We start from the raw sequence: 230,686 nt of genomic DNA, 5'->3' as shown, positions 1-230,686 counted from the left end.
AATTTGCCGGGCAGAAAGTTCTGTTAACTGCATGACAATCCCAATTGGAAATAAAGGCATTGAGCGGCGAATGTTATCACTCATCTCAATTTCCTCCTTTTCTTATCTTAGTCTCATTATAGGTGATGTTATATTTTGTGTCAACACAATGTAAGGAATCTTAACATCAAATTCTTTGAAAATTGCAAACGGCCTAAATCAGCTCTTTTTCCATTAAAGCATTTACGGCGCTGCAAATCGCATTTTTCACGTGCGCGTAGGTTAATCCTCCTTGGACATACGCGACATAAGGCGGTCTGATAGGTCCATCTGCTGATAATTCAATGCTTGCTCCCTGTACGAAAGTGCCCGCTGCCATAATGACATCGTCTTCATATCCCGGCATATAGCTCGGATAAGGCGTCACATGCGCATTAATCGGTGAAGCATATTGTATCGCCTGGCAAAAAGCGATCATCTTATCAGGGTCCTGAAACTCAACTGATTGAATCAGATCCGTTCTCGGCGCATTCCATGCAGGGTTTGACGTAAAGCCGAGCTTTTCAAGAAAACGGGCGGTAAATACCGCTCCCTTCAAGCTTTGCGCCACTACATGCGGAGCGAGAAAGAAACCTTGATACATTTCCTGCAGTGAATAAAGCGAAGCGCCGGCTTCACTTCCGATTCCCGGGGAGGTCATCCGGTAAGAGCAGGCCTCAATCCACTTGGCTTTCCCTACAAGATAGCCGCCCGTTTTAGCAAGGCCGCCGCCCGGGTTTTTGATCAGGGAGCCGGCCATAAGATCCGCTCCGACGTGGCAGGGTTCCCGCTCTTCTGCAAATTCTCCGTAGCAATTGTCCACAAAAACAATGACATCTTCTTTGATTTCCTTTACGAAACGAATCATCTCTTTAATTTCATTTATTCTGAAAGACGGACGATTCGCATATCCTTTTGAACGCTGGATGCCGATCACTTTTGTATTCGGCCGGATTGCAGCCCGGACCGCTTCAAAGTCCACTCTGCCTTCTGATGTTAAATCGACTGCATTGTATCCGATTTGAAATTCCTTAAGCGAGCCTGAATACTCCCCGCCTCTTACTCCGACGATTTCCTCGAGTGTATCGTAAGGCTTGCCTGTTATATAAAGCAATTCGTCCCCGGGTCTCAGCACACCGAAGAGCGCGATTGAAATCGCATGCGTTCCGGAAATGATTTGCGGCCGCACGAGTCCCGCCTCTCCTCCGAACACATCAGCATAGATCTTCTCCAGTGTATCTCGTCCGATATCATCATAACCGTATCCGGTTGAAGGCGTAAAATGCGTATCGCTTACTTTATGTTTTCTGTAGCTTTGCAGGACTCTCCATTCATTCCGTTCACTGATTTCTTCTATTCTTTTATGAACGGCGGAGATTTCCGCTTCTGTTTCTTCGGCGGTTTTTTGTAAAAGAGCGCCATGGGTCAGTGTGTCAAACATGTTGTGTATACCTTCCTTACATGAATTTCTTCAGTTCTCCGAGTATGCTTTGTTCTTCCTGTACATAACCTGAGACTTCGTAGCGTTCATTTTCTTCATTAAAATAAAGGCTGTCGATCATGGTCTCTGATTTGATGCGTGACATCAATTTGCCTTCGGCGGCAGGCACATGAACTTCATACGGCGTCATCAGCTCCCGGCGCAAATAAGCTTCGATTTCCGCTTTTAGTTTTGCTTCATCCCCGGCGATTCTGGCGCTGATCATGATGTGGCCTTCTCCCGCTGTCGGGATGAAGTCAGGAAGTGTATCATCACGTTTGTTATAAGCGGTCAGCACCGGAATATCATCTGCCTCAAGCTCTTTTAACAGACCGAGGACAGTCTGTTCATGTCCGGCATAATCTTCATTGGATGAATCAATGACATGAATGATCAAGTCTGCTTCCTTCACTTCCTCAAGCGTTGAGCGGAAAGCCGCAATCAGCGTCGTCGGCAGGTCCTGAATGAAGCCGACCGTATCAGACAAAAGGACGCTGTAGCCGCTTGGGAGCGCCATCTTTCTCGTCATCGGATCAAGTGTTGCAAACAGCAGATCTTCTTCATAGCTGTCTGAGCTTGTTAATTGATTGAACCATGTTGATTTTCCGGCATTGGTATAACCGACGAGTGCAGCCTGAAGCACGCCGTTCTTTTTACGTCTCTCCCGATAACGGCTTCTGTGGCGGATAACCGTTGACAGCTGCACGTTAATTTCGTGTATGCGGTTTCTAATGTGGCGCCGGTCTGTTTCAAGCTTTGTCTCACCGGGCCCTCTCGTCCCGATTCCGCCGCCTTGTCTTGAGAGATTGATTCCTTGTCCGCTCAGACGGGGCAGCGCGTATTGAAGCTGGGCCAATTCGATCTGAAGCTTTCCTTCTCTCGTCTTCGCCCTTTTTGCGAAAATATCCAAAATAAGCTGCGTGCGGTCGATGATCTTCGCTTCAATTGCAGTGGCGAGTGATTTAAGCTGGCTCGGTGACAGTTCATCATTAAAAATGATCAGATCCGCTTCAAGCTCTTCACACAGCGCCTTCAGCTCGTCTACTTTCCCCTTGCCTATATATGTAGCGGCATCCGCTCTGTTCCGTTTTTGCGTAATCCGGGTCAGCACCGTTCCGTCAGCCGTTTTTGTCAATGAAGCAAGCTCTTCCATGGAATGTTCAAAGTGCTCATCTGTCATGTGCGGAAGCTGGCAGCCGACCAAAATGACCGTTTCTCTTTTTCCTTCCTGTTCGTTCAAATGGATGTTCCTTTCTGTGTCGTATTGGGCAGTAGTACTATCATACCAAACCCGCAGGGCGTATACCACACATCCGGCGGGTTTTAAAGAGAGAAATAAAAAAGAGACCCCTCAAACCGGCTGAGAGGTCTATTCGTGAGCTGCCGCCTCATCTTGTATAAGTAAATCCTGGCTCTTGATCGTCATTAAATCGTTTTTTAAGTATTGGTCTCCCATTAAAAGTCTCATGGCCTGAGCGCGGATTGATTTTTCAATCACGTTTCTGACAAAGCGCCCGTTGCTGAATTTTATGGGGCTTGTCGTGCTTTTCACTGTCATTAAGTAATCTTTTAACTTCCACTCGGCTTCCTGGCTTAATTGATATTCCCGCTCTGCTATCATGCGCTTTGCGATGTCCATCAGCTGAGTGACAGAGTAATCCGGAAAATCGATGCTGATAGGGAAACGCGATTGCAGGCCGGGATTTAATGACAGGAAATGTGTCATTTCTCTTGAGTACCCTGCCAGAATCAGAATAAATTCATGCTGTTTGTCTTCCATATGCTTGACAAGCGTGTCAATCGCCTCTTTACCGAAATCCTTTTCTCCGCCCCTTGCAAGTGAGTATGCTTCATCAATGAATAAAATGCCCCCGAGCGATTTTTTAATCAGATCTCTCGTTTTTTGCGCCGTGTGTCCGATGTATTCACCGACCAGATCGGCACGTTCCGCTTCGATCAGATGTCCTTTGGAAAGCACGTTCATTTCGAAGAAAAGCTTGCCGATCAGTCTCGCGACGGTGGTTTTCCCGGTGCCGGGGTTCCCTTTGAACATCATATGAAGAGCTTGTTTTCCGACTTTCAGCCCTTGTTCGGCCCGTTTTTGGTTGACGAATATCCACGCGTAAATTTCTTTAATGTTGCGTTTCATTTCTTCCATACCCACTAATGTGTTCATTTCTTTTTCAATTTCTTTCAGAATGCTGTGCTTGGCTTCATTTTTTTGCAGGGCGGCCTGATATTCCGCCTCAGCTTCCGCATTTGTCAGCACTTGCTTTTGGCCATTAAGAATGATGTTAATTTGTCCGTTATTTTTATAGGTTACAGCGCGCTCCAACATGCTCACCTCTCTGTTCTCTCTTTATCTTACTCATGATGAAGCGGTTCCGTGACATCCGCCTATCATCATGAGACCCGTTTTCCTCTTTATCTGTCACTTTTTCCGTTCTCTTCGGGAATGATGTTGAATCCTGCGCTTTCCCGAGAAATATTTTTCATTTCTTATTGTATTCAGCAGAAACGGGAGGACAAACCATTTATTTTTATTTTCCGGGAAATGTTGGGTATATTTCTCATTTTTTTCATGAATGACAGCCGTACAAGCACCATTTGAATATCATCATATGCTGTAATGAGGTGATGGAGAATGGTTAAAATTTTTATAGACCCCGGTCATGGCGGAACTGATTCAGGTGCAACCGGAAACGGACTTCAGGAAAAAGCGGTCACGCTGGAGATCGCGCTGGCTTTGCGCACGATTCTGACGAATGAGTATGAAGGAGTTTCTGTCACGATGAGCAGGACAAGCGATAAGACGGTCAGCCTGACGGAAAGAACGGATGCCGCCAACAGCTGGGGCGCAGATTATTTTTTATCCATTCATATTAACTCAGGAGGCGGAACCGGATTCGAAAGCTATATTTACCCCGGTGTCGGAGCGCCGACCTCGACTTACCAATCAGCCGTCCACACGCAAGTGATTCAAGCATCGGGTTTTAATGACCGAGGAAAAAAAACAGCCAACTTCCATGTGCTGCGGGAGACAAGTATGCCGGCGATTTTGACGGAGAATGGTTTTGTTGATACGTCAGCTGATGCAAACAAACTGAAAACAGCCAGTTTTATTGAAAGCCTTGCAAGAGGACATGCCAAGGGCTTGGAGCAAGCTTTCGGTCTAAAAAAAAAGGCTGACTTATATAAAGTGCAAATCGGTGCATTCAAAGTGAAAGCAAATGCTGATGCGCTTGCCGCCGATGCGGTGTCTAAAGGTTTTGACGCGATTGTGCTTCCAAAAGGCGGCTTATTTAAAGTGCAGATCGGCGCATTCTCTTCCAAAGATTACGCTGAAGCGTTGGCCGCGCGGGCCGAAAAAGCCGGATTTGATGCCTTCATTGTGCAAGACTAAATGAAAAAACCCCGCTCTCCCTTTTTTGGGACGAACGGGGTTTTTTGTTATTGAAGTATATCGGCGACAAACTGAGACCAAGCTTCAAGACGCTGATACACATTTTCCTCTTTCAGTTCGCTCAGTTTCATCCAGCGCCCGGCGATTTGATCTTTTTCTTTCACTTCGACTTGTGCCGCAGACGCTAACTGGAGCGCAGAAAGGATGCCGATATGCACCTTCCCTACATCGTTTTCATCATCATTGATCAGGCCGAGTGTGACAATGTTTTGTTTGTCCTCCTCGCGAATGTACAGTTCTTCCGCCAGCTCCCGGTCGGTGTTCTGTTTCAGCACTTCCGAAAATGAAGCCGCCCCTTCCATAGGGTTCATGTGTCCGCCGAAGCCGAGAGAAAGCTTATTATGGAGGCGCGATTCCCCTCCGCCCGCGAGCCGTTCATACACAAACACCTCATCATCGCGGCGGATGACGACATACGGAATCGGCTGTTTAAATCGCGGGTCCTCTTCCGCGTCGCCTCTTCTGATTTCAAAAAAATGCGCCTCAATTTGAGCCATAATGTTTACGATACGTTCATCCTCGCTGTTGACTCCCTGAAATGTCAGCATTTCGTTTTGAAAGACGTCACTCCGCGGTGCAGCCAAGATGATTTCATCCATTTTATTCATGCCCGTTCCTCCTGTCTTACCTCTCCATTCAAGCCAAAAGAGCAGATATTATATCTGCTCTTCATCTTGGCCAAAATAAAAATCTTCGTCCTTAATCGGTTCTACCGTCGCCTTTTTGTAGCCGTTCCCTTTCATGGAGAAGAAATCATGTGATTTTGTTTTGGTGTTTAATCCGTTTAATACGATCGGATTAATATCCTCTTCTTCAAAGTAAGGATCGAACCCTAAGTTCATCAAAGCTTTATTGGCGTTATAGCGGATGAATTTCTTTACATCGTGTGAGAGTCCGACTTGATCGTACAAGTCCTCTGTATATTCAAGCTCATTTTCATATAACTGATTCAGAAGGTCAATCGCAAATTCACGAAGCTCTGCTTTTTTCTCTTCTGTCTGTTTATTATAAATTTCCTGAGCAAGGAGACCGACATACACGCCGTGAATGGCTTCGTCACGAAGGATCAGGTTAATGATCTCACCGCTTTGCATCAGTTTTCCTTGTCCGTAGAAATATAACGGATAATAGAAACCGCTGTAGAAAAGGAAGCTTTCCAGATAGACGGAAGCAACCATCGCTTTGAACAGTGAAATTTCATCATCTTTTTGAATGGCTTTGTAAAGCCCGACAATCATTTGCGCTTTTTTCTGCAGATATTTATTCTGCTTTACCCATTCAAATACTTCGTTGATCGTTTCAGTCGGAGCAAGCGTCATAAAAATATTTGAATATGATTTTGCGTGCACGGCGTTTTCCATCATCGCCATGAAATTAAGAACCGCTTTTCGCTGATGGCCTTCGACGTGCTCAGCCACAATCGGCATGCCCGTGTTCCCCTGCTCTGTATCAAGCAGTGTCAGGCCGGCGAGCACCTTCATGTACGTATCCTGCTCATTTTTACCCAAATACTTCCAAGTGAGAAGATCGCCGTTTAATGCGATCTCTTCCGGAAGCCAAAACTGCTTTACGTTTTGGTTGTAAAACATTTGGGTGAAATCATCTTCATGCTTTGACCAGTTTGCTGCGTCATAAATTTTTGTCACTGTAAACTCTCCTTTAATCAAACGACACAAGAAAGACAGCTGTCCTGCCCGGTATCTTTCGTTCTTGCATAGTAAATGGTTTTGATGCCTCTATGGTGGGCATACAGATCAATACGGTTCAGATCACGAGTTGTCATCGTATCTTTCAAAAACAGGGTAAAGCTGATTCCCTGATCGATATGCTGCTGGATTGTCGCGATCATATCCACCACTTTGAACATGTCCATATCATAAGCTTCTTTGTAGAAGAACCAGTTATTAGACGCTAATCCCGGCATCGGGTAATACGTTTTTGAATTTCCGTATGTTCTTTCTTCGATCCGTTCCATGATCGGCATAACGGACGCCGTGCTGGATTGGACGTAGGAAATGGAACCTGTCGGCGCGATGCACAGTCTGTAGCTGTGGTACATGCCGTTTTCGGCGACAAACGCCTTCAGCTCTTTCCAGTCTTCGATTGTCGGAATATGCATGCCTTCAAAGAGCGCAGCGATTTTTTCGTATGCCGGTGAGAACTCTTTTTCGATGTATTTATTGAAATATTCTCCCGTTGCATAAGTGGAGCCTTCATAATGCTCAAACGTTTCGCCTTTTTCTTTCGCAAGCTCAGCTGAACGCTGGATGGAATAAAAGTTCACCATCATAAAGAACGTATTCGCGAAATCTCTTGCTTCCGGGCTTTCATACGCGATGCCGTTTTGGGCCAGGTAGCCATGAAGGTTCATGGCGCCTAAACCGATGGACTTCATCGCTTTGTTCGCGCGTCTGACTGCCGGCGCGTTGCGGATATCCGTCGTCTCAGATACATGAGTCAGGGAATCCGTCGCGAGTTTCACCGTGCGCTCAATCGATTTATGTTTCATGACATTCAAAATATTTAATGAACCAAGGTTGCAGGAAATGTCCAAGCCGATTTCGTCTTCTTCATCATAATCTGTGTAAGCCGAAACCTGTGACGCCTGAAGCACTTCAGAGCAAAGGTTCGAGAATTTCACCTTTGATACGTGGTTATTCGCGTGCTCTTTGTTTACGTTGTCCTGGAACATAATGTACGGATAACCTGACTCAGAACGGAGAACGGCAAGCTTTTCAAGCAATTTGCGCGCATTCACTTTTTCTTTTTTGACATGCGGGTTGTCGACAAGCTCCTCATACATCGCCGTCATGTCCATTTCGTCCATATGCTGGCCGTATTCTTTATAAATCGTATGCGGATAGAATACATAAGCCGCTTTATCCTCACGCGCAAGCTCAACGAACTTATCCGGAATGACGACACCGATAGAAAGCGTTTTGACGCGCACATCTTCATCCGCAGAAATCTTTTTCGTATCAAGAAAATCATTGATATCGCGGTGGAAGATATTTAAATACGCCGCGCCTGAGCCTTGTCTTTGGCCCATTTGGTCAGCGTAACGGAACGCATTATCAAGAAGCTTCATGACGCCTACAACACCTTTTGTGGCGTTTTCAACATCTTTAATCGCTTCGCCTTTCGCGCGAAGCTTGGACAGATTAAGAGAAACCCCTCCGCCCAATTTAGACAGCTGCATGGAAATATCGATCGCCCGTGAAATATCGTTTAAGGAATCATTGACTTCGAGCAAGAAGCAGCTCACCAGTTCTCCGCGGCGTTTTCTGCCGGCATTCAAAAATGTCGGTGTACTCGGCTGATATTCCTGGTTGATCATCAGGTTTACATATTCTTTTGCTTTCTCAGTGTCGCCGTTTGCGAAGAACAGCGCGACGATTGAGATTCGGTCCTCATAACGCTCGAGGATTCTTTTCTTGTCATTCGTTTTCAAAGCATAGTCATTATAAAATTTAAACGCACTCATGAAGGAAGGAAAACGAAACTTCTTTGCGTAAGCTGTCTTAAACACTTCTTTAATGTCTTCAAAAGAGTAAAGGCTTAAGAATTCCTCTTCGTAGTATTGGTTTTCAATCAAATAATCCAGCTTCTCTTTCAAATCGTGAAAGTAAACTGTGTTTTGATTGATATAGTCAACAAAATAGCTATGTACAGCCTCTTTATCTTTATCAAACTGGAATTTTCCATCTTGTTGGATCATGATTTCGTTATTTAACTGGATCCATTTTGGCACTTGATTTTGTGACAACTCTTTCTACCTCCTGAGTAAACAATTCAACGTCTTTAGATGTGCCGCTGAGTTCAAATTTGTGCAAGATCGGCACCTGATATTGTCTTGAAATGGTATCGGCGCTTTTTGCAAAGTTATCGCCCCATACTTTGTTGCCGCTCGCAGCGACTCCTAATAAGAGATGGGCGTATTTTTCGAGAAATGATTGTGTTGATGCCGGTACCTGACCGAAGTTTGTCGTGTAGGTGACCAAAACAAACGGAGTGTCCACGTGGTCCGTTTCGTCCACCTTGCGGATCAGCTGAAAGTCTGTTTTATTCACAAAACGCTGAACATTCCCTGTCTTTGAATCAAATATGATTTGAACCATCCTTATCACGACCTATCAAAAATAATGAATCTCTTAACACTATATATAGTATACTAACCTCTCAGAAAAACACAACATATTGAGATCGATTTATAAAAAATTCATATTTTTGAAAGAGCGGACTTTGGCTCTGGCCCGATTAACGCCCAAAAAAGAGAGCAGAACGAGAATCATCTCTCATCCTACTCAAGGTGTCATGTGTAAGCCGATGTCTATCATAACATGAAAAAAAACTGCTTAGTAGTCTAGACTTTTATTCTTATTTTTTGTAAGAATCACATTTTTTTTCGCTTTCAACGGTTTCTTCAATCTCCACATCAGCACCGATTTCTTTCAGTACGGCTTTCAGAGCGCTTGTGATGGAAGCCTCTCTGATCAGTTCTTTGCCGTCAACGATGATGCTGGTTCCATATTCATAGCAGGAATCATCTTCACAAGTTTCTTCCCAATGGTTGATTATCACCTTGTGTTTCAATCGTCTCACCCTCTGCATGATCAATGTCAGTACTTAGTGTAGCTTGTGCGGCCCGCTTTGTAAATTCGAACGCTTGTGAAATTTATTCAAGCTCATCCAGCGCCGTTTCTTTTTTCAGTTCGATTTTATTCGTTTTTTCATCATAGCGGTATATTTTTAAGTAACCGTCCTCGACGATGCCGAAACGATTATGTTCCAGCTGCACCATGCCTTCTGTCTGCGGTTCGGCATCCGATGAGCCGCCGTCATCATCCGTCACCACCGTCTCATGATTGCTGCAAGCTCCAAACAGCAAAAAAACAGCGATCCAAACGAGCGTAATCCTGATTCTTCTCAGTTCATTTTCACTTTCGAACACGATTTTCCGAACCCCCTTTTATGTTTCCGATATACGGCCTGCAATATACAGATGCGCATAGAAAAAGACCATTGTTCATGGTCTTTTTCAAAAAGTCTATTCAAGCTCAAGCTGGACGTTTTTTTGCGGGGCGAACGTGGAGATGGCATGTTTATAAATAAGCTGCTGCTTCCCCTCCGTTTCGAGCAAAACGGTAAAGTTGTCAAAGCCTTTTACCTGGCCGCGAAGCTGGAAGCCGTTGAGTAAAAACACCGTGACGAACGTATTGTCTTTTCGGATTTGATTCAAAAACTGATCTTGAATATTAATCGGTTTCATGTTTCGTCCTCCTTGGTTCTCAATACAATACTGTTTCGATTAAATTTCCAGTTTTCCTGCTATGCACTCGAAAATTTCCTTTTTTTTCTGCTCAATATCAACAGGCGGCGTCATATCTGTCCATGAAACGGGCATTTTATTGCGAAACCAGGTCAGCTGGCGTTTCGCATATCGCCTAGAATTTTGTTTTAATTGCTCCACAGCCTGAGGGAGCGGCACTTTTCCATCAAGATATTCATACAGCTCTTTATAGCCGATCGCCTGAATCGATTGGCTGTCCCGGATATTCATATCATACAGCCGCTTTACTTCGTCAAGAAGGCCGGTTTCCAGCATCAGGTCAACGCGCTCGTTAATCCGGCCGTACAGCACTTCTCTGTCCATTGTAAGACCGATAAGAACCGCATTGTAAAGCAGCTCCCGTTTTTGGGTTTTAAGATGCTCTGACATTGTTTTTCCCGATACATGCAGAATTTCGAGCGCGCGGATGACTCTTCGCGTGTTGTTTTGATGAATGGCTGCCGCCGCTTCCGGGTCGGCTGCCGCAAGCTTGGCATGAAGCGCTTCCGCCCCTTCTTCAGCCGCCAGTTTCTCCATGCGCTCCCGGAATACAGGGTCGCCGGAGTTTTCCGTGAACGTATAGTCATACAGCACGGACTGAATGTACAGACCCGTTCCCCCGACAATCATCGGCAGCTTTCCTCTATCGGCAATCTCGGTGATTTTTCCCCTTACCATTTTCTGATAATCCGCCGTTGAAAAAGTGTCGGACGGCTCCAAAATATCAATCAGGTGATGCGGCACGCCTTCTGTCTCTTCTTCGGTGACTTTGGCCGTTCCGATGTCCATCCCTTTATATACCTGCATGGAATCTCCGCTGATGATTTCCGCATTCAGCATTTTCGCGAGTCCGATGCTTAGTTTTGTTTTTCCGACTGCCGTCGGTCCGACAAGTATGACGACAGGCTGTTTTTTATTTTTCAATATGTATCACTCTCTTTTATAAATCTCCCCCTAATTATAGCATTCATTTCTTCAGGCACCTATCCATTTTGCCCTTTTTCCTGAGCGCTAAACGTCCGCTACCACCCGATCGGCTCGTTTCCGACAACCTCTCTCGTTTTTCCTTTGAGCGTATGGCGGTGCGTTTTCCGTCCTTCCTCCCGCGGATCGTAAACGACACCGCCGTGCTGGATCTGAATCGGCTCATTGTAGGCGGCAAAGGTGGTCTCTGAAAGCTCATGGTAATGTGTTCCGTCAACCCTCGGGATGGCAGGGCCGGAAATGCCGTAATACCTATGAAAATGGCCGTTTTCAAACGAGGTGATGCCCGTATAGAAATGTGTATGCTCATCTGTATTGCTGCCGTTCTCCGGTTGCGAAAAGCCTTCGATCACATGGTAATGTCCCTGCACTACATCCGTAACAGCCCGGTATGCGTGTGTGTGCGGAGGTTTTTTTGACCAATCGGACTGATACAGGCCCACAAAAGCTCACTCCTTTATTTTTTTGATAAACGCCCAATCAAAAATTGGTGGGCTGAATACTCTGTTATCATCTCAAATTTATTCTTGGAGGTACCTAAATTATGAATGAAGAATACACATACGAAGCAGATAGTGATATGAGACAGTTTGGACGGCCCGGATTTGGGTTCGGACGGCCGGGATTCGGGTTCGGGCGTCCCGGATTCGGATTCGGCTTCGGACGGCCGGGTTTTGGTTTTGGCCGGCCTTGGTTTGGCCGCCCTTGGTTTGGCGGGTTCGGACGGCCGTTTGGTTTTTACGGCGGACCGTTTGTCGGAGGGCTTGTCGGGGGGCTTGTCGGAAGCGCTTTGTTCAATCCGTATTTGTACGGAGGTTACGGCTACCCTTACTATCCGTATTACTACTAAGACAATCAAAAAGGGCTCCTTTCAGGGGCCTTTTTGTATAGGCCTAATGTCTTGACTTGGCGGGCAAAGTTCGGATATTATTTTATTTTACTGCCTTAAACAAAAGGCATAAGGATTATGATGAGAGGGGGATTTGATATGATTCTGGGTTATATCTTCCTCACAATTGCTATTTTATCAGAGTCAATCGGCGCGGCCATGCTGAAGGTCTCCCGCGGATTTACGCGGTTTTTGCCGAGCGCGCTTGTAGTGGCAGGCTATTCATTGGCCTTTTATATGCTTTCACTGACACTGAATCTCATTCCGCTTAGCTTATCCTATGCAACATGGAGCGGAGCCGGAACGGTGCTCGCATCCATTATCGGAGCGAAATGGTTTCATGAAAAACTGGACAAGCAGGCCGTCATCGGACTCTTTTTCTTATTGGCCGGTGTCATTTTGATGAATTGGTAGAAAGGAGAGGCATGCTGATGAAAGGATTACTTTGCTTGGCATTAGCCATTGTATCAGAAGTGTTCGGGAGCACGATGCTGAAGCTGTCGGACGGTTTTACGCACCTGTGGCCCGCTCTCGGCGTCATCGCCGGAATCGGAGCCTCTTTTATGTTTTTGAGCTTCTCTTTGAAAAGCCTTGATTTATCCGCCGCATACGCGACATGGTCAGGTGTCGGCACCGCTTTAACGGCAATTGTCGGCTTTTTTGTTTTTAAGGAGGCCATGACAGTCAAAATGATGATCGGGCTTGTTTTGGTCATCACGGGCGTCATCCTGCTGAACCGTTCCAAGTCTCAAAAAGCTAAAAAAAATCAAACGGCCCGGAGCTGACCGTTTGAACTCGTCAAGCGCGGGCAGCTTTTACTTCAACCTCAAGCTCCATCTCCACGTTTCCTTGGACCGCTCGTGAAATCATACATGAGGACTCTGCTTTTTGCGCTAACTTCCTGGCGAGCATAAAGTCCGTTTCGGCTGCATCCGGCTTTAATAATATAAACGGGCGGTGAATGATTTTCTGGTACGTGAACACACCGTTTGTGACGTCTACAATTCCTTCAGATTCCATATGTAGATCTTCTTTATCCAAGCCGCTTCTTTCCATCATCGCCGCAAGCGTTATAATATAACAGGTCGCGGCCGCTCCAAGCAGCATTTCATCAGGATTTGTGCCTTCTCCGGGTCCGTCCATTTCCTTAGGAATGGACACAGCCGTTTCCAGCCGGCCGCTTTTAATATCGCCGACGTCATTGCGATTTCCGGGCCAATTTGCTTTTAAATAAAAGTGATGTTTTGCCAAGGGACAAACCTCCTTTTTTTCAGTTTACTCATCTTTCACTCGTTTGTCTTTTTTTAAGCTTACGAATACTCTTGATTGATCACTCTTTTTATCGTACGGACAAACCGGTAAAATTCCTCCGTTTTTGTGAATTCCCTTTCGCGGTAATCAAAATTATCAAAAAACGCTTCCCGCTGTTCTCTGCTGATCTCAAGCTGTATGCTCAGCCCGGTTTGCGCCTGGTTATTGATATTTTCGGTGTCAACCCCGGCCAGACCGGTTTTTGAGGTTGCCAATTCTGCAGAAAATCCGTTTCGTTCGAGAGCTCTCACCAATTTTTTCGCCCGCTTCCGGTCGCTTCCTCCGACAAGAGTATTTTTCTCGTCGCCTTTATAACCGTGAACTGCGATAACATAATGGTGCTGCTTAATGCTTTCGACTGCTGAAGGCTCATCGAACCTGGTGCTCGTAATATGAAGAGTCTGGTTATCATGCGTTTTTAATCCCTCAAACAGATAGGTTGAATAATCATCTCTGAAAGAGCGGACGATCTCGCTCACCCCGCCCTCAATTCTCCCTCCGTGCGGCGACATGATCAATACGGGGCTCCCCTTTCGCTTATTGTACGATATATGATAATCATCGGGGTCTTCATGTTCAGCCAAATCTTTAAAATCTGTGTATGTATCAGAAGAATTCGAGGGATCAGGGTCTGACGCATAATGAGCACATCTTATTAGTAAGACCATTGCTACGATAATGATGACATTAAGTAAAATTCTTTTCATCAGCTCTCCTTCTTTGCTCCTTTCTGAAAAATGACATGTTCATTATATGGATTTTTGTCAATAGGTCTTATCTTAACATTCTATTAACATTATCATCAGTGAAAAACTTCCCGGTTTCGAAAAATCAATGGATTGTCACGGTTCAAGCGCTCAAATGCCGGGCATCAGTGAAAAAAGGTTGAGAGAGGGCAAAAAAAAAGGGAGGAACGCCCGAATTTTCAGGGGCGGGAGATTCACGGCCGGAAACGGACGGCATCAGGAATACGCTTTTAAAAATGAATATCCGCCTCCCGAAGCAAATGCACAGGACAGAATGGAGCCCGTCAAAATGGTTCTCATCTGCCTTTTTGTACAGCAAAATGCCGTTACAGCCCGCTCATCCCCTTTTTTTATCATAATGGTCCGTTTTGAAATGGAGCCGTCTTTTTTCATATATATAATATCAATCGGAAGCTGTTTTTCCAAGGAATGTCTCAATATTATGTTCATATATATACCTCCTTCCGCCGGCTTCACTATAAACGAACAAATGTTCCGTTTCAACTCGATTTCTTCTCCTGAAAAAGCCGCAAGTAACCAGCGCTCCTGAAGGACAAACAAACTGACCGAACATACGGCCTGTTCATATGGTATAGAGAGAATCGCCAGAATGGGAGGAAAAGTATATATGTTTGGTTACTCAATGGTACAAATGGTGCGGTCAAATGCTCATAAGCTGGACTGGCCGCTCAGAGAAAACGTATTACAGTTATATAAACCTTTCAAATGGACACCTTGCTTTTTGCACAAGTTTTTCGAAAAAAAGGTGAAAAACAGAAAGAAAATGTCAGTCATCATTGAATTTGAAGAGGGCTGCCATGAATCCGGTTTTCACAGCACAGGACAGGTCTTATCAAAAGAAAAACGCTGCACCATAAAAAAGCAGTTTCAAACAATCAATTGCTGCAGCGCCGAAGTCACTCCGTCCGCCCTTCACATGCTTCTTTCGCAATGCCGGGATATCCGTAAAATCTATTTAAACCGTGAAGTAAAAGCGTTCCTTGATACGGCAGCTGAATCGTCTCATGCAAAAGAAGTGACCCGTAACGGCACCGTATTAACAGGAAAAGGCGTAACCGTCGCCGTTATTGATACCGGAATCTATCAGCATCCCGATTTAGAAGGCAGAGTTATCGGATTTGCGGACTTTGTCAACCAAAAGACAGAACCGTATGATGACAACGGACACGGCACCCATTGCGCCGGTGATATCGCAAGCAGCGGCGCTTCATCTTCCGGTAAATATCAGGGGCCGGCGCCGGAAGCCGATCTGATCGGAGTCAAGGTATTAAACAAATCAGGATCAGGAACCTTGGCTGATATCATTGAAGGTGTGGAATGGTGCATACAATATAATAAAGAACACACAAAGAATCCGATCAGAATCATCAGCATGTCACTGGGCGGAGATGCGCTCAGATATGATAAAGAAACGGACGACCCGCTCGTCAAGGCCGTTGAAGAGGCATGGAATGAAGGAATCGTCGTCTGCGTCGCCGCGGGCAACTCCGGTCCGGAAGCTCAAACGATTTCAAGCCCCGGTGTCAGCGAGAAGGTCATCACGGTAGGCGCCTATGATGACAATGATACGGCCGGCAATGAGGACGATACGGTCGCTTCTTTCTCAAGCCGCGGCCCGACGGTGTACGGAAAAGAGAAGCCTGACATTCTTGCGCCCGGGGTCGATATCGTATCTCTCCGTTCTCCGCGTTCATACCTTGACAAATTACAGAAATCAAACCGTGTAGGCTCCTTGTATTTCAGTCTGTCGGGCACGTCCATGGCCACTCCGATCTGTGCGGGCATTGCCGCCTTAATCCTTCAGCAGAACCCGCAGCTTTCGCCTGACGAAGTGAAAACACTGATCAAACAAAGTCCGGATAAGTGGACAAATGAAGATCCGAACATTTACGGAGCGGGCGCAGTAAACGCTGAAAACGCCGTGCCGAAAGAGTAACCTTTTTATCATGAGAACGGGGTCGTCTAAACCTGCAGATGACCCCGTTTTTTAGGTGAACAGATGAAACATTTATAATGAAGGAACTCGGAATGCTCCAGAACCGGCTGTCAGAAAAAAAGATCAATGCAAGGCAGTGTATTTCTAAAAAAATAGGGAATAAGTATGGTGTAGATAAAAGGAGGAATCACAATGGCACTTACAAACACCGAATTGTCTGAATGGCTGCAAAAACAGATCGGACAAACGCTTGATATCAGGAAAGGAGAGCTGACAGACAGCCGAAACGAGATTTCTGATATGGATCAGATCATGCTTCACCTTGATGATGTTCTCGTCCGCCGGACAAACCATCCCGATGACTATGTAGCGGACGAAGAACTCGTCTTAAAAGGGCACGGCACAACCTATACGGAGGAAGGAAATGTCCCGCTTCCCCAAGATGCGTATGAAATCCCTCTGCTCGGCGACATCACCATCCAAAAGGAGCAAGACGGATTAAAGGTACATACAGATCGGGCCGTTTATACAATCGGGACCCGGAAAGAGCAATAAAAAGAAAAAACGCCCTGAATCAGCGGCGTTTTTTTATTGGTTTTTTTCTTCTGAATATCCGTGGAACATCGTGAATGCGCAAAGCATAATGCCTAAAATAATGATAATCGGAAGCCAGATCACGGCAAACTTATAATCCGGTTCGGCAAAAGCGCCGATGACCGCTCCAAAGCAATACAGCACCAAGGCAAGCGCGCGCAATACAGCATCTCTCGTAAACTGCTTCCGCTTGTCCGCTTTGTAAAACCTTGCAGTGAGATCTTCAAAAAAATTAGCGAGCGTTCCCGTTAATACGGTCGTGGAAATCCCCGCTACACCAAGTTTTCTCGCGGCTGTCGTCTGCATTCCCATTGCGAAGCTGAGCAGCATAATCAGCACATAAACAGAAATGGCATCTGCAAAAAAGCAGGAGAACAAAGCAAACAGCAGCAAAACAGCTCCTTCAATAGCTAAAGCGGCAGTTACCGCAGGGGGCCAGAATGATTTCTTTTTATTGCCCACAAGCAGGGCCGCGGCAATAACGCCGGCAATAAATCCGATTAACGAGGTTAACGATTTGAGTACGGCAAGGTGCCACGAGTTGCCGATCGCCAGGCCGAACAGAACGATGTTCCCCGTCATATTGGCGGTAAAGATATGTCCCAGGCTTAAATAACCGATCACATCCACAATTCCCGCTGTTAAACAAAGAAGTAAAAGTGCAATATTTCGGTATGTAGTCACTGTCAATGTGATCCAATCCTTTCTCATGCTGATTCCAACATATAAGTTTACTCTTTGCCATTTCATATGTCCAGCCGGCGTGCCGCTTTTTCAGAGCATAAAAAAACTCCGGCGAACCGGAGAAGCTACTGAACGATAAATAATACTCTCGTGCCGTCGGAATATCCGCTCATTTGATTTCCAACCCATGAACCGGCTCCGCGGTTATCCGACGGGGTTACATATCTGATATCAGCCCCCGCCCCGCCTTCTGTGCAGACTGCCATGGGCCATTCATCACGGTCAAACCCGGGCTTTGTCGGAATTCCTTTCAATGATTCTTTCCTTCTATTCTCCGCTCCGCCCCGATCAATTGTACAAATCTCAGAATGACCTGCCGAAATGGCGTCTTTTATATGATTTCCCGTCTCCGGATATTTTGACAGCGGGAAATACAGCACCTGATCGTATCGGGATGCGGCACGAGCAGCACTGTCCGAATGGATGCCGGCGCCCGTAAGGCCGAACTGAAGAGAGATCACCAAAAGCAGACTTGCCGCCCATTTCATAAACGCATTCATTCACATCCTCCTTAAGAAGTTGATATGAAGCGTAAATATGTATATTAGCCGGATTTAACACACATGATGAAATGGCAAAAAAAGTTTGCTGTTTTGTTGATAATCAACGAAAATGGCGGCTTTACGATTTGTCTATTGAACCGGCTTCTGTTTCCTTATATATTTTAGACATACTTATGAGCCGTTGTGATCAGTGTCTTCGGCAGATAAAAGGAGGAATGCCGTCCGGTCGGCAGGCACCGGCTGTTTGTTATGTCTTTTCAAAAACATGAAGGCGGGGAAATCCAGATGGAAAAAACAATGTTTCACCCACACTCACCCGAGTTTCACGAAAACCCTTTTGCGGTTTTAAGCAGATTCAGAGAGCAGGACCCCATACATAAATTCGAACTGCAGCGTTTCGGAGGCACCTTTCCGGCTTGGCTCATCACGCGTTATGATGATTGTATGGCGTTTTTGAAAGACGGCAGAATTACGAGAGATGTAAAACGAGTCATGCCGAAGGAGCTGATCGCGAAGCTGAATGTCAGTGAAGATATCGATTTTGTCTCAGAGCATATGCTGGCAAAAGACCCTCCGGATCATTCACGACTTCGATCTTTGGTGCATCAGGGGTTCACTCCCCGGATGATTGAGCAGCTTCGCACCGGGATAGAGCAGATCACAGAAGAGCTGCTGGATGAAATGGAAACAAAAGCAGACCCTGATATCATGAGAGATTTCGCCGCACCGCTTCCGTTTATCGTCATTTCCGAACTGCTCGGGATTCCGAAAGAGGACCGCGCCAAATTTCAAGTGTGGACAAACGCAATGGTCGACACGTCAGAAAGCGGACAAGATGCGACCAACCAGGCTCTCAAAGAATTTAAACAATATATGAAAACACTGATCGAAGAAAAAAGAAAACATCCGGGTGAAGACCTGACAAGCAAGCTTATTTACGCTGAAGAGGACGGCCAAAAGCTGAGTGAATCAGAGCTGTATTCCATGCTGTTTTTGTTAGTCGTTGCCGGGCTTGAAACAACGGTTAACCTTCTCGGCTCCGGCACCCTGGCGCTTCTTCTGCACAAAGACCAGATGGAGAAGATAAAGCGGCAGCCGGAAAATATCCAGACGGCGGTCGAAGAGCTTTTGCGTTATACCTCTCCCGTCATCATGATGGCAAATCGATGGGCGATTGAAGATTTCACCTATAAAGATGTTTCCATTAAAAAAGGCGATATGATATTTATCGGCATCGGTTCAGCCAATCGGGACCCGGAATATTTCGATGATCCTGATACATTAAATATAGCGAGAACACCGAACCGTCATATCTCTTTTGGATTCGGCATTCATTTTTGTCTCGGGGCTCCGCTCGCCCGGATGGAAGCATCCATTGCCTTTACTGCGCTTTTAAAACGGTTTCCGAATATAGAGCTGAAAGGCGCGCCCGAGGATGTAACATGGAGAAAAAATGTGTTTTTGAGAGGGCTTGAAACATTTCCTGTCAGATTTTAACATCTCCCCCCCTGTTTATCGGGGGTTTTTTTAATGTCTTATAAACAGAAATCAATACGACAATGAAAATTTAGTACATAGTAAATTTAGTTCTATATGGATAAAAAAAGCGGCCGGATTGCTCCGGCCGTTCTCTATTACCGTTTTACCAACTCATTTGTTTCGTCCAGCTTTTTTCTGAAAGATTTAAGGAAATTTGCGCTTATCGTTCCTTTGTTTGCGTACAGTTTTTCGCAGAATGCTTTAATGGCGTTTTGCGGCTTTGGTTCCGACAGCATTGTGACATGATTGGAAGAGTGAACGTCCAACAGGTGAAACTGTTTCATCTGGCGTTCCCATTCTTTCCAATACGCATCATGGTCTAACGGAATTTGTTCTTCCTCTGCTGTCAGATAACGTTCAAGATGTCCGAGGAACAAACCGCTTTTATTACGGAAGTAGTAGCATTGCAGCGCTTCCGGATGAGGCAGCGGCTTCATGTCATACTCTTCCATTCCGTAAGCGAGCTGCGTCTTCATCATTTGCTCCAGCTGCATCCGGATCGCTTCTTCGGATTTTGGCAGACCGCGCTTTTTGGCAAGGCCGATCAATTCTTTCAATACTTCTTCTTCCTCAGCCTGGACGGTAATGTCTTCTCTGCTGATTAATGCCTCTTCAAGGTTTTCAGGCTTAAGATATGCTGTAAGCATCGTATTGATCGTTTGCAGCATGACTGACTTAACAGATGGTTTTCTTTCTTTCCATTTTTCACTGTACGGGGTGTCGATCATGACGGCGCTTTTTACCGTATGACCTTCCTCCTGCAAGAGGCGCGCGGTTTCATATGCAAGCATGCCGCCCAAGGAATATCCGCCGAGGTCATAAGGGCCTTTCGGCTGTACCGCTTGGATGATTCTCATATAAGAAGCGGCCGTCTCTTCGATTCCTTGCAGCGGCTCTTTCCCTGTCAAACCTCTTGCCTGGATGCCGTAAAAAGGTCGCTGACTCTTTTTGGCGAATGGCTGGTATGCTTCCACGCCTCCCGTTCCGCCGTGAAACCAAAAAACAGGACGGCCTTTTTCTCTTTCATTCAGCTTGACGAGTTCGGGAAAATTCCGGCCCGTCTCCTGCGGTTGGTTCGTTTTTAACAGCATGCAGATCTCCTGAAGAGTGCTGCATTTCTGAAGAGCCTCCAGACTGATGCGGCTGTCTCCGTCCTCAAGTTTCTTCAACAGCTGAATAGAGGAGATTGAATCGAAGCCGTATTCAGTCAGCGGCTTATTTTGATCAATTTCCGCTGCCTTCATCCCCAAAATGTCTGCCACAATGTCAGCCGCGCTCTCGCAGCGGATCTGAGGATTCTGTGAAACCGGTGCAAGGCTGATGGCTTCTGGCTGACCGCCGTTCCAATACTTATGGTTTTCAAAAGGATATGTCGGAAGCGGCACTCTTTGAACAGATTTGCCTTGGTGGAGTCTGTCCCACGGTATATCCGCACCTTTCACCCAGCAAAATGCAAGTTTTTCGAGATTGTTTTCAGCCAACAGCGTCTCCGTGACGACTGTACCGAGAGTCCCTTCCAGTAAAACGCCGATATCTCCTGATCCAGTCTGCTGACTGCCTGTAAAGAAGCTTTTCATTCCATTGCTTTCTTCGGAAAATGCTCTGTACTCTTTCAGTTTTTCCAGCAATTCATCTTGATTGCGGGCAACGAGTGCCAGGCGGCAGTTCATCGCCTCACGGCCGGTCTGAAGCGTATAAGCAATATCCCGCAATGACAGAGTATCTCCAGTTTGCACAAAATCAGCCAGCTGACTTGCGACCGCCTTAAGACGCCCTTCGCTCTTAGCAGAAAGCACGATAAGCTGCGGTTCATGCACAGATTCTTTGTCTTTATGGCTCGGGCTGTACTGTTCCAAGACGACATGCGCATTCATGCCGCCGAAGCCATAGCTGTTAATTGCGGCCCGGCGCGGGATCGGTCTGCCCGTATGGTCGGTGAGCTGTGTCCATTCCTGATTGTCTTCGGTGAAACGGAAGCGGCTTTTCTGAATGGCCATTTGCTCATTTGCAGCTGTAAATCCGGGAATACCCGGGATGGTATGATGCTTCATGGCCATCGCCACTTTTATAAGGGCGGCCAGTCCGGAAGCGAGTTCGCCGTGCCCGATGCAAGGTTTCACGGTACTGATATAACAAGGCGCGCTTTCCTCTTGATTTGCAGACTCGCCGTAACCCGCTTTGATTGCATTAAACTCCAGCGCATCTGCCATTTCGGAGGCAATGCCGTGCGCTTCAATATAAGTGACAGTTTGCGGATCAACATCGGTGTCTTCGTACGCTTTTTTCATCGCGGCCTTCATTCCCGCCGGATTCGGTGCGTGAAGCGACATGCCTTTACCGCCGTGAGACACTCCTGTTCCTTTAATGACCATGTGAATATGATCGCCGTCTTCAATTGCCGCCTCAAGCGGTTTGATGATGATCACGCCCGCCCCTTCGCTTCTGACAAAGCCATCGGCATCTTTTTGGAACGATTTCGCCCGGCCGTTTTTGCTTAAATATCCCATTGAGTCAAAACCGATAAAGCCCTTCGGCGACTGCAGAATATTGGCGGCGCCCACGACAGCCTGCTCACATTCGTTATGACGGATTGATTGAACCGCCCTGTGCAATGCCACCAGGGTTGACGTGCAGGCAGCCTCGTAATATTCACTCGGTCCTTGTAAATTCAAGGCATATGATATTCTGTTCGGAATGATGGACGGGATGGCTGTTCCATTGTTCGGATCGCTGTTGCCCGCGGCAACGAAAACGCCTGTCGGTCTGCTTGATAACGCCTTATTTGTCAGGCCCGCATCCTCCATTGCTTTCCATGTATGCATCAAAAGCAGAAACTGTTCCGGCCCCATTTGTGATGCCTCTTTAGGGGAAATTCCGAAAAAGAGCGGGTCAAATTCGCCGACACCGTCAATAAAACCGCCCCATCTGAGACTCGTGTCATTCTCATCACCGGCGTAACGGCGCCAGTCCCAGCGGTCCGCCGGAATTTCGGTAATACAGTGATCCCCGTTTACGATGTGCTCCCAAAAAGACTGGATATACGGGGATTGCGGAAACTGAGCTGACATACCGATAATCGCGATTCCTTGCTTGACATCGGCGTTATCACAAGGCGTATGCTGTTTCCTCGGTAAAGTGCGCTCTTCTGTTTCCGTGACCCTGGCCTCTTCTGAATGCTTATGATCGGCAAGCAATTGAGAAAACTTGCTCTCATATGCTGACGCGAAGTGGCGGGTCAGCTCCTCCGCGGTCGGATACTCGAAAAACAATGTTGGATTCACATCGATGTCCGCCTCTTGTCCGATCTCTTTTGTCAGCCCGATCAGGCTTGCTGAATCAAGTCCCAATTCCATGATATTCGCGTCAGAACGAAGAGATGGCCCGGGTTCATCCATCATCTTGGCGAGCTTGCCAAGGACGTAGCTGCGGATATCATCTGTCAGACTGCCGGCAGAAATCGGTGCTCCCGCATTCTTAACAGCCGTTCGGGCCGGCTGATTCATCTGTTCGGTTTTCGGGCGGAACCGTTTCAGGGCATAGCCTTCAAAACGCATCACCACTTCCGATCGGCTGCTGATGACATCTGCGTTAATCAGAATCATTTCCCCCGTTTGTTTGGTCAGCTTGATGTGCAGCCAGCAATCGATAAGATCTTCAGGGCTGCTGAAGGTGACGGAATTAATGCCGAACGGCAGATAGCTTTCCGCCTCCGTTTGATCCAATAAAGAAAGTGAGGCCAAGTAAGCACTGTTGGCGATGAACGGATTTACGGCATAATGATGCGCTTGTTGTGAGTCGCTATTGTTCAGGTTCACTTTCGCTAAAACGGCATCAGAGCCTTTGTACAGGCGGGTAATCGTTTTAAATTCTTCTCCCCACACGACGGGTCCCGTTCCGTCTCCGTATAACTCATCTATCCGGCCCACTTCCCGGTAAGAGCGCTGAATGGCCGCCAGATCCGCGTGCTGCTTTTGAAACGGATAGGGGCTGCACTCGGCATACGCCGCTATGCTCCAATCAGGAGACGTGCGGCTGCGGTGCATTATGCTCAGTTCAAATCCATCCCCGTTTTGTTTCGATTCTGTTTTCAGCTCGATGCGATCGCCTTTTTTTACGGTAATGGGGCTGACGTAATTCAGTTTTTTAATTTGTCCTCCTTCCGCTTCAGGAAAAAGATCACAAAAATGATCGACTGCCAGACTGTTATATGTAGCGCCGACGAGTACCGGTTCTCCGCTGAATTGATGCCCTTTCACGTATGGATCGTCATCACTGTATACCGCCTGAACGCCGGCAGCGTTTTCTGATTCACTGAATTGAAAAGAAGTCCCGTGGTCAAAAGCGTAGGCCGGCAGATGAACGGCGTGCTCTTGCTGCAACTGATCAAACGCGATATTCTCTCCTTTTTCCCATTGCCGCGCACGCCGGCCAATATCAGATTCAGAGAAATTGAGATTCCGCTGATCCATGCGGTAAGCGGCCAGCTTCTCCAGCAGTTCCTGAACGGAAGCAGCCGTAAATGCCGCCCGATACTCCGAATGATGCGTTCTTTTTTGCAGCGCGGATGCGATGGCGGCCGGATGAAGAGATGGCGTCTTTTCTAAAAAGGCCGCCAGTCTGTCAAGATAGGCTTCAAAACTCCATTTTGTTTTCGCTGACACAGGGAAAATATATTCCTCATCGCCGTGACGGGCCTGATCGGAATTCGGGCTGATATATTCTTCTACGATGAGATTTGCATATGCCCCGCCTGCCCCGAAGGAATTAATCATGCTTCTCCGCGGGATGATGTCCCCCGTTTCGGCATCCCTCATACGCTCCCAATACTCGGTTTTTTCCTGCAGGTGAAAAGCCGTTTGTTCAAGGTTGATATTCGGATTTTGCGGTTTTGCGTTAATCGTCGGGACTAATGTTTCCCGCTCCATTTGCAGCAGCACTTTCGCGAGCTGGGACATGCCGGAAGCCGCCTCTAAATGACCGAGATTTGACTTGACGGATCCAAGCGCGCAAAAACGTTTTTTATCAGTATATTGCGCGAACGCATTTGTCAGGGCAATGACCTCAATCGGATCTCCCAATACAGAGCCGTTTGCCGCTGATTCAACATAACTGATTGTTTCCGGATTGATTCCGGCCTTGTCGATGGAAGCCGCCATGAGCTTCGCCTGCTGTTTCGGATCCGGAGCCGTGTACATCTGCCTTCCGCCGCTATGGCACAACGCGCTGCTTTTAATGACCCCGTAAATATGGTCTTTGTCGGCAAGCGCTTTGGAGAGCGGCTTCAAGAGCACCGCCCCGACTCCTTCTCCCGGCATCAGGCCCGTGCCGGTTCCGAAGCTTTTGCTTTCACTTCCCTGTTCAAGCAAATTCGCCCGTTCGAGCGCATCATATTTAGACGGTTCAAGCGTGAGATTGACCCCTCCGGCAATCGCCATGGAACAGCTGTTAAGCTTCAGGCTTTCACAGGCGAGATGAATGGCGCTCAGTGAGCTGGAGCATGCGGTCGTAACGCCCATGCTCGGGCCTGTTAAATTGAAAAAGTGGGAAATGCGGTTGGCGATATGCCAATCCCCTCCGTTAGAGCTGAGCGCAGCTTTTTCCAATGACGGGATATTCCAGAAATATTGATTGTACATACTGCCCATAAATACACCGATGCCGCTGTCTGATTCCTGCCATTCGTTTACTCTTTCTAACGAGTAGCCTCCGTTTTCAAATGTTTCCCATACGGTTTCAAGGCTTAGACGGAGCTCAGGCGTCATCTCCATCACATGGTCTTCCCGGATGTCAAACAAGTGATGGTCAAAAGCGTCAATATGCTGCAGAAATCCGCCGTACCGTGTTTTGTGTTCTTCTTTTCGTGTTTCTTTTGCCATCGTTTTCAGAAGACCGGACTTCCATCTGTTTTCCGGAGCTTTCGTAATACAGCTGTCTCCGGCTTTTAAATGCTCCCACAGCTCATCGAGGGTTTCAGACTCGGGATAGCGGCCGCTGATGCCAATAATGGCAATGTCGTCACGATCAGAACGATTAACGGTGACGGTTTCTGTTTCCGGCTTTGGCGCTTTTGGCTCTTTTTGTTCAGTGATAAATCGCCGCGTTTCCGTGACAAGCGGCACCGGTTCATTCATTGCAGGTTCCGGATGCTTTGTTTCAGTAGGCGCTTGTTCGGCTCCGAATGCCTGTTGCAGCTTATCCGGGTAATTTTCCAGCAAATACTCGGCAAGTTCTTTCGTATTCGTGTGTTCAAATAAGACTGTTTTCGGCAGCTCGCCCGTCAATGTTTCCAGTTCGCGGATAAAATTCACCTGCAAAATGGAGTCGATGCCGTATTTTTCAAAGCTGGTTTCCGGCTGAATGCGCTCGGGAGCAAGCTTTATGGACTTGGCTAACGTTTCTTTTATGAATTGCACAGTCCGGTCTGTGACTGAGAAAGACGGTTCTGTGAAATCAGCCGGCTCTTTGGAAGCCGCAGTTTCTTCAACCGCCTGCGCGTCCGGCTGCTTTTGCCTGATGACGCCGTCGCTTTCTGCCGCCACGATCTGCTGGCCGAGGTGATGTGACGATTCCGCCATAAATGTAACGTATCGATATCCCTCGCTTTCCAGCGCAGACTGCCACGCTTCAGGATACAGCCCCGGGCATCCGGGAATGCGCAGTTTGGCGTCTTCATACAGCCACCAGCCTTCCAAAAGGCCGAATGTCAGGTGAGAATAAACCGAATGGCTGCTGATCTCATTTAATAACAAAATCCCATTCTTCTTAAGCACCGCTTTGGCATTGCGAAGCGTCCGCCGAATATTTTTTGTCGCATGAAGCACATTTGCCGCAATTACCGCGTCATATGCGCCCGCCTCTATACCCTGCAAAGCCGGGGGCTCTTCCACATTAAACCGCTTATAAGTCAAATACGGATTCTCGGGACCGTATTCTTTTTCAGCATGCATGAAAAAGGCCTTTGACAGATCGGTGTAGCAATATTCTTTCACATGATGTTTGTACTCTTTTAATCTTTTGAAAACGGCCGCGCTCGTCCCGCCCGTCCCCGCTCCGATCTCTAATATCCGGATTTCCGCGTTCTGGTCTTCTTTCAGGCGTTCTTCAATGAAAGCCGTCAATGTGTCAGCGAGCACCTCATTAAAGTAGTCTGCCGTTTCATTGTTTTTATAGATTCCTTCCACCAATTCCATTGAGGAATCGGGAAACAGAACATCAGTGGCAGAAACTCTGCCGGATAAAATATCCGGCAGAGCTCTGAGAGCGGTCTCCACTAAGGTGATCATCGCCTCTTTGCTGCTGTCCTTGAGTAAAGGAGCTTTCTTTTCATCCCATTCTTGCCACAGCACGTCCGCACGCTCTATCGGACCCGTTAACACATACGTACTGCCTGACTGTTTCAAAAAGCCTTTTTGCACCAAGATGGAGATGCTTTCTTCCAGCCACCTGCCGTAAAACCCCTGCATGACAGGCTGCGTTTCGTTTTCCGTAAAAAATCCGACAGATTTCAGCTGGCCTGCCAATAGTTTGTAAAGAAGATCTTCAGTGTTTTGCAAAGCCGTCCCCTCCTTAACTCAATTGTTGTACATGTCTTGTTACTTTAGGCTGATAGCTTCGCAGTTTTTGCATCGCCGAGCCGTGATGTTCAGGGTATACTTCTATCATTTCTTGCGGTTTTTCCTCCGGCTCTTCCGCCTGTTTCATCATGACGAACTGATTCAACGGGCCGCCGAGCAATCGTTCAAGCGCCGCCATTGCTTCCGGCGCTTCAATTGATCCGACTCCCGCCTGTTTCATCCGTTCTTGATAGTCGGCAGATGATACGATTCCGACACTGCCCCAGTAGCTCCAATTCATCACTGCCGCCGAATACGGCCGAACTTGAGCCAAATGAGCGGCAAAGGCATCTTTGAAACTGCATCCGGCAGCATAATTGCTTTGTCCGGCCGCTCGTGCAAATGATTGAACAGATGAGAAGAACAAAGCAAAGTCCAGCGGCTCATTTTGGAACACGCGGGCCATATTCACGCTGACATTGACTTTCGCAGCGAGCACGCTTTTCAAACGGCTTTCCGGCATATTTGCCAGGCTCTGATCCTCTAAAACAATTGCGGAATGGATGATTCCGTTAATTTGCGGGTGCGTGCGCTTGATCGTTTCATACGCACGTGTGAGCTCATTCGGATTTGCCGCGTCAGCTTCAATATAAATCGGCGTCGGGCCGAATTGGCTGAGTCTGTCGATTTTTTCCTGGATGGCGCTGTTATGTTTTCGTCTGCCGATCCAAACGACTCGCGCCTGATATGTTTTCACGGCATATTCGCTCCATGCCTCGCCGATGCCCCCCGCGCCGCCGATGACGACATAAACGCCGCCTTTTTGGTAAGCGGGCCGGCTTGACACCGGCTGCTGTACAGGGATAAGGCGCTGTTTGTACCAGTGATTGTTCCGGTACGCCCATGTATTGCCTTGCTCATCAAACGGCGCTGAGAACAGCTCCGCCTTTGAAACATCTTCCGGACATCCGGCATCAATCAGCCTTGTTTGCCAGTTCGGATACTCTTTTGCGAGCGAGCCGACCAAACCGTGAATGCCTGCATGAGCCGGATCAATAATGTCCGCCGGCTGTACGGACTGTGTTTTTATTGTGACTGCAGTCAAGCTGATTCGCTTGCCTCCATATCCTAAAGCAAGCATTGCCTTGATCACTCTGTACATCTGGATGACGCCCGCATCTTGAGCTTTCACCATGTCATCAGCGCTGTGAAAAGGAGCGATCCATACGATATGCCCGAAAGACCCTGTTGCTTTCAGTTCAGCCGCAACAGCCTCTATTTCATCCTCCGGGTTGATATGAAGCCGTTTCGCAGAAGGATGATGCAATTGAAAAGCCGCGCTTTCCTCATCCCCCGCGATAAAGACAACCTCTTCCGTCTTATATGCCGGGCTTTGATCACGGAATTCCGCGAGATCCCACACCGGAGCCAGAAGGTTTGCTCCATTTAATGATGTTTCCGGCGCGGAGCCTTCCATCATTCTGGAAGAAATCCCTTTAATTCTGACACAGACCCGACCTGTCTCATCGCATAAGTCAATGTCCATACGCTGTATTTTTTCATCCGTTCCCCGGGAGCTGACATACGCCCACATGCTTGTCGTGCACGGGCTGAAAATGTCCAGTTCTTCAAGGGCGAACGGCAGTGACAGCTGGTTATCATCTGCGTGCAGCTTCAGTCCGATTGTCGCTTGCAAAGCTGAATCAAGCATACACGGGTGAAGAACGTATTGATCTGCCGTTTCTTCGAGGAAGGAAGGCAGCCGGAGCTCAGCTAATGCTTGATTGCTTCCGATATGAATCTGCTGAATTCCTTGTTGTCCTGGACCGTAGTCAATGCCGATTTTGCTGAATAAGCCGTAACACTGTTCAGAAGTCAGTATACTGAGGCCGCATTGAGCTTTCAGTGCGCCTATATCACGGTGCGGGGCCTCCCCGGCGCTGAGAATGCCGGCAGCCCCCTGACAGTGTATCTGCCTGCCGCTTGCTTCTGTTTGTGAGTCCGTGTAAATGTCATACATGATTTCACCGTCTTCCCTCGGAATCAGGCTGATCTGCGCTTCAATCGCGCGGTTTCCCGCTTCGATCGGCCGAACCCAAACGATGTTTTTCAGATGAATGACAGACGGACGTTCCTTTTGCCCTTTGACTGCCTGAGCAACCGCCGCCCTAGCCATTTCCAAGTAGGCAACGCCCGGCATAACCGGCTTGCCTTTAATGAGATGATCGGTAAAAATCGTCTCTTGTCCCGTAAATTCGGATCGGTACCGCTGCTCTGTTAAATCTGATACATTTTCGTGAAGCAGCGGGTGCAGTACCCGCGACGTCGGCACAGCTTGCGGTTTCTCTGCTTTCGGCCGATTGTCCGTGATCCAGTACCGCTCTTTCGCAAACGGGTAAGCAGGAAGACTCATCCGTTGGGGCTTGATATCAGAATATAAGCCGTCCCATTTGATATCCGCGCCCTGCACCCATAATTCCGCAAGCTTGTCATTCTCTCGGCGGCTTATCAGCTCTTCGATATCCGCTTCGCCGTTTGCGCCTGCCAGAATGGATTTCAGGGAGGTTTTACCCGCTTTTCCTTTATAAATGCCCGCTATATCATAACGTCCTTTCGCACAGCTCTTTAGCTTGTCCCGAAGTTCTTCGGCCGAGGAAGCGATAATGGCCGCTCTTTCTTCCATCGCATCACGTCCCTGCTGAAGCGTGTAAGCAACATCGGCAAGATCCGCATCCGTAAAAGAAGCTTGCGCCAGCTGCTGCGCCTGTTCCTGCAGACGCTCTTCCTCTTTGGCCGACAGCACAAAGATTTGAGGGTGTGTGAAAACAGCTGTTTTTCTTTCTACCTTCGGGATATATTCTTCAATGACGACATGGGCGTTTACGCCGCCGATGCCGAAAGAACTGATTCCCGCACGGCGCGGCAGATGATTGCCGTTTTCGTCTTTCAATGCCGTCCATTCTCTTTTTTCCTGTACGATGTAAAACGGACTGTCTTTCAGCTTGATATACGGGTTGATGACCTCGCTGTGGAGGCTTTTTGCAAGTGTTTTATGCTTCATCTGCATCAGCACTTTGATCACACCCGCGACACCGGCTGCCAGTGACAGGTGGCCGATATTGGTTTTAGCCGATCCCAGACCGCAGTGACTCGCGTAAACGGCGGAATCGCCTGTTTTTTCGTACAGCTTTTGAAAGGCGGATTTCAGGCCGTTGATTTCGACCGGATCGCCAAGCTCCGTTCCGGTTCCGTGCGCTTCTATATAAGTGACGGTTCTCGGATCAATACCTGCTTTGTCATAAGCCGTTCTGACGACCTCCGCCTGGGCTTTCGGGTTCGGTGTCGTCAAGGAGTTCGCGCGTCCGCCGTGGTTGACCGCGCTGCCTTTAATGACGCCGTAAATATGATCGCCCGCTTTTTCCGCTTCTGACAGCTTTTTCAAAAACAGAATTCCGGCACCTTCACTGACGGCAAATCCGTCCGCCCTGTCAGAGAATGTTTTACATTTCCCTTCTTTGCTCAGCGCACCCGCTTTGTCATAAGCGATGTGGCCTTGCGGTGTGACGACGGTATTCACGCCGCCGGCGATCGCCATATCGCAGTTCCCGTTTTCAATGGCGCATACGGCGTGATGAATCGCGACCAGCGAGCTGGAACAAGCCGTGTCGATCGGTTCACTCGGCCCGTGCAGATTGAGCATATAGCTGACGCGGTTCGGCCCCGCTGACGGACTCATATTCGCGGCTGACGCACCGCCGATATCCAGGTCGGAAAACAGTGAGCCGTATCCGGTATTCCCCGTGCCGATATACAGGCCTGTTTTCGTGCCGGAAAGGCTTTTAGCGGAATATCCCGCATCTTCTATCGCCTTCCACGCATACATCATTAACAAGCGCTGCTGGGGATCCATCTGTTCGGCTTCCAGCGGTGAAATTCCGAAGAACAGCGGATCAAAATCCGCAACTCCGTCAATAAATCCGCCCCACTTTACATTTGTTTTATTGGCTTCATTAAGCGGGTCACCGTAATACTCACGCCAGTCCCAGCGATCCGCCGGCACCTCTGTTATACAATCTTTTCCCTCTTCTAAGTTGCGCCAATACTCATCAATATTTACGGCCTTCGGAAACACTCCGCTCATGCCGACAATAGCGATCGGTTCCGGTTTATGTTCAGCCGCCGTCTGAACAGGCTGTACGGCAGTTTTTGCAAATCGTTTGTTCCCTGCCAGTCTGATACCGCCATCATCAGTTACGCCGCTTTGTTTTTCTTCTTTCGGCTGTGTGCTGCCGGCAAATTGTGTTTGATAGTCTTCTGCTAAATGATGCGCCAAGGCTTGAATCGTCGCATATTCAAAAAATACGGTCGGTGTCAGATCAAGCTGATAAGTGTCATTCAGCTTGTTGGCGAATTCCGTCAGCGTAATGGAATCAAATCCGTATTGATTGAACTCCAATTCGATATCGATTTCTTCAATGTTTATTTTCAGAAGCCCGGAAACCTCTTTTGCCAGCAATTCCTGAAGTTTTGCCGTCAGGTCTTTCGGCGCAGGCGTTTCCTCCGTTTTCTTAACCGGTGCAAAAGCGGCTGCGGGAGTCTTTTGAAGCAACTTTTCCCGCATTACGGCGCGGTTTCCTTCCATGACGAGCACGCTTGTTTTCCCCGTGCTCCATGCTTTGTAAAGAGCTTCTATTCCGGTTTCAGTGCGCATCGGCGTTACGCCGGTTCTTTTTTCGGTGAGCTTCGCCATTTCTTCATCGACTTGCATTCCGCCGTCTTTCCAAAGCGGCCAATTGATTGACAATGTGTGACCGTGGCGGTACATTGCGGTAACCAGCGCGTTGCGGTATGCCGCATAGCTGTCCATAAATGCGTTTGCCGCCGCATAATCCGCCTGTCCCGCATTCCCGGTGACGCCGGAAATGGATGAGAAAACGATGAAAAAGTCCAGCGCTAAATGCTCGGTTGCCTCATCAAGGTTGACAAATCCGTCCGTTTTAGGGGCCAGTACACTGTAAAACTCTTCGGTTGTTTTCTTTGCAATATACTGATCTTTCATCACACCCGCGCTATGAATGATGCCGTGAAGGCCGCCATATTCCGTTTCAATTGTTTTGACCAGGTCTGCCGCAGTTTGAGCGTTTGTTACGTCAGCCTGTTTGTATTCCGCTTTTGCTCCGAGTGATTCAAGCGATTGCAGCTGCATCCGCTGATTCTCGCTTAAAGCGGAACGGCCTGTCAAAACCAGTGTCGGCTCTTTGACTTTGCGGGCGATTTCTTTCGCGAAAATAAAGCCTAAGCCCCCGGCTCCTCCGGTAATGAGATATATGCCTCCGTCGTTCCACGGAATGCGTATTTTGCCGCCGGACACGGCCGTTTCTCTGACATCTGCGCTGTATCGGATGCCGTTTTCATATTTGATATGGCTGTCATCAGCCCGTGTTTTATTTTCTCTGATGATGTCTGTGATTCTGCCGTTTTCCGCCGGTTCTATTTCAATCAGCTGGGTTTTCAGTTTTTTATGTTCCAGGCCGGCTGTTTTTAACAAAGCTGAAATGCCTGAGAGCAGCTGATGCTTATCTGTTTTAGAGAGAACCGTCTGGATGAGGACGTCTCCATCCGTCTCTTCCTTCAGCAGTTTTTGCAGCGTCTCCAATATCCGTCCTGTATAATCACGGAAGCGCGCCGCCGCTTTCCCGTGCCGGGAGGTCATTTCAATACATTCAGCTCCCGCGGCTTCAACGGCTTGTTTTAATCCGGCGTCTGTGTCACAAAGTATTACGATATGCCGGGCAAAAACCGGTTCCGTTTGAGTAGCAGTTTCATCGCTTCGGGTCCATACCGGCTCAAGCATGAGCGTTCCCGGAGCTTTTTCTTTTTTCTCAGGTTCTTTTTCAGCCATTCTGAATGACAAACCTTTCAGCCTTACGCAAACCTTGCCGTTTTCATCACAAATATCAAGATCGCGTTTTTCAACCTGGCCGGCTTTGTGGTCTTCAGAAAGTCTGGCGTAAACCCACATCTCGGCAGCGCATGCGCTGAATACTTCAAGCTCCTGAACCGCAAACGGAAGCATCAGTTTCTCATCATTTGTTCCGGTTAATATGCTTGATGCCTGCAATGCAGAGTCCATTAAGCCCGGATGCATGACATACTCCTGTACCGTGTCCGCACAAGCCGCATCAAGTGACAGTCTGCCCAATACGAAATCACCACCTGTATAAATCGCTTTGACACCCCGGAAAGCCGGGCCGTAATCAAAACCGATTTTGCGGTACATATCGTACACTTCATCTGCAGAAAACGGTGTCTCGGCGGATTGTGATCTCAGCTTTTGGAGATCAATGACCGGAGCCTCGGCGTCAGGGCGGACTGATACTGCCCCTTGGCTGTAAACGGACGGCTGATCTGTTTCCCGGCCGCTGTAAATGTCGAATTGAACGTCATTTGCCGTTTCAGGAATGAGACGGATGTTGACATGAACCGGCTCGTCTTCAATGGTGATCGGCCGCACCCAAACCGTATTCTTAAGCTTGACGCTTCCTTGTCCGGCCGGAACTTCAGATGCCTGTTCCATTGCTGCGCGCGCCATTTCAAGATGTGCCACTCCCGGTAAAATCGGCACGCCTTTTACAACATGGTCCGCAAGGTAAAATTCTTTTCCTGTATAGATTGAACTGAACCGCTGTTCTGCAAGGTTTGAAGTATTTCTGTGCAGAAGCGGATGAAGCGCGTCTTGTTTTCCCGCAGATACAGTGCTTGTTTTTTCGTGTTTTCCGGTGCTTTTTGCCGCCCAATAGCGGTCTTTTGCAAAAGGATACGATGGCAGGCTCATGCGTTTAGGCGGACGGTCTCCATACAGCTTCGCCCAATCGACGTTCAGTCCTTTGACCCATAATTCAAGCAGCTTCGCGTATTTGCCGCGTGCCATCCATTTTTCAACGGCTTCTTGAATTTCTTCATCTTCCGTCAGCATTTGCAGCGTGCCTTTGTCTATTCTTCCTCTGTACAAGTCCGCGTGCTTATCTCCAGTGATAAACTGTGACAGTTTTTCCTGCAGTTCTTCTGCAGATCCGGCAATAATCGCCAGACGTTCTTCCATGGCGTCCCTTCCGATTTGGAGGGTATATGCCATAGAAACGAGGGAGGATTGATCGTACCGTTTTTCAGTAAGCGCACGTTTCAGCTGTTTTGCCTGCTCTTTCAGGCGTTTTTCATTTTTGGCGGACAGAACGAAAAGACATGGGTCGATATGAAAATCATCTGCTTCCTCTCTGTCTTCTGGAATGTATTCTTCGATGACGACGTGGGCATTTACGCCTCCGATGCCGAATGAGCTGATGCCCGCGCGGCGAGGCTGTTCGTTTCCGCGTTCGTCCGTCTGCGTCTTCCATTCCATTGTCTCCCGCACCAGATAAAACGGGCTGTCTTCAAGCTGAATGTACGGATTTACCGTCTCACAGTGGAGACTTTTTACTAGTGTCCGATGCTTCATCTGCAGCAAAATTTTAATAATGCCCGCTGCTCCCGCGGCAAGGGATAAATGGCCGATATTCGTTTTGACCGACCCTAAGCCGCAATAGCCGGCCGCTTTCTCTTTTCCGTCTGCAAACGAGCTGAACGCTTGTTTCAGGCCGTTAATTTCAACGGGATCTCCCAGTTCTGTTCCGGTGCCGTGCGCTTCGATATAAGAGACTGTTTTCGGATCAATGCCCGCTTTTTTGTATGCGGCTTTAATGACTTCCGCCTGTTGTTTCGGGTTAGGCGTTGTTAAAGATGCCGCGCGGCCGCCGTGATTCACCGCGCTTCCTTTAATGACGCCGTAAATATGGTCCCCATCCGCCTCAGCGGCTTTCAGCTTTTTGAGGAAAAAGAGACCGGCTCCTTCACCATGGGCAAAACCGTCAGCCTGATCAGAGAACGTTTTGCATCTTCCTTCTTTACTCAGCGCGCCCGCTTTGTCAAAACTGATATACACATCCGGAAGAACAATCGTATTGATTCCTCCCGCCAAAGCCATGTCGCACGTTCCTTCTTCAATTGAAGAAACGGCATGGTGTATGGCAACGAGCGAGCTTGAGCAGGCGGTATCAATCGGTTCGCTCGGCCCGTGCAGATTGAGCGTATAGCTGACACGGTTCGGTCCGACAGACGGACTTGTATTCGCCGCGGATGACCCTTCAATCGCCGCATCGGTCTTGGCTAAAAGCGAACCGTAGCCGGTATTTCCGGTCCCGATAAACACACCTGTCTTTGTGCCTGAGAGACTCTTTGACGCATACCCGGCATCTTCGATCGCTTTCCACGCATACGTCAGCAAGAGGCGCTGCTGAGGGTCCATTTGCTCCGCTTCCCGGGGTGAAATCCCGAAAAATAATGGATCAAATTCAGCAATCCCGTCAATAAACCCGCCTTGGTTGACGTTTGTTTTATTGGCTTCTTTTGCGGGATCCCCGTAATAGTCCCGCCAGTCCCAGCGGTCTTTCGGAATCTCGGTCATGCAGTCTTTGCCTTCTTTCAGGTTCTGCCAGTAAGCTTCAATGTCTTCTGCCATCGGGAAAATCCCGCTGATGCCTACGATTGCGATCGGTTCCGGCCCTTGGCCCCGCTGCACTGTCTGCGGAAGTGTCTCAGGCAGAGTGCGGCGTCGCTTAACGGCCGGGCGCGTGATTTGAGTCTCTTTTACCGGTCTTGCCGATTGAACCGTTTTTGTATTTACCGCAAACCGTCCGGCAAATTCCTCTTCGTATTCACTGATTAAATGAACGGCAAATTCATGGATTGTCGGATGATCAAAGAAAATCGTCGGCGTTAACGTAAGCCGGTACGTTTTGTTTAACTGGTTCGTAAACTCAGTCATCGAGATAGAATCCAGCCCGTATTTTGTCATTTCTTCATGAGGATCAATTTTGTCAATGTTTACTTTTAACAGTGAGGCCGTCTGCTGTTTTAACAGATGCTTCACTTTTTCAAGCAGGCTGTCAGCATCAATGTCATGACGTACGCCGGTCTCTGCTTCCGGATGATCATTCTCTTTGCGGAACAGTTTTGCTTTCATGTGTTTCACATCTCCTTCAACAACCGTCATCCGGGCTGTCCCGCTCATCAAGCCTTGATATAAAGCCTTGATGCCGGCATCTGTGCCGAGCGGTGCGATTCCCGCCTCCTGCATCAGCATATCTTCCGTCTGCTTTCCTGCCTGCATTCCGCCTTCTTTCCATAACGGCCAGCTGACAGAAAGCGTCTTTCCGTATCTTTGTCCTGCGGCTTGTAAAGAACGGCGGTACTCGGCATACATCTCCATAAAGACATTTGCAGACGCATAATCAGCCTGGCCGACGCTTCCAAGCACACCTGATAAGGATGAAAAGACAATAAAGACATCTAATTTCTCATGTTGTGACGCTTCATCAAGATACACAAGGCCCTTCACTTTCGGAGCGAGAACGTGTTGGTATTCCTCTGCCGTCTTCTTCACCATGTAGTTGTCTTTTATAATGCCGGCACTGTGAACAATCCCGTCCAGCTTGCCATGCCGTTTGCGGATATTGCGGATCAATCGGTATACTTCTGCTTCGTCCGTGACATCGGTCTGCTCATAGAAAACAGAAGCGCCGGCAGCACGTACTGTTTCCAGCATGTCTTTCTGCTTTTCTCTGAGAACGGATCGGCCGGTTAGTATGATGACGGCGTCTTTTGTACGGTTTGCGATCTCTTTTGCAAAGATCAGACCTAAACCTCCGGCACCTCCTGTAATGAGATAAACACCTTCGTCTTTCCACGGAATGTCCGGCTCCGCTTGAGAAATATCCATCTCTCCCCAATCAGCGGCAAAGCGCTTGCCGTTTTCATATTTCACATGGACGCTTTCGGCATGCATACGGTTTTCGAACGCTTTTTCCGCTATGCCTTCAGCACTTTCTTTCTCTTCGGCTTCGATCATTTGACAGATCAGCTTGGAATGTTCAAGGCATGCGGTTTTTAAGAGGCCGGTAATGCCTGAGAACACCTGCTGTAAGCCTGCTGACCGCGTAACAGCCTGAAAAAGAACGCTGCCCTTCGGCTTGCTTTTCATTATGGTTTTGATATGGTCAAACAGCTGGCCCGCATAAGAATGATACCGCTCTGCAATAGATGCGGGACGATCGTCCAAGATAATGACGCTTGCATGTTCAAGCTTTGCTTCCACGGCCTGTTTTACGGCTTCATCGTACTCACAAAGGAAAATAATATGCTCTTCATACGTTGGCTCGTGGTCCGCCGGTTCCGTCTGCTCTTTCCAGATCGGTTCAGCGAGCAATGTGTCCGTACGGCTGACCGAAACGCTGGCACCCGCGTTTTCTTCCATGATCCGTGTTGAGAAACCTCTCATCCGCACACAAAGCCAGCCGTTATTGTCATATAGATCAATATCGGCTTTTTGGATAGGATCGCCGGCTTTATTGTTCGCACTGAATGTGACGTGCACCCACATATCATCAGCGCACGGATTCAGAACGTCCAGCTCCTCTAAAGCAAACGGCAATGCGGCTTTGAATGGTTCCCCGCTTTCTGCAAGCAGCGCTCTCGTCACGTTTTGCAAATATTCGGCGGCCTGAAGCGCACCGTCCATCATACTCGGATGAAGGATATAATCAGCTTTTGTATGAGAGACGGATTCAGGAAGCTTCAATTTAGCAAGCAGCCGGTCTTCGCCTTTGTATACAAGCTGCACCCCTTTGTATCCGGGCCCGTAATCAGCGCCGATCATTCCTTTGTAAAACGCTTGAGATTCGATTGTTCCCTGCGTGCACCGGCGCTTCAGCTGCTCAATATCCGCCGCTTCCTCCGGTTCCTTCCGGATGATTTCAGCGATGCCCTGATTATAAAGAGGAGCTTCTTCACCGATAGAATCGTTACCCCCGTACATTCTGTATTGAATCTGTCCGTCCTCTTCTTCATAAAGTCCGATATGGACACGGACAGCCTCCTGATCGGCTATCACCGGACGGACCCATACAATATTCTTTAAGCGCAGGCCCAGAGATTCCTCTGTTGCCCCGCCGATACTTTTCTCCGCCGCGGCCCGTGCCATCTCAAGGGTAACGGCAGCCGGCACGATCGCCATTCCTTTAATGATATGCTCGGCAATAAAATACTCTTTTCCCGTGAATTCCGAACTGAACCGCTGCTCCTGCAAGACGGATGTATTCTGATGTACCAGCGGATGCAAAAGCTTGGTATCCGTTTGCTTCACGGTTTCTTCCGGCCAGAAGCGCTCCTCTGCGAACGGGTAGGTCGGCGCACTGATTCTTTGCGGCGCGGAATCCGGATACAATAAGCGCCAATCGACACGCGCTCCTTCAACCCAGAGCGCCGCAAGTGCTTTCAGCTTTTCATCCCGTGTCTGACATGCCGCAAGCTCTTCCATCTCCTGAGCTGACACTTCTCTGCTTCTCACTTTTTCGCCCCGTAAGATGTTTTGGTCATTGCCGTTGATGAAATCCTGCAGCTGACGCTTCAGATCGTGACGATCATGACTGATAAAAACGGCCCTCTCTTCCATCGCTTCACGTCCGGTCTGATACGTAAATGCCAGATCATGCAAGGAAACATCGTTTTCGGCTTCATCCAGAAAGCCGGATAAACAAGATGCATAGGCAGTAAGACGCTGCTTATTTCTCGCGGACAGCGGAACGATATAAGGCGGCTGTCCGTCATTTGATCCGCTGATCGTTTTGTTTTCATACTGTTCAAAAATGGCGTGTGCGTTTGTTCCTCCGAGTCCGAATGAGCTTAACGCTGCGCGGTGCGGCGTCTCCCTCTCCGGCAGCGGTTTTCTCTTATCCGCCACATAAAACGGCGAACCGCTGAATTTGATATTCGGATTCGGTGACGTGTAATTAATGGTAGGCGCCAGCTCCCGATGATATAAACTCATGGCGACTTTGATGCACCCGGCCAGACCTGCTGCTGTATCCAAATGTCCGATATTCGTTTTTACGGAGCCGATCCCGCAATACTGCTCCCGGTCCGTGTAACGTTTATACACTTGCTGCAGCGCGGACATTTCAATCGGATCACCCAATGTCGTTCCTGTGCCGTGCGCTTCGATATAGGAAATCGTCTCCGGGTGAATATTCGTGCTGTCTAAAACATGCTGGATGACGTCAGTCTGACCTTTTACACTCGGTGCGTAAAAACCGACTTTATCCGCTCCGTCATTGTTCAGACCGATGCCTCTGAGCATGGCGTATATGTGATCTCCGTCCTGAACGGCTTGTGACGCCTTTTTCAGCAGAATGACGGCCGCTCCTTCTCCGCCCGCCATACCGTCGGCTGAAGCATCAAATGCCTTGACATGCCCGTCGCTTGAAAAATTCAATCCGTTTTGGTGGACATAGCCGATGCCGGTCGCTGCATGCATAGTTGCTCCGCCGACGAGCGCGTATTCCGATTCTCCGCTCGTTATGCTTTTGTAGGCTGAATAAAGACCGACTAATGATGATGAGCAATTGGAATGAACGAAATAGCTTGGCCCTTTTAATCCGAGCTTATGGGAAACCATCGTCGGAATCGTGCCGCTCTGCGCTAACACCCATGACACATAGCCGTCGGGAGATTCATGGCCTTCTGTCGTTTTTTCCGGCAAAAGCGACCGATACGAATTATTGCTTGCCGACATATATACGCTTGTCTTCGGAATCTCTTTCGATACATATCCCGCGTCCTCGACGGCTTTCCAAGAATGAAGCAGCAGAAGCCGAAGCTGAGGATCCATAAATTCTGCGTCTTTCGGAGAAATGTGAAAGAACTCAGGGTCAAAGAGATCTTTTCCTTCTATCGTCGATAACGCCGGCACATAGTCGGGATTTTCGATCAAATCTTCAGGCACGCCGGCTTCCCGAAGTTCTTCTTCCGAGTAGAACCGGACGCTTTCCTTTCCTTCTCTTAACTGCTTCCAAAACTCATGATGATTTTTCGCGCCGGGGAACTGGCAGGAAATCCCCACTATCGCCACACTGTCATCAAAGTAAGACGGCACCCCGTTTTGCGGTATTTGTTCTCTTTCTCTCTCATCTTGGCCGGGCGCCTCTGATTCAGCCGCCTGTTTTGTTTCAACAATAAATCGGCTGATCGCCTGAATGGTAGAGTGTTCGAATAAATCCGTGACGGTAAAATCGCAATCCAGCTCCTGTTTAATGCGTTCTGCCGCCGCAACAGCCAGAAGCGAGTCGCCTCCCACATCGAAAAAGCCGTCTTCGATTTTGATGCCCGCCGTATTCAGCAGGTCTTCCCATATTGCGGTCACTTTCGCTTCCGCTTCTGATAACGGCAGTCTGCCCGTCTTTTCAGACCGGTGAACGATTACCTTGCGCTGTTTTAGGTCTTTGCGGTTCACTTTTCCGCTCGGTGTTAACGGCAGCGCATCCAGACGGATAAAATGGGCAGGCGCCATATAATCCGGCAGGCTTGATAAAAGATGGTTGCGGAGCGCTTTTTCATCTGCCGTATGACCGGAGCGGGCCGTATAATAAGCAATCAGCTTTTTATGTCCGTTCTTTTCCTGAACCACAACCGCCTGGTCAAGGATATCCGGATGTTCGCTCAATTTCGTTTCAATTGCTCCCAATTCGATGCGGAAGCCGCGAATTTTCACCTGACTGTCAATACGGCCGGCATATTCTATATTTCCGTCAGGCAGCCATCTGGCCAAATCACCTGTCTTATAAAGTTTTTCTCCTTCACTAAACGGATTATCAATAAATGATGCCGCCGTCAGCTCAGGCTGATTGTAATAGCCTCTGGCCAGACCGGCGCCGGCCACGCAAAGCTCCCCGGCCACACCGTCAGGGACGGGGCTGAGCTTTTCATCGACGATATAAAGCCGCGTATTGTGAATCGGTTTCCCGATCGGCGTATTCCTGCTTGTGATTTCCTTTTGGCCGCAGCTGTAGTAAGCGGCATAAATGGATGTTTCCGTCGGGCCGTATATATTTTCAATTCTGGCATGTTTGAAGATGGAAACTGACTTTTTAACTAAATCTTTCGGAAACGCCTCACCGGCCACCATCACATATTTCACAGGGCCGTCTTCTGTAAATGCCGTATGCCGCTTTACCGTTTCCAGAAATACATTAAACACGGCGGGCGCAAAATTCAGATGCGTGACCTGGTGGGTTTGGATATATTCCATGCAAAGCTGCGGATTTTTTTCTGCACCAGGCGGCAAAATGACAAGCCGTCCGTTTCCAATAAACCAGCCGAATAATTCAGAAATCGAAACGTCAAATACGTAATTCGTTTTTAACAGATAGGCATCCTCTTGTGCGACCGGATACTCAGCTTCCAAAAACTGCAGCGTATTCATGATGGCTCTGTGCTCAACCATGACGCCTTTCGGTTTGCCCGTGCTTCCGGACGTATATAGAATATAAGCGAGATGATGCGGTTTTGAACGCGGCGTCAGTTTTGCCCCGCTGACAGAACGTCCGCTGTTTTCAATTTCCACCGTGCTCACACCGCCGATGGCCAACTGTTCAATCATGCCGCGCGTCTTTTCTTGCGTTAATACGATTGACACGCCGCTGTCAGTCAACACGTGCGCCATCCGTTCGTTTGGAAAAGCCGGGTCCAGCGGTACATACGCGCCTCCCGCTTTTAAAATGGCGAGGATGCCGATGACCATCTCAAAAGAACGCTCCGTACAAATGCCGACCGGGCATTCCGGTGTGACGCCCTTTTCTTGCAGGTACACAGCGAGCGCCGTGCTTCGTTCATCTAATTCGCGATATGTAAGACTGTTTTCACCGAATATGACGGCTTCTCTGTCAGGATGGCGGCCGGCTTTTTCCGCAAACACTTCATGAATGCAGCGCTCATTCGGCTGATGGGATGAACGGCTTTCATCCCGTTTTTGATTGAGCAGGCCGGAACAGGCTTCAAAAGCGATCTCCGGATCAGAAAGCACCTTCTCCGCCAGTTTCATATAATGCTCCGCCATTCGTTCGATGAAAGAAGGGCTGTAGACATCCGGGTTGTACAGAAATTGCAGGACGGTTCCCGTTTCTTTTTTATAGACTTCAAGCGCAAGCTCAAATTCGCCTTCCTGATGAATGTCTTCTATCATTTCAATGCCGAGTGATTGATATAGTTCCGCCAGCTTTTCCGCTCCTTCCGTCCGGAAGAAGTTTTGATAGAAAAACGCGGTTTGAAAAACAGGCGACACCGCAGGCGAGCGTTCCGTCTTCAATTCTTTGACAAGCGCGGGAAACGGATATGCGGCATGGTCCAGCCCTTCTGCCAGTGTCAGCTGCAGCTCCTTCAAAAACGACGTAAAAGATTTGGCGCCCGTCTCCCTGCTTCTGACCGCGATCATATTAATAAAGTATCCGATGACAGACTCAAATTGAGCCTCAGAACGCCCCATCGTCGGCATGCCGACGATGACATCTTCCTGATTCGTATATTGATAGAGCAGTCCTTTGAAAATAGCGAGATACACAACGGATTCATTGACATTATGTTTTTGGGCGCACACTTTAATCTGCCGGTTCAGTTCATCAGGAAGCAAGCGCTGATACGCCTGCCCCCTGCACGTTTGGACCGATGATCTCGGGTAATCCGATGGAAGCTCAAGCACCGGCAGCGGTCCTTCCAGCTGCTTTTTCCAATAAGAGAGATGCGTTTTTCCCGCTGCGCTTTCCAGCAGCTCTTTTTCCCATTTCACAAAGTCATGATAATCTGCGGCCTGCTGAAGCATGACAGGTTCTTTGCCTTCACTTGCTTTTACATAAGCGTCCAGCAGCGCCGACATAAACGTCATAAGAGAGACGCCGTCAAAAATGATATGGTGAATGGTGATTAACATAATCGGCTCCCGCTTCGCCTGCCGGAATACTTGAACACGCAGGAGCGGCCCGGTTTCAAGCGAGAACGGTTCTTTTGCTTTTTCTTTAATAAACGTGAGCGCATCACGCCCGCTTAATTCGGAAAGATCCATTTCTTCAATCGGAAAATGCCGATCCGTATCTTCTATCTGATACGGAAGGCCGTTTTCCTCTTTTATCACACTGGTCAAAATAGGGTGCTGGCGCTGCACGGACAAAAGAGCGTTTTTGAATGTCTCGATATCCAGCTTTTGAAAACGAAAGCATAACGGAATGTTATATGCGCTCATCTCCGGAAACATTTTCTGAAGCATCCACAAACCTTTCTGGCCTTCAGAAAGCGGACGTTTTGCAGTTGTCCGCTTGAAAGCCTGAAGCTTTTGTTCTACTTCAGCGATGGTGAGCGTTCCTGATCTGTAGGCATCGAGAAGTTCTTTATGATTCATAGGTCTTACTCCCTTCTATGATGTCTTGCACTCTTTTAAAATCTAATGTCCCCTCAGAGACCTGTTTCATCATGGCGATGATCTCCTGATCCGTATACTCCTTGCTTTCCGGAGCGGCGGCTTCTGTTTCGGTTTCTTCCGTTCTGTAAAACGTTTCGATCGTTTCTTTGTGTTCTGTCAAGTAATAGCTGATGACGTCTCCGAGCGTGGCATAGCTGTAAAATAACGCCGGAGTGACTTCAATGCCGTAATGACTCGTCAAAAGAGCGGCAAATTTGGCTAAATAGATGGAATCAAATCCGAATTCCGCCCAGTTTTTATGCAGGACGAGTTTATCTTTGGATATTTTCAGCAGACTGTGTATCAGCTCTTTCAAATCCGCTTCGAGCCGTTTTTCTGCGCTTTCTTCCGGGATGCGGCGGCTCACGGTTTCCAAAAGCGCATCCGGTTTTGATGAATCGTCCCGCCGTATGCCTAAAAATCGTTCGGCACGGCTTCTTTCGCCGGCAATGATAAGGCACTGGGTGTTGTCTTGAGAAATAACGCGCTCAAACAGCTCAATGCCTTCATCTGTTTCTAACAGGCGCTGGCCGCTTGATTTCAGGTACATGCCCGTCGTCTCTTCACCGCCGACGGCCATTCCGCCGTTTTTCCAGACCGGCCAGTTGATGACAAAAGCGTTTCCGCTTTCTGATTGTTCGTTTTTATAGTTGGCATACGCCATTTGGAACCTGTTCGCGACCGCGTAATCACAGCAGCCGAAATCTCCTAAAACAGCCGATGTGGATGAAAAGTAGCAGATGAAATCCGGCGTTTCGTTTTTCAGCCACTCGTCAAGAAGCAGGCTTCCGTTTATTTTCGGTTCAAGCGTACTGCGGAAATTCCCGATTTCATTTTCAAAGACGGATGTTCTGCTTTCGATGCCGGCCGCATGAATGACGCCGTGAATGGCTCCGAATCGTTCTTTCGCGCGCTTGATGCAGTCGCCCATTCCGATCGGATCACAAACATCGGCTTCGGCGTAAAGAACACCCGCACCGAGATTTTCCAGGTCTTTCATTTTTTCTTTCTTTTCTTCATTGATCGGCGACCGCCCCGTGAGAATGACATTTGCCTGGTAGTTCCGGGCGAGATGGCGGGCAAATAAGCAGCCGAGCCCTCCTAATCCGCCTGTAATGAGATATGTTCCGCCGGTTCTGATCCTGCCGTTTTCTTTCGTTAGTCCGGTTGGTTCGGTGTGATAGACATATCGTTTTCCCTCTTCCAAGAAAACGGTATGGTCTGTTTCAGCTTTCAGCTCGTCCCAAATGGTTCTCATCCAGTCCGTTATGGCCGCTCCGGCTTTTCTGAAGTGGCCGGTAACACTTGTTTTCGGGAGAACAATGCCGAGCGAACGCTCAAAGCCGATCCATGATTCCAAGTAGCACCTTTCCAGACCGGATGCATATTCCCCCGCCAATAACAGCCTTTCCGGCTGCAGACCGGTCTCAGCCATTGCTTTGAGAATATGGACGATACATGAATAATCTTCGATGCAGCTTTTATCTTCAAGCGCCCATAAATACAAAATGGCAGAAGCTTCACCGTACTCTTTTTGAATATCCGCAAAAGCGTTCACATATGATTGCGGATCTTCCCGCACCACTTGGCAGCGGCCGGCGGACAGAGCCTCATACCGGTCTCCCTGAGCGATAAAAATAACGTCAATGTCATTGTCATACGATTTGATCACAGAGACGGCTTCCCGCTGATTCTTCTGATCAGATAAGAAAGAAATCACCGTTTTGACCTGCTTTTCTCCGGCAGCCGGCAGAGCCTGTTCTTTAAGGACTTCTCTAAAAGCCATTACTTCAAACTGTTCCGCCGGATCATTTTCATCAGCCGGCGACTTAACGGGCGCGGCCTTGCTTTGTACAGGCTGCTGATGCCAGAAGCGTTCTTTCGCAAACGGATAAGCGGGCAGGCTGATGCGGGCCGGAGGACGGTCTCCGTATAATTTCGCCCAATCGATGTCCAATCCTTTTACCCAAAGCTCAAGCATCTTAGAATATTTCCGTTTGCTGATCCAAGCGTCTATGATTGTTTCCATATCATCATCCGCCGAAAATACGGCAAGCATCCGTTTGTTTTCTTCCGTGCCGTCACGGTGCAGTCCGGCGCTGTTTTGTCCGGCGATAAATCCATTCAGTTTTTCCTCAAGTTCATGAAGTGAATGGACGATAAAACCGAGACGCTCTTCCATCGGCACCCGGCCCGTCTGGAGAGTAAAGGCTATGCTCATTAGATCGCTGCCGCTGTATCTTTTTTCACGGATGGCGTCTCTGAGCTGTTTTGCTTTTTCAGTGAGCCGTTCGCTGTTTTTCGCAGACAGGACGATGAGGGCGGGCTGATCTGCCGGCGTCTCATCAGGCTCTTTGTCTGCCGTATATTCTTCTATGACGAGGTGGGCGTTTGCTCCTCCCGCGCCGAAGCTGCTTAACCCCGCCCTTCTCGGAAGCTCTCTGCCGCCGATGACGGGACGTTTCCACTCACCGAGCTCCTGCTGAACGGCAAACGGCGTATACGCGAAATCAATATTCGGATTCAGCTGTTCCGCGTGCAGGGACGGCGCAATTTGGCGGTCTTTGAGCTGGAATAGTATTTTTGTCAGACCCGCAATGCCCGCGGCGCTTTCACAATGGCCGATATTTGATTTTGCGGAGCCGATGGCGCAAAACTGTTTGTCTGTTGTATCCTCTTCAAATGCTTTCGTTAATCCGGCGATTTCAATCGGATCTCCTAATGCGGTGCCCGTACCGTGGGCTTCAATATAACTGACGGTGCGCGCCGGGACGTTTGCTCTTTCGAAAGCTTCTTTTATTAAGGCGGCCTGCGCATTCGGATTCGGAACGGTGTATCCGTTCGTTTTGCCTCCGCTGTTAATGGTGCTTCCTTTAATTACACCGTAAATGTGATCGTTATCGGCAATCGCTCGGTCTAACGGCTTTAATACGACCGCTCCTACCCCTTCTCCGTCGACAAAACCATCCGCGCGGTCTCCGAACGATTTGCACGTGTCGCCTGCGGAAAGCATGTTCATGACTGACAGATTCATATAATGGATCGGGTCGGTCACTATGTTTACGCCACCGGCAATCGCGCATTCGCTTGAACCGCTGTATATGCTCTCAAGCGCCAGATGAATGGCCGTCAAAGAAGAGGAGCAGGCTGTATCAACGGCAATGCTCGGCCCTTGGAAATCAAAAAGGTAAGATACCCTGTTGGCAATGGACCAATAGCCGTAGCCTGTCGGGTAGTTTTTGTTCATCGCGCCGGCAAAAACACCGATTTTTCTGTTTTGGCACAGGTTGTCAGGCGTATAGCCGGCATCCTCGATACTCGCATACGCCGTTTCTAAAAATAATCGCTCCTGCGGGTCCATTCGCTCTGCTTCCAAAGGAGAAATCTGAAAGAACAGCGGATCAAACTTGTCAATATCCTCAATGAAGCCGCCCCATTTCGTATAAATAGAGCCTTCTTTACCTTTCTCTTCATCGTAGTAATCCTGCCAGTTCCAGCGTTCCCGCGGGATTTCTTCTATGCAGTTTTTTCCTTTTTTAATGTTAGCCCAAAGCTCAGCCGCTGTTTTTGCCTGCGGGTAGCGTCCTGAAACACCGATGATGGCCACGTCGCGAACCGAACTTTGCCGGACGGTCTCTTTGGCTGCCCGTTTTTCCCTCCGCCGCCAGTCAGTGCGAAGCGGCTTAGCCGGCTGTATAGCCTGCGGTTCTGGTGATGCCTTCCGTTCTTCCTGAACAGGCGTTTGTCCCGTCAGTTTGATCATCGCGTCTTTTTTCGTTTTGATTAAGTGAGCGACGAGCGCCTCAATCGTCTGATATTCAAAAAATAGAGTGCTGCTGACTTGGTCCAATACATTTCGTAACGCGTTTGTCAGCTGTACGACGACGATAGAATCAATTCCGTATTTTTCAAGCGGCGCTTTCGGATCAATTTGAGCCGGCGGAATTTTTAATGTTTCTCCGATTAACGTTTTCAAGTACTCGGTGCTTTTTTCTGTTAAAGACGTGTCGCCTTTTTGCACCGTTGTTTGCGCCTGAAGTTCCGGCGCATGTACTGCTTTTGGCGGAGCGGTCCGTTTTCCGGCCCCTGCTTTAAGCGTTTTTTGGCGAACAATGCCGTTGCTTTTTGCCGCTATAATCTGATGGCTTAATTCATGTGCCGCTTCTGCCGGGAAGAAGACAGAATGCCAGCCTTCACTTTCTAACACGCGTTTCCAGCTTTCCGGATACAAGCCCGGGCACCCCGGAATACGAAGGGCAGAATCTTCATGCAGCCACCAGCCTTCAAGCAGTCCGAAAGTAATATGCGGGAACAGGCTGTTTCCCGCCATTTCATTTAAGAGCAGCAAACCGTTGTCTTTTAAAACGGCTTTGGCGTTTCTCAGCGTCTGGCGGATGTCTTTCGTCGCGTGGAGCACATTGGCCGCAACGACGATGTCGTATGCGCCCGGCTCTATGTCCTGGCCGGCAAGCGGCGCTTCTGCGTTAAAAAGCTTATACGTCAGATAAGGATTCCGTTTGCCGTATTCCGTCTCCGCATGCACGAGAAAAGCTTTCGATACATCGGTGTAACAGTATTCTTTTATATGGTTTTGATACGGCCTAAGCTTTTCAAATATGCCTGCGCTTGTGCCGCCTGTGCCCGCTCCGATTTCCAGTATGCGGATCTCGGCTTTTGAATGTTTGCTGATGTTTTCTTTCACATAAGCCGTTAATGTATCTGACAGGGCGCTGTTAAAGTAATCCGCGACTTGATTGTGCTTATAAATTCCTTCAACAAGTTCCATTGAAGAGTGCGGGAACATGATGTCTGTCGCCGGCACGTCTTCGCGCAGAATGTCCGGCAGTGCTTTAAGCATCGTCTCGGCTAAAACAGTCATCGCTTTTGTATCGGCGTTATTGAGCCATTCCTCTTTTTCCCGCTCCCATTTTTGCCATAGCGCGGCGGTTGTGTTTTCGGCTCGCGCCGACAGTTTATATGAATCCGCATTCCCTTCCAGATAGCCATGTTCCAGAAGGAAAGCGATCGTTTGATTGAGCCATTTTTTAAAGTATTCATGTTCGGGCTCATACGCTTTAAGGCTTTGCGGCGTCAGCAAGTCTGCTTCTTTAAGCTGGGCGATCAACAGCTGATACAGAAAATCATCAAGCTCCTGATGTTCAGCCTCTCTAACAAGACGTGCGCCGGGCGGAGCGACCTTCGGCTGTTGTGAAAAGACAAGCGGCTGAGGCGGATAAACGGAAATCTTTTCTCTTTCATTCATCCCTTCGACTGCGACCGGTTTTGTCGTATGAATGAAAGCCGCCTGATCAACCGGCAGCGTCATAAGGGTTTCAAGCGCCTCCATTGCAGCGTCCGGTTCGATTAATCCCAATCCGATCTGATCCATCAGCTGAATAAAGTCGCCGTCTTCAGCCGCTTCGCTGTTGCCCCAATAGCCCCAATTCATCACTTTGACCGGACAATTCCATGTCTGATCAAGTTCTTTCGCAAATGCGTCACTGAAAGCGCATCCTGCGGCATAATGGCTTTGTTTCACGTTATGGATAAATGCCACAAGCGAGGAGAAGAAGAGCGCAAAGTCAAGCGGCTCCCGTCCAAATACCTCCGCCATGGACACACTTACATCGGCTTTTGCCCGCAGCACCGATTTGAACTCTTCTGTCTTCATATTATTTAAGCTTTGCTCAGACAGATCCATTGCCGAGTGGATGATTCCGTTCATTTTTGTGTGGCGCTCTTTTATGAACTGATAAGCCCTCTCTAAGGAAGCACTGTCGGCGGCATCGGCGGAAACATATTCAGGCGCCGGGCCGAATGCGCTGAGCCGGTCGAGTTTCGCCTGTATGGAATCATTCAGTGTGCTTCTTCCGATCCAAATGATGCGTGCTTTGTAGCGGCGGATCATGTATTCACTCCATGCCTCGCCAAGATACCCCGCGCCTCCGATCACGGCATAAACCCCGCCTGTTTGGTACAGCGTGCCGTTTTTCGGCATATTGTCAAGCGGTATCAGCTGCCGCTCAAACAGCTGCTGATTGCGGTACGCCCAAATTTGACCGTTTTTCCCGGCAGAAAGACTGAGCGCCTCTTCGATCGGCCAGCTGCCGTCCGTTTCTGTGTCAATCATGCGGATATGCCAGTGCGGATATTCTTTCGCCATTGTTCCGGCAAGTCCGCTGACTGCGGCTTGTGACGGGTCGGCGCTGTCTTGATCCGAAAACGGCTGGGCATTTGCTGTGACGATGCACCAGTCCAAACGTTTTTCTCCGTACCCTAAGGCAAGTAATGCTTTCATCAGCTTGAACACATGAAGAACGTTTCTTTCCTGTTCCTTGAGGCTGTCCGCACTCTCAGCCTGCGGAGCAAGCCAAATGATTTGCTCCAGTTCTTTTTGTCCTTCAAGCATGTGCGTAAGAGATGTGATATCATCCGTACCTCTGATCGGATAATAGGAAGCGTTCGGCAGATGTTCTTTTATGCGCGTATGTCTCGAATCCGTTCCGCCGAATACTGCCGTCTGCTTATCCGCCGCTGCTTCCCCGGCTTTTTCAAGCGCAACGGGCTCCCAAGCCGGAATCAGCATCGTATGGCCGACAGGCGCCTCCGAGGTTTCTCCGCCCGCTGTTTGGCCTGTGTCAAGCGCCCGGACGGACGCGCCTTTCATCCGGACATAAACCGTACCGGCATCATCGCACATATCAATGTCAAATTTTCTTACGTTGTCATCTGCTTTGCTGCCTTCTGTGTACCGGATATATGACCAGATATGTTCAGGACACGGCCCGAACACTTCCACTTCCTGCATCGCAAACGGCAAAGAAAGCTCGTGGCTGTCTGCATCGTCATGTATCGATCGGACAAGCAGACCGACGGATGCGTGAAAAGCGGCGTCCATCATACTCGGGTGAAGCGTATACTGTTCTTTTTTGTCATGTACGGCTGCTGGGAGTGAAATACGGGCCAATAATCGGTCTTCTCCGATCAGCAATTGCTGTACGCCCCTGTATGCCTCTCCGTAATCCAGACCGATCTTCTCAAAAGCACCGTAACATTCTTCCGCAGTCACAATTCCTAAATTGCAGGAAGTTTTGACAGACTCGATATCAATCTGGGCGCTTCCCGGTTCGGTAATGACCGCTTCACCCTGGCTGTGAATAACCGGATCTTCGCCGTTTTCTGCCTCACTGTATATTTCATAGGTAATCTCACCATTATCTTCTGGGTAAAGGGCAATATGTATTTCCTTCGGTTTGTCTTCAATCATGACCGGCCGGACCCAAACAACCTGCCTGAGTGTGACGCTATGGTCTTTTTCCGTCACGGCAGCAGCCTTTTTGACCGCCTCTGCGGCCATTTCCAAATAGGCGACGCCCGGCAGTATTTTTTGTCCGTTGACGACATGGTCAGATAGGAAAAATTCATCTCCCGTAAAAAGAGACGTGAAGCGCTGCTGCGAAAAATCTGACGTATTTTCTTGTAAAAGCGGATGCAGCACTGTGCCTGACGGGCTTTTCTCCTGTTTTTTCTGCTTCGGAATCCAATAGCGTTCTTTTGCAAACGGATAAGTCGGAACGCTTGTTTTACGCGGTTTATCCGAACCGTACAGCTTATTCCAATCTACTGTTTTCCCTTCTGCCCATACCTCGGCAAGCCGTATCGGATCATCCGTCTCAGGAGCGGTTTCGCTCAGTTCCGGCAGCTCGGCTTGTCCGCGCCAAAGACCGGGGATGTTTTCGTTCCCTTTTACGAAATCATTCAGCTTTTCTTTCAAGTCGCGGGTGTCATTTACAAGGAAGACAGCTCTCTCCTCCATTGCTTCACGTCCTGTCTGAATTGTATAAGCCAGTTCAGACAGCACCGTCTTTTCTGAAAGCGATCGGGCTAGTTTTTCCGCATAGGCCAGAAGCCTGTCTTTATTTCTTGCTGACAGCGGGATGAGTTTTGCTGCATCGTTCTCAGGTGCAGGCGCTTTTTGTTCAGGCTGAATGTATTCTTCTAAAATGATATGGGCATTCGAACCTGATGCACCGAAGGAACTGAGCCCGGCCCTGCGCGGATAATGTGTGACTTTACCGTTTTCTTTAGCTGACGGCTGCTTCCACGGAGCAGTCTGCTGCTGTACGTAAAAAGGAGATTCCTCAAATTTCAGGTAAGGATTTAATTCCGCAGAATGCAGTGATTTGACAAGCGTTTTGTGATGAAGCTGCAACGCCGCTTTTGTTAACCCGCTGATCCCCGCCGCTGATTCTGCGTGACCGATATTTGATTTGACCGAACCGATGGAACAAAATTGCTGATCCTGCGTCCCTTGGCTGAACGCTTTTGACAGACCTTCAATTTCAATCGGGTCTCCTAACGAAGTACCTGTGCCATGGGCTTCCACATAACTGACGGTCCGCGGGCTGATACCTGCTTTTTTCAGACAGGCCTTAATGACTTCTGCCTGTGCAGCAGGATTCGGGACGGTAATTCCGCTTACTTTCCCGACGTGGTTAACGGCGCTTCCTTTAATGACCGCGTAAATGCGGTCGCCGTCTTGTTCGGCTTTTTCCAGCGGCTTCAGCAATACCGCACCGACTCCTTCTCCGGAAACGTAGCCGTCCCCGCCCTCGCCGAATGTACGGCAGCGGCCGTCACTTGAGTGCATGCCCACGCTTCCGTAGCTGAGATATTTCGCCGGGTGCAGCGACAAGTTCACCCCTCCCGCAAGCGCGGCCTCACATTCGCCGCGGCGGATGCTTTCAATGGCCAGATGGACGGCGGTCAATGATGAGGAACAAACGGTATCCACCGCGATGCTCGGCCCGTGGAAGTCACAATAATAGGACACTCTGTTGGCGATCTGCGCATAATTCAGTGAAACCGGAAAAGGATCAGTTTCAGATAATTGTTCTGCGCCGATTAAGGAATAATCTTTATGCATCACCCCTGCAAATACGCCGATCGGATGCTGTTTTTCCCCTTTATTTCCCAGCGTTTCAGGCGTATACCCCGCATCTTCAATCGTTTCCCAGCATGTTTCTAAAAACAGGCGCTCCTGCGGGTCCATCGTTTCCGCCTCACGCGGTGAGATTCTGAAAAACTGCGGATCGAAGCAGTCGGCATCTTCAATGAAACCGCCCCATTTTGATACTGTTTTTCCTGACGGGGACGTTACGTTTTTATATGTTTTCCAATCCCAGCGGGACTTCGGAACTTCAGTGATGCAATCCGTGCCTGCCTTCAGGTTTTCCCAAAACTCCGCCACACTTTTCGCTTTCGGATAGCGGCCGGCCATTCCGATAATCGCGATGTCTCCGGTGTTTTTATGATGTTCTGGCGCGTCCGGCGCTTCAGCTTCAGACCGTGATGGTTCGGCTGCACGTTCCGTACATTCAAATGAAACGGTCTTTTTCAGATAGGCTGCGAGTTCTTTTATATTTGTATATTCAAAGAGAAGAGTGGGCGCGAGGTCCGCACCCGTCTTTTTATTGATATCCTGTACAATCTCAAGCAAAGAAGATGAATCCAGCCCAAGCTCATAGTAGCCTGCAAGAACGTCCAGCGTCTCCCAAGGCTGCCCAAGCTTATCAGCCAAAAGCTTCTTTAAAAACAGAATGATGTCTTTTTCATCTGCGCTTTCCGGCTCAGTTGCAGCCTGTTGATTCTGTTCGGCTGTATTCTCGTCTTCTTCGAACCGAACCGCTTTTCCCGTAATGTTTTTAAGCTCCGCCACCTTCTGTCCGGATCGGCTGAAGTACTCGATCGTCATCGTTGTGAGTTCTTTTTCCTGACGGACGCCGGAAGCGGCGATACGCGCCGTGCACTCAGATTGCAGTCTGTCGGCAGCCGTGAACGATTCATAATATAAAGGCAGATGAAGCCGGTTTGTTTCAGAAAGCAAACCGCTCGCCCCGATTCCGCTCGCATCCAAAAGTGCCGGATGGAATAAAAAGAAATCTTTTCCTTCTTCGCAAGAAAGCTCAGCCAGCATTCCGCCTTCTGTTTCGTACAATCGTCCGTTCGATTTCATCATGCCGGAATGAACCAAGTCATGATCCAGGCATCGGTTATACATGTCATCAAGATTCAGAGATCTGCCTGACTGCTTCACATCGCCGAAATCAATGGTTTCGTCAAATGTCACAGCGTCTCTTTTCACCATTTCAGCCGTCGCATATTGTATATTGTCTGACAGCTCGTCACCTTGCTGTTTCTGCCCTGAAAGGGAGATGAGCCACTTTCCATCTCCGCTATCAGAACATTGAATGGTCAGAATGATTGCAGCCGTTTCACTGACGGTTAAAGGCTGATAAATCGTAACGTGCTTCAATTCGAGCTCATTGTATACATAACCGTGTTCCTGAAAAACCTGATAAATCAAATCGATATAAGCAAGACCGGGCAATACCGCTTCACCAAAGACCTTATGGCCCTTCATGATGGGATGATCCAGTGAGATATTGATTTTTTCCGATATCATTCCTTCCCACTCCTCTCTCATTTAAATGCTTTCCAAAACATTTTTTTCGCAGGAAGCTCTTGTTTCTCCGCTAGTACGTCAGGTTCTTTTACCAGAGCCTTACGTCTTAATGACGGTACCGGCAGCGGCTTTCTTTTCATTCGGGTATCTTTTTCTTCCCAAGCTTCCAGAATGACGTGGGCGTTCGTTCCGCCGTCGGCAAAGCAGTTGATGGCTGCTGACGGTCTGGATGCATCCCATTCGCCGGCTGTTTTATGAAAATGAAAATCTGTCTTTGTTATATCAAAATGCGGCATCGGTTCATCTCCTGAGAGGAACGGAACCGTTTGTTTATGCTTCAGCATTAATACGACTTTAATGAAGCTTGCGATGCCTTCTGCGCAAAGCGGATGCCCGATGTTCGGCTTAATTGACCCGATGCCGAGCGGAACATGCTGGCCAGAGCGGTATACGGATTGAATCGCCTTCAGCTCAAGCAAATCAGTTACAGCGGAACCCGATCCGTTTGCTTCGATATAACTGATGTCTTCCGGCTTTTTGCCGCTTTTGAAAAGCGCGCTTTGCATGACATCTTTTTGCGCCTGCATATTAGGAGCTGACGGGCCTGCCGTTCTGCCGTCATTGTTCATGGCGGCGGCCTTAATGACCGCGTGTATCGTGTCGCCGTCTTTTTGCGCCTGGCTTACTGTTTTTAACAGCACCATGCCGACGCCTTCACCGAGGACAACTCCGCCTGAACGCTTGTCAAATACGTGAAATGCCGGCTTTTCGTTTAACAGCCCGCGCTCTTGGAACATCCGGTGCGCCGCATCCGTGTTCAGCAGGCTGACACCGCCAACTACCGCCGCTTTGATATCGCCGCTCCTCAGTGCCTGAACGGCCATGTTCATTCCTGTCAAAGCCGATGAACAAGCCGTATCAAGCACGATGCTCGGCCCGCGCAGATCAAAAAATTGCGAAACGTTTGCCGCTAAATAATTCTGCCCGCCCGCAACGATCGGGTTGCGGGTATTCGCAAGAATTTCAGGATCAGGCTGATGCTGGCTGCGGCCTCCGATATACACACCGGCCTCTATACCCTTGATTTCTTCACGGGAATAGCCGGCATGGCACCAAAGTTTCAAGCTCTCTTCCAACACCGCCAATGCCTGAGGGTCCATCGCTTTCGCGTCGTTTTCCGGAATGAAAAAGAATTCGGAATCAAAGTGATCCATATTGTCAATCAATCCCGCAACGTATTGATTTGCATATCCGAAACGTTCCGCCGGGACGAAGCCGATTGCGGACCTGCCGCTTCTCAGCAAGTCCCAATATTGTTCTAACGATTCCGCTCCCGGAAAACGGCAGCTCATTCCGACGACGGCAATGTCTTCAGTTACGGCATCACGCTTTTGTTCAGTGTGAACCGTTTGTACGGCAGCCGGAACCAAGATTTGTGTATCAGGCTCCTCCCTTTCTGCAAGCAGCGGCTGCCCATTGGATACAAGCCATTCGGCAAACGCGTCAATCGTCGGATGTTCATATAAAACAGACGGATCTAAGTCCTCTTTGAGCGCTTGATTCATTTGCTGTAAAAGCTGCGCTAAAATGATCGAATCAACCCCGTAATCCTGAAACGGTTCGTCTGTTTCCAGTTCTTCCGGAGCGATTTTCAGCTCATCGGAAAACAGTTTCACAAGCCACGCCTTCGTATCAAGAAGCAGTTCTCTGTCTGAATGTTTTTCAGCGGCTTTGCCGGTTATTACGGCTTCAGTCTCTTTTTGTTTTTTCTCTTGACAGAGCAGCCTGTCAGGATGCCATTCGCTCCGATCAATGATAGCCGGCAGAACGGACGGGCGGATGTTTTCAGATAAAATGCGGTCCAGCAAGTCAAGTCCTTCCGCGTTGGACAGTCCCAGCAGCCCGGTCTGCTTCAGGCTTTCTGTGCGGACTTCACCCAATCCGGTTTCCTTCCAGTTCGGCCATTGAATGCTGACTAACGGATATTGATGCTGATGAGCCGCCGCGAAATAATCCATGTACGCATTTGCCATCGCATAATCCGACTGTCCCGCCGCGAGCGCCGGAACGACTGCAGATACTGAAGAAAATAAGACAAAAAATTTCAAAGGATCATTTGTGAAAAGGCTGCTTAATGTTTGAAGCCCGGCGACTTTCGGTTCCAGCACTTCTTGTATATCGTCGGCAGTCTTTCTGATAAACGCCGGATTTACTGAATTAACCGATCCCGCACAGTGAATGACGCCGCCTATCGGTCCCATCGTGCGCCGGATCGTTTCAATTTCCGCTGCCGCCGCATCATGATCAGACAATTTCAGACTGATCACCGCCACCTGCACTCCTTTTGCTTCAAGCTCTTCAATCGCCCGTATCTTCTCTTTCAGCCTCGTATTAACGGCTGACCGTTCATCGCGGGGAGGAATCGGCTCCCTGCCTGTCAGCACTACTTTTTTCACGCCGTGTTTTTCTGTGAAATGGCGGGCGCATAAGAGACCCAGTCCCCTCGTGCCTCCGGTAATGAAAAGCACATGGTCTTCAGGAAACGGTGCGGGCTTATGTTCTGCTCGCTTCCCGCTTGGAATCTCCCTGAATAAAGCACGGTATCTCTGTCCGTTTCGGCGGCAGATTTCCGGTTCTGTGCTGTCCGCCGCAAATTCATCTGCAATCTGTTTGGCAAGCGTCTGCTGATCCGTATCTGTATCGGCATCCATGTGTCTGGACGTCACGTTTTGATACTCATTTTGAAGCATTCTGTACAGGCCGCTTTTTGCCGCTCCTGCAAGATGAATCGTTTTCTGCTGAAATGGCTCCAAGCCTTTTGTTACATATAGCAGCGTCAGCGGCCGCGCCTGCCGGCGGCTTGTATCAATCAGAGTCTGGAGCCGGCTGATCCCTTCCAGTGAAGGGTCTTCGTCTCCGCATCCCGTCAGATCGATTGCGCCATCTATGTGATTCCAATCGCTAGCTGCAGTGTCAGCCGAATCGACCGGGAGAATGAATGAGTCAGCGAAATGCTTTGCAGTCTCTTCGGCTAGCTCCGCTGTTCTTCCATCAGCCAGAATCATGACCGTCCTGCCGCTTTTCTCACCGGCCGAATCGATCTCACACGGAACCCATTGCTTTTCTAAAAGCACAGCCTCGCGCCGGTCTTCTGTTTCCTGCGGTATGACTTTCGGCTCAGGCAGCCAGTACGGCTCCTTCGCAAACGGATAAGCCGGCAGACTGATTCTGCGGGGTTTTTCGCCTTGATAGAGTCTGTCCCAGTCCATCTGGAGCCCTTTGGCCCACAATTCTGCTATTTTGGCGTATTTTTTCTTATCGAACCATGACCTCACAAGCTGCTTCAGGTCATCGTCCGTTTCAAATGCTTTGATTTCTTTTTTAGCCGTTTTGATATGGGCTTGATATATCCCTTCACCCGTATTTCCGTTTACAAAATCGGTTAAACGGCTGACCAGTTCTTCTCTCGAACCGGCTGTAACCGCAAGACGGTAATCCATCGCATCACGCCCGGTTTGAAGCGTGTACGCCATATCTGAAAGATTGATATTCTGATTGGCTTTTGCAAATTCGATCACAGACTCGGCATAGGTTTTTACCTGAGGCGCTTTTTTCGCCGACAGCACAAAAATGTTTGTCTCATCAGGCTTACGGCTTCCCCGGTCTTTCGGCTGATACTCTTCGATAACGAGATGAGCGTTTGTGCCGCTGTAGCCGAATGAGCTGACACAGGCCCGCCGCAGTGCTCCGCCTGTTTCCCAAGGTTTGAGTTCGGTATTGACAAATAAAGGCGAGTCATCGAAATCAAAATGTTCATTCGGCGTGCTGAAATGAAGGGTCGGCACAAGCTGCTGATGCTTCATCGACAGCAGAACCTTCTGGACGCTTGCTACGCCTGCCGCCGCCGACGTATGCCCAATATTCGATTTAACCGAACCGATGGCGCAAAATTGTTTGCGGTCCGTTTTTTCCTTAAATACAGAAGACAGGGCTTCTAATTCAATCGGATCCCCCTGCTTTGTGCCGGTGCCGTGCATTTCCGCATAGGTGATGCTCTCAGGGTGGATGTTGTGCGCTTCATACACTTGGCGCTCTAAATCCATTTGGCTTTTCGCGCTTGGTGCGGTAATGCCGTTGGTTTTTCCGTCCTGGTTAATTCCAGATCCGATAATGACTCCGTAAATATGGTCTTGATCGGCTTCCGCATCTTTCAGCCTCTTCAAAACGAGCGCCCCCGCGCCTTCGCCAGGCACAAATCCGTTCGCACTGTTATCAAATGCTTTACATTGGCCGTCAGGAGACAGCATTCCGGCTTCACACATGCTGATGTATGATTCAGGCGTTAAATACAAGGTCACACCGCCGACAAGCGCCATGTCAATTTCATGATTCAACAGCGCCTGACGCGCCAAATGAGTCCCGACGAGAGATGAAGAGCATGCCGTATCGATCGGAATGGCCGGCCCTTTCAAATTGAGATAATAAGGCAGGCGGGCCGCCGCGATGCTGAAACTGTTGCCCGTCGCGCTTCCTCCTGTCTGATGTTTGTTTAACATCATGCCGTATTCATTGTTCATAATCCCCAAATAAACGCCGCAATTTTTCCCGTTTAATTCTTTTGAGCTGTAACCCGCATCTTCAAAGGCTTTAAAACCTTCCTGTAAAAATATCCGGTGCTGCGGGTCCATAAGTTCCGCTTCAGACGGAGATATATTAAAGAACAGCGGATCAAACTCTTCAATGCCGTCAAGCATACCGATTGATCTGCAGTATACTTTGCCCTTCTTGTTTAAGGCCGGATCATAGTATTTGTTTACATCCCAGCGGGAAAGCGGGATGTCGCGAATGGCGTTTTTCGCACGGGCTAAGTTGTCCCAATACGTCTTTAGGTCCGGCGCATCCGGGTACTTGCCCGACATGCCGACGATGGCTATCGCGTCCGCTATCTCGTCTTTAGGCTCCCGTTTGGCCTGCACCGGTTCAGGTTCCTTTTGAACCGTTAATCTCTCCGGCTCGGCAGGTGTTTTTTCCTGCGGGGCATGTTGCTGCGTAAGCGGCTTTGGACGTACGGGAACCGTCTGTTTTTTTCTTCCGCGGACAGACGGCTGCGTACGCAGAAAATCGGCAAATTGACGGATTGTCGGATAATCATACACTTTCGTTACGTTACAGTCCGTGCCGTACCGTTTATTGACGGCCTTTATCCATTCAAGACCGGTAATCGAATCCATACCCAAGTCAATAAAGGCCTCATCAATATCTACTTCATGCCGCTCCATGTACAATACATCAGCCAGTGCTTTTGATAACTCATCATGCACCGCTTCAATCGGTTCTTCCGGTTCGGCGGAAGCTGCCGTTTCTGACATCGCCTCCAGAATATCCGCTTCTGCTTGGATCACATGCTGCTTATGAGCGTTTAAAGGCTGCAGCATGATGTTTGACGGTTTTTTCACGGCTTCTGTTTTCTGCGGTTCGGTTGCTTCCTCAAGGATCGGTTCTGTCCCGAGCTCTTTTTGCAAGAAGGCCGCAAACTGGCGGATTGTCGGATAATCATATACTTTCGTCACCGTAAGGGACGTGCCGTATGCTTTATTAACAGACTTTATCCATTCAAGACCTGTAATTGAATCCATGCCGATATCAATAAATGTGTCGTCTGCGTCGATATCGTCGGCATCCATATATAAAACGTCTGCCAAACTTTCGGTCAATACGGCACTTACTTTTTCAGCGGAAACCGCCGGACGGGAAGCGGGCTGTACGGTTCTTTTCGGTTTCGCGCCGCTCAAAGACTGCAGTGTAATGTTTGACGGTTTTTCTTTGACAGTCTCCTCGTGAAGAGTTGTTACTTCAATGACCGGTTCCGGGGCGGCCGCCGGTGCGATCGGCGCAGACTGTGTGTCGGCCGGTCTTTTGACAGCTGCATCAGCTGATGTGTCGATCCAATAACGGTCTTTTGCAAACGGGTAGGCCGGGAGACTGATTTTTTGAGGTCTGCCCAATTGATACAGCTTATCCCAATTCAGCGGAAGGCCCTTCACCCAAAGCTCTAATACCTTTGCGGCTTTGCCTTTTTCAAGCCACGCCTCAATGGTTTTTTCCATGTCCTCATCAGCCGCAAACAGCGCCATCGTGTCTTTATTCTGTTTGACTTGTCCGCGGTAGAGCTGGTCAATTGACTCCTTGCCGTCCGTAAATTCGTCAAGCTTCTCTTCAAGCTCGCGCAAATTGCTGACAATCATTCCGAGACGCTCTTCCATCGGTTCACGGCCGATTTGAAGTGTATATGCGATCCGGCTCAGATCCGCTTCCCGGTAACGCCCGCTCCGCAGCGCATCAAGAAGACGTTCCGCCCGTTTTTGAAGCCGTTGCTCATTTTTCGCGGAAAGGACGATCATCGACGGATGAGGCGCAGCATAAGCCGTCTCCTTATCCTCATCAGCGGAATATTCTTCGATGACAATATGAGCGTTGACGCCGCCGGCTCCGAATGAGGAAAGCCCCGCGGTTCTCGGCAATTCTTTATTTACTCCGTTTTCATTTATGACCGGTCTTTTCCACTCTTCAAGCGTCTGCTGCACTTTGAACGGCGTACTCGGAAAATCAATATTCGGGTTAAGCGTCCGGGAATGCAATGACGGTGCGAGCTGCTTATGCTTCATTTGCAGGAGCACCTTCGTCAGCCCGGCGATGCCCGCCGCGCTTTCACAGTGGCCGATATTGGATTTCGCTGAGCCGATGGCACAAAACTGTTTATCTTGTGTTTGTTCTGAAAAGGCTTTTGTCAGACCCGTGATTTCAATCGGATCGCCGAGTGAAGTCCCGGTGCCGTGGGCTTCGATGTAGCTGACCGCCCTCGGATCGGTTCCCGCGTCTTTTAACGCCTGTTTGATCACCGCGGCTTGGGCGTTCGGATTCGGTACGGAATACCCGTTTGTTTTTCCATCATGGTTCACGGCCGTTCCTTTGATCAGGCCGTAAATATGATCACCGTCCGCTTTCGCTTTAGAAAGCGGCTTAAGGAGTACGGCGCCCACTCCTTCACCGGGCACATAACCGTCTCCGCCTTCTCCGAAACTTTCACATCTGCCTTTGCTTGATAAAAATCTGTTCTGGCCGAGCATCAAATATTTATTCGGATGAACGGATACATTGACACCACCGGCAAATGCTGCCTCGCATTCCCCGTTCCGCAAGCTCTGGCATGCCAGATGAATGGCTGTTAAAGAAGAAGAGCACATCGTATCCAGAGCCATGCTCGGGCCGTTAAAACCGAATACATAGGAAGCCCTGTTCGCAATTGATGACGGATTTCCGGTCAGCGCAAGCGATTTTCCGCGCGCCTGTTCTTCGGCTCCGTAAAGCTGATATTCCTCGTACATGACGCCGACGTAAACACCGACATTGGCGCCAAGCAAATCACCCGATTTTTCCGTGAGCTTTTTGCGCGTGTAACCGGCATCTTCCATCGTTTCGTAGACACATTGCAGGAATAACCGCTCCTGTGGGTCCATCAATTTTGCATCCCGGGGCGAAATAGAGAAGAATTGCGGATCAAATTTGTCCACGTCTTTCAAAAATCCTCCCCATTTTCCGTACGTCTTGCCTTCTTTATCTTTATCAGCGTCGTAATAAAGACTGTGATCCCAGCGATCGTTTGGAATTTCGGTTATGCAGTCAGTGCCTTCACTCAAATTCTTCCAAAATTCCTGAAGATTTTCGGCCTGCGGATATCGTCCTGATATACCGATAATTGCGATATCTTCACGCTCCGTCAGCTGCTGATTTTCCAGAGTGTCTGGACGGACTTGCGCAAAGCCTTTTTTGCCTTCATTCCGTTTGAAAACGGGCTTTACTTTCGCTTTCTCAGACAGCGCAGGTTTGGCTGCAGGGGTTTCTTCTATTTTCATCCCGGTCACTTCCAGCAGCGTGTCCCGGTGTGCTTTCATAAAATACTGCGCCAGCGATTCGATATTCTGGTACTCGAAAAACAATGTTTTTGACAATGAGCCGAAGCTCTTTTCCAGCCGGCCCGTCAAATGCATAATCATAATCGAATCAATACCGTAATCTTCCATAGGCGCCTTGGCGTCAATTTTGCCGACAGGAAGTTTGGTCACTTCCGAAAGCACTTGTTTCAAGAAATGCTCCGTTTTTTCTGCAAGCATGTTCTCTCCGCCTGCTGTAAGACCTGCCGTTTCTTCCGTTTCGCTGCCCTTATCCGGCTGATCATCCGCTGATTTTTTCAGAAACGTCCGGATTTTTGCGGCGTAGCCTTCCGTCACCATGACTTGGGATGTGTTTGCCGCCCACCCGCGGTACAAAGCATGAATGCCGTTTTCTGTTTGCATAGGGACCATGCCGCTTTCTTTTGTCAGCATGGCTTCCGTTTCAGCATCAACCGTCATGCCGCCGTCTTTCCAAAGCGGCCAGCAGATTGAAAGGGTATGTCCATAGCGTTCATTTCGGGCTTTTTTACGGTTTCTTTTTTCACTGAAGGCGTTCATAAACGCATTGGCCATCGCATAATCAGCCTGGCCCGCGCTTCCGGCGCTTCCGGCTCCGGAAGAGAAAAGAATCAGAAAATCAAGCTCAATGTCCTTTGCCGCTTCATCAAGATGAACCAGCCCGGAGACTTTTGGCGCCAGTACATCACGGATTTCATCTTTGTGTTTTTTGAGAATATAGTTGTCTTTTATCGTTCCGGCGCTGTGTATGATACCGTTTAATCCGCCGTACTGCCGACAGATGTCCGCTATGAGCGATTGAACTTCTTGTTTTTCCGTCATGTCCGTTTGTTTGTACACAGCTTGCGCGCCGAGATCGGACAGTTCTTGAAGCTGGGCTTTTTTACGGTTATCCAACAGAGAACGCCCCGTTAAAATAAGAACGGCGTCTTTTGCATGCCGGGCGATTTCTTTGGCGAATAAAAATCCGAGTCCGCCCGCACCGCCTGTGATCAGATAAACACCTTTATCCTTCCACGGCTTTTCGGCGCCGAACTGTTCAAGCCCTGTTTCCTGCCATTGTGCCGTATAGCGCCTGCCGTTTTCATAGCGAATATGCTTGTCATCAGGATGAGCGCTGCATTCTTTTACATATCGGGACAGCGTGTCTGCCTTGACGTCCGGCTCCGTTTCAATCAGCTGGCCTGTCAAGTTCGGGTTTTCAAGCGCCGCTGTTTTCAAAAGCCCTGTTAAACCGCAAAGGAGCTGCGTATCCGCTTCTTGAGGCACGACAATCTGAATGAGCTCGCGCCCGCCGGAATTTGAAGCGAGGATTTTCTTCACTTCTTCGAACGCCTGAAGCGCACAAGCTTCAAATCGTTCGTCTTCACTCTTATGCTGATCACGGAGCACATGACAGCTGAAGTCTGTCTGTATGCTGTTCATTTGATCCGTAAACCGGTCAGATATCATCACGTGACGGGCTTTGAAATGGATCGGCGCTTTTTCATGTACAGCGGCCCTTTCTTCCCATACGTGTTCAAAATATAGTGTATCTGTTTTATCCGTTTCAATTTCCCGTGCGGAATAACCAGTCATTTTCACACATACATTGCCTTGTTCGTCACATACATCAATATCCAGCTTCTGCACGGCATCTTCAGGCTTGCTTTCGCCGCTGTACGCAATGGAAACCCACATATCGCTTTTACAGCTTTTCAACACATCAATCTGTTCGAGAGCAAACGGCAGCATCGGCCGTATGTCAGTCCCGTCTCTGTCAAGCATTAACCCGATTGTCGCGTGGAAGGCCGCATCCAAAAGGCTCGGATGGAGGACAAACTGATCTTTTGTATGAGAAATAGATGACGGGAGTGAGAGCTTCGCGAGCACTTCGCTGTCTTTTGCATAGATTTCCGTGACCGCTTTGTGAGCATCCCCGTATTCAATCCCCATCTGTTTGTATGCCTGATAGCAAGCGTCAGGTGTGATCAGACGGCGTGACTCTCTTAATTTGTCAATCTCGATTTTGGCCGGTTCGCCCGCTCGGACAAACGCTGCGCTTCCTTGCGCATAGAGTACGGGCTCTTCTTCCGAGGAAGCCGATTCACTGTAAACCGTAAATCCCATCTCTCCATTTTCTTCGTCATAAAGGCGGAGATACAGTTCTGCGGACTCATCCGCCGCTGTAAACGGACGTATCCATACGACATGTTTCAGCCGGACTGTTCCTTCTTCCTTCGTTTCTGCCGCATGTTCAACGGCCGCCCGGACCATTTCCAGATAAGCCGCGCCCGGTAACGTCCGCTCGTTTTTGACGACGTGATCTTTCAGGAAAAATTCTCCGCCGCTAAACGAGGACCGAAAACGGACGCCTGACATGTTTGATACATTTTCATGCAGGAGCGGATGCAGCATGCCTGCATTTTTTTGCGGCAGCGATTCTCTTTTCTCCGCCTTCGGCACCCAATACCGGATTTTTTCAAACGGATACGTCGGCAGGCTGATCCGATTCGGTTTGTTTTCACCGTACAAGAGATTCCAATCCATCGTTCCTCCGCCGGCCCACTTTTCGGCAATCATCTCCAGTCTCCCGGAAGAAAGCCATTTATGTATCAAGTCCGGAGCAAGCTCTGCCTGTTTGCTTTTATCAGCTCGGTTCCGCCAGCACCCGCTGACCGTTTTACCCGCCAGAAAGCCTTCCAGCCGCTCTTTGAGCTGTGTCATATTCTGAGCGGTGAACGCAACCCGCTCCTCCATCTGTTCACGGCCGATCTGAAGTGTATACGCCGCATCCTCAAGCGGCAGGCCGGGATGAATAAATGCAGACAGCTTCGCAACATACTCTTTTAGCCGTTCTTCATTCCGGGCTGAAACCGGGAAAATGAATGTCTGTTCTTCTGCCGGTTCAGCATTTGTTCCGTGTGATTCTTCAGGGATAAATTCCTCCAGAATGAGATGCACGTTTGAACCTGTCGCCCCGAAAGAGCTGATGCCCGCACGCCGAGGATATACGGTTTCGTTTCCGTTTTCCGTCACTGATGGCTGCTGCCATGCTTCGGTATGATGCTGGACGTAAAACGGTGATTGTTCAAAATCTAAATACGGATTCAGCTCCTCCGAATGAAGAGACGGCACCAAAGTTTTATGGTGAAGCTGCAGGGCAACCTTGCTTAAGCCGCTGATGCCCGCAGCCGATTCCGCATGGCCGATATTGGACTTCACTGATCCGATCGAACAGAACTGTTTGTCCTGTGTGTACTGGCGGAACGCCTTGACAAGGCCTTGAACCTCGATCGGATCGCCGAGAGAAGTTCCCGTCCCGTGCGCCTCAATATAACTGACCGTGCGCGGATCGATGCCCGCTTTGTCCAGGCATTCTTCAATCAAATCAGCCTGCGCGACAGGACTCGGCACGGAAATTCCGCTCACTGTCCCCACGTGATTGACGGCACTGCCCTTTATCACCGCATAAATCCGGTCGCCGTCTTTTACCGCCTCTCGCAGCGGTTTTAATAAAACGGCACCGATTCCTTCAGCCGGTACATAGCCGTCTCCGTCTTTCCCGAATGTATGACAAACCCCGTCTGTTGAAAACATGTCCCATAAACCGTATGTCAGATATTTATTCGGATGCAGCGACAAATTGACCCCTCCGGCAACCGCCGATTCACATTCCCCGCGCCGAATGCTTTCCGCAGCAAGGTGAACCGCAGTCAGCGAAGATGAACAGACCGTATCGACCGCCATGCTCGGCCCGTGAAAATTGCAAAAATATGAAACTCTGTTTGCGATTTGCGCATAATTAAGAGAAAGCGGGAATACATGATCTTCAGAAGAAGCTTCAGCCCCGACCAACGTATAATCCTTATGCATCACCCCTGCGAAGACGCCGACGCGCTGTCTCTTATTCCGTCCGCGCGCCTCTGCGAGCGACTTCGGCGTATATCCGGCATCCTCAATCGTTTCCCAGCATGTTTGTAAAAACAGCCGTTCCTGAGGGTCCATTGTTTCAGCTTCCCGCGGCGTAATCCGGAAAAATTGGGGATCAAAGCAATCCGGATCATCAATAAATCCGCCCCATTTTGAAATGCTCTTTCCGGAAGGCGACTTTACATTTTCAAACCGGCGCCAGTCCCAGCGAGACTCCGGAATTTCGGTGACACAGTTTTTTCCTTCTTTCAGGTTTTCCCAGAATTGATGAATATTTTCGGCCTGCGGGTAGCGGCCGGCCATGCCGATAATCGCGATATCTTCATCTTGCGGAACACTGCTTTTCCCTCTTCTCTCTGTTTGCGGCTCAACCGGCTTCTCCATTTTTGCCGGAGACGCGCTGAAATGGCTCCCGTACTGCTCAGTCAGGAAAGCTGCCAGCTCTGCTGCCGTCGTATATTCAAACAGCAAAGTCGGAGAAAGGGTTTCGCCGATTTTTTCGCTGATCGTTTCGACGACGTCAAGCAGTCCGGACGATGTCAGCCCCATTTCATAGTAGCCGACTTGAGAATCAATCTGTTCAAGCGGCTTGCCGATTTTTTCCGCCATCAGATTCATGACATACCGCTCTGCTTCCTCATGCGGGTGTCCGCCTTCAAGCGATGCCGCAACTTCCGGTAAACCGGCTTTTTCAGGAGACTTCTCAGCAGTCTTTCGTTCTGTATTGATCAGCTCGGCATCCCGCACGAGCTTGCTTGTGAAATCTTTCAGCTCGGCTACTTTTCGGCCGGATGCGTTAAAAAACTCCAGTGTAATGTAAATGAGCTCCTTTTCCTGCCGAAGCGACGAACGTTTGATTCTCGTGATGCAGCCGGCCTGCAAAGGTTCGGAAGCTGTAAAAGATTCGTAGAAAAGAGGCAGAAACAGCCTCTTTTCCCCATTTAACAGCGATGAGATCAATAGGTTTGCGCCGACGCCGCTTCCGTCAAGGAGAGTCGGATGGAACAAAAACCCCCCGGCCTGTCCCATCGCGTCTTTTCCGAGCGATACATCAAAGATGACGCCGTCCCGCTCCTCAAACACTTCTCCTTCTGCTTTCATATATCCGCTGTGAACCAATTCCTGGCTTCTGCATTGTGCATACAGCTCATTTAAATCGATGGTGCGTTCCGCCTCGCGTTTGACAGAGTCAAGATCAAGCGTGTCACTGAAAATTGCGGGTGCCGTCTCGTGCATTTCCGCTTTGACGTAAATACGTTCTTCCGGCTGTACTCGTCCGCCGCTGACCTCAGCCCCTTTTGCGGTAAGTTTCCAGCGCCCTTCTTTTACCTTTGTACATTCAACCGTAAGCTTGACGGCGCTGTCTTCTTTCGCAATAAGCGGCTGATATATGGATAAATGGCGCAGCTGAAGCCCGTCGTATGAATAGCCGCGCTCTTTGAAAATCTGATAAAACATATCAATATAAGCCAATCCCGGAAGGACTTTTTGTCCGTAAACGTCATGATGTAAAATAAACGGATTTTTCAGCGATAAAGTGATTTGCTTATTGAAGTTCTTCACGTTAAACCTCCACTTCATAGGTATCCCAGATGTTTGCCGCAGCTTTTTCGTTCGTTTCTTCTTTGCTGTCCGGCGAAATCAGCCGCTTATTTAATGCAGGCGGTGTTAAAGGATGGCGCTTGATTCGGCGCCCTTCGTCTTCCTGCCACGCTTCCACAATGACGTGGGCGTTTGTTCCGCCGTCGGCAAAGCAGTTAATTCCTGCCGCCGGTATTGGTGACGGCCAGTCTGCCAGAGTGCGGCTGAACTGAATATTGGCCTTTTCTCTATCAAAATGTGTGTTTTCATGCTCGCCTGATAAAAACGGAATAAAGCTCTTTTCTTTCAGCATGAGAACAACTTTTATGAAACTTGCAATTCCTTCCGCGCAAAGCGGGTGCCCGATGTTCGGTTTCACAGATCCGATTCCGAGCGGGCCGGCGTCTTTTGAACGGTAGACGGATTGAATGGCCTTCAGTTCTAACAGATCCGTCACGACCGTGCCTGAACCGTTCGCTTCAATATGAGTAATGTCTTCCGGCTGTTTTCCGCTTTTTTCAAGAGCCGTCTTCATGACGGATTTTTGCGCTTCCAGACTCGGCGTAGCCGGGCCGGCCGTTCTTCCGTCATTATTGACGGATGCCGCCTTCACTACGGCATAAATAGAATCTCCGTCTTCAATCGCCTGAGACACGGTTTTTAATAGAACCATTCCGACACCCTCGCCCAGCACGACTCCATCGGCGCGTTCGTCAAATACATGGAACGACTGCGCTTTACTTAATATGCCGCGCTGTGCAAATAATTTATGGGTTTCTTCTGATTCAAACAGGCTCACGCCGCCGACGACGGCCGCTTTTATTTCTCCTGTTACAAGAGCCTGCACGGCCATATTCATTCCGACTAAAGCAGAAGAACAAGCCGTATCGAGGACAACGCTCGGGCCGCGCATATCAAAGTATTGAGAGAGATTTGCGGCCAAATAATTCTGGCCCAGTGCGACGATCGGGTTTTTCGCGTCCAGCAGTTTCTCTTCACCCGGTCTGTGACGGCTGCGTCCGCCGAGATACACACCTATTGCTTCTCCCTTTATCTCATCCGGCGTATAGCCCGCGTGATACCACAGGTTAAGGCATTCTTCCAGAGCGGCCAAAGCTTGAGGGTCCATTGCCTTTACATCTTCTTCTGCCAGTAAAAAGAAGTCCGGATCAAATTGATTGATTCCGTCAAGCATTCCCGCGTAATAAGGCGTCTTCCACCCCCATCGTTCAGCCGGAACAGGACGGATAGCCGAACGGCCTTCAGCCAAAAGCGACCAGTACGCCTCTAAAGAAGCCGCTCCCGGAAACCGGCAGGACATGCCGACGACCGCGATATCTTCCCGGTGAATCTGTTTTCCGGCCGGCTCTTCTTGCACCTTAACGGCTTGTGTTTCAATCACCGGCTCAGCCGGCTTCTTCAGAACAGGCTCCGCCGCCGCCAAATCAAACCGTTCTGACAAAACTTCTGTATATCCTTCGAGAAGCCAATTTGCGAAAGATTGAATCGTCGGATATTCATACAGAATGGACGGGTCAAGCGATGCCGAGAGATTCCGATTGATCCGCTGCAGAAGCTGGGCAAGGATAATGGAGTCCACTCCGTAATCTTGGAATAATACGTCTGTCTCAAGCTGATCCTGGTCAATCCGCAGCTCTTCAGAAAATAATTCTTTCAGCCATTCTTCTGTTTTCCTTGTTAATTGAGCGTTGTCTGCGGCAGTATCAGCGGTTTTTTCCGCCGGTTTTACCATAGCCGGACTCATTGGCTGATCCTGCCTGCTCCGCCGCAGGAATCGCTCCGGCTTCCACAGCTTAGGATTCAGAACGGCCGGCAGCACCGGGCCCCTTGCTGATTCAAGAAGTATGCCGTCAAGGAGCTGTAATCCTTCTGCATTCGTGATGCTGTATAGCCCGCTCTCTTTATAAGCTTTGTTCGTTACTTCGCCCATTCCGGTTTCTTTCCAGTTCGGCCACTGAATGCTTACGATCGGCAGCTGCTCTTTGTATGAGTTTGCAAAATAGTCCATATACGCATTGGCCATGGCATAGTCGGCCTGTCCTGCCGAAAGCGCCGGTATCGCAGCTGACACGGAAGAGAACAAGACGAAAAACTTCAGCGGCTCTTCGCTGAGCACACTGTATAACGCCTGAAGCCCGTCTACTTTCGGCTCGAGCACGCGCTGTATGTCTTCATCGGTTTTTCTGATGAATGCGAGCGTCTCTTTATCGGTCACACCCGCGCAGTGAATCACGCCGCCGATAGGTCCGAGCGTCTGTTTTATCTGACTCAGTTCCTGTCTCAGCCCGGCTTCATCAGCTAACGGGACTGACAATACCTTCACTTGTACACCTTTGGATTCCAAGTCGAGAACAGCTTCAATTTTCGCTTTTACAGAAGCCGTCACCCCATTCAGTCCGCCTGTCCACTCACTTCGCGGCGGAAGGGTCTCACGTCCTGTAAGCACCAGTTTTTTCACTCCGTAATGTTCGGCAAAATGGCGTGCGCATAAAAGACCGATCCCTCTCGTCCCTCCGGTGATCAGAAGCACATGGTTGTCCGGAAAATCAATTCTCTCGCCTTGCATATTCATATTTTCTGAGGCGCTCAATACGGCGCGGTAGCGCAAGCCGTCCCTCCGGCAAACTTCCGCGTCATCAGTACGGGCATGAAACTCATCGGCAATCTGCTTCGCCAGTTCGTCATCCGAAAGCGCTCCTTCAAGGTCGAGATGCCTTGAAGACAGATGACCGTACTCACATGCCAGCATTCTGTACAGACCGGCCCGTTTTGCTCCTGTTGTTTGATTGGCCTCTTTATTTAATGACTCAAGGTCTTTCGTGACACAAAGCAGTGTCATCCCTTCTTTATGCCCATGCTCAATCAATTGCTGAAGCCATTTGATTCCGGCCATGTCTTGAGAATCTTCTTTCGCTGCGCCGAGGAGGTCGATGACTCCGTAAAACGCCTGCCAGTCATATTCACCGGAAAGGTCTGATGCGGTGATGATACGGTGATTCGGCATATGCGCTGCGATCTCTTCTGCGAGATTGATCGTGTCCCCGCCTGTCAAAATCGCAACGGAACGTGCGCACGGTTCACGCAGTTCGAGCGGGCTCAGTTCCCATTGTTTCGTCAGAATACGTTTCATCCGTTCCTCTGTATGGACCTTCTTTTTGTCAGGATTCTCAGGCACCCAATACGTGTCTTTTGCGAACGGATAAGACGGAAGACTGAGTAAACGCGGCGTACCCTTTTCATACAGCCGGTTCCAATTCAACACGCCGCCTTTCACCCATACCTCTGCCAGCTTGGCGAATTTGCCTTTTCTGATCCAAGCGTCAATGACGATGTCCATATCTTCATCGGCCGTGAACAAGGCAAACGTATCTTTATTGCGGTGAGACTGGCCGGTATACAGCCCGGCGATGTTTTTCTCATTTTTCGTAAATGCTTCCAGCTTTGTTTCCAATTCCGCCATCGTCGCTGCAAGAATGGCCAAGCGCTCTTCCATTTCGTCCCTTCCGGTTTGCAGCGTATAAGCGACGCCCGCCAAGTCTTGATCTGTATACGGCGTTTGACGGATCGCTTTTTGCAGCTGCTGCGCCTGTTCAAACAATTTTTCTTTTGATTTGGCGGACAAAAGGATGATTGCCGGATTTTCCGGGCTGTGCTCAGGCTGAGCGGCTGCTTTCGGGACATACTCTTCAATGACGATATGGGCGTTGACCCCGCCGATGCCAAATGAGCTGACCCCGGCCCGGCGCGGAATGGCATTTCCGTTTCTATCTTTTGCTGCCGTCCATTCCTGATTTTCCCGCACGATGTAGAAAGGACTGTCATCAAGCTGAATGTACGGATTGATCGTCTCGCAATGCAGGCTTTTCACCAGCGTTTTGTGTTTCATTTGCAAAAGCACTTTCATGACGCCTGATACCCCCGCGGCAAGCTCTAAATGGCCGATATTGCTTTTGACCGAACCGATGCCGCAGCGGTGACCGGAGACTTCGGGCTCTTGATTTGTTTTCGCCAGCTCGTGAAACGCCGCTTTCAGACCGTTTATTTCAATCGGATCGCCCAATTCCGTTCCTGTACCGTGCGCTTCAATATACGTGACGGTGCTCGGGTCCACTCCCGCTTTCCGATATGCTTTCACCAATAAATCAGCCTGCAGTTTCGGATTCGGCGAGGTTAACGTATTCGCCCGGCCGCCGTGGTTTTCAGCCGTACCGCGGATCACGCCGTAAATCGGATTGCCGTCACGTTCTGCATCTGTCAGCTTCTTGAGCATCAGAATTCCCGCGCCTTCTCCTCTGACATACCCGTTGGCATCTTTGGAGAAGGTTTTGCATTTTCCGTCTTTGCTGAGCATGCCTGCTTTGCTGTAGCTGATATGCGCTTCTTCCGTCAGAATCGTGTTGATTCCCCCGGCAATCGCCATGTCGCATTCTCCGTTTTCTATAGCGGATACCGCCCGGTGAATCGCCACAAGCGAGCTTGAGCATGCCGTTTCAATCGGCTCGCTCGGCCCGTGAAGATTTAACAAATAGCTCAAACGGTTCGGACCAATGGAAGGAATCATGCTGCCTGTCGCCGCATGTCCTTCCGGCGCAAGACCTGCCCTTGTGAACAAATCTTTATAACCGGTATTTCCGGTGCCGATAAAGACGCCCGTATTTGTGCCGGAAAGGCTTTCCGGCTTACAGCCCGCATCTTCTATCGCCCGCCATGCATAAGTCAATAACAGCCGCTGCTGCGGATCTAAATATTGGGCTTCCCGCGGTGAAATCCCAAAGAACAGCGGATCAAATTCAGCTATTCCGTCGATAAAGCCGCCCCACTTGATATTCGTTTTGTTCCCTTCAAGATTCGGGTCGCCATCAAACGCTTGCCAATCCCAGCGTTCTTTCGGAATGGTTGTGATCGAATCCTTTCCTTCTTTCAAATTGCGCCAAAATTCCTCTATATCCTTTGCACCCGGGAATCGGCCGCTGATTCCGACAATGGCAACCGGGTCCAAGCGGCGCGGCTCTTGTGTCGCTGCCGCAGCGTTCATTACCGTTGCGAAGCGCTTTTTCCGCTGCATTTTCGGTTTTTGGGCTTTTGGCTGCTCTTTTTTCGGAGACTCTTTCTTCTTTTCGCCGAAACGGCCCGGATGCTCTTTTGCCAAATATCCGGCGAGACCGCTGATCGTTCCGTACTCAAAGAAAATCGTCGGCGCCAGCTCCAGCTGATACGCTTCATTTAATTGATTCGTAAAGACGGTAAAGGATACGGAATCAAAACCGTATTCACTCAATTCCGTATCTGTCTCAATGTCCTCACGGTCAACTTTTAAAATGCCGCTTACCATGGCTGTCAAAGCGGTGTGAAGCGTTTGAAGAGATTCTTCTGCATCGTGTTTTTCTTCCGGCTGAGAAGGAAGGCCGGCTTCTGCCTCATCCGTCAAATACTCTGCTAAACTGCGGATCGTCCCGTGTTCGAAGAAGATCGTCGGCGCCAGCTCCAGCTGATACGCTTCATTTAATTGATTCGTAAAGACGGTAAACGATACGGAATCAAAACCGTATTCACTCAGTTCCGTATCAATATCAATCTCGTCTTGGCCGACTTTTAAAATTGAACTGACCAATCGGATAAGCGCACCGTGCCATTTGTCTCCCGAAACGGCGGATACAGGCTCTATACTCTGCACCTGCGGCTTTTCAGTTTCAGAAACAGATAGGAACGACTGTTTTAATTTTGCTGCGTGTCCTTCGGCTGCTAAAAGTTGCGGCTTTTCCTGAGCCATTCCTTCATAAAATGCAGCCAGGCCTGACGCCTTTTGAAGCGGAACCATGCCGAAAGCTTTTTTCATCATTTTCTCCGTCTCGTCTCCCGCCTGCATACCGCCATCTTTCCACAGCGTCCAGTTAAAGGCGACCGTTTTTCCGTGCCGAAGGCCATTCTCCGTAAGGGATTGCCTGTAAGCGGCGTATGCATCCATAAACGCGTTGCCGGCGGCATAATCAGCCTGCCCGACATTGCCGAGAACGCCGGAAACACTGGAGAACAATACGAAAAAGTCAAGATTGCAGTCTTTGCTGGCTTCATCTAAATAAGCGGTTCCGATGACTTTCGGGTCAAGTACTTCTCTGAACTCTTCCTTCGTTTTTTGCAGCAGGAAGCGGTCTTGTATCACTCCCGCAGCGTGAATAATTCCGTTAAGCTTTCCGAATTCCGACGTAATCTCTTTGATCAGCGCTTCATTTTCCCGCCGGTCTGCCGCATTCAGCTTTTTGTAGACGACATTTGCGCCGGAGTGCTGAAGCATAGCAAGCTCACGCTGTTTGGCTTCTGCCAGATTTGAGCGGCCGGTCAGAATGATTTTCGGGTGTTTTACGCGACCTGCGATTTCTTTTGCGAACATCAAGCCCAGGCTTCCCGCGCCTCCGGTAATCAGATATACACCTTCGTCCTTCCAGACGATGCCGCCCCCTGCGGGATGCATTTCTTCCCAAGCCTTCACATACCGTTTTTCTCCTTTATAACGGATATGTTTATCATGCGGCCGATGACTGTCGTTTTTCAGTTTTTGAGCGACAGCCGGCATTTCGCCGATTGATTCCATTTCGATGAGCTGACAGTCAAGTTTTCCGTATTCCAGCTCGGCTGTTTTTAACAAACCTGTTAACCCCGCAAACAATTGCTGGCTGCCGTCTGCTGAGATAACGGTCTGAATCAGAATGCGGCCCTGCCTTTTTTCGCTGATGATCCGCCGGATGTGTTCGGCGATTGTCTGCGCAAAGCTTTGGAAGCGTTCAGCGGCTGTTTCACCCTCACCTTCTGCAATCAGCAGTTCGGCGTCTTTCAGGCCGGATGCCGCTTCATCTTTTATACGGCAGGCATCTTCACAAAGTATGATCAAATGCTCATCAGCATGGACAGAAGCTTTCTCGGATGCGGCGGCTTCTTTCCAGACCGGTGCAAACAAGACCTTTTCCGAGCCTGATAGCCGCTGAGCCGATTCTGCATCGCCTTCAAGCTCTCTCGTAGAGAATCCTCTCACCTTCACGCAAAGCGCTCCTGTTTCGTCGAACAGGTCAATGTCGGCTTTCTGCACGGAATCACCGGTTTGATATCCATCGCTGAAACGTGCATGCGCCCGTATAGTCGGCGTGCATGCTTTGATGACTTCAAGATATTCCAGCGCAAACGGCAGAATCAGCTTTTGTCCGGAAAACTCCTGCATAATGCAGATCGTCGCCGTCTGAATAGCCGAATCAATGATGCTCGGATGAAGTGTAAATTGTCCATTCGTGTGAGAAACAGAATCCGGAAGCTGTATGTCCGAGAGCACTTCTTTATCACCGATAAAGGCGGACTTAATGCCTTGGAAATCTCTTCCATGGAACATCCCCCTGCTCCTGCCTTCCCGATAAAAGGCCGCCGGATCAAGAATATCCGCTTTGCATCTGTTTTGTATGGCAGAAAGGTCGGCCTCAGGCTCTTGTTCAGCCTTAATGATTTCGGCCCGTCCTTGGCTGTGCAGCACTTCTTCGCCGTCAGCGTTTACGCTGTAAATGTCATATGAGATGATGCCGTCCTCTTCAGGGAAAAGCGCAATATGGACTTGGCGCTCTTGTTCGTGAACGACGATCGGTTTCATCCAGACCGTATGATGGAGCGTTATTCTGTCTTGGTCTTTTAATAAGCCGCCAAGCGCACGTTTTACCGCTTCATAAGACATTTCCAAATATGCCGCTCCCGGCAGCACCGCTTTTTCCCTGACCACATGATCCTTCAGGAAAAATTCTGAGCCTGTAAACCGTGAGCTGAACCGCTGAACGGCCAAATCTGACGTGTTTTGCTGCACGAGCGGGTGTAAAACTGAGACTCCGGTGTGTGCGGCAGATGTGTTCTTTTCTGCTTTTTTCGGCCAGTACGGCTCCTTTGCAAACGGGTAGACCGGCACGCTGATTCGTTTCGGATGCTTGTCTTTGTAAAGCTTGTGCCAATTGATGGCGACGCCTTTACTCCACATTTCACAGAGCTTCGGTCCTTTTCCTTTCGCAAGCCATTTCTCAATGAGTTCAGCGCTGTCATCATCATCAGAAAGCCAGGCAATATCTTTCGCCTGCTGTTTTTCTCCTCTGAAGCAGCCTGTTACTGCCGGCTTATCATTGATAAAATCGGCAAGCTGCCGCTTCAGCTCCGCAGTGCCGCTTGTGATAAAGGCCGCGCGCTCTTCCATCGCTTCCCTTCCGACTTGGAACGTGTAGGCAAGATCAGCGAGGTCTGTGTCCGTTTTTCTTTCCAGAAAAGCCAGCAGCTGTTTTGTGTACTCCTTCAGACGATCTTTTTTTCTGGCAGACAACGGAATGATGAACGGACCGGCAGCGTCTGCTGCTTCAGATGCATCCGGATATTGTTCAAAAATCGCGTGTGTGTTTGTCCCGCCAAGACCGAAAGAGCTTAAAGCCATGCGGTGCGCTCTGTTCTCACGGGTTAACTCTTTCTTTTCTTCCGCTACGTAAAACGGAGAGTCTTCTAAATGAAGATTCGGATTCGGCTCTTTGTAATTGATGCTCGGCGCGATTTCCTGATGATATAAGCTCATGACAACCTTGATGCAGCCCGCCATTCCGGCCGCTGTATCCAAATGCCCGAGATTTGTTTTGACTGAACCGATGCCGCAGTATTGTTTTTTATCTGTATATCGGCCGTACACCGATTGAAGTGCGGACAGTTCGATCGGATCGCCGAGTTTTGTTCCTGTGCCGTGAGCTTCGACGTACGCGATCGTTTCGGGATGTATGCCCGTCTGATCAATGACCTTCTGAATGACCTCAGCCTGTCCTTTGACGCTCGGCGCATAAAATCCGACCTTATCCGCTCCGTCGTTATTGACGCCGATTCCGCGCAGCAGCGCATAAATATGGTCGCCGTCCTTAACCGCATCCGACGCTTTTTTCAAGAGCACGGCGCCGGCCCCTTCACCGCCGATCATTCCGTCAGCATCCGCGTCAAACGCTTTAATATGCCCGTCGCTTGAAAAATTCAGCCCCGGCTGATGAACATATCCGGCGCTTGATTCCGTATGAAGGGTCGCACCGCCGACAAGGGCGTACTTGGCTTCGCCGGACTGCAGGCTTTGAAAAGCCGAATGCAGGCCGATTAACGAAGATGAGCAGTTGGCATGGACAAAATAGCTCGGCCCTTTCAACCCGAGTTTATGAGAAATCATCGTCGGAATCGTACCGCTTTGGGCAAGCACCCATGACACGTAGCCATCCGGCGTTTCCAGCTGTGCTGTCGTCTCCCCCGGCAGCAGGCTGCGGTAAGAGTTCGTGCTGGCAGACATATACACGCTTGTTTCCGGAATTTCTTTGGAGATATACCCCGCATCCTCGATTGCCTTCCATGAATGGAGCAAAAGCATTCTCAGCTGAGGGTCCATATATTCCGCATCTTTCGGTGAAAAGCCGAAGAAACCGGGATCAAACATTTCTTTCCCCTCTAAAACTGATTTAGCCGGAACGAAGCCGGGATGATCAGCCAGTTCTTCAGAAATACCGAATCGGCGGAGCTCTTCTTTTGAAAAGAAGGTGATGCTTTCTTTGCCTTCTTTGATGTTATTCCAAAATTCATAATGATCTTTCGCTCCCGGAAACTCACAGGATATACCGATAACCGCAAGGCTGTCCTCGTAATAATCGGGAAATTCTCCCGCCGGGTGTTCCCGATCTTCTGTATTCACTTTCTTTTGCGGTACAGGAGCCAAAACGGCTTCTTTCGGTTTTTGTTCAGCGATATACCGGCTGATGTCTTTTACCGTCGCGTATTCAAACAGCTCCGTTACACTGAATTCACAATCCAATTCCTGCGTCATCCGGTCAGTGACAGTCACGGCAAGAAGCGAATCTCCCCCCGCATCAAAAAAGCGGTCATCAAGCTCTATATCTTTGCTTTTCAATACATCCTGCCAAATCGCCAGTACGGCCTGCTGGATATGAGTTGATGAAAATGTTTGTGTGTCCGGCTGCTTTTCCGTCAGATCGCGGGCAGCAAGAAGCTTGCGGTCCACTTTTCCGTTCGGCGTAAGCGGCAGCTCTTCAAGACGGACAAACGAAGCTGGCGCCATATAGGCCGGCAGCGCTTGTTTCAAATGATTGCGCAATTCCTTTGCAGATGGAAGCGGCTCTCCGTTTTTCAGGATATAAAACGCGCAAAGCTTCTCATTTCCTGAGTGATTGTTCACAACCACTACGCTTTCCTGTACGGCCGGATGGGCATTCAGCCGACTCTCAATATCTCCGGGTTCAATCCGGTAGCCGCGGATTTTGACTTGGGTGTCCATCCGTCCCATGTATTCAATGCGGCCGCCGGGAAGAAAGCGCGCCATATCGCCTGTTTTATAAAGCTTTGATCCCAGTTCGAGCCGGTGGCTGACGAAAGCTTTATCTGTCAGCTCAGGCTTGTTGAAATACCCTCTTGCCAATCCGTCTCCCGCAATACAAAGTTCTCCCGGCACCCCTTCTAAAACAGGGTTGAGACCGGAATCCATAATATACACGCGGGTATTGGCGATCGGGCGTCCGATCGTAAGCGCGCTCTCATTCTCCGTTATCCGCTGCACCGCGGACCAGATTGTCGTCTCTGTCGGCCCGAACATATTCCAAGCCTCACTTTTCGTATCGAGAAACTGCTGCTTCAATTGTTCGCTAAGCGCCTCTCCGCCGCAAAGGATTTTCACATTTTCTTCATTTGACCATCCGGAATGAAAGAGCATTTTCCATGTAAACGGGGTCGCCTGCATGATCGTCGGTTTGTACTCTTGAATCAGCTCTTTCAGCTTCCGTGCGTCTTTTGTGACTTCTGTCTTACAGATGTTGCACTCCGCTCCTTTGATTAAAGGAAGGTAAAGCTCCAGTGCCGCGATGTCAAAGCAATATGTCGTGACGGCAAGCAGTTTGTCTTCGGACGAAAGCCCCGGTTCATTCGCCATCGAGATTAAGAAATTGGTCAGCGCCCGGTGCGGAATCATCACGCCTTTCGGTTTGCCCGTGCTGCCCGACGTGTAAATGACATACGCCAGATCGTCAGGTGTCACTAACCGCTTCAGCGACGTTCTTTCCGCGGCTGTACTTTCAATATGAGACCAATCGCGGTCAATGGCAGTTGTCTGCACGCCCCCCCAGTTCAAAGAGTGCTCTAAATCAGCTGTCGTCAGGCACATTGAAATCCTGCTGTCGGTGATCATATATTCCAATCTGTCAGCGGGATAAGAAGGATCAAGCGGCACATACGCTCCCCCGGCTTTTAAAATGCCGAGAAGGCCGACAGCCATATGCAATGATCGGTCTGTATAAATGCCGATGAGATCATCAGGGCCTGCACCGTGCGCCTGCAAATAGAGCGCCAGCTTTGTGCTTTTTTCATCAAGCTCACGGTACGTCAGCTTTTGCTCTTCATACACGACCGCACAAGCGTCCGGCGTTTCTGCCGCCTGACGTTCGAATAATTCATGGAAGCAGGCATCCGGATATTCACGGCTTGTCTCATTCCAAGTATTAAGAATCATGTGCTCCTCTCTTTTTGTCATGAGAGAAACGTTCTCAAGCGGCGTATCCGGATTCGCCGTCAAAGCTTCAGCAGCCTGTACAAATTGGCTGAAAAGTCTGGCCGCCCCTGCTTCGTCGAATAATTCGGTGCTGTATTTAATCGTAAGATCCATGCCTGATGCTTCTTCCCACATTTCAAATACAAGATCATATTCCCCCTCTTGATGAATGTCTTTTACAAACTCACAGGAGAATTCCTTGTATTCATCAAGCATCGATTGATAGCTCGAATGCTGCAGAAAGTTCTGATAGAAAAAGGCATTGCTGAAAACAGGCGAACCGTTCTGCCGGGGTTTCGCATGCACATCACGCACCATTTTCGGAAACGGATAAAATGAGTGATCCAGTCCGTCCAGAACGGCATCCTGCACCTTTTGAACAAAGTCAGCAAATGTTTCTTTTCGTCCGGCTCTGCTCCGTATGGGAAGCATGTTGAGGAAATGGCCGACCACTCCGTCAAAGCGTTCTTCGGGTCTGACCATTGCAGGCATGCCTGTCACAATATCTTCCTTATCCGTATATTTGCTTAAAAGCACCATGTAACAGCTCAGCATGACGGTAGACAAATGAATCGAACGGGATGCGGCAAACGCCGTTATATTATTCAGCAGCCGTTCGGGAAGACGGCGTGTCATCGTATCTTCTGTAAACTCCGGAACACTGCTGTCCGTGCGCGTCGGCGGAAGCTGAAGGTCAGGCAGATCGCCCCCGAGCTGTTTCATCCAGTAAGCGCGGGCAGTTTTGCTTTCTTCACCCGCTAAATACCGCTTTTCCCAAGCCGCGAAATCGGGATGAATGCCGGGAGCAGCGGCCGCAAACTCTTCTTTTCCCTCCATCAGCGCCTGATAATGACCCAGCAGACTGTGAATAAATGTAATGGATGAAATGCCGTCAAACACGATGTGGTGAATGACCGTCAAAAGATAATTTTCCTCGGCGGATTTTGAAAGCAGCTGCACGCGCAGCAAAGGCCCGCCTTCTTTGACAAACGGCTCTTTCACTTTTTTTCGTATCAGAGCGGATATTTGTGATTCATTGACGTCAGAAATATCTTCTTCCGAGAATACAAAAGGATCTGCCGCTTCTATGAAATAAAACCCGCCGTCTGTTTCATTCACGGCGCTTTTGAGCATCGGATGCTGCTTTAATACGAGCTGAAACGCCTGTTTCAGTTTCTCTTTGTCGATTCCGGATGTGAATCGGAAACAGAGCGGGACATGGTATGCAGTCGTTTCAGGCGACATTTTCTGCAATGTCCACAGCCCTTTTTGGACTTCTGAAAGCGCTGGCGCCGTTTGCCGTCTCTCCCGTTCTGCCGGCGGTTCGGCTTTTTGGGGATGATGCTCCGCTGACATGTTTGCCGCTTTTTCAGCAGTATAAGCCGCTAAAGTGCCAATCGTCGGGTTTTTGTGCAGCTCTCTTGTCGTCAGCCGGATGTGATACGTTTTTTCAATTGATCTGGCGAGTTTCATCATCTTGATGGAATTGACGCCAAGACTTTGAAACGGCGTATTTGGATCAACGAGCTCATCCGCGATGGAAAGTTCCTCTTTCAGAAAACGGATAAAATCCCGTTCAATATCTTTCTCGGCAGAAGCGGTTTCTGAATTGACGCCTTCTTGTCTGCTATTATGTAATGAATCAAATTGCCCTTGTTCGAATGAATGTTTCAGCTGAGTGCGCTGGATTTTCCCGATCGCCGTCTTAGGAATGTCTTCTTTTGCGACCGGAAGCAGATAATCAGGGGTAACGCCGATTCTCTGTGTCACGTGCTGGTGAATGTGATGAAGAAGCTTCGTCATGCGATTCTCATCCAACGGAACAGATGTCACAAAGAAAATCGCCAGCTCATCTGTCGTGCTTTGATTCGGCCGGACGGCGCATGCCGCTGTATAAGACGTTTCAATTTCCGGCAATTCCTCAACGGCTGATTCAATGGCATGGCTGTAATAATTCACACCGTTAATAATGATGGCATCTTTCGTGCGCCCCGTTATCGTCAGGCGGCCTTCACGCAGAAATCCGAGATCTCCCGTTTCAAACCAGCCGTCTTCTGTAAAGACACTCTCATTTAAGTCCGGGCGCTCATAATATCCGCTCGTTACAGTCAGACCCGACACTTGGAAGCGGCCGATTTCTCCTTCTTCCACCACTTGATTGCGGTCATCCGTAATTCTCATATTAAATCCCGGGATCGGCAGACCGATCTCGACGAAACGATCGTCGTCACTCGTGTTTTCCAGTGTAAACTCATCTGAGAAAATAACGCCTGAAGACGTTTCGGACATTCCCCATGCGGGTCGGATGGCATTAGCCGGCAGACCGTGCGGCTCTAAAAGCTCCATAATTCTGCGTCCGACTTTCGCAACCGCGGCCTCCCCGCCGTTCAGCATGTAACGCATGGAAGATAAGTCCCATTTCCGCGTTTGAATCTCTTCTGCAAAATCGGCAAGCAGTCCAAAGGCAAAATTGGGAGCCCACGTAACCGAAGCGCGGTAATGATCAATCAGGTCGAGCCATTTTAAAGGGTCCATCAAAATGGATTCGCTCGGTATGTTGATTTCCTCACATCCGAGATAAACATCACGCAGATGAAGCATTCCGATGCCGCCGACATGGTCAAAAGGCATCCAGTTAAACGTGACATCATCACTTGTATAGCCCTGCATCTGAATATTTCCTTTGACCATGCAGACGATGTTTTCATGGCTGAGCATCACGGCTTTCGGCGTGCCCGTGCTTCCCGAGGTCAAAAGCAGCATCGCCAAATCTTCCGGACGGGGATGATGACAGTCCGTATCCATTTCGTGCGCACTGAGATCTTCTGCCGCCAAAGCGCAAAACCCGGAAAGCTCCTGCTCCTCCGCCCATTCAGTCATCTCCGGCAGCACGTCACGGCTTGTGATGACATACGGCTGATTCAAAAGCGTCCAAGCGTCTTTCAGTTTTTGCGTCCCGCTGTTCATTTCTGTATAAGCCGGAGCGGCCGCAAGCGGAACCGGGATCGCTCCTAAAAAAACACAGCCCCAAAAAGCAGGAATCAGCTGGGAATTGTCACTGAGCTGTAATATGACTTCATCCTGAGCCTTCACTCCTGATTGGCGGAGCCCTTTCACAATCGAAAGAGCGATCTTTTTCAGGCCGCTGTAAGTCTGGTACACTTTGGTGCCGTCAGGCTGTATATATGTGATACCCTTTTGATCTCCCGCTGCCGCGGCGGTTTTGTGCAGGACTTCAGGAATCGTCATCGGCTGATCCGCTGAAAGCCGCAATGATTTTCCATAGCTGACAGATGGCTTGAGTAACCCGCTTGCCTTCATATCACTTTTCATAGAGCTGCCTCCATTTCATCTGTATGTAAGATGTATGTCTTATACTCCGTACATCGTCGTGATTCGTTTCTTCACTTCATCATCATGAAACGTCTCATCGTGCATGATTAACTCCTTCTCAATGACAGCCGGAAGCTGCTCGCGAAACGGCGTCACCAAGTGCCTTTTCAATGTAATTAAAGAGTTTCTCGGTTTTTCTGCAAGCTCACGGGCCAATTCCTGCGCATAGTCTAGTACTTCCTGCCGAGGAAGCACCGGAAAAGGCACCCCTCTTTTCTCCAGGTCACCGCCGCGGTAGTGGCCGCCGTTTAACAGCATTTCATGGCCGAGGCTTGCCCCAAGCTTCTCCGGAACGATAAAGGTAGCGCCCATTCCGGGGGTGAAACCGTATTTCATAAAGTTTGCGGTATACACGCTTTCTTTGCTTAAAATGACAAAATCACTGAAAAGCCCCATGACAAACCCGCCTCCGATTCCGTGGCCCTGCATGGCGGAAATGACGGGAATATCACATTCCAGCGCCAAAGAGTACATGCGGTCTTCCGTAAACTTCGTGATGCCCTGCTGAATCCTGAGCAGGCCTTCCTGTGTGCCTCCGGAAGCAAAGTAATGGCCGTATCCTGTTAAAATCACAGCTTTATAGACTGACGATTTTTTTATACGGGTGAATGCTTCCATCAATCCATCCGTCAGTTCTTTGGAGAAGGCGTTTTTATGGGCTTTATCCTGCATTGTCACTTGGATAATATCCGGTTCAATTTCGAGCAGTTCAACTGCGGCGTTCGGCATGATATCCTCCTAACTGTTCTCCGTTTCCCAAGGAAGCCGCCCCGTTTCTGCATAACGGAAGATGGCTGATTGGTTATCCGGATCTGAAAACATCGCTTGATTTTCGGCTAGAGCAATGGATTTCGAACGATGAACAAGGTCGTTTAAGGAATCCATGTATTGTTTATAGCGGATGACTGCTTTTTTCGACAGAGGGCGAAGACGCAGCAAATGCTTTCTCAGCTCTGTTGCTGAGTCCGGGACGCATACGTCACAAAGTCCCCATTCAAGCGCCTGGCGTGCCGGCACGGGCTTTGTCATAATCGTCATATAATGCGCCTTTTGACATCCGATTCTTTGAATTAAAAACGGCAGAACGCAGGCCGGATAAAGTCCGAATAACAGTTCAGATAAACTGAACGAAGCATTCTCCTCTGCAATGACGATATCGCACGCGGCGGCAAAACCGACACCTCCCGCATTTACTTGTCCGCGGACGCGAGCGATTGTGATGTACGGCCCGGATTTTAATGCCAGCCACAAACGGTAAAGCGGCTCCTGCGATTCCGCATGCTGCATTCCCTGCCTCATTTTCCGGTACATCTCATCAAAATCCGCCCCGAAACAAAATACCTCCGGCTGCCCTTCAAGCACTACGGAGGTCACGGAGTCTTCACATTCAGAAAGAATATGCAGGCATTCCTCCACTAAACGCTCATTAATCGTATTGTTGGCTTCAGGCCGATCAAAGGTGATGAAGCAGACATTTTGCTGAAAACGGACGTTTATCGTTTCATAGGTCACGATATCCACCTGTATTTCCGATGAAATTCCGTGATTTCTTCCAAATATAAACGAGGGCTCCCGGCATGATGGTCTAAAATGTTCGGAATCATATTCATATCCAATTTGACATTCCGGGTTCCGAACTTCACCAGACCGCTGCCTTTAAACAGTTCCTCATACTCTTCCATGGACAGCCTGTATCTGTTGTTCAGATGCTCTTCTATATTGAAAGAATGCTGCCGCGCTTGCCCTTCAGGCGTCACAACGCCGCTGTAAAATTCTGAACAGCATCCGGAGCCGTAGGAGAAACAGCCGATCCGCTTAGAAGTGTCGAATCCCCCTTGGTCAATCGTGCTTGCAAGAGCCAGTAAAGAGGCTGCTCCCATAATATTTCCGACTCTTTGGCAATAGCGGAGCCCCGGCTCTACTCTGGTTTGAAAATCCTGTTCGATTTCAGCGTTTTTCGCTTTTGCAAGCTTGCGCATCATCGTCCGGTGGGCCCCTTTGACCATGCCGCCAAACGGTGTATGGAAGGCAAGATAGTGAAACGTCTCTTTGTAGTCAGCGCCCGGCACACGGTTTTTGTACTCGCGAAATGTCTGTTCACAGCAATCGAGGTAAGACATCAATGACAAATCGGCGTCACCGGCTTCACTGTCCGGGATCGGACGGCATGTATCCATCACCTCATAGCCGTAGTAGCCGTTAGCGCCCGCATCCGCCTGAAATACAATTGGATTTTCACCGATCAATAAGGCGACGGCACCCGCTCCGGCGCTCGGTTCTGCGTAAGACCAATCCTCGCTTAACGCATCGCCGCCTTCGGCAATTAAAAACCGGGAAATATCCGTCGCGACGACAAGCGCCTTCGCTCCGGGGGATGTCTGCGACAAAATAAAGTTAAGCGCCATCTGCAAACCCGCCGTTCCTGAATAACAGGCTTGTTTCAGTTCAAATAAACGGCAGTTCCGGTTGAGGCCTAAGTAATCATGAATATATGTACTGAGTGATTTTCCGAAGTCAATGCCGGACTCCGAGCAGGTAATCAGCAGCTCGATTCTGTCTTTTTCAGCCTCTGTCAATCGGTCGATAATCGGCTTTGCCGCGTTAACGCCGAATGTAACAGGGTCTTCGTACGGAAGCGCCACCGCTTTTTCTTTCATCAGTAAATTCTCAAATCTGGCAGGGTCTAAGTTTCTGTACTCCGCCAGCTGCATGACATCAAGGTATGCTGTCCCGCCAAACACATTTATCGCTTCTATTCCGGCAGCCGCCATGAACTTCGCCTCCAATATGAATTTTGAGTTTCCGATTTTTCCACCGTTTTATCAGACAGCCTGTACCTTTTCATAAAGCTTTTCCGCCAATTCGCCGATGTTTGACACTCCCTTCAGCTCAACACGCGGGATCTGCAGTGATAATTCTTCAAGCATCATCGTGATAATTTCGGCGCGGTCCACTGAATCCGCCCCCAGATCAACTAACCGGTCTTCCTGTGAAAGCTGTTCGCCTTCTAAATCAGGTAAAACCTCGTAGATTGTGTTCTGCAGCAATTCAAAGATTCTTTCTTTACTCATTGTCAGTTCCTCCCTGTTTCATCTTTTATGAATATTCCATGTTTTCAATCTATCATTTCGTCTTGTCAACACGTTTGCAAAAATGAACCTAACTTCTGATTCAAAAGCGAGGCCGTCTCTTCCATAAGCCGCAGGCCGATACCATCGGCATGGCGGTTTTTCCAGGACTCCAGCTCCGTACCTTTCACCCATTGATTAAAGGCGCCTAATGCCGGGCCGCAATGAATCTGGAAGTCTACCTTGGCATCCGGGTCTCCTTTAATCGCCGAAGCAGAGCTTTGCCTGAAATACCATTTGAATATGAGCGCCATTTTCTGTTTCGGATTCCGTTCGGCTTTTGAAATGTCTTCATTCGAATAATGAGCCTTCACTTTGTCATAAATACTGCTTACACTTGCCTTAAAATACTTCTCTTCTATTTGTCTGAGTGTCTTTTCATCAATTTCTTCAATTGAGCGGTGACGCTGATACAGTTCATGCAGCTTAGAGGCGCGGGTCGGAAAGAACAGCCCTTTCTTTAATACCTGCACCTTGCTGCCTGATTCAAACATATCGCCGGCCGGCGCGTAGGCCGTGTCCTGTACATTCATCTGCTGCAGGAGGTCCTTTACGAGGCCGCTCGTCGCTGCCTCAACGGTGCATTGGTTAATAGATCCAGTCACAATAAAATCAGCGCCGAGCATAAATGCGGCCATGGCAGCCTCGGGCGTTCCGATTCCCCCTGCGGCTCCAACGCGGACGGTTTTGCCGTATCGGTATTTTTTCATCATGTCATCTCGTAAACGGATGATCGCCGGCATGAGACTGTAAGCAACTCCGCCGTCAGTGTGGCCGCCTGAATCAGCCTCTACGCAGATGTCATGCGCAACGGGTATTTCTCTCATCAGACTTGCTTCTTCAGCGGTAATTTTGTTTTCGGCTGCAAGTTTCTGCAGAATGTGATCAGGCGCCGGGCTGAGAAACGCTTCCGCTACTTCCGGACGGGACAGCTTGGCGATAATCCGCTGACGCGCTATTATTTGTCCGCCGGCACCGCGTTTTAACCCCTTAGCGCGAAACTTTACTAAAGCGGGAGTAACCGTTAAAAACGCTGATGCTTCCAAGTTCTGAACCCCATGCTTCAGTAAAAGATCAATCATTTTTTCTTCTGAATCTGTATGCTTCATGTTATGTACAACATTTATGCCGAAGGAACCGCCGTCACGAAGCTCATGCTGAATTGACAAAATGACGTCCTCAACGTGCGCGATGTTCAAACCGCCCGTTCCGAAAAAGCCCATCATTCCTTTTTCAGCCAGTTTGACAACCATTTCCTTCGAAGAAATTCCGCGGTACATGCCGCCGGCCAAGTAGGCGTATTTCAATTGATAATCGCGCTTAAACTCTTCATTTCCTAAAGACGCCGCCGTAATTGAGCTTTTTCCAGCCTCAGCCGGGACTTTGATTTCATCTGTTATCGGCTCCGCTTCAGCCGTAATTCTTTGTATCAGCCCCGTCAGCACTTTTCCGGGACCGATTTCCTCAAAGCTCATGTTCTTTCTTCCCATTAAGAAACGGATGCTGTCTGTCCAGTTCACCGATCCCGTTATTTGTCCGGTGAGTGTCTCTTTCAGCTCTCTTTGCTCATAGGGTCTTGCCGTCACATTTGAAATGACCGGGATGGACAGCGGCTTAAAATGGAAAGATTCAATAAACCGTGAAAACTCTTCCTTCGCTTCCAGCATGTATCTGGAATGAAAGGCGCCGCTGACATTTAAGCGGTGAACCATTTTTACGCCGTTTACGGCTTCAAAAACGGATGCTGCTTTTTCAATATCTTCTTTATATCCGGAAATGACAATTTGCTGCGGTGTGTTCATGTTGGCGATATCAATCATATCCAAGTGATTTTCTCTTAAAACATCCGTCACCTGCTCATGAGTCAGGCCGATCACCGCTGCCATGCCGCCTCCTTTTGCGCGGCTCATCAGTTCGCCCCTTTTTTTGACCAACTGTAAGCCTTCTTCAAAATCAAAGGCGCCCGAAGCGTATAACGCGTTATATTCGCCCAAACTGTGTCCGGCGGTAAAATCCGGTTTCAAGCCGGTTTCTTCTGTTTTTTTCAAATAACTGAGGGCATTGACGACATAGAGCGCCGGCTGAGTGAATTGAGTCTGATTGAGACGTTCTCCGTCCCGGCACAGCTCCTGAATGGAATATCCGAGAATGTGATCGGCCTTTGCGGTTAATTCAGGATAGCGGCCGAACAGGTCCTCTCCCATCCCTATTCTTTGCGAGCCTTGGCCTGGAAAAACAAAGCTGATCATCTTACAGTCTCCTTCCGGGCGGTGATAAAATGCTGTCTTCTATTTGCTGCAAATGTGTTTGTTCTTTATGAAACGGCGTCATAATGGCACGGATGCGTTCAGCCGATCCTGCAGGAAGAATCTGTTTGGCAAATGCGGCCAATGTTCCGGAAGGCCCGGCATCAATATACAATCCTTTTTGGCGGCTGTCTGCGAATTGAAGCGCTTCGCGGAATCGAATCGGCTTTCTTACGATATCCCAGAAAAAGTCCGCTTGTATATCGGTCTCAGCCCCTCCGGTCGCACTGGAGATGTACGGTATAAACGGAGTCCGGATTGATTTCTGAGCTAAAAAGCGCTTGTACGGCTGTTCCGCCTGATCAACCAGCGCTGAGTGAAACCCGTAAGATACCGGCAATAGCTGATGAGGAATCTGCTTTTCTCTCAGATCGTCCATGATCTTTTTGATATGTTCCCGCTCTCCCGAGATGACAAAGTGAGAATGATAGTTTACAGATGCCAATTCACTATGTTCGCCGAGCAGCGGATCATCTTGATATAAAGCCGGATCACCCAGTATCGCAAGCATGCTGCCGTTACGGCAAGTTTCCGTAACGATTCGGGCCTGTTCCAGCACGCAATCTAAAGCATCCTCGGCGCTCAGCACGCCCGACACAGCGGCCGCTGCATACTCTCCGAGGCTTGCTCCGATCACATAATCGGGACGTATGCCTCTTTGCTCCAAAGCATATGCAAGTGCGTACTCAGCCATGAAAATGGCAGGATGGCTGAAAAGAAGGCGGTCAAATGGATCAGACAGACGATTGCCTGTATGATACATCTCTTTTAGGACAGAGTAACCGAAACGGCTGACTGCAAAATCGTCCAAGTCAAGCATTTTCTGCCGAAAAGCGGCGTTATGTGCAAACAGCTCTTTCCCCATTTGATAGTATTGGGAACCCTGTCCAGAAAACATGAAAACAATTGGCTGGTTCATTTGTTCTCCTTTTTGCTCTTTATTTTTTCAAAATATTGATTTGTGAGTGTTTCGTGATGTCGTGTGCAGGTGAAGTGGTCGTGATGTTGTATGGCTGGCACTATTGTGTGAGATAAGAATTTTGACTTGCGTTCCGCTACATGGCGGGTGAAGCTTCAGTTTCTTTTTTGATGCGGTGAATAAGTCCTGTCAGCACATGGCCCGGGCCGACTTCTTCAAATTCCATCCGCCCTTTGTCCATCAGATAGCGGATGCTGTCGTTCCATCGCACTGAATGGTCGATCTGATCGGCCAGAACGGAGTGGATTCCGTCTTGCTCATAAGGTCTGGCATGAACATTAGAAATGACAGGAATTGATATAGCAGAAAAATGAAATGACTGTAAAAATTTTTCGAACTCTTGTTTTGCTTCACTCATATATCTCGAGTGAAAAGCGCCGCTTACGTTTAACGGATGAAACATCGTAACGTCTTTTAATCCTTCGAATACGCTTTTGGCTCTTTCAATGTCTTCTTTGCGTCCGGATATGACAACTTGGTGAGGAGAATTCATATTAGCAATATCAATCGTATGTAATCCGTGCGTTTGAAGGGCGTCTGACACTTGAGCTGCAGTTAACCCCATAACAGCGGCCATTTTTCCGTCAGTGGCCATACTCATTAATTCGCCTCTTTTACGGACAAGCTGCAGGCCGGTAATAAAATCAAAAGCACCTGCTGCAAACAGCGCATTATATTCTCCCAAACTGTGGCCGGCCACATAATCCGGCTTTATGTCATTGTCTTGGATTTTTTTCAAATAGCTTAACGCGTTTACAACATATAAAGCAGGCTGGGTGAACTGCGTCTTGTGAAGGTTGGAATACGGATTCTCAAGACAAAGCCGTTTCATAGAATATCCGAGTGTTTCATCAGCCTGCTCCGTTAAGTCTTTAAATTCTTCAAACAATGAGCTCCCCATTCCCTGCTTTTGAGAACCTTGTCCGGGGAATAAGTATGTGATCATTTTCTCAGCCATCCTTTCTCGGATTCAGATAAGAAGCATGTTCAAGTTGATAGTAACTTCACAAAAATACCATGTCAAGTTAATTTATCCTATGCGAACTCCTGAATAATGCCTATTTTTCCCTGTCGAAAGGCGGACTCAGGGCTTTCGGAACAGGCGTAAGCAGAATGTCCCATCCGGCCTGCCCGGCGTTCTCTTCCGCAAACTCCCGTTACTCAGCCATTCATCACCAGAAATCTAGTAATAACTTCCATTCCATTTCAGAAGTTCCTTGCCTCAAAAGAAAAGCTAGTTAGATAGAACTAAATTACACATTACTTAAAATGAAACAGCCCTTTTTGATTTTTTCTGTTGCGGAAATTCACAAAATGTTCTTTTTTTTCAATCTGAAAGTAAATATTGTTTTTCAAAAGACTCTCCATTTTTTGACCCGGCTTCTCCCCGAAGGAGTGCCCCGGATACACACGCACATGCGGCGGAATGGAGGCTTTGATCCTCTGTATACTGTGAAACATATCTTCAGCTGAGCTGCCCCTGTCCCCACATATACCGCACCCTTCTGTAAACACGGTGTCACCGGTAAAAAGATGATCAGATAGCAAATAGCACATTCCCCCGGCCGTATGTCCCGGGGTCAGTATACTTCTGATGATAAACCCTCCGGCCGCAAAGGTTTGGCCGTCTTCAAGCGCTATTAAGTTTCTGCACCGGAATTGATAGAAATCGATTTCCGCCGACGACATGTATATATCAGAATGATAGATTTGCTGAAGCGGCTCCGCCAAGTTTACATGGTCATAATGCGAATGTGTTAATAAAATAGCGGATAAATCAACATCCAATTCATGCAGTTTATCGGTTATTTTATCGATTTCCCAGGACGGGTCCACCGCTATCGCAGATTTTTTTGAGCGGTCTGCGATAATATAACAATAGTTGGACCACATCTGGTGATAAGTTTTGATTTGATGCACTTCATATGTATGATCCATTGTCACCATTCCCATTTAAAAGATCCGGGCAGACTGCTGCCGCCGCCCAGCCGACTGTAACCACTTTACCAGATGACACCACGTTTTTCCATGGATTTTCCGGTAAAGTTAAAAAAACTTTCTGCTCCCGCCAAAAGCACCAGTCTGGACCTTTTTTACAAATTGCTATGCTGATATATAAGGAAATTAGAATATTAATTTAGATGAATTCTTTAGGAAATTTTATTCAGAAAATGAAGGATGAATATGAGTTTCGGATAAAAAGAAAACAAATTGAGCTTTTGTTTTGAAAAGCAATTGCCGAAGCGGCCGAAGGGGATAATCAGTTTTTAGAAATGACCCGCAATCAAGACTATTATTTCAATCCTTTTCTTCAAGATAAACTAAACCATACGGGCTCTCGAAATATATCAGAATACCTTAGTTCTTACACCGAATTCAACGTTATGTTGACATTAACATAATTGAACTTAGAAAAGTACGGCGTAATTTACACTCTTTTCAAATCAGCCCTAGCTGCAACAATTCACGAAAGCGTCGCGCAGCTTTTTACTGTGCAAAAACAAAACTAACATAAAATCATTAAGTGTAAAAAGTAAATATTAAACATTAGACAAATAGACTATGTTATATGGGTCGGAGTTTACCGTCTAAGGTAAATTGCCCTGGGATGCAAAAGCACTAAGAGCAGATTGGGATGCACTACCTGCTAAAGTTAAAGCTGCTATGGGCGGAATCGGCGTTTTGAAATAATTCTTAATACGATCGACAATTTTACTGGTGCAGTTGAAGATGCGTGCTATGCGGGTGCTCTAAAAGAACTGGCAACCCAACAGCCGCTTGGTGGATTACTAAAACTCTTAGGCTTTTCATTTAAACGGGGCTATTGTTGGTGTTTAACAAATTTATCCTGTGTTAAGCTTTAAAGTGATTATTTTCTAACGTGTTAAGATCGGAGGTAACTATGGGAGATAAAAGTAATGCTGAACCGAGCCCAAAAGCTATAAGAATTCTAACTTACGTCATTCCTATAGTTTTAATAGGGCTTATCCTTGTTCTTAAGAATATTAATACCGCAGCAGCAGAAATTTCATTTTATGTTGTTGCTATCGGTGTGGTTCTCTTAGTGGTTTTCAGTTTGATCAAAAATAGAAAATACCGCAGGAAGAACTAAATGTAAGGGGGGCTAATTACTAGTCCCCCTTGACTAACTTGCGGATAGTATAACCCGCCAAATTCCAATTTTATTTAAATTCTTCACAAATAACATGAGATTTTTCAGGAACCGTTTTCTCCAATTATTTCACTATTAATGCAGTCAATTGACGATATAGACGGTTCCACCAAACACAAGATACTACATCGCCAACCCCAAATACTCTCCAAAAACAATTTTTATATGACAGAAAAGCAGCTGGATGTTAAACAAATCATTTTCATGATTGACGGCATACCGATGCACCAATTATGCCAGAAATTAAAAAACTCAAAAGTTATCTCTGAAAGGCTGGGTCATTCAAACTAGTAAGGCTGCTTGTGGGCAAATAACGGTTTAGTCTCACATAAACGTTGTTATTACATCACACGCTTAAACATCTTCTCCATCTCATACGTACTGTGGTGGATAATGATCGGCCGGCCGTGCGGGCATGTGAACGGGTCTGTCGTTCGGCGCAGGTCGTCCAAGAGCGCTTTGATTTCGTCGTTTCGCAAATGGCGGTTCGCTTTGATTGAGCCTTTGCAGCTCATCATAATGGCCGCTTCCTCCCGCAGTTTTTTAATATCGATCTGTTTGGCGTCAAGCACCTGCTGAATGATTTCTTCAATCAGTTCAGCTTCTTCCCCTTTTGGAAACCAGGCCGGATGGCAGCGGACGATGTAGCTGTTCGTGCCGAATGCTTCTAAAAATACTCCGACGCTTTCAAGCTCATGCTGATGCTGGTCAATGATCAGCGCTTCGTTTGCCGCGTAATGAAAGGTGAGCGGCACGATCATGTCCTGTACTTCAGGCTCGACCTGCCCGACTTTTTCCCGGAAATATTCGTATTTAATCCGTTCTTGGGCCGCATGCTGGTCAATGATATACAAGCCGTTTTCGTTTTGGGCTAAAATATATGTCCCGTGCATTTGGCCGATCGGATACATCACCGGAATTCTTTCTTCACGTGTTTCTTCAGAGACAGCTTCCGGTTCCGGAATATCGGAAACAGGCGCTGCCGTTTCGGGCATACCGATCTCCGGCGGCACTCCGTGATCCGCTTCATTCGGGAGGATCTCTTCTTCTATTATTACCGGCTCAGGCTCTTTTACGACCGAACTCAGCTTCATTGGTGAGTAAGACGGCTCCGGCGTTTTTTCAGGAAGTTTCCGCTCAGGCGCGCTTTCCTCGAATGTCATAAATTGCTGTTCGTTTTTGGCCGGTGCCGGCGCTGATTTTTTCGGGAGCTGGGCGCTCGGAATAAGCCGCTGCTTTTGAAACACTTCCTTTATCCCGTCACGGATCAGCTCATGCAGCTCCGTCTCTTTGCTGAGGCGGACTTCAAGCTTCGACGGATGGACATTGACATCAACCAAAATCGGGTCCATCGTAATTTCGATAAACGTAATCGGATGGCGGCCGATCGGCAGAAGTGTGTGATAGCCCTCATGCACCGCTTTTACAAGCGGGAAATTCTTAATGTATCTTCCGTTAATGACAGATGACATGTAGTTTCTGGATGCACGCGTGATTTCCGGAAGCGCAATGTAGCCCTTGACTTCAAAATCAAGCGAGCTGACATGGAGCGGTATCATTTTTTTCGCAACCGCCGTCCCGTAAATTGCGGCCAGCACATGGCGCACGTCCCCGTTACCGTTTGTCTGCAGCAGATTTTTCCCCTGATGGCGGAGACGGATGGATACTTCCGGATGCGCAAGAGCGATCCGGTTGACAACATCCGTAATATTGCCGAGCTCCGTATGCACGGTTTTCATATATTTCAATCTGGCGGGTGTATTGAAAAACAGGTTGGTAACGATAATCTCCGTTCCTTTTCTGCTGGAGGATTTCTGTTCAGAAATGATATTCCCCCCCTGAAGAATGAGATGGGTTCCCGCTCCCTCGCCGATGCTCGTTTTGATTTCCAGATGAGAAACAGACGCGATACTTGGCAAAGCTTCTCCGCGGAAACCGAGTGTTCTCACCCGGAACAGGTCGTTTTCATCTTTGATTTTACTGGTCGCGTGGCGGCGGAAAGCCCGCTTGCAATCATCGGTTTCCATCCCTTCGCCGTTATCGAGCACCCGAATCGACGACAGCCCCGCTTCCTCTATGTCGATTTCAATGACTGTGCTGTTTGCGTCGATGGCGTTTTCCACCAATTCTTTAACGACTGAGGCAGGCCGTTCGACCACCTCGCCGGCCGCTATTTTATTTGAGAGTTCATCTGACAGCTGGATGACTTTTGCCAAGTCCGTCACCTCTTTCTATTTTAATTTTTTTTGCAGCTTGTACATTTCATTCATCGCTTCAAGCGGCGTCATATCGAGAATATTGATTGACTTAAAGGCTTCAAGCACTTGTTTTTCTTTATTAGAAACAGCCGGTGCCTTCTGTTCTTTTTCACCGTCAGCAAAAAAGGACAGCTGTGCCGGTTCTTCTTTGACGGCGGACTTTTTCTCAGATACCGCCGGAAGCTCCGGTTTATCTCCCGTCTGCTCAAGCTGTTTCAAAATCTCCTGCGCGCGGCTGATCAGATCGTCCGGAAGCTCGGCAAGCTGGGCGACATGAATGCCGTAACTTTTATCTGCGGCTCCTTCTTTGATTTGATGGAGAAACACGACCGTTCCGTTATATTCCTCTGCGCGCACATGAACGTTTTTCAGCTGAGGAAGCTTATCTTCAAGCACCGTCAGCTCATGATAATGCGTGCTGAACAGTGTTTTAGCGCCGATATGATCATGGACATATTCAATAATCGCCTGTGCCAGCGCCATTCCGTCGTACGTTGATGTCCCGCGGCCGATTTCATCAAACAGAATCAGGCTGTCTTTTGTGGCGTTCACAATCGCGTTTTTCGCTTCCAGCATTTCCACCATAAAGGTGCTTTGTCCGGAAATCAAATCATCCGCTGCCCCGATTCTCGTGAAGATTTGATCAAAAATCGGCAGAACCGCTTCTTTTGCGGGCACAAAACAGCCGATCTGGGCCATGATCGATAGAAGTGCGATCTGTCTCATGTACGTGCTTTTACCTGACATATTCGGACCCGTAATCAGAAGCATTTCCCGCGAATCGCCCATCAGGCAGTTGTTCGGCACGTATTCTTGACTGTCCATCACCTTTTCAACGACGGGGTGTCTCCCTTCAATGACTTTTACTTCATTATCAGAAAAGACGGGCTTTGTGTAATGCCTGTTTTCACTGATCGTAGCAAAGCATTGCAGTGCGTCCAGCTCACTCATTTGTTTGGCAAGACGCTGCAGACGCGGAATAAATTGTTTCACCTTTTCACGCAGTCCGGCAAAAAGCTCATATTCCAGCTCGCAGATGTTGTTTTCCGCTTCTAAAATAAGCGCTTCTTTTTCCTTCAATTCCGGCGTAATGTACCGTTCGGCGTTTGTGAGGGTCTGCTTCCGCTCATACCGTCCGTCTTCAAGCAGATGAAGATTTGCTTTTGTGACTTCAATATAATAGCCGAACACTTTATTGAAACCGACCTTTAATGAACGGATGCCCGTATAAGCGCGTTCCTGCTGCTCCAGTCTGGCAATCCAGTCTTTACCGTTTTTGCTGGCGTCACGGTACTCATCGAGCTTCTGATGATAGCCGTCTTTAATTAAATTGCCTTCTTTTAACGATAACGGCGGGTTTTCATGAAGGGCTTCTTCTAACAGGTCAAGCAAATCTCCGCACGGATCAATCAAGCCGGCGCGTTCTTTTGCTTTTTTATGGTTAAGAGACCCTACAAGCTCTTTGATGCTCGGCACTTGTTTTAAAGATTCTTTCAGCTGGATTAAATCCCTTGCGTTGACGTTTCCGAATGCGACCCGGCCCGCCAGACGTTCTAAATCGTATACTTCCTTCAGACGCTCTCGCAGATCTTCACGCTCAAACAGATGATTGATCAGCGTCTCGACCATTTCCTGGCGTTCTTCGATTTGGGATGCCCTGATCAGCGGGCGGTCAATCCATTGTTTGAGAAGCCGGCCGCCCATCGCTGTTTTCGTCTCGTCTAAAAGCCAGAGCAATGACCCTTTTTTGCTTTTCGAACGGATCGTTTCCGTCAGCTCAAGATTCCGTTTTGAATACAGGTCAATTTTCATCGCTTCTTCCAATTCATATACTTGAACCGGCTGCAGGTGATCCAGGCTCCGTTTTTGCGTTTTCTGCAAATACGTATATAAACGCATAAACGTCTCTGTCAGCTCTTCGCCCGGCAAGTGCTTTGCGATTTCAATGCGTTCTGTTATTTCCCCGTCTTCGATGGAAATCGTTGCGCCGCACCGTTCTTTCAGCTGAGCAGCTGTATGTTCGTTAAACTTGCTCGATACGACAATTTCCTTTGCGCCGACTGAGTAAATTTCTGACATGACATCTTCAATCCGCTCAATAAATACGGCCAGGTTTTCTCCGGTCGTTAAGTCCGATAAAGCGAGACCGTATCCGTCACGGAATTCGGAAACGGAAGCGATAAAGTTGTTTTCCGACTCGTGGATGCCTTTGCCATCCATCACGGTTCCCGGTGTGATCAACTGGACGACTTCTCTTTTCACAACGCCTTTAGCCGCCTTCGGATCTTCCGTCTGCTCACAGATCGCCACTTTATAGCCCTTTTTAATCAGCTGTTCAATATAAGCCGCCGCGGAATGATACGGCACGCCGCACATCGGAATTTTATCAGCCGAACCTCCGTCTCTGCTTGTCAGTGTAATTTCAAGCTCTTGTGACGCTTTTTTTGCATCTTCAAAAAACATTTCATAAAAGTCACCAAGCCGAAAAAATAAAAAGGCATCTTGGTGCTCTGCCTTTATCTTCAAGTATTGCTGTATCATAGGCGTGTAACTAGCCATCATTTAATCCCTCACTATGTATCTTCTCTTATCCGAATCCCATTATAACATAAACAAAAGAGTGATATCTTTATATATAAAAAAGAGACTTGGGGTGTTAAACTCCCCTAGCCTCAACTTATTCTTCAGGATCTCCGACTAAAAATTCAGGGTTAATGTCCTCTAATTCTTCATCAAGATCGTCTTCCCAATCATCATCATCGTCTTCTTCCCAGTCAGGATTGACTTCGACGACGACTTTCGTTTCACCGACCACTTCTGCTAAAAATTCTCTCTCTGCCTGAACCACGATTTTATTTCCGTTAGGAGAAATGGTGACTTCAAGACAATTCGGCTGCTGCAGCACTTTGGCAATGACTTCGTGTTCGTCATCTAAGTAATTTGTGTCTCTGTATCTGAGTTTAATCACATCGACATACTTTACTCTCTCGGTTACAACTTCCGTTTTTGTATTATCGGCGTAAGAGTACCAGACGTTTATATCATAATACCCTTCAATTTCTACAGTCTTCCCGATCTTTTCGGCATCGTACTTGTGGTTGATAATCCAGCCGCCCAATATACTTGACGGTTTTTCTCCAGGTGAGATCGTGTTGGTGCATTGGGTGAATTTTCTTCCTTTCGCAACTACCGCTTTCGTAATAATTTCCCTGTATTCAGACATTCCGGCAGGCCTCCTTGTTCTTCTTCGTGTTATCTTATGCTGGGCATTTGTCTCATGTGCATTTTTATAATAAAAATATAAAAATACAAAGTTTCTGTTTCATTGTATGCAGCCCTGCCCAGAAACTTTACTTTTAAGTATGATAAAACTTTCCAGTAAAATGGGACAAAACGGTGAGTCAATGAAAATTTAGTATATATTACAATTAGTTCTCAAACAGCAAAAAAACACGGGCCGATGAAGGCCCCGTGTTTAAATAGAACAGCTGTTATTCGAATGTTTTACTTTTGAACCGGTTTCTCCCGTCAGCAGGTTGCCTCCGGTAGATGTAATGATTTCGTTTGTCACCTGATTTGAGATCGTATGTGCGACAAGCTGAAGAAGGTCATTGACCTCAATCTGGGAATCTCTGAATTCCTGAATAATCGGAATCCCTTCAAGCTCTTCCTGCAGGGCGTCAATTTTACTTTCCACTTGTTTCAGCGCTTCAAGCTTTTCGTAGTGCTTCAGGTTAACGGCTTGCTTTTGCAGGGTTTTAATCTGATTAATAATCGCAGAGACTTTTTCATTTTCGTTAATCTGCGCCTCGGCGCGTTTGAAAAAATCAACTTCTTCTGTTTCAGAAATCATTTTCGCAAGGTTCCTAGCCTGCTGTACAATGTCTTTCTTAGAGTAAAGCGTCATTATTATTTCACCTCGATTGCTTCTCCTGCCATCACACCGTCAAGCGACCATGTTTTCGCCTGTTCGATTTTGACGCGTACAATCTTGCCGATGGCGTCTTTCGGCCCTTTGAAGTTGACGAGCTTGCTTTTTTCCGTATAGCCGGCAAGAATGTCAGGGTTATTTTTGCTTTCTCCCTCAACTAATACTTCGACAGTCCTTCCTTCATATTCCTTCATTTTTTTGGCTGAAATTTCTTTCACCAAATCATTGAGGCGCTGAAGACGTTCTTTCTTGACCCTCATCGGAACATTGTCTTTCATCTTCGCTGCCGGCGTGCCTTCACGAGGAGAGTAAATAAACGTATATGCGCTGTCAAATTCCACTTCGCGATATAACGAAAGCGTTTCTTCAAATTGTTCATCCGTTTCATTCGGAAAACCGACAATAATATCGGTCGTCAGTGAAGCGTTCGGCATCGCCGCTTTAATTTTTCCGACAAGCTCCAGATAGCGTTCTCTGTCATATTTGCGCGCCATCATTTTTAACATCGCTGAGCTTCCTGATTGAACCGGAAGATGGATATGGTCAAGAAGGTTGCCGCCTTTGGCGAGCACCTCGATCAGATGATCATCAAAGTCACGCGGATGACTCGTCGTGAATCGGATTCTCGGAATATCAATTTTACGCAGTTCGTCCATTAAATCACCGAGACCGTACGTTATATCCTCAAAATCTTTTCCGTACGCATTCACGTTTTGACCGAGCAGCGTGATTTCTTTATAGCCTTCACTTGCAAGTCTTCTGACTTCCTGGATAATTTCCTCAGGACGGCGGCTTCGTTCTTTTCCGCGGGTATACGGTACGATGCAGTATGTGCAGAACTTGTCACAGCCGTACATAATGTTGACCCAGCCTTTAATTTTTCCGTTGCGGACTTTCGGAAGGTTTTCAATGACATCCCCTTCCTTCGACCACACTTCAATAACCATCTCTTTTGATAAATATGCCTCTGATAACAGTTCCGGCAGACGGTGAATGTTGTGCGTGCCGAAAATCATATCGACAAACGGGTGCTTCTTAAGGATGCGGTTTACGACTGATTCTTCCTGTGACATGCAGCCGCAGACGCCGAGAATCAGGTCCGGGTTATTTTTTTTGAGCGCCTTTAAATGGCCGAGCTCTCCGAACACTTTGTTTTCAGCATTTTCCCGGATAGCGCAAGTGTTTAATAAAATAACGTTCGCGTCATCAACCGAATTTGTCGCTTCATAACCGAGCGCCATAAAAATACCTGCCATGACTTCCGTATCATGCTCGTTCATTTGGCATCCGTACGTGCGGATATAAAATTTCCTGCCTTCACCGAGGCCTTTAAATTCTTCTGAGATTTTAAAATCGTTATGATATTGAACGGATTCTTTGCCCCGTTTTTTCGCATCTTTTAAAGAAGGCGGAATATATACGGCTTCAAAATACTTGCTGTAATCCTTTTCGGATTTTTTGTCCGCCGGATTCACTTGTCCGCTTTCCTGCTTTTGCTTTTCATTCATGTTCGAATGTCTCCTTTCAACCGAAACTTCCACCCTCAAGTATACTGGTTAAAAGCGTTTGGCACAACCGCCAGCCTATTATTGTACACCTTATTGAGAATAAGAATCAATAAGAAATAAAAAAGAGGGAATCATTTCCCCCTTACACAAGCTGCAGCTCTTTTGCGGCTGAATGGATTACTTCCAGCGCCCGGTCAAGCTCCTCTTTTGTATGCTCTGCCGTAATAATGGTGCGGATTCTCGCTTTTCCTTGGGCGACCGTCGGATACACGATGCTTTGTGCAAACACGCCGCGGGTCAATAAAAGGTCTGATAATGCCTGGGTTTTTTCTTCCTCCCCTATTAATATCGGCACGATCGGTGTTTCGCTTTTTGTGAGGGTCAGCCCCATTTGAACCAGTTTGTCTTTGAAATACGCCGTGTTCTCCCATAGCTTTTCCATATGCTCAGGCTCTTCCAGCAGGACGTCAATGGCTTCTATGCATGCGGCCGTTACCGCAGGCGGATGAGAAGTGCTGAATAAGAAAGGACGCCCTTTATGGCGCAGGTAATCGATCAGAACCTGCGACCCTGCGGCGTAACCGCCAAGCACTCCGATGGCTTTGCTTAATGTGCCCACCTGTATGTGGACTCTTCCGTCAAGCCCGAAGTGATTAACCGTTCCCCTTCCGTTTTTTCCGAGTACGCCGGAAGCATGCGCGTCGTCGACCATCACAAAGGCATCGTACGCCTCTGCAAGTTTGACGATGTCAGGCAAAGGAGCGATGTTGCCGTCCATTGAGAATACGCCGTCGGTGACGATCAGGCGCATGCGGTAATTCATTGATTTTTTCAGCACCCTTTCCAAATCGTCCATATCAACATGGCGGTACACCTTTTTATCTGCTTTCGTCAGCCTGATCCCGTCAATGATGGAAGCATGGTTCAGTTCGTCAGAGATCACGATATCTTCTTTTGTAAGAATGCTTGATAAGACGCCCTGATTCGTTGTGAACCCCGATTGAAAAACAAGTGCCGCTTCTGTTTTTTTAAAGTTTGCCAATTTCTTCTCCAGCTCATTGTGCATTGTGAATGTTCCGGCGATTGTCCGGACGGACCCGGTACCCGCTCCGAATTCTTCCGCGGCGCGTTTAGCCGCTTCGACAAGCCTTGGATGCGACGTCAAACCGAGATAATTGTTCGATGAAAGCTGTATCACGTTTTCCCCTTTGACTTCCACCGACGGACCCTGCTTCGTTTCAATTTGTTTCATTTGCTGCCACGTTTTATTTTCTTTCATTTTATCAAGCTCGGCTTTTAGAAATTCAAATTCTTTCATTATAGAACCCTCCCTTATGGAATCAAAATGACTTTGCCGCACTGGCCCTTTCTCATCAGGTCAAACCCTTTTTCAAAGTCTTCAAGCGGAAACTGATGCGTGATCACCGGCGTCAGATCAATAAGGCCGGATTCAAGCAGGTGCGATACCTGCCGCCATGTTTCAAACATTTTTCTGCCTGTGATGCCTTGGACGGTAAGTCCTTTAAACACCACGTCATTTGTCAGGTCAACCGTCACCGGACGTTCCGGCAGACTCAGCATATGGAACCTTCCCCCGTTGGCCGCCATCTTTAATCCTTGTGCGATAGCTGCCGGGTGGCCTGACATTTCGCAGACAAGGTCGATCCCTTCTCCGCCTGTTAAGGTGTCGATCACCTCAAGCGGATCTTCCTTATCAGCTGAAATGGTGATCGTGGCTCCCAATTTCTTCGCAAGAGCCAGCCTGTAATCATTTTTATCAATGGCCGCAATACGGGATGCACCGGCCGCTTTAGCCACTGCCACCGCCATCAGCCCGATCGGTCCGCAGCCGATAATTGCAGCGGAACCGCCCGCAAGCCGGCTGCTTTCCAGCACCGTATGCACCGCGTTGCCAAGCGGCTCTTGAACAGAAGCGACGGCGGGGTCCATATCAGCGGGATTTTTCCAAACATTTCGAGCCGGCACTTTGACATATTCAGCGAAGGAACCGGCTGTATCTACGCCGAGGATCTTTGTATGGGTGCACACATGATGTTTTCCTGTTAAACAAGGGACACAAGTACCGCAGACGAAGTGGGTTTCAGCCGAAACATAGTCGCCTATTTTGACATTTGTGACGTGCTTGCCCGTTTCCGCTACGATACCGCTGAATTCATGTCCGAATACTTGAGGTGTTTTGATTCGTTTCTGCGCCCATTGATCCCAATTATAAATATGCACATCTGTACCGCATATAGATGCGGCCTGTACTTTAATAAGAACTTCATTCTCATTTATGGAAGGTATGGGAATTTCTTTCAGAGTTGCTCCGAAAGCGTTTTCATTTTTGACGATAGCTTTCATCTTTCCTCCCAACATGTACACTCCTCCTCGAAAAAACACTGTAATAACTGGATTGTAACATGAGATAAAAAGGAGGTAAATACCAGTGTCCACTCCAAGAAAACAACTGCTTCCGTCCGGAAAAATGGGCGTGATTTTTTTTGAATATTATATGAATAAAGCCATTTATCATCTCTTCGTACTATCAATATAATATTGTGAGAAAATATGACAACAATAAAAACAACCCGCTCGCCTTACGCAAGCAGGTTGAGAATGTCATGTTTTTGTTTTTAACGGGGTTCGACGATTAACTTAATCGCCGTTCTTTCTTCTCCGTCAATCTGTATATCTGTAAAAGCCGGAATACAAATCAAATCTACGCCGCTTGGCGCGACAAAGCCTCTGGCAATCGCAACCGCTTTAACAGCCTGATTTAAGGCACCCGCCCCAATTGCTTGAATTTCGGCGGCTCCGCGTTCCCTCAATACACCGGCAAGCGCGCCTGCTACTGAATTTGGACTTGATTTTGCTGAAACTTTTAAGATTTCCATTTCTGCTCCCCCTTAGTTTTACAATGGATAAGTGAGTGTTCATTAGAACAATCATTATTAGATGTTGCTATCCAAAAAGCCATCCCCACAATGCTTTTCAAAAATAGCGGGCTACCTTCCATTTCTACTATATTCACTAAGAAGTTGCTATATTCCTGCTTTTCCTTTTAATATTTTTATAAAATAAACACATGATCACCTATTCAAAGAACATATGGTCATCATTGATTAATATCCGTTCGATATTTACGGCCTTTTTCGTTTGATCGTCGATGTCAATGAGCACTCCGCTCAGCGTAGTTTTACCTTCCGCCACCGTAAACCGGACAGGAAGATTGGTTTTAAACCGCTTGATGACCGTTTCTCTGTCCATACCGAGAATTCCGTCGTACGGACCCGTCATGCCTACATCAGTAATATATGCCGTTCCTTTCGGCAAAATGCGGTTATCTGCCGTTTGCACGTGTGTATGGGTGCCTACCACGGCAGAGGCTCTTCCGTCTGTGTACCAGCCGATCGCAATTTTTTCGCTTGTCGCTTCGGCGTGAAAATCAATAAAAATGTACGGCGTGCGCTTTTTCGCTTCTTCTATTAATTCATCCGCTTTAGCAAACGGATCATCAAGCGGCGGAAGAAACGTCCGTCCCTGTAAATTAATGACGGCAAGCTCTTTTCCGTTCGATTTAATATAGGTAATGCCTTTGCCCGGCGTACCTTCCGGGAAATTCGCCGGGCGGACAAGATGCGGCACATCATCAATAAAGTCGAAGATCTCTCTTTTATCCCACGTATGGTTTCCCATTGTAATGGCATCTGCTCCCGCTTCCATCAGGCTGTGGTAGATCTTTTCTGTCAGTCCTTTTCCGTGTGCTGCATTTTCTCCGTTAATAATTGTAAAATGCGGTTTATGTTTCGCTTTCAGTTTCGGGACATATTCTTTTACCATGTCGCGGCCCGGGGAACCGACAACATCTCCGATAAATAAAATTCTCATACATTCCATTCCTTCCTTTTCAGGGACTCAAAAAAATAAAGTGATGCGCTAAGCATCACTTTATTTTGCATACTCTACGGCTCGAGTTTCTCTGATTACGGTCACTTTAATGTGGCCCGGATAATCAAGCTCGTCCTCAATTCGTTTACGGATATCACGTGCCAAACGATGGGCTTCTAAATCATTAATGGAGTCCGGTTTCACCATGATGCGAACTTCACGGCCGGCCTGAATCGCAAATGATTTTTCAACACCTTCGTAAGACTCGGAGATTTCTTCAAGCTTTTCAAGTCTGCGGATATAGTTTTCGAGCGTTTCACTTCTCGCGCCCGGTCTTGCGGCTGACAGTGCATCAGCGGCAGCGACCAGAACGGCGATAATGGAAGTCGGCTCTTCGTCTCCGTGGTGTGACGCAATACTGTTAATGACGACTGGATGCTCTTTATATTTGGTCGCAAGCTCCACTCCGATTTCCACGTGGCTTCCTTCCACTTCATGGTCAATTGCTTTTCCGATGTCATGCAGAAGACCGGCCCGCTTGGCAAGCTTTGCATCTTCTCCAAGCTCGGAAGCCATTAAACCGGCTAAAAACGCAACTTCCATAGAATGTTTCAGTACGTTCTGCCCGTAGCTTGTACGGAATTTCAACCGGCCGAGGATCTTGATCAGATCCGGGTGGAGTCCGTGAACGCCGACTTCAAACGTCGTCTGCTCACCCATTTCCCGGATATAGTCATCAACCTCACGGCGGGATTTTTCAACCATTTCTTCAATGCGCGCCGGGTGAATACGGCCATCCTGAACGAGTTTATCAAGAGCGATTCTTGCCGTCTCCCGTCTGATCGGATCAAATCCGGAAAGAATGACTGCTTCAGGTGTGTCATCAATAATCAGGTCAATACCTGTAAGCGTTTCAAGCGTACGAATGTTACGCCCTTCACGGCCGATGATACGTCCTTTCATCTCATCATTCGGAAGATTGACGACCGATACCGTCGTTTCTGCAACATGATCTGCTGCACAGCGCTGCAAAGCAAGCGACAGAATGTTTTTCGCCTTTTTATCTGCCTCTTCTTTCGCACGGTTTTCGGTTTCTTTTGTCATGATGGCGATGTCATGTGAAAGCTCATTTTCAACCCGGTCAAGAATGATTTGTTTCGCTTCATCCCGTGTCAGGCTCGAAATGCGTTCGAGTTCTGACTGCTGCATACGAATCATCTCATCCACTTTGCTTTCCATCTCTTCAATATGTTGTTGTCGTTCATTCAGAGAATGATCTTTCTTCTCCAACATCGCTTCCCGTTTATCAATTCCTTCATGTTTACGGTCAAGATTTTCTTCTTTTTGAAGTAAACGGTTTTCTTGTTTTTGAAGCTCATTTCGTCTTTCACGAACTTCCTGTTCAGCATCTATTCGAAGTGTATGGATTTCGTCCTTTGCTTCAAGCAGAGCTTCTTTTTTCAGTGCTTCAGCATCACGCTTTGCATCTTCAAGGATTTGCTCGGCAGCACCGCGTGCGCCCGCAATCTTTGCTTCGGCAATGGTTTTACGAACATAGTAGCCAACAACTAAACCGAGCAGAGTCAGCAAAATGGAGATGAGAACCGTCATTGGGGTCATACTTTCACCTCCTCTTGCTATGAACTTGGTTTTTGCTTAAATAAGTGCCGGCATGTACATTGTCTGATTTTCTCAACATACAGAACCTTCACAGGGAATGAGTCTTTCATACCCTTGTCAAGTTTAAATGGTTTAACAATCATGTTAAAAAACAAATGTTACAACTTCATTGTAATTGTGTCGGAAATACTTGTCAAGCTTGCCAGCTTAACGATTCGCCTTCATCTCGGAATCTACGCCATGTATATATCATACCATACCTTCAGTTGCTTTTCGTGAATGGCGGCTCGTTAGTTCGCCTGGTTAAGCAATTGGTAAATTCTGTTGTTCACCTGTCCTAATTTGGCGTTATTCTGAATATTTGACAATAAAATGACATATTTGCTTGCCGAATGGCTGAAGCTGTTCAAAATGTTGTAACCGGGCATAACACCGTGATTGGAATAGCTTCCCGGATCAATGTAAAACCCCATGCCGTAAGCGGCACTGCTTCCTGCTGTAAACATTTTTGTGAAGCTTTCTTTTGAAAGGAGCGTGCCGTTTACGATCGCTTTATCAAATTTATAGAGATCTTCAGCGCTCATATACATATCGCCCGCCCCGTACAGCTGCGATAAGTCCAAAAGGTGCGGCGTTACAAGACTGCCGCTCTCATCGACTTTGTAGCCGACAGCCGGATATTTGGCTTCAGCAAAAGTTTTGTAAAATCCGGCATGCTTCATTCCGGCCGGTTTAAACACATGGTCTTTAATATATTGTTCGTATGACTCCCCGCTGACCTGAGATACGATATAGGCGAGCACTGAATAATTGGAATCCCTGTACTCCCAAACCCCAGGCTGCCGTTTAATTCCGCGGTATTCTATATCCTTGATTAAATCAATAGGAGAAATCGGTCCCTGTCCCTCAATATGTCCGTTTATTCCTGACGTATGATTGAGCAGATTTTTCAGTGTAATGCGCGTGCCGTTAGGAAAATTCGGCAAGTATGTACTGACGGTGTCACTCGTCTGAAGCAGCCCTTTTTCTTCAAGCTGTAAGACAGCCGTCGCGATTAACGCTTTTTGTGAAGAACCGACATAATATGATGTCTCCGGATTGTTCTTAATTTTTTGTTTTCGATCCGCATAGCCAAAACCTTTTTTCAGCACAACCTTTCCATCTTTTACGACCATTGCTGTGCCGCTGAACCCGATCTGTTGCAAGTAATTGCTGATCTGTTTATTGTGATCGATTGATTTAGGTGTTTTCTCTTTTTGCGTCTTTTCTTTTTTCTGTTGAGTCTGGTCTTTTGAAGTATCAGATTGAGCGGCGGGAGCGCTTTTAACGGATTCCTTCTCCCGGTGATGCGCTGTGACGGTCCAGATCATAATAAAAACAGTAACAAGCAGCAGAAAAAGAAACAGCCCTCCCGTTTTCATCAGCTTCTTCTTTCTTTTTTTATTTATTCTTGTGCGGCGGGGGCTCGTCATCTTTTTTCCTCCTCAGATATAATTTCAACTTTCGCCATGATGTTAGACGAGTGAAGTGTGAAAAAAGTTGTAACATTCCAGATAAAATTTTCCGAAACAGCCAGTGTTTTTTGAAACACACAAAAAAAAGAGCGGAAATTGCTTATTCCGCTCTTTTGATCGTGTTTTTATTCTTCTAATTCCATCTCTTCCTGAACTTCTTCCGCTTTGTCCGTTACACCATTATTGTCTAAACCGTAATATTCACGGATTTGTTCCTGAATCATCAGCATGATGTCTTTATTTTCTTTTAAGAACTGCTTGGCGTTTTCACGGCCCTGACCGAGGCGTTCTTCTTCATAAGAATACCACGAACCGCTTTTTTGCACGATATCCAGTTCAGTTCCAAGGTCGATGATTTCCCCTTCTTTGGAGATTCCTTCACCGTACATAATGTCCACTTCAGCCGTACGGAACGGAGGAGCGACTTTGTTTTTGACGACTTTAATTCTCGTTTTATTCCCCATGACGTCGTTGCCCTGCTTTAATTGCTCGGCACGGCGCACTTCAAGGCGCACGGAAGAATAGAATTTCAGCGCGCGGCCGCCCGGTGTCGTCTCCGGATTTCCGAACATAACGCCGACTTTTTCACGAATCTGGTTAATAAAGATTGCGATTGTTTTAGATTTATTGATGGCGCCGGAAAGCTTACGGAGCGCCTGAGACATGAGACGCGCCTGTAAACCGACGTGTGAATCACCCATGTCACCTTCAATTTCAGCTTTTGGAACAAGCGCCGCAACAGAGTCAACGACTACGATATCAACAGCTCCGCTTCGCACCAGCGCTTCAGCAATCTCAAGCGCCTGCTCTCCCGTATCCGGCTGAGAAAGCAGAAGCTCTTCGATATTGACACCGAGCTTTTGCGCGTAAACAGGATCAAGAGCATGCTCAGCATCAATAAATGCTGCCTGTCCGCCTTTTTCCTGAACCTCAGCGATTGCGTGAAGCGCTACAGTCGTTTTACCTGAGCTTTCAGGTCCGTATACTTCAATAATCCGTCCGCGCGGGTATCCGCCTATTCCGAGAGCGGTATCAAGTGCAAGGGAACCGCTTGGCACCGTTGAAATTCTTGTATCCGTTTTTTCTCCGAGCTTCATGATGGAACCTTTGCCGAATTGTTTTTCTATTTGCTTAAGAGCCATATCTAAGGCTGCCTGACGATCACTCATTTATTTTTTTCCTCCTTTATCTTGCCACTACATATACTATACCTTGTTTACTGGCATTTGCCAAGAAAAAAGCGAACGCATATTCGGATTTTTTCCGCGTTCGCTTTTCTTAAAAAGAGCATTATTCCCCTTGTAAAACTTAAAAATCAGAGAAATCGCCTCTTTAAAACTTTATTTTTGATCCAGCATTTTCAAAATGAGATGGCAGCCGTATTTAGCGGCGCGCTTTCTGATTCCGGTTCTTGAGCCGGCAAAGTTAAATTCGTGCACCTCTTCTTTTCCTTCCGCCGAAATGCCGATAAAGACGCGGCCCGGCGCATGCCCTTCCTGCGGGTCGGGACCCGCAACCCCGGTAAAGCTGATGCCGATATCGCTTCCGGTCAGCTTTCTCACACCGGCTGCAAGCTCTTTCGCACACTCTTTGCTGACCGCTCCGCTTTCTGCGAGCGTCTCAGCTTTCACGCCGAGCACATGCTGTTTCACGCTGTCGGAATAACAGACAACACCCCCTGCAAATAGTTGAGACGCACCGCTTAAATCAGTCACCCACTCTGAAAACAGGCCGCCTGTAAAGCTTTCGGCAGAAGAAATCGTGATTTTGTTTTGTCTGCATGCTTTTGAAAGCTCCTTCACCAGAGACGTATCATCATATCCGTAGAAAAATTCACCGACACGTTCTAAAATGGCGGCTTCCGTTTCTTTTAAAAGCCGTTCTGTTTCTTTTTCGTCAGCATGTTTCGCCGTTAAACGCAGCGTGACCTCTCCGTCAGCAGCAAGCGGCGCAATCGTCGGGTTCGTCTGCGCATCAATGATATCTTCTAAATCAGCTTCAAGCTGGGATTCACCGATTCCGAAAAACCGCAGCACGGTTGAAACGATTTTCTCATTAGAACCGAGCTTTTTAAGAAGCAGCGGCTTCGCTTCATTTTCAAACATCGGACGCAGCTCGCTCGGCGGCCCGGGAAGCAGCATATAAAGCCTTGAGCCGTGCTCTGCAAGCATTCCCGGCGCCATGCCGAAATGATTCGCCAAAACGTCTGAGCCCTCAATAACGAGCGCCTGTTTGCGGTTATTCGGCGACATGGTCCGTTTTGTTTTCGCGAAATATTCTTCGATCGACCGGAACGCTTCGTCATTCAGAACGAGCGGGCGCCCCAGTGTGTTTGCAATGGTTTCTTTCGTCAAATCGTCCTTGGTCGGTCCGAGGCCGCCTGAAAAAATAATCAGGTCTGAGCGCTCTTCGGCAATGCGGATGACTTGCTTAAGCCGCTCCGGATTGTCACCGACAGCGGTATGATAAAACACGTTTACACCGATTTCCGCCAGCTCTTTACTGATAAACTGCGCGTTCGTATTGGCGATCTGGCCTAGCAGAAGCTCCGAGCCGACTGCAATGATTTCTGCTTTTTTTGCTATTTCCATCTTTAAGTCCTTCTTTCTTAGTTAGATGTTTTTAACGCATCCCAGTTCTTCGCAAAATACTCCCAGCCGGAAATGACTGTGAAGAGCACGGCCACCCATAAAGCGATATCGCCGAACGGGAAAGAAACGAGCTCAAACGGAAGATTATGCAGCAAAAGCGCGGCAACAGCGATGATCTGAGCCCATGTTTTAATTTTCCCCAGCATATTGGCGGCTACAACTTCCCCCGTTCCCGCCAGCACAAGTCTTAATCCCGTTACGGCAAATTCGCGGCTGATGATGATGATGACCATCCACGCCGGCGCAAGGTCAAACTGCACAAGCGTAATTAATGCCGCGGATACCAGCAGTTTATCAGCCAGCGGATCTAAAAATTTCCCGAAGTTTGTCACGAGGTTCAGTTTTCTGGCGTAGTAGCCATCCACCCAGTCAGTCGTTGATGCGATAATGAATAAAACAGCTCCCGTAAGATGTGCGACCGGAATCGATTCATCCCCTATATGAACGCTGCCCCACTGAAAAGGAACAAGCATGATAATCATAAATACAGGAATTAAAGCGATTCTTGCCAGTGTGATTTTATTCGGTAAGTTAAACATAAAGCCCCTCCAATAATATGTACTCGGACGTGAAGAAAAAGTCATCTTAATCGTTCAGATGACTTTTTCCCCTTTTATTTTTTCATCTTGATTGTGATGGTCTGCGCCATCACATCATGCGGATTGAGTTCATAGGACAGAACCTCTCCGTTGATTTTAATTTTCAGGTTAGGGGCATAGCCCGTGCGGATTTCAATCTGCTTTTGATCCGTGACGTCTTTTTTAAAGGTTTCGCCTTTTTGCAGCGTTCCTTCTTTTAAAGAACCGCCGCTGTCATCACGGACGCGGATCCATGCGCTGTCAGAAGCAATCAGTTCAAGCTTATACTTATCTGCCCCGGAGACGTTGTATGAAGAAGCCGATCCTTCCGTTCCGGCCGCTTTGATCTCCGTCTTTTCACTGCTTTTTTCTTTCTTTTTCTGCTCTGACGCTTTTGTGTCCTTTTTGTCTTTTTTGCTGTCAGATTGCGCTTCGTCATTTGTATTGCCGTCGTTTTTCAGCGCAGAATCCTTAGGAATCTCATACTTGCTCTCACTTTGGGTGACGGCTTTATCTCCGTCTGTCTGCCCGGATTTGCTCATTCCGAGCTGAATAATCGCATAAATGATCGCGATGACGATAATGACACCGATGACGACAAGGACGGTCGGAAGCCATTCCGCCGCCTTTGAAGCGGACTTAGGAAGCTCCCTTTGCATGGCGAGACCGGAGATTTTTTCCGACACATCGTCATGGTACGTGTTAGGGATGTCTTTTTTATATTCTTCAAATAACTGATCTGAATCAAGCCCGACAGCTTCAGCGTATTGCTTGATAAACGCCCGCACATAAAAATTGCCGGGAATGACGTCATAATTGCCTTCTTCCAGAGCGGTTAAGTATCTTTTCTGAATTTTCGTCGCCGCCTGGAGTTCATCCAACGACATCCCTTTTTCCTCTCTGGCTTCTTTAAGCCGGATTGCTAATTCTGTCACAACAAACACCTTCCAATATTAAAAATCAAAGCTTGAAAAACCGGTCTGATCAAAAATTTGCGGTTCTTCTGCATGTTCATATGTAATGACTTCGTCAGGATCATTTCTGAGTTCGATAATATAATCGAAATCATCGAGCGTATACTCCGAATTTTGAACAAAAATATCGGGGTGCTCCACGACCTTTGTCGCCGGAAGCCGCATAATTTCACTGACGAGCTGAAGATGGCGCTCAGATCCCCGTCTTGTCGAAACGATGCCGTCGAGGATAAACACGTTTTCCGTGCTGTATTCATCGGCAACCAGCTGGCTCCGGATCGTTTGTTTTAGCAGCGTTGATGATACGAAAAGCCATCTTTTGCTGGCGCAAACGCTTGACGCAACAATGGACTCCGTTTTTCCGACCCTCGGCATTCCCCGGATTCCGATCAGTTTGTGTCCTTCTTTTTTAAACAGCTCGGCCATAAAGTCAACCAGAAGACCGAGCTCGTCCCTTTCAAAACGGAAGGTTTTTTTGTCATCGGCATCACGCTGAATGTATCTTCCGTGGCGGACTGCGAGACGGTCGCGAAGCCTCGGTTCTCTCAGCTTCGTTACTTTAATGGTCTCCATTGTTTTTAAAATTGATTCCAATCGTTTAATTTGATCTATATGCCGGCATCTGAGCAGCATTCCCCTTCTGGAAAGGTCGACACCGTTAATTGTGACAATATTAATTGACAGCATCCCGAGAAGAGATGAAATATCCCCGAGCAGGCCGGGGCGGTTCACTTGAATTTCATATTCAAAATACCATTCGAGCTTTGCCAAATGATATACCCCCTCCATTGTGGCAAATTTTTACCTTCCTTTATCATAAAACATTTTTCTCTAATTAGAAAGAAGAATGTTGCTCTATAGAGGAAAACATAAAAAAAGAGAGGAGAAATCCCCCCTCTTAATGAGTGCTGTTATTTTCAACAAGCTTCACCATCATATTTGCGATGGCGCGCTGTTCATCTTCAGAAGCAACGCTCCAAAGATCAGCAAGCACTTTTTCCTGATGGTTTTTCGAGTCGACTTCGTTCGCAAGGTAACCGCCGATTTCTGTAGCGAGGTCAGTGATCGTTTCATCACTCATCCCTTTTTCCTGCGCATAGTTCAATCTGTCGCCAAGGAAATTCTTCCAATTATCCCAGTTTTCCAATACTGACATGTTGGGTTCCTCCATTTCATCTGTTGTTACAAAATTATTTTGTCCGTACAGATGCAAACTATACACACATTTTTTTCAGCAGTGCCAGCCGCCGTTTACGGATAATATATGCCCCGTAATATAGGAAGCCTTGTCCGATAATAAAAAGGCCGCCGCTTCGGCGATTTCCTCCGGCTTTGCCAGCCGGCCCGCGGGAATTTCATCTGCCAACGCTTCTTTTTCATCAGACGTGAACTGATCAAGCATATTTGTATCAACGGCACCCGGCGAGACTGCATTCACGCGGACGCCGCTCGGAGCAAGCTCTTTGGCAAGCGCTTTGACGAACGAATGCTGCGCTCCTTTGACCATGCTGTATAATACCTCGCACGATGCGCCCGTTTCTCCCCAGACGGAACCGATCGCGACGATGCCCCCGCTTTTTTTCCGGATCATGCCGGGCACCAGATTACGCGCCAAAAGAAACGGACTCGTCACATGCAGCTGCACCATCTCCCGCGCCGTGTCATCCGTAACGTCCGTAATCAGGCCGAAATGACTTTTGCCGCTGTTTAATATCAGAGCGTCCACAGGCTGCTTAACGGAACGGCTGAGTGTCTCCGCGCCATCCGGTGAGGACAGATCCGCCTGAATAACAGAGGCTTTTACGCCGAATGATGCGCTCAGCCTTTCCGCAAGCCTGTGTGCGGCTTCCTTATTAGAATGATAATGCAAGAGGACGTCATATCCGTTTTTTGCGAGGACTTCACTTATACTTTGTCCGATTCCGCCGCTTGCTCCGGTTACGAGCGCTGTCTGTTTCATCAATCAATACTCCTTCTTTCCCCAGAAAAACATCCCTCAGCGCGTGAGGGATGTTTTTGTTATGATTTTGGCACGACTTTGCAGACTGTCAGCCTGTCTTCTGATATTTCTTCCTTAATGACCCGCTTTACGTCTTCCAGCGTAATCTGCTCCAGTACGGTTACGACATCAAATAGACTCATATCTAAAAAGGCGTAGCGTGTGAATTGGTTGGCGATATATTCAGGCGAATTGAGCGCTTTTAAGAATGACCCGATCTTCTTTTTTCTCGCAAGGTCAAGTTTTTCCGCAGTCACGGCTGATTCCGCATCAAGCAGCATGTGTTTTATTTCGTCAGCGAGCTTATCCGGCTCCGGTGTATCTCCTCCGACAGAGGCAAAACCGAATCCGTATTCAGCCGTGTAATCAAAGCTGAAGGTTTCATCAATGTAGCCTTTGTCGTACAAGTCGCCGTAATGCGGTGAGCTTTTTCCGAAAAGACATTCAAGCATGAGGTTCATGCTGAGCTCGTGCTTCAACAGATCCTGCCCCGTTTTATAAGGGTCTTTCGCCTTTAAGCCGACAAGACATTTTGAGCCTTGCACGTTCATTTTTAATTCCTGCTCCCGGCGGAAAACCGCTTCCTGCTCCTGAACTTCTTCACGTTTGATTTCAGGCTGGTCTGTAAACGGCTTTTTCTCCTGGTTTTTCCGCACCTGGCTGATGACCGCTTCAGGATCTACGGGACCGACGATAAAGAGCAGCATATTGCTCGGGTGATAAAAAGTTTCGTAGCACTCATACAGCAGATCTTTCGTAATATGTGAGATGCTCTCCACCGTTCCGGCAATGTCAATTTTCACGGGATGGTCTTTATACATATTTTCGATAAGGCCGAAAAACAGCCGCCAATCCGGATTATCATCATACATATTGATTTCCTGGCCGATGATGCCTTTTTCTTTTTCAACTGATTTTTCCGTGAAATACGGGTCCTGAACAAAATCCACGAGTGTTTCCAGGTTTTTCTCCACATTAGAAGTGCTGGAGAACAGATAAGCGGTTCGTGTAAATGATGTAAAGGCATTTGCCGACGCCCCCTGCTTACTGAAGTCCTGAAACACATCGCCGTCCGCTTTTTCAAACAGTTTATGCTCCAGAAAATGCGCGATTCCGTCAGGGACGTGTACCATTTCTTCCTTATTTAAAGGAACGAATTGATTGTCAATGGAACCGTACTTTGTCGTAAACACGGCGTATGTTTTATTAAAGCCCTGTTTCGGCAGCACATAGACATCAAGGCCATTTGCCATTTTTTCATGATACAGCGTTTCCTGAAGCTGTTCGAAGTTTATCGGTTTAGTCAAGATGCTCCCCCCGTCCCTTTTAAGAAATAAGTCGTATCCAGCTTAATGTTCTTTCCAACATTGATAATGTCCTCTTTTGTCACTTTCTCGATATTATCAAGGAATCTTTCGATCGGTATCTCTACTTGAGCTGAGGCCTGCTGATACAGAAATTCCGCTAAACCGTATGCCGTATCAATGGTTTCTAATACTTGATTTTTAATAACGGCTTTCGTTTGGGCGATATCATCTTCTGAAAAGTCACCGTTTTGCATAGCCTGAAACTGTTCTTCAATGATGGTGACGGCCTGCTTGTAATTTTTCACCTCAATGCCCGACATGACCATCAAAAGCCCTTTGAAACTTTCCACCCTTGAGGCTGCATAATAGGCGAGGCTAGCTTTTTCACGGACATTTATAAACAGCTTTGAATGAGAGAAACCCCCGAACAGCCCGTTAAACACCTGCAATGCCGGATAATCCGGATCTGTATATGTCGTATTGGTCCGGAATCCGATATTCAGCTTGCCCTGCTTGACGTCCTCTTCATCAATGACTTCCTTCGGATCGGGCTGTTCATTCGCGGCGCTTCTTTCAAAAGGCTGCAGCTCCCGTTCTTCCGTTTTAAAATACGTATCAACGGCCGTTTTCACCTGATCTGTATCAACATCGCCGATGACGTACAGGTCCAGCTGATCTTCGCGTATGGCTTTTTGATAGGCTTCATACAAATCTTGCGGTGTAATGTGTTCAACATCATCGAACTCGCCGTTGACGTGAAGGGCATACGGTTCGCTTTTGCACATTTCCTGAACGAGACGCAGATTAGAATATCTCATCTTATCATCATATACGGCTTGAATCCGCTGTTTCAGCGTCCGTTTTTCCTGCGTGACATAAAGGGGCAGGAAGGCGCCGTTTTCCAAAGCGGGCGAAAAGACAAGCTCTGATAAAAGCTGAAGGCCTTTTTCCAATAACGGTGTGCGGTCCTTCAGATACTTTTCATTAGGAATCTCAAGCCTGAACGTAATGACATGACGTTCTCCCTTTTTTGTCAGATCAGCTGAAACGGATGTGCCGTACAGCTCATCAAAATAAGACCGCAGATCAGCGGTTTTCGGGCGGCTTTCTGTTCCGCGCAGAAGCACATGCGGAAACAGCGCTCTTTTTGTTACGAGCTCTTTCGTTAAAGGAGCCAGCATTTTAAACGTCAGCGAAACGGTTTTAAATTTCTCGGTCTTTACGATGTGGGCGGTGATCCCGCCGTGCTTTGACTTCATTTCATTTACGTAAGTCATGTGAAACCTCCTTCGTTCATTCTTTCATAGTATGTATTATGACCAAATTTCAGCATTCGCAAAAAAGAGTGCGCAGATGTAATTATATCAACTGGAGGATTTATAAGGAAACAAAAAAACCTCTGCCCGAAAACAGGCAGAGGCATTGAGCGTTATTTTTTCAAATTGAAAGGCCACCAGTTGGCTCTTCCGAATATTTTCACCATGACCGGTACAAAAAACGGAAGGACGACAATTGCGTACATGAGAAGGCCTGTTAATACCACGGTTGCAATCTGTAATAAGGAAAGAACGCCTGACGGCAGCATGGCCGCAAAGGTTCCCGCTAAAATAATGGCTGCAGAAATGATGACGGAACCCATATTTTTCATACTGCTGATCATTGCGGGTTCCGTTCCTTCTTTTTTAAGCTCATTAAAGCGGTCCATTAAAAAGATGGAATAATCCACGCCTAGAGCCATCAAAATGACAAAGCCGAAGAACGGCACGGCCCAGTTTACGCCCGGATACCCGAAGAAGTGTGTAAAGATGTATTCCGTCACGCCGATGGATGCGAAATACGTCAGTACGAGCGACGCCACTAAATAAACAGGCATAATGAGGGAGCGCAGCATCACGATGAGAATCAGAAAAATTCCCGCCAGCATAAACATGGCCGTCCGTTTGAAGTCTGAATCCGATACTTCCTTCAGATCGGCATTCATGCTGGAGACTCCCGAAACGCCGAAGGAAGCATTCTTCAGATCCGTGTTCGGAATGGCCCTTTTTACGCTCGCTTTGATCGCTTGAATATCTTGAATGGCCGTATTTGAGTAAGGATTGTGATCAAGAACGACGGTCAATTCTGTCGTTTTTCTGTCATCTGACATGTACGTATTAAACACGCTTGTGAAATCACTGTTTGTCAACGCGTCTTTCGGCACAAACCAGCCTGTCATTTCTTTGTCTGACGCCTTGTGAAGCTCACCCAGGTAATCATTCGCCCCCATCATGCCGCTTGATACTTTCTTAAGCCCTTTTACACTGTCGTTAAGGCCGGAAGAAAGTTCGCTGAGCCGGGAAGAAAAATCACCGAGACCGCTCTTCATTTTTTTCTGGCCCTCGGCGAGCTGTCCTGCCGCCGATTCAAGGCGCGGCATTTGTCCCGCGAGAGCCCCCTGTCCGTCTGACACTTGCTGCAGACCGTTTTCAATACTGGTCAGACCATTGATCATTGCGTTAATTTGAGTGTCAATCTTCTTCTGAGCGGCTGCCAGTCGGGCAAATTGTTTTTCCGCTTGCTGCAGATGAGCCTTTTGACTGTCGACCTGTTTAGAAAAAGCTTCTGCATCCGCGTTTGCCTTGGAAACGGCTGACTGTACACCCGTAAAGGCCGATTTGATTTCTTGGTAAGAGGGATCGGTTTTGACTGACGGTATTGACGCTTCCAATTTTGCAAACGGCAGCCGGGCAAGCTGCTTGTTCAAATCGGCAAGCTGTCTGCTGGCTTCATCTTTCATCGGCAGGACGGTTTTTACCAATTTTAAAGCGTTTTGCGTTTCTGAAGCGAGACCGCTGTTTTGTTTGAGCTGTGAAGTCAGCATTTGTTTTTGCTCTTCAATCCGCTTTCTCATCTGGGCGACGCCGGCTTTATTCTCGTTCACGCCAGCCTGCAGTTTATTCAGGTTTTCTCCTATATCAGAAAGCCCGATTTTCAGAGACAATGTTCCGTCAATAAGCTGATTGACGCTTTTGCCCGACTCTTCGATCTGCGGCTGTGAATCAGCTAACGACTTTGCGGCATGCCCTAATCCGTCCGTGATTTTTTCAAGTCCTGTATTGCCTTTATCAAGCCCTTCTTGAAGCTGCTTTGCCTGATTTGTGACAAATAATTGATTCAATCCGTTTCCAGCGGGGCGCGTGGCGCTTCTGACCGTTTTTACACCCTCTGTTTTTTCAAGTTCTCTGCTGATTTTTTCGATATCAATCAGGTGTTTTTCGGTATTTAATGTCTCATCATTTTTGATGACGACTGTGGCCGGAAGAAGTTCTCCCGGGCCGAATGCGTCTGAAATCGTATTAAACGCGCGGACGGATTCATATTTATCCCCGATTTCGTCAAGACTGTTGTAAGACAGCGACCCTTTGTAAAGAAGGATAGGCGGGACGGTGAATACCGCAACGATTGCAAGACTGATGAGCGGCCTTTTAAATGAAAACCGCCCTGACGTTTCCCATGCTTTGCTTTGAGGATGGGAAATATCGCCCTTAACAGGCCAAAACAGGCTTTTTCCTAAAACAGCCATAAAAAACGGCACGATCGTCATGAGCGCAAGCAGCAGCACCGCGACACCGACCGCAACGGCCGCTGCCGACTGATACAGCTTAAATGTCGCAAATCCGATGCAGGCAAATCCGATCAGCACCGCACCGCCACTGTACAAAACCGTCTTTCCGGCCGTTTTGTAGGTGACGACGATCGCTTCTCTTATATCAGCGCCATGCGACAGTTCTTCTTTAAATCTGCTGAGAAGCAGAATGCAGTAGTCTGTGCCGATCCCGAACATAATCGCAACCATAAAAATCTGCGTAAAAGTTGAGAGCGGAAAATTCAGCTGATCGACTAAAAATGCGACAATCGACTGGCTGACTAAATAAGATATCAATACTGATAAAAGCGGCACGAACGGAGCGACCACTGACCGAAATACAAGGATCAGCACGATCAGGATAAAAGCGACCGTTATATATTCAGTCTTTTTCAAGCCGTCCTGTGAGCTTTTTAACACATCTTCGTCGATCAGCGATTGGCCTGTAATGCCGTATGATACGCCGTACGGTTTCAGCTGTTTATCAATTTTATTTTTTATTTCGATGATATCGTTTTTGGATGTATCAAGCTGCAGCTGAACGAGCATCGTTTGTCTGTCTTTTGAGAGCAGCTGTTTTTTAATGTCGTCATTTTTCTCCCCGAAGTATGAAGTCACCGTTTTAATCTGAAGCGCTTTTTTATGTTCAGACAAAGTGCTGACGGCTTCTTCCAGACGATTTTTTTTGTCTGTCATTAAGCCTTTTTCGTGAAATACGATGACGGCAGAAGAAGACGGTGCATCGGAATCAGACATTTCATCAAGCAATTCATGGGCGTAAGAAGAGGAATATCCGTCCGGTACGGAAATCTGCCCTTTCTCCCGTGTCAATTCAGCCATATCAGGCGCTGTAAGCATAAATATCACCGTTGCGGCGACCCACACCGCGGCGATGATCCAGCGGGCTCGGATAATGTTTTTCATTATGTCTGCTGATCCTCCTCAGTCATCATCAATCGATATAATTTTTCATATGTATTCACGAACATCTCCGCCTCGTCTTCATCAAAATACATAATATATGATCGGACGAGTTCCTCAATCCGCCGCTCCACACGGTGAAATACTTCCGTCCCCTTTTCCGTGACATTTAAAAGTATGCTCCGGCGGTCGCTTTGGCTGCGTTCTCTATTGATGTAGCCTTTTTCATACAGGCGGTTCGTCATAGATGTAATGGCGCTTTTATTGACGTGGCACACCGCGGCCAGTTCAATTGATTTGCAATCGGGATTGAGCATAATATAGCGGAGGATGTAATATTGATCCAATGTCAGTTCTTTGTTCACTTTTTCAGCGATAATGCTGTCAATTTTTTTTAAGACGTGCAAGTATACATCGGAATAACGCTGAATCAGCTGCTTTACTTTTTCTTCATGCACCTTTTCCCCCTCCTTCCGATAGTTAATATGTTTAACTATTAAAAAGGATAACGACTTGACGGTATCATGTCAATCTTCAAAATAAAATAAAAAAAGACAGTGCAGATTACACCGTCTTTAATGATTCCTTTTTTTCTTTTGCTTGTGATGAGATATTTAACAGCGCTAAAAATACAGACACAATGCCGCAAAAAGCGGATAAAATAAAAATCAGCCAGCCTGCATTTGACATCAGGGCAGCAAAGATCGGCGGTCCCGCCGCTACTCCGATAAACCGCATGCTGTTATAAAATGAGGTGATGGTTCCCGATTCCTCGTTGTCTACGCCTTCTGTGATGACAGCGTCTAAAGCCGGCAATGCCATTCCGATACCGATACCGCTGACACACAAAAAGATAAATAATAAATAAAAACTGTGATTCCACCATAGGCCGATAAACGACAGTGTCACGGCACTCATTCCGAAAACGATGCAAAACTTCATTTTGCCTTGGTCTTTTCCGATTTTCCTGCCTGATATATATGAACTGACGGATAGAAATAAAAGCGGGATTGCCAAAAGCGCTCCTTTAGCCACACCGTCAATGCCGTATTTCTTCTCCAGTGAGTCTGATAAATAAAAAAGAACCCCGAACAGCAAAAACATAATCACGCAGCCGATGATAAAAACCGTAAAGAGCCAGCGTCCGTCACGCTTAAATATGCGGCCGACATTTTTCACAAATTCGGAAATAGAAGGCGCTTCTTTTTGTTCCTCCGGCTTAGCCACCAAAAACAATACGAGAAAAAAACTGATGAGCGAAAAAAACGGAATGAACCAAAATGGCATAAACCAAAACCATGCAGCCAAGAGCGAACCGAGAATCGGGCTTATTACTTTCCCGGCAGTGTTAGACGTCTCAATATCGCCGAGCCCCGCGGTAATCCGCTCATCATCCCCTTTGAATAAATCACCGATAAACGGCATCACTACAGGAGCCGCCCCTGCCGAACCGATTCCCTGCAGCACCCGCCCCGCCAAGATAATGGGATAAGGATGCTTGAACGCGGTGGAAGCTATCGCGGCAAGCGCTCCGCCCGCACCGGCTATGAGAAGACAAGGCAGAAGAACCTTTTTTCTTCCGAATTTATCGGACAGATATCCGGCAATCGGAATACAAATAATCGCCACAATCGAATAGACCGTTATAATTAACGATACTTGAAAAGACGATATGGACAGCTTCTTTTCAATCATCGGAAGCACAGGAATCAGCATGGAATTCCCGAGTGTCATCACGAGCGGTACAGAAGCCAGAGCAATGATATTTTTCGTTCCATTTTTCTTCTTACTCAACTTATTCACCCATTCACTATACTTGGTTGTTTCCTGTTTTATTGTGCCTTGCAGAAAACAAAGTATGTACTGAAACGGCAAATAAAAAAACAGACACATGACGCGTCTGTCTTAAAAACGTTTTCTTACAACATGAAAACTGAACTTATCAGCCCGGAAATAATTTAATGAATACAGCACAGGTTCATCATTCTGATTATAGTGGGTTTGCTTCAGCAATAAAAGCGCCGTCTCCGGCTCGCATTCCAAAACCGGTGAAATCGTATCGTGATATCCGATCGGTTCGATATCAGCAACGGCATAGCTGATCACAGACCCGGAGTTTTTTTCCAAAAGATCAAAAATAGATTCCTGTTCATGACAGAAAGAATTCGGCAGAATGTGCATCGGAATCGTATCTAAACAGTAAACGACCGGAGTGCCGCTTGCCGTTCTCACGCGTTCCAAATAAAAAAGCTCCTGCTCAGGCTCAAGCCGGAATCTAGCGATATCTTCATCAGACGGCGTGATGACCTGAGACGACAAAAAAATCGTACCCGGCACCATGTTCGCCTGCTGAATCGTTTTCGTCACGCTGTTGAGCTGTTCAATACCTGAAAGAAACAGCGGTTTTGTATGGACGAAAGTGCCCACACCGTGCCTTCTGATAATCACATGCTCCTCTTCAAGGATACGCAAAGCTTCACGCAGAGTTGCCCGGCTGACACCCATTGATTTTGAAAGCTCAAATTCAGAAGGAAGCTTTTCCTTTTCGGTGTAAATTCCGTTTTGTATATCCTCTTTGATTCGCTCAATCACTTTTAGATACAAGTGACGATTGTCAGCTTTTGTAGACATGTTTCCCCTCCGTAAACCACTTTCATAAATTATTGAACAATTGGGACAACTATATCATGTTTTAATAAAAAAATAAATAGGAATGATTTTGGTGATATCATTTTCAGTGAAAACTCTCTCCTTTTTAAGAAGAGAGCTCATCATATTGTTCCTTAGATAATAGTACTTCCCTCGGTTTGCTTCCTTCATACGGCCCGACGACGCCCCGTTCCTCCATTGCGTCAATCAGACGGGCAGCTCTCGTATATCCGATTCTGAACCGCCTTTGGAGCATGGAGACTGATGCCGTCTGCATGCCGATAATCAAATCGACCGCTTCGTCATAGAGATCATCCGTTACTTCACTGTGTGTTTCCGAAACTTCTTCCGGAATCATCTCTTCTTGGTACTGCGCTTTTTGCTGCGTAATGACATGATCAACGACATGCTCAACCTCTTCATCGGATAAGAATGCCCCTTGCACACGCACCGGCTTATTTGCGCCTACAGGCAGAAACAGCATGTCTCCGCGCCCCAGAAGCTTTTCAGCGCCGCCCATGTCTAAAATTGTCCGTGAATCGGTCTGAGAGGAGACACTGAAGGCGATTCTTGACGGGATGTTGGCTTTAATAACACCGGTAATAACGTCGACTGAAGGCCGCTGTGTCGCGATAATCAAATGAATTCCCGCCGCCCGCGCCATCTGTGAAAGTCTCGTAATTGAATCTTCCACGTCGGAAGAAGCGACCATCATCAGATCGGCAAGCTCGTCAACGATGACGACGATGTACGGCAGCTCAGGCTGCTTGACTTCTTCTTCGGCATTTGACCGCTTAATATGATCGTTATAGCCTTCTATATTTCTCGTACCCGTATGGGAGAACAGCTCATAGCGGCGCTCCATCTCATTGACGACCTTTTTCAAAGCCTGCGAGGCCTTTTTCGGATCTGTCACGACCGGCGCAAGCAGATGAGGAATGCCGTTATACACATTCAGCTCAACCATTTTCGGGTCAATCATCATCATCTTCACTTCATGCGGTTTGGCCCTCATCAGAATGCTCGTAATAATACCGTTGACACAGACGCTTTTTCCGCTTCCCGTTGCCCCCGCTACGAGCAGGTGGGGCATTTTGTTCAGTTCGGCAAGCACGGCTTCCCCGGAAATATTTCGTCCCAAGCCGATCAGAAGCTTCGCGTCCGGCTTGTCATTGAGCTTGGATTCAAGCACTTCTTTTAACGAAACCATCGCAACTTCAGCATTGGGCACCTCGATGCCGATTGCCGATTTACCCGGAATCGGCGCTTCGATCCGGATATCCTTCGCGGCAAGCGCGAGCGCGAGGTCATCGCTCAGATTCACGATTTTACTGACTTTGACCCCGACGTCCGGATACACCTCATATTTTGTGACCGCCGGACCGAGATGAACCTGCGTCACTTTCGCCTTTACGCCGAAGCTTTGAAAAGTCCGTTCGAGTTTTCTTGCATTCTCGTAAATGTTTTTCTTATCGGTCTGCTGGCCGGTATGTTTCGGGTCAGCCAGTATGTCCAGTGAAGGCATTTGATAATCTTTATTTTCAAGCTCTGTAAACGTCATCGGCGGAGCCGCAGCCGTTTCGCCACTGTCTTGAGCGCCGCCGGAAGGCTCATCTTTTGCCGCTTGTGCAGCCTCCTGCGTTTTTTCCGGGATCAGCGGTTCGGCGGGCTCTTCCTGACGGTCTGAAAAGCTTGAAATAATCGGCTCTGAATGGATGATCGGCGAAATGATTTCCTCATCCTCTTCCTCCGGTTCAGGCTCTTCTTTTTTCTTTTGAACCCGTTTTTGTTTTTTGCCCGATTTTGTTTTTGTTTTCGGCGAAGACATGTTCGTTCTGACTGTTTTCATATCCTCAAGAAATGCCTGCCATTGACTGCGGATAAACCGGCCGACGGGGCTCGTCCACTTTTTGAGCGTTTCCTGCAGTGAACGGCCCGTTACAAGAATCAGCCCCATTAAGATCAGCACGATCGCCATGATCTGTGAACCCGTTGATGCAAATAAAAAGTGGGAAGCTGCAAACAGTACCGCGCCGATCATGCCGCCGCCCAAATCAGGGGAAGCAGCCTGCTGTTTCATGTCAATCATAAACAGCTCCCACGTGTTGCCGATGACACTTGCCGACCGAATCGACCCGTGATGAGACAGATTTTTAAAGAGCTGCACGTGAGACAGCAGCAATATACTGGCGATAATACAGTACAGCCCTGCCTTTCTTCTCGTTAAAAGGCTTGGACTCTTCTTTTTCCAAAACAGCGAAATTCCGAGAAGGAAGAGCGCAATTAAGCATAAAATAAACCACTCTCCGGCAAAAAAACGGAACAAGTACACAAATGTCTGTCCCACAACGCCGAGCTGCAAAACAGCAATAATTGAGATTGCAACACAGAGCAGTCCGCTTAGTTCGTATTTTAGATTGAGCTTACTCTCTTGTTTCTTTTTAGATTTCCGTTTTTTCTTTGCCACACTCATCACCTTACTGCGTTAAAAAATGTAAAATCATACATCATGAAGAAAAGCAGCCTTTTGCCGGCTGCATTTTTCTGTAGGATTCCCCTATTATAGCATATTTTGCCCCCGAGAAACGGACTGAATGCCGGTTAGATTTTCAGCTTGATTTTTTGTCCCGGAGCGATGTCCGGATTCAGAAAATCCATCGGGTTCGTACTTAAAATCTGTACGACTTCAGCTTCATTTCCCTTCATCTCAACTAGCAGCGGCACGCCGGCGTAATCTACCTGTTCATGCACGCTTTGCTCTATATCCTGACCGTAAACGACTTCTTGGGGCATGACGGTATAAAGGATCATTGGATCATCCTTCCTTCCTCGCCCTTTCGTTCCTCAATCAGCTGATTCAGCTTTTTTATCGCCTGTCCGACGCCGCCCACGGCATCAATTAATCCGTAATCAGCCGCATCTTTCCCGACTACGTTCGTCCCGATGTCCCTGGTTAAGTTTCCTTTTGAAAACATCAGCTCTTTGAATTTTTCTTCGGAAATATTTGAATGATGGGTCACAAAGTTGACGACCCGCTCCTGCATTTTGTCCAAGTATTCAAATGTTTGCGGAACCCCGATAACCAGACCTGTAAGCCGAACGGGGTGAATGGTCATAGTCGCTGTTTCCGCGATAAAACTATGATCACATGACACGGCGATCGGCACACCTATCGAGTGTCCCCCGCCGAGTACGATTGAGACGGTCGGTTTTGATAAGGATGCGAGCATTTCCGCAATCGCAAGCCCCGCTTCCACATCGCCTCCGACGGTGTTTAAGATGATCAGAAGTCCTTCGATTTTCGGATTTTGCTCAATGGCGACGATTTGCGGAATGACGTGTTCATATTTGGTTGTTTTATTTTGCGGCGGGAGCTGGACGTGCCCCTCAATTTGGCCGATGATCGTCAGGCAGTGAATATTGGTATCTTGGGACATTTGCGGCAGAGATGTCTCTCCCAGCTGCTGAATTTTGCTCATAATGCTGTCTTTCGCATCTGATTTTTCGGGCTGCTGTTCTTCGGTGTTTTCCATACGATGATCCATTTTATCTTTCACCCTTTCCGAATGTCTCTTTGTATTATGAACAAAGATGATGATTTCCATCCGGGACATGAACAAAAACAAAGCCGGAGCATCATGCGCTCCGGCTTTGTATACATTATACTTCCATAATGATCGGAATGATCATCGGCTTGCGTTTTGTTTTTTCATAAAGGAATTGATTCAGCGCATCACGCATGGCTTGTTTCAGCGTGGACCATTCTACGGCAGATGTTTCCGTCGCTTCAGTCACGATAGAGCGGACGAGCTCAGTAGCTTGTACAATTAAACCTTCTGATTCTCTGACATATACGAAACCGCGCGTAATGATCTCAGGACCTGATACGAGGTTCTTTTTCTGCTTATCGAGTGAGATCACGACGATGAGAATGCCGTCTTGTGATAATAAGCGGCGGTCTCTCAGCACGATGTTGCCGATGTCGCCGACTCCGAGGCCGTCAATCAACACGTTTCCGTACGTGACTTTATCCCCGATTTTCACATTCTGGCCGCGGAATTCAACGACGTCACCTTTTTCAATCAAGAAAATATCGCTGCGTTTCATGCCGATCTCTTCTGCGATTTTGGAATGCGCTTTTTGCATTCTGAATTCACCGTTAACCGGAATTAAATATTTCGGTTTCAGCAAATTAAGCATGAGTTTCAATTCTTCCTGCGAACCGTGACCGGACACATGCACGCGTTTTTGGGCGAAAATGACTTGAGCGCCGGCTCGGGCAAGCAGGTTGACGGTTTTGGAATATATCAATTCATGCCCCGGAATCGGTGTTGATGCAATGACAACGGTGTCTCCTTCTTCAATGTTAAGCTGCTTGTGCGCCTGCTTGGCCATCCGCGTAAGAGCGGCCAGCGGCTCACCATGGCTTCCGGCTGTAACAATTGCCACTTCCCGCTTCGGATATTTTTTCACATCCTGCACAGGAATAAACATTTCATCTTCGGCTTCAATATAGCCGAGCTTGCGCCCAAGCTGAAGCACGTTTTGCAGATTTTTTCCGGCGATTGCAAGTTTGCGGCCATTCTGGACGGCAGCCTGTATCACTTGCTGGATCCGGTTGATATTAGACGCGAATACAGCAATGATGACACGGTTTTCTGAATTGTTCATCGCATCGGAAATTTCACCGCTTACATATGCTTCTGACGGAGTATACCCCGGGCGCTCCGCATTGGCGCTGTCAGAAAGCAGGGCGAGCACGCCGCTGTTTCCGATTTTGGCAATTTCGCCAATATCACATGATTGGTGATAAGCAGGCGTCTGGTCAAACTTGAAGTCTCCCGTGCATACAATAGAGCCAAGTGATGTTTTGAAGCTGACTCCCACTGAATCCGGGATGCTGTGAATCGTTTTAAAGAACGATACTTTCGTTGATTCAAATGTAATGACTGATTTAGAGTGAACTTCACGCAAATCAGCTTTTCGATTATGCCCGTACTGCTTGAGTTTTTCTCTCAGTAATGCAAGCGTAAGCTTCGTTCCGTATACCGGCACCGACAGCTTATTCAATAAATAAAAGACGCCCCCGATGTTTTCATCGTGCCCGTGTGTCAGAAAGATGGCCTTCACGCGGTCAGCCCGTTCTACTAAGTAGGAAATATCCGGAATGACGACATCAATACCGAGCATTTCATTTTCAGGGTGCATCAGCCCTGCATCCACTACAAATATGTCTGAGTCAATTTCAATGACATATAGGTTCTTCCCAATTTCTCCGACGCCGCCAAGGGCGATAATTCTGACGTTTTCTGTATTTTTCTTTTTCAAAATCTGTATCCTCCTAGTCTCATACCCGTCCATCATCACTTGTTCCTATTATAACTGATATCAATTTTAGAAAACAAGAAGAAGCGGAAGGTTTAGGGAAAACCAATATGTATACAAAACGGTCAAACTCACGATAAAAATGAGAATGACCGCGTATTTTAACTGTATAAATTTTTTCTTACAGTTCGCTGATGACGCTGCTCAGGCTCAGACGTTCATCTTCATTCAGCGGGATAAGAGGAAGACGCACAGATCCGACATCAAGGCCTTTCAGCTGTAGCGCCGTTTTGACTGGAGCCGGATTAGGCGCTTTAAAGAGCTCCTTCATGATCGGCAGAAGCTTCTGATGAATCAGTGCCGCGGTTGCCGTCTGCCCGTTCGTATAGTTTTTAATCATCTGCTGCATGTCAGAACCTACGATATGGCTGGCCACTGACACGACTCCTCTTCCGCCGACTGCGAGAATAGGAAGCGTTAACCCGTCATCACCTGAATAGACGTAAAAATCTTCCGGTGTTTCGGCAATGATTTTCGTAATGGCATCAAGATCGCCGCTCGCTTCTTTAATCGCAGAGATATTCGGTATCTCCGCAAGTCTGATGGCCGTTTCCGGCGCAAGCGAAGCGACCGTTCTGCCCGGCACGTTGTAAAGCATCACAGGAAGAGACGTTTCTTCAGCTATGGCTTTAAAATGACGGTACATCCCCTCTTGGGAAGGCTTATTATAATACGGCGTGACAAGCATAACGCAATCGACGCCGGCTTCTTCAGCTTTTTTTGTCAGTTTAATGGAGTCTTTCGTATTGTTGCTTCCCGTACCCGCAATAACAGGCACGCGTCCGTTCACTTCTTTGACTGTAAATTCAAAGAGTGCAATTTTTTCTTCCGTTGAAAGTGTCGGAGATTCGCCGGTTGTGCCTGCGACGACTAAAGAATCCGTGCCGTTTTTCAACAAATAGTCGATTAATGTAGACAGTTTTTGAAAGTCTACATTCCCTTTACTGTCAAAGGGGGTAATCATCGCTGTAGATATATTTCCGACATTCATTTTTTTCACCTCATCATGATTCAATCACATTTACTTTGAAAGTTCAAACACTTCATGCAGCGCATTTACGGCCGTTACCATATCTTTTTCATGAACGAGCACCCAGATCGTCGTATGGCTGTCGGCAGATTGCAGAATCGGAATGCCTTTATCAGAAAGTGCGGAGACGATTTTAGACGTGACACCCGGAACACCCATTATTCCGGCGCCGACCGCTGACACTTTCGCACAGCTTTCCGTCACTGTCGGCTCATATCCTAATTCAGCCAAAATGCTGCGCGCGGCTTCCGTTTTACTGCCGGCTACGGTATATACGATTTCACTCGGCGTAATGTTAAAGAAATCTACGCTGATTCCGGCATTTGCCATTGCTTTAAAGACTTCAGTCTGAACGTTGTATTGCCCCATTTTGGCGGGAACCTTAAATTGCGTCACATCTTTCACATGGGCGATCCCCGTGATCAGCCGTTCGAATACATCGCTGCCGATGTTAGACGAATGATGGGACGTCACCAAAGTGCCTTTGTCTTTTGAATAAGTGGAGCGCACGCGGATCGGCACCTTTGCCTGCATGGCGATTTCCACCGCGCGCGGATGAATGACTTTCGCGCCTTGATAGGCAAGGTTGCAGATTTCCGTATATGTGACGTTCGGAAGCGGCTTAGCATTTTCCACGATTCTCGGATCGGCTGTCATAACGCCTTCCACGTCCGTAAAAATGTCGATAAACTCAGCATCTACCGCCGCGCCGAGCGCCGCTGCTGAAGTATCGCTTCCTCCTCTGCCGATCGTCGTCGTGTCGCCTTTTTCAGTCGCTCCCTGAAATCCCGCGACAACGACAGCGTCATGGCTGGCGAGTGCAGCGAAAAGCCGCTCTGTTTTCATTTCTATAATTTTGGCGTCAGTATGCTGGGCATTGGTTAAAAAGCCGGCCTGGGCTCCTGTTAAAGCTGCGGCTTTTATGCCGTTTTCCTTCAGCATGCTGGAAAAAACAACGGACGAAATCGTTTCTCCGCAAGACAGAAGCATATCCTGCTCTCTCGGAGAAATGTCGGACTGGCTGCCGTAAAGGAGCCCGATTAAAGAATCTGTCGCGTACGGGTCTCCTTTTCTTCCCATCGCCGATACGACAACAACAACTTTATAACCTTCACTGATGGCATCTTTAATGTGTGCTAGCGCAAGCTTGCGGCCTTTGTCATCTTTTACGGATGTTCCGCCGAATTTTTGAACAATGATCTTCACTATTTTCACTCCAAATTAGTCTGACGTAACAGAAGAGAGCAGGCAGAGCCTTACTCTCTTCTGTTCGCCTATAGAAAATACGTTTGTTTTATACGAGGTTCAGTTTTTGCAGGCTTTCCGCGATTTGAACTGAGTTCCAAGCGGCGCCTTTTAACAGGTTATCAGAAACAACCCACAAATGAAAACCGTTTGCTCTGTCCAAATCTTTACGGATTCTTCCTACAAATACATCGCGTTTGCCGACGCAATCAGCAGGCATCGGGTAAAGCTGCTCCGCCGGATCATCCTGAAGCGTAACACCCGGAGCTTCTTTTAAAAGCTGTTTCATATCTTCAACGGTTGCGTCATCACGGTCAAGCTCAATGTAAACAGATTCTGAGTGCCCTGTTTCAATCGGCAGTCTGACACATGTCGCAGCCACTTCCAGCTTCGGCATATGCATGATTTTTTTCGTTTCATTAATCATTTTCATTTCCTCAAACGTATAGCCGTTATCTTGGAATTTATCAATTTGCGGAATGGCGTTAAATGCGATTTGATAATGCTTTTTGTCGCCTTTAACCGGCATAATGGACGGTTCTGCAGGTTCATTGTTTAAAATCGCCTTTGTCTGGCTGTACAATTCCTTCGCCGCTTCATTGCCGGCCCCGGACACAGCTTGGTAAGTAGATACAATGACTTTTTTCAAACCGTACGCTTTGCGGATCGGTTCAAGCGCAGCCACCATCTGAATCGTTGAACAGTTAGGGTTGGCGATAATGCCGTTATGTTTGTGCAGATCACCTTCGTTCACCTCAGGCACCACGAGCGGTGTATTTTCGTCCATCCGGAATGCGCTGGTATTGTCAATCACGATGGCTCCCCGTTTTACAGCCTCAGGCGCCAAGCTTTGTGATACGCTTCCGCCGGCGCTGAATAACGCGATATGAACGCCTTCGAAGCTTTCAGGAACAGCTTCCTGCACTGTATATTCTTCGCCTTTAAACGTTACTTTCGTACCAGCAGAACGCTTTGAGGATAGTAGTGTGAGTGTTTCGATTTCAAAGTTTCTGTCTTCCAGTGTTTTCAGCATTTGCTGTCCTACGGCTCCCGTCGCTCCGACAACTGCTACGTGTAATCCTCTTCCCATCTGTAAAACTCCTTCCGCCAATTAAGCATCATTTGTTGAATTGACTTTGCATTTTACGTTTTATTTTACCATAGAATAGTCACGGATTGACCGAATTTTTTTATTCCGGAATGATTTTCTGTCATCATGATTTTTTATTCATGATGGTGTACGAGCACCGGCTGAACTTGCTGGTGCAAAAGAGCTTTTTCTACCGTAATCGGAAGGAGATCCATTCTGGCGACGAGCGATGTCGGTTTTTTCACGTGGTCGTCCTGGCCGAACGGGATGAAATATATGTTTTTTGCGGACATCAGCCTCATTAAATTCGTTCCGTTTAAACCGAGTCCGTCGTTTGTCGAAATTCCGAGCACGACCGGGCGGCCGTTGCGGATCGTGGCTTTCGCAGCCATAAGGACGGGGCTGTCAGTCATCGCATTTGCGAGTTTGCTCATTGAATTTCCGGTTAAAGGGGCGATGACCATGCAGTCGAGCGGAAGTTTCGGCCCGAGAGGCTCCGCTTTTACGATGGAATCAATCGCCTCAAAGCCTGTTGCTTCTTCAATTTTTCTGACCCAATCTCCCCCCTCCCCAAAGCGGGTATCGGTCGATTGAACGGTTGATGTCACGACCGGCCGGACTTCAGCTCCTTGACTGATAAGCGCCTCTATTTGCGGAAAAACTTCCTCATATGTGCAATGCGAGCCGGTTAATCCGAATCCGATTCTTTTCCCTTTCAGAGACATGGTTATTTCCCCTCTTTCTTTAAGTCTGCCAAAAGCTTGCTCAATACGTTCGCAATAATCTGTCCGGCTGTTTTCGGGGCCACAATTCCCGGAAGACCCGGAGCAAGCAGCGCTTTAATGCCTTGTTTTTCAGCATATTTGAAATCCGTTCCGCCCGGACGGGATGCTAAATCCAAAATCAAGGTCTTCGGCGTCATGCGCGATAAAACGCTTTGATTCAGAATCAAGCTCGGTACGGTGTTAATGCAGATATCAATATCATTTACATGTTCAGTAAGCTCTTCAAGTTGAAAAGGAGAAAGCCCCATTTCCGTTATACGGGCCAAATGAGCCGAACTCCGCGCGCCCACTTTTACCTTCGCCCCTAACGCCGCAAACGTCCGGGCGATCGTCATACCGGTGCGCCCCATGCCGAGAACGGCGACATTTGATCCGTGAATGGTATAATCCGTATGCTGAATCGCCATCATGATTGTTCCTTCAACAGTGGGAATCGAGTTGAATATCGCGATATCGTCCCGTTCAAATAATTTCACAAGTTTGCGGCCGGCTTCGCTGGCGATCCCCTCAAGATACGCGTTGGAGATGCCTGAATAAATGACGCAATGCTCCGGTGTCCGCTCAAGATAGCTCTGCTTTAATACCACTTCTTCATTTGAAAAAACCGTGGAAACAACGCCTTCTCCGGTCGTTGCCGATACGGGCAGGATGATACTGTCTATTTTTTGAAAGGGAATCTCATCGATTTTGCATTTGACGGTTCCTGTAAAACCGTCATCCAATTGGTCAAACCCTGCAAGATAAATATCGGCATGCTGTTCTGTCAGCTTTCTTATAATCTCAAGCTGTCTTGCGTCACCGCCAATGATCGCAATTGTCAATCCGGTTAACATCTGAAACGTTCACCTTCTTTACAGTTACTGGATCTTTTAAGTGTCATCCTCCTCTTCATCGTATGTGCAAAGAGAAAGGGCGGTGAATGTACAGCGTCTTTTTCATGAAAAAAGCACCGGCTGTATGAGCCGGTGCTTGCAAAAAATGAATAAGATCTACTCTTCGGGAGGCGTGATCTCCCCCGGAACGTCTAAAATGATCATGTCTGATCCGATTTTTTGGATATGATTCCAGGGGACGCGGATGTCGTGGCCTTGTTTTCGCAATCCGAACCATTTTACCGTCGGTATCAACAGCGCGGTAATTTGTCCGTCCTGTTCATTAATTTCCAAATCGGTCTGGCCGAGCACGCCGAGCCGCTCTGCCCGTTTAATGTCCACAATTTCTTTACCTGAAAGTTCACTGAGCCTCATGATAGCCACCCCCTTGTACTATATGACCCGGAGCAAAAAAAAATGCCTGCCCCGTATAGAGGCAGACTGCTTTTCCGATTAAGACGAGGCCGGCATATTGCCGGTCGGGCTGATGAGCGATAGTGCGTAATCATCCGTAAATAAGCGGCGGCTGAGGCCGTTGACGCTTTCCAGGCTGACCGCATTTAATTCAGTGATAATTTCATCCATGGTCTTATGCTTTCCGAGCAGGAGTTCGTTTTTCCCGTTCCGGCTCATTTTGCTGTTTGTGCTCTCTAAGCTGAGCATTAAGCTCCCCTTCATTTGCTCTTTGCTGTTTTCCAGCTCTTTCGGGGTGATACCGTCACGTTTTAGAACCGATAACGTTTCCTGAATGGTTTCAGACAGAAGTCCGAGCTGATTCGCGCCGGTGCCTCCGTAAATCGTCAGCATACCGCTGTCTTCATAGGAACTGTGATAGCTGTATACAGAATAGGCCAGTCCTTTATCTTCGCGCACATCCTGGAAAAGACGGCTGCTCATGCTTCCGCCCAGCACGTTGTTTAAGACGATCAAATCGTAAATGTCCGGATCTCCGACTTTCAGGCCTTTGAAACCGAGACAGAGATGCGCCTGTTCGGTGTCTTTTTTTCTGGTCAGCTTTTCATAATGAAACTCAGGCTCGCTGATGCCGCTTGCTTTGCCCTTCGCTTCGTATGTACCGAACCATTTCTCCACGTCTTTAATGAATTGTTCCGTTACATTTCCGGCGACAGAAATGACGACGCGGTCCGGCGTGTAAAAGTCATCCATATGCTGTCTGAGAGAATCGCCGTTAAATGACGAAAGCGTTTCCTCCGTCCCGAGAATCGGGTAGCCGAGCGAATGATTGCCGTATGTCGCTTTGCTCAGCAGATCGTGGACAATGTCATCCGGCGCGTCTTCATACATTTTGATTTCTTCATATACGACGTTCTTTTCTTTTTTGAGCTCATCTTCGTCAAAAGCAGAATGAAAGAACATATCAGCCAGCACATCAAGTGCGTAGTTTGCATGCTCATCCAGCACTTTGGCGTAATAGCACGTATATTCTTTTGAAGTGAAGGCATTCACTTGGCCGCCTATCCGATCGAAGGATTCTGCGATTTCACGTGCGGACCTGGTATTTGTTCCTTTAAAAAACATATGCTCAAGAAAGTGCGAAATACCGTTTGTATCCGGCGTTTCATGACGTGATCCCGTCCCGATCCAGACGCCGATTGCCACAGACCGCACCGTTGGATTATTTTCAAGCACAACTCTTACACCGTTTTGGCATGTATAGCGTTTTATCAAGTCTGTTCCTCCTATTCAAAAGACAGGCAACTGCCGCCTGCTACTTCATCAGCCTGTTTTCATCCATTAAGTCAGACACTGAGCCGAGCGCGTAGCCTTTTTCTTTGATTTTTGCAATCAGTGTATCCAGGCTTTTCGCAGTCGGATCAGTCGGATGCATTAAAATCATGGCTCCGTTATGTATTTTGCTCAACACCCTTGTTTGTAAAACAGCCGGAGACGGTTTTTGCCAGTCAATGGTGTCAACGGTCCACATGATGGTGCCCATTCCTTTTTCCGCCGCAAGATCGACCACCGCTTTTCTGAAGCTGCCGCTTGGCGGCGCAAACCATTTCGGCTTTATGCCGAGCGTCTCGCTGATTTGTGCATTGGTTTTGTCAAGCTGTTCGGAAATGCTTCCTGAAGTCAGTTTGCTCATATCAGGGTGATTGTATGAATGATTTCCGATTTCATGTCCGTCTGCCGCTATTTTTTTCCCCAGTTCCTGATTGTTTTTCAGCCATTTCCCTTCAAGAAAGAAAGTTGCTTTGACCTGGTGCTGCTTCAGAATAGGCAGCATTTGCTCCACGTATTCATTTCCCCAGGCGACATTTATCAGGAAAGCGACCATTGGTTTGTCGGGATTTCCTTTATAAATGGGTTCGGGCGCGAGAGAATCAAGATGGACTTTCGGTTTTACCTGCTCATAGACAAGGCCGTCTTCGTGAAATTCTCCGTCCTTTTTCATTTGTTTATAGGATTTTTCCACATTGACTTTTAAACCGTTATATCCCGGTATGCTCTTCCATATTTTATCAATCCGCGCGTCTTGCGGCTTCACTTCATACTCTGACGCTTTTTGCAGTAATTCTTCATAGAGCGGATCTTTTGATGCTGACACAGTTACAGCGTCTTTTTTCATTGCGTCTATGTAATCAACTGTATACGGATTTTTTAACATTTCAAACGAAACAAAAAAAAGAAATAAAAAAACGGCAAACGGCACGAATTTTTTCAACATGTCCTTCCCCCCTCACCACACATTATGTATGAGGAGGACAAGGTAGAACCCGTCTGTTGTCTTTCTCAAAATAAAGAAGCCGGGTCTCCCAGGCTCCTTGTTAGGTTTTCATTTAAGATTGTTGTTGTTCCTGTTCTTTTTCTTTCTCTTCGCGCAGCACTGCTTTACGCGACAGATTCACTCGTCCCTGTTTGTCAATTTCAGTTACCTTCACAAGGATTTCGTCACCGATTTTCACAACATCCTCAACCTTGCCGACCCGTTCGAGCGCTAGTTCAGAGATGTGAACGAGACCGTCTTTTCCGCTGAAGATTTCAACGAAAGCGCCGAATTTCTCAATCCGTTTGACTTTACCGAGGTAAAGCTGGCCGACTTCGACTTCTCTGACAAGATCTTCGATGATTTTTTTCGCTTTTTGGTTGCTGCTTTCATCAGTAGAAGAAATAAAGATGGTGCCGTCTTGTTCAATGTCAATTTTAACACCGGTATCTTCAATGATTTTGTTGATTTGTTTACCGCTCGGTCCGATAACGTCACGGATTTTATCCGGATTAATGTTCATCGTTAAAATTTTCGGCGCATATTGAGAAAGTTCTTTTCTTGATTCACCAAGCGTGCTGAGCATGCTGTTCAAGATTTCCATTCTTCCTTTTTTCGCCTGCTGAAGCGCTTCTTCAAGAATTTCTCTTGAAAGGCCTTCAATTTTAATGTCCATTTGCAGCGCTGTCACGCCTTTTTCCGTGCCGGCTACTTTAAAGTCCATGTCACCGAGGGCGTCTTCCATCCCTTGAATATCCGTTAATACCGTATAGTACTCGCCTGATTTCACAAGTCCCATCGCGATACCCGCAACAGGGGCTTTAATCGGAACACCTGCGTCCATCATGGCAAGCGTGCTCGCGCAAATGCTGGCCTGTGAAGTGGAACCGTTTGATTCAAGCACTTCGGATACGAGACGGACCGTATACGGGAAGTCTTTTTCATTCGGAATGACCGGCTCAAGCGCACGCTCTCCAAGAGCACCGTGACCGATCTCACGGCGTCCCGGTCCGCGCATCGGGCCTGTCTCCCCTACGCTGAACTGCGGGAAGTTATAATGATGCATAAAGCGTTTTGATTCTTCCACGCCTAAACCGTCAAGAATCTGAACGTCCCCAAGGGCGCCTAATGTACAAACGCTGAGCGCCTGCGTCTGTCCTCGCGTAAACAGCCCGGAGCCGTGCGTTCTCGGCAGAAGGCCGACTTCTGAAGAAAGCGGGCGGATTTGATCAACGCCGCGGCCGTCCGGACGGACTTTTTCTTCTGTGATCAAACGGCGCACTTCGTTTTTCACGAGTTTAGACAGTGTCTGTTTCACTTTTTTAATCGTATCTTCATCATGCTCTTCTTCTTCGAATTTCGCGACAACTGCATTTTTCACTTCATTGATCGCGTCTTCGCGAGCATGTTTTTCGTGAACCTGAATGGCGCTGAGAAGATCCGGCTCCGCAAGGCTTTTTACTTTTTCGCTGAGCTCTTCGTCAATTTCATACAGTTCGATTTCCGTTTTCTCTTTGCCGACTGCCGCGACGATTTCTTCTTGGAATGCGATCAGGCGCTTAATTTCTTCGTGACCGAACATAATCGCCTCAAGCATGATTTCTTCAGGAACTTCATCCGCTCCGGCTTCCACCATGTTGATGGCGTCTTTTGTGCCTGCAACGATGAGGTTGATATCACTTTTTTCAAGCTGGTCAACCGTCGGATTGATGACGAATTTCCCGTCAATGCGGCCTACCGTCACACCCGCGATCGGGCCTTCAAACGGGATATCGGAAACGCAAAGAGCGAGTGATGAACCGAACATTGCAGCCATTTCAGATGAGCAGTCCTGATCAACACTCATGACAATGCTGATGACCTGTACTTCGTTGCGGAATCCGTCTGCGAAAAGCGGGCGGATCGGACGGTCAATCAGACGGCTGGCTAAAACGGCCTTTTCACTTGGACGGCCTTCTCTTTTAATAAAACCGCCCGGAATTTTACCTACTGCATATAATCTTTCTTCATAGTTAACGGTAAGCGGGAAAAAATCTAGCGGTTTCGGTTCTTTTGATGCGGTTGCTGTGCTGAGCACTGCAGTATCGCCGTAGCGGACCATGACAGCGCCGTTTGCCTGTTTGGCAAGCTGGCCGGCTTCTACTGTAAGCTGTCTGCCGGCCCAATCTATGGTAAAGACATGTTTCTCTTGTCCCATTCGATTACGAGCTCCTCTCTTAATGTGTGAAATAATCAATTACTCCTATTATGAACGAAATGAATTGAACATATCAATGTCAAAGTAGTATGTAAAAGGATTTCATTGTTTTTTATCATTATTTTTTTCGCTTTAATACGATAAAAAAGCGGGAATCCTCCCGCTTTTTACGATTATCGACGTAAGCCTAGTTTGTTAATTAACTCACGGTAACGAGTTACGTCTTTATTACGCAGATACGTAAGAAGATTACGACGTTTACCTACCATTTTAAGAAGACCGCGACGTGAGTGGTGATCTTTCTTGTGAGTACGCAAATGCTCGTTCAAGTTGTTAATTGAGTCTGTTAGGATAGCGATCTGAACTTCTGGAGATCCAGTATCAGATTCGTGTGTTTTGAACTCACTGATGAGTTGATTTTTACGCTCTTGAGTAATTGCCATCCTGTTTCACCTCCATATCATAATTAGCCCCAGTTACCTAGCAACCGTCGGTGACTTCGGATTGCCAAGCAATGGTTTTAAGACTACGAAACATATGATACTAAAAATCGCGCCCATATGCAAATCTTTTAGAAGAAAATTTGTGTACTTTTGATGTTTTTTCCGTTATTTGCTGAAAAAACGGATCGCTTCTTGTTTGTCTTTCCCGATCTGAGCCGTCAGTTCATCGATGCCGTTAAACTTCCGTTCGCTTCGGATTCGTTTGTACCACTCGATTTTAACGTCTTCTCCGTATACATCCTGTTGAAAATTAAACAAATGTACTTCAATTGACGGCTGATCGGGACGCTTTTCATAAAAGGTCGGTTTGTAGCCGATGTTGCAGACGCCTTCATACACCTCGCCTTTTATTTCGGCTTTCACTGCATACACGCCTGTCGGCGGCACGATATAACTGTTGTGCAGGCCGACATTCGCGGTCGGAAAACCGATGGTGCGGCCTCTTTTGTCTCCGTGAATCACAGTGCCCCGGACAAAATACGGCTGGCCGAGAAGGGTGTGCGCAAGTTCAACGTCACCATCCTGTAGCGCTGACCGGATATAAGTGGAGCTGATCTTTCTGTCCTGCTCGGTCTGTTTCTCGACAGTCGTGCATCCGGCCTTGCCGTTTAAATCGTCCGGCAGCGTCTCCATCGTGCCTTTTCCGTATTTTCCGTACGTAAAATCGAAGCCTCCCACAGCGTGCCGCGCGTTTAACCCTAAAATATACTCCTCGGCAAACTGTTTTGGAGACAGAGACGCAAACGCTTCATCAAACTTTACGACATACAGCACATCAGCGCCTAAACGCCCGATCTGGCTGATTTTATCTTCAAGCGGCGTAATCAGATCCTTTGGCTCTTTGTCCCTGCCCAACACATGGGAAGGGTGGGGATGAAACGTCATAACGGCCAGCGACAGGCCTTTTTCTTCGGCTATTTGTCTGGCTGTTCCGATTACTTTCCGGTGTCCCAAATGAACGCCGTCAAAGTAGCCGAGCGCCATGACAGACGCCGGCTGCTCTTCTTTTTGTAAATGATGCGGATGAGAAATATGTATCGTCTTCACAGAACGGTCACCTTTTTTCTTATTGTTCGCTTTTTTGCATGAGCACTTTAGCCGGTTTCAGCAGTCCTTTTTTTGAAGGATGCGGCATATAAATGGCCACACATTCTCCGTCTTCAGTACAGACCGCTATACGGGCGTCAGCTGTCATTGCAGAAAATTCCGCCGGGATGTCAAACACTGACCCGTTTTCAGCTTTCTTAGCTAATGTATCACTTATGACCCATTTCGGCAAATGATTGAGCGCTCTTTCAATCGGCACGGCATGCTCTGCAACCGTTCCGTCTGAAACCTGCTGTTCAAGTTCCTCAAACGTGAAACACTCATCAAGGCTGAAATCGCCGGAAGCGGTGCGGATGAGATGCGACATATGCGCGGGATAGCCGAGTTTTTCACCGATTGTCACCGCCAATGTTCTCACGTAAGTGCCCTTTGAGCACGTGACTGTAAAGCGGAATGATGCTGTGTCTTCTTTATAAGTGACAGGGGAAGTGAGCGCGATATCTTCAATCGTGATATTCCGCTTCGGCCGCTCCACTTCAATACCGGCTCTGGCGTATTCATAGAGCTTTTTCCCGTTGACCTTTACAGCGGAATACATCGGCGGCACTTGCTCCTGCGGTCCCTTCAGTTCGTCTAAAACGGCTTTGATATCCGCTTCTTTCAGCGGCTCCTTGACAGGTTTTACGCTGACCGTTTCTCCAGTCTGGTCTTCGGTCGATGTGGAGAAGCCGAGAGTGATCTCAGCATCGTACGTTTTTGACTTGTCGGTGACGTACTCAACAATCTTTGTGGCCCGTCCGACACAGATCGGCAGTACGCCTGACACTTCCGGATCAAGCGTTCCCGTATGTCCGACTTTCTTTGTTTTTAACAGTTTTCTTATTTTCATTACACAGTCGTGAGAAGTCATGCCGACCGGTTTATGTAAAAGGAGAACTCCGTTAACCATATGTCTTTCGCTCCTTTGTTATCAATTGTATCCCGTAAAACGCAGAAAAGAGGACAGACGACACTCGCCCATCCTCTTTCCTTGTTATTCAGACGGTTTATCTGAATGCAGTTCGTGAATCAATGTTTCAATACGGTTGCCGTACTCAATTGATTCATCAAATTCAAATTCAAGCTCAGGCGTTTTGCGGAGTCTGATTCGGCTGCCGATTTCGGAACGGATAAATCCTTTCGCTTTCTCAAGCCCTTTCAGCGCCTCCTCTTTCTTTTTCTCTCCGCCGAGAACGGAGATATACACCTTCGCTATTTGTAAATCACCTGAAACACGTACGTCTGTTACAGTGAGAAATCCGATTCTCGGGTCTTTCAGCTTTCGGCTGATAATATCCCCGAGCTCTTTTTTCATCTGCTCGCCGACACGGTTTGCTCTCATACTCAATTCAATCACCTCTAAGTTAAAACCACTCTGTTCTAGTGATCGTCCGTTCTATTTCGGGAAAGGAGTCAATAAACGCGAGTACACGCTGGATCTCCTTTTCCGCCTGAACGTGAGAGGAGGAGACGACGGCGATTCCGAAGCTGGTCCGCTGCCAAGTGTCCTGATAGCCGATTTCTGCGGCCGACACGTTGAACTTATTCTGAACCCTCGTTATAATCCGCTTCAGAACGGCTCGTTTCTCCTTTAATGATCCCGCATCATAAATGATGCATTCACATTCCGCAAATCCGATCACTTTCTTTCGATTTCCTGCATGACATACGCTTCAAGGATGTCGCCTTCGCGAATGTCATTGTATTTCTTAATTGTAATACCACATTCATATCCTTGTGAAACTTCTTTCACATCATCTTTGAAGCGTTTCAGAACGTCTACTTCCCCTTCGAAGATGACCACGCCGTCACGGATCAGGCGGAGTCCGCTGTCACGTGTAATGTGGCCGTCTGTTACATATCCGCCGGCAATCGTGCCGATTTTCGACACTTTGAATGTTTGGCGCACTTCAACCTGGCCGATGACTTTTTCTTCGTATTCAGGATCAAGCATTCCTTTCATCGCCGCTTCAATTTCTTCGATGACTTTGTAAATGATACGGTGAAGACGGATATCTACATTTTCAGCTTCAGCCGTGCTCTTAGCATTTCCGTCTGGGCGCACATTAAACCCGATAACGATTGCATTTGAAGCAGATGCGAGAATGATGTCTGATTCCGTAATCGCACCGACGCCTGTGTGAATGATTTTCACTTTTACGCCTTCTACTTCAATTTTTTGGAGAGCGGCTGTTAACGCTTCGGCTGAACCTTGAACGTCAGCTTTTACGATTAAATTGATGTCTTTGACATCGCCTTGTTTAATTTGTTCAAACAGATCATCGAGGCTCAGCTTCGCTTTGTCGCTGCGCTGTTCTTCCAGTTGCTTGGAAGCGCGTGCTTCACCGACAGAACGGGCTGTTTTTTCGTCTTTAAAGACGAGGAATTGATCGCCAGCCTGCGGTACGTCGTTTAAGCCAGTAATTTCTACAGGTGTGGACGGTCCGGCTGTTTTCACGCGGCGGCCGAGATCATTGACCATGGCCCGCACGCGGCCGAATGTATTTCCGACAACGATCGGATCTCCGACATTCAATGTTCCCGTTTGAACGAGAAGTGTCGCGACAGACCCTCTTCCTTTATCGAGCTCAGCTTCAATAACCGTTCCTTTTGCCTGACGGTTCGGATTGGCTTTCAGCTCTTCCACTTCACTGACAAGCAGAATCATTTCGACAAGCTCGTCAATTCCCTTGCCTGTAAGAGCGGACAGAGGAACGAAAATCGTTTCTCCTCCCCATGCTTCAGGAACGAGTCCGTATTCAGTCAGCTCCTGCATGACACGGTCAGGGTTCGCGCTTTCTTTATCCACTTTATTCACGGCAACGATAATCGGAACCTCAGCCGCTTTCGCATGGTTGATGGCTTCGACTGTCTGCGGCATAACGCCGTCATCAGCCGCTACGACTAAAATGGTAATATCAGTTACTTCCGCACCGCGCGCACGCATTGTTGTGAACGCCGCGTGTCCCGGAGTATCTAAGAACGTGATTTTTTTGCCGTTTTCTTCGATCTGGTAAGCCCCGATATGCTGGGTGATTCCGCCGGCTTCACCTTCAACAACTTTTGTTTTTCTGATGCTGTCAAGCAGGGTCGTTTTCCCGTGGTCAACGTGGCCCATGATCGTCACGACAGGCGGACGGATTTGAAGATCTTCTTCTTTGTCAGCCTCTTCATATTTTTCAAGCTCAGTTTCTTCAAGCACAATCACTTCTTCTGTTTCTACACCGTATTCAGATGCGATCAGTTCGATTGTGTCTTTGTCAAGCTCCTGGTTAATGGTAGCCATTACGCCCAGAAGCATCAGTTTTTTAATGAGTTCAGACGGCTCTTTGCCCAGTTCCTCGGCTAAAGCTCCGACTGTTAAAGAGCCGGAAAACGTAATTTTCTCAGGAAGCTCTTTTTTCGGCTTCAGCGGTTTTTGCTGATACTGATTTTTGTTGTTATGATTGCGTTTGTTTTTGTTTTTGTTATTGTTGTTATTCTTCTTGTTTTTGTTAAATTGATTATTCTGCACGTCATTCTTCTTTCCGTCTCGAATTTTGTTTGGTTGATTCCCAGCAGGCTGCTGATTAATCCCTTGCGGCTTGTTTTTGTTCGTTTCCGCAGGCTTCTGAGATGTAACGCCGGCGCCGCCTTTTTTAAATTTCGCATCAAGCTGCTTAATGGTCTTTTCTTCAAGCATTGCCATATGGTTATTTACTACTATATCCATGTTTTTCAGCGCAGTCAAAATTTCCTTGCTTGAAACATTGATGGCTTTTGCATATTCGTAAACTCTCATTTTAGCCATTCGTTCACCCCCAAAAATATTAATCGAGCAAGCTGATCAGCTTATTCGCAAAACCTTGGTCAGTGACGGCGACAACGACACGTGATTCCTTGCCGATAGAGCGGCCGAGATCCGCGCGGCTTTCGACTTTTTTATAAGGCACTTTATAATAATTGCATTTATCGGATACTTTTTTTGCAGTATTCGCAGATGCATCTTCTGTCAGCAGAACAAGTTTTGCACGCGCATTTCTAATTTCTTTTATAACCAAGTCCTCGCCCGACACGACCTTACGAGCTCGATTGGCCAGACCCAGCAAGGGAAACCATTCCATTCCAGACATGTTATTTTTTCACCTTTTCCGCCAGTTCCAGCAATTCTTCGAAAATCTGGTCATCGATTTGTGATTGAAATTGATTTTGCAATGTGTTTTTCTTTTTCGCAGCTAAGATGCATTCTTTCTCAAGGGTGATATAGGCACCCCGCCCGTTCTTCTTTCCGGTCGGATCGACTGAAATCTCTCCTTCTTTAGAACGGACAATTCGGATCAGTTCCTTTTTAGGCTTCATTTCCCCCGTTACCACGCATTTGCGCAGAGGAATTTTTTTTCGCTTATTCACCTAAAGTCACCTCTTATTCATCCGATTCGGCTGTTTCAGGCTCCATAAAGAGCGGCTCTAAATCGTCATCTTCTTCATGCTCTCTCGGATAGATGCCAAGGTCTCTTGCATCCGTTTCACTTTTGATATCGATTTTCCAGCCTGTCAGTTTCGCAGCTAAGCGGGCGTTTTGCCCTCTTTTTCCGATTGCCAGAGAAAGCTGGTAATCAGGAACGATGACAGTCGTGGCTTTTTCTTCTTCGCTGACGATGACATCCAGCACTTTAGACGGGCTGAGCGCATTGGCAACAAATTCAACCGGATCATCAGACCAGTTGACGATATCAATTTTTTCGCCCTTCAGTTCATTGACAATCGCCTGCACGCGCTGGCCTTTAGGACCGACGCATGAACCGACCGGATCAACGTCAGGGTCATCAGTGCGGACGGAGATTTTAGAGCGGTCGCCCGCTTCTCTGGCAACGGATTTCAGTTCGACCGTTCCGTCATAAATTTCCGGCACTTCGATTTCAAAAAGACGCTTCAACAGACCAGGATGCGTTCTTGATACATAGATCTGAGGCCCTTTTGTCGTTTTTTCGACCTTTGTGATAAATACTTTAATCCGATCGTGCGGTTTATAGCTCTCATTCGGCATTTGTTCATTGACGGGCAGCAGCGCTTCAATCTTGCCGAGAGACACGTAAATAAACTTGCTGTCTAAGCGCTGTACAATTCCCGTCATGATGTCTTCTTCACGATCGATAAATTCTGAGTAAATCACGCCGCGCTCAGCTTCACGGACACGCTGCGTCACCACTTGTTTCGCCGTCTGCGCAGCAATGCGGCCGAAGTCTTTCGGCGTTACTTCTATTTCAACGACATCTCCGACAAGGTAGTTCGGATGGATGTGCTGGGCGTCGTCAAGCGAGATTTCAAGTCTTGAATCGTATACCTCGTCTACGACATCCTTTCTTGCGAACACGCGGATCGTGCCCGTCTCACGGTTCAGATCGACCCGTACGTTTTGCGCCTGGTTAAAATTTCGCTTATACGCGGAAATTAAGGCAGCTTCAATTGCTTCGATGATAATGTCTTTACTGATGCCTTTTTCTTTTTCAAGAATAGTGAGAGCATCTAATAGTTCACTGCTCATGTTAGCGGTCTCCCCCCTTAAACACTAATACTTCATTCATTAAAATGTTACAGCTAATCTTGCGTTAGCTATTTTTTCATACGGAATATTGACCCGTTTCTTTCTTGTTTTGACCGTCATCTCTATTGTAACAGTTTGTCCATCGAATTCAGCCAATTTGCCTTCAAACACTTTTAAACCGTCAATCGGTTCGTACGTTTTCATGTACACATTTTTGCCCAGTGATTTTTCGAAGTCGGCTTTTTTCTTTAATGGACGCTCGGCTCCAGGAGAAGATACTTCAAGAAAGTAGTTCTGGGTGATCGGATCGGCCTCATCCAGCTTTTCGCTTAACGCTTCGCTGACTTTGGCGCACTCCTCAATATCAACACCGTTCTCGGAATCAATAAACACGCGAAGGAACCAGTTTTGACCCTCTTTGACAAATTCAATGTCTACGAGTTCAAGCTGAAGGTCATCCAGTATGGGCTGAGCCATTTCTTGAACGGTATCAGTCACTTTTTTGCTCATGTTTTTCCTCCTTGTGCTGTCGATATCATATCAGCCGTTCCTCTGCATAAAAACCCTGCTTCAAAAGAGCAGGGGCATTGAGAAAACGATGGACATGTCGAGGCAAAATTGCCTGTTCAATACAAAAGAGCGGGTTTCCCCACTCTTTGCCTCGGTAATCGTTAGCATTTCCAATAAAACTATACCATAACCATATATTTAATGCAAATCAAACTCCGCTCGGAGGCTGTGCACAAAGCTTAAAACAGAGACAGCTGATTTTGGTCCGGAAGCGACTCAAGACAGCCGTGACGGTCTAAATACTCTAAAATGGTTTTTGACACTTTTCCGCGTTTTTGAAGATCCTCTTTTGAAAGGAACTCCCCTTCCTTCCGCGCTTTCACAATATTGAGAGCGGCGTTGGTTCCGAGTCCCGGAATTGAGTTGAACGGCGGGATGAGACTGTTGCCGTCAATGATAAATTCCGAAGCGCTCGAACGGTATAGATCGACCTTCTGGAAGGAATAGCCGCGCTCACACATTTCAAGCGCAAGCTCTAACACGGTAAGGAGGTTTTTCTCCTTCGGCGAAGCATCAAGCCCTTTAGAGCTGATATCATCCATCACCGCTCTGATGGCAGTCGAGCCTTTAATCATTGTATCAATGTCAAAGTCATCTGCGCGGACGGTAAAATACGCAGCATAATATAAAAGCGCGTGATGCACTTTAAAGTATGCAATCCGCACCGCCATCAGCACGTATGCGGCGGCGTGGGCTTTCGGGAACATGTATTTGATTTTTTTGCATGAATCAATATACCAGTTCGGCACATTGTTCTTTTTCATTTCTTCTTCCCATTCCGGCGTCAGGCCTTTGCCTTTACGGACGAATTCCATGATTTTAAAGGCCAGTGAAGGCTCAAGGCCCTGATAGATCAAGTAAACCATAATGTCATCACGGCAGCCGATCACTTCGCTCAGTTCACACGTATTGTTGTGTATCAGTTCCTGCGCATTGCCGAGCCATACGTCCGTTCCGTGAGAAAGCCCGGAAATCTGGACAAGCTCGGAGAACGTCGTCGGCTTCGTATCCTCAAGCATCTGCCGCACAAATCGCGTCCCGAATTCAGGAATGCCGAGCGTCCCCGTTTTACAGCCGATCTGCTCTTCAGTAACGCCGAGCGATTCTGTGCCTTGGAAAATCTTCATAACTTCCGGATCATCTGTCGGAATCGTCTTCGGATCAATTCCGCTTAAATCCTGGAGCATCCGGATGACGGTCGGATCATCGTGCCCCAATATATCAAGCTTCAGCAGGTTGTCATGAATGGAGTGGAAGTCAAAATGAGTCGTTTTCCATTCAGACCCCGTCGCATCTGCCGGGAATTGTATCGGTGAAAAATCGTAAATATCCATGTAATCCGGGACAACGATAATCCCCCCCGGGTGCTGGCCGGTCGTTCTCTTAACGCCGGTGCAGCCTTGCACCAGACGGTCGATCTCCGCGCCGCGCATGTGCAGGTTGTGATCGCCCGCATAGCCTTTCACATATCCGTAAGCCGTCTTTTCCGCGACGGTGCCGATCGTTCCCGCGCGATACACGTTATCTTCACCGAACAATACTTTCGTGTAGTTATGGGCATGCGGCTGATACTCACCTGAGAAGTTCAAATCGATATCGGGTACTTTGTCACCTTTAAAGCCTAAGAACGTTTCAAACGGGATATCATGTCCGTCCTTTTTCAAAGGGGTGCCGCAAGACGGGCAGCTTTTATCCGGCAGGTCAAAACCGGAACCGACTGATCCGTCATTAAAGAATTCGGAATATCGGCAGCTCGGGCACACGTAGTGCGGAGCGAGCGGGTTCACTTCAGTGATTTCCGTTAAGGTCGCCACAAGCGATGAACCGACGGACCCCCGGGAGCCGACGAGATAACCGTCATCCAGAGACCGTTTTACAAGCTTATGAGAGATGAGATAAATAACGGCGAACCCATGGCCGATGATACTTTTTAATTCTTTTTCTATTCTCGCTTCCACAATTTCGGGAAGCTCTTCACCGTAAATGCTTCTGGCGCGCTGATAGCTCATTTCACGGATTTCTTCATCAGCCCCGTCAATTTTCGGCGTGTACAGATCGTCTTTGATTGGTTTGATCTCATTGATCATCGAAGCGACTTTCTGCGTATTGTCAACCACGATTTCTTTCGCTTTTTCCGCACCGAGGAAGGAGAAAGCCTCCAGCATTTCATCTGTCGTTCTGAAGTGCACTTTAGGCAGTTCGTGTCTGTTTAACGGGTTGGCGCCGCCTTGGGAAGATATTAAGATCTTCCGGTAAATTTTATCCTCATCGTTTAAATAGTGGACATTTCCCGTAGCCACGACCGGCTTATTCAATTTTTCTCCGAGCTTCGTAATGTTGGCGATGATTTCTTTCAGCGCTTTTTCATCCCGGACGAGCTCAAGCTGCAGAAGGTGTCTGTATACTTCCGGCGGCTGCACTTCAAGATAATCATAGAAGGATGCGATATCTTCAACCTCTTCAGGAGATTTTTGCATCATGCCTTCAAAGACCTCACCCCTGTCACAGGCAGAGCCGATTAACAGACCTTCTCTGTATTTATTAAGCTGCGACCTCGGAATGCGCGGCACTCTGTAGAAATATTGAATATGAGAAATGGACACGAGCTTAAACAGATTTTTAAGGCCGGTCTCATTTACGGCAAGCAATGTAGCGTGATAAGGCCTTGATCTCTGATAAGCATTGGATTGTCCCATATTCTCATTCAGCTGATCATGATAAAAAATGTCTTTTTCAGCGGCATCTTTGAGCATTTTCAACAGCAGGTAGCCCGTTGCTTCAGCGTCAAAAACCGCTCGGTGATGCTGGGTTAATTCGATATCAAACTTCTTACATAACGTATTTAAGCGGTGATTTTTAAACTCAGGATACAGGAAACGCGCGAGTTCCAGCGTATCAATGACCGGATTTTTCGCTTTTTCCGTTTTCAAAAGACGCTTGTACGCTACATTTAAAAATCCCATATCAAAGCTGGCGTTATGAGCCACAAGCACGTCATCGCCGATCCATTCTTTAAAATCCCGGACGACATCAACGACATCGGGAGCGTCGCGGACCATGTCGTCAGTAATCCCGGTAAGCTCTATCGTCGTTGCTGACAGCGGATGGTGCGGATTGGCGAATGCTTCGAATTTATCGATGATTTCTCCGCCTCTTATTTTGACTGCGGCAAGCTCAATGATGGTGTCATACACTGCGGACAGACCTGTCGTTTCAACGTCAAAGACAACGTATGTGTCTTCTTCCAGGAGACGGTGAGCTGGATTGTATGCGATCGGAACGCCGTCATCTACGATATTGGCTTCCATTCCGTAAATCATTTTAATGCCGTGTTTTTTCGCGGCGGAATAGGCATCCGGGAAAGACTGCACAACGGCATGATCAGTTAACGCAATCGCTTCATGTCCCCATTTTTTCGCCTGTTCGACAAGCTTTCCGATGCCCGTTACAGCATCCATTTGGCTCATCGGAGAATGCAGATGAAGCTCAACCCGTTTTTCGCCTTCAGGAGCGGTGTCTTCACGGGTTTTCGCTTTTATTTCATTCACGTCATTTGCAATCATGACGAGGTCTCTGACGAATGTATCGTTTTGAATGCTTCCCCGCGCCTTCACCCACATGCCTTTTTTCAGCGTTTTCATCAAAGCGGCGTCTTCTTTTTCTCTGGCGAACATTTTTACTAAAATGCTGTTTGTATAGTCCGTGATTTTGAAAATGCAGAGCGTGCGTCCGCTTTTCAGCTCGCGTGTTTCAGCATCAAACACAAACCCCTGCACCGTAATTCTTCTTTCTTCATCCATGATGCTGTCAAGCGTCCGGATTTCTTCGTTCTCTTTAATTTGATAGCCGATGACAAGCGGTCCGGACGGTGCCTGATCCTCATCGCCCTCTTTTTCCTTCTTCTCCATCTCGATAAGCGCCTGCATCGCCCGCTCCTGATCTTCAGCAAGCTTTTGCTCGCGGAATTTCTGGACTTCTTGGTCAGATATGAAAATTTCGGTATCCAGCTGCAGTTCCGGAAAGCCGAATTGGCGATAGCTGTGCTGAATCAGCGCGAAGTATTTGTTTTTGAGCGCAGATGCTTCTGTATCTGTTTTTGTTTTCACGATCAGTTTGTTTCCTTTGAGCTTCGGCTTCTGCTGATTCAAAAGAGCCACCATCGGCGGCGAGGTTCCTTCAAGCTCTTCAATACAGCGTGTCCAATAATCCTGTACAAGCTCCTCTGTCACTGTAGGATCAATGACCTGAACAGACGATGTGACACGGGCGATGTGAGCAAACGATTGTGTTAACCTCATCATGAATGAATCATATATTTGATACGGCAGAAGAGCCTTAAAGCGAAATTGGAAATGCCAGGCTTTTTCTGCTTTATGGATTGTCAGTTTATCAATCTCTCCGTCTTCAAAGTATGTCATGAAGGTATCATCTGTCATATTAAGCTGCTGCAGAAGAATCTGAAACTGTCTTCTGTTTACTGATAACTGTTCCATTCAGACAGTATCCCTCCCTTAAAACATCATAAGTGAAGGTACCTCCGCAGGTGATGAGGTACCTTCTTTTTTCTCTATTTTAACATGATTTTGTATGATTCGTTATGGTGATTACTTCGTCTTGATAAATTCAGAAAGCTCATCCACTGAAACTTCGGCAGATTCACCGGTTTTGCGGATTTTCACTTCTACGATGCCTTCGTCGGCACGTTTTCCGACAGTGATGCGGATCGGAAGGCCGATCAGATCAGAATCAGCAAACTTCACGCCTGCGCGTTCAGCACGGTCATCGTATAATACCTCATAACCTTCCGCCTGGAATTTGCCGTAAAGCTGTTCAGCAAGCTCTTTTTGCGCTTCGTTTTTCATATTCAGTGCCAAAATATGAAGATCATACGGAGCAACGCTTTTCGGCCAGATCAAGCCTTTTTCGTCGTGATGCTGTTCAGCGATGGCTGAAAGCGTTCTGGACACGCCGATTCCGTAACATCCCATCAGCATCGGCTGCGCACGCCCGTTTTCATCAAGGTATGTCGCATTCATCGCTTCAGAGTAACGCGTGCCGAGTTTAAAGACTTGTCCGACCTCAATCCCTTCAGCGAAACGGATCGTGCCTTTTCCGTCAGGTGACGGATCGCCTTCCTGAATGATTCGAAGATCGGCATATGCTTTTACTGACGCGTCACGTTCGATGTTTACGTTTCGGTAATGACGGTCTTTTTCATTCGCGCCGCTAACGGCGTTTACCATTACTTTCACGGCTTGGTCGGCATAAATCTCAATGTCGCCGGCAGCGCCGATCGGCCCCGCAAATCCCGGCTCCGTGCCAAGTTTCTCTGCTACTTCTTCATGAGACGCAAGCTCAACCACTTCCGTGTTCAGAAGGTTTTTCACTTTCACGTCATTGACCTCATGATCGCCTCTTACTAACACGAGAACAAATCGGTCATCAGCTTTAAACAGCATTGATTTGATGCAGGCGCTCGGCTCGATCTGCAAGAACGAAGCGAGCTCTTCAATGCTTTTGACATTAGGCGTATCAATTTTCTCCAATGCCTCGGGGGTTTCATCTGACGGCTCGCTGTTCATGACAACTTCCGCCATTTCCGTATTGGCTGCGTAAGAGGATCCATCGGAATAAGCGATGGTATCTTCCCCTATTTCAGAAAGAGCCATAAATTCATGCGTGTCTTTTCCGCCCATCGCGCCCGAGTCGGCAATAACGGGACGGACGTTTAATTCACAGCGTGCGAAAATGCTGCTGTATGCGCCGTACATGTTTTGGTATGTTTCCTCCAGACTTTCTTCAGAAGCATGGAAAGAATACGCATCTTTCATGATGAATTCGCGTCCGCGCAATAAGCCGAAACGCGGGCGTTTTTCATCTCTGAATTTAGACTGGATCTGGTAAAGAGTGAGCGGCAGACGCTTATAAGATTTCACCTCATCGCGCACGAGAGAAGTAATGACTTCTTCATGCGTCGCGCCTAAAGCAAATTCACGGCCGTGGCGGTCTTTCAGACGCATTAATTCAGGCCCGTACGTATACCACCTGCCTGATTCCTGCCATGTTTCAGCCTGCTGAAGGGCCGGCATCAGCATTTCCACCGCGTTGATTTTTTCCATTTCTTCACGCACGATCTTCTGAATGTTTTGAATGACCCTGTAAGCCAGGGGCATGTAGCTGTAAACCCCGCTCGTATTTTGTCTGATAAATCCCGCTCTCAGCAGAAGCTTATGGCTTTTTGCTTCAGCATCAGCCGGCACTTCTCTCAGGGTCGGAATAAGCGTCAAACTTTGTCTCATGTCTTCGCACCTCTGATTTTTTACTAGTCAATTATAAGAATAAACGCTGGATATCGTTCCATGTGACAACCAGCATAAGAAGCATTAAGAAAGCTACGCCGATAAATACGACAAATGCTTCCTTGTCACGGTTTATCGGCTTGCCGCGGATTGCTTCAATGAATAAAAACAGCAGCCGCCCGCCGTCAAGCGCCGGTATCGGCAGCAGGTTGACAATTCCCAGGTTGATGCTTAAAAACGCCGCAAACTGGAATAGGTTGATAATACCGGTTTTTGCAACTTGATCCGTCATATCATAAATGCCGACAGGACCCGAAAGCATATCAAGCTTAAACTGGCCTGTCACAAGTTTGCTCAGATTGGTCAGGATCGCTTTTGTGACATCAACGGTAGATGTCGCGCCGTAGGCAATCGCTGCAAGCGCGCCTTTTTCAGTCGGCGCATAAGAGCCGAAGCGGCCGATTGTTTTTTTATTTTCATCTTTTACAGCTTCAGGTGTAACCGAGATATGAAACGATTTGCCGTCCCGTTTGACGGCGACATCGATTTTTTTTCCGGGATTTTCTTTTACCGCTGTCACGATGTCGGTCCATGACCTCATTTTTTCACCGTTAATGCTCTGGATATAGTCGCCTTCTTTTAAACCGGCAGCCGCTGCGCGTCCATTGTCTGTCAGCTTCCCGAGCTCAGGCTGATTCGAAGGCACGCCTTGAATGAATCCAAGCATGACGAGAATGACATACGCTAAGATGAAGTTCATTATCGGACCGGCAGCAATCGCCTTAATCCGCTTCCATACGGGTTTAGACCCGAATTGTCGATTGTAAGGCGCAATCTGCACTTCTTCTCCGTCTACGATAAAAAAAGAGGTCTGACTGACAGTAAAGCCCGCCAGTTCATCTTCTTTCCCCTGCTCGTACCCGGTAATCTTCATTTCGTGCTCAAGATCAGCCGTCTCCACCTCGATAATTAAAGCGTCGGGATATTTTTCCTTTTGATTAATGATGACTTTTTCCACTTCGTCATCTTTATTAAAAAGAAGCCCGACGGTATAACCGGGTTTGACTTCGATCATCTCCGGGTCTTCACCGGCCATGCGGACGAACCCGCCGACCGGAAGGAGTCTGATCGTATACACGGTTTCATTCTTTTTAAATGAAAAGATTTTAGGGCCGAAGCCGATCGCAAATTCACGGCAAAGGATTCCCGCTCTTTGGGCGAGCAATAAATGCCCGAGCTCATGGAAAAAAACGAGCGTTCCGAAAATAATAATAAACGCGATAACTGTATTCACGAACATACCACCTTATGTGAGTATTGAATTAACGTATCCCCGGGTGTCTTTGTCCACTTCTTGGATATCCGCAAGACTCGGATCCTGAATTACGCTGTGGCGGTCCAATGCTTTTTCAATCAGGTCCTCAATCGATAAGAATGAAATCCGTCCGGCAAGAAAAGCGGCAACGGCTTCTTCGTTGGCCGCATTTAAAACCGTCGGCATCGTTCCCCCTATTTTACCTGATTCAAAGGCAAATTGTAAGCAGCGGAACCTTTCAAAGTCAGCTTTCGCAAAATGGAGGCTTCCGATCTCCCATAATTCAAGCCTTTTTGTTTCAGGCAGAGGCAGACGGTCCGGATATGTCAGCGCATATTGAATCGGCACCCTCATGTCCGGATTTCCGAGCTGGGCGATGACGCTTCTGTCGTGAAATTCAACCATCGAATGAATGATGCTCTCCTTATGTAATACAACGTCAATCTGTTCATACGGAATGTCAAACAGCCAATGCGCCTCAATGACTTCAAGTCCTTTATTCATCATTGTAGCCGAGTCAATCGTAATTTTTGCGCCCATCGACCAGTTCGGGTGGTTAAGGGCGTCGGCAATCGTTACAGACTCAAGCTCCTGCCGCGTTTTATCTCTGAAACTGCCGCCGGATGCCGTAATGATCAGGCGCTCGATATTTTTGCTCTGTTCGCCTTGCAGCGCCTGGAAAATAGCGGAATGTTCGCTGTCGACCGGAAGAAGAGGAACACCGTATCGTTTTGCGTGTCCTTTCACTATATGCCCGGCAGTGACGAGAGTTTCCTTATTTGCAAGCGCAATTGTTTTTTTCTGTTCAATCGCTTTCAAAGTCGGGATTAAACCGACGCTTCCAAGCAGCGCATTGACCACGATATCCACTTCGTCCATGACTGCCGCTTCAATCAGGCCTTCTTCTCCGATGCCGATTTGACATTCATGAGAAAAAGTCGCTTCTTTCACTTTTTGATATGTATCCATGTCGCCGACTGCTACATATTTCGGCTGAAACGTTCTGATCAACGGGATCGCTTTCTCGGCGTTTTTACCGAAAGTCATCGAGACGAGACGGAACTGATCTTGATGCATGCGCAATACGTCTAACGTCTGCTCGCCTATTGATCCTGTTGCTCCTAAAAGACAAATATTCTTCAAAATGCCACTCCCATTCTATGCGTCCAGATCGGTCTTATTTTCATATTAGCCTTTCTCATGAAAAAAGCGCAAGCAGAAAGTATAAGAACGGCATGACAAACAAAAAGCTGTCAAATCGATCTAAAATGCCCCCGTGCCCGGGAAGGATTTTTCCCGAATCCTTCACATCATAGTGCCGCTTAAGCGCTGATTCAACCAAATCCCCGATCTGTCCGAATACAGACAGAACAAGCGTGATGACCAAAAGAACCGGGTATGAAATCGGAAGGTGCGCAAACAGCTGAAAAACAGCCGTAAAAATAAGGGCGATGACAATACCGCCGAGAAACCCTTCCACCGTTTTGTTGGGACTGATTTCGGGCCACAGCTTCCGCTTCCCGAGCGACTTTCCGACGAAATATGCGCCTGAGTCCGTTGACCATATGACAACGCAGGCATAAAAGATATACAAAAGCCCGTTTGTTTCAATGTTTCTGATTTCAATAAAATAATGAAAACACAGTCCGATATATACCGTCGCGAGAACGATAAACCCGACTTCGTCAAACGTAAAAGTGTTTTTCACGAGCACCGTATAGCTGAGCAGAATCAATACGGCGAAAATCGTTACTTCCATTTTCGCATCGAAAAAATGATACTTGTCCGGCATCATATACAGCCATAACAACAAGAGGCTGATCAGACCCGGAAAAGAAAAAAATCTGAGCTTTTTCATCCGCAAAAGCTCAAAAAGCGCTATACTTCCCATCACGTAAACAAATACGGTGAACGGCAATCCTCCGAAAATAACCAAAAATAAAAATAGTGCCGCTGCCAGAACACCCGTTAACAATCTTTGTTTCATTTCCACCATCCTCTAAATTCCGCCAAACCTCCGGCCCCGCTGTTGAAATTCTCCCACTGCCTGCAGAAAGTGATCTTCTTTAAAATCGGGCCACAGGACATCTGTAAAAACAAATTCACTGTAAGCCACCTGCCAAAGCATAAAGTTGCTCAATCTGATTTCTCCGCTCGTTCTGATGAGCAGCTCCGGGTCCTGGATTGATTCTGTCATTAAATGCCCGGAAAAGAGCGCTTCATCAATGTCTTCGATATTCAGCGTGCCGCTTTTCACCTGTTCAGCCAGTGCTTTTGCCGCATTGACGATTTCCGTGCGTCCGCCGTAGTTCAAAGCGAAATTGAGAATCAGCCCGTCATTTTGTTCTGTATCTTTTACGGCCTTCTCAATCGCCCTGTACGTATGAGAAGGGAGCGCGGATTCATCTCCGATAATTTTCACCTGTACATTTTCCTCTATTAATTCAGGAAGATACGTATTCAGGAACTCTTCCGGAAGCTTCATCAAAAAGTCGACTTCCATCTTCGGGCGCTTCCAGTTCTCCGTTGAAAACGCATAAAGAGTCAGAACTTTAACGCCGAGCTGACTTGCGAGCTTTGTCACCCTTTTTACCACTTTCATTCCTTCATGATGTCCTGCAATCCGAGGGAGTGAGCGCTTCTTCGCCCAGCGTCCGTTTCCGTCCATAATAATGGCAATGTGTGCGGGAATTTCACCCTTCAGTATGTCTTCTTTTGTATACCGTTCTAAGTTGGAAGCCGCATTCTGCTGATTCTTCCAATTTTTGAGTATGTTGAGCATGAGATTCCTCCGTCACCCAAAAAGGTTGCGTTGCTGATGATCAATGTAATCAACAGTATTAACAAAAAAACCCCCTGTAAACATGAGAGGGTCTTTTCACATTATCTATTGTACATAGTTTTTCATTAAACTTCCATGATTTCTTTTTCTTTGTCCTTCGTGACGCTGTCAATTTTTGACACATATTCATCTGTCAGCTTTTGAACGTCTTCACTGGAAGCACGAAGCTCGTCTTCTGTAATGTCTCCGTTTTTCTCAAGTTTTTTGAGGTCATCGTTGCTGTCACGGCGGACATTACGGACTGCTACTTTCGCTTCTTCCGCGTATTTTTTCACGACTTTGACAAGTTCTTTACGTCTTTCTTCCGTCAGAGCCGGGATCGCGATGCGGATAATTGTGCCGTCACTTGTCGGCGTTACGCCAAGATCAGCTTTCAGAATCGCTTTTTCAATATCGCCGATTGCCGTTTTGTCATACGGTGTGACAACAAGCATACGCGCTTCAGGCACATTGATGGAAGACAGCTGGTTTAAAGGTGTTTGGGCACCGTAGTATTCTACTGTCACTTTATCCAATAGAGATGGGTTGGCACGTCCTGCACGGACTGACGCCAATTCACGTGAATAAGCGGCAACCGCTTTTTCCATGCGTTCTTTTGTTTGTGTTAATACTTCGTTTGACAACGTTATTTCCCCCTTACGATCGTTCCGATTGATTCGCCGATTACGGCACGCTTAATATTTCCTTCTTCCATAATAGAAAAGACGATCAGCGGAATATCATTATCCATACATAGTGAAGAAGCCGTAGAATCCATGACTTCCAGCCCGTCTTTTAACACATCGAGATAAGATAATTTTTCGTATTTAACGGCTGACTCATCTTTTCTCGGATCAGCATTATACACACCGTCGACATTATTTTTCGCCATTAAGATCACGTCCGCTTCGATTTCAGCGGCACGCAGCGCTGCGGTTGTGTCCGTAGAGAAATAAGGATTTCCTGTTCCCGCGGCAAAAATAACAACGCGTTTTTTCTCCAGGTGGCGGATGGCTTTTCTTCTGATGTAAGGCTCAGCGACCTGACGCATTTCAATTGATGTCTGCACTCTGGACTGAATTCCGAGCGTTTCCAGGCTGTCCTGCAGGGCAAGTGAGTTCATGACAGTAGCAAGCATGCCCATATAATCGGCCGTCGCACGGTCCATTCCTAAGTCACTGCCCGTTTTTCCGCGCCATAAGTTGCCGCCGCCTACGACTACGGCCACTTCGACGTCAAGCTCAGCGATTTCTTTTACCTGTTTAGCGATGGATTGGATGACAGTCGGATTAATGCCGTTTCCCTGCTCTCCTGCCAATGCTTCTCCGCTAAGCTTTAAAACGATACGATTGTATTTTGGTTTTTCCATAATAACCTCCAAGTGTAAACATTGCCGTTTCCTATTATGCAAGAGAAAAAAAGGTTTGTAAATATAGTTTTAAAAATAGGGAACACAAGTAGTGTCCCCTATACTGCCTGAAAAGCCGCGAAAGATTCGCCAAGGCTTTCCGCCATTATTTTTTCACTTGGTTCATAACTTCTTCAGCAAAGTTTTCTTGGCGTTTTTCAATACCTTCTCCAACTTCGTAGCGGACGTAAGTTTTAACAGATGCGTTTTTCGCAGCCACAACTTGTTTCACTTTTTCGTCTGGGTTTTTAACGAAAGCTTGGTCTAATAAGCAAATTTCTTCGAAGAATTTGTTCAGACGGCCTTCAACCATTTTAGCTACGATGTTTTCCGGTTTGCCTTCTTGAAGAGCTTGCTGAGTCAGAATCTGACGCTCATGGTTTGCTTCTTCTTCAGACACTTGGTCGCGGGAAATGTAACGAGGATTTACCGCTGCAACATGCATCGCGATGTCTTTTGCAAGATCTTCGTCAGTTGTTCCGCTAAGAACGGATAATACGCCGATGCGGCCTCCCATGTGAAGGTAAGCACCGAACGCTTCGCTGTCTTCTTTTGAAATAACAGCAAAACGGCGAAGAGTGATTTTCTCTCCGATTTTAGCAACGTTACTTGTGATGTATTCTTCAACAGTAGAACCGTTTTCCATCTTTTGACCCATTGCTTCTTCAAGATCAGCAGGAGCGTTTGCAAGAAGGTGGTCAGCAAGCGTGTTCAGAAGCTCTTTGAAGCCTTCGTTTTTCGCAACGAAATCAGTTTCAGAGTTTACTTCTAAGATAACGCCTTTGTTGCCGTCAGTTTTAATAAGAGTAGAACCTTCAGCAGCGATACGGTCAGCTTTTTTAGCTGCTTTCGCAATTCCTTTTTCTCTCAGAAGGTCGATTGCTTTGTCCATATCTCCGTCAGTTTCAGTCAATGCTTTTTTACAGTCCATCATACCAGCGCCTGTTTTTTGACGCAGTTCTTTTACCTGCTGTGCAGTAATAGCCATTTGAATTCCTCCTTATATGTGTAAACAAGATATGTATAGATACATTTTTCTTGAAAAAAGGTGATAAAAGGCAGTCCCTCTTATCACCTTTTGATTAGGTTACGCAGTTGTCGTTTCTGTTTCAGGTGCAGTCTCTTCAGCAGCTTCCGCTTCTTCTTCGCCTTGCTTCGCTTCAAGAATAGCATCTGCCATTTTAGAAGTAAGAAGTTTGACAGCGCGGATTGCGTCATCGTTTGCAGGGATTACGACATCAATTTCATCAGGATCACAGTTTGTATCTACGATTCCGATGATAGGAATGTTCAATTTGCGAGCTTCCGCAACAGCGATGCGCTCTTTGCGAGGATCGATGATGAATAATGCATCAGGAAGATCCTTCATGTCTTTAATTCCGCCGAGGAATTTTTCAAGACGCTCTAATTCTTTTTTCAATTGAACAACTTCTTTTTTCGGAAGTACTTCAAATGTACCGTTTTCTTGCATTTTCTCGATGTCTTTCAGACGCTTAATGCGTTTTTGGATTGTTTCGAAGTTTGTCAGTGTACCGCCCAACCAGCGTTGGTTGACATAGTACATGCCAGAGCGTACAGCTTCTTCTTTAACAGAATCCTGAGCTTGTTTTTTTGTGCCGACGAAAAGGATTTTTCCGCCTTCAGCAGCAAGGTTTTTCGTGAAGTTGTAAGCTTCCTCTACTTTTTTCACTGTTTTTTGAAGGTCAATGATGTAGATTCCGTTACGCTCCGTGAAAATGTAACGCTTCATTTTTGGGTTCCAGCGGCGTGTTTGGTGGCCGAAGTGAACACCAGCTTCAAGCAATTGTTTCATAGAAATAACTGACATGTGATTTCCTCCTAATAAAATGGTTTTTTTCCTCCGCTTAGGTCATTTTTGTGCAGAACTGCCGTTTGCAGCACCCTCTGCATAAATCGTTAAGCGTGTGTATTTAACACCAAGACATAATATAACACAGCTTTATGCGACAATCAAGAATCCTTTACAGCTTTGCCGCGAAATTTTAAAAACAGCTCGATTTCTGTCTTTCCGCTCTGCATCCGTTTGGCGATTTCCGCGGGGGTGAGCCCTTGTTCATATAATTCTGAAACACGTTCTTCAAACGAATGCGCGCCGTTGTTTTCATCACTTTCAGCCCGTTCCGTTGCACTGATGAGCTTTTCCATGTGGTCCGGAATATCAGGCTCTTCTTTCGGTTCCGCCAGGGGTTCGGCGTCTTCTGCGTCCGGCGCTTGACGGCTTTTTGCGTCTTCGAGTCTTTCATTTTCTTCTTTCAGCTCAAGCAGAAACGCTGCAAGGGTGTTTTCCGTCTCTTCAAGAATCTTCTTCTGCTGGCGCTCTGTCTCCTTGAGGGCTGAAAACCTCGTGTACAGAATAATGACGGCATAAAGCAGTACGCCGTGAAGCAAAAAGCTTAAAAGCCATAATAGTGTTGACATGTTTTTCACTCGCTAACCATGAGTTCATTATTGAATTACTTTTTCAAGCAGATGCTTTAATTTAAACAGCGCCTTTGAATGAATCTGTGAAATCCGCGACGTCGAAAGGTTCAGGACTTGTCCGATCTCGGTCAAAGTCAGTTCTTCTTTATAGAATAAACTGACGACAAGCTGCTCTTTTTCAGAGAGCTCGTGAATTTTGCCCGCAAGCTGAGCGATCAGCTCGTCCTTCATGATTTTTTCTTCCGGCGGCACATTTTTGTCATCTCTGATCATCACTTGAATATTCTCACCGTCATCCTGGTCATGAAGCTTTTCATCAATTGATAAGAGATTGGCAAAAAACCCTTCATTCATCGTTGATACTACGTCCTGCTCCGTCATCCCCAGCTCTTCTGCGATCTCTGAAGGCGTCACATTCCGAAGGTAGCGCTGTTCAAGTTTTTCGATCGCCGCTTCGACTTTTTTTGTCTTCTCCCGTGAAGTTCTGGGCAGCCAATCTTCTTTACGCAGCCCGTCGATGATTGCACCGCGAATTCTAAACGAGGCATAGGTATCAAACTTTAAATCCCGGCCGGGGTCAAATTTTTCCAGGGCATCATATAAACCAAGCATACCAAGGCTCATTAGATCGTCTTTATGCACCGATTTCGGCAGTCCGACGGAAATTCTGCCGACATGATATGTGACCAGCGGCATGTAACGGCGCATTAAATCATCACCGGCTTTAGGATCTTTCCACTCTTTCCAGCGCGACCAAAGCACCTGATCTTCATAATTCAAGGATTGCATTGTTATCCCCCTACCTCATACCTTTATTAAATCGTTGTTTCACCTTGTTTAACAGTTCGAATGTGCAGCATGCAGGACTTTGGCTCAAATTCAATCGTCCGGCCGCTTGAGCCGCCCGTATCTTCACTGATGACCGGAATGTTATACAATGAAAGCTGCTCTTTGATGGCCGCTACATTCCTCGGACCGATTTTCATCAGGTCGTTTGTCATTTTAAACTTAAACATCTCCGCTCCCCCGGCGAGTTTTGCCTTCAGGGCAAACTTGCGGCAGCCGGCTTTCAAAAGCATATCAATCGTCATCTTAACGGCGGTGTCCGCGTATTTTGCACGGTTGAGCTCCGCCGTTTTTGATAAACCGGAGTCCGGCAGCATGACGTGAACGAGTCCTGCCGTTTGTTTGTCTTTATCGTATAAAACCAGCCCCACGCATGAACCGAGTCCCGAGGTCCGGATTTTATCCGGGTAACGCGCGACTTGAACATCCGCAATCCCCACTTTAACGACTGCGGCTTCCGCACGGCTCATAAAGCCGCACCCAATGAGACGAAGAGCTTTTCAAAAGAATCATAGTCCGGGAGCATAAACATGTGAGCTTTGAGCTCCTGCCGGCTGCCCTGGTCAAAAATAGAAGTATCCACGACAATGGCATGCTCTCCGACTTGGCTGAGCTCCATCAGCCCTTCACTGATAACCGCGCCGAACATATCAAGTGAGATTTCCGGCACGCTCGGGTAAATCTCAAGTTTTGTCAAATCAGCCAATGCCGTTAAATAGGAACCTGCTAAAATATTGCCGAACTCATGTAAAGCAGAAGAACTCAAATGATCTTCGCCCAACTGGTCAATATCAAAATCCGGATTTCCGATCAGCTCTCTGATAAACTGTTCCGCCTGATGGAAAGGCATGATGAGAAAGATAGAGCCGGTCATGTCGCCTTCCATTCTTAAAAAGATACTGGCGACCGGCGTTTCAGCCCCGCCGAAAAAATCAGCAAGCTCATCAAATGTCAATAAAGTCGCAAACGGCACTTCCATGTCTATCTTTCTGTTCAGCAGCTGAGCCATTGCAGAAGCCGAGTGACCCGCCCCGATATTTCCGACTTCCCGCAAAATATCCATCTGCTCTTCTTTGATCGCTTCAAACTTACTCATGTTGTCTTTTCCCCTTTAAGCATTAGGCTCTCCGGACGCAGATGCCGAAGCACCTTTATCCAGCACCGCATGCGCATCGATAATATTGAGGAGCCTGTTATCTTGCTTGACGATCTGTTTAATCCACACATCCGTTTCCTTTGTCTGGCTTTCAGGCGCGGATTCGATTTCATTTTCATGCACGGTGATGACGTCATTGGCCTCATCCACGACCCATCCGACATCGGCGTCACGGTAAGAAATGATGATAATCCGAGTCTCTTCTGTGATGTCCTGTTCAGGCTGATTCAGACGTTTTCTTAAATCAAGAACCGGGGTAATCACTCCGCGCAGATTGATAACACCGCGGATATAAGATTCCACACCCGGGACCCTCGTCGGTTTTTGCCACTTTTCAATTGATTTCACCTGGGAAACTGAGATAGCGTATTCTTTCCCGTTTATCATAAACACAATCATTTTTTCACCTGTTTTGATTTCAGCAGTCATTCGGGCACCTCCTCGTGTCGTTTTAGTAGATCAGCGCATTGCAATCAATAATCAGCGCCACTTCTCCGTTTCCGAGAATCGTAGCGCCGGAAATCGCAAAGACGCTTGTTAAATAGTCGCCGAGTGATTTCAGTACGACTTCCTGCTGTCCGATAAAAGAGTCCACGACAAAAGCAGTGGATTTATCGCCCTTTTTCACGACGATTACATGGAACTGATCGGCATCCTGTTTTGAATCCGTAATGCCGAATTCTTTTTTCAGATAGACGATCGGAACGATTTGGCCTCTGAAATCAATCACTTCTCTGTCATGCGTCTGCAGGATATCTTTCTTATCAATAACAGCCGTCTCTATAATAGAAGAAATCGGTATCGCAAACGTCTCTTCTTCCAGTTTAATGAGAAGAACGGATATAATTGAAAGTGTCAGCGGAAGCTGGATACTGAAAAGAGAACCTTGACCTTCTGCGGATTTGACACTGACAGAGCCGCCGAGTGATTCGAGTTTATTTTTTACGACATCCAGGCCGACGCCCCGCCCTGAAATGTCAGAAATTTGATCGGCAGTCGAGAAGCCCGGAGCAAAAATAAGCTCGTAAATCTCATTATCTTCAAGCGTTTCAGCATCACGTTCGGTGATTACACTCCGCTCGAGCGCTTTTTCAAGAATTTTCTTTCTGTTCAGGCCGGCCCCGTCATCTTCAACCTCAATAAAGACGTGGTTGCCGCTGTGATATGCCTTAAGCACGACATGACCTGATTCCGGTTTTCCTTTATTCACCCGCACTTCAGGCGATTCAATGCCGTGATCGATGCTGTTTCTGATTAAATGGACAAGCGGATCGCCGATTTCATCAATCACCGTGCGGTCCAGCTCCGTTTCAGCTCCGATGATGGACAATTCGATTTTCTTGTTTAATTCCTTTTGAAGCTGGCGGATCATTCTCGGGAAACGGTTAAAGACGGTTTCTACCGGCACCATCCGCATATTAAGAATAATAGACTGAAGGTCGCCCGAGATTCTGGTCAGGCGTTCAACGGTTTCAGTCAGCTCATTGTGGTCAAGCTCTTTGGCGATCTGCTCAAGACGCCCGCGGTCAATGACAAGTTCTTCAAAAAGGTTCATTGAAGAATCCAGTCTTTCAATGTTGACGCGAATCGTTTTCGAGCCGCTGTGATGCTTCGGCTGTTCTTCCGTTTTCGCTTGCGGCTTAGGCTGTTTCTCAGTCTTTTTAACCGGAGCTTCCTTCACTGGTTCAGCCGCTTGCGGTTTTTCGGCCGTTTTTAACGGCGCACCGGCAGAAATTTCGACATTCTCCACTTCTGAAATGCCGCTGATGAGTTCTTTAATTTCTTCAGCAGGCTGCTTTGTTAAGAAACACACCTGAAAATCCGTTCCGAAATCTTCCGTCTCAAGCACTTCCGCGGCGGGTATCGTTTTTGCGACTTCCCCGGCTTCATTCAGCTTTTCAAATATCATGTACACGCGCACGGCTTTGAGCATGCAGCTTTCATTCAGGGAAACCGTTATTTCATAGCGGCTGAATCCTTGCTCTTCCGCCTCTTCAATAACAGTCCGTTCGAACTCGTCATAATTCCATTCAGTTGAAGCCTGTTGTTCTGAAGCCGGCGGTTCTGCTGTTTCGGCTGAAGCCGCAGTCTCATGCACCGCATTTACGTCGAGCTTCGCACTCACTTCAGAAATATCACGTTTGCCGTCTCCTCCGTCAATAATGGACTGCACCATCTCTTCTAGATGATCAAGCGCTTCAAACAGCACATCCAGCCAATCTGATGTAACGGGCATTTCTCCGTTGCGGATGGCGTCCAGCACATTTTCCATCAGGTGGGTTAAATGCGCCAGATCTGTATATCCCATCGTTGCGCTCATGCCTTTCAGCGTATGGGCAGCTCTGAAGATGTCATGCACAAGCTGAAGGTCTGCCGGATCTTTTTCCAACAGCAGCAGCTTTTCGTTACATGTCTGTAAGTGCTCTTTACTTTCATCAATAAAGACATCTAAATATTGATTCATATCCAATTGATTCACACCCTCTCTTTTTTCACACATCCGGTGATGGATGCCGCGATATCTTCCACATGTTTAATCTCATGAATGAGGCCCGCCTTTATCGCTGACTTCGGCATTCCGAACACAACACAGGATTCGTCCGATTCCGCAATCGTTTTAACGCCGCCTGTTCTGAGCATTTCTTTTACGCCCTCGGTTCCGTCGCTGCCCATGCCGGTCATAATGACGGCTACCTTTTCGTAATCGGATAAGCGGCTTGCCGACCGAAACAAATAATCGGCTGACGGTTTATGCCGGCTTTCCGTATCATGAACGTCAAGAATGATGCGGAGCCTTCCGCCTTCCTCTGCAACCGTCATATTTTTTCCGCCGGGCGCGATGTACACCCATCCGTCTTTCGCTTCTTCACCGTTTTCCGCTTCTTTGACCTGAATATCTGACAAATGGTTGAGTCTGTCTGCAAGTGAAGCGGTGAAGCCTTCAGGCATGTGCTGAACGACAAATACAGGCGCCTTTAAATCCTTCGGCAGTTTCGGAATCACCTTTTGCAGAGCCCGCGGTCCGCCTGTAGAGGTCGCGATGAATACGGCCTGCTTGGCGGATTTTGCTTTCGGTCTTTCAAATCCCGCCAAAGCCGGACGTTCCGGGATAGAAGACTCTTTCACTGCCGCCTCAGGTTTTTGTGCGCAGGACAGCCCGGCTGCAATCACCCTCTCAATCAGCTGCTCTTTAATTTTATAAAGATCAAGTGAAATCGCTCCGGAAGGCTTGGTGATAAAATCAAAAGCGCCCATTTCCAGACAGTTGATCGTTTGGTCCTTCCCTTGCTGTGTCTGGCTCGATACCATGATTACGGGAAGTTTATATATGCTGATGATCTTCCGCAATGTGTCCGTTCCGTTCATGACCGGCATTTCAATATCAAGCGTGACAACATCAGGCTTGAGAAGCTCTATTTTCTTCAGCGCCTCTTCCCCGTTTCTGGCTGTCCCGATGACTTCTATCTGCACTTCCGCAGCCAGAAAATCGGTAATCATCTTTCTCATAAAAGCTGAGTCATCAACGACAAGCACACGAATCACTGTAAAGTCCTCCTCAATAAAAAAGAAGATAATCTCTCAATAAATGCCGGTTTCTCTTCTCTTGGTTTGTTTTCTTCCGTTTGAAACAAGACATCCGTCAGAAGACGGACGGACCTGCTGGCTTTTGCTTGAGGACTTTTTATTAAAAAAGGCACCTGGTCAATGACGGCTTGACTTACTAGCGGGTCATCGGGTATGGAGCCGGCGAAACGCACCTCCGCGCCTAAAAACGTGTGAATTGCATGAGAAAGGCGGTTGTACGTGTCCAGCGCCTGTTTTTGGGCGCGGGCGCGATTGACGGCAATGTTTACGGTCAGCCGTTCATCCGCGAGCAAGAGATGTTTGATCGCGCTGTAGGCATCCATAATGGCCGTCGGCTCAGGCGTTGTCACGGCGAGAATGTCTTCCGCCGATAAAATAAACGGCAGCTGTTCTTTTGAAAGTCCCGCTCCCATATCAAACAGAACGTAATCAAAATCGCTTAATACAGCGGAAAGACCATTCATAAAAGCCGCCCACTTCTCTCCGTCTGCTTGATAGATCGCCTCAAGCCCCGTTCCTCCGGATATGTAGCGAAGGCCTTTCGGACCGGAGGACAGTGATTGCGCCAATGCGTGCCGATTCTCCATCACATCAATAATGGTGCGGGAAGAAGCAGCGCCGATCAGCACATCAATGTTGCCCATTCCGATGTCAAGATCAATGATGAGTGCTTTTTTTCCTTTTTCCTGCAGGGCAACTGCCATGTTTAATGTTAAATTAGATTTTCCGACGCCGCCTTTACCGCTGATGACGGCTAATGTCTTCGCTTTTTTCTCATAAAGCTCCGGCTTGATCATTTGCCGCTCTCTCATTTTCCTTCTTAATGACTCTGCCTGATCGGGTTTCATGTCAAAAGCATCCTTACAAACTCTTTTGGTGAAGCCGATAGGATGTCTTCAGGCACATCCTGTCCATTTGTCAAATAGGCGGCGCCGATCCTTGATTCCGACAGCACTTGAAACACGGAGCCGAGTGAGGCGGTTTCATCCGTTTTCGTGAAAATGAATTGATTGACCGGCACACCTGAAAACTGTTTCAGCACCTGTTTCATATCGTCATATTTTGCAGATGCCGATAATACGAGAAAGGATTGTAAGCCTGATTCAAACGGAATCATCTCTTGTAATTCCGTAATATACTGCTCTTCTTTAAAGTTTCTACCGGCTGTATCAATGAAAACATGGTCATATTCAGCGAATTTTTCCAGTGCCTTCAGACATTCTTCCTTTGAATAGCATACTTCAAGAGGAGCCTGAAGCAGCTCCGCATATGTCTTCAGCTGCTCGACCGCGGCAATCCGGTAAGTATCCGTCGTCATAAAGGCAATTTTTTTATGCTCTGTCAGCATTGATGAGGCCGCGAGTTTCGCAAGTGTAGTCGTTTTGCCGGCCCCGGTTGAACCGAAAAGCACGACGTATTTTGATTGAATCCCTTCCTGCCACCTGTCTGCCGAAGGGAGTTTTTTCACTAACAAATCCTGCAGTTTGGAGCTGACATTATCTTCAGTTAAATCTCCGGAAACAATTGAAGAACGGAGCAGTTCACTGAGTACGGCGTTTTGCGTATGATCAGGAAGCCCGGCTTGCTTCAATAGTCTCTCGGCTTTTTTTAATGGTTCAGGGAGCACTTCTTTAAAATGCGCCAGTTCGCCGGAAATACTTTGATCCGGAAGACGTTGCGGCTGAACAGGCTCAGCTTTCTCCGCCGTTTTCGTCTTTTTCATTTCTTCAGCGGCAGCCGGCGGCGTTTTTCTCGCTTCCCTGACGTCACGATCTAAAACCGCTATCACTTCGACGGCCTGCTGCGACCGCAGCCCCAGCCATTTTCGTTTCTTTACTTGTTTGGAATGTAAAATAACGGCATCATTGCCGAGTTCCTTTTTGATTTGCTTCGCGGCATCCTGCATTGAAGCGGCTGTAAATTTTTTTATTTTCATTAAATATCCACCACTCCAATGCTCTGTACTTCAACATTTGCTTCCAGCTCATTATAAGAAAGAACCGGAAGATCAGGGAAATACCGTTCTAACAGCTGTTTTACATACATTCTGACAGCAGGCGAGCAAAGAAGAATCGCCGACTCCTGGCGGATGGAAAGCTGCTCGGCCTCTTTAGCGACAGAACGGATGATGCTGTCTGAAACCTCAGGGTCGAGTGACAGGTAATTGCCCTGTTCAGTCTGCTGAACCCCGTCTGCAATCGCTTTTTCCACCCGGCCTGAGCATGTGATGACCTTCAGCGTTTCATGCTCTCTCGCATATTGTGCCGTGATTTGTTTGGCAAGCGACTGTCTCGCGTATTCTGTCAAAAGGTCTGAATCTGTCGTTAATCTTCCGTAATCGGCAAGAGTTTCAAAAATGGTCACCAAGTTTCTGATTGAAACTTTTTCTCTCAGCAATTTGGCAAGCACCTTTTGAATATCGCCGACAGAAAGAGGATTTGGCGTGACTTCCTCAACAAGCACAGGATAATTTTCCTTCAGATGATCGATCAGCTGCTTTGTTTCCTGTCTGCCGACCAGTTCATGGGCATGCTGCTTAATTTTTTCTGTAATATGCGTAGATACGACTGACGCCGGATCAACAACTGTATATCCCAGCATGTCCGCTTCATCTTTTGCAGCTTCGCTGATCCATTTTGCGGGAAGTCCGAACGACGGCTCTATCGTTTCAATTCCTTCAATGACGTCATCTTCAGGCGTCGGTGACATCGCTAAGTAATGATCCAGCAGGAGCTCTCCTTTAGCGACTTCATTGCCTTTAATTTTCAATCTGTATTCATTCGGCTGGAGCGCGATGTTATCTCTGATGCGCACAACCGGAATGACAAGTCCCAATTCAAGCGCAAGCTGACGTCTGATCATGACGATGCGGTCAAGAAGATCACCGCCCTGCCCCGCGTCTGCAAGCGGCACGAGTCCGTATCCGAACTCAAATTCAATCGGATCAATATGTAAAAGCTGCACAACGCTTTCCGGGCTTTTCAGTTCATCCGCCTGAGCCTCTTCTTCAAGAATTTCTTCCTCTTCTTCGCTCGGCTTATCCGCTTTGGACAGCATGTAAGCGCCGAATGCAAGCAGACCGGCGATCGGCCCCGTCAGCAGAATGCCGATCGGTGTAAGAAGACCGAGCAAAAGTACAGTTCCCGCGGCTACATACAAGAGCTTCGGATAAGCAAACAGCTGGCCTGTAATATCATGACCGAGGTTTCCTTCAGATGCCGCTCTCGTCACGACAATCCCTGTAGCCGTTGAAATGAGCAAGGCCGGCATTTGAGAAACGATACCGTCACCGACCGTCAGCATTGTAAAGTGAGACGCAGCTTCTTGTATGCTCATCCCCTGCTGCAGCATGCCGATTACGATTCCGAAAATAATATTGATCATCACAATGATGATCCCCGCGATGGCATCCCCTTTGACGAATTTGCTCGCACCGTCCATAGCGCCGTAAAAATCCGCTTCCCGGGCGACTTTTTCACGTCTGTGCTTTGCATCCTGCTCCGTAATCATGCCGGCATTTAAATCCGCGTCAATACTCATTTGCTTTCCGGGCATCGCATCGAGCGTAAATCTCGCCGCCACTTCCGATACCCGCTCGGCGCCTTTTGTAATGACGATAAACTGAATAATAATCAAGATAATGAAGACAACAAGCCCTACCAGCACATTTCCGCCGACAACGAAATTCCCGAATGTCTCAACAACCTTTCCCCCTTCTCCGTGAGAAAGAATCGAACGTGTCGTCGACACATTGAGCGAAAGCCGAAACAGCGTCAATAACAGCAGCAATGACGGGAATATCGAGAATTGCAGCGGTTCTTGCATATTCATTGTGGTGAGAAGCACGATCAACGCAAGAGAGATATTAATGATGATCAAAATACTTAACAACCATGGAGGGAATGGAATCACCAGCATTGCCACAATGAGGACAACACTTATTAAAACCGATAAATCTCTTGTTGACATGCTGTTTTTCTCTCCTTTTGAATCTGAAATTCACTATACTTTTTGTTTCGTTTTATATACATAAGCCAAAATTTCCGCAATGACTTTGAAAAACTCTTCCGGCACGGCCTGGTCAATGTCAACCTGATCATATAACGCACGCGCGAGCGGCCTGTTTTCAATCGTCATGACATCGTGTTCTTTGGCGATCTGCCTGATTTTTAATGCGAGATGGTCGACCCCTTTGGCAACAATGTAAGGGGCGTCCATTTTCTTTTCATCATATTTTAAAGCTATCGCATAATGGGTCGGGTTGGTAATGATGACATCCGCTTTCGGCACTTCCTGCATCATCCGCCTCATCGCCATTTCCCGCTGCTTCTGCTTAATTTTGGACTTAATTATCGGATCACCCTCCGATTTTTTGTATTCATCTTTTATATCCTGCTTTGACATTCTGATATTTTTCTCATAGTCAAAACGCTGATATAAGTAATCAAGCCCGGCCAGCAGCATTAAAGCCCCTGATCCCGCAAGCCCCATCCAAAGAGTGAGCTTGGAAACGAAAGTGAGCACTTCCGCAGGAGTCAAAAGCGGAAGGCGGAGAATATCGCCATAATGCAGCCAGAGCACCATAAAGGCGGCAAAACCGACCACAGTAATCTTCAAAATGGATTTGACCAGTTCAACAATCGCCCTCATGCTGTAAATCCGCTTAAATCCTTTCAGCGGGCTGAGCTTATTCAAGTCAGGCTTGAGGACTTCCGCAGAAAACAGAAAACCCACCTGCATGTAATTGCTCACGACACCTGCCACAAGCGCGACCAGCATAATCGGCGCGAGGATGAGGCTGATATCTTTCACCGTATCCACGAACAGTTCATGCACGGCAGATGCAGACAGATGTAATGATATCGATTTCGTATAAAACGTTTTAATAAAGGACAGCAGCCTGTCCCGCATATAAGGACCGAGCGCGATCAGCGAAAGAAAGATAATCAGTAAAGAAACGGCTGTATTCACATCCGTACTTTTCGCGACCTGTCCTTTCTTTCTTGTATCCTTCCGTTTTTTCGGAGTGGCTTTCTCCGTTTTTTCACCGGCAAAGAATTGCAGATTCAGTCTGAGCCTCATCATGTCACACCGACCAATGCCAATAGATTCCGCATGGTTTCAACGGTAAGGCTGAAGATGTTGCGGACAACGACAAACATCACCGCCATACAAACGATCAGCATAATAAAGCTCACGGCTATTTTCAGAGGAAGCCCGACAACGAAAACATTCAGCTGCGGCACCGTTCTCGCCACGATACCGAGCGCCAAATCAACTAAAAACAGACTGGCCACAACCGGCGCAGACATTTGAAAAGCGATAATAAACATGGCATTGAAGCTTTTTGCGATAAAAAGTCCAAAGTGATCATTTCCAAACGACGGAAATGCCTGATCAAGCGGGATATACTGAAAGCTGTAATAAATCCCGTCCAACAAAAGATAATGGGCGTTTATGCTGAGCATAAATAACAGCGCCAGCGTATAAACGAATTGTCCGATCAGCGGGCTTTGCGTTCCTGATTGCGGATCAATGACATTGGCGATGGAAAAGCCCATCTGAAAATCAATAAAGGAACCTGCTATCTGAATGGCTGTCATCATCATGAAAGCGATCAGCCCGAGGCTCAAGCCCACAACGGCCTCTTTTATGACAAGAAGCATATACTGTTCCCCTATTTCTATTTCCGGCGCATGTTTCAGCGTGCTGAAGCAGATCACCGAAAGAAAAAAAGCAAAGCCGATTCGGTGAACCGCCGGCAGATTCCGATGCCCGAACACCGGCACCGTTACAAAAAAAGCAGAGATTCTGATAAAGACCAATAAAAAAGCGGGAAATAAATCAATGATGGAATTCATTTGATTCTACCCTGCAAATCGGTTCAGATGAGAGAACAGATCAGTTGTGAACGAAAGAATCGTCGACAGCATCCAAGGACCGAAAAAGATCAGTCCAAGCATTACCGCCACGATTTTCGGAATGAACGCAAGCGTCTGTTCCTGGATTTGAGTTGTCGCTTGAAAGATACTGACGAGCAAACCGACGATCAGCGCGATCGCAAGCAGCGGCCCGCTGATCATTAGTGTTACATATACGGCTTTTTCCGCCATGGAAATTACAAATTCTGAACTCACAATTAGCACCTACCCTAAAAGCTGTCAAGCAAAGATTTCACGATTAAATACCATCCATCGACCAAAACGAAAAGCAATATTTTAAAGGGCAGAGAGATCATAACCGGCGGTAGCATCATCATTCCCATTGACATTAAGACGCTCGCCACGACCATATCGATAATTAAAAACGGAATAAAAATCATAAAGCCCATTTGAAAAGCGGTTTTGAGTTCTGATATCGCATAAGCGGGCACCATCGTCGTCAAAGGAATATCCTGAATCGATTCAGGTTTTTTCATTTTGGCATAGTTCATAAACAGCGCCAGATCCTTCTGCCTTGTATGCTTGCTCATATACTCTTTAATCGGCTTCTCGGCTTTTGTATATGCTTCATCGAGACTGATTTTGTTGTCCATCAGCGGCGTTAAGGCTTCCTTATTAATCTCTGAAAAAGTCGGCGCCATAATAAAAAACGTCAAGAACAGCGCAAGGCCGATTAAAATCTGGTTGGGAGGCATGTTCTGCGTCGCCAGTGAGGTTCTTACAAAAGACAGGACGATGACGATTCTCGTAAAGCAGGTCATCAAAATCAGAATCCCCGGCGCCACTGAAAAGACAGTCAAAAGCAGCAGTAATTTAACAGTGGAGCTGACTTCGGTCGGACTGTTTGAATTAAAAAGATTAATGAATTCATTCATGGTGATAAGGGCCTTTCTTCTTTCCTTCAGAACGGCTTTGTTTCAGCTCGTTCAGCTGTTCTTTCAGCGCTTTTGAAAACGACGGAAGCATCGTTTGCGGCTTTTTTTCTCCATCCTTACGCGGATTTACGAGCTTGGTCCATTCCACTTTTGAAGACATCGACTCTTCGTATTGGCTCAGAATCGCCTCGCGCTCTTTTTCATCTTCAATTTCTTTTAAAAGCTGTATCGTTTCGCCCACACCGACTACGAGAACGCTGTTTCCCACTTTAATCAGCTGCACGGAACGGTTTTGGCCGACTGATGTTCCGCCGATATTTTCTACATATTGAAACGGCTTCAGCAGACGGTTTCTTCTATTCATCAGTTTGACAAATCCATAGATCAGCAGAATGACGAATAATAATGCCCCAATCATCTTTACAAAATCAAAAGCGGAGACAGAAGATGCAGAAGCATCCCCTATCTCTTGATCAGCCGTTTGTTTCGATGTATCGCTTTTTTTCTCTGTTTTGTTTGTTGATTGTTTGTCAAACCATTCGTTGACGGTAGAATTGTCAGACTCCGCCGCAAAAGCAGGGAACGGATGTACATTGAGTAAAACGAAACAACAAATCAAAGCTAGTAAACCATGACTCTTTTTCAACAGTCGTACACCCTTTAGCTTAATGTTTTATTAATAGCTTCAAGCACGCGGTCCGCTTGGAACGGTTTCACGATAAAGTCTTTTGCGCCGGCTTGAATCGCGTCAATAACCATTGACTGCTGGCCCATAGCCGAACACATAATGATTTTCGCCTGCGGATCGATTTGTTTAATTTCCTTTAAAGCTGTAATCCCGTCCATTTCAGGCATTGTAATATCCATTGTCACTAGGTCGGGGGAATGCTCTTTGAATTTTTCGACTGCCTGCGCTCCGTCTGAAGCTTCAGCTACAACGTCAAAACCGTTCTTCACTAAAATATCTTTGATCATCATTCTCATAAATGCTGCATCGTCTACAATTAAAATTCTGTGTGCCATAATCTGTTTCTCTCCTCTATGTTCGCTTATTTTAAATTGTTAAGGCGGTCTGCCTGACTTAAAATATCAGTGACTCTCACGCCGAAGTTTTCTTCTATGACAACGACCTCGCCCTTTGCCACGATCCGCTGGTTGACCAGGATGTCAACAGGTTCACCAGCCAGCTTGTCAAGCTCAATAATGCTTCCCGCAGAAAGTTCAAGGATTTCTTTGACGCTTCTCTTCGTTCTGCCGAGCTCAACCGTAACGGAAAGCGGAATATCCATCAGCATATCAAGGTTATTCCTTGATCCTTGCGCCGCTTCGTTATGATCAAACGCCTGGAATTCTACCGGAGCGACTTGAACAGGAGCAGCTTTTTTTGCGGTTCCCTGTCTCTTCGGAAGCTCGGGTTTTGCCTGCGGCTCCGGCTGCATGGCAGGTTCCGGCTGCGGCGTTTCGTATGTTTCCTGTGGTTCTGATACGGTTTCTGCGGCCTCTGACTCATGCTGGTCTGCAGTCATCAGGTCTGCGATTAGATCTTTCGCAAACGTAATCGGATAAAGCTGCATGATGCTCGAATCGATTAATTCGCCGACTTTCAGACGGAATGACACTTTTACGAGCAGGTCATCCTCAGGTATTCTGTCAGTCCCTTTTTCTTCCGTCACATCCAGAAGTTCAACCCTTGGCGGAGAAATGTCAATCTTTTTACTGAACACGGTCGACATTGACGTAGCAGCCGAGCCCATCATTTGATTCATTGCTTCCTGCACGGCGCTCAGGTGGATTTCACCGAGTGACGGGTCGGCGCCCCGGCCGTCCCCGCCGATCATCAAATCCGCGATGATGGCCGCGTCGCTTTGTTCGACGACGAGCAAATTGCTGCCGTCAAAGCCTTCTGTGTAGTTCACTTCAATGGCAACATACGGATGAGGAAATTCATCACTGATTTTGCTTTTTGAAATGACGGTCACACTCGGCGTCGTAATATCCACTTTTTGATTTAAAAGAGTGGACAGCGCCGTAGCCGAGCTGCCGAACGAAATATTCCCGATTTCTCCGATCGCATCGCGCTCAAGTTCAGACAAGTTCGCCCCTTGAGGCTGTTCTGTATCCTCTGACTGACTGCTTGTGCCGTTAAGAAGAGCATCGATTTCATCTTGAGATAATCTATTGTTCATCTTGTTCACCTCTTATGTCGTGATCTAAAATTTGCACTGCCTGTCTTCGATTCACCCGGCCGGCCTGCCCTAAAAACTTCGGTTTGTTTCCGACCAATACAGTAAGAGGATCAGTCACTGATTTGTCCAGAGTTATACAGTCCCCGACTTCCAAACTTAAAAATTCTTCTATTGTCAGTTCAGAAGCGCCCAAGAGAGCCACAACGGGAATTTGAGCCGTCATGATGCGCTTTTCAAGCAACTTCGTTTCTTCGGGCTTCGCTTCATTCCGGTCTGATTGCATCCAATAATGTACGGAAAGCTTAGGGATAATCGGCTCAAGTACGACATGGGGAATACAAAGATTAATGACACCGCTGATTTCACCTATCTGTGTATTGAGAGAAATGACAACGACTGTTTCATTTGGGGAAACCATCTGCACAAACTGAGGATTCACTTCAAATTCAGTCATTTCAGGGTCAATATCAGCAATCGATTGCCAAGCTTCTTTGTAGTTGCCCAGTGCATTTTCAAATAAGTTAGAAATAATATTCGTTTCAATTTCCGTAAGGCTGTCAGCTTTGTTATGAGTGATGCCGATGCCTCCCATGACGCGGTCAAGCATTGCGTATGCGATGGTGGGATTAACCTCCATCATGATTCTGCCTTCCATCGGATGAACATCGAATAAATTTAAAATCGTCATGTTCGGTATGGAACGGATAAATTCTTCATACGGCACCTGGTCAACTGAGCTGACGGATATATGAATATACGTTCTGAGCTTGGCGGAAAAGTGTGTTGTGAGAAGCCTCGCAAAGTTATCATGTATCCGGGTTAAACTGCGTATCTGATCTTTCGAGAATCTGAGAGCCCGTTTAAAATCATATACCTTTACTTTTTTCTCTTTAACTTCCTTTTTCAGCTCTTCCGCATCCGCCTCACCCGTGGAAATGGCGGAAAGCAGTGCGTCTATTTCATTTTGGGAGAGAACTTCTCCTGACATTTTCTTCACCTCCGTATTCTGTCAAATTTGTTTTTATTGCAGATTAAAGGAGGTAATGTACACTTTCTGAACTTTTCCTTCTTGGAGATAGCTGTTTACTTTCTCTTTTAATGATTGTTTAAACGCTTCTCTTCCTTTATCTCCCTCAATCTCTCCGGCGCTTGTGTCGGCTAAAATGGAAATGATGTTGTCTTTCACCTGAAAATCGCGTTTTTCAAGTTCTTCCTTCGCTTTAGCCGAGTCGGTTTCAAGCTTGATGCCGATACGGATGATGCTGTCAGACTTTAAGTTTGTCGTGATATCGTCGACAGACACAGTGGCTGCAACGACTTCGTCAATTGTCGGCTTTTTATCTTTGCCGGAATGTCCGCTGACGACAAAATATGCTGCCGTTCCGAGGCCGGCGATGACAATTAAAATAATCAGCAAAATGATGACTAATTTTTTCTTCATTCTTCTTCCTCTATTCCCTGATCCAGTGAAAATATTTGTATGCTATGGTAAAACGATATGACTTTTTTGAGAACTGCTTCTTCCGGTTCTTTCACTACGAACTTTTTGCCGTTGGACAGTGTAATCGTCGTGTCGGGGAAGCACTCAATCTGTTCGATAAACAGCGCGTTCAGCGTAAAAGGCTGGCCGTTTAAACGGGTGACTTGAATCATGCAATCCGGAGAAGCGGCCTAACCGCCTCTCCTCCCTCCTTACCGTTTCAGATTAACCAGCTCCTGAAGGATTTCATCTGAAGTCGTAATGATTTTTGAGTTTGATTGGAAACCGCGCTGAGCAACGATCATTTCGGTAAATTCATCTGTCAGATCTACGTTTGACATTTCAAGATAGCCTGCCAAAAGCTTACCCGTTCCGTTTTCGCCCGGAGTGGTGACTGCGCTTGCAGCTCCTGAACTTAATGATTCTCTGTAAAGGTTTCCTCCTATTTTTTCCAAACCGGCGCTGTTAGGGAACGTGACCAGACCGATTTGTCCGGCATCATGAACCTCATCCCCTGCATCAGTGTATGTAACGGTTCCGTCTGCACCGATGCTGTAATCTTTCGCATCAGTCGGAATATTGATTTTGCCGCCGCCGATTTTTTCAAGATAGTACCCGTCAGTCGTAACAAGGTTCCCTTGATTGTCCTTTCCGAAATTCCCCGCACGTGTGTAAACAATTCCCGCACCTGTATTAATCTGAAAGTAGCCGTCTCCGTCAATGGCTAGGTCGGTTTTATTCTGTGTAGCCTGCGGGGCGCCGGTTGAATGAACAACATCAATGGAAGAAGTCGCGGCACCCAAGCCGATTTGTTTTGAATTGGTCACGTTTGAACCGCCGGCGACTGTCTGGCTGATCATATCTTTAAATGTAACGCGGCTTTTCTTAAATCCCACTGTGTTGACGTTGGCGATATTATTGCCGATTACATCTAGTTTTGTCTGAAAGTTTTTCATGCCGCTGATACCGGAATATAATGAACGTAACATGTTAAATTCCCCCTGAGTTTCTTATTATTTAGATGTTTCGCTGACGGCCGTGACATTCCACGGACTGACCTCTTTGCCGTTTTCAAGCACGAGCACGTAATTGCCGTTTGAATGCTTGACTGAATTGACTGGGCTTGTCTGATCCTTCCCGTCGCTGTCGCTGAATGTGACATTTTTGCCGATCCAGTTCACATACATCGTAAACGGATCTTGATTTTCTACAAATTTAGTCATCGTCGTATTCATATTCATCATTTGCTCCAATGAAGAAAATGTCGCCATTTGGCTGATGAATTCTTTGTCATCAACCGGATTGAGCGGGTCCTGGTTTTGAACCTGTGTCATTAAGATCTTCAGAAATTCGTCTTTCCCTAAATTCGTGCTGCTGTTTACTGCGGCGGTGCTCTTCGCGCTTGAAGTGGTTGAAGCGCCCGCCGCGGCATAATCCGAGTTTACTGATGTCAACTATTCTTCCTCCATTTCATTGAGAGAAAGCTCCTCCAGCATATCTCCGAAATCGCCTGACTGCTGCTGGTTCTTCTGCTCTCTCTGTCCCTGATGCTGCTGTTTATTGTGATCGGCCGTCTGCCCGTAAACAGGCTGCTGATCCCCGCTTTGAAGGGGGACTGTAAAACGGTCGACCTGGACCGACATATTCGGAAGCGATTGTTTCAGCTGAGGAAGATGCTGTTCCAGCAGCTCTTTCGCGGACTGGCTGGATGCGATTATTTTGCTTTGAAACATCCCGTTTTCGTTTGTCACCTTAATTGTGACAAATCCGAGGTTCTCGGGATTAAGACGAATCGTAAAGCTTCCGGTTGTTTTCCCGAAAGGCGTGTATTTCATCTGTTTCCAGCCGCTTATGACCTGATCCATTAACGGTTTATTTTCTGCCGGCTGCTGTTCAGCTCCTGCGGACGTTTGCTGAATGCCGGCAAGGCTTCTCGTTCCCGAAAACAGTATATGTGCAGACAATTTGCTGTCAGGCGCCTTTGCGTGAGAAACCGTGCCGCCGTTTTGCTGTTCTGTTTTCCCGGCTGACTCTTGGGATGATTCAGATGATTGAGATAACACAAAAGCTTTCAGCTCAGTTTCAGCCATATCCCATTCCTTTGTTCCCTTTTGAGAAAGGCCCGCAAGCTGCTCCGCGACGCTTTGAAAGCTCTTCAGCTCAGCGGCTGTCATGGAGTAAAGTTTAGATGCAGATTCGTTTTTCGGAAAAAATGTCTGCCGCAGGTCTTGAATCACGCGGTCTGGGACGCCTTGTTTTTTCAATGCCTCTAATAAACGGGCGCCTTCCTGGTAAACCGCCTTTGCCTGCGCGCTGTCCGGCAGTTCCTGCTGAGATGTGAAGAGCTGGGATACGGCTTCTTGAATGAAAAGCAGGCCCTTCTCAAGCGCATCCTTGACGGAATCCCCGTCTTTTGCGGAAGAATCCGGCTCATCCGTTTCAGACTTCGCCCCATGCTGTTTGCCCGCTAACATGTCTTCAACAGATTCGGCAAGCTGTTTCAATAAAGGAAGAGCTGTTTCAGCCGTCTGCTTTCCTTCAAGTGCTTTTACCGCCTCAAGCAGCTGTTTTAGCTGCAATTCTTTATCTTCCGGGCCGGCTTTCAGCCAATCACCGATTTTCGATAGGGCATCATTCAGCTCAGCGTCACTTGTTTTTGTTTCATCTCCGGGCTGCCGGGGAGAAGTGATTTCCGACAGGAGCCAGTTCTGAAATAGACCTAAGCTGTTTACATTCATCTTCACATTGCTGTTTTGCACAGTCTGCGTACGATTACCCGTTAATTCAAGCAGCTTCAACTTACATCACTCCTTATTTCCGTCAGCGGATAGTTTTTCTGTATATTTAGCCGCTTGTTCAGGAGTCATTTTCGTCAAGATTTCAGCAAGCTGCTTTTTACTTAATCCGTTTAAAATATCGAGGGCTTCTTTTTCTTTCAGCTTTACGATAATGCTTGCCGCTTTACCGCTGTCCATACTTTTATAGATGTTGATCATTTTATCTTTTCCGGCTGAATCCGCAGCGTCTTTTTTCGTTTCATCCGTCTTCGTTTTCTGCTGCTGTTCAGCTTCCTGTTTCAGTGAACGGATTTTCTGATTCAGATTATCGATTTCGGACTTGCTTGTGTCTAAATCTTTATTCAAAATGTTAATTTCACTTTTTTGTTCCTTTATGGTCTTTTCAAGAGAAGCCGTTCTGTCTTCCTTCTGCTTTTCCGCCGCGCTTTTCATTTCTTTCGTTTCGGGAACCAATTCTTTTAAAACAGGCGTTTTAGCGGCTGTTTCCTGAATCGGCTTCATTACATCAACGCCGGCAGCCCAAAGGATGATGCTTGCGACGATGATCAGAAAAATCAGCGGGATCATGATAAAAAGCAGGATTGAACCGAACTTTCCAGATCTCTTTTCTTTATCGGCCATTTCATTCGCTCCTAATGCCCCTGAATCATAAACTGCTTGATTGAAATGTCGTCCATTTCCCTCATCTCTGCAGCTTTGTCTTCAAGTGCGAACATATTAAATTGTTTTTCCCGCATTTTTTCAAATTTCTTTACTTCAATGTTTTTTTCGGTGAGCTGTTCCTGCTTCTCATTCATTTCATTTCGTTTCATGATGACAAGCTTTTGATAATGATAGATGGTGTTCTCAAGATTGGAAACGAATTGCTGATAATGTCTCATTTCCTGAACGCTCATCCCGCATTTCAGCTTTGATTCTTTGTCTTTTTCGAGCAATTCTTTTTTGCTCATATTTTCATATAGTTTTTCAGCCACTGTCTCAAATTCAGAAACCGATTGTCTGTATTCAGTCAATGTTTGGTCTTTTTCATTTTCTTTTAATTCCAGCAGCTTTTGAAATCTGAATTGGTATGCCACGATGTTTATTCCTCTTTTCCTGTCAGACTCGTCAATGCCGCAATGCTGTCTTCCAATTGAGCAGGTTCTTCCGTTCCTTGTTTTAAAAATTGAATAAGCTGCGGATAAAACTGAATCGCTTCATCAATTTCTCTTGATGATCCTCTTTTGTAAGCTCCGATATTAATGAGATCTTCAGAGTTTTGATAAGTTGACAGAAGATCGCGGAATTTGTTGGCCGCCTCTATATGCGATGTGTCTGAAATATTAGACATGACCCTGCTGATGCTTTTCAGGATGTTCACGGCCGGGAACTGCCCTTTGTTGGCAAGCGCCCGATCGAGAACGATATGCCCGTCTAATATTCCGCGCACCGTATCGGCAATCGGTTCGTTCATGTCATCTCCGTCTACGAGAACCGTATAAAAAGCGGTTATCGTTCCTTGTTCATTCGCGCCCGTTCTTTCCAGCAAACGGGGCAAAATAGCGAACACAGAAGGTGTATATCCTTTTGTTGTCGGCGGTTCTCCCGCTGCCAGGCCGATTTCCCGCTGAGCCATCGCGACCCTCGTGACAGAGTCCATCATGAACATCACATTCCGGCCCTTATCGCGGAAGTACTCTGCAATGGCGGTGGCCGTATACGCCGCTTTCAAACGCATTAAGGCAGGCTGATCAGAGGTCGCGACTACGACTATCGAGCGTTTCAGGCCTTCTTCACCTAAATCCTTCTCGATGAATTCACGCACCTCGCGCCCCCGTTCACCGACGAGTGCGATAATGTTTAAATCAGCTTCAGTCTGCTTCGCGATCATTCCCATCAGGGTGCTTTTTCCGACTCCGCTTCCGGCAAAAATCCCGATTCTCTGCCCTTTTCCTACCGTCAGCAGACTGTCAATCGATCTGACGCCGACACCCATCTTTTCCCGTATCGGCGGGCGTTTCATCGGGTTTGGCGGCGGCTGTTCCGTCGAAACGGGGGACAAACCTTTCGGAAGCGCCCGGCCGTCAAGAGGCTCGCCGAACGCGTCGACAACTTGTCCGATTAGACCCGCGCCTACTTTGATGCGGAGCGACTCGCCAGTGGCCTCCACAATGCTGCCCGGCGCGATGCTGGCCGCTTCCAGATAAGGCATTAACAGAATGTTTTCATCTTGGAAGCCTACAACCTCAGCTTTAATCGCTTTTCTCGCATGGCCTTTCGGATAAATGAGACAAACATCTCCGATTGAGCTTTCGGGCCCTTTTGATTCAATCATCAGCCCGATGACCCGTTTAACCTTGCCGTAGCGTTTGTACGGATCCGCTGTTTCAATTGAGTCTATTAAATACTGTGTCTTCATTGCTCCGCTCCCGCCTCAAGCGCCGTTAAAAGTTTTTGCTTTAATTGCATCAGCTGGGTGTCTATGCCTGCATCAACCCGTCCGAACGGAGTTTCTATCGAGCACGTTCCCTTTGCGGCTTTTTCATCGGCATATAAGCTTAATCTGCATTCTTTGTATAACAGCTGCTGAATTTCGTCCATATGCTGATGAACCGTCTCATAATATTCAGGGTCCACATAGATGGAGATGTCATCATAATCTTTTACTTCGGCTACTACCTGTTTGACCAGCAGAAGGAAAGCCTCTTTATCATCACTTTTTTGCCGCCATACTTTTTTAGCGAGCGCAACGGAAAGCTCAATAATCTCTTCCTCAGCGCTTTCCAGTTTTTCCTCGACTGACTGTCTCGCCATTTCCATAACGGCATTGGCCCGGCTGATGAGATTGGCGTATTCAGCTTGAGCCTCGGCTTTTCCCAATGCCATGCCTTCTTCATATCCTTCTGCCTTTGCTTCTTCTATCAATCTTTGTTTTTCTTCCGCCCAGCGGTTTTTCTCTTCTTCAATCTGCAGAAGAGTGTGCTCTAATTGATTTTTCGCTTCTTCAGACACCCTGTCGGCTTCTGCTTTGGCAAAAGCCATGAGAGCCTCTGGATTTTCGGGTTCCTCCCGGTCTGGATGGGAATGTGTTTTCCTGACTTCCTGCAAGGAAAGCTTGCGCCGTTTTTGTTCAGGAGAAAATGATGATTGCTGTTTAATGATATTAGACAATAATATCGTCTCCTCCGCCTCGCGCGATTACAATTTCTCCGGCTTCTTCCAGCTTGCGGACGACGCCCACGATTCTTGATTGCGCCTCTTCCACATCACGCAAACGCACAGGCCCCATAATTTCCATTTCCTCTTTAAACGTTTCAACCATACGCTGTGACATATTGCTGAAGACGATCTCTTTGACTTCCTCGCTCGCAACCTTCAATGAAAGCAGGAGGTCGTCGTTTTCAACGTCTCTGATCACGCGCTGAATCGCACGGTTATCAAGGGTGACAATATCTTCAAAGACAAACATCCGTTTTTTGATTTCATCCGCCAATTCAGGATCTTGGATTTCCAATGAATCAAGGATCGTTTTTTCCGTTCCTCTGTCTACGCCGTTTAACACTTCAACAACGGCTTCTATGCCGCCGGTCTGCGTATAATCCTGCGTAAAGGAGGAGGACAGCTTTTGTTCAAGGACCCGCTCCACTTCATTTATGATTTCAGGAGACGTTCTGTCCATAACCGCAATCCTTCTTGCCACCTCAGCCTGAACGTCCGGGTTCAGCTCAGACAAAATCTGTCCGGCCTGCACCGGGTCAAGGTAGGATAAAATCAGCGCCATCGTTTGCGGATGTTCCTGCTGAATGAAATTTAAAATCTGTTCGGGCTCCGCTTTTCTCGCGAAATCAAACGGCTTTACCTGCAAAGAAGAGGTGAGCCTGTTTAAAATGCTTACCGCTTTGTCTTCTCCGAGCGCTTTTTCAAGCACTTGGCGGGCGTAATTTAAACCGCCTTGTGAAATATAGTCCTGAGCGATTGCGATATTATGAAATTCTTCAATGATTTCATCTTTTCTTTGATGATCGACGCTTCTGACTCCCGAAATCTCGAGTGTCAATCTTTCAATTTCTTCTTCAGACAAATGCTTGTACACAGAAGCTGATACATCAAGGCCTAAGGAAATCATGAGGATGGCTGCTTTTTGTTTTCCTGTAAGCTTGTTCTGATCACGTTTCGCCATTTTCCATTCCCCCTAATCCTCGTCCAGCCAGCTTCGAAGCAATTTAGCAAAGTCTTCCGGTTTTTCTTTAGCCATTTTTTCAAGCTGTTTTCGTCTGACTGTTTCTTCCGTTTCAATTTTCTCTTCGTTGATATCAGGCAATCGAACCGGCTCGGGCGGTGTTTCATATTCATATTCTTCGTATTCATCCTCTTGTGAGCGTTTCTTTCTGATGAGGAGAATAATAAGCAGAATAATGGCCGCAAGCAGTACGCCGCCTGTAATGTATACCCAGATCGGAAGACCTGAAGATTGTGCCGAATCTGTGTTCAGGCTTGTTTTTCCGTCAAACGGCTGAACGGATACAACGATTTTATTGTTGATATCATTGTCTGTCAGGTTTTGATTTTGCGTTTCGTTTTTATCAAGAGACGTTCTGACGACCGTTCCTAAAATCTTCTGTATATCAGCCTGTCTCTGTGCTGATAAGGAAGCGGCATTTTTCGGATTAGGCGGCTCCACCATGACCTGAATGCCTAAATCACGCACTTTATACGGGCTTTCCGCGATTTCTTTATGAATGCGGTTGACTTCATAGTTGATTTTATTGCTGCTTTTTTCGTAGTCCCCGCTGTTTGAACCGCCGTTTGTCTCGGCATAGTTCGCGGTGTCATTGCTTCCCGTTCCGGCCGTTCCGCCGTTGGCCGCGCCGTCGCCTTTATACGTTTCCGCAACTTTTTCGGCGCTTACCGCTATGCCTTCCATGTTATCTTTATCGACAGGTTCGACAGTGTCTTCAGTGCGTTTTTCCTTCGTGAAGTCAACATCCGCCGTCACGGAAACAACGACCTTATCCTGCCCCATCATTGTGCCGAGCAGTGACTGAACATGTTTTTGAATGTCCTTTTCGACCTGCGACTTAATACCTTGCTGAGAAGCATAACTGTCAGAAACGGACCCTGCACCGCTGTCACTTTTGTCATAATATGTAGAATTTTGATCCATTATGACGATATTATCTTCTTTTAAGTTCGGAACACTTTTAGAAACGAGATGGTACAGCCCGTTGATCTGGTTTTGATCAAGCGAGTAGCCCGGTTTCATCTGCAAAACGATTGATGCGGACGCTGCCGGCTGATCTTCACCGACGAACACGGCTTCTTTCGGCATATTGATCATGACCTTCGAGCTTTTAATACCGTCCATTTCATTTATCAGGTTTGACAATTCGGTCTGAGTCGCCTCAACCTTTAAAACGTCAAACTCATTATCCGTCAGGCCGAAGCCCGCATTTTGTCCGAAAAACGAATAATCAATTGATCCCGTTTTCGGCAGGCCTTCCGCGGCAAGCTGGACTTTAAGCGAATCCACTTGGCTCTCAGGAACCTTAATGACCGTTCCGCCGTCAGCAAGTTCAGAAGACACCTTTTTCGTATCGAGCTCTTCTTTAATCTTCCCCGCTTCTTCCGCGGACAAATCTTTATAAAGAGGCACCATCTTTTCAGACGAAGTAAAAATAATAACGACGATGAGTAAAATAATGAATGCGGCCAAGCCGCTTACCATGAGTATCTTCTGTGTTTTTGATCTGTTGTTCCAAAACGCTGCCGTTTTGGTTTTCATTTGCATTAGAGTACGATTCATGTTAACCCCCGGTCATTCCAGTCATTCTCTTCAATCTGACCACTACATCTGCATTCTCATGATTTCCTGATAGGCTTCCACGGCTTTATTGCGGAATTCGGTAGCGGCCGTCAGAGAAATATTTGCTTTTTGGGCAGCGATCATGACCTCGTCAAGGTTTACATCCTTTCCTGCAGCCAGTTCGTTCGTTATTTGGTCAGATTTCACTTGTGACTCATTTAACGAATCAATAGAGTTTTTTAAAAGCTCCGAAAAGCTTGTTTGGTTTGAAGAATCAGTTTTTTGAGTTTGGTTTAATTGATTCGTTACGTTTTGAGTATTTTGGGTTTGTTGAAGCTGAAAAGGAGTAATAGCGTTAACCACTTACATCACCTTACTTTCCGATTTCTAACGCCTTCAAAAGCATGCCTTTGGAGGCGTTTAATGCAGTTACGTTTGCTTCGTATGATCTCGAGCTGCTGACAAGATCCACCATTTCCTTTAATGGATCTACATTTGGTTTTTGTACATATCCGTCTTTATTCGCATCAGGATTCTCCGGATCATAAACGAGATTAAAAGCGGACGGGTCTTCCGTGACACCCGATACCTTTACGCCACTTCCCGCGCTTCCTGTTCCGTTCATCTTGGAATGTAAAAGGGACGAAAATGATTCGCCTCCGGATTGGAGAGATACCAGCTTTCTTCTGTAAGGCACCCATTCGCCATTTACCTGCTTCGCTCTCGTTGTATCCATATTGGCCAGGTTGGACGATACGACGTCCATCCGGACACGCTGTGCAGTTAAAGCGGAACCCGAAATATTTAAGCTTTGAAAGCCACTCATTATTTTCCTCCTGTCAAGACGGTTTTCAGAGAATTGAATTTGCCGCTCATTCTTTCAACCAAAGCCTGATAATTAATTTGGTTTTCGGCTAAATCTGTCATTTCTTTGTCGATATCGACATTGTTTCCGTTTTGCTGGTACGATGTATCACTGCTGGACACGATAGAATAATCGTCCCCTGAACCCGTAAAGTCAACGTGCCGATAGTCGGTTTTTACCGCCTCAAGATTGGATGTTTCCTGATCTAACAAATTTCGGAAAGAGACTTTTTTTGCCTTATAGTTCGGTGTATCTATATTGGCGATGTTATTAGTTAAGACTTTTTGCTTAATGTCCGCTCTCCCCAAGGCATTCTCAAGATTTTGTATAGTTCCAGAAAATAAGTCCAAATCCACTTACCTCCATTTCAGATATTTTTCTCCTAAAAATCCTTGTCGAGAATTGTAAAACCATATGCTTATTGTAAGAAATAACAGGCTTAAAGTCTATGAAGTTAGGCTAAAAAAAAGTGCTCAATTATATCTATTTTGCATGTAGGTATTAAGTCCTAGAATATTTGTACTACAAGGATTTGTTTAATATAAGACTGAAAATAGCACAATTTCTGTTTCTTCCTCCTTTTTTCACACAGCAAGATGGATTATCTCAGATCAGATTCCAATAAGCAACTTTAAACTGCAACTTTTCACCTATTGTCCATAAAAAAAGCAGAACCCCCATTTTTAGGGATCCTGCTTTTGTCTTAATGAGATTTAAGGTTTTCCAATTCAATAAGGAATTTGTTGTTCAGAACTTTAATGTACGTCCCCTTCATTCCCAGTGATCTGGATTCAATGACGCCTGCGCTTTCCAGCTTTCTCAGCGCGTTAACGATTACTGAACGCGTAATGCCGACACGGTCGGCAATCTTACTTGCCACAAGCAAGCCTTCGTTTCCGTCAAGCTCTTCAAAGATATGCTCAATCGCTTCAAGTTCACTGTAAGACAGAGAACTGATCGCCATTTGAACAACCGCTTTGCTTCGCGCCTCTTCTTCGATTTCTTCCGCTTTTTCTCTTAAAATCTCCATTCCTACAACGGTTGCTCCGTATTCAGCAAGAATGAGATCATCATCTTCAAATTGATCCTGCAGACGGGACAGAATGAGCGTGCCCAGTCTCTCTCCTCCGCCGATGATCGGCACGATCGTTGTTAAGCCCGCTTGGAACAGGTCTCTGTTTTCCACAGGAAACGCCGTGTATTCGCTGTTGATATCAAGGTTTGAAGACGTCTCCGGAACATTGAACAGATTTCTCGTGTACTCTTCCGGGAACTGGCGGTCTTCAAGCATTTTTTTCATACGGTCATTTTCAATCTGCTGGTTAATAGAGTAGCCCAAAAGCTTTCCTCTGCGGCTGACGACGAAAATATTAGAATCAATGACGTCACGAAGCGTTTCAGCCATTTCTTTAAAGTTTACGGGTTTGCCTGCCGCAGCCTGCAGCATGCTGTTAATAATTCGTGTTTTTTGTAGTAAAGCCATGATAAATAATCCTCCTAGAATTCCTCTTATTAAATTTTCACAATATAAATTGACTTAGATCTTTGTTGTTTGCAATCGTTCCGAGCTTTTCTTCAACGTATTGCGGTGTGATGGCTACTTTTTCCATCGTCACGTCCGGCGCTTCAAACGACAGGTCTTCCAAGAGACGTTCCAATATCGTGTGAAGCCTTCTCGCTCCGATGTTGTCCGTATCCTGATTCACATGATAAGCCACTTCGGCGATCTTACGAATAGCTTCGTCAGAAAATTCAAGAGATATACCTTCTGTCTGCAATAAAGCCTGATATTGTTTTAACAGCGCGTTATCGGGTTCGACGAGAATTTTCACAAAATCATCTACCGTCAGCTTGCTCAATTCTACACGAATCGGAAAGCGGCCCTGCAGCTCCGGAATCAGATCAGACGGTTTGGCCATATGGAATGCCCCGGCTGCGATAAACAGCACGTGATCTGTTTTGACGGAGCCGTATTTCGTGACGACGGTAGATCCTTCGACAATCGGAAGGATATCTCTTTGAACGCCTTCTCTCGATACATCTGCTGAGGAAGAAGCCCCTCCGTTTTTTGCGATTTTATCTATTTCGTCAATAAAGATAATGCCGCCCTCTTCAGCTCTTAACACGGCCTCTTGGCCGACTTCATCCATATCGATTAATTTGCCTGCCTCTTCATTGGTCAGAACCTTCCTTGCTTCTCTGACCGTCATTTTGCGGCGTTTTTTCTTTTTTGGCACCAGATTGCTCAGCGCATCCTGCATATTCATGCCCATCTGCTCCATCCCGGAGCCTTGCAGCATGTCAAACATCGATGGCTGCTGCTCTTCCACCTCTACGGAGACGTAATGGTCTTCGAGCTCTCCCAATGCGAGCTGATGCGCCATGCGCTTTCTTTTCTCTTCAAGGCTTGCTTCTTCCTGCTGGTCGGCTTCATCATCATTTGCCGCCTGGTTTCCTCCGAAAAGCATTTCAAACGGATTTTTCACACCCGCTTGTTTTTTCTTTCCCGGAACGAGAAGCCGCACTATACGTTTGTTTGCATTTTCTTCAGCCTGTTCTTTCACTTCGCTGATTTTTTCTTCTTTAATGAGCCGCACGGATGTCTCAACGAGGTCTCTGACCATTGATTCGACATCTCTGCCTACATAGCCGACTTCTGTAAATTTTGTCGCTTCAATTTTTATAAATGGCGCACCGGTAAGCTTGGCGATCCGTCTGGCGATCTCTGTTTTCCCCACCCCGGTCGGGCCCATCATCAGGATGTTTTTGGGAACGATCTCGTCTCTCAGTTTTTCATCAAGAAGACTTCTGCGATAGCGGTTTCTTAATGCCACGGCGACAGCTTTTTTCGCATCCTGCTGTCCTACAATGTATTGATCCAACCGATCTACGATTTGTCTCGGTGTTAACGGTTTGTTTTCCATGCGCCTCAAGTCCTTTCTATTCAAGTTCTTCCAAAATGATCTGATCGTTTGTGTACACACAAATCTCGCCCGCGATTTTCAAAGCGGCTTTTGCAATATCTTTGGCGGACAGATTCTCTCCGGCATAGGTTTTCAGCGCTCTTCCTGCTGACAGGGCGTAGTTTCCGCCGGAGCCGATTGCCAAAATGCCGTCATCCGGCTCAATCACTTCACCTGTTCCCGATACGAGAAGCAAGGTATCCTGGTTCATGACAATCAGCATGGCTTCCAGCTTGCGCAGCACTTTATCGCTGCGCCATTCTTTCGCAAGCTCAACCGACGCACGTTTTAAATTGCCGTTGTATTCTTCAAGCTTCGCCTCAAACATTTCAAAAAGTGTGAAAGCGTCTGCAACAGATCCCGCAAATCCGGCCAGAACCTTTCCGTTAAACAGCTTTCTCACTTTTCTTGCGGTATGTTTCATGACTACAGCCTGACCGAATGTGACCTGGCCGTCTCCTGACATAGCGCTTTTCCCGTTATGCTGGACGGCAAAAATCGTTGTCGCATGAAAAGATGACATGAGAAGGGCCTCCTTTTAATTTTCTTTAAAAGCTCTCGGGTGGTGGGACATATATGTGTTTCTCAGCATTTCCTTCGATACATGCGTGTATATCTGCGTAGAAGACAGATTGGAATGGCCCAGAAGCTCCTGGACGCTTCTTAAATCAGCCCCTTCATTCAGCAGATGAGTCGCAAACGTGTGCCGAAGCATATGCGGGTGTATATGTAAAGTGCCAGATGCTTTTTTTACAAGTCCGCTTAAAATATACCTGATTCCTCTGGCGGTCAGCGGGCCGCCTCTTTGATTGACAAACAGCACATCATGAGGCTCTTTTGCTTTTTCAAGCAGGCACTGCCTTCCGCTGTTGATATACAGCTCCAGCGCATCACGGGCATATGAGCCGAACGGGATATAGCGCTGCTTCTTGCCTTTCCCGTGAACGAGCACCGTATCCATGAACAGGTCAAGATCGCCGACAGTGAGCGTACAGCACTCACTGACCCTCATTCCGGTCGCATAAAGAAGCTCAAGCAGGGCCTGATCGCGCATCCCTGACGGCTGACTTCTGTCTGAAACAGCGAATAGTTCCTCAAGTTCTTTTTCATAAAGAAACTTCGGAATCCGTTTCTCTTGTTTCGGCAGATGAACAAGCTGAAACGGATTCTCTTCAACAAGCTTTTCCCTCATTAAAAATTTATAGAAGCTTCTCAAAGCTGAAATTTTCTTGCTGATTGTTTTTCTTGACAGGCCTTTTTCATAAGCCTCTGTCAAAAATATTCTCACATCATGATATGCAGCTTCTTTCATTCCATTTATATTTTGAGCATGCAGAAACATCCCAAATTCTTCAATCGAATTAACATAATTCACAATAGTATATTGTGAATAATTTTTTTCAATTTGTAAATATTCAACGAATAACTTTAAAAAAAAGTTAACATTCTCAGTCATTATGAAGACCTCCCTCTCCGAAGGGCTTTTAAATGGTATCATATAATGCATCGAAGTTGCAATGAAAAGCTATATCGTTTTCGAAATAGTTTGAATAGTCTCAATTGCGCGTTTAGCGTATTCTTCATTTCGTTCTTTTTTGTTTTTAATTTTTACAGGCAATTCTTTTAAGAGGCCGAAGTTTGCATTCATCGGCTGGAAGTTCTTCTGATTTGTCGTCGTAATGTAGTGAGCCATGCTTCCAATCGCCGTCTCCTGCGGGAATGTCACAAGATCCTGACCGAGCACAAGTTTGGCGGCATTGATTCCCGCTACAAGACCTGAAGCGGCAGATTCAACATAACCCTCTACGCCGGTCATTTGGCCCGCGAAAAACAGATCGTTCCGCTGTTTAAATTGATATGTCGGGTTCAAAAGGCTCGGCGAGTTGATAAATGTGTTTCTGTGCATGACGCCGTATCTGACGATATCAACATTTTCAAGACCGGGGATCAGTTTAAGCACTTCTTTTTGGTCTCCCCATTTTAAATGTGTCTGAAAACCTACAATATTATAAAGCGTTCCCGCCGCATCATCCTGTCTGAGCTGAACGACTGCATAAGGGCGCTTGCCTGTTTTCGGATCTTCCAGTCCGACCGGTTTCATCGGTCCGAACAGCATTGTTTTCTTGCCTCTTTTCGCCATGACTTCAATCGGCATGCAGCCTTCAAAGAAGATTTCTTTCTCGAATTCTTTTAAAGGTACCGTCTCAGCCGTCGTCAATGCTTCATAGAAACGGTCGAACTCTTCCTCTGTCATCGGGCAGTTTAAGTACGCCGCTTCTCCCTTGTCATAACGGGATTTTAAGTACACTTTCTCCATATCGAGGCTGTCTTTTTCGACAATCGGCGCCGCCGCGTCATAAAAATACAGATACTCTTCTCCCGTGAGCTCTTTCAGCTGCTGTGAAAGCGATTCTGACGTAAGCGGTCCGGTCGCGATAACAGTCGGGCCTTCCGGAATCTCTGTTACTTCCTCAGTAAGAACCGTTACGTTCGGATGGTTTTTCACGAGATCCGTCACGCTTTGCGCAAATTCATGACGGTCAACGGCAAGCGCTCCCCCGGCCGGAACCGAGCATTTATCAGCAGATTGAATGATTGCCGAGTCAAGGGCCCGCATTTCTTCTTTTAATACGCCTACCGCATTGGCGAGTGTATTTGAACGGAGGGAGTTGCTGCATACCAGTTCGGCGAATTTATCAGTATGATGGGCTGCCGTCTGCCTGACGGGCCGCATTTCATATAGTTTCACTTGAATTCCTCTTTTTGCAAGCTGCCATGCCGCTTCACTTCCGGCAAGGCCTGCTCCGATTACATTAACTGTTTGCTGGTTCATTTCTTTTCATCTCCTGTTGTTTGTCCCTTCCACACAAAGAAGGTGAGCAAGGCTCTGCTCACCGCTACTTCTGTGGTTCTTCCTTATAATCGCATTCGACGCATTGGACTTGTATGCCTTTTTTAAGCTTTTTCTCTACGAGCATATTTTCACATTTCGGGCATTTTCGTTCAATCGGTTTGTCCCAAGATACGAAGTCGCATTCAGGATAACGGTCACAGCCGTAAAAGATGCGTTTCTTTTTTGATTTTCGTTCGACAATGTTTCCTTCATGGCACTTAGGGCATTTTACGCCGATTTGTTTGACAATCGGTTTTGTATTCCGGCAGTCAGGGAAATTGGAGCACGCCATAAATTTGCCGTATCGGCCCATTTTATAAACCATCCGGGAGCCGCATAACTCACAATCTTCATCGGCGTATTCAGGTTCAATTTCCACTTCTTTCATTTCGGCTTCCGCTTTTTTCACGCGTTTTTCGAAATCGGTATAGAAGCTGTCAATGATTTGAACCCATTCTGTCTGGCCATCTTCAACATGGTCAAGGTCTCTTTCCATTTTAGCCGTGAATTCAACGTTGATGATTTCCGGGAAAAACTCCATGATAAGATCCAGCACGATCTGCCCAAGCTCAGTCGGCACAAACCGTTTATTGTCTAATCCCACGTAACCGCGGCGCTGGATGGTGTCAAGAGTCGGCGCATATGTCGAAGGACGGCCGATCCCCAGTTCTTCAAGCGTTTTAACCAGGCGCGCCTCTGTATAACGCGGAGGCGGCTGAGTAAAGTGCTGCTCAGGCTCAATATCTTTCGATAAAACCGTGTCTCCCTCTTTAAGGTCCGGAAGCATGCGGTCTTTTTCTTCCAGCTGATCGTCTTTACCCTCTACATAGACTTTCATGAAGCCGGCGAATTTGACTTTACTTCCGTTTGCCCGGAATGTCAATCCGTTATTGCTGAGATCGACGCTCATCGTATCAAGGACGGCAGGGGCCATCTGGCTTGCAACAAAGCGCTCCCAAATCAGCTTGTATAATCTGAGCTGGTCTCTTCCAAGCACCGCTTTTAAGTCGGCAGGTTTTCTGAGCACCGAAGTCGGGCGGATCGCTTCGTGGGCATCTTGTGCGTTTTCATTTTTCTTTGCCGGTTTCCGTTTTCCCGCTAAGTACTCTTTTCCGTACGCCTGATCAATAAAAGCTGACGCTTCTTCAACGGCTGTATTGGAAATCCGCGTTGAGTCCGTTCTCATATACGTGATGAGCCCGACTGTCCCTTCTTTGCCGAGATCAATTCCTTCATATAATTGCTGCGCGATCATCATCGTTTTCTTCGCTCTGAAATTCAGCTTTCTTGCAGCCTCCTGCTGCAGAGTGGACGTTGTAAACGGCAGAGCGGGATTTCGTTTGCGCTCTTTTTTCGTAACCTTGTCAACTGTATACTTATTGCCTTTCAGCTGAGCAAGGATGGCTTTTACGTCTTCTTCGCTTTTTAAAGGAAGCTTTTTGCCGTTTTTTCCGAAAAATCCGGCTTCAAACGTCTCTTTTCCTTTTAAAAATGAGCCGGTAATCGTCCAGTACTCTTCAGGTTTAAAATCGTTGATTTCCTTTTCCCGGTCGATGATCAGCCGGAGCGCAACGGATTGCACACGGCCCGCACTGAGGCCTTTTTTTACTTTTTTCCAAAGAATCGGGCTGATTTTGTATCCGACGAGTCTGTCTAGTATGCGGCGCGCCTGCTGCGCATCGACAAGATCCATATTAATCATGCGCGGATGTTTAAATGATTCTTTAATGGCGTCTTTCGTTATTTCATTAAAGACGACCCGGCAGTCCGAGCTGAGATCCAGATCAAGACTGTGTGCGAGATGCCATGCAATCGCTTCCCCTTCTCTGTCGGGGTCGGCCGCGAGATAGACTTTTTTTGCTTTCTTTGCCGCTGTTTTTAATTCTTTTAAAACAGGGCCTTTTCCGCGGATCGTAATATATTTCGGTTCAAAGTTCTGTTCGATGTCAACTCCCATTTGACTTTTCGGAAGATCCCGGACATGTCCCATTGAAGCTTTGACTTTATATTTCTTCCCTAAATAACGTTCAATCGTTTTCGCCTTTGCCGGCGATTCCACGATGACTAGATAATCAGACATTTTCATCCCCCTCAAGAGGTGTTCTCTCTCTTTTCAAGTATCAATTCATTTTAGAGCTGCCTTTTTATGGCTTTCAACATTTCATTCTTTATGATGAACGTCATTTTATACATGAAAATAATGTGCAACTTTAAATCCTCACTATTATTAAATATTACAATACCGTTTGTCAAACGATATTTCAAAAGGGTTCCGTATACTGAACGCATCGGGGGGTCAGCTCTCCGTCAATATCCTCTGCGCATAATACAGCTTTCGCCCCTTCTTGAATGAGTTTTATAGGTCCTCCGGAATATGGATTAAATATGGAACCCGGAACGGCAAATACCTCTCTGCCTTGATCGAGAGCCTGGTAAGCTGTGATTAATGAACCGCTTTTTTCTTTTCCCTGCACGACCACAATTCCTTCACTTAATCCGCTGATTATGCGGTTTCTCATCGGAAAGTGCCATTTTTTCGGCTTTGTTTCAGGAGGATGTTCTGAGAGTAGGAGATGGTGTTCAGCCATGTATTCTGCTAACAGGAGATTTTCCCGGGGATAGATGTGATGGAATCCGCCGGCTATCACGCCGATCGTAAGCCCTTTTGCCCTGATGCTCGCCTTATGAGACAATCCGTCTATACCGGATGCAAGCCCGCTTACAATGACCCAGCCTTTTTTTGAGAGTTCGGCGGAAAGATGCCCAACCGCTTTTATTCCGTCTTCCGTCGGTTTCCGCGTTCCTACAATCCCAATTTTTCTGCCTTTTTCAAGAAGCGGCGTGTTCCCTTTTGCATACAAGACAGCCGGCGGATCATAAATCGCTTTAAGCCATGTTGGATAGCGGCTTGATGAAATCGGAATGACAGTAATGCCTTCGCGGCGGTAATCGGACAGAACTTCATCAAGTTCCGGATCCTTGCGCTCTATTTCCCGAAAAATTGCTTCCGGGGCTGTTTTCCCTTCTGATAAAACAGTTAATGGATGCGGATTCGGTAAAAAAGACAGAGAGTGATCAGCTTTCCACCATTTTAATAGAAGAGACGGGGAAATGATTTGATTAATACTGCAGACCATTAAACAGCGCGATGCTTGATCCAAATCTGGAAACCTCCTCTTTTTTTCAGCAAAAACAGGAACAGCCGTTACGGCTGCCCCTGCTTCGATCAGTGCGTTTTGCACGTTTCAAATAAGCCTTTTTCTTTTAACACCTTAATCAGCGTTTCACCCATTACAGAAGGGGTTTCCGCGACTTCAATTCCGCAGGCGTTCATCGTTTTGACTTTTTCTTCTGCCGTGCCTTTTCCTCCGGAGATGATGGCGCCCGCATGGCCCATACGTTTTCCCGGAGGCGCGGTTTTACCGCCGATAAAGCCGACAACAGGCTTCGTCATGTTCGCTTTCACCCACTCAGCCGCTTCTTCTTCAGCTGTGCCGCCGATTTCTCCGATCATGATGACGGCATGTGTTTCAGGATCTTCATTGAACGCTTTTAACACGTCAATAAAGTTCGTGCCGTTGACCGGATCGCCGCCGATCCCTACAGCGGTAGATTGGCCTACGCCGGCTTCTGAAAGCTGATGGACAGCCTCGTATGTCAATGTTCCTGAACGGGACACAACGCCTACATGACCCTTTTTATGAATGTATCCCGGCATAATGCCGATCTTGCATTCTTCAGGTGTAATAACACCAGGGCAGTTCGGCCCTATTAATCTCGTTTTCTTGCCTTCCATAAAGCGCTTCACTTTCACCATGTCCAAAACCGGAATGTGCTCAGTGATACAAATGACAAGATCAATTTCCGCGTCAACCGCTTCCATAATTGCGTCCGCCGCAAACGGAGCCGGCACGTAAATAACTGACGCATCTGCGCCCGTTGTATGAACCGCTTCTGCGACCGTATTGAATACCGGTACGCCTTCCGCTTCCGTTCCGCCTTTTCCAGGTGTTACACCGCCAACGATATTCGTGCCGTATTCCAGCATCTGCTTTGTATGAAATAAAGCGGTAGAACCTGTAATCCCCTGTACAATAACTCTTGTATCTTTATTGATAAAAACACTCATTATCTGGTCCCCTGCCTTTCATTCTTTCCTAAACTAAGGATACGATTTTCTGTGCGCCGTCTGCCATTGATTCCGCAGATGTGATGTTTAAGCCTGATTCATTCAGGATTTTCTTTCCTAAATCTACGTTTGTCCCTTCAAGGCGCACGACCAGCGGCAATGTCAATCCGACTTGTCTCGTCGCTTCAACAACGCCCTCGGCGATGACATCACACTTCATGATGCCTCCGAAAATATTGACGAAAATTCCTTTTACGTTTTGATCGGAAAGAATGATTTTAAAAGCTTCCGTAACTTTTTCTGCGGTTGCGCCGCCCCCGACATCAAGGAAGTTTGCAGGTTCTCCGCCGTAGTGTTTAATGATATCCATAGTAGACATTGCAAGACCCGCGCCGTTTACCATACAGCCGATATTTCCATCAAGGGAAATGTAGCTTAAATCGTATTTTGACGCTTCGATTTCTTTCGGATCTTCTTCATCTAAATCTCTGTATTCCATAATGTCTTTTTGTCTGTATAACGCATTGCTGTCGAAGTTCAGCTTAGCATCCAGCGCCATGACGTTTCCGTCCCCCGTAACGACGAGAGGGTTGATCTCGGCGATCGAGCAGTCCTTCTCAACAAATGCTTTATATAAACCGAGCATAAATTTAGCGGCTTTGCCGACAAGCTCTTTCGGGATGTTAATTGCGAATGCAATTTCCCTTGCCTGATAGCCCTGAAGGCCGACAGCCGGATCAATTACCGCTTTTTTAATTTTTTCAGGTGTTTTTTCCGCTACTTCTTCAATCTCCGTTCCGCCTTCTTCAGACGCCATTAAAACGATTCTTGAAGTAGCGCGGTCAAGTACAAGCCCGACATAGTATTCCTTTTTAATATCGCAGCCTTCTTCAATAAGTAAGCGTTTTATTACTTGTCCGTCCGGACCCGTTTGATGTGTGACGAGCGTCTTGCCTAACAGTTCTTCGGCATACTCTTTCACTTCATCTTTTGTTTTTGCAATCTTTACCCCACCAGCTTTGCCGCGGCCGCCAGCATGGATTTGCGCCTTTACGACATAAACCGAGCTTGACAGGCTCTCTGCTTTTTCAACTGCTTCCTCTGCTGTAAAAGCCACTTTACCTTCAGGAACAGACACCCCGTATTTTCTGAGGACTTCTTTTCCCTGGTACTCATGGATATTCATTTCCCATCCTCCTAACTTATGTAGCAAAACTAAAAATAGACTGCGCTTTCATTCTATATAATACTGGAAGAATTGTCTAGGGTTCAAAACAAAATCTTTATATCCTTCCAAACATTCTAACTTTTATTTTATTGAAAATATAAATTTAAACGGAGTCCGGGAAATGAATGGTCCTTATTTTTCGTTTTTCAGGGTTTCGTCCAGTTTGTAAACAAATGAAAAAATTTCGGCAACGGTTTCATAGAGCGCCTCCGGTATCTGATCGTCAACCGTCAAATGGCGCATTAATTCGACAAGGGTTCTGTCTTCCTGAATGGGAACCCCCGCCTTCTCAGCTTCTTTTATGATATTTTCCGCCACGTGCCCCCTGCCTGTTGCGACAACCTTCGGGGCTTGGTCTTTCTGCCGGTCGTAATGCAGGGCGACAGCTCTTCTTAACGGCGTTTGCTCTTTCATATTTTCACATCCACTTTTCTTCCGCCGTCTTTTTCTATAAACTCTTCCACAAGAGCGCTCTGGTCTTTCGGGCGCCGTTTTTTAGCCGTGACGCCTGACAGGCTGAAGCCCGTTTCTTTTACGGCTTCTTTTAAAGCCGGTACGAGAGGGTCGATGGCCGCCTGAAGCTCAAAATCAGTCTCAACCGTAATGGTCATTACATTTTGCTGAATCATGCAGTCCACAACGGTTTCTTGCAGTGTTTCAAGGTGCAGCAAAAACAGGAGCCTGCAATGTGACGGATCGAGTTTTCCGTCCGGCTTCTTCCGTCCTTTAAAGAGAACTGTGATGTCATTCTCATACGCGGACGCTCCCAGCGGAAATGACAGCACCATCTGCGTAAAAGAAGGGTTATGCTGCTCAATAAACAGCTGGCCGTTTAATTTATGAATAAGCGGTTCCGCCTCTTGTTTAACGGATTGGGGCGCTTCTTGAAGCGTCCGGACGGCTTGGAGGGCTGTTTTCAGCGCTTGTTTCTCCGGCTGCGGAGACACGCCTTTTTCAAGCGCTGTAATGAATGATAATTCATCACGTGTGCCCAGTCCTTTTTTGATTTTCTGCAAAAGGCTTAATACATCATGTTTTTCTGCATATTTCAATTCGGTGAGCTGAGCGGCTTTTTCGAAAACAGCCGCCTCCTGTTCTGTCAGATGTGCGTTTTGAAGAACAGGTGCTGTTTTAAATGTTTTTTCTTGAGAAATGAAAGCCTTAATGATCTCCGCCGTTACTTTTACAGGACGGTTTTCAGTTTTTTCTGCCGATGTCATTAATTTCTCTATAATCTGTTTTGCCGTTTTTTCAGGCAGTTCCGGATCTGTCCGTGCACTCGGAGGAGAAGGCTGGCTTGAGACTGCCTTTCCGTTTTCACGAGTCTCTCGGACAAATGGTGATTGTTTTGATTCCGTCCGTTCTCCTTCATCCATCAGCCCGGTTTCTGAGATCGGCATGCGTGCAGCCTCGGCAAGCTTCTTCAAGAGACGTTCTGCATGAAGATCCGTTTCCGCGTTTAACACGTCAGAAACCGCCTCTTTGAGCACAGACAGCTCTTTTGCCGATTGCGGAGCCTGATTGATTGCCTGAAGCAGTCCTGAGAGGAGACGCCGGGTCGGAACCGGATATTTAACAGCATGAATGGCTGACAAGACTTCCGGATGTGCGGGCAGTTCCCGTTTCAGCGCAAATACGATTGTTTCCGCCGCTTTTTTCAATTCGGCGGCCGGAAGCGATTCAGCCCAGCGGATGCAAGCTTTGAGGCTGTTTTCCGTCATCGGCAGCTTCTGCTGCATAAACGTTTCGGCAATCTGCAGAGACACAGGGCCTGGTTTGACAGAAAGAGCGTTTAACAGTCTTCCCGCCGCTTCCTGAACGGTTTTCGGGTTTCCTTCGAATTGGTCGATGACATGAAGCCGGCCCGTTTTTTCCGCCGGCTGTTTGTCATAAGAAAACCAGTAATACGCCTGCGGACGAAGGGCGGTTTCAAGTTTTCCCTGCATCGTCCGGCCGCCGATTTGGATAAGAGCGCTTTGATCGTCCAGCAAACGGAGAACCTTCCCCAACAGCAGCCTTTGAGCGCCGCTGTCTTTACCGCCGTCTTGCCGGTCCGGAGGGATTTCCGCCGTCAGCTGTCTGAAAGCCGCTTGGATTTCGCCGCTTATGTTCATGTCTTAAGCCTCTTTTCTAACAATAAGATTGAACGGGAGCGAACGTTTTTCGGTGAATAGTTGTCGGTCCGTATGCCTGAAGAGCTTCAAGATGTTCTTTCGTTCCGTAGCCTTTATTTTTTTCAAAGCCGTACATGGGGTAGGTTTTGGCGTACTCAGCCATGAGACGGTCCCGCGTTACTTTTGCGATGCAGGCTCCGGCGGCAATTGACACGCTTTTGGCATCCCCTTTTATAACTGATGACTGCGGAATGTCAAGCGGAAGGGTCATGGCATCAACAAGCAGATAATCAGGTGTTTCCGTTAAAGCATTGACGGCTTTTACCATCGCCAGTCTCGCGGCCTCATAAATATTGATCCGGTCAATGACGTCCGCATGGACAATGCCGACTCCTACAGCCGCGGCTTCTTCCGTGATCCGGCTGTAATACTCCTCGAGCTTCTTTTCCGACAATTTCTTCGAGTCCGTGAGACCGAGAATCTCGCATTCTGCCGGCAAAATGACGGCGCCGGCGACAACCGGTCCGGCAAGCGGCCCTCTTCCGGCTTCGTCAACACCCGCAATCAGGCGGAAGCCCTTTTTGGATGACAGTCTTTCGTATGCCGTCATGTTCAGCCATTGCTCTTTAAGAGCTTTTTCCTTCGCGTGCTTTTTCAGCCATTGCTCTAAAAGCGTCTGTACGCTTTTTCTCGGGTCTTTCTCACATTGGGCAAGGAAGGGGTCGCTTTCGTCCCTGACCTCTTGCAGGCGTTCTTTTACGCTTTTTACGGTTAATGTATTCACGTTCTCTTCTCCCTTACATTATGTATATCGGTATTCTGCGGAAAAAATAAAGACCCGCATCGCTGCGCGTCTTTATTCTGATGGTGTTTCAAATGAAAGCCTGCCGAATTTTTCCGTCCGGATGTCCCGAATGATGACTTCCGTTGTTTTATCATAATCAACCATTCCGCCGCCCATCAAACAGCCGCGTTTTTCACCGATCGCGTCGAAAAGAGCGGCGATATCCTCAGGGATTTCCTGAAGTCCGTAGCGCTCCTTCAAGCGGTCGGGATAATGCTCTTCCAGAAAGCGCAGCCCGAAGACGGCCACATCCTGCAGGTTGATAATCGTATCTTTAATCGCCCCGGTGATCGCCAGACGCAAGCCGACAAGCTCATCTTCAAATTTAGGCCATAAAATTCCCGGTGTATCGAGCAGCTCTAATTCCTTGCCTACCTTTACCCACTGCTGTGAAGTGGTAATGCCGGGCCTGTCTCCCGTCTTGGCAATGTTTTTTTTGGCCAGCCGGTTAATGAGCGTAGACTTGCCGACATTCGGAATGCCGATGATTAATGCGCGGATTGCTCTTGGCCTAACACCTTTTGCTTTCATTTTATCGAACTTATCCTTCAGCAGCTCTTTTGAGGACGGCACGATTTGATGCAGTCCCTGCCCGTTAACGGAGTTTATTGAAAGAGAGGGAATGCCCTGTTCCTGAAAGTGGTCCTTCCACTGGGCAGTCACAGCCGCATCCGCCTTATCGGCTTTATTTAAAAGCATAATGCGCGGCTTATTTTTTAAAATCTCCTCAATCATCGGATTTCTCGATGACATCGGGATTCTCGCATCCACCAATTCGTATACGATATCAATTAATTTCAGTTTTTCTGTTACTTCCCGTCTCGCTTTAGCCATATGGCCTGGGAACCATTGAATGGTCATGTGACTTCGACACCTGCCTTATTTACCGGAACCGGATGTTCCGATGATCTCTTATGTATTTTACGTTGCTTGTTCTGCTTTTACAAATTTCATATAAAAAAAGAGCCTGTTACGGGTAACAAGCTCTTTTCGTTCGTTATCATTATCGTCTGATTTCTTTAATACGAGCCGCTTTTCCGCGAAGTTCACGCAGGTAGTAAAGCTTAGCGCGACGTACTTTACCGTAACGTACAACTTCGATTTTCGCGATTTTTGGTGTGTGTACAGGGAATGTACGTTCAACGCCAACACCGTAAGAAATCTTACGAACTGTGAACGTTTCGCTGATTCCACCACCACGACGCTTGATCACAACACCTTCGAAGATCTGGATACGCTCACGGTTACCCTCAACAACTTTTACGTGTACACGTAAAGTGTCACCAGGACGGAACGCAGGAAGATCAGTGCGAAGCTGTTCTTTTGTGATATCTTGAATTAGTTTTTGCATCGTTTTCAACTCCTTCCAACAGATGCTCTTGGCCACAACTGCAAGGCACAGCGGAACATCGTTTTCAAGCTTCTGAAGGATAAGCCTCCTTAAGCCACAAGTAGTATCTTATCATATCTTCATCGCCTGCGCAATAGAATCTATTCGTTTTCCCACTCGGAAATCCATTTTCTTTGCTCATCAGTGAGAGGATAGTTTTCAAGAAGATCGGGACGTCTTAAAAAGGTTCTTCTGATTGATTCTTTATTGCGCCATTTTTGTATTTTTGCATGGTTGCCCGACAGAAGGGTCTCAGGCACTTTTAAGCCTCTATAATCTGCAGGCCTCGTATAGTGCGGATGCTCTAAAAGCCCCGTGCTGAAGGAATCCTCCACGTGGGATGCTTCTTTTCCGAGGACGCCCGGCAAAAGCCTGACAACGCTGTCGGCAATCATCATGGCAGGGAGCTCTCCCCCGGTCAGCACAAAATCCCCGATGGAGATTTCATCAGTGACAAGATGTTCCCGGATCCGTTCATCATACCCTTCATAATGTCCGCAAATAAACATGAGATGTTCCTCTTGTGCCAGCTCCTCGGCTTTCTTCTGCGTATAACGCTCACCTTGCGGGCAGACGAGAATAATGCGCGGCTTGGCGTCCGTACCGGCTGTCAGCTTTTCAACCGCATCAAATACAGGCTGCGGCTTTAACACCATCCCGGCTCCCCCGCCGTACGGGTAATCATCAACCGTTTGGTGTTTATTATCCGAAAAAGCCCGGAAATTGATGACGTCAAAACGGACAGCCTCTTTTTCCTGTGCTTTTTGCAGAATGGAGGAGCCGAGCACCCCTTGAAACATTTCGGGAAACAGTGTTAAAAAGTCGATTTTCATTCGTCTATTAACCCTTCCATTACATGAATCTTAATTTTCTTCTCATTTATATTAATATCCTTTACCACAGAAGCAATATACGGAATGAGCGCATCTTTTTTGCCTTTTCTTGCAACCACCCATACGTCATTAGCCCCTGGCGTCAAGATTTCCTTCACTGTGCCGATCAGTTCCCCGTCTTCTGACACAACCTCGCAGCCGATGATCTCATGAAAATAAAATTCATCTTCTTCAAGCTCTCCCAAGTCTTCTTCAGGGACTTTGATCACCATGTTTCTTAGGTGTTCGACTTCATTGAGACTCGGCATTTCTTTGAATTGCAGCAGGTGAAACTGCTTGTGAAGCCTGTGGGCGCTTACCGTTACTTTGATTGGCTCCGCAGCCCCTTCCGCAAACAAATAGAGCGTATTGCCGGGCTTGTACCGTTCTTCGGCAAAGTCCGTTTTAGAAATGACCCGCACTTCGCCTTTAATGCCGTGGGTATTTACAATTTTGCCTACATTAAACCATCTGTTTGTCATATTATCACCTCGGGCGGATTTCAATTACTACCCCGTCTTTTATGACGATGGTATTTGCCGCTGTTTTTTCATGCCAGTTATCACCGACATTGATTGAAAGCAGCGCATCGATCTCCTTTTCCTTCACTTCGCTTCCAAGCGGGAGCGACTCTGTCTGGCTTATTTGGAAATCGATCATTTTGATTTTGTCTTGTCTTTTCTCAATGGCTTTTTTAAAAGATTCCGCTACATCGGGATTCTGCTGATCTTTTTCATGTTTTCTAAGCTGAAAATAGAGCTGGCTGCATTCTCGTTCAAGCGTTTGCTTTTTTTCTGCAAAAGAGGCCAAAAGCTTTTCCTTGCTTTGCTCGGTCAGAACCTGCATAACGGTTACCCTGTGAATAATCTGCATAGGACCAGACTCCCCACTCTTCCAACATATTTCTGTTCATTTGCCTTTTTTACGTGTAAAAAAAGGGGAGGTGCCGGCCCTCTCCCTTTTTCAGTCAAATATTTCAAATTGAACTTTCTTAGAAGACTGTGCGCCAGCTGCAAAAACGACGGTTCGAATCGCTCTTGCAGTCCGGCCTTGCTTTCCGATAATTTTACCGGTATCTGACTTATTGACAGATAAGCGCAGCGCAATCTTTTGATCAGTCTCTTCCTTTGTGACCGTTATGTCTTCCGGATGGTCGACAAGCGGAGCCACAATGCTGACAATCAAATCTTCCAAGTTCTGATCAGTCATTACTTGCCTTGTTTAGCGTTGTGGAATTTTTCCATAATTCCTTGGCTTGAGAACAAGTTGCGGACTGTATCAGAAGGTTTAGCTCCTGTTTGAAGCCATTTAAGAGCAAGCTCTTCGTTGATTTTCACTTCAGCCGGCTTTGCAACCGGGTTGTATGTGCCGACTGTTTCGATGAAACGGCCGTCACGCGGTGAACGAGAATCTGCTACAACAATACGATAGAAAGGAGATTTTTTTGCTCCCATACGTTTTAAACGAATTTTTACTGCCATTTTACTAGCACCTCCGAAAATATTTCAACAAGATAGTATATTAACAATGATAAAAGTGTTTGTAAAGTGTTTTTTCTTAACAACGGTTTTATCATGTATAACCGATTACATAAAAGGTAATTTAAAGCCTTTTTTCTTCCCTTTTGTCATGTTGGTCATCTGCTTCATCATTTTTTTCATTTCCTCAAACTGCTTTAAAAGACGGTTGACTTCCTGAACGGATGTTCCGCTTCCTTTGGCAATCCGCTTCCGCCGGCTGGCGTTAATGACATCCGGCTGTTCTTTTTCAAGAACAGTCATTGATTTAATGATCGCTTCCACATGATTCAGCTGTTTTTCATCGACTTGGATGTTTTTTAAGCCTTTCATTTTGCCTGCGCCGGGCATCATTTGCAGCAGTTCGTCAAGAGGCCCCATGTTTCGGACCTGGCCGAGCTGCTCCAGAAAATCATCCAATGTGAAGCTCATCGTTCTCATTTTCTGCTCAAGCTCTTTGGCTTTGTCTTCATCAACAGTCGCCTGAGCTTTTTCAATCAAGGTCAGCACGTCACCCATTCCGAGAATCCGGGATGCCATCCGTTCAGGATGGAACGCTTCAAGAGCATCGAGCTTTTCTCCCATTCCGGCGAATTTAATCGGCGTTTCGGTGACCGCGCGGATAGAAAGCGCCGCACCTCCGCGGGTATCCCCGTCAAGCTTTGTTAAAATGACACCCGTTAAACCGAGCTGGTCATTAAAGCTTTTGGCGACGTTTACCGCATCCTGACCGGTCATTGAGTCGACGACAAGGAAAATTTCCTCAGGATTTGCGACTTCCTTTACGCCGGAGAGCTCATCCATCAGTTCATGATCGATGTGCAGCCGTCCGGCGGTATCTAAAATCACATAATCATGATGCTCTTCCTTCGCTTTTTCAATCGCCTGTCTGGCAATTTCCACCGGGCTGACCTGATCGCCAAGCGAAAAGACCGGCATATCAAGCTGTTTCCCCAGTGTTTCCAGCTGTTTAATCGCGGCGGGGCGGTAAATATCCGCAGCCACGAGCAGCGGTTTGCGGTTATGTTTTTTGCGCAGCAGGTTGGCAAGCTTCCCCGTGGTTGTCGTTTTACCGGCACCTTGGAGCCCGACCATCATAATAACGGTCGGCGGGCGTTTGGCGACGGCAATTTTGCTTTCTTCGCCGCCCATCAGCTCGGTAAGCTCTTCTTTTACGACTTTAATAACCTGCTGACCGGGTGTCAGACTCTGCATAACGTCCTGTCCGACAGCCCGTTCACTTACTTTTTTCACAAAATCCTTTACGACTTTAAAGTTAACGTCAGCCTCAAGAAGCGCAAGACGAACTTCACGCATCATCTCTTTTACGTCTTGTTCGCTGACTTTTCCTTTTCCGCGGATTTTTGAAATCGTCTTTTGCAGTCGGTCGGCTAATCCTTCAAATGCCATTGTTTGCCGCCTCCTAATCTAATTTCTCAAGCGCTTCAATCAGAGCCGTCATTTTTTCCTCTTCCTGCAACCCGGAAGCAAGCTCTTTCAGCTTTGTAAACATTTCTTTACGCTCCTGAAACTTTTTAAAAAGGAGCAGTTTTTCTTCATATTGTTCAAGCATCGCTTCAGTCCGTTTGATGTTATCGTAAACGGCTTGCCTTGAAACGTCATACTCTTCGGCTATTTCACCAAGGGAGAAATCGTCCAGATAATAAAGCGACATATAGCTCTTTTGTTTTGACGTCAGCAACGACTGATAGAAGTCAAATAAATAGTTCATTCTCGTCGTTTTTTCGAGCGACATTTGAGCTCTCCCCTTTGTTAAGTCAAATCCCTTTACAAAAACTTAGTTTACATGGTTTCAGAGCGTGTGTCAAGTTTTTATCTTGTCAAAGCAGGATGCTCTTTTTACATAATAAGTTTTTTTAAAAAAATTCATATAGACCGTCGTTAAAATACTCGAATTCTTGTTTTGATACACGATAGCGGCAATAGCCTTCGTAAAAAGCATTAAGGCATGCTTCATTTGTGACAAAATGACTGATCGCTAATGATTCATCATATCGCGGATCTCCCGCCGATATTCCCGCAGCATCGATAAACAGATAGACCTCTCCGTCTTTCACCAGCACATTATCAGTCGTGCAGTCACCGTGAATCATTGTCTGCTGAACAGGAACAGGTCTGTACCTGTCCAATTCCTTCAAAAGCTCTGCACTTCCTTCAGCCTGTCCTTTTTTGACATATTCTCCGGCTCGTTTGATTTGCAGATCGAGCCAGTCTGTTTCCGGCTGTAAACCAGGGACCATTTCGGTTTCATGCAGACGTTGCAGAAACTGGCCGAAACTTTTGATCAGCTTTTTCTTTTCAGTATCCCCTTTTGCTTTTCTTAAAGCCGAAGTCAGGGTGATTCCATCCTCAAATGACATTAGGATATGGCTGGCATGCTGTTCCTGTATCATCCCATAATAAATAGGAACAGGCAGACGACGAGTTTCCGTCAGTTTTTGTAAAACGAAGGCTTCTCTCATTAACCATTCCCGATACTTCTGTTGAAAAGAACTTTTTAGCAGAAATGCGTCTTGGCCGGTCACTATTTTTCGAACGGTTGAAGTGCCTCCCTGTTCATCCAACAGCGACATATGGTTTATCGAGCCGATCTTACTTTCCAATTCAGCTTTCAGCCATTTGTCCAACAATTGCCCCCTCCATTCCGATCTATCAATGCGTATAAAAAAAACGAGTATAAAACCGTCCATTTTATACTCGTTTTTTATTCATTAATCCTCGGCTTTTTCAACTAAATCAGAAAAGAGACCGTATACGTAAGATTCTGCATCAAACCGCTGGAGATCGTCAACCTTTTCTCCGAGGCCGACCAGTTTCACGGGGATGTGAAGCTCATTGCGGATCGCCAGGACGATACCGCCTTTTGCGGTGCCGTCAAGCTTCGTTAACGCGATACCCGTCACATTCGTCGCTTTGGAGAATTCTTTCGCCTGCGCCATCGCATTTTGGCCTGTCGTCGCGTCCAGCGCAAGGAGAACCTCATGCGGAGCCTCAGGCACTTCGCGTTCGATGACGCGTTTGACTTTTTCAAGCTCTTTCATTAAGTTTACTTTATTCTGAAGGCGGCCGGCCGTATCACAAATCAGCACATCCGCTCCTCTTGCTTTAGCCGCGTGTACGGCATCATAAATAACCGCAGCAGGGTCGCTTCCGGCAGCCTGCTTAATGACAGGCACGCCTGTACGCTCCCCCCACACTTCAAGCTGTTCAATCGCCCCTGCTCTGAAGGTGTCTCCGGCAGCGAGCACAACGGATTTGCCTTCATTCTTCAGCTTATGGGCAAGTTTTCCGATCGTTGTCGTTTTTCCGACGCCGTTTACCCCGACAAGCAGAATAACGTTCAGGCGCCCGTCCTGAATATTTAATTCAGAAATCTGTTCGTCGCCGCTGTTATAAATGTCGACAAGCTTTTCAGAAATGACGGACTGCACTTCCTGAGGATCCTGGATGTTTTTCAGCTTCACTTCATTTTTGAGCTCATCAATCAGCTCCATAACGGTTGTAAAACCGACGTCAGCGCCAATCAGCACTTCCTCAAGCTCCTCGAAGAAATCCTCGTCGACTTTCCGGTAGCGGGAGACGAGTTCGTTCACTTTATTTGAGAAGGAATTTCTTGTTTTTTCAAGACCATCTTTAAATTTTTCAGAGACGGAGTCTGTCTGTTTCGTGATTTTCTCTTTTAATTTTTTAAAAAAGCTCATCTTTCAACCTCTTTCCTCGTTACTGAACGAATTCTTTTGTTTCTTCCAGTTTGACCGAAACCATTCGGGAAACGCCGGATTCCTGCATCGTAACACCGTAGAGGACATCCGCTTCTTCCATGGTGCCTTTTCTGTGGGTGATAACGATAAACTGGCTGTCGCCGCTGTATTTTTTTAAATATTGCGCAAACCTGAATACATTGGCTTCATCAAGCGCAGCTTCCACTTCATCAAGGACGCAGAACGGCACGGGCCTTACTTTCAGAATGGAGAACAAAAGGGCAATGGCAGTCAGCGCCCGTTCTCCCCCTGACAAAAGATTTAAGTTTTGCAGTTTTTTGCCCGGAGGCTGCGCGATAATGTCCACCCCGGAATTAAGAAGATCATTCGGATCAGTCAGCTTCAGTTCAGCCCGTCCTCCTCCGAATAAAGAACGGAACACGTCGTTGAATTGAGAACGGATCTGGACAAACGTTTCATGGAATCGCTTCGTCATTTCAGAATCCATTTCTTCAATGACTTGAAACAGTGTGTTTTTCGCTTCCGTCAGGTCATTTTTCTGCTCTGTTAAAAACTGATACCGTTCGTTTACTCTTTCAAATTCATCGATGCTGCCGAGATTGACCGTTCCGAGCTCTTCAATTGAAAGCTTGATCAGTTTGACCCGTTTTCTCGCCTCTTCAGGCTCGAGTTCGAGCTGATATTGTTCTTTTGCCCCTTCAAAGGATAAGCTGTACTCCTCGCGTAAATACTGCAAGAGATTATCAAGCTCGACTTCCATCCGGCCAAGTTTTACCTCTTCATCTTTCAAAATTTCTGTTTTTTGCTTGTACAGACGCTTCATCTCTTTCAGCTCAAGCTCGTTCGTATCAAGAGACCGCTGGAGCTTCACACGCTGGTCGCGCCGGCTGGCGATCAATTCAATCGTTCTCGTTTTATCGTGAAGCTTATGATGGGCTGCTTCTTCAAGCTGCTCCTCACCGCTTGTGCTGGACGTCATCTCTGAGGTCAGGAGGCTTAAATCTTCCCGTGTTTCTTTCAGAGCGAGCTGCGTTTCTTCAAGCTCTTTTTTCAGCCTTTTGAGGTTGTCTTCCTCACTCGAGCACGCCTGTTCTTTTTTCGCAGCGGCCACTTTACATTCCGTCAGTTCATGAGAGAGCGTTTCTTTTGTTGAGGATAGGGTCTGCTTTTGTTTTGTCAGCCTTTCCATCTCTTCCTCAAGCTCTTTCAGCTGGCCGGATGCCTCACTCAGCTGTTCTTCCAGAGCTGATTTGCGCGTCTCTTTTTCCCGGCTGCTTTCCGTCAGCGATGCTTTCTCCTGATCGTAAAGCTCCAGATGGGTATTGATGTTCTTTTCAGCGACTTCGAGTTCATACAGCCTGCCTTTTACATCCTGCTGCTTTGTTCTGAAAGCTTCACCGTCTTCACGGAGACCGCTCAGCGTATGTTCAAGCTCTTGAATGGCCTGCTTCAGCGTTTTGACCTCTTTTTCGAGCAGAGCTGTTTTTTCTTCCATTTCGGCAAGCCGCGCAGTCACCGTCTCAAGCTCACGGCTTCTGCCGAGCAGAGAATTGTTTTTCTTTTTGACCGCGCCGCCTGTCATTGATCCGCCTGGATTGACGACATCGCCCTCAAGCGTCACGATGCGGTAGCGGTGCCCGAGAAGCTTGGCCAGTTCATTCGCGCCTTTTAAATCTTCAGTGATCAGCACGGTGCCGAGAAGGTTTTGAATGACATTCCGATACGCGGCATCATATGTGACAAGCCCGCTCGCTGTGCCGAGGAAAGACGGATGCTTTGAAGCCGTCTGTTCATCACGGGTTTGGAGCTGGCGCGGTTTCATAACCGTAAGCGGCAGGAACGTCGCGCGGCCGAATGAATTCTGTTTTAAATATTGAATCGCTTTCCGCGCCGCCTGCTCGTCGTCTGTGACAACGTGCTGCGCCGCTGCGCCGAGTGCAATCTCGATCGCCGTTTCATACTTTTGTTCGGTGGCAATCAGTTCGAGAACGGCGCCGCGGATGCCGCCGAGCTGCTCTTTCTGCTTCAACACTTCTTTTACGCCTTGGTAAAATCCTGAAAAATCACCTTGCATCGTTTCAAGCATATCTTTTTTGGATCTGGCCTGCTGGACGAATTGATATGCCTGATACAGCGCAGATTCTTTCTTTTCATATTGGCGTTTTTTCTGTTCATATGCTGTCTGGACTTCGCGAAAGCGGACGACCTGATTGTGAATATCCTCTTCAATGGCGGCCAATTCTTCTTCGCACGCCGCTTTGCGGACTGCAATATCGTTTCGTTCTTCAAGGTATTTTTCATTGTTTGCGGTCAGTCTCGCCTGCTGGACCGCAGATTGGGACATCTGGTCATCTAAAAGCTGCAGCTCGTTGCGAATCGACGCCTGGCTGTTTAACAATTCAAAGTAATCGCTTTTTAATTGTTCAATTTTGTCTTCTACATTTTCATTATGCAGACTGAGAGCCTGCTGCTTTTCTTTCACCTGGGCGTTTAACCGCTTCACTTCCGCACGCAGCTTATCATAGACGGCAGACTGTTTTTCAATGTCCGCTTTCAGTTCGGCTTCTTTGTTCGTGTAATGTGTAACGGATTCCTCAAGCTGTTCCCGGTTTTGCGCGGCGTTTTTTTTGCGCTCTTTCAGCACTTCTTTCCGGCCTTCCAGCTTTTCCAGCTCTTCACTTGTCACGAGCAGAACCTGCTGCAGTTCGTTGACGGATTCATCAAGCGCGTGGATTTTATCTCTCGTCTCTTCTATCATGGCTTCTTTTGCGGATAGAGCCGATGATTCCGCCAATTCTTCTTCTTTAGCAGCCTGCACCTTGTCTTTTAAACCCGACCATCTGCCATGCAGTTCTTCGATGTCAAAGGTGGTAAGGGCAATTTCGACATGCTCAAGCTCTTTCTTTTTTTCTAAGTAGTCTTTGGCGATTGATGCCTGGATTTTCAGCGGTTCTACCTGATCTTCAAGCTCGTGGAGAATATCTTCCACCCTGTTTAAGTTATCCTGCGTCTCAAACAGTTTGTTTTCCGCTTTTTTCTTTCTTGTTTTATATTTCAGCACGCCGGCCGCTTCTTCAAAAATACTGCGGCGGTCTTCCGCTTTGCTGCTGAGAATCTCTTCGACTTTCCCCTGGCTGATAATAGAGAATGCTTCTTTTCCGAGCCCGGAGTCCATAAATAAGTCAATGATGTCTTTCAAACGGCACTGCTGATTGTTGATGAGAAATTCACTCTCTCCGGAACGGTACACCCGTCTCGTCACGCTGACTTCGTGATAATCGATCGGGAGAAAATGATCTTCATTATCAAGCGTTAACGTGACTTCGGCAAGGTTCAGCCGCTTGCGTGAATCACTTCCCGCAAAAATGATATCTTCCATTTTTCCGCCCCGAAGCGAGCGGGCTGATTGTTCGCCGAGCACCCAGCGGATAGCTTCGGTAATGTTGCTCTTTCCGCTGCCGTTCGGACCGACAACGGCCGTGACGCCTTTTACAAAGTCAACGGATATCCGTTCTGCAAATGATTTAAATCCTATAACGTCTAAACGTTTGAGGAACATCCCAGATCCTCCTTATCGTATAAGTATCTCAATATTATCATAATCACCCGCTTATATCAGGCGCAGACATACTGAAATCCCCCTAGGGATACAGGGGGATTTTATTGTTTCGTATGATGTTTTTGCAATTTTGCAAGAGCTTCCTGTGCCGCATGCTGCTCGGCTTCTTTTTTGGAACGTCCGTTCCCGATACCGAGCGCCTCACCTTTAAGAGAGACTAGCGCCTCGAATTCCCGGTTGTGGGCAGGCCCTTTTTCATTGAGAATTTTGTACTCAAGCGATCCTTTTCCGTCCCGCTGTACAAATTCTTGAAGCTGGCTTTTGAAATCCATCACATGAGAAAAAGCACCATCGTTTATTTTAGGGAACACGTACACTTTCAGGAATTGCTGAACCGGGTCAAGGCCCTGATCCAGATACAGTGCGCCGATAAACGCTTCAAACACATCCGCTAAAAGCGCAGGACGCTTTCTGCCGCCCGTCATTTCTTCTCCTTTTCCCAAGAGAACAAGATCGCCGAATGACAATTCATGGGCAAGTGAGACGAGTGACGGCTCGCATACGATAGCGGCTCTCAGCTTCGTCAAATCTCCTTCACTCATGGCCGGGTATTTGGCAAATAAGAATTGGGAGATCGTCAGTTCCAAAACAGCGTCACCTAAAAATTCAAGCCTTTCATTGTCTTCATACGGCTTTTTCCGATGCTCATTCACATAAGATGAATGTGTAAATGCTTGATACAAAAGTTTCTCGTTTTGAAAATGAACCGAAATCCGTTCTTGGAACTCTTTAAATTGCTCTATTTTTTTATAGAACTTTTTTTTATCTTTAAAATGTGAGTGTTTTGACATAGTAACCTCCATAGGCACATCAGGTTCACCGCGCTCCCCGCCGTAAACGGAATCGGCAGCGCGTACAGCGTCAGACGCCGGTAACCGAACGATTAAAGGGCTAAAGCCCCGCTGTCAGGCGGGACTTTTAGCATCAGCTTATTGCTGGTTTTGTATGTAGTTCACAGCGTCGCCGACTGTTGCAATCTTTTCAGCATCTTCGTCAGAAATCTCCATATCAAACTCGTCTTCAAGTTCCATAACAAGCTCAACTACATCTAGGGAATCAGCACCTAAGTCTTCCTTGAAAGAAGCTTCAAGTTTGACGTCAGCTTCATCAACGCCAAGGCGGTCTACGATGATTTTCGTTACACGCTCTAATGTATCTGCCATAGCAATTCACCTCCCCTCAAGTATTATAGAGGATTCGTTTTTAAAAAACTAGAGAAACTAGGATGAAATTTTAAAAACAAATCTTTACATCACCATTCCGCCGTCAATATGAAGGGTTTGGCCCGTCATATAACGCGATCCTTCAGAAGCAAGGAACGTAACAACGCTGCTGATATCGGAAGGATCACCGAAACGCGCGAGCGGAATCTGCTTCAGCATTTCATCTTGGACTTCTTTAGAAAGCTTGTCCGTCATATCTGTAGAAATAAAGCCCGGAGCAATGGCATTAACCGTAATATTGCGGCTCGCAAGCTCTTTGGCTGATGACTTCGTTAAGCCGATTACACCGGCTTTTGCCGCCACATAGTTCGCCTGGCCGGGGTTTCCGCTGACGCCGACAATTGATGATACGTTGATAATCCGGCCGGAGCGCTGTTTCATCATCTGTCTTGTCACGGCTTTCGTGCAGTTGAATACACCTTTCAGGTTAATGTTAATGACATCATCCCATTCATTTTCTTTCATTCTCATCAGAAGATTGTCTTTTGTGATCCCCGCATTGTTCACGAGAATGTCGATTGAAGAAAATGCAGCGACAGCCTCTTTCATCATGTTTTGTACTTCTTCGGAATTTGATACATCGGCTTTTACCGCGATCGCGTTTCGGCCCAAAGATTTGATTTCATCTACGACTTCGTTCGCTTTCGCTTCATTCCCGGAGTAGTTGACTACTACGTTACAGCCGTTTTTCGCAAGATCAAGCGCGATCGCCCGCCCGATTCCGCGGGACGCTCCCGTTACCACTGCTGTTTTTTCATTAAGCATCCTGATTCTCCTCCTTCAGCGTTTGAATCGCCAGTTCGATGGTTTCATGGTCAGAAACCGAGATTGTTTTAAGGCGGCGGTTCACTTTTTTCACAAGGCCTGAAAGCACTTTTCCGGGCCCGATTTCAACAAACGTCGTGACGCCTTCGTCAATCAGTTTGTTAATGGTTTCTTCAAAGCGTACAGGTGAGTACAGCTGTTCGATCAATTTTTTCTTGATATCGTCTTTTTCTGTCATAACGTCAGCCGAAACGTTTGAAATCACGGGAACAGCCGCATTTTTTAACTCACAGGCGCTGAGCACCTCCTCGAGTTTTTGCGCTGCCGGCTTCATTAATTCAGAATGGAACGGTCCGCTTACTTCTAATGGGATTGCCCGTTTGGCTCCGTTGTTTTTCGCTTCTTCTGAAGCCAGCTCCACGCCTTTTGCCGTTCCGGAAATGACGATCTGGCCGGGGCAGTTCAGGTTTGCAAGCTGTACGAGATGACCGTTTTCCGTCACTTGATCCGTCACCTTTTTCAAGGACTCCGCATCCATTCCGAGAATAGCTGCCATGGCGCCTTCTCCGGCCGGCACGGCTTCATTCATGAATTCTCCCCGTTTTCTTACCGTGTAAACGGCATCTTTAAATGTCATCGCTCCCGCCGCAACAAGCGCCGAATATTCTCCGAGGCTGTGGCCGGCGGTGAAATCAGGGGTGATGCCGGATTCTTTAAACTTTTCCAATACGGCGATGCTTGTTGTCAACAGCGCGGGCTGCGCATTGTATGTAAGGGTCAATTCTTCGGCGTCACCTTCAAAAATGAGCGAGCTCAGCTTTGTTTCAAGTGTTTCATCCGCTTCATCAAAAATACGTTTTGACGCTTCTTCGCGTTCGTACAGGTCTTTTCCCATACCGATATATTGTGATCCCTGTCCGGGAAATAAAAATGCAATCTTACTCATGATGCGGTAACCTCCAGACTACTCATCTGTTTTTTCTTCTTTTACTTCTTCTTCTATAAATGCGGCCACGTTTTGGGTGACCATTTCTCTCGCCTGGCGCAGCGCATGGTAAACAGCGCGTGCGTCAGAAGAGCCGTGCGCTTTAACGACGGGCGCTTTCAAACCGAAAAGACTCGCCCCGCCGTACTCAGAATAGTCCATTTTCAGTTTCATTTCCATCAGCTTCGGCTTCAGCACTCCCGCTGCGAGCTTAGAAACAAAACTTGAAGTCAGTGTATCTTTCAGCATTTTGAAAATCGATAACGCTGAACCTTCCAATGTTTTCAACGTGACGTTGCCCGTAAAGCCGTCTGTGACGATAACGTCAGCAGCGCCTTCGAGCAAGTCTCTCGCCTCTACGTTTCCGACAAAATTCACGTTTGTTTCTTTTAATAATTCAAACGTCTTTTTTGTCAGGTCGTTTCCTTTCTTTTCTTCCGTGCCGACATTTAACAAGCCGACGCGGGGCGAGCTGATTCCGAGAACCTGCCGGGCATATACAGATCCCATAATTCCGTACTGGACGAGATGCTCCGGTTTGGCATCGACATTGGCTCCCACGTCCAAAAGAAGGAAACCGTCGCCTGAAACAGTCGGAAGCGTCGGCGCAAGCGCAGGCCGGTCGATTCCTTTAATTCTGCCGACGATAAACAGTCCCGCTGTCATGAGTGCGCCTGTATTCCCCGCTGAGATGCAGGCGTCCGCTCTGTTTTCAGCCACTTCCTGCGCCATCAGCACCATAGAAGAGTTTTTCTTTCTGCGTACGGCGCGGACCGGTTCATCCGTCGGTTCAATCACTTCATCGGCGTGCAACACAGTGATGCGGTCTGATGTTGTTGGCAAGTGTGATTCTATCGTTGTCTTGTCACCGACCAGCGTAATATGGAGATCGTCAAATGCCTCAATACTCTTCATTACTCCGTCAATAACAGCTTTGGGTGCGTTGTCGCCTCCCATTGCATCTACAGCTATTCTCATGCATGCTCCACCTTTATGATTGTTTTGAACGGTACATGTCAAAGCTGCCGGAGAACACGACTTCTTCTCCCACATAGCTGTTGACTTCAACTACCGTTCTGCCTTTTTCTTTTTCGACTGCCGTCACTTTGGCTTTCGCAACGACGCGCTCGCCTTCTTTCACCTGTCTTGTAAAGCGGATATTTGCGCTTGCGGTCAGCGCCAGCTCATCATCAATGACGGCTACGGCGAGTGAGTTCGCCTGCGCAAACAAATGATGCCCCCGCGCAATTTGATTGCGGCTGAAGACATGTTCGCGTCTTACTTCTAATATGGAAATGGCCTGGCCGTCAAGCTCCAGATCAATAATTTCACCGATCACTTCATCTAAAGACAGTGATTTCACTTCATCATCAAGCGTTTGTTCTGCCACGTTTTTAATTCTTTCCCTCAGCTCCGGTATTGAGAGCTCTAAGCGGTCTAAACGGATCGTCTGAATGCTGACGCCGAATTTCCCCGCTAATTCTTCATCTGTGATGAAGGGTGTCGATTTGATCGTCTGCTGCAATAATTTTTGGCGTTCTTTTTTGCTTCTTCTCATCTGTAAACACCATCCGGACAATTAAGACTAGGTACTAATAGTAGTATATAATCTCATAGATTGGAATGCAATGATTGTTTTTTGAAAGCCGCCGAATTTTACAGAATCAGCTTAATTTCTCCCCTTCCAGGACGCCGCTCGAAAGTAATTGACCGCGCAGCATGCGGTATTCGTCATCTTTCCAAAAAGCCTCTGAAGACACCAGATTGGCCGCATCCTGGCGGGCCGTCTCCAAAGCTCTGTAGTCATGAACCATATCCGCCACCTTGAACTCGGGCATACCGCTCTGTTTTTTTCCGAAGAAATCCCCGGGGCCGCGCAGTTCAAGGTCCTTTTCAGACAGCTCGAAGCCGTCGTTTGTCTCCGACATGATTCTCATCCGTTCCTTCCCGGTTTCGGATTTCGGATCTGCCATCAAGATGCAGAAAGATTGGTGGTCTCCCCGCCCGACCCGGCCGCGGAGCTGGTGGAGCTGAGATAATCCGAAACGGTCGGCGTCATAGATGACCATAATCGTCGCATTCGGCACGTTCACCCCGACTTCTACGACGGTTGTTGACACAAGTACCTGACATTGATTGGCGCTGAATTCTCTCATCACCTGATCTTTTTCATCAGAATGGAGCTTCCCGTGCATCAGGCCGACATTCCATTTACCGCGGTAAACGTCAGACAGCATGTTATATACGTCAATCGCATTCTGTACATCCAGTTTATCCGACTCTTCAATGAGCGGGCAGATAATATAGGCTTGCCTTCCCTGTTTCAGCTCTTTTTCTATAAAAGCCAAAATCCGCTCCAGCATGTCGTGTTTCACCCAATACGTTTCGATTTGTTTTCGCCCCGCGGGCATTTCATCTATCACGGAAACATCCATTTCTCCGAAGACGGTAATGGCCAACGTTCTCGGAATCGGGGTGGCTGTCATAAACAGCACATCCGGATCCTGGCCTTTATTCTTGAGTTTTTTGCGCTGTTCGACTCCGAACCTGTGCTGCTCGTCCGTAATGACAAGGCTCAGCGCTTTAAATTCCACTTCGTCCTGGATTAAAGCATGGGTCCCTACTAAAATATCAATCTCTCCGAGAGCAAGCCGCTCCAAAAGCTCCCTGCGCCGCTTTCCTTTAACAGAACTCGTCAAGAGCGCGATATTCACATCTTCATTTGCAAATAACGATACGAGAGAATCTGCATGCTGTTCGGCCAGAATTTCAGTCGGCACCATTAATGCCCCCTGATACCCCGACAGAATCGCAGCGTACAAAGCGATGGCGGCGACGGCCGTTTTCCCTGAACCGACATCACCTTGCAGCAGACGGTTCATTCGGTAAGGAGATGTCATATCAGCGGTAATTTCCCGAAGCACGCGCGTCTGTGCGGTTGTGAGCGAAAACGGCAGGCTGTCTGTGAAAGCGGCGAGCTTTTCAGCAGGGAACACATGGCTGATGCCTTTTGACTGTTCCCTTTCCGCTTTACGGAACGCCTGCATTTTCAGCTGAAATAATAAGAATTCCTCGTAAACAAACCGGCGTCTTGCCTGCTGTAACGATTCCCTCGTTTCAGGCTGATGCATCGTCTGCAGGGCATGTTTGTAATCAGGCAGCTTGTAGCGGATTCTCAATTTTTCAGGAAGCGGATCGGCCGCACTGTCCAAATGATGCTGCAGCGCTTCCTTAATAAACCGTCTCATCATTTTTACGGTGACGTTTTCTTTAACGGAATAAACAGGCTCAATGCTTTTATCTTCTTGATGAGGACCGTTTTTTAATTCCTGCACGGAAACGGTCTGTCTGTGTTTATCCCATTTCCCGGATATCGTGACGACAGAACCTAACGTAAGTTTCTTTTTTAAGTAGGGACGGTTAAAGCAGACCGCGGTAATTAAATAATTGCCGACAAGCACCCTGAATGTCAGCCTGTTTCGTTTTTTGCCGTAATAGGTAAGAGAAGGTTCTGAATGAACCTTCCCTTCTACCGTCACTCTTTCTTCATGTTTTACTTCTTCTAAGTCCCTCAGCTCATAGTCGTCATAACGGTAAGGGAAATAATTCAGAAGATCAGAAATGTCATAGATACCAAGTTCGTGCAATGTTTTTTCTGTTTCCGGCCCAATGCCCTTAATTTCCGCTATACTAGTTTGCTGATGGTGTGTCACTTGATTTCAGCGCTCCTCCGAAAATTTTTTTCTCTAATTCTCTTCCCGTCGGTGTCGCGGCTAAACCGCCTTGTCCCGTTTCACGCAGTGCTGTCGGCATTGTCTGGCCGATTTTGTACATCGCGTCAATCACCTCATCGCAAGGAATGCGGCTTGTAATCCCGGCCAGCGCCATATCCGCCGCGATCATTGCGTTGGATGCTCCCATTGCGTTTCGTTTGACACACGGCACTTCTACCAATCCGGCGACCGGGTCACATACGAGACCGAGCATATTTTTCAGTGTAATCGCCATTGCTTCCGCTGATTGCTGAGGCGTTCCGCCCGCCATTTCCACAATCGCAGCCGCTGCCATGCCTGATGCTGACCCGACTTCCGCCTGACAGCCTCCTGCCGCTCCTGAAATACTCGCATTATTTGCTACGACAAAACCGAACGCGCCGGCTGTAAACAGAAAACGGATCATTTGTTCTGTCGTAGGGTGCAGCTTATGCTTTACGGCGAATAACGTTCCCGGCACGACCCCGGCAGAGCCGGCGGTCGGTGTAGCGCAGATCGTTCCCATCGCCGCATTGACTTCATTTGTCGCCACAGCTTTAGAAACGGCGTCTAAAATCAGATTGCCCGACAGGCTTCTTCCCGATTGGATGTATGCCTGAAGTTTCACGGCATCTCCGCCTGTTAAACCGGTCTGACTCGTGACGCCCTTCAGCCCTTTTTCAACAGCTGCTTCCATGACGGAGAGATTGCGCTCCATTCCTTGAAAGATTTCTTCCCGCGTTTTTTGCGTCACTTCCATCTCTTGGGTGATCATCACTTCCGAAATCGGAATTTGTTTTTCTTGAGTGATTTCTATTAATTCTTTTACATTACGAAACATGTCATTTTCCTCCTGACTTTTTAGTCAGCTATCTTAGTAACCTGTATAATATTAGGAAGTGTTGAAAGCTCGTCAAGCACTTCTTCTTCAATATTCTGATCGACCTCAATCGTCATCAGCGCAAGCTGGCCGACGTCCTTACGCGCCACTTCCATATGTCCGACGTTGATGGAGAATTTCGCAAGCACATTGGCAACGCCTGCAATCGTGCCGAATTTATCATTGTGAACGACTAAAATAGCCGGATGGTTTCCGGACAAACGCAGCTCAAAACCGTTGAGCTCCGTGATTTCTATTTTTCCGCCGCCGATGGAAATACCGGTAAGGGCAAGCTCTCCCTCATCATCAGAAATGACGATGCGCGCTGTATTCGGATGAACGGGCACGGCATCCTCTGTACGGAACTCTACATATATGCCCTTCTCTTCCGCAATTTGAATCGCTGTTTTAATCCGCTCATCAAATGTATCAAAATCAAGCAGGCCGCCGATAATCGCGACATCAGTGCCGTGACCCTTATACGTCTCCGCAAATGATCCGTAAAAAGACACAACGATCCGGCGGGGCTCCCGCCTGAATAAGCTTCTGGCCACTCTGCCGATCCGGGCGGCGCCTGCGGTATGTGAACTGGACGGACCGATCATTACCGGGCCGATAATATCAAAAACGCTTCTATACTTCATGCTGGTTTGCTCCTCCTTAACATCACTTCATTCAGCGCTTTTCTTTAGACTAATTGAACATTTCTCAATTGGCAAGCAGGCACACTGCCGCACTGCCGCAGGTAAATAAAGGCATAAGAATAGAAGGGCCTGATAAGCCCTTCTATTCTGCCGCAAATATATATGGATACAGAGGCTGTCTGCCGTTATGGATTTCAACCTCGATATCTTCATAGGCGCTTGCAATATACTCAGCGAGTTTCTCAGCTTCTTCTTCGGGCGCGTCCTCTCCGTACAAAATGGTGACGATTTCATCTTCTTCCCCGATCATTTCATCCAGCAGCAGTTTCGCCGCACTTATCCGATCTTCGGCGCTGCCGATAATTGAACTGTTTAAAATGCCGATAAAATCACCTTTTTTAATATCTTTGCCGTCGATATGGGTGTCTCTGACTGAATATGTCACCTGGCCGCTTTTCACATTCCGGATGGCCTCAAGCATATTGGCTTTATTTACATCAGCCGGCTGGTCAGGGTTAAACGCAAGCAGGGCGGTCATGCCTTGAGGGACCGTTTTTGCCGGAATGACAATGACATTTTCTTCAGCCACGCTCGCCGCCTGATTGGCAGCCATCACAATATTGGAATTGTTCGGAAGAATGAAAACCGTCTCCGCATTGACAGACTGAACGGCTTCAACAATATCTTCCGTGCTTGGATTCATTGTCTGGCCGCCTTCGATTACGTGTGAAGCGCCGATGCTCGTAAACAATTCAGAAATGCCCTCTCCCATTGCCACAGTCACGATGCCAAAAGGCTTCCGGGCTTCTTTCATAACGCCGGCCGGCTTTTTTTCATCATGTTCTTGGCTGATGATTGAAGTATGCTGTTCCCTCATGTTTTCAATTTTAATTTTAATCAAATCGCCGTAACGCTGTGCGAGATTGAGTACGTTCCCTGGTTCTTCGGCATGAATATGGACTTTCGCCAGCGTATCATCAGCCACGACCAGCAATGAATCGCCGAAACGGCTCAGTTCGTTTCTGAACGTCTCTTCCTTGAACGTCCGTTTATCTTGATCCAGCCTTACCATCACTTCCGTACAAAATCCGAATTCAATATCTTCTGTACTCAGCATGCTCTGCGCGCTTTTATGATGCTCGGCATTCACCATATCATCGAGTGCCGGAAGAACCGCTTTTTTCGGTACGGCCTCTCCTTTTAAAGCAGACAAAAAGCCTTCATATACACAAAGCAGACCTTTTCCGCCGCTGTCAACGACACCGACGTCCTTTAAAACAGGAAGCAGATCCGGCGTGCGGTTCAGCGACGCTTCCGCTTCTTCAATAACGGCCTCCATGAGAGCAATGATATCGGTTTCTTCTTTGGCCGAGGCGACCGCTTTTTTAGCCGCATCCTTGGCCACGGTTAAAATCGTTCCTTCAACCGGTTTCATGACCGCCTTATATGCCATATCCACTCCCGCTTGGAGTGCTGCGGCAAATTCTTGGGCGTCTATTTGGTTTTTGTTTTCAATGCTCTTTGTGAAACCTCTGAACAATTGGGACAAGATCACCCCTGAGTTTCCTCTCGCCCCCATAAGCAGGCCTTTTGACAGGGCGATGCCGACTTTGCCGATGTCGGGTGAGTCAATGTGCTCTACCTCTCTTGCACCGGATGACATCGATAAATTCATATTTGTTCCGGTATCGCCGTCAGGCACGGGAAACACGTTCAGCGCATCCACCGCGGATGCGTTTTGAGACAATGTCTCAGCCCCCGCCAGAATCATTGCCGCAAAAGCTCTCCCATCTAAGTTTCGTCTAGACAATACTCATCCTCCTCACTACGGGTTCGTTACTCGTACGCCTTGGACATAAATATTTACAGAATCAACTGCAAGTCCGATTGTTTGATTTACTGTGTATTTTACCTTCGTCTGAACATTGTGGGCTACTTCGGATATTTTAGTGCCGTAGCTGACAATAATGTACATGTCGATATGTATTTGTTCGGCTTCCTGACGGACATGTACGCCTTTTGCGAAGTTCTCTCTCCGGAGGATTTCAGACAAACCGTCTTTAATCTGGTTTTTTGAGGCCATCCCCACTATTCCGTAACAGTCAATGGCAGCGCCTCCGGCAACCATTGCGATGACTTCGTTGGATATATCAATCTGTCCGTATTTTGTCTTCATTTCAATGGACACACAGGTTCCTCCTTCAGGTGCATAGAGTTATCATTATTCTACTATATGTATCCCATTATGAAAAGAAAAGATACAGACAGCGGCCTTCAGCGCGGAAATGTGATTGGTTTTACATGTCAAGTGATTTTTCTTGAAAGTAAGGGAAACAATAGTTGCAAACGGTTTTTAGCTGTGGTAAATTATTTAAAGTATTGTATAACGAAAGCATCTGAGAAACTATGTTTGAAAAGATGTTTCGCGCAGTTAGGAGGGAAACAAATGGCACGTAAATGTTTTATTACAGGTAAAAAAACAAAAGCCGGAAACAACCGTTCTCACGCAATGAACGCTTCTAAGCGTACTTGGGGCGCCAACCTTCAAAAGGTCCGCATCCTCGTTGACGGCAAACCTAAAAAAGTGTATGTATCTGCCCGGGCTTTAAAATCCGGTAAAGTTGAGCGTGTATAAGCAAAAATGAACGCCTGCCCTTTTATGCGGCAGGCGTTTTTTATGCGTTCAAAGAGGGCAATTTCAGCTTCTTGGGCTTACTCTTTTCTAAATGAGCCCAGCATCGCCCGGACAATTCCTCCTAAAAACTTCGGCAATTTAATGGTATAAAATTTCATTTTGTCCCCTCCTATAAGTCCCGTATCCGCTGCGTTCATCACTTTAGGATTCATGGTTTTTTCCGCATATGGCAGAAGCCGCTTTTCTAATCCGCGCTCCTTACCATTATTAATATGCCTTTTGCAAACGAAAAAGTACCTCGTGAATGAATGAGTTCGTTACTAATACATAGTGTGGAACCCAGAGGAATATGACAATTATCAAGGGGATATTTAAAACCGTCGAGTGTCAGGCCGTCTGCCGCTTCCGTAAACGGAATGAAAGAAATATAGCGTCTGCTTGCTTTTTCTTCAATTGTATAACGGCCGGGCCCGAACATCTGAATGTCATTCTGCCGGTCGATCAGCTCGACATCGGTATTCTTATGTAAGGCTTTATACAGCAGCTGGATGTTCCCTAAAAAGTGATCGGCTCTTCCGCCCGTCACACCGAATATCCGAATGGTCTTCGGTTCTAGTTGCAAAGCCCAGTCAAGGGCGAGTTCAAGATCGGTATAATCTTTTTCCGCCTGATATACATGGAGGGCCGGCGCCGCTTTTTGAATCTGCATGAGCTCCTCTTCCGTAATGCTGTCAAAATCACCGAAAGCTTCCTGCGGAATGATTCCGGCCTCCAAAAGAGCAACCGTCCCTTTATCGACTCCGACCCATGTCGTATCTCCGTCTGTGTATTCGGATAGATCGGGAATAAGCTCCCGCGGGCCGCCCGCAACAATATTGATTGTCTTCATATGTTTTCCTCTCTCTTAGACGCGAAAAGAGCCGGCGGCTTTCACCGGGCTCTTTTTCAGCATGTTTATTACGCGTTTCGGATGTCAGCGATGGCTTTTTTCCGATCCGGCTGATTATATACGGCAGACCCGGCAACAAGCAGATTGGCGCCCGCTTCAGCGCATAAAGGGGCTGTTTCTTTATTAACGCCTCCGTCCACTTCAATTAAAAGCTCAGACAGGCCTTTCTCCTCAGCCAGCTGTTTGACCTGACGGATTTTCGGCAGAACCGAATGAATGAAGCGCTGTCCGCCAAAACCGGGGTTAACCGTCATTAACAGCACAAGGTCAAGCTCCTCGATCACATGTTCAATCATTTGGACGGGCGTATGCGGATTGAGCACAACTCCCGCTTTTACCCCCTGCTCTTTTATCAATTGAATGGTCCGGTGAAGATGCGGACACGCTTCAGCATGAACGGAAAGGATGTCCGCACCGGCTTTTGCGAATGCCGGGATGTAGCGGTCCGGGTTTTCAATCATAAGATGGACATCCAGCGGCAGATCAGTCACCGGACGGACGGCTTCAACGATAAGCGGCCCGATTGTAATGTTAGGGACGAAATGGCCATCCATGACATCAATATGGATATAGTCCGCCCCTCCTTTTTCCACGTCTTTAATTTCCTCGCCCAGTGAAGCAAAATCGGCGGAAAGAATTGATGGCGCAACCTTAATCATATTAATACCTCGGCTTTCTCTCTTTTATTTCCTGCATAAATTCTTTGTAATGCTCATAGCGGTACGGCTGAATCTCTCCTTCTTCCACCGCTTGCTTTACCGCGCATTTCGGCTCTTTAAGATGCAGACAGCCTCTGAATTTGCAAGAGGCGCTTATTTCTCTGATCTCAGGGAACGTGCTGCCCAGCTCTTCTTCCTCAATGCCGGTAAATTCAAGCGAACTGAATCCCGGAGTATCCGCCACCAGACCGCCTGATGTATGAATGAGCTCCACATGGCGCGTCGTATGTTTTCCGCGTCCCAAATGCGCGGAAATCTCGTTTGTTTTCAGCTCAAGCTCCGGGCTGATCGCATTTAAAAGCGAAGATTTTCCGACTCCCGACTGACCGGCAAACACCGTTGTTTTGTTCTCGAAGTGTTTCACAATGCCTGTTAAACCGCTGTTTTCTTTTGATGACGTCACATATACGTCATAACCGATCGCCTGATAGTCTTTCACGTAAGAAAGTATCGCCTCTTTCGATTCCCCGTCTGCAGCTAAGTCCATTTTGGTTATGCAGATGATCGGGTGAATGCCGTTGGCTTCTACAAGGACCAGAAAACGGTCCAATAAAGACGTGCTGAACGCAGGCTGAACGGCAGAAAAGACAAGAACGGCCTGATCGACATTTGAAATCGGCGGCCTGATCAGCTCGTTTGTTCGTTCTTTGATTTCCAGCAGGTAGCCTTCTTTATCATTTTCAGCCTGATAAACGGCATAATCGCCGACCAGGGGCGTTATTTTATTTTTTCTGAAAATGCCCCGGCCCCTGCATTGAATGATCTTGTCCTGTGATTCATCCAAGACATAATAGAATCCGCTTAACGCTTTTATAATTTTGCCCTCAGGCATAGGGTCCCTCCTTGTCAGTCATTATCTTTCGGGTATTCAATCGTTTTGTAGCTGACAACTTTATGATCGACCATCACTTGATAATACCCCTTCTGTCCCTGATCAATCTTCAGTTCAATTGTTTTTTCAGTCGGCTCTTTTATTTTAAATGAGTCATACGTATCAGAGATGCTGTGGTCCTTATCATCGATGGCGATTTGCACTTCAAGCTCGTCCCCTTCATGTTCGGGTTCGTAAGGAATGCTGATTTTTTCTTTTACCGTTTTCGCCGGTTTTTCTTCAGGTCCGAGCGAGAACGTCACTTCAACATTACTTCCCGGCTTAACCGCAGTGCCGGCTGACGGCTCTTGTTTCATGACTTGTCCTTCCGGCACGTCATCTGAATGGGCTTGTTTTTCAACAAGCTGCAGGCCGTTATCTTCAAGATACCCTGAAGCCGCTTCTTTACTGTAAGTCTTTAAGTCCCTCAGCGTAACGTCCGCCGGGCCCAGGCTGACCGTTAGATTGACTTCATCGTCGCTTGCGACCATATCGGTGCCGGCTGACGGGTCCTGATCAATTACGGTGCCGGCCTCGCTGTCATCGTTTTCTTCTTTGACATTGACATGTTTGAAACCTTTTTCCTTCAGCGCTTTTTTTGCGTCGCCGATCTGCCGTCCTTTCACGTCGATCAACTGGGTTTTCGGTTTTCCGATGCTTTTGTACAGTTTTACAGAAGAGCCTTCTTTAACGGTAGACCCCGCTTTTGGGTCCGTTTTGACCATTAATTCCTCTTCTATTTTTTCATCTTCAATATCCGTTATATCAGGATCAGCCCGGAGCCCGTTCTTTTCAAGCAGGGCTTCCGCTTTTTCGTACTTCATGCCCCGTACGTCGGGGACGCTTACATCTTTAGGCATAAATAAAGACGGGAACACGGTGACCGCAAGAACAGCCGCCATAATGAAAATGAAACAGACGGCCAGCAAAACCCACGGCCATTTCCGTTTTTTCTTTTTGGCTGGCTGCTGTTCCTTATCATCCGTCTCCCCCGGCGTTTCCGCCTGAGACGCGGCTTTTGCGCCGTCAGTAATAACGGGAATGGCTTTTGTCATTTCCTCATCATCCTGCACGGAAAATTTTTGTTCATTCAGCCTGCCGGCGTCAAAAGCCGTTCTGATGTCCGCCTCCATGTCCTCGGCGCTTTCATAGCGGTGAAACGGGTCTTTGGCGGTTGCTTTTAAAATAATGTTTTCAACGCTCTGCGGAATGGAAGGGTTCCACTTTCTGGCGGAAGGCGTTTCTGTTTGCAGGTGCTTTAGCGCTATGCTGACGGCTGATTCTCCGTCAAAAGGGATTTTGCCTGTTAAAAGCTCAAACAGCACGATGCCGAGCGCGTAAATATCTGATTTTTTCGTTGCCAGACCGCCTCTCGCCTGCTCCGGAGACAAATAATGAACCGAGCCCAGCACAGAATTCGTATGTGTGATTGTCGTAGACGTAAGCGCTGTGGCGATGCCGAAATCCGTCACCTTGATATGCCCTAAATGATCTATCAATATATTGTGCGGTTTAATATCCCTGTGCACGATATGGTTTTGATGGGCATGGGCGATGGCCGAGACGATCTGCTCCATAACGGACAGCGCTTCTTTCGGATGAAGCGGTCCGTGTGCGTTTATGTATTCCTTTAATGTCATGCCTTCCACATATTCCATGACAATGTAATAAATATCGCCTTCCTCCCCGATATCGTAAATACTGACGATATTCGGATGATCGAGGCTTGATGCCGACTGTGCTTCTCTTCTGAAACGCCTGATAAAATCAATGTCATTCACAAAGTCAAACCGCAGAATTTTAATTGCGACTTCACGTTCGAGAATGATGTCCTCAGCTAAAAAAACGTTTGCCATTCCGCCGCCGCCAATGGGCCGGAGGATATGATAACGCCCGCTGATCCGCTTGCCGGTTAGCACTTGTCTTCACCCTCTTTTGCATCTGCGGAAAACTCAATCAACACAGCCGTGATGTTATCTTCGCCGCCGTTTTGATTTGCTTTGCTGATGAGAAGGTCTACTTTTTCCTGAGGATCAGATTCGGTTTGAAGCATTTGTTTGATCTCGTGATCTTCTATTTTATTTGACAGTCCGTCAGAGCATAAAAGCAGCTGATCGCCGTCAGACAGTTCAAAAGAACGGGCGTCGGGGCTGATGGTTTCATCTGTCCCCAGCGCTCTCGTCAATACATTTTTCCGCGGATGGTGCTCGGCGTCCTCTTTCGAAATTTCCCCCGTCTTGACCAGTTCATTCACAAGCGAATGGTCCTCAGTCAGCTGAGTGAATTCCCCCTCTTGAAGCAGGTAGCACCGGCTGTCACCAATATGAGCCACAGTGACAAACTTCCCCGTGAATAAGGCGCAGACAATGGTGGTGCCCATTCCCCGGCATTCTTCATTCGCTTTAGCGTGGTCATGTACTTTGACATTCGCCTCATGAATCCGGTCTTTCAGCCAATCCTCACAAGCGGACGGCAGAGAAGGAACCGTTTCGGTCCGGTTCCACTGTTCTTCCATCGCCGCAACCGCCATCCTGCTCGCTACATCTCCGGCAAGATGACCGCCCATGCCGTCGGCGACAACCGCAAGCACCGCGTCTTCTTTTGTGAAAATGCCCGCCGCATCTTCATTATGCCGGCGGACTTTACCTGTATCTGTTTTCAAGGCTGTAATCAACCTCTTCACCTCGTCTCGTCTTGACGCTCCTTCGCGCGAAGCTGACCGCAGGCCGCGTCAATGTCATGGCCTTGCTCTCTTCTGATCGTGACATTTACACCGCGGGATTTTAACGTTTTTTCGAATGCGAAAATCTGATCTCTCGGTGTGCGGACGTAATCCCGTTCAGGCACATAGTTTACCGGAATTAAATTGACATGGCATTTCACGTCTTTTAACAGTTCTGCAAGTTCTTCTGCATGCTCGACCTGATCATTTACGCCGCCGAACAGCCCGTATTCAAAGCTGATCCGTCTGCCTGTTTTCTCGATGTAATATTTGACGGCCTCCATAAGGTCAGGAAGCTTATAGGCTTTGTTAATCGGCATCAGACGGCTTCTGATTTCCGTATTCGGAGCATGCAGAGAAATCGCGAAATTGATTTGCATTTTTTGATCGGCGAAATCGTAAATCTTCGGAATGATTCCGCTGGTGGAAACTGTGATATGACGCGCTCCGATGTTCAGCCCTTTATCGTGGTTAATGATTTTTAAGAAAGCGAGCATTTCATTGAAATTATCAAACGGCTCTCCGATTCCCATGATGACGACTGAGCTGACGCGTTCATCCGTTTCATCAAGCGCCTTTTGCACTTTCACGACTTGAGCGACGATTTCTCCCGCTTCAAGATTCCGTTTCAGACCGCCGAGCGTTGACGCGCAAAATGTGCAGCCGATCCGGCAGCCGACCTGTGTCGTTACACATACAGAATTACCATACTCGTGTCTCATTAAAACCGTTTCGATCGTATAACCGTCATGAAGCTCAAATAAAAATTTCATCGTGCCGTCTTGAGATGTCTGTTTTACAGCCGTTTTCAGCGTTGTCAGCACAAAATTGCTCTCGAGTTTTTCACGCAGGCTTTTTGAGAGGTTCGTCATTTCATCAAATGAAGAAACCCGCTTTTCATAGAGCCATTCAAAAATCTGTGCTGCGCGGAACGGCTTTTCGCCATTCTCGGTCAGCCATTGTTTGATTTCATCTAATTCAAAAGAGTAAATGGACGGCTGCTCAGTCCGCAGCTCTTTCCGTACGCTTGTCTTTTTTAATTGTGTCATTTTTTATCCCTTCTTTCTCATGCTGCTAATAAAGAAACCGTCTGTTCCGAAATAATGCGGAAGAATTTGAAGGCTTCCATCCTGAACAAAGGGTCTCGCCTTTTCAGGCAGCCGCTTTTCAAGAGACAAATCGGGTTCAAACTCAGGGTGTTCTTGTATAAACGCATGCATAACTTCTTCATTTTCTGTCCGATCCATTGTACACGTACTATATACGAGTGTGCCACCTTTTTTTACTAATGGGGCGATTTCCCTTAAAATGCCGAGCTGGATTTCTGACAGCCGTCTGCTGTCCTCCGGCGTCTTCGTATATTTCATATCGGGTTTTCGTCTGATGACGCCGAAACCTGAGCAAGGGGCATCAACGAGAATACGGTCAAACCGTTCTGCGCCAAAGGCCTCTCCCGCTTTTCGCGCATCCATCGTTTGCGCGTCGATGATCGTAAGTCCGAGCCGTTCTGCGCCCTCTTTAATCAGCTTCACTTTATGGCGGTGAAGATCAAGCGATGTGAGGCTCCCCTCGTTCTCCATCAGTTCCGCAATGTGAGCCGACTTTCCGCCCGGTGCGGCGCATGCATCTAAAACGGTTTCGCCCGGCTTCGGGTCCAGCGCCCGCGCGACAAGCATTGAGCTTTCATCCTGTATGGATACCCGGCCGTTTTGGAAAAATGCCGTGTTCGCGATGCTTCCTTTTAAAAGCTTAATCGCATCAGGAGAAAGGTCTCCGGCTTCCGCTTCCAGACCGGCTTTCTCCATCTCATTCAGCACCGTTTCCCTGTCGCTCTTTATGTGATTGACACGGAGCGTCTGCTTCGGCGGAATGAGATGAATCCGGCAGATCTTTTCAGCTGCCTCAAAGCCGTACGTCTCGACCCACTCTTTTACGAGCCATTCGGGATGGCTTGTCTCTGTGGAAAGACGGAGAACCGGGTCTTCAATTTCAGCGAATGACGGCGCCCCTTCACGCTGCAGGGAGCGGAGGATGCCGTTGACAAAGGACGCAATGCCCTGATGCCCGCGTTTTTTGGCGATCTCAACCGCTTCATGAATGGCGGCGCGATCCGGAATTTTTTCTAAATACTCCATTTGATACGCGGACAGACGAAGCAGCTGAATCACCCACGGTTTCACTTTATTCGGCTTGCGGATAAAAGGCTTCAGCATATAGTCTAAGGCGATTTTATTTTGCAGCGTTCCGTAGACAAGCTCTGTCAGCAGTCCTCTGTCCTGATCGCTGAGCGTGTTCGTTTTGATAACCGATGTAAGAAGCAGGTTGCTGTATGCCTGATTTTGCTCAAGCTTCTCAAGCGCTTCAAGGGCGAGCTCCCGGACATTAATTTTCTTCATTTGCTGCTCCTAACACGTCACCGGGCTGCACATTTTTGCCTCTTACAAAATCTTCGCCCTTCATCCGTTTTTTCCCCGCCGGCTGCAGCTCTGTGATTAAAAGGGCGGTGCTGTTTCCTGCTGCGACGACAATGCCGTTTTGCTCCGTGCGGATGACTGTTCCGGGCGCAGCTTCAGTTTTTGCCGCAACTTTTTCAGAAGCCCATACTTTCATATTTTGACCGTTCAAAGTTGTATAGGCGACAGGCCAAGGGTTTAAACCTCTGATCTGGTTGTAAATCTCTTCTCCGGGCTTTGCCCAATCAATCCGCTCCTGCTCACGCTTAATATTAGGCGCGTAAGTCGCTTTTGATTCGTCCTGTTTGATCGGTTTAATATTTCCGGAAATGACGTTCGGGACGGTCTCTGACAAAAGCTTTGCCCCCGCTATGCTTAATTTGTCGTGAAGCGTGCCGACGTTATCCGTTTCATCAATTTCCACTTCGATTTTAGAAATCATATCGCCCGCATCAAGCTTTTCAACCATATACATGATCGTCACGCCCGTTTTCTTCTTGCCTTGGAGAATCGAATAATGTATCGGCGCTCCGCCTCTTAATTCAGGCAATAATGACGCGTGTACGTTGATACAGCCGTATTTCGGGCCGTCCAGCAGCTGCTTGGGCAGGATCTGTCCAAATGCCGCCGTAACAATCAGGTCCGGCTTCAGGCTGAGCACTTTTTCTATTTCTTCTTCGAGCCTTACTTTTTCGGGCTGAAGCACGGGAATGCCGTGACGTTCAGCTTCAGCCTTTACAGGAGGGGGCGTCATGATTTTTTTTCTGCCTTTCGGGCGGTCAGGCTGCGTAACGACACCAACTACTTCATACCCGTCTTCAATAAGCGTGCGCAGGACGGGAACTGAAAAGTCGGGCGTTCCCATAAAAACGATCCTTGTCATCCAATCATCCTTCCATTTCTGCCAGTTCTTCTTCAGTGTAGTAAGCCGTAATTTTTGATGTGAATAAAATGCCGTCTAAATGATCCATTTCATGCTGAACGGCTCTGGCCAAAAAACCCTCCGCTTCTAAAATAAACGGTTTTCCTTTACGGTCGTGGGCTTTTACCTTTACGTAATCCGGGCGGGTGACATCGCCGTAAACCCCGGGAAAGCTTAAGCAGCCCTCGACTCCGGTCTGTTCACCGCTCTTTTCAAGAATAACCGGATTTACAAGGTCGATCCGGCCGCTTTCTTCACCGATGTCCACGACGGCCGCTCTTTTTAAAATGCCGATTTGCGGCGCGGCGAGGCCGACGCCATCCATTTCGAGCATCGTATCGTACATATCGTCAAGCAGTTTTTTTAATTTTTTATCAAACACTGTCACTTCATCAGCAGGTGTTTCCAGAACCTCCGCCGGGTGTGTGACGATTTTTTTCACAGCCAAAATTTCGCCCTCCAAAAACTAATGTTACATCAGCATGTACGGATTCATATCGATTGAAATCATGACATGCTTTTGCGCAATGTCGCGTTTATAGTGCTCCAGTATCTTTTTCAACTGAATCTGCAACTCGTTTTCCTGTCTGTATTTTATCACGCATTGATAGCGATATCTATCTTTGATCCTGGCGATCGGGGAAGCCGCCGGCCCGAGAATTTTCGTATCAGGCCCGCATCCCGCCCTTAAATAGTTTGTAATCTTTTCTGCGGTGACCGCGGCTTTTGCCGCTTCTTCATGAGAAACGGTCACCAGCGCCACGTAATAATAAGGCGGGTATGACTGGGCCCGTCTGTGCGCCATTTCCTGCTGAAAAAAAGTTTCATAGTCGTGCGTTTTCGTCAGCTGAATGCTGTAATGAGACGGTGTATACGTTTGAATGACCACCGTTCCCGGCTTTTCATGCCGCCCGGCCCGGCCGCTTACCTGCGTCAGCAGCTGGAATGTCTTCTCCGCGGCCCTGAAATCAGGGATGTGAAGCGTCGTATCTGCGCTTAATACTCCCACGAGCGTCACGTTCGGAAAATCAAGCCCTTTTGCGATCATTTGCGTACCGAGCAGGATATCCGCCTTCCCTTCACCGAACGCTGACAACAGTTTTTCATGGGCGCCTTTTCTTGAAGTGGTGTCCACATCCATCCTGATCACGCGCGCCTGAGGCAGCACTTTGGTAAGCTCCTCCTCCACACGCTGCGTTCCCGTGCCGAAAAAGCGGATATGTTCGCTGCCGCATTCCGGGCATGTTCCCGGGACAGGTTCCTCATGGCCGCAGTAATGGCATTTCAGCCTTTGTCCGTAGCGGTGATAAGTCATCGAAATGTCGCAATGCGGACATTGCGGCACATAACCGCAGTCCCGGCACATCACAAACGAGGAATACCCCCGTTTATTCAGAAAAAGGACGGCCTGCTCTTTTTTTGCAAGCTTCTCTTCCAGCTGTTCCATCAGTTCTCTTGAAAACATTGATCTGTTGCCGTTTCTCAGTTCTTCTCTCATATCAACGAGAGAAACGTCAGGCATGAGCTGGCGATTTACGCGATGTTTTAATGGAAGCAGCTCATAAACGCCTTTTTTCGCCCGCGCAAATGACTCCAATGTCGGCGTGGCGCTCCCGAGGA

175 protein-coding genes (2 of these 175 only partly in view) are annotated in these 230,686 nt (G+C 47.4%); 9 read left to right on the top strand and 166 right to left on the bottom strand.

All coding sequences use genetic code 11. From position 1 onward, the window contains the following. The 4 genes from JNUCC22_RS08805 to spoVK form a co-directional block, all read right to left on the bottom strand. On the bottom strand, positions 1 to 84 hold the 5' end (the start) of the coding sequence (locus JNUCC22_RS08805; RefSeq protein ID WP_007410366.1) for a MerR family transcriptional regulator. Its footprint begins 321 nt before the window's first position; 84 of the gene's 405 nt are visible here — the first part of the coding sequence; the start codon lies at positions 82 to 84; the stop codon falls past the left edge of the window. Positions 85 to 193: 109 nt separating this feature from the next. Continuing rightward, on the bottom strand, positions 194 to 1,459 hold the full coding sequence (locus tag JNUCC22_RS08800; RefSeq protein WP_047935741.1) for a methionine gamma-lyase family protein: 1,266 nt from the start codon (positions 1,457 to 1,459) through the stop codon (positions 194 to 196). A 16-nt stretch (positions 1,460 to 1,475) separates the two neighbouring features. Next, on the bottom strand, positions 1,476 to 2,738 hold the full coding sequence (hflX, locus tag JNUCC22_RS08795) for a GTPase HflX (protein ID WP_053104418.1): 1,263 nt from the start codon (positions 2,736 to 2,738) through the stop codon (positions 1,476 to 1,478). Between the two features lie 129 nt (positions 2,739 to 2,867). Continuing rightward, positions 2,868 to 3,836, bottom strand: a complete 969-nt coding sequence (gene spoVK / locus JNUCC22_RS08790; protein WP_007611621.1) for a stage V sporulation protein K — start codon at positions 3,834 to 3,836, stop codon at positions 2,868 to 2,870. Between the two features lie 306 nt (positions 3,837 to 4,142). Here spoVK and JNUCC22_RS08785 point away from each other — a divergent pair, with 306 nt between their 5' ends. Beyond that, complete coding sequence (locus tag JNUCC22_RS08785) at positions 4,143 to 4,901, top strand: N-acetylmuramoyl-L-alanine amidase (RefSeq protein ID WP_007410370.1); 759 nt, start codon at positions 4,143 to 4,145, stop codon at positions 4,899 to 4,901. A 47-nt stretch (positions 4,902 to 4,948) separates the two neighbouring features. Here JNUCC22_RS08785 and JNUCC22_RS08780 read toward each other — a convergent pair whose 3' ends face one another. The 9 genes from JNUCC22_RS08780 to JNUCC22_RS08740 form a co-directional block, all read right to left on the bottom strand. Further along, entirely contained in the window at positions 4,949 to 5,569 is a 621-nt protein-coding gene (locus JNUCC22_RS08780) for a hypothetical protein (RefSeq protein ID WP_012117609.1), read from the bottom strand. Positions 5,570 to 5,617: 48 nt separating this feature from the next. After that, positions 5,618 to 6,607: a class 1b ribonucleoside-diphosphate reductase subunit beta gene (gene nrdF, locus JNUCC22_RS08775; RefSeq protein WP_012117608.1), complete on the bottom strand. Its 990-nt coding sequence runs from the start codon at positions 6,605 to 6,607 to the stop codon at positions 5,618 to 5,620. A gap of 17 nt (positions 6,608 to 6,624) precedes the next feature. Then, on the bottom strand, positions 6,625 to 8,727 hold the full coding sequence (gene nrdE / locus JNUCC22_RS08770) for a class 1b ribonucleoside-diphosphate reductase subunit alpha (RefSeq protein ID WP_020955855.1): 2,103 nt from the start codon (positions 8,725 to 8,727) through the stop codon (positions 6,625 to 6,627). Then, the gene (nrdI, locus tag JNUCC22_RS08765) at positions 8,687 to 9,079 is read right to left on the bottom strand and encodes a class Ib ribonucleoside-diphosphate reductase assembly flavoprotein NrdI (protein WP_003154061.1); all 393 of its coding nucleotides are present in this window, start codon (positions 9,077 to 9,079) and stop codon (positions 8,687 to 8,689) included. The genes nrdE and nrdI overlap by 41 nt, the downstream gene beginning before the upstream one ends. A 259-nt stretch (positions 9,080 to 9,338) precedes the next feature. Then, entirely contained in the window at positions 9,339 to 9,554 is a 216-nt protein-coding gene (locus JNUCC22_RS08760; RefSeq protein ID WP_003154062.1) for a hypothetical protein, read from the bottom strand. An 82-nt stretch (positions 9,555 to 9,636) separates the two neighbouring features. After that, positions 9,637 to 9,912 carry a YmzC family protein gene (locus tag JNUCC22_RS08755; protein ID WP_007410374.1) on the bottom strand — a complete coding sequence of 92 codons (276 nt, stop codon included), beginning with the start codon at positions 9,910 to 9,912 and terminating at the stop codon, positions 9,637 to 9,639. A 96-nt stretch (positions 9,913 to 10,008) separates the two neighbouring features. Then, a complete protein-coding gene (hfq, locus tag JNUCC22_RS08750) occupies positions 10,009 to 10,230 on the bottom strand; it encodes an RNA chaperone Hfq (RefSeq protein WP_003154064.1) in 222 nt (73 codons plus the stop codon). A gap of 39 nt (positions 10,231 to 10,269) precedes the next feature. Continuing rightward, complete coding sequence (gene miaA, locus JNUCC22_RS08745) at positions 10,270 to 11,214, bottom strand: tRNA (adenosine(37)-N6)-dimethylallyltransferase MiaA (protein ID WP_007410375.1); 945 nt, start codon at positions 11,212 to 11,214, stop codon at positions 10,270 to 10,272. 98 nt (positions 11,215 to 11,312) lie between these two features. Continuing rightward, a complete protein-coding gene (locus JNUCC22_RS08740; protein WP_007410376.1) occupies positions 11,313 to 11,717 on the bottom strand; it encodes a YmaF family protein in 405 nt (134 codons plus the stop codon). A gap of 101 nt (positions 11,718 to 11,818) precedes the next feature. Between JNUCC22_RS08740 and JNUCC22_RS08735 the strand changes: the two genes are divergently transcribed. The 3 genes from JNUCC22_RS08735 to JNUCC22_RS08725 all read left to right on the top strand — a co-directional run bounded on the left by JNUCC22_RS08735 (position 11,819) and on the right by JNUCC22_RS08725 (position 12,948). After that, positions 11,819 to 12,124, top strand: coding sequence for a hypothetical protein (locus JNUCC22_RS08735; protein WP_015239898.1), 306 nt, complete (start codon positions 11,819 to 11,821; stop codon positions 12,122 to 12,124). A 138-nt stretch (positions 12,125 to 12,262) separates the two neighbouring features. After that, positions 12,263 to 12,577, top strand: a complete 315-nt coding sequence (locus JNUCC22_RS08730) for an SMR family multidrug efflux transporter EbrA (protein ID WP_007410378.1) — start codon at positions 12,263 to 12,265, stop codon at positions 12,575 to 12,577. A gap of 17 nt (positions 12,578 to 12,594) precedes the next feature. Continuing rightward, complete coding sequence (locus JNUCC22_RS08725) at positions 12,595 to 12,948, top strand: SMR family multidrug efflux transporter EbrB (protein ID WP_007410379.1); 354 nt, start codon at positions 12,595 to 12,597, stop codon at positions 12,946 to 12,948. Positions 12,949 to 12,961: 13 nt separating this feature from the next. Here JNUCC22_RS08725 and JNUCC22_RS08720 read toward each other — a convergent pair whose 3' ends face one another. The 3 genes from JNUCC22_RS08720 to JNUCC22_RS08710 form a co-directional block, all read right to left on the bottom strand. Further along, positions 12,962 to 13,414 (bottom strand): OsmC family protein, encoded by a 453-nt coding sequence (locus JNUCC22_RS08720; RefSeq protein ID WP_007410380.1) that lies wholly within the window; start codon positions 13,412 to 13,414, stop codon positions 12,962 to 12,964. 59 nt (positions 13,415 to 13,473) lie between these two features. Then, complete coding sequence (locus tag JNUCC22_RS08715; RefSeq protein WP_007410381.1) at positions 13,474 to 14,181, bottom strand: poly-gamma-glutamate hydrolase family protein; 708 nt, start codon at positions 14,179 to 14,181, stop codon at positions 13,474 to 13,476. Positions 14,182 to 14,436: 255 nt separating this feature from the next. Then, positions 14,437 to 14,670, bottom strand: coding sequence for a hypothetical protein (locus JNUCC22_RS08710; protein WP_149061692.1), 234 nt, complete (start codon positions 14,668 to 14,670; stop codon positions 14,437 to 14,439). A 178-nt stretch (positions 14,671 to 14,848) separates the two neighbouring features. On the opposite strand from JNUCC22_RS08710, the gene JNUCC22_RS08705 reads away from it, so the two are divergent. Together JNUCC22_RS08705 and JNUCC22_RS08700 are read left to right on the top strand one after the other, a co-directional pair. Continuing rightward, a complete protein-coding gene (locus JNUCC22_RS08705; RefSeq protein ID WP_149061691.1) occupies positions 14,849 to 16,177 on the top strand; it encodes a serine protease AprX in 1,329 nt (442 codons plus the stop codon). Between the two features lie 192 nt (positions 16,178 to 16,369). Then, the gene (locus JNUCC22_RS08700; protein ID WP_007410383.1) at positions 16,370 to 16,732 is read left to right on the top strand and encodes a protein YmzB; all 363 of its coding nucleotides are present in this window, start codon (positions 16,370 to 16,372) and stop codon (positions 16,730 to 16,732) included. Positions 16,733 to 16,765: 33 nt separating this feature from the next. On the opposite strand, the gene JNUCC22_RS08695 is transcribed toward JNUCC22_RS08700, so the two are convergent. Both JNUCC22_RS08695 and JNUCC22_RS08690 read right to left on the bottom strand, forming a co-directional pair. Next, entirely contained in the window at positions 16,766 to 17,521 is a 756-nt protein-coding gene (locus JNUCC22_RS08695) for a YoaK family protein (RefSeq protein WP_003154084.1), read from the bottom strand. Positions 17,522 to 17,580: 59 nt separating this feature from the next. Continuing rightward, positions 17,581 to 18,015: a NucA/NucB deoxyribonuclease domain-containing protein gene (locus JNUCC22_RS08690; RefSeq protein ID WP_007611576.1), complete on the bottom strand. Its 435-nt coding sequence runs from the start codon at positions 18,013 to 18,015 to the stop codon at positions 17,581 to 17,583. Positions 18,016 to 18,303: 288 nt separating this feature from the next. Between JNUCC22_RS08690 and JNUCC22_RS08685 the strand changes: the two genes are divergently transcribed. Next, positions 18,304 to 19,515 carry a cytochrome P450 family protein gene (locus tag JNUCC22_RS08685; protein WP_007409852.1) on the top strand — a complete coding sequence of 404 codons (1,212 nt, stop codon included), beginning with the start codon at positions 18,304 to 18,306 and terminating at the stop codon, positions 19,513 to 19,515. A 137-nt stretch (positions 19,516 to 19,652) separates the two neighbouring features. On the opposite strand, the gene JNUCC22_RS08680 is transcribed toward JNUCC22_RS08685, so the two are convergent. The 13 genes from JNUCC22_RS08680 to JNUCC22_RS08620 all read right to left on the bottom strand — a co-directional run bounded on the left by JNUCC22_RS08680 (position 19,653) and on the right by JNUCC22_RS08620 (position 90,759). After that, a complete protein-coding gene (locus JNUCC22_RS08680) occupies positions 19,653 to 27,110 on the bottom strand; it encodes a beta-ketoacyl synthase N-terminal-like domain-containing protein (RefSeq protein WP_216062273.1) in 7,458 nt (2,485 codons plus the stop codon). Between the two features lie 13 nt (positions 27,111 to 27,123). Next, positions 27,124 to 43,425 (bottom strand): non-ribosomal peptide synthetase, encoded by a 16,302-nt coding sequence (locus JNUCC22_RS08675; RefSeq protein ID WP_216062272.1) that lies wholly within the window; start codon positions 43,423 to 43,425, stop codon positions 27,124 to 27,126. Then, positions 43,415 to 53,950: a type I polyketide synthase gene (locus JNUCC22_RS08670; RefSeq protein ID WP_216062271.1), complete on the bottom strand. Its 10,536-nt coding sequence runs from the start codon at positions 53,948 to 53,950 to the stop codon at positions 43,415 to 43,417. The genes JNUCC22_RS08675 and JNUCC22_RS08670 overlap by 11 nt, the downstream gene beginning before the upstream one ends. Positions 53,951 to 53,967: 17 nt before the next feature. Further along, positions 53,968 to 67,395: a type I polyketide synthase gene (locus JNUCC22_RS08665; RefSeq protein ID WP_216062270.1), complete on the bottom strand. Its 13,428-nt coding sequence runs from the start codon at positions 67,393 to 67,395 to the stop codon at positions 53,968 to 53,970. Position 67,396: 1 nt separating this feature from the next. Beyond that, positions 67,397 to 82,348, bottom strand: coding sequence for a non-ribosomal peptide synthetase (locus JNUCC22_RS08660; protein ID WP_216062269.1), 14,952 nt, complete (start codon positions 82,346 to 82,348; stop codon positions 67,397 to 67,399). Between the two features lie 39 nt (positions 82,349 to 82,387). After that, complete coding sequence (locus JNUCC22_RS08655) at positions 82,388 to 83,137, bottom strand: polyketide synthase (protein ID WP_003154094.1); 750 nt, start codon at positions 83,135 to 83,137, stop codon at positions 82,388 to 82,390. Between the two features lie 9 nt (positions 83,138 to 83,146). Further along, positions 83,147 to 83,920: an enoyl-CoA hydratase/isomerase gene (locus tag JNUCC22_RS08650; RefSeq protein WP_098081416.1), complete on the bottom strand. Its 774-nt coding sequence runs from the start codon at positions 83,918 to 83,920 to the stop codon at positions 83,147 to 83,149. Next, positions 83,917 to 85,179, bottom strand: a complete 1,263-nt coding sequence (locus tag JNUCC22_RS08645) for a hydroxymethylglutaryl-CoA synthase family protein (protein WP_114354644.1) — start codon at positions 85,177 to 85,179, stop codon at positions 83,917 to 83,919. The genes JNUCC22_RS08650 and JNUCC22_RS08645 overlap by 4 nt, the downstream gene beginning before the upstream one ends. A gap of 51 nt (positions 85,180 to 85,230) precedes the next feature. Continuing rightward, entirely contained in the window at positions 85,231 to 85,479 is a 249-nt protein-coding gene (locus JNUCC22_RS08640) for an acyl carrier protein (protein ID WP_216062268.1), read from the bottom strand. 65 nt (positions 85,480 to 85,544) lie between these two features. Continuing rightward, positions 85,545 to 87,785, bottom strand: coding sequence for an ACP S-malonyltransferase (fabD, locus tag JNUCC22_RS08635; RefSeq protein WP_216062267.1), 2,241 nt, complete (start codon positions 87,783 to 87,785; stop codon positions 85,545 to 85,547). 1 nt (position 87,786) lies between these two features. Beyond that, positions 87,787 to 88,761, bottom strand: coding sequence for an acyltransferase domain-containing protein (locus JNUCC22_RS08630; protein ID WP_060561672.1), 975 nt, complete (start codon positions 88,759 to 88,761; stop codon positions 87,787 to 87,789). A gap of 136 nt (positions 88,762 to 88,897) precedes the next feature. Beyond that, entirely contained in the window at positions 88,898 to 89,767 is an 870-nt protein-coding gene (gene fabD / locus JNUCC22_RS08625; RefSeq protein ID WP_216062266.1) for an ACP S-malonyltransferase, read from the bottom strand. Positions 89,768 to 90,081: 314 nt separating this feature from the next. Further along, positions 90,082 to 90,759 (bottom strand): MBL fold metallo-hydrolase, encoded by a 678-nt coding sequence (locus tag JNUCC22_RS08620; RefSeq protein ID WP_012117588.1) that lies wholly within the window; start codon positions 90,757 to 90,759, stop codon positions 90,082 to 90,084. Between the two features lie 964 nt (positions 90,760 to 91,723). Between JNUCC22_RS08620 and JNUCC22_RS08615 the strand changes: the two genes are divergently transcribed. Then, the gene (locus JNUCC22_RS08615) at positions 91,724 to 91,933 is read left to right on the top strand and encodes a hypothetical protein (protein ID WP_216062265.1); all 210 of its coding nucleotides are present in this window, start codon (positions 91,724 to 91,726) and stop codon (positions 91,931 to 91,933) included. 401 nt (positions 91,934 to 92,334) lie between these two features. Here the strand turns inward: JNUCC22_RS08615 and mutL are convergent, their stop codons facing one another. From mutL to JNUCC22_RS07995, 124 genes are all read right to left on the bottom strand, one after another. Further along, the gene (mutL, locus tag JNUCC22_RS08610; protein WP_216062264.1) at positions 92,335 to 94,209 is read right to left on the bottom strand and encodes a DNA mismatch repair endonuclease MutL; all 1,875 of its coding nucleotides are present in this window, start codon (positions 94,207 to 94,209) and stop codon (positions 92,335 to 92,337) included. 15 nt (positions 94,210 to 94,224) lie between these two features. Continuing rightward, a complete protein-coding gene (mutS, locus tag JNUCC22_RS08605; protein ID WP_216062263.1) occupies positions 94,225 to 96,810 on the bottom strand; it encodes a DNA mismatch repair protein MutS in 2,586 nt (861 codons plus the stop codon). Positions 96,811 to 96,928: 118 nt separating this feature from the next. Next, the gene (gene cotE, locus JNUCC22_RS08600; RefSeq protein WP_003154111.1) at positions 96,929 to 97,474 is read right to left on the bottom strand and encodes an outer spore coat protein CotE; all 546 of its coding nucleotides are present in this window, start codon (positions 97,472 to 97,474) and stop codon (positions 96,929 to 96,931) included. Between the two features lie 252 nt (positions 97,475 to 97,726). Further along, positions 97,727 to 98,158, bottom strand: coding sequence for a regulatory iron-sulfur-containing complex subunit RicA (locus JNUCC22_RS08595; protein WP_003154113.1), 432 nt, complete (start codon positions 98,156 to 98,158; stop codon positions 97,727 to 97,729). 2 nt (positions 98,159 to 98,160) lie between these two features. Continuing rightward, the gene (gene miaB / locus JNUCC22_RS08590; protein ID WP_007611533.1) at positions 98,161 to 99,690 is read right to left on the bottom strand and encodes a tRNA (N6-isopentenyl adenosine(37)-C2)-methylthiotransferase MiaB; all 1,530 of its coding nucleotides are present in this window, start codon (positions 99,688 to 99,690) and stop codon (positions 98,161 to 98,163) included. Between the two features lie 142 nt (positions 99,691 to 99,832). Next, on the bottom strand, positions 99,833 to 101,011 hold the full coding sequence (locus JNUCC22_RS08585) for a glycine C-acetyltransferase (protein WP_216062326.1): 1,179 nt from the start codon (positions 101,009 to 101,011) through the stop codon (positions 99,833 to 99,835). An 11-nt stretch (positions 101,012 to 101,022) separates the two neighbouring features. Further along, positions 101,023 to 102,069: an L-threonine 3-dehydrogenase gene (gene tdh, locus JNUCC22_RS08580; protein ID WP_216062262.1), complete on the bottom strand. Its 1,047-nt coding sequence runs from the start codon at positions 102,067 to 102,069 to the stop codon at positions 101,023 to 101,025. A 257-nt stretch (positions 102,070 to 102,326) separates the two neighbouring features. Beyond that, a complete protein-coding gene (spoVS, locus tag JNUCC22_RS08575) occupies positions 102,327 to 102,587 on the bottom strand; it encodes a stage V sporulation protein SpoVS (protein ID WP_003154135.1) in 261 nt (86 codons plus the stop codon). A gap of 199 nt (positions 102,588 to 102,786) precedes the next feature. After that, positions 102,787 to 103,581, bottom strand: a complete 795-nt coding sequence (locus JNUCC22_RS08570) for a TIGR00282 family metallophosphoesterase (RefSeq protein WP_003154137.1) — start codon at positions 103,579 to 103,581, stop codon at positions 102,787 to 102,789. A 60-nt stretch (positions 103,582 to 103,641) separates the two neighbouring features. Then, positions 103,642 to 105,201 (bottom strand): ribonuclease Y, encoded by a 1,560-nt coding sequence (gene rny / locus JNUCC22_RS08565; protein WP_003154140.1) that lies wholly within the window; start codon positions 105,199 to 105,201, stop codon positions 103,642 to 103,644. Positions 105,202 to 105,491: 290 nt separating this feature from the next. Next, positions 105,492 to 106,673 carry a serine hydrolase domain-containing protein gene (locus JNUCC22_RS08560; RefSeq protein ID WP_216062261.1) on the bottom strand — a complete coding sequence of 394 codons (1,182 nt, stop codon included), beginning with the start codon at positions 106,671 to 106,673 and terminating at the stop codon, positions 105,492 to 105,494. Between the two features lie 167 nt (positions 106,674 to 106,840). Further along, positions 106,841 to 107,884, bottom strand: a complete 1,044-nt coding sequence (gene recA / locus JNUCC22_RS08555; RefSeq protein WP_003154145.1) for a recombinase RecA — start codon at positions 107,882 to 107,884, stop codon at positions 106,841 to 106,843. A gap of 171 nt (positions 107,885 to 108,055) precedes the next feature. Further along, a complete protein-coding gene (locus tag JNUCC22_RS08550; RefSeq protein ID WP_032874945.1) occupies positions 108,056 to 109,306 on the bottom strand; it encodes a competence/damage-inducible protein A in 1,251 nt (416 codons plus the stop codon). 17 nt (positions 109,307 to 109,323) lie between these two features. Then, positions 109,324 to 109,905: a CDP-diacylglycerol--glycerol-3-phosphate 3-phosphatidyltransferase gene (gene pgsA, locus JNUCC22_RS08545; protein ID WP_007611521.1), complete on the bottom strand. Its 582-nt coding sequence runs from the start codon at positions 109,903 to 109,905 to the stop codon at positions 109,324 to 109,326. A 74-nt stretch (positions 109,906 to 109,979) separates the two neighbouring features. Continuing rightward, complete coding sequence (locus JNUCC22_RS08540) at positions 109,980 to 110,879, bottom strand: helix-turn-helix domain-containing protein (protein ID WP_014417801.1); 900 nt, start codon at positions 110,877 to 110,879, stop codon at positions 109,980 to 109,982. Between the two features lie 18 nt (positions 110,880 to 110,897). Then, positions 110,898 to 111,689: a DUF3388 domain-containing protein gene (locus JNUCC22_RS08535; protein WP_007409819.1), complete on the bottom strand. Its 792-nt coding sequence runs from the start codon at positions 111,687 to 111,689 to the stop codon at positions 110,898 to 110,900. Between the two features lie 127 nt (positions 111,690 to 111,816). Further along, entirely contained in the window at positions 111,817 to 112,074 is a 258-nt protein-coding gene (locus tag JNUCC22_RS08530) for a DUF3243 domain-containing protein (RefSeq protein ID WP_003154150.1), read from the bottom strand. Positions 112,075 to 112,149: 75 nt separating this feature from the next. After that, positions 112,150 to 112,878 (bottom strand): elongation factor P 5-aminopentanone reductase, encoded by a 729-nt coding sequence (locus JNUCC22_RS08525; protein ID WP_216062260.1) that lies wholly within the window; start codon positions 112,876 to 112,878, stop codon positions 112,150 to 112,152. A gap of 59 nt (positions 112,879 to 112,937) precedes the next feature. Then, complete coding sequence (locus JNUCC22_RS08520) at positions 112,938 to 114,224, bottom strand: EF-P 5-aminopentanol modification-associated protein YfmH (protein WP_216062259.1); 1,287 nt, start codon at positions 114,222 to 114,224, stop codon at positions 112,938 to 112,940. Then, positions 114,221 to 115,501: an EF-P 5-aminopentanol modification-associated protein YfmF gene (locus JNUCC22_RS08515; RefSeq protein ID WP_012117578.1), complete on the bottom strand. Its 1,281-nt coding sequence runs from the start codon at positions 115,499 to 115,501 to the stop codon at positions 114,221 to 114,223. Before JNUCC22_RS08515 ends, JNUCC22_RS08520 begins: the two co-directional genes overlap by 4 nt. A gap of 152 nt (positions 115,502 to 115,653) precedes the next feature. Then, positions 115,654 to 118,773 carry an MMPL family transporter gene (locus JNUCC22_RS08510; RefSeq protein ID WP_038463876.1) on the bottom strand — a complete coding sequence of 1,040 codons (3,120 nt, stop codon included), beginning with the start codon at positions 118,771 to 118,773 and terminating at the stop codon, positions 115,654 to 115,656. Further along, positions 118,773 to 119,228, bottom strand: a complete 456-nt coding sequence (locus JNUCC22_RS08505) for a MarR family winged helix-turn-helix transcriptional regulator (RefSeq protein ID WP_003154157.1) — start codon at positions 119,226 to 119,228, stop codon at positions 118,773 to 118,775. Before JNUCC22_RS08505 ends, JNUCC22_RS08510 begins: the two co-directional genes overlap by 1 nt. 106 nt (positions 119,229 to 119,334) lie before the next feature. Next, the gene (locus tag JNUCC22_RS08500) at positions 119,335 to 120,564 is read right to left on the bottom strand and encodes a bacillibactin exporter BcbE (RefSeq protein WP_017417794.1); all 1,230 of its coding nucleotides are present in this window, start codon (positions 120,562 to 120,564) and stop codon (positions 119,335 to 119,337) included. A 111-nt stretch (positions 120,565 to 120,675) separates the two neighbouring features. Then, on the bottom strand, positions 120,676 to 121,401 hold the full coding sequence (locus tag JNUCC22_RS08495; RefSeq protein WP_007409813.1) for a GntR family transcriptional regulator: 726 nt from the start codon (positions 121,399 to 121,401) through the stop codon (positions 120,676 to 120,678). 124 nt (positions 121,402 to 121,525) lie between these two features. Then, on the bottom strand, positions 121,526 to 123,886 hold the full coding sequence (locus JNUCC22_RS08490; RefSeq protein ID WP_038463873.1) for an FtsK/SpoIIIE family DNA translocase: 2,361 nt from the start codon (positions 123,884 to 123,886) through the stop codon (positions 121,526 to 121,528). A 134-nt stretch (positions 123,887 to 124,020) separates the two neighbouring features. Then, positions 124,021 to 124,230, bottom strand: coding sequence for a YlzJ-like family protein (locus JNUCC22_RS08485; RefSeq protein WP_003154161.1), 210 nt, complete (start codon positions 124,228 to 124,230; stop codon positions 124,021 to 124,023). Beyond that, entirely contained in the window at positions 124,227 to 124,964 is a 738-nt protein-coding gene (locus JNUCC22_RS08480) for a ClpP family protease (protein WP_003154162.1), read from the bottom strand. The genes JNUCC22_RS08485 and JNUCC22_RS08480 overlap by 4 nt, the downstream gene beginning before the upstream one ends. Before the next feature lie 115 nt (positions 124,965 to 125,079). After that, entirely contained in the window at positions 125,080 to 126,747 is a 1,668-nt protein-coding gene (gene rnjB, locus JNUCC22_RS08475) for a ribonuclease J2 (RefSeq protein ID WP_007409811.1), read from the bottom strand. Positions 126,748 to 126,925: 178 nt separating this feature from the next. After that, positions 126,926 to 127,795 (bottom strand): 4-hydroxy-tetrahydrodipicolinate synthase, encoded by an 870-nt coding sequence (gene dapA, locus JNUCC22_RS08470; RefSeq protein WP_003154166.1) that lies wholly within the window; start codon positions 127,793 to 127,795, stop codon positions 126,926 to 126,928. 30 nt (positions 127,796 to 127,825) lie between these two features. After that, positions 127,826 to 129,040 (bottom strand): aspartate kinase, encoded by a 1,215-nt coding sequence (dapG, locus tag JNUCC22_RS08465; protein WP_003154168.1) that lies wholly within the window; start codon positions 129,038 to 129,040, stop codon positions 127,826 to 127,828. Between the two features lie 88 nt (positions 129,041 to 129,128). Next, positions 129,129 to 130,169: an aspartate-semialdehyde dehydrogenase gene (gene asd / locus JNUCC22_RS08460; protein ID WP_025284739.1), complete on the bottom strand. Its 1,041-nt coding sequence runs from the start codon at positions 130,167 to 130,169 to the stop codon at positions 129,129 to 129,131. Between the two features lie 134 nt (positions 130,170 to 130,303). Beyond that, positions 130,304 to 130,894: a dipicolinate synthase subunit B gene (gene dpaB, locus JNUCC22_RS08455; RefSeq protein ID WP_007409809.1), complete on the bottom strand. Its 591-nt coding sequence runs from the start codon at positions 130,892 to 130,894 to the stop codon at positions 130,304 to 130,306. A gap of 2 nt (positions 130,895 to 130,896) precedes the next feature. Next, positions 130,897 to 131,787 carry a dipicolinic acid synthetase subunit A gene (dpaA, locus tag JNUCC22_RS08450; protein ID WP_007409808.1) on the bottom strand — a complete coding sequence of 297 codons (891 nt, stop codon included), beginning with the start codon at positions 131,785 to 131,787 and terminating at the stop codon, positions 130,897 to 130,899. A 156-nt stretch (positions 131,788 to 131,943) separates the two neighbouring features. Then, positions 131,944 to 132,201, bottom strand: coding sequence for a YlmC/YmxH family sporulation protein (locus tag JNUCC22_RS08445; RefSeq protein ID WP_003154176.1), 258 nt, complete (start codon positions 132,199 to 132,201; stop codon positions 131,944 to 131,946). A 78-nt stretch (positions 132,202 to 132,279) separates the two neighbouring features. Then, positions 132,280 to 133,515, bottom strand: a complete 1,236-nt coding sequence (locus JNUCC22_RS08440) for a M16 family metallopeptidase (protein ID WP_012117570.1) — start codon at positions 133,513 to 133,515, stop codon at positions 132,280 to 132,282. Positions 133,516 to 133,555: 40 nt separating this feature from the next. Further along, on the bottom strand, positions 133,556 to 134,515 hold the full coding sequence (locus tag JNUCC22_RS08435) for a polysaccharide deacetylase family protein (protein ID WP_012117569.1): 960 nt from the start codon (positions 134,513 to 134,515) through the stop codon (positions 133,556 to 133,558). Positions 134,516 to 134,627: 112 nt separating this feature from the next. Further along, the gene (gene pnp / locus JNUCC22_RS08430; RefSeq protein WP_007611468.1) at positions 134,628 to 136,751 is read right to left on the bottom strand and encodes a polyribonucleotide nucleotidyltransferase; all 2,124 of its coding nucleotides are present in this window, start codon (positions 136,749 to 136,751) and stop codon (positions 134,628 to 134,630) included. A gap of 173 nt (positions 136,752 to 136,924) precedes the next feature. Next, positions 136,925 to 137,194 carry a 30S ribosomal protein S15 gene (gene rpsO, locus JNUCC22_RS08425; RefSeq protein WP_003154182.1) on the bottom strand — a complete coding sequence of 90 codons (270 nt, stop codon included), beginning with the start codon at positions 137,192 to 137,194 and terminating at the stop codon, positions 136,925 to 136,927. A 165-nt stretch (positions 137,195 to 137,359) separates the two neighbouring features. Continuing rightward, positions 137,360 to 138,301 carry a bifunctional riboflavin kinase/FAD synthetase gene (ribF, locus tag JNUCC22_RS08420; protein WP_007409804.1) on the bottom strand — a complete coding sequence of 314 codons (942 nt, stop codon included), beginning with the start codon at positions 138,299 to 138,301 and terminating at the stop codon, positions 137,360 to 137,362. A gap of 19 nt (positions 138,302 to 138,320) precedes the next feature. Continuing rightward, positions 138,321 to 139,250 (bottom strand): tRNA pseudouridine(55) synthase TruB, encoded by a 930-nt coding sequence (gene truB / locus JNUCC22_RS08415; protein ID WP_017417788.1) that lies wholly within the window; start codon positions 139,248 to 139,250, stop codon positions 138,321 to 138,323. Between the two features lie 84 nt (positions 139,251 to 139,334). Then, positions 139,335 to 139,688, bottom strand: coding sequence for a 30S ribosome-binding factor RbfA (gene rbfA / locus JNUCC22_RS08410; protein WP_003154185.1), 354 nt, complete (start codon positions 139,686 to 139,688; stop codon positions 139,335 to 139,337). Between the two features lie 16 nt (positions 139,689 to 139,704). Then, complete coding sequence (locus tag JNUCC22_RS08405; protein ID WP_003154188.1) at positions 139,705 to 139,983, bottom strand: DUF503 domain-containing protein; 279 nt, start codon at positions 139,981 to 139,983, stop codon at positions 139,705 to 139,707. After that, positions 139,980 to 142,130 (bottom strand): translation initiation factor IF-2, encoded by a 2,151-nt coding sequence (infB, locus tag JNUCC22_RS08400; protein WP_015417484.1) that lies wholly within the window; start codon positions 142,128 to 142,130, stop codon positions 139,980 to 139,982. Before infB ends, JNUCC22_RS08405 begins: the two co-directional genes overlap by 4 nt. Positions 142,131 to 142,149: 19 nt before the next feature. After that, positions 142,150 to 142,452, bottom strand: a complete 303-nt coding sequence (locus JNUCC22_RS08395) for a YlxQ family RNA-binding protein (protein ID WP_003154192.1) — start codon at positions 142,450 to 142,452, stop codon at positions 142,150 to 142,152. 1 nt (position 142,453) lies between these two features. Next, positions 142,454 to 142,729: a glucose-induced regulator RulR gene (gene rulR / locus JNUCC22_RS08390; RefSeq protein WP_003154193.1), complete on the bottom strand. Its 276-nt coding sequence runs from the start codon at positions 142,727 to 142,729 to the stop codon at positions 142,454 to 142,456. Positions 142,730 to 142,742: 13 nt separating this feature from the next. After that, entirely contained in the window at positions 142,743 to 143,864 is a 1,122-nt protein-coding gene (gene nusA, locus JNUCC22_RS08385) for a transcription termination factor NusA (protein WP_003154195.1), read from the bottom strand. Positions 143,865 to 143,903: 39 nt separating this feature from the next. Continuing rightward, complete coding sequence (rimP, locus tag JNUCC22_RS08380; protein ID WP_007409801.1) at positions 143,904 to 144,374, bottom strand: ribosome maturation factor RimP; 471 nt, start codon at positions 144,372 to 144,374, stop codon at positions 143,904 to 143,906. 239 nt (positions 144,375 to 144,613) lie between these two features. After that, the gene (locus JNUCC22_RS08375; RefSeq protein ID WP_032866048.1) at positions 144,614 to 148,927 is read right to left on the bottom strand and encodes a PolC-type DNA polymerase III; all 4,314 of its coding nucleotides are present in this window, start codon (positions 148,925 to 148,927) and stop codon (positions 144,614 to 144,616) included. A gap of 111 nt (positions 148,928 to 149,038) precedes the next feature. Further along, positions 149,039 to 150,733, bottom strand: a complete 1,695-nt coding sequence (proS, locus tag JNUCC22_RS08370; protein WP_061861463.1) for a proline--tRNA ligase — start codon at positions 150,731 to 150,733, stop codon at positions 149,039 to 149,041. A gap of 31 nt (positions 150,734 to 150,764) precedes the next feature. Next, the gene (gene rseP / locus JNUCC22_RS08365; protein ID WP_007611459.1) at positions 150,765 to 152,033 is read right to left on the bottom strand and encodes an RIP metalloprotease RseP; all 1,269 of its coding nucleotides are present in this window, start codon (positions 152,031 to 152,033) and stop codon (positions 150,765 to 150,767) included. Positions 152,034 to 152,039: 6 nt separating this feature from the next. Beyond that, positions 152,040 to 153,191 (bottom strand): 1-deoxy-D-xylulose-5-phosphate reductoisomerase, encoded by a 1,152-nt coding sequence (dxr, locus tag JNUCC22_RS08360; protein ID WP_216062258.1) that lies wholly within the window; start codon positions 153,189 to 153,191, stop codon positions 152,040 to 152,042. Between the two features lie 55 nt (positions 153,192 to 153,246). Further along, positions 153,247 to 154,044, bottom strand: a complete 798-nt coding sequence (locus JNUCC22_RS08355; protein WP_007409796.1) for a phosphatidate cytidylyltransferase — start codon at positions 154,042 to 154,044, stop codon at positions 153,247 to 153,249. Between the two features lie 3 nt (positions 154,045 to 154,047). Beyond that, positions 154,048 to 154,830, bottom strand: a complete 783-nt coding sequence (locus JNUCC22_RS08350) for an undecaprenyl pyrophosphate synthase (protein WP_007611457.1) — start codon at positions 154,828 to 154,830, stop codon at positions 154,048 to 154,050. Between the two features lie 125 nt (positions 154,831 to 154,955). Next, the gene (gene frr / locus JNUCC22_RS08345; protein ID WP_003154212.1) at positions 154,956 to 155,513 is read right to left on the bottom strand and encodes a ribosome recycling factor; all 558 of its coding nucleotides are present in this window, start codon (positions 155,511 to 155,513) and stop codon (positions 154,956 to 154,958) included. 2 nt (positions 155,514 to 155,515) lie between these two features. Then, entirely contained in the window at positions 155,516 to 156,238 is a 723-nt protein-coding gene (gene pyrH, locus JNUCC22_RS08340) for a UMP kinase (RefSeq protein ID WP_003154213.1), read from the bottom strand. A gap of 145 nt (positions 156,239 to 156,383) precedes the next feature. Then, on the bottom strand, positions 156,384 to 157,265 hold the full coding sequence (gene tsf, locus JNUCC22_RS08335) for a translation elongation factor Ts (protein ID WP_007611455.1): 882 nt from the start codon (positions 157,263 to 157,265) through the stop codon (positions 156,384 to 156,386). 99 nt (positions 157,266 to 157,364) lie between these two features. Continuing rightward, on the bottom strand, positions 157,365 to 158,105 hold the full coding sequence (gene rpsB / locus JNUCC22_RS08330) for a 30S ribosomal protein S2 (RefSeq protein ID WP_003154215.1): 741 nt from the start codon (positions 158,103 to 158,105) through the stop codon (positions 157,365 to 157,367). A gap of 143 nt (positions 158,106 to 158,248) precedes the next feature. Further along, positions 158,249 to 158,716, bottom strand: coding sequence for a DUF6115 domain-containing protein (locus tag JNUCC22_RS08325; RefSeq protein ID WP_015239864.1), 468 nt, complete (start codon positions 158,714 to 158,716; stop codon positions 158,249 to 158,251). 27 nt (positions 158,717 to 158,743) lie between these two features. Further along, positions 158,744 to 159,508: an RNA polymerase sigma-28 factor SigD gene (gene sigD / locus JNUCC22_RS08320; protein WP_003154217.1), complete on the bottom strand. Its 765-nt coding sequence runs from the start codon at positions 159,506 to 159,508 to the stop codon at positions 158,744 to 158,746. A gap of 26 nt (positions 159,509 to 159,534) precedes the next feature. Next, positions 159,535 to 160,035: a chemoreceptor glutamine deamidase CheD gene (cheD, locus tag JNUCC22_RS08315; RefSeq protein ID WP_003154219.1), complete on the bottom strand. Its 501-nt coding sequence runs from the start codon at positions 160,033 to 160,035 to the stop codon at positions 159,535 to 159,537. Then, positions 160,032 to 160,661 carry a CheY-P phosphatase CheC gene (gene cheC, locus JNUCC22_RS08310; RefSeq protein WP_003154222.1) on the bottom strand — a complete coding sequence of 210 codons (630 nt, stop codon included), beginning with the start codon at positions 160,659 to 160,661 and terminating at the stop codon, positions 160,032 to 160,034. Before cheC ends, cheD begins: the two co-directional genes overlap by 4 nt. Positions 160,662 to 160,676: 15 nt before the next feature. Then, positions 160,677 to 161,150 carry a chemotaxis protein CheW gene (gene cheW / locus JNUCC22_RS08305; RefSeq protein ID WP_003154225.1) on the bottom strand — a complete coding sequence of 158 codons (474 nt, stop codon included), beginning with the start codon at positions 161,148 to 161,150 and terminating at the stop codon, positions 160,677 to 160,679. A 22-nt stretch (positions 161,151 to 161,172) separates the two neighbouring features. Continuing rightward, positions 161,173 to 163,191, bottom strand: coding sequence for a chemotaxis protein CheA (gene cheA, locus JNUCC22_RS08300; protein WP_015239862.1), 2,019 nt, complete (start codon positions 163,189 to 163,191; stop codon positions 161,173 to 161,175). A gap of 5 nt (positions 163,192 to 163,196) precedes the next feature. Continuing rightward, positions 163,197 to 164,264, bottom strand: a complete 1,068-nt coding sequence (locus JNUCC22_RS08295) for a protein-glutamate methylesterase/protein-glutamine glutaminase (protein WP_015239861.1) — start codon at positions 164,262 to 164,264, stop codon at positions 163,197 to 163,199. After that, positions 164,261 to 165,154, bottom strand: a complete 894-nt coding sequence (locus JNUCC22_RS08290; protein ID WP_015239860.1) for a MinD/ParA family protein — start codon at positions 165,152 to 165,154, stop codon at positions 164,261 to 164,263. The genes JNUCC22_RS08295 and JNUCC22_RS08290 overlap by 4 nt, the downstream gene beginning before the upstream one ends. Then, positions 165,151 to 166,242 carry a flagellar biosynthesis GTPase FlhF gene (flhF, locus tag JNUCC22_RS08285; RefSeq protein ID WP_015239859.1) on the bottom strand — a complete coding sequence of 364 codons (1,092 nt, stop codon included), beginning with the start codon at positions 166,240 to 166,242 and terminating at the stop codon, positions 165,151 to 165,153. The genes JNUCC22_RS08290 and flhF overlap by 4 nt, the downstream gene beginning before the upstream one ends. Beyond that, complete coding sequence (gene flhA, locus JNUCC22_RS08280) at positions 166,242 to 168,275, bottom strand: flagellar biosynthesis protein FlhA (RefSeq protein WP_007409788.1); 2,034 nt, start codon at positions 168,273 to 168,275, stop codon at positions 166,242 to 166,244. The genes flhF and flhA overlap by 1 nt, the downstream gene beginning before the upstream one ends. Before the next feature lie 33 nt (positions 168,276 to 168,308). Then, complete coding sequence (gene flhB / locus JNUCC22_RS08275) at positions 168,309 to 169,388, bottom strand: flagellar biosynthesis protein FlhB (protein ID WP_007409787.1); 1,080 nt, start codon at positions 169,386 to 169,388, stop codon at positions 168,309 to 168,311. Next, entirely contained in the window at positions 169,388 to 170,167 is a 780-nt protein-coding gene (gene fliR / locus JNUCC22_RS08270; protein ID WP_012117557.1) for a flagellar biosynthetic protein FliR, read from the bottom strand. The genes flhB and fliR overlap by 1 nt, the downstream gene beginning before the upstream one ends. A gap of 6 nt (positions 170,168 to 170,173) precedes the next feature. Beyond that, complete coding sequence (fliQ, locus tag JNUCC22_RS08265) at positions 170,174 to 170,443, bottom strand: flagellar biosynthesis protein FliQ (protein WP_003154234.1); 270 nt, start codon at positions 170,441 to 170,443, stop codon at positions 170,174 to 170,176. A gap of 14 nt (positions 170,444 to 170,457) precedes the next feature. Beyond that, positions 170,458 to 171,123: a flagellar type III secretion system pore protein FliP gene (gene fliP, locus JNUCC22_RS08260; RefSeq protein ID WP_015239857.1), complete on the bottom strand. Its 666-nt coding sequence runs from the start codon at positions 171,121 to 171,123 to the stop codon at positions 170,458 to 170,460. Beyond that, the gene (fliZ, locus tag JNUCC22_RS08255) at positions 171,116 to 171,769 is read right to left on the bottom strand and encodes a flagella biosynthesis regulatory protein FliZ (RefSeq protein ID WP_003154237.1); all 654 of its coding nucleotides are present in this window, start codon (positions 171,767 to 171,769) and stop codon (positions 171,116 to 171,118) included. Before fliZ ends, fliP begins: the two co-directional genes overlap by 8 nt. A gap of 14 nt (positions 171,770 to 171,783) precedes the next feature. After that, the gene (gene cheY / locus JNUCC22_RS08250; protein WP_003154238.1) at positions 171,784 to 172,146 is read right to left on the bottom strand and encodes a chemotaxis protein CheY; all 363 of its coding nucleotides are present in this window, start codon (positions 172,144 to 172,146) and stop codon (positions 171,784 to 171,786) included. Between the two features lie 26 nt (positions 172,147 to 172,172). Continuing rightward, positions 172,173 to 173,309 carry a flagellar motor switch phosphatase FliY gene (gene fliY / locus JNUCC22_RS08245; protein ID WP_025284727.1) on the bottom strand — a complete coding sequence of 379 codons (1,137 nt, stop codon included), beginning with the start codon at positions 173,307 to 173,309 and terminating at the stop codon, positions 172,173 to 172,175. Then, positions 173,299 to 174,297 (bottom strand): flagellar motor switch protein FliM, encoded by a 999-nt coding sequence (gene fliM, locus JNUCC22_RS08240; protein ID WP_003154240.1) that lies wholly within the window; start codon positions 174,295 to 174,297, stop codon positions 173,299 to 173,301. The genes fliY and fliM overlap by 11 nt, the downstream gene beginning before the upstream one ends. Before the next feature lie 33 nt (positions 174,298 to 174,330). Beyond that, positions 174,331 to 174,750 (bottom strand): flagellar basal body-associated protein FliL, encoded by a 420-nt coding sequence (gene fliL / locus JNUCC22_RS08235; protein WP_003154241.1) that lies wholly within the window; start codon positions 174,748 to 174,750, stop codon positions 174,331 to 174,333. Then, positions 174,747 to 174,962 carry a swarming motility protein SwrD gene (locus JNUCC22_RS08230; protein ID WP_003154243.1) on the bottom strand — a complete coding sequence of 72 codons (216 nt, stop codon included), beginning with the start codon at positions 174,960 to 174,962 and terminating at the stop codon, positions 174,747 to 174,749. Before JNUCC22_RS08230 ends, fliL begins: the two co-directional genes overlap by 4 nt. Positions 174,963 to 175,001: 39 nt before the next feature. Continuing rightward, positions 175,002 to 175,778, bottom strand: coding sequence for a flagellar basal body rod protein FlgG (gene flgG, locus JNUCC22_RS08225; RefSeq protein ID WP_007409783.1), 777 nt, complete (start codon positions 175,776 to 175,778; stop codon positions 175,002 to 175,004). 24 nt (positions 175,779 to 175,802) lie between these two features. After that, a complete protein-coding gene (flgD, locus tag JNUCC22_RS08220; protein ID WP_015239855.1) occupies positions 175,803 to 176,243 on the bottom strand; it encodes a flagellar hook assembly protein FlgD in 441 nt (146 codons plus the stop codon). After that, complete coding sequence (locus tag JNUCC22_RS08215) at positions 176,244 to 177,587, bottom strand: flagellar hook-length control protein FliK (RefSeq protein WP_216062257.1); 1,344 nt, start codon at positions 177,585 to 177,587, stop codon at positions 176,244 to 176,246. Between the two features lie 6 nt (positions 177,588 to 177,593). Beyond that, positions 177,594 to 178,208, bottom strand: a complete 615-nt coding sequence (locus JNUCC22_RS08210) for a MotE family protein (RefSeq protein WP_007409780.1) — start codon at positions 178,206 to 178,208, stop codon at positions 177,594 to 177,596. 11 nt (positions 178,209 to 178,219) lie between these two features. Then, positions 178,220 to 178,663: a flagellar export protein FliJ gene (gene fliJ, locus JNUCC22_RS08205; RefSeq protein WP_003154253.1), complete on the bottom strand. Its 444-nt coding sequence runs from the start codon at positions 178,661 to 178,663 to the stop codon at positions 178,220 to 178,222. Positions 178,664 to 178,668: 5 nt separating this feature from the next. After that, positions 178,669 to 179,985: a flagellar protein export ATPase FliI gene (gene fliI / locus JNUCC22_RS08200; RefSeq protein WP_015239853.1), complete on the bottom strand. Its 1,317-nt coding sequence runs from the start codon at positions 179,983 to 179,985 to the stop codon at positions 178,669 to 178,671. After that, on the bottom strand, positions 179,982 to 180,737 hold the full coding sequence (gene fliH, locus JNUCC22_RS08195; RefSeq protein ID WP_015239852.1) for a flagellar assembly protein FliH: 756 nt from the start codon (positions 180,735 to 180,737) through the stop codon (positions 179,982 to 179,984). The genes fliI and fliH overlap by 4 nt, the downstream gene beginning before the upstream one ends. Further along, positions 180,730 to 181,746 carry a flagellar motor switch protein FliG gene (gene fliG, locus JNUCC22_RS08190; RefSeq protein ID WP_003154256.1) on the bottom strand — a complete coding sequence of 339 codons (1,017 nt, stop codon included), beginning with the start codon at positions 181,744 to 181,746 and terminating at the stop codon, positions 180,730 to 180,732. The genes fliH and fliG overlap by 8 nt, the downstream gene beginning before the upstream one ends. A gap of 12 nt (positions 181,747 to 181,758) precedes the next feature. Next, positions 181,759 to 183,369 carry a flagellar basal-body MS-ring/collar protein FliF gene (gene fliF / locus JNUCC22_RS08185; protein ID WP_012117551.1) on the bottom strand — a complete coding sequence of 537 codons (1,611 nt, stop codon included), beginning with the start codon at positions 183,367 to 183,369 and terminating at the stop codon, positions 181,759 to 181,761. A gap of 42 nt (positions 183,370 to 183,411) precedes the next feature. Continuing rightward, complete coding sequence (fliE, locus tag JNUCC22_RS08180) at positions 183,412 to 183,732, bottom strand: flagellar hook-basal body complex protein FliE (RefSeq protein ID WP_007409777.1); 321 nt, start codon at positions 183,730 to 183,732, stop codon at positions 183,412 to 183,414. 10 nt (positions 183,733 to 183,742) lie between these two features. Further along, on the bottom strand, positions 183,743 to 184,195 hold the full coding sequence (gene flgC, locus JNUCC22_RS08175; protein WP_007409776.1) for a flagellar basal body rod protein FlgC: 453 nt from the start codon (positions 184,193 to 184,195) through the stop codon (positions 183,743 to 183,745). Continuing rightward, positions 184,195 to 184,584: a flagellar basal body rod protein FlgB gene (gene flgB / locus JNUCC22_RS08170; RefSeq protein ID WP_003154260.1), complete on the bottom strand. Its 390-nt coding sequence runs from the start codon at positions 184,582 to 184,584 to the stop codon at positions 184,195 to 184,197. Before flgB ends, flgC begins: the two co-directional genes overlap by 1 nt. Before the next feature lie 353 nt (positions 184,585 to 184,937). After that, entirely contained in the window at positions 184,938 to 185,717 is a 780-nt protein-coding gene (gene codY, locus JNUCC22_RS08165; protein WP_003154263.1) for a GTP-sensing pleiotropic transcriptional regulator CodY, read from the bottom strand. A gap of 37 nt (positions 185,718 to 185,754) precedes the next feature. Further along, positions 185,755 to 187,167 (bottom strand): ATP-dependent protease ATPase subunit HslU, encoded by a 1,413-nt coding sequence (gene hslU, locus JNUCC22_RS08160; protein WP_256052823.1) that lies wholly within the window; start codon positions 187,165 to 187,167, stop codon positions 185,755 to 185,757. A 7-nt stretch (positions 187,168 to 187,174) separates the two neighbouring features. Further along, entirely contained in the window at positions 187,175 to 187,720 is a 546-nt protein-coding gene (gene hslV, locus JNUCC22_RS08155) for an ATP-dependent protease subunit HslV (RefSeq protein ID WP_003154267.1), read from the bottom strand. 15 nt (positions 187,721 to 187,735) lie between these two features. Beyond that, entirely contained in the window at positions 187,736 to 188,653 is a 918-nt protein-coding gene (gene xerC / locus JNUCC22_RS08150) for a tyrosine recombinase XerC (protein WP_007409774.1), read from the bottom strand. A 69-nt stretch (positions 188,654 to 188,722) separates the two neighbouring features. Continuing rightward, entirely contained in the window at positions 188,723 to 190,030 is a 1,308-nt protein-coding gene (trmFO, locus tag JNUCC22_RS08145; protein WP_012117550.1) for an FADH(2)-oxidizing methylenetetrahydrofolate--tRNA-(uracil(54)-C(5))-methyltransferase TrmFO, read from the bottom strand. A gap of 64 nt (positions 190,031 to 190,094) precedes the next feature. Beyond that, positions 190,095 to 192,170 (bottom strand): type I DNA topoisomerase, encoded by a 2,076-nt coding sequence (gene topA / locus JNUCC22_RS08140; protein ID WP_007409771.1) that lies wholly within the window; start codon positions 192,168 to 192,170, stop codon positions 190,095 to 190,097. 181 nt (positions 192,171 to 192,351) lie between these two features. Beyond that, entirely contained in the window at positions 192,352 to 193,251 is a 900-nt protein-coding gene (gene dprA, locus JNUCC22_RS08135) for a DNA-processing protein DprA (RefSeq protein WP_025284725.1), read from the bottom strand. 65 nt (positions 193,252 to 193,316) lie between these two features. Continuing rightward, positions 193,317 to 194,219, bottom strand: coding sequence for a succinate--CoA ligase subunit alpha (gene sucD / locus JNUCC22_RS08130; protein WP_003154281.1), 903 nt, complete (start codon positions 194,217 to 194,219; stop codon positions 193,317 to 193,319). Between the two features lie 28 nt (positions 194,220 to 194,247). Continuing rightward, positions 194,248 to 195,405 (bottom strand): ADP-forming succinate--CoA ligase subunit beta, encoded by a 1,158-nt coding sequence (gene sucC / locus JNUCC22_RS08125; protein WP_003154283.1) that lies wholly within the window; start codon positions 195,403 to 195,405, stop codon positions 194,248 to 194,250. Between the two features lie 174 nt (positions 195,406 to 195,579). Next, entirely contained in the window at positions 195,580 to 195,861 is a 282-nt protein-coding gene (locus tag JNUCC22_RS08120; protein WP_015239847.1) for a FlhB-like flagellar biosynthesis protein, read from the bottom strand. Further along, positions 195,858 to 197,561, bottom strand: a complete 1,704-nt coding sequence (locus JNUCC22_RS08115) for a hypothetical protein (RefSeq protein ID WP_015239846.1) — start codon at positions 197,559 to 197,561, stop codon at positions 195,858 to 195,860. Before JNUCC22_RS08115 ends, JNUCC22_RS08120 begins: the two co-directional genes overlap by 4 nt. 16 nt (positions 197,562 to 197,577) lie before the next feature. Further along, complete coding sequence (locus JNUCC22_RS08110) at positions 197,578 to 198,345, bottom strand: ribonuclease HII (protein WP_007611398.1); 768 nt, start codon at positions 198,343 to 198,345, stop codon at positions 197,578 to 197,580. Between the two features lie 72 nt (positions 198,346 to 198,417). Beyond that, positions 198,418 to 199,266, bottom strand: coding sequence for a ribosome biogenesis GTPase YlqF (gene ylqF, locus JNUCC22_RS08105; protein ID WP_007409766.1), 849 nt, complete (start codon positions 199,264 to 199,266; stop codon positions 198,418 to 198,420). A 142-nt stretch (positions 199,267 to 199,408) separates the two neighbouring features. Next, a complete protein-coding gene (gene rplS / locus JNUCC22_RS08100) occupies positions 199,409 to 199,756 on the bottom strand; it encodes a 50S ribosomal protein L19 (RefSeq protein ID WP_003154288.1) in 348 nt (115 codons plus the stop codon). A 140-nt stretch (positions 199,757 to 199,896) separates the two neighbouring features. Continuing rightward, positions 199,897 to 200,628 carry a tRNA (guanosine(37)-N1)-methyltransferase TrmD gene (trmD, locus tag JNUCC22_RS08095; protein ID WP_007409764.1) on the bottom strand — a complete coding sequence of 244 codons (732 nt, stop codon included), beginning with the start codon at positions 200,626 to 200,628 and terminating at the stop codon, positions 199,897 to 199,899. Continuing rightward, positions 200,625 to 201,149, bottom strand: a complete 525-nt coding sequence (gene rimM / locus JNUCC22_RS08090; RefSeq protein WP_003154290.1) for a ribosome maturation factor RimM — start codon at positions 201,147 to 201,149, stop codon at positions 200,625 to 200,627. Before rimM ends, trmD begins: the two co-directional genes overlap by 4 nt. Before the next feature lie 4 nt (positions 201,150 to 201,153). Next, the gene (locus tag JNUCC22_RS08085; protein WP_003154291.1) at positions 201,154 to 201,540 is read right to left on the bottom strand and encodes a YlqD family protein; all 387 of its coding nucleotides are present in this window, start codon (positions 201,538 to 201,540) and stop codon (positions 201,154 to 201,156) included. 90 nt (positions 201,541 to 201,630) lie between these two features. Beyond that, a complete protein-coding gene (locus JNUCC22_RS08080) occupies positions 201,631 to 201,876 on the bottom strand; it encodes a KH domain-containing protein (RefSeq protein WP_007611392.1) in 246 nt (81 codons plus the stop codon). Next, positions 201,876 to 202,148 (bottom strand): 30S ribosomal protein S16, encoded by a 273-nt coding sequence (gene rpsP, locus JNUCC22_RS08075; protein WP_003154296.1) that lies wholly within the window; start codon positions 202,146 to 202,148, stop codon positions 201,876 to 201,878. Before rpsP ends, JNUCC22_RS08080 begins: the two co-directional genes overlap by 1 nt. A 105-nt stretch (positions 202,149 to 202,253) precedes the next feature. Further along, entirely contained in the window at positions 202,254 to 203,594 is a 1,341-nt protein-coding gene (ffh, locus tag JNUCC22_RS08070) for a signal recognition particle protein (protein WP_025284722.1), read from the bottom strand. 13 nt (positions 203,595 to 203,607) lie between these two features. Beyond that, positions 203,608 to 203,940 (bottom strand): putative DNA-binding protein, encoded by a 333-nt coding sequence (locus JNUCC22_RS08065; protein ID WP_003154299.1) that lies wholly within the window; start codon positions 203,938 to 203,940, stop codon positions 203,608 to 203,610. A gap of 121 nt (positions 203,941 to 204,061) precedes the next feature. Continuing rightward, complete coding sequence (locus tag JNUCC22_RS08060; protein ID WP_216062256.1) at positions 204,062 to 204,832, bottom strand: phosphotransferase family protein; 771 nt, start codon at positions 204,830 to 204,832, stop codon at positions 204,062 to 204,064. A gap of 84 nt (positions 204,833 to 204,916) precedes the next feature. Continuing rightward, positions 204,917 to 205,906, bottom strand: a complete 990-nt coding sequence (gene ftsY, locus JNUCC22_RS08055; protein ID WP_038457996.1) for a signal recognition particle-docking protein FtsY — start codon at positions 205,904 to 205,906, stop codon at positions 204,917 to 204,919. Positions 205,907 to 205,925: 19 nt separating this feature from the next. Then, complete coding sequence (gene smc, locus JNUCC22_RS08050; RefSeq protein WP_216062255.1) at positions 205,926 to 209,486, bottom strand: chromosome segregation protein SMC; 3,561 nt, start codon at positions 209,484 to 209,486, stop codon at positions 205,926 to 205,928. 101 nt (positions 209,487 to 209,587) lie between these two features. Next, positions 209,588 to 210,337, bottom strand: coding sequence for a ribonuclease III (rncS, locus tag JNUCC22_RS08045; RefSeq protein WP_007409760.1), 750 nt, complete (start codon positions 210,335 to 210,337; stop codon positions 209,588 to 209,590). Between the two features lie 138 nt (positions 210,338 to 210,475). Beyond that, positions 210,476 to 210,709 (bottom strand): acyl carrier protein, encoded by a 234-nt coding sequence (acpP, locus tag JNUCC22_RS08040; protein WP_003154310.1) that lies wholly within the window; start codon positions 210,707 to 210,709, stop codon positions 210,476 to 210,478. An 84-nt stretch (positions 210,710 to 210,793) separates the two neighbouring features. Beyond that, a complete protein-coding gene (gene fabG / locus JNUCC22_RS08035) occupies positions 210,794 to 211,534 on the bottom strand; it encodes a 3-oxoacyl-[acyl-carrier-protein] reductase (protein WP_003154312.1) in 741 nt (246 codons plus the stop codon). After that, the gene (fabD, locus tag JNUCC22_RS08030) at positions 211,527 to 212,480 is read right to left on the bottom strand and encodes an ACP S-malonyltransferase (RefSeq protein WP_003154316.1); all 954 of its coding nucleotides are present in this window, start codon (positions 212,478 to 212,480) and stop codon (positions 211,527 to 211,529) included. The genes fabG and fabD (JNUCC22_RS08030) overlap by 8 nt, the downstream gene beginning before the upstream one ends. 18 nt (positions 212,481 to 212,498) lie before the next feature. After that, positions 212,499 to 213,497, bottom strand: coding sequence for a phosphate acyltransferase PlsX (gene plsX, locus JNUCC22_RS08025; protein ID WP_150941211.1), 999 nt, complete (start codon positions 213,495 to 213,497; stop codon positions 212,499 to 212,501). A gap of 13 nt (positions 213,498 to 213,510) precedes the next feature. Then, a complete protein-coding gene (gene fapR / locus JNUCC22_RS08020) occupies positions 213,511 to 214,077 on the bottom strand; it encodes a transcription factor FapR (RefSeq protein ID WP_003154320.1) in 567 nt (188 codons plus the stop codon). Between the two features lie 106 nt (positions 214,078 to 214,183). After that, positions 214,184 to 216,232, bottom strand: coding sequence for an ATP-dependent DNA helicase RecG (gene recG, locus JNUCC22_RS08015; RefSeq protein WP_014417753.1), 2,049 nt, complete (start codon positions 216,230 to 216,232; stop codon positions 214,184 to 214,186). Further along, positions 216,210 to 217,112 carry an L-serine ammonia-lyase, iron-sulfur-dependent, subunit alpha gene (sdaAA, locus tag JNUCC22_RS08010; RefSeq protein WP_012117539.1) on the bottom strand — a complete coding sequence of 301 codons (903 nt, stop codon included), beginning with the start codon at positions 217,110 to 217,112 and terminating at the stop codon, positions 216,210 to 216,212. The genes recG and sdaAA overlap by 23 nt, the downstream gene beginning before the upstream one ends. 20 nt (positions 217,113 to 217,132) lie before the next feature. After that, entirely contained in the window at positions 217,133 to 217,795 is a 663-nt protein-coding gene (gene sdaAB, locus JNUCC22_RS08005) for an L-serine ammonia-lyase, iron-sulfur-dependent subunit beta (RefSeq protein WP_003154325.1), read from the bottom strand. A gap of 142 nt (positions 217,796 to 217,937) precedes the next feature. Continuing rightward, complete coding sequence (locus tag JNUCC22_RS08000) at positions 217,938 to 219,605, bottom strand: DAK2 domain-containing protein (RefSeq protein ID WP_216062254.1); 1,668 nt, start codon at positions 219,603 to 219,605, stop codon at positions 217,938 to 217,940. A gap of 15 nt (positions 219,606 to 219,620) precedes the next feature. Beyond that, positions 219,621 to 219,983: an Asp23/Gls24 family envelope stress response protein gene (locus JNUCC22_RS07995; protein ID WP_003154327.1), complete on the bottom strand. Its 363-nt coding sequence runs from the start codon at positions 219,981 to 219,983 to the stop codon at positions 219,621 to 219,623. A 258-nt stretch (positions 219,984 to 220,241) separates the two neighbouring features. On the opposite strand from JNUCC22_RS07995, the gene rpmB reads away from it, so the two are divergent. Continuing rightward, complete coding sequence (gene rpmB, locus JNUCC22_RS07990) at positions 220,242 to 220,430, top strand: 50S ribosomal protein L28 (protein ID WP_003154328.1); 189 nt, start codon at positions 220,242 to 220,244, stop codon at positions 220,428 to 220,430. 77 nt (positions 220,431 to 220,507) lie between these two features. Here rpmB and spoVM read toward each other — a convergent pair whose 3' ends face one another. The 11 genes from spoVM to priA form a co-directional block, all read right to left on the bottom strand. Then, positions 220,508 to 220,588 (bottom strand): stage V sporulation protein SpoVM, encoded by an 81-nt coding sequence (gene spoVM / locus JNUCC22_RS07985; RefSeq protein WP_003154329.1) that lies wholly within the window; start codon positions 220,586 to 220,588, stop codon positions 220,508 to 220,510. Between the two features lie 86 nt (positions 220,589 to 220,674). After that, positions 220,675 to 221,319, bottom strand: a complete 645-nt coding sequence (locus JNUCC22_RS07980; RefSeq protein ID WP_032874867.1) for a thiamine diphosphokinase — start codon at positions 221,317 to 221,319, stop codon at positions 220,675 to 220,677. A gap of 68 nt (positions 221,320 to 221,387) precedes the next feature. Further along, complete coding sequence (gene rpe / locus JNUCC22_RS07975) at positions 221,388 to 222,038, bottom strand: ribulose-phosphate 3-epimerase (RefSeq protein ID WP_014417749.1); 651 nt, start codon at positions 222,036 to 222,038, stop codon at positions 221,388 to 221,390. Position 222,039: 1 nt separating this feature from the next. Further along, on the bottom strand, positions 222,040 to 222,930 hold the full coding sequence (gene rsgA / locus JNUCC22_RS07970) for a ribosome small subunit-dependent GTPase A (RefSeq protein ID WP_007409752.1): 891 nt from the start codon (positions 222,928 to 222,930) through the stop codon (positions 222,040 to 222,042). A gap of 14 nt (positions 222,931 to 222,944) precedes the next feature. Further along, a complete protein-coding gene (pknB, locus tag JNUCC22_RS07965; protein WP_150941208.1) occupies positions 222,945 to 224,888 on the bottom strand; it encodes a Stk1 family PASTA domain-containing Ser/Thr kinase in 1,944 nt (647 codons plus the stop codon). Beyond that, entirely contained in the window at positions 224,882 to 225,643 is a 762-nt protein-coding gene (locus tag JNUCC22_RS07960) for a Stp1/IreP family PP2C-type Ser/Thr phosphatase (protein WP_052585903.1), read from the bottom strand. Before JNUCC22_RS07960 ends, pknB begins: the two co-directional genes overlap by 7 nt. A gap of 5 nt (positions 225,644 to 225,648) precedes the next feature. Further along, positions 225,649 to 226,740: a dual-specificity RNA methyltransferase RlmN gene (rlmN, locus tag JNUCC22_RS07955; RefSeq protein ID WP_003154339.1), complete on the bottom strand. Its 1,092-nt coding sequence runs from the start codon at positions 226,738 to 226,740 to the stop codon at positions 225,649 to 225,651. A gap of 3 nt (positions 226,741 to 226,743) precedes the next feature. Then, on the bottom strand, positions 226,744 to 228,087 hold the full coding sequence (gene rsmB, locus JNUCC22_RS07950) for a 16S rRNA (cytosine(967)-C(5))-methyltransferase RsmB (protein ID WP_150941207.1): 1,344 nt from the start codon (positions 228,085 to 228,087) through the stop codon (positions 226,744 to 226,746). Next, positions 228,074 to 229,027: a methionyl-tRNA formyltransferase gene (gene fmt / locus JNUCC22_RS07945; RefSeq protein WP_150941206.1), complete on the bottom strand. Its 954-nt coding sequence runs from the start codon at positions 229,025 to 229,027 to the stop codon at positions 228,074 to 228,076. Before fmt ends, rsmB begins: the two co-directional genes overlap by 14 nt. Before the next feature lie 4 nt (positions 229,028 to 229,031). After that, the gene (gene def / locus JNUCC22_RS07940) at positions 229,032 to 229,514 is read right to left on the bottom strand and encodes a peptide deformylase (protein ID WP_029325903.1); all 483 of its coding nucleotides are present in this window, start codon (positions 229,512 to 229,514) and stop codon (positions 229,032 to 229,034) included. Between the two features lie 24 nt (positions 229,515 to 229,538). Further along, positions 229,539 to 230,686 carry the 3' portion of a primosomal protein N' gene (gene priA, locus JNUCC22_RS07935; protein WP_216062253.1) on the bottom strand. It continues 1,264 nt past the right edge of the window, so 1,148 of the gene's 2,412 nt are visible here — the last part of the coding sequence; its start codon lies off the right edge, out of view; it ends in the stop codon at positions 229,539 to 229,541.

Origin of the sequence: Bacillus sp. JNUCC-22, assembly GCF_018861275.1 — a bacterium.
Taxonomy (GTDB): Bacteria; Bacillota; Bacilli; order Bacillales; family Bacillaceae; genus Bacillus; species Bacillus velezensis.
Note: the sequence above shows the minus strand (reverse complement) of the source record. Positions and strands in the feature narration are given on the sequence as shown.

Coding starts and splice junctions, on each gene's coding strand:
- JNUCC22_RS08800 (WP_047935741.1), bottom strand. CDS start 1,459: ATGTTTGACACACTGACCCATGGCGCTCTTTTACAAAAAACCGCCGAA.
- spoVK (WP_007611621.1), bottom strand. CDS start 3,836: ATGTTGGAGCGCGCTGTAACCTATAAAAATAACGGACAAATTAACATC.
- JNUCC22_RS08785 (WP_007410370.1), top strand. CDS start 4,143: ATGGTTAAAATTTTTATAGACCCCGGTCATGGCGGAACTGATTCAGGT.
- JNUCC22_RS08780 (WP_012117609.1), bottom strand. CDS start 5,569: ATGAATAAAATGGATGAAATCATCTTGGCTGCACCGCGGAGTGACGTC.
- nrdI (WP_003154061.1), bottom strand. CDS start 9,079: ATGGTTCAAATCATATTTGATTCAAAGACAGGGAATGTTCAGCGTTTT.
- hfq (WP_003154064.1), bottom strand. CDS start 10,230: ATGAAACCGATTAATATTCAAGATCAGTTTTTGAATCAAATCCGAAAA.
- JNUCC22_RS08735 (WP_015239898.1), top strand. CDS start 11,819: ATGAATGAAGAATACACATACGAAGCAGATAGTGATATGAGACAGTTT.
- JNUCC22_RS08730 (WP_007410378.1), top strand. CDS start 12,263: ATGATTCTGGGTTATATCTTCCTCACAATTGCTATTTTATCAGAGTCA.
- JNUCC22_RS08725 (WP_007410379.1), top strand. CDS start 12,595: ATGAAAGGATTACTTTGCTTGGCATTAGCCATTGTATCAGAAGTGTTC.
- JNUCC22_RS08715 (WP_007410381.1), bottom strand. CDS start 14,181: ATGAAAAGAATTTTACTTAATGTCATCATTATCGTAGCAATGGTCTTA.
- JNUCC22_RS08710 (WP_149061692.1), bottom strand. CDS start 14,670: ATGAACATAATATTGAGACATTCCTTGGAAAAACAGCTTCCGATTGAT.
- JNUCC22_RS08705 (WP_149061691.1), top strand. CDS start 14,849: ATGTTTGGTTACTCAATGGTACAAATGGTGCGGTCAAATGCTCATAAG.
- JNUCC22_RS08700 (WP_007410383.1), top strand. CDS start 16,370: ATGGCACTTACAAACACCGAATTGTCTGAATGGCTGCAAAAACAGATC.
- JNUCC22_RS08695 (WP_003154084.1), bottom strand. CDS start 17,521: ATGAAATGGCAAAGAGTAAACTTATATGTTGGAATCAGCATGAGAAAG.
- JNUCC22_RS08690 (WP_007611576.1), bottom strand. CDS start 18,015: ATGAATGCGTTTATGAAATGGGCGGCAAGTCTGCTTTTGGTGATCTCT.
- JNUCC22_RS08685 (WP_007409852.1), top strand. CDS start 18,304: ATGGAAAAAACAATGTTTCACCCACACTCACCCGAGTTTCACGAAAAC.
- JNUCC22_RS08675 (WP_216062272.1), bottom strand. CDS start 43,425: ATGAATCATAAAGAACTTCTCGATGCCTACAGATCAGGAACGCTCACC.
- JNUCC22_RS08670 (WP_216062271.1), bottom strand. CDS start 53,950: ATGATATCGGAAAAAATCAATATCTCACTGGATCATCCCATCATGAAG.
- JNUCC22_RS08660 (WP_216062269.1), bottom strand. CDS start 82,348: ATGAAAAGTGATATGAAGGCAAGCGGGTTACTCAAGCCATCTGTCAGC.
- JNUCC22_RS08655 (WP_003154094.1), bottom strand. CDS start 83,137: ATGCCGAACGCCGCAGTTGAACTGCTCGAAATTGAACCGGATATTATC.
- JNUCC22_RS08645 (WP_114354644.1), bottom strand. CDS start 85,179: ATGGCGGCTGCCGGAATAGAAGCGATAAATGTGTTTGGCGGGACAGCA.
- JNUCC22_RS08640 (WP_216062268.1), bottom strand. CDS start 85,479: ATGAGTAAAGAAAGAATCTTTGAATTGCTGCAGAACACAATCTACGAG.
- fabD (WP_216062267.1), bottom strand. CDS start 87,785: ATGATCAGCTTTGTTTTTCCAGGCCAAGGCTCGCAAAGAATAGGGATG.
- JNUCC22_RS08630 (WP_060561672.1), bottom strand. CDS start 88,761: ATGAACCAGCCAATTGTTTTCATGTTTTCTGGACAGGGTTCCCAATAC.
- fabD (WP_216062266.1), bottom strand. CDS start 89,767: ATGATCACATACTTATTCCCCGGACAAGGTTCTCAAAAGCAGGGAATG.
- JNUCC22_RS08620 (WP_012117588.1), bottom strand. CDS start 90,759: ATGGATCATACATATGAAGTGCATCAAATCAAAACTTATCACCAGATG.
- JNUCC22_RS08615 (WP_216062265.1), top strand. CDS start 91,724: ATGGGAGATAAAAGTAATGCTGAACCGAGCCCAAAAGCTATAAGAATT.
- mutS (WP_216062263.1), bottom strand. CDS start 96,810: ATGGCTAGTTACACGCCTATGATACAGCAATACTTGAAGATAAAGGCA.
- cotE (WP_003154111.1), bottom strand. CDS start 97,474: ATGTCTGAATACAGGGAAATTATTACGAAAGCGGTAGTTGCGAAAGGA.
- JNUCC22_RS08595 (WP_003154113.1), bottom strand. CDS start 98,158: ATGACGCTTTACTCTAAGAAAGACATTGTACAGCAGGCTAGGAACCTT.
- miaB (WP_007611533.1), bottom strand. CDS start 99,690: ATGAATGAAAAGCAAAAGCAGGAAAGCGGACAAGTGAATCCGGCGGAC.
- tdh (WP_216062262.1), bottom strand. CDS start 102,069: ATGTTGGGAGGAAAGATGAAAGCTATCGTCAAAAATGAAAACGCTTTC.
- spoVS (WP_003154135.1), bottom strand. CDS start 102,587: ATGGAAATCTTAAAAGTTTCAGCAAAATCAAGTCCAAATTCAGTAGCA.
- JNUCC22_RS08570 (WP_003154137.1), bottom strand. CDS start 103,581: ATGAGAATTTTATTTATCGGAGATGTTGTCGGTTCCCCGGGCCGCGAC.
- rny (WP_003154140.1), bottom strand. CDS start 105,201: ATGACCCCAATGACGGTTCTCATCTCCATTTTGCTGACTCTGCTCGGT.
- JNUCC22_RS08560 (WP_216062261.1), bottom strand. CDS start 106,673: ATGACGAGCCCCCGCCGCACAAGAATAAATAAAAAAAGAAAGAAGAAG.
- recA (WP_003154145.1), bottom strand. CDS start 107,884: ATGAGTGATCGTCAGGCAGCCTTAGATATGGCTCTTAAGCAAATAGAA.
- JNUCC22_RS08550 (WP_032874945.1), bottom strand. CDS start 109,306: ATGGAAATAGCAAAAAAAGCAGAAATCATTGCAGTCGGCTCGGAGCTT.
- pgsA (WP_007611521.1), bottom strand. CDS start 109,905: ATGTTTAACTTACCGAATAAAATCACACTGGCAAGAATCGCTTTAATT.
- JNUCC22_RS08530 (WP_003154150.1), bottom strand. CDS start 112,074: ATGTCAGTATTGGAAAACTGGGATAATTGGAAGAATTTCCTTGGCGAC.
- JNUCC22_RS08525 (WP_216062260.1), bottom strand. CDS start 112,878: ATGAAACAGACAGCGCTCGTAACCGGAGCAAGCGGCGGAATCGGACAA.
- JNUCC22_RS08515 (WP_012117578.1), bottom strand. CDS start 115,501: ATGACTTACGTAAATGAAATGAAGTCAAAGCACGGCGGGATCACCGCC.
- JNUCC22_RS08510 (WP_038463876.1), bottom strand. CDS start 118,773: ATGAAAAACATTATCCGAGCCCGCTGGATCATCGCCGCGGTGTGGGTC.
- JNUCC22_RS08495 (WP_007409813.1), bottom strand. CDS start 121,401: ATGTCTACAAAAGCTGACAATCGTCACTTGTATCTAAAAGTGATTGAG.
- JNUCC22_RS08485 (WP_003154161.1), bottom strand. CDS start 124,230: ATGATCCTTTATACCGTCATGCCCCAAGAAGTCGTTTACGGTCAGGAT.
- JNUCC22_RS08480 (WP_003154162.1), bottom strand. CDS start 124,964: ATGGATCATCGTATGGAAAACACCGAAGAACAGCAGCCCGAAAAATCA.
- dapA (WP_003154166.1), bottom strand. CDS start 127,795: ATGAATGTCGGAAATATATCTACAGCGATGATTACCCCCTTTGACAGT.
- asd (WP_025284739.1), bottom strand. CDS start 130,169: ATGGGAAGAGGATTACACGTAGCAGTTGTCGGAGCGACGGGAGCCGTA.
- dpaB (WP_007409809.1), bottom strand. CDS start 130,894: ATGTCTCTGAAAGGGAAAAGAATCGGATTCGGATTAACCGGCTCGCAT.
- dpaA (WP_007409808.1), bottom strand. CDS start 131,787: ATGTTAACCGGATTGACAATTGCGATCATTGGCGGTGACGCAAGACAG.
- JNUCC22_RS08445 (WP_003154176.1), bottom strand. CDS start 132,201: ATGAGGCTCAGTGAACTTTCAGGTAAAGAAATTGTGGACATTAAACGG.
- JNUCC22_RS08435 (WP_012117569.1), bottom strand. CDS start 134,515: ATGTTGAAAAAATTCGTGCCGTTTGCCGTTTTTTTATTTCTTTTTTTT.
- pnp (WP_007611468.1), bottom strand. CDS start 136,751: ATGGGACAAGAGAAACATGTCTTTACCATAGATTGGGCCGGCAGACAG.
- rpsO (WP_003154182.1), bottom strand. CDS start 137,194: ATGGCAATTACTCAAGAGCGTAAAAATCAACTCATCAGTGAGTTCAAA.
- truB (WP_017417788.1), bottom strand. CDS start 139,250: ATGGTTAACGGAGTTCTCCTTTTACATAAACCGGTCGGCATGACTTCT.
- infB (WP_015417484.1), bottom strand. CDS start 142,130: ATGGCTAAAATGAGAGTTTACGAATATGCAAAAGCCATCAATGTTTCA.
- JNUCC22_RS08395 (WP_003154192.1), bottom strand. CDS start 142,452: ATGTCTGGAATGGAATGGTTTCCCTTGCTGGGTCTGGCCAATCGAGCT.
- nusA (WP_003154195.1), bottom strand. CDS start 143,864: ATGAGCAGTGAACTATTAGATGCTCTCACTATTCTTGAAAAAGAAAAA.
- rimP (WP_007409801.1), bottom strand. CDS start 144,374: ATGAGCAAAAAAGTGACTGATACCGTTCAAGAAATGGCTCAGCCCATA.
- JNUCC22_RS08375 (WP_032866048.1), bottom strand. CDS start 148,927: ATGGAACAGTTATCAGTAAACAGAAGACAGTTTCAGATTCTTCTGCAG.
- proS (WP_061861463.1), bottom strand. CDS start 150,733: ATGAGACAAAGTTTGACGCTTATTCCGACCCTGAGAGAAGTGCCGGCT.
- rseP (WP_007611459.1), bottom strand. CDS start 152,033: ATGTTCGTGAATACAGTTATCGCGTTTATTATTATTTTCGGAACGCTC.
- JNUCC22_RS08355 (WP_007409796.1), bottom strand. CDS start 154,044: ATGGTGGAAATGAAACAAAGATTGTTAACGGGTGTTCTGGCAGCGGCA.
- JNUCC22_RS08350 (WP_007611457.1), bottom strand. CDS start 154,830: ATGCTCAACATACTCAAAAATTGGAAGAATCAGCAGAATGCGGCTTCC.
- pyrH (WP_003154213.1), bottom strand. CDS start 156,238: ATGGAAAAACCAAAATACAATCGTATCGTTTTAAAGCTTAGCGGAGAA.
- tsf (WP_007611455.1), bottom strand. CDS start 157,265: ATGGCTATTACTGCACAGCAGGTAAAAGAACTGCGTCAAAAAACAGGC.
- rpsB (WP_003154215.1), bottom strand. CDS start 158,105: ATGTCAGTTATTTCTATGAAACAATTGCTTGAAGCTGGTGTTCACTTC.
- JNUCC22_RS08325 (WP_015239864.1), bottom strand. CDS start 158,716: ATGTCAACACTATTATGGCTTTTAAGCTTTTTGCTTCACGGCGTACTG.
- sigD (WP_003154217.1), bottom strand. CDS start 159,508: ATGCAATCCTTGAATTATGAAGATCAGGTGCTTTGGTCGCGCTGGAAA.
- cheD (WP_003154219.1), bottom strand. CDS start 160,035: ATGAGCCGTGCGGAAGCCGCAGTCGTTAAAGTGGGGATTGCGGATGTT.
- cheC (WP_003154222.1), bottom strand. CDS start 160,661: ATGAGTAAGTTTGAAGCGATCAAAGAAGAGCAGATGGATATTTTGCGG.
- cheW (WP_003154225.1), bottom strand. CDS start 161,150: ATGACTGCTGAAATCAAAACAGGTGAAAAAATGATTGTGTTTATGATA.
- JNUCC22_RS08290 (WP_015239860.1), bottom strand. CDS start 165,154: ATGAAACCCGATCAGGCAGAGTCATTAAGAAGGAAAATGAGAGAGCGG.
- flhF (WP_015239859.1), bottom strand. CDS start 166,242: ATGAAAATAAAAAAATTTACAGCCGCTTCAATGCAGGATGCCGCGAAG.
- flhA (WP_007409788.1), bottom strand. CDS start 168,275: ATGTCAACAAGAGATTTATCGGTTTTAATAAGTGTTGTCCTCATTGTG.
- flhB (WP_007409787.1), bottom strand. CDS start 169,388: ATGAGGCTCAGACTGAATCTGCAATTCTTTGCCGGTGAAAAAACGGAG.
- fliR (WP_012117557.1), bottom strand. CDS start 170,167: ATGAATTCCATCATTGATTTATTTCCCGCTTTTTTATTGGTCTTTATC.
- fliP (WP_015239857.1), bottom strand. CDS start 171,123: ATGAATGAATTCATTAATCTTTTTAATTCAAACAGTCCGACCGAAGTC.
- cheY (WP_003154238.1), bottom strand. CDS start 172,146: ATGGCACACAGAATTTTAATTGTAGACGATGCAGCATTTATGAGAATG.
- fliY (WP_025284727.1), bottom strand. CDS start 173,309: ATGAACAATAGATTATCTCAAGATGAAATCGATGCTCTTCTTAACGGC.
- fliM (WP_003154240.1), bottom strand. CDS start 174,297: ATGTCAGGAGAAGTTCTCTCCCAAAATGAAATAGACGCACTGCTTTCC.
- fliL (WP_003154241.1), bottom strand. CDS start 174,750: ATGAAGAAAAAATTAGTCATCATTTTGCTGATTATTTTAATTGTCATC.
- JNUCC22_RS08230 (WP_003154243.1), bottom strand. CDS start 174,962: ATGATTCAAGTCACCCGTTTAAACGGCCAGCCTTTTACGCTGAACGCG.
- flgG (WP_007409783.1), bottom strand. CDS start 175,778: ATGTTACGTTCATTATATTCCGGTATCAGCGGCATGAAAAACTTTCAG.
- JNUCC22_RS08210 (WP_007409780.1), bottom strand. CDS start 178,208: ATGGCCGATAAAGAAAAGAGATCTGGAAAGTTCGGTTCAATCCTGCTT.
- fliI (WP_015239853.1), bottom strand. CDS start 179,985: ATGAAGACACAGTATTTAATAGACTCAATTGAAACAGCGGATCCGTAC.
- fliG (WP_003154256.1), bottom strand. CDS start 181,746: ATGGCGAAACGTGATCAGAACAAGCTTACAGGAAAACAAAAAGCAGCC.
- fliF (WP_012117551.1), bottom strand. CDS start 183,369: ATGAATCGTACTCTAATGCAAATGAAAACCAAAACGGCAGCGTTTTGG.
- flgC (WP_007409776.1), bottom strand. CDS start 184,195: ATGAGTGGCTTTCAAAGCTTAAATATTTCGGGTTCCGCTTTAACTGCA.
- codY (WP_003154263.1), bottom strand. CDS start 185,717: ATGGCTTTACTACAAAAAACACGAATTATTAACAGCATGCTGCAGGCT.
- hslV (WP_003154267.1), bottom strand. CDS start 187,720: ATGTCATCTTTTCATGCGACAACGATTTTTGCCGTCCAGCATAACGGG.
- xerC (WP_007409774.1), bottom strand. CDS start 188,653: ATGACTGAGAATGTTAACTTTTTTTTAAAGTTATTCGTTGAATATTTA.
- trmFO (WP_012117550.1), bottom strand. CDS start 190,030: ATGAACCAGCAAACAGTTAATGTAATCGGAGCAGGCCTTGCCGGAAGT.
- topA (WP_007409771.1), bottom strand. CDS start 192,170: ATGTCTGATTATCTAGTCATCGTGGAATCGCCGGCAAAGGCGAAAACG.
- sucD (WP_003154281.1), bottom strand. CDS start 194,219: ATGAGTGTTTTTATCAATAAAGATACAAGAGTTATTGTACAGGGGATT.
- sucC (WP_003154283.1), bottom strand. CDS start 195,405: ATGAATATCCATGAGTACCAGGGAAAAGAAGTCCTCAGAAAATACGGG.
- JNUCC22_RS08120 (WP_015239847.1), bottom strand. CDS start 195,861: ATGAAAGAGCAAACGCCGTTAAGAAGAGCTGTCGCCCTGCATTACGAC.
- JNUCC22_RS08115 (WP_015239846.1), bottom strand. CDS start 197,561: ATGAACATAAGCGGCGAAATCCAAGCGGCTTTCAGACAGCTGACGGCG.
- ylqF (WP_007409766.1), bottom strand. CDS start 199,266: ATGACCATTCAATGGTTCCCAGGCCATATGGCTAAAGCGAGACGGGAA.
- rplS (WP_003154288.1), bottom strand. CDS start 199,756: ATGCAAAAACTAATTCAAGATATCACAAAAGAACAGCTTCGCACTGAT.
- trmD (WP_007409764.1), bottom strand. CDS start 200,628: ATGAAAATCGACTTTTTAACACTGTTTCCCGAAATGTTTCAAGGGGTG.
- rimM (WP_003154290.1), bottom strand. CDS start 201,149: ATGACAAACAGATGGTTTAATGTAGGCAAAATTGTAAATACCCACGGC.
- JNUCC22_RS08085 (WP_003154291.1), bottom strand. CDS start 201,540: ATGCAGATTATTCACAGGGTAACCGTTATGCAGGTTCTGACCGAGCAA.
- JNUCC22_RS08080 (WP_007611392.1), bottom strand. CDS start 201,876: ATGACTGATCAGAACTTGGAAGATTTGATTGTCAGCATTGTGGCTCCG.
- rpsP (WP_003154296.1), bottom strand. CDS start 202,148: ATGGCAGTAAAAATTCGTTTAAAACGTATGGGAGCAAAAAAATCTCCT.
- ffh (WP_025284722.1), bottom strand. CDS start 203,594: ATGGCATTTGAAGGATTAGCCGACCGACTGCAAAAGACGATTTCAAAA.
- JNUCC22_RS08065 (WP_003154299.1), bottom strand. CDS start 203,940: ATGTCGCTCGAAAAAACGACGAGAATGAACTATTTATTTGACTTCTAT.
- ftsY (WP_038457996.1), bottom strand. CDS start 205,906: ATGAGCTTTTTTAAAAAATTAAAAGAGAAAATCACGAAACAGACAGAC.
- smc (WP_216062255.1), bottom strand. CDS start 209,486: ATGTTCCTCAAACGTTTAGACGTTATAGGATTTAAATCATTTGCAGAA.
- rncS (WP_007409760.1), bottom strand. CDS start 210,337: ATGTCAAAACACTCACATTTTAAAGATAAAAAAAAGTTCTATAAAAAA.
- acpP (WP_003154310.1), bottom strand. CDS start 210,709: ATGGCAGATACATTAGAGCGTGTAACGAAAATCATCGTAGACCGCCTT.
- fabG (WP_003154312.1), bottom strand. CDS start 211,534: ATGCTTAATGAAAAAACAGCAGTGGTAACGGGAGCGTCCCGCGGAATC.
- fabD (WP_003154316.1), bottom strand. CDS start 212,480: ATGAGTAAGATTGCATTTTTATTTCCCGGACAGGGATCACAATATATC.
- plsX (WP_150941211.1), bottom strand. CDS start 213,497: ATGAGAATAGCTGTAGATGCAATGGGAGGCGACAACGCACCCAAAGCT.
- fapR (WP_003154320.1), bottom strand. CDS start 214,077: ATGAGAAGAAGCAAAAAAGAACGCCAAAAATTATTGCAGCAGACGATC.
- sdaAA (WP_012117539.1), bottom strand. CDS start 217,112: ATGTTTCGTAATGTAAAAGAATTAATAGAAATCACTCAAGAAAAACAA.
- sdaAB (WP_003154325.1), bottom strand. CDS start 217,795: ATGAAGTATAGAAGCGTTTTTGATATTATCGGCCCGGTAATGATCGGT.
- rpmB (WP_003154328.1), top strand. CDS start 220,242: ATGGCACGTAAATGTTTTATTACAGGTAAAAAAACAAAAGCCGGAAAC.
- spoVM (WP_003154329.1), bottom strand. CDS start 220,588: ATGAAATTTTATACCATTAAATTGCCGAAGTTTTTAGGAGGAATTGTC.
- JNUCC22_RS07980 (WP_032874867.1), bottom strand. CDS start 221,319: ATGAAGACAATCAATATTGTTGCGGGCGGCCCGCGGGAGCTTATTCCC.
- rpe (WP_014417749.1), bottom strand. CDS start 222,038: ATGATTAAGGTTGCGCCATCAATTCTTTCCGCCGATTTTGCTTCACTG.
- rsgA (WP_007409752.1), bottom strand. CDS start 222,930: ATGCCTGAGGGCAAAATTATAAAAGCGTTAAGCGGATTCTATTATGTC.
- rlmN (WP_003154339.1), bottom strand. CDS start 226,740: ATGACACAATTAAAAAAGACAAGCGTACGGAAAGAGCTGCGGACTGAG.
- rsmB (WP_150941207.1), bottom strand. CDS start 228,087: ATGAAGAAAATTAATGTCCGGGAGCTCGCCCTTGAAGCGCTTGAGAAG.
- fmt (WP_150941206.1), bottom strand. CDS start 229,027: ATGACAAGGATCGTTTTTATGGGAACGCCCGACTTTTCAGTTCCCGTC.